The organism is Rhodococcus sp. IEGM 1366, assembly GCF_033142425.1.
GTDB classification, from domain to species: Bacteria; Actinomycetota; Actinomycetes; order Mycobacteriales; family Mycobacteriaceae; genus Rhodococcus_F; species Rhodococcus_F globerula.
The window spans coordinates 60,978-291,663 of record NZ_JAWLRZ010000002.1; the positions used below are offsets into that span (position 1 = coordinate 60,978).

The following is a 230,686-nucleotide window of genomic DNA, read 5'->3' on the forward strand; positions in this document are numbered from 1 at the left end:
TCGGTAGCCATCAGATGATCACCGCGCCGTCGAGTTCGAGCAGTTCACGTAGTTCGCTGTCGGGAAGGTTTGCGAGGGCTCCTTCGGAGTTTCCGGAAATCGACTCGGCTACAGCTCTTTTGGATTCGTGCATGGCGGCGATGTGATCTTCGACGGTTCCTCCGGTGACCAGGGTATGGACGTTGACGGTGCGCTGCTGGCCGATTCGATGGGCGCGGTCGGTGGCCTGATCTTCGACGGCAGGGTTCCACCACCTGTCGTAGTGAACGACGTGACTGGCGCGGGTGAGATTGAGTCCGAACCCGGCCGCGCGCAGGCTCAGAATGAGAATGGGCGAGGACGTGTCGTCGGTTTGGAAGGCGTCGACCATGGCGTCGCGACTGGCAACGTTGAGACCGCCGTGGAGAAAGGGAACATCTGCGATGCCCAGTTCGGCCGCGAGGTGTTTCGACAGTAGTTCGCCCATCGTGCGGTACTGCGTGAACACCAGGGCCCGATCACCGTCGTCGACGATCTCTGCAAGCATTTCGGTTGCGCGATCGAACTTTCCGGAACGGCCACGGAGATCCTCGCTGTCGCCGGTGACCTGAGCGGGGTGGTTGCATACCTGCTTGAGAGTGGTGAGCAGTGCAAGGACGTTGCCGCGTCGGGCAATTCCGGTGCCCAGTCCGGTATCGAACGCGTCCGCGACCGCCGCCCGGTAGATTCGCGCCTGTTCCGACGTGAGGGTGCATGCGACGGTCGAGAACTGCTTCGGCGGAAGATCCTTGGCAACAGCATCTTTGGTTCGGCGCAGCACGTATGGCTCGATGATCGTCGCCAACCTCGATGCGGCGGACGCCGAGCGGCCGGATTCGATCGGGACGGCAAAACGCTGCCGAAAGCGTGCACGAGTTCCCAGTACAGCCGGATTGGCGACGTGGAACAAACTCCACAACTCTTCGAGACGGTTCTCGACCGGCGTGCCGGTCATCGCAACTTTGACGGTGGCATTCAGTTGCATTGCAGCTTTGGCGGCCAGCGACGACGGATTCTTGATCTGCTGCGCTTCGTCGAAGATGGCCGACGCCCACTGCGGCGTCTCCAGTTCGGCTGTGTCCGAACGTAAGACGCTGTAACTGGTGAGTACCACGGTGCCTTTACCTAGTTCCGCAGGCAGTGTGCGGCCGGACCCGTGATGAATGTGAAGGCTCAGGTGCGGCGCAAACCGCTCGATCTCGCGTCGCCAGTTTCCGATCACCGACGTCGGGCAGACAACAAGATGCGGGCCGTCTGCGGCTCTGATCGCGATCATCGAAATGGCTTGCAGCGTTTTACCGAGCCCCATTTCGTCGGCAAGTATGCCGCCGCCGGTCTCGGTCAGCGACGTCAACCACTCCACTCCAAGAACCTGGTACGGGCGCAAAGTCGCCTGAACCTGCGCACGATCGAGTGCGTCCACCAGAGTCTGTGCGTGGGTGAAACGCTGCACCACCGCGGCAGCACTTCTGATGACAGTGTCGTCGCGGTAGAGAGCGGCGCGCCCGGCTGATGGAATGGTGCCGTGTTCGCCGCCATCGATCACCCGCTTCCAGGCGCGCACCGACTCTCCGATACCGGGTTGATCCACGTTCGCAACCTGCAATGCCGTTACCGCGTCGGCGAATTCGACAATCCGAATATTGACGTCGACGGGCGTGATGACGCTGTCGACGGGTACAGCCATTCGGGCGACGGCGGCGCTGCCGGTAGGGAGCCCCAACTCCGCGAGATGCCCGGCTGTATCCGGCACACCCCAGAACCCGAACGCCATGTTCTCGGGAAGGTAGGTCGCCTGCAGCTGATCCGGGCACGGTTGAGTCACGAGCGCCGATGGTAGCCGTGAACGGTGACCGCGGGCCACCGGATACGTCCCCAAAAACCGCAGATCAGTTGTGGTTCTCCCGACATTGACGGGAGGCGACGAGTCCGCTCTGACGGAGAACCGGACATTTCCTTCCTCGGACGTGATAGTCATTGTCCGTAGAGCCACATCACCTGCGAACAAGGAATCAGATGAAGCGACGAGTGAATCTCTCAGGTAGGCACTTTCGACTGCTCGTCGCTGCTGTCGGTGTGGGAATGCTGGCACTTGCCACCGCAACGGGTGCTGCCGCCGCGCCGGTAGGTGTTCCCGTTACGAGTCCTGGCGGCGTCACCATGTGGGGCGGGGCCGACGATAATCAGCGCGACGGCGTCCCGACTCGGGGCAGTGTCGCCGCGATTGCTGCCGGCGATCATCATTCGGTGGCGTTGACCACCGACGGCCACATCGCCGCGTGGGGACACAGCGCGTGGGGAGAGCGTGACGGAGTTCCGACCGGTGGCGGCTTCACCGCGATCGCGGCGGGTGAGGACCACGCGGTAGCGCTTACTGCCGACGGACACATTGCTGCGTGGGGAAGTTCCGAATTCGGGCAACAGGACGATCTCCCGGCACGTGGTGGGTTCACCAGGATTTCTGCTGGTACTTACCACGGGTTGGCGTTGACTCCTGAAGGAACAATCGTGGACTGGGGCAGCGAGGAGTACGGTCAGCGGACCGATGTCCCGACCGATGGCGGGTTCACCGCGATCGCCGCCGGTAACTTCCATTCGCTGGCGCTCACGACCGACGGTCACATCACCATGTGGGGCGGGAGTGCCGAAGGGCAGCGCGACGGGCTACCGACCGAAGGTGGGTTCACCGCGATCGCTGCCGGCGAGGACCATTCGCTCGCGTTGACCGCCGACGGTCACATCGTGATCTGGGGCAGCAACGAGTACGGGCAGCGCACCGGTACTCCGACCGGCGGCGGGTTCACCGCGATCGCCGGCGGCTTCCGCCATTCGGTGGCGCTGTCTGCCGACGGCACGATCACTGCCTGGGGTAACAACGAGAACGGGCAACTGGGCGGTGTCCCGACCGGAGACGGATATACCGCCGTCGCGGCCGGGGCCTATCACTCGATAGCCCTCGGCGCGCAGACGGCGTCGACCGGATCGCTCGGAAGTCTGACCGGAAGCTGAATGCTCAGCGCGTCGTGCGCGCCAATTCCATTGTGCGGCGCAACAGTTTTGCTACAGCGTCGGCTTCGGTGAGGAACCCGTCGTGCCCGTCCTTGGAATTCAGGATTTCGAGGCCGGTGCACGTCGGGATTCCGGCGGCGATCTCTTCCTGCAGGCGCAGCGGGTAGAGACGATCGGAATCGACTCCACCGACAACGACCGGCACGGTGATGGACGCCAAAGCCGCTGCGACACCACCGCGTCCGCGGCCGATGTCGTGACGGTTCATAGCCTCGGTCAACAGCACGTAGGTGCTGGGATCAAAACGCGACACGAGCTTGTCTGCCTGATGTTCCAGGTAGCTTTGAACCGCGTATCGTCCACCGTTCCAGGGGTTTTCATTTCCCTGGGCGGTGTTCTCGAAACGTGTGTCGAGTTCCGATTCGGCGCGGTAGGTGAGGTGCGCAATGCGCCTCGCGATACCGAGGCCGGCCCGGGGTGTGCGCCCGGTTCCGTGGTAATTGCCGCCCTGCCAATCGGGGTCGGACATGATGGCGGCGATTTGTGTTGTCTGTGTACCGATTTGATCGGCTGTCGCGCGTGAACCCGTAGCCAGTACCAATGCGGAGTTCAGATTCTCGGGGTACGACACAGCCCATTCGAGGGTGCGCATACCGCCCATGGAGCCGCCGACTACCGAAGCCAGTCGATCGATACCTAGCAGGTCGATCAGCTTCTTCTCGGCTGCGACCTGATCGCGAATGGAGATGCCCGGAAACCGGCTACCCCACGGTTTACCGTCCTCGGCAAGGGAACTCGGGCCGGTGGTGCCACGACAACCGCCCAGAACATTTGTCGCAATGACACACCATTCGCCCGTGTCGACAGGTTCGCCCGGGCCGACCATTCCGTTCCACCAACCGGGTGACGGCTGATTTTCGGACGCCGGACCGGTGACGTGTGAGTCCCCGGTCAGGGCATGTTCCACGAGCACGACGTTGTCGCGGTTCGGGGACAGCTCGCCCCACCGTTGAACCGCAAGCGATACCGACGGCAGCACGGCGCCGTTCTCGAGTTGCAGCGAGCCGATGTCGACGGTTCCGACTCGGCCGTCCGGCGGCGGCAGGATATCCGCGACCGCTGTCTGAGCTTCGTTGACGGTCAAGACGTTGCCGCCGCGGTGAGGCCGGTTTCGAGGTCGGCGAGGATGTCGGCGATGCCTTCGATTCCGACGGCGAGGCGAACGAGACCGGGGGTGACGCCGGCTGCGAGTTGTTCCTCGGGGGTGAGCTGGGCGTGAGTGGTGGAGGCGGGGTGGATGACGAGGGAGCGGACGTCACCGATGTTGGCGACGTGGCTGTGCAGAGTAAGGGCGTTGACAAACTTCTTGCCGGCATCGATGCCGCCGGGCAGTTCGAAGGTGACGATGGCGCCGGTTCCCTTGGGGGTCAGCTGCTTTCCGCGTTCGTACCACGGTGAGGAGGGGAGTCCGGCGTAGGAGACGGACGCGACGGCGGTGTGGCCTTCGAGGAATTCGGCCACCTGCTGGGCGTTGGAGACGTGGCGCTCGATGCGCAGGCTCAAGGTTTCGATGCCCTGGGCGATGAGGAACGCGTTGAACGGTGCGACGGCGGAGCCGAGGTCGCGCAGGAGTTGTACACGCGCCTTGAGAGCGTAGGCGGGTGCGCCGAGGTCGGCGAACGTGACGCCGTGGTAGCTCGGATCGGGGGTGGTGAAGTTGGTGTGTCTGCCTTGCGTCCAGTCGAAAGTGCCGCCGTCGACGATGACGCCGGCGATGGCCGTGCCGTGTCCGCCGAGATATTTGGTGGCGGAGTGCAGCACGATGTCGGCGCCGTGTTCGAGGGGGCGGAGCAAGTACGGCGTCGCGACGGTGTTGTCGACGATCAGGGGGAGGCCGTTCTCATGAGCCACCGCTGAGATCCCGGGGATGTCGAGGATGTGGTTCTTGGGATTGGCGATGGTTTCGCCGAAGAAGGCCTTGGTGTTGGGGCGGATGGCTTCGCGCCAGTGGTCGAGGTTGTCGGGATCCTCGACGAACGTGACTTCGATGCCGAGCTTGCGAAGCGTGTAGTGCAGGAGGTTGTACGTGCCGCCGTACAGGTAGGGGCTGGCGACGATGTGGTCTCCGGCCTCCGCGATGTTGAGGATCGCGAGGGTTTCGGCGGCCTGACCCGAGGACAGGAGGAGTGCCGCGACACCGCCTTCGAGTGCAGCAATGCGCTGCTCGACGGCGTCCTGCGTTGGATTCATGATGCGCGTGTAGATGTTGCCCGGCTCAGCAAGGCCGAACAGCGCGGCGGCGTGGTCGGTGCTGTCGAAGACGTAGCTGGTGGTCTGGTAGATCGGCAGTGCGCGCGCGTTGGTGGCGGTGTCTGCGGTTTGTCCGGCGTGGACCTGCTTGGTCTCGAAGGACCAGTTAGCTGAGATGTCGGTCATGATTTGTGTACTCCAGTGGTCTGACGGATAGCTGTCGGACGGGGGCGAATGATCGCCGCCCCGTGCTGGGGTCTATCTACAAGTGCGACACATACTGAAAAACCTCCGTGGGGCTCGGCCCGGTCTGGGGTCCGTCCCTGTCGGACCCGCGCTTGTCGCCTGGAAATCCGGTGAAGCTGCAATTGCGCAGTTTCGCCTCGAGGCGACCTGGTCATCACCCGGGGCACCCCACCGCGGTTGGAGGGTTGCCGTCCAGCGAGCCGGGGCTTGACGCTGGTACTCATGACCGAGCTGAATTCTACCGGGAGTGAAGCCGAAGGATGACGCGGGTCGAAGTGTGCGGCGTCACCAGTCGCCATTCGGCGCGACGGTGCCCACTAGCAGGCAAAAGTTACCGGTGAGTAGTGACTTGGAGGAGGGGCTGCCGGTTGCGGCCCCCAGCGTTAGCAGTACGCTTGTCTTGTTTGGGACTCATCTCCCGGGATCAGTCCACACAGTCTAGGTTTGATAATCGAACCGTTCGCGGACTCACTCACAAAGTGAGACCGCAACCGTGTAACCAGGGGAAACTTCCTAGGAGGACGCGAAGCACCCATGTCCAAAATAAAGGTTGAGGGCACCGTCGTCGAACTCGACGGCGACGAGATGACACGCATTATCTGGCAGTTCATCAAAGACAAGTTGATCCACCCGTACCTCGATGTGAACCTCGAGTACTACGACCTCGGTATCGAATACCGCGACGAGACGGATGACCAGGTCACCATCGACGCCGCACACGCGATCCAGAAGCACGGCGTGGGCGTCAAGTGCGCCACCATCACGCCGGACGAGGCTCGTGTCGAGGAATTCGGTCTCAAGAAGATGTGGCGTTCCCCGAACGGAACGATCCGCAACATTCTCGGCGGCACGATCTTCCGCGCACCGATCATCATCTCGAACGTTCCGCGACTCGTCCCGGGCTGGACCAAGCCGATCATCATCGGCCGTCACGCATTCGGTGACCAGTACCGCGCCACAGACTTCAAGGTCCCCGGCCCCGGCAAGGTGATGATCACCTACACGCCTGAGGACGGCAGCGCACCGATCGAGCACGAACTGGTCAACTTCCCCGAAGAGGGCGGCGTCGTCCAGGGGCAGTACAACTTCACCACGTCCATCCGTGACTTCGCTCGCGCGTCGCTCACCTACGGACTGCAGCAGAACTACCCGGTGTACCTGTCCACCAAGAACACCATTCTCAAGGCGTACGACGGTGCCTTCAAGGACATCTTCCAGCACGTCTACGAGACCGAGTTCAAGGCTGAGTTCGATGCCGCAGGTCTGACCTACGAGCACCGCCTCATCGACGACATGGTCGCTTCCGCACTCAAGTGGGAGGGCGGCTACGTCTGGGCATGCAAGAACTACGACGGCGACGTCCAGTCCGACACCGTGGCTCAGGGCTTCGGCTCGCTCGGCCTCATGACGTCGGTTCTCCTGACACCGGACGGAAAGACCTGTGAGGCAGAGGCTGCTCACGGCACCGTCACGCGTCACTACCGTCAGCACCAGCAGGGCAAGCCCACCTCGACCAACCCGATCGCGTCCATCTTCGCGTGGACCCGTGGGCTCGAGCACCGTGGCAAGCTCGACAACACCCCTGAGGTCATCGGCTTCGCGCAGCAGCTCGAAGACGTTGTCATCAAGACCGTCGAAAGCGGCCAGATGACCAAGGACCTCTCGATGCTGGTCGGCGGCGACCAGGGTTACCTGACCACCGAAGAATTCCTCGGTGCGCTCGACGTGAACCTGCAGAAGTCGATGGCAGCCAAGTAGTAAAAGTTCCACAGCTTCACTTTCAGATGGGACGCCCGGGCACTCCGGGCGTCCCATTTGTGTCTGCTCTGTGCCTGCGGTCTCACGTGAGCGAACTCACCTGCTCTCACTTGGAAGTTCAACCAAGGGTGCGACCACAATTGACCAGTGACTTCGTCTACCCTTTCCCGCCCTGACGCCCCGACATCCGGGGTTCGCTCTGCCAGAGGCCCGGCGATGCTCGCGTTGGCGCTCGGCGGATTCGGAATCGGCACCACCGAGTTCGTGGCGATGGGTCTCCTGCCGGAGATGGCAACCGGGCTGGGCGTATCCGAGCCCACCGCCGGTCATGTCATCTCCGCCTATGCGCTCGGCGTTGTGGTCGGTGCGCCGCTCATCGCGGCCCTGACTGCTCGGATCCCGCGGCGCACATTGTTGATCGCGCTCATGATCGCGTTCACGGTGGGCAATGCCGCGTCGGTGTTCGCGCCGTCGTACACCACGCTGATGCTCGCCCGGTTTGTCGCCGGGTTGCCGCACGGTGCCTACTTCGGTGTTGCCGCCCTCGTTGCGGCGCATCTGGCTGAACCGGGTAAACGTGCCAAAGCCGTTGCCATGGTGATGATGGGTCTTTCCGTTGCCAACGTCGTCGGTGTGCCGGCTGCCGCGTGGCTCGGGCAGACCGTGGGATGGCGGAGTGCATTCGCACTGGTCGCAGTCATCGGTGCCGTCACCGTGGCGTCGCTGCTCGTCTGGATCCCGCGCCTCGACGCAATGCCGATCACCAACCCGATCACCGAACTCAAGGCGCTGGGCCGCATCCAGGTGTGGATGACTCTGATCGTCGGCATGGTCGGATTCGGCGGCATGTTTGCCGTGTACACGTACATCAGCACGACGCTGACCGACGTGTCCGGTCTGGGTGCGTCGTTTGTTCCGCTGGCGCTCATGCTCTACGGGCTGGGCATGGTGGCCGGCAACTTCGTCGGTGGCTACCTCGCTGACCGGGCGCTCATGAAGGGCCTGTTCGTATCGATGGCGTCGCTGGCGATCATCCTGGCGATCTTTGTTCTCGCCGTTCGCAACCCGTATACGGCGTTGCTCTTCGTCTTCCTCATCGGGCTGGCCGGTGCGTCCATGGTTCCCGGGCTGCAGACCCGCTTGATGGACGTTGCCGAGGACGCCCAGACCTTGGCAGCGTCGCTCAACCACGCCGCCCTCAACATCGCGAACGCGTTCGGCGCCTGGATCGGTGGGGTAGTGATCGCCGCCGGTTTCGGTTACACAGCGCCCGCCGCCGTCGGTTCGCTCCTCGCCGTCGCGGGACTCGGTGTCCTGGTGGTTGCGGTGATCCTGCAGCGTAGAGCCGCGAACTGAGAACACGTCGGCATCATCGGCTACGGTGCTTGCCGTGCCACAAACAGCTGACTCTCATATTCTCGCGCCTCACACGATCACGTCGGTGAACGTCAACGGCATTCGCGCCGCAGCCCGCAAGGGTATGACCGAATGGCTCGAGAAGACCGACGCGGATTTCATCTGTCTGCAGGAAACCCGAGCATCCGACAAGCAGTTGCACGAGACTCTCGAACCCGCTCTGTCGAACGGCTGGTTCCTCGTTTCGGCCGAGCCGTCGGCGAAAGGCCGCAACGGCGTCGCAGTCCTGTCCAGGGTCGAAGCCGATGCCGCCCGTATCGGTTTCGGTGACGACGAATTTCAGGACGCCGGACGCTACATCGAAGCGGATTTTGCCGACCTCACGGTGGCAAGTCTCTACCTGCCGACCGGGGAGGCGCTGACCCCGAAGCAAGAGGCGAAAGAACGGTTCATGAGTTCGTTCGCGGCTCACCTCGCGGTCACCGCTGCCGCAGCCGAGACGGCCGGGCGACACGTTGTGGTCAGTGGTGACTGGAACATCGCGCACAACGAAGCCGACCTGAAGAACTGGAAGGGAAACAAGAAGTCCTCCGGCTTCCTGCCCAGCGAGCGTGAGTGGATGGACGTCCTGTTTGCGGACGAGTCCCCGTGGGTCGACGTGTTCCGGGCATTGCATCCGGGCGTCGAAGGACCGTACTCGTGGTGGTCGTACCGCGGTAAGGCATTCGACAACGACTCCGGTTGGCGCATCGACTACCAGGTGGCGACCCGAGCGTTTGCCGAGCGCGCCAAGGCAGGGTTGATCGAACGCGCGGAATCCTACGATCTGCGTTGGTCAGATCACGCTCCCGTCACCGTCTCCTACCGGTAAGGCAATCGCATGCCCGAAGGCTCGAAGATGCCGAGCGCGAAGACACTCAAGGCCTTAGGCACCGTCGTCGTTGCAGTGGTCGCGGTTGTGCTGGCGATGGTGCTGTCGTCGCAAGACTCCGACAGTTCGGCAACGGCCGACTCGGCGACCTCGACCACGTCGAGTTCGGCGATGACATCAACTCAGGTCAAGCCCGGGGCGACCACCAAGGCGGCGCAGTCGACGTCGGCCCAGAAGCCGGTGAGCAGCGATGCGCCTGCGCGGGTACTCGCCACGTTGGTCGAGATCGACGCCGGACGGTGGCCGGACTCCGCGAATGCGGTGGGAACCAAGGGCGGCGTTACCTTCCGTAACAGCGAGGGCAGGTTGCCGGCAGTCGGCGCCGGCGGTGGCCGCGTTGTCTATCAGGAGTGGGACGTCAATCCGAAGAAGAGTGGTCAGGGCCGTGATGCCGAGCGGATCGTCACCGGAAACGACGGTTCCGCGTGGTACACCCTCGATCACTACGAGACCTTCACAAGGATTCGCTGATGCCTGATCGCGAAACTGTCGGTGTCGACCGGTGGCTTGACCCGGAATCCGGCGTCTCGTCGGTGGCGGTGTCGGGTGAACCGGCACTTCTGGACGAGTTGGCGCGTGATCTCCGGATGCGTGATCTTGTTGTTCGCACGGTTCGCGGATCGCACATGCAGACCACGGCGCAGGTCTTCGACGAGTTTGCGGCAGCATTTCAGTTTCCGTCACACTTCGGTCGCAACAAGGACGCCTTCGACGACGTCATGCGTGACCTCGACGACGTACTCGGCCTCGGCGCCGGGTTTGTCGTTCTGGTTCGAGAGGCTGAGCTGTTGCTGCGCGGCGAACCCGATCAGTTGCCCTGGTTCCGGGAGTCGATGGATTTCTACGCCGAGGAATGGGCGCCCACCACGTTCGGTACCGCGTACCAGTTCGGCTCGGGTTCCGAAGAAACCTTTGCGTCGGAACTCACGGTGCTCCGCTACCCGGAGACCACACACACTCCCTGAATCGCCCGCGTGGAAAGATCGGAAGCATGTCGACCCCTGCAGAACAGAAGCCCACGGCAAAGCCTCGCGTGCTTTCCGGTATCCAGCCGACGTCGGATTCCTTCCACCTCGGTAACTATCTGGGCGCATTGCAGCAGTGGGTGGGGCTGCAGGACGAGTTCGACGCCTTCTACTTCGTCCCGGACTTGCATGCCATCACCGTGATGCAGGACCCCAAGGAACTGCGTCGACGCACCAAGGTTGCCGTGGCGCAGCTACTTGCAATCGGGATCGACCCCGACCGCGCAACGATCTTCGTCCAGAGTCAGGTTCCCGAGCACGCTCAGCTTGCGTGGGTCCTGAATTGCATCACCGGTTTCGGCGAGGCCAGCCGCATGACGCAGTTCAAGGACAAGTCGTCCAAGCAAGGCAGTGAGAACGCCAGTGTCGGGCTGTTCACCTACCCGGTTCTGATGGCCGCCGACATCCTGCTGTACCGCCCGCAGCGCGTTCCGGTGGGTGAGGATCAGCGTCAGCACCTCGAGCTTGCCCGCGACCTCGCGAACCGCTTCAACTCGCGCTACGGCAAGTCGTTTGTGGTTCCTGAACCCCAGATCATCAAGGGCACCGCCAAGATCTACGACCTGCAGGACCCGACGTCGAAGATGAGCAAGTCGGCAGCGAGCGACGCCGGTCTGATCAATTTGCTCGACGATCCCAAGGTGTCGGCCAAGAAGATCAAGTCGGCAGTCACCGACAACGAGCGTGAGATCCGCTTCGACCCGCAGGCCAAGCCTGGTGTCAGCAACCTGCTCACCATTCAGTCGGCCCTGTCCGGTGTACCGATCGAGACCTTGGTCGCGGGCTACGAAGGCAAGGGGTACGGCGATCTCAAGACTGATACTGCGGACGTGTTGGCGCAGTTCGTGACTCCGCTCAAGGCCAAGGTCGACGGCTATCTTGCCGACGAGGCCGAACTGGATCGCATCATTGCCGCCGGCGCGCACCGGGCCCGTGAGGTCTCGTCCCGCACGCTTGCGACCGTGTACGAAAAGGTTGGGTTCCTGCCGCCCAAGGGCTGAGCAAGGCGCAAGTGAACGGCTGACACGAAACAGGTCGATACAGAAATAGGGGGACATCTGTGGCTGAATCAGTTGTCGTAGAGGAGCCGAGCTTTCTCGACAAGCAGCGGGCAGCGCGGCCGTGGCTCGACCACCTTGTTCGAGCGGGTATGCGATTCCAGAACCAGAAGGGCGACTACTACGCCGCCGGGATCACGTACTTCAGCGTCCTCGCTTTGATTCCGATCATGATGGTTGCGTTCGCGGTGGCCGGTTTTGTATTGGCCGGCCACCCCGAATACCTGACTTCGATTCAGGAAGAGATCACCAAATCCATCCCCGGCAGCCTCGGTGACACCATCAACAGCTTGATCGACTCGGCAATCGACTCTCGCGCCAGTGTTGGTGCGGTCGGCCTTCTGGTCGCGTCGTACGCGGGTCTCGGCTGGATGGCCAATGTCCGCGACGCGCTCACCGCGATGTGGGAGAGCAAGCGTGACTCCAAAGGGTTTGTCAGAACCAAAGTCGGCGATATCGGGGCACTGCTCGGTCTGGGCGCAGCCTTGGTTATTTCACTCGGCATGTCGGCGCTCAGCAGTGGGCCGGTAGCGCGTCAGGTTGTCGTGTGGCTCAACCTCGAGAACATCACCGGCGTCGGCGTCGGACTGCGAGTCTTGTCGACGGTGCTGTCGATCCTGGCAACCTGGGCGGTGTTCCTGTGGGTGATCGCACGCTTGCCCCGTGAACCGGTGAATCTACGCAGCGCCGCCAGTGCGGCACTGATGGCAGCTCTGGTATTCGAAGTGTTCAAACAGGTTGGTGCGATCTATCTTTCGGCGGTCAGTAGTGGCCCGGCCGGCGTCGCATTCGGGCCGATTATCGGTTTGCTCGTATTCGTGTTCACCGCTTCGCGCATGCTGCTGTTCTGCACCGCCTGGGCTGCGACGACCAAGAAAAGCATGGCACTGGCATACATTCCGCCGCCCGATCCGGCAATCATCGCGCCGCGGGTTGTCGTCAGCGAAGGGATGTCACCGTCACGCGCAGCGGCATTGATCGGAACGGGCGCTTTGGCGGGTCTCGGACTGTCGGGGCTCGTGCGCAGAAAGAACCGCTAGTCGAAGTGGAGCGGTGATGTCAGCTGCTTCTACTGCCGTCATGTCGGCGGGACCGACTAGCGGCGTCGACGACTCATCACGATTGCCCCGACAATTAGACCGAGGACTACGACGGTGCCGCCGACGGCGACGGCAGTGCGTGCTGTCGAGCTGAATCCGGCGTCCGGGGAGGTGCCGGCCGCGGACACTGCGGCGGGTGCCCCCGGCGTCGTGGCGGCGGTGACCTTCGGTTGGCTGCGGTCGGTCGAGGTGTCGGTCAGCGTTCCGACGGTCATTGTGGGGGACAGGCCGAATCCGTAGTCGAGAAGGCGGGCTGCCTGCTCCCACGGACGGATGGGTTGTGCTTCGCCGCCCATCAACGTGACCAGTAGGGTTCGGCCGTTCCGCTCGGCCGCACCGACGTAGGTATGACGGGCGTCGTCGGTGAAGCCGGTCTTGCCGCCCAGCGCTCCGTCGTAGTTGTAGAGCAGTTGGTTGTCGTTCGCGAGGGTGAAGCCTGGCCGGTCCTGATCGTCGGGGATCGTGGGGTCCTTCGGGAAGCCCGGAAATTGAACCGTCTCGGTATGGATCAACTCGGCGAACGTCGGATTCTGCAGTGCCGCATGGAATATCACCGCAAGGTCGTAGGGAGAGCTGCTCATTCCCGGACCGTCCAGCCCGGAGGGTGTCGCGGTGCGGGTGTCGAGTGCACCGAGTTCCAGGGCCAGGGCGTTCATCTTCTTCACGGCGGCGTCGTCACCCCCGAGCTGACGGGCCAGGGCGTGGGCGGCGTCGTTGCCCGACGCCATCACCAGCCCCTGCATGAGCTGCCGGTTGGTGTAGGTGCCGTCTTTGCCGAGTCCGACGGCGCTGCCTTCGGCATTTGCGTCCTCCGCAGTGGCGGTGACGACGGTATCGAGATTCAACGTGTCGAGCGCGACGAGCGCCAGAAGCATCTTGATGGTGCTTGCGGGACGGTACCGGCCGTGCGGATCTTTAGCGGCGAGCACTTCACCGGTTTGCGCGTCGGCGACCACCCAACCGGAGGCGGCGATATCTGCGGGCAGTGGCGGCGCGCCGGCCGGCAGGACGACCCCGCAACCGCCGAGTCGATCCCCGCCAACCGGTTCGTCCGGTACCGGCACGGGCGCGGGCACAGTTGTTCCGGGCGCGGGAACTTCCGAGAGGTCTACAGCGGGAGCCGGCAGGCTCGTGAACGGGCAACTATCGGTATTGGGCGTGGTGAACGGCGCCGACGTTGTCGGTGGTGGTACCGGTTGGGCGATTGCAGTACCTGCAATTCCAGACATTCCTCCGATTCCGGAGATCACTGTTCCGGCAACAACCACTGCACACGCTCGACGCCACATCATCGTTATCCGAGGGTAGGCGCATTGCGCGTAACCGCCGAATCGCCGTGCCGTCTGCCACAGTGGAAGGGTCAGTTTTCGATCGGTGCATAACGTCAAGGGCAGGGGATCGGTATGGGCAAGATTGTGGTGACGGAGTTCGTGTCCCTGGACATGGTCATGGAGGCGCCAGGCGGTGAACCGGGCTACGCGCACACAGGCTGGGTCTTTCCGTATCAGGAAGGCGACCAGATGAAGTTCAAACTCGACGAAACCCTCGCCGCGGACGTTCTCCTGCTCGGTCGACGGACCTACGAGAGTTTTGCCGGCGCGTGGCCTGAGCGTGAAGACGACCAAGGCTTCGCCGACAAGATGAACGAGATGCCGAAGTACGTCGTCACAAGTTCGACGGAGCCGCTCGAATGGAACAACTCGACGGCGCTCGAGGGCCCCATCGAGGAGTCGGTGCCGAAGCTCAAGGAACAGATCGACGGCGAAATCCTGGTAGCGGGAAGCCGGACTCTCGTTCACGCATTGCTGTTGGCCGGCCTGGTCGACGAGCTGCGCCTGATGGTTTTCCCGGTCATCCTCGGGTCCGGCGGGAAGGTGTTCCCCGAATCGGAGGACAAGATCGTGCTCGAGTTGGTGGAGGACCGTCGCTACGAATCCGGCGTGCAAGTTCTGACCTATCACCCGAAGGTCGCTTAACCGGCAACAAAAAATGCCCCTCCCGAAGATGGGAGGGGCATTTCTCTGTTCGAAAGGTCTAGCGAGCGAACAGCAGTGCGCGCTTGACTTCCTGAATTGCCTTTGTCACCTGGATGCCGCGGGGGCACGCGTCGGTGCAGTTGAACGTGGTGCGGCAGCGCCACACGCCGTCCTTGTCGTTCAGGATGTCGAGACGCTCGGAAGCGGCCTCGTCACGGCTGTCGAAGATGAACCGGTGTGCGTTCACGATGGCAGCGGGACCGAAGTAGCTGCCGTCGCTCCAGTACACGGGGCACGACGTGGTGCAGCATGCGCAGAGGATGCACTTGGTGGTGTCGTCGAAACGAGCACGGTCGTGCTGGCTCTGGATGCGCTCACGGGTGGGCTCGTTGCCACTGGTGATGAGGAACGGCTTCACGGCGCGGAACGCGTCGAAGAAGGGTTCCATGTCGACAACGAGGTCCTTCTCCACCGGCAAGCCGCGGATGGGCTCGATGGTGATGGTGACCGGCTTGCCGTCCTTGGGGAGCATGTCCTTCATCAGGATCTTGCACGCCAGGCGGTTGACGCCGTTGATGCGCATGGCGTCGGAGCCGCAGACACCGTGCGCGCAGCTACGACGGAACGTGAGGGTGCCGTCGAGGTAGCCCTTCACGTACAGCAGCAGGTTGAGCATGCGGTCGGTGGGCAGAGCTGGGACCTGGAAGCTGTCCCAGTGCTGGCCGTCGCCCGATTCCGGGTTCATCCGCGCGATCTTGAGGGTCACCATGACGGCGCCTTCGGGGACCGGGGGGAGGGCTGGTGCTTCTACAGCAGGCGCAGACATCAGTACTTACGCTCCATCGGCTCGTAGCGGGTCTGTACCACCGGCTTGTAGTCCAGACGGATGTCGGAGAGCAGGCCGTCGCCCTCCTTGTATGCCATCGTGTGCTTCATGTACTCGGCATCGTTGCGATCCGGGAAGTCCTCACGAGCGTGGCCGCCGCGTGATTCCTTGCGGTTGAGCGCACCGACGACGGTGACCTCTGCCATTTCGAGCAGGAAGCCCAGTTCGATGGCTTCGAGCAGGTCGCTGTTGTAGCGCTTGCCCTTGTCCTGAACCGTGATGTGGTTGTAGCGCTCCTTGAGAGCACGCACGTCCTTGAGTGCCTGGGTGAGGCGCTCTTCGGTACGGAACACGGATGCGTTGTTGTCCATCGACTGCTGGAGTTCGGAGCGGATGTCCGCAACGCGCTCGTGGCCGTGATCGGACAGGATGACGCCGACCCAGTCCTCGACCATGGTGGCCGGGGCTTCGGGCATGTCGACGAACTCGGTGGAGTTCGCGTACTCGGCGGCAGCGATGCCGGCGCGACGGCCGAACACGTTGATGTCGAGGAGCGAGTTGGTGCCGAGACGGTTTGCGCCGTGCACGGAGACGCAGGCGCATTCGCCGGCAGCGTACAGGCCCTTGACGACCTCGTCGTTGTTGCGCAGAACCTCACCGTTGATCTTGGTGGGGATACCGCCCATGACGTAGTGGCACGTCGGGTAGACGGGCACGGGCTCCTTGACGGGGTCCACGCCGAGGTAGGTGCGCGAGAACTCCATGATGTCGGGGAGCTTCTCGTCGAGAACTTCCTCGGGGATGTGCGTCACGTCGATGTAGACGTAGTCCTTGTTGGGGCCGGCGCCGCGGCCTTCGAGGACTTCGAGAACCATCGAGCGGGCGACGATGTCACGCGGCGCGAGGTCCTTGATTGTGGGGGCGTAGCGCTCCATGAAGCGCTCACCGTCGGCATTACGGAGAATGCCGCCTTCACCACGAACAGCTTCCGAGATCAGGATGCCGAGTCCGGCGAGTCCTGTCGGGTGGAACTGGTGGAACTCCATGTCCTCGAGGGGAAGTCCCTTGCGGAAGATGATGCCCATGCCGTCACCGGTGAGGGTGTGTGCGTTGGACGTCGTCTTGTACATGCGTCCCGAGCCGCCGGTCGCGAAGATGATCGACTTGGCGTGGAAGATGTGCAGTTCGCCGGTCGAGAGTTCGTAGGCGATGACGCCGGTGGCAACCGGGCCGTCCTCGGTCTCGGTGATGGCGATGTCGAGTGCGTAGAACTCGTTGTAGAACTCGACGTCGTGCTTGACGCAGTTCTGGTAGAGCGTCTGCAGGATCATGTGACCGGTGCGGTCGGCGGCGTAGCACGCGCGGCGAACCGGGGCCTTGCCGTGATCGCGGGTGTGGCCACCGAAGCGACGCTGGTCGATCTTGCCTTCGGGCGTGCGGTTGAACGGCAGGCCCATCTTCTCGAGGTCGAGCACCGCATCGATGGCTTCTTTTGCCATGATCTCGACGGCGTCCTGGTCGGCGAGGTAGTCGCCACCCTTGACGGTGTCGAAGGTGTGCCACTCCCAGTTGTCTTCCTCCACGTTCGCCAGTGCGGCGCACATGCCGCCCTGGGCCGCGCCGGTGTGGCTGCGGGTGGGGTAGAGCTTGGTCAGTACGGCCGTGCGGGCGCGGGGGCCAGCCTCGATTGCCGCACGCATGCCGGCGCCGCCGGCACCGACGATGACCACGTCATAACGATGTTCCTGCATGAAGTCTGTGCTCCCCTAGCTCGCCGAGATATTGGGGTCGAAGGTGAAGATGACGTACGTGCCCAGGGCCATGATCAGGATCATCGAGAGTACGAGGATCGTGGTCAGCCAGAAGCGCGTGGAGTCCTTGCGGGAGTAGTCCGCGATGACCGTGCGCAGACCGTTACCGCCGTGCAACTGTGCCAGCCAGAGCATCGTCAGATCCCAGATCTGCCAGAACGGGCTGGACCAGCGGCCTGCGACGAATGCGAAGTTCAGACGGTGAACACCACCGTCGAGCATCAGCATGATGAACATGTGGCCCAGGACCAGGACGATCAGGGCAACGCCGGAGAAACGCATGAACAGCCATGCGTACAGCTCGAAGTTGTTCCGCGCCTTGGCCCGCGGCGAACGCGGGTTGTCCAGGCTGGCAGGACGGTCGTATGAGGTACCGAGGCTCTTGGCTTCGGGTCCGTGAGTAGTCGCCATGTCAGTGCTCCGCAAACATGTTGATGAGGATGCGTCCGGCGCCCGGGATCATCACCAGGAACCAGATCGCCAGAATGGTCCAGAGCATGACGCGCTGGTACTTCGGGCCCTTCGACCAGAAATCCACGAGCATCACGCGCACGCCGTTGAGGGCGTGGTAAAGGACCACACCGACGAGGCCGATCTCCATGAGACCGACGACGGGGTTTTTGTACGTGTCGATGACAGCGTCATACGTGTCGGGGTTAACCCGCACGAGAGCCGTATCGAGAACGTGTACGAATAGGAAGAAGAAAGTTGCGACGCCTGTGATCCGGTGTAGAACCCAGGACCACATTCCGGGGTCGCCCCGGTAAAGCGACCTCGTGCGCTCCTTCTGAGGAGCGGCTTCAGTCGTAGTACTCATCGAGTGCTGTGCCTCCAACGTCATTGGTGGACGCGCCGAGCCTGCAGAGAGCTTCGAGGTACTCAGCCCGGGCTCGACGGGATCCTGAACCGACTTGACTCAGACTCTAAACCCTGGTGAATCCGGGAACTAATCAGATGCGGGATTCGTACACCTACCAAACTCTTTGTAAGGTTTGCCTTTCCAATCTTCATACCGGCCGTATCGTGTCGTTTCTGCATGCATTCAGTTGGCGTGATTGGATTGTGAACCATGGGTGAAATCGACTGGAAGTTGTTGCGCCACAACGCGCAAGTGGTGATGCGTCGGGCCTACGCCCCGTACTCCGGATATGCGGTAGGTGCCGCGGCCCTGGTGGACGATGGTCGAATCGTCTCAGGATGCAATGTGGAAAATGTCTCATACGGTTTGAGTCTGTGTGCCGAATGTGGACTGGTGAGTAACTTAGCGGCCACCGGCGGAGGACGCTTGATTGCCTTCTCGTGCGTCGACGCGGACGGCGCAATACTGATGCCGTGCGGACGGTGCCGACAGCTCCTGCTCGAGCACGGTGGCGGAGAACTTCTGGTCGACACCTCACAAGGGCCGCGCCCACTCGCGGAATTACTCCCGGACGCTTTCGGGCCGGAACAAGCGGAAGGACTTCGCCATGTTTGACGCCGTGTCGATCATCAGAGCAAAACGTGACGGTCGGGAGCTCTCGGGCACCGAGATCGATTGGATCGTCCAGGCGTTCACCGCGGGAGTTGTGCCGGATGAGCAGATGGCGGCCCTCGCGATGGCGATCTACTTCCGCGGGATGACGCGCTCGGAGACCGGCCGCTGGACGCGGGCGATGATCGAATCCGGCGGCACCATGGACTTTTCGGACTTACCGATGGCGACAGTCGACAAGCATTCGACCGGTGGTGTGGGAGACAAGATCACACTTCCGCTGGTACCTCTGGTCGCCGCGTGCGGTCTTGCTGTTCCGCAGCTGTCGGGGCGTGGACTCGGCCATGCCGGTGGAACTCTCGACAAGCTCGAGGCGATCCCGGGCTGGCGTGCCGACCTCACCGCGGCCGAGATGGTGGAGATCCTCGCGAACCCGAAGATCGGTGCGGTCATCTGTGCTGCGGGCGCGAACCTCGCGCCGGCGGACAAGAAGCTCTATGCCCTTCGCGACGTGACCGGATCGGTGGAATCCATTCCCCTGATCGCGAGTTCGATCATGAGTAAGAAAATCGCCGAAGGAACCGGTGCTCTCGTGCTGGACGTGAAGGTCGGTTCGGGTGCGTATATGAAGGAACTCGGTGACGCGCGGGAGTTGGCGCGCACCATGGTCGAACTGGGCAACGACGCCGGTATGCGCACAACGGCATTCATCACCGAGATGGGTACGCCACTCGGCTTGACCGCCGGTAATGCACTCGAGGTGCGCGAATCCGTCGAGGTGCTGGCGGGCGGCGGACCTGCCGACGTCGTCGAGCTCACCCTCCTCTTGGCTCGGGAAATGTTGTCGGCGGCCGGAATCGACGATGTCGATCCCGCGCAGAAGCTGGCCGACGGAAGTGCGATGGATCGGTGGCACGCAATGATCGACGCGCAGGGCGGCGATCCGGATGCGGACTTGCCCGTGGCTCGACACACCGAAGTCGTCACTGCCGACCGCGACGGTGTCCTCACTCGACTGGATGCCATGGGCGTCGGTATCGCAGCGTGGAAACTCGGAGCGGGGCGCGAGCGCCAAGGCGACGCAGTACAAGCCGGTGCGGGTGTGCAGATGCATGCAAAGCCTGGTGACGTGGTCCGTGCCGGTCAGAAGCTACTGACACTGCACACGGACACACCCGAACGATTCGATGCCGCACGCCGGAGTCTCGACGGCAGTTGGGCAATCGGGTCCGAATCCGACACAGTGTCGCGACCGCTGCTCATCGAGCGAATTGTGGGTGACTCGCGTTAGCTTATGTTGCATGAACGCACCGGTGTTGAACTCGATTCGTAGCGCGCCCAAAGTTCTACTGCACGACCACCTCGACGGTGGTCTGCGTCCGCAGACAATCCTGGAACTGGCAGAAAATTGCGGATACACGGATCTGCCGGCACATACTGCTGCCGAACTCGCCCAGTGGTTTCGAACCGCCGCTGACAGCGGTTCGCTCGAGCTGTACCTCGAGACGTTCGCGCACACCGTGGCCGTCATGCAGACTGCCGAGGGACTCTCGCGCGTGGCACAGGAATGTGCCGAGGATCTGGCCGACGACAACGTGGTTTACGCGGAGGTGCGGTTTGCACCCGAACAGCACCTCGAACAGGGCCTGACGCTCGACGAGGTAGTCGAGCACGTACTCGAAGGATTCCGGGCGGGGGAGTCCGCGGCCCAGGCCCAGGGGCGCAAGATTCAGATCGGCTGTTTGCTGACCGCCATGCGCCATGCCGCCAGGTCCCGCGAAATCGCCGAACTTGCCGTGCGATTCCGTGACCGCGGTGTCGTCGGATTCGACATCGCGGGTGCCGAGGCCGGGAATCCGCCGAGTCGCCACCTGGACGCCTTCGAGTACATGCGGGATGCTAACGCGCACTTCACCATCCATGCCGGTGAAGCGTTCGGGTTGCCGTCGATTCACGAAGCCATCGCATTTTGTGGAGCCGACAGGTTGGGGCACGGTGTGCGAATCGTGGACGACGTCACTGCCGTCGACGGTAGCCACGAGCTGGGCAGGCTCGCGAACTTCGTTCGAGACATGCGCATCCCGCTGGAGTTGTGCCCGAGTTCGAACGTCCAGACCGGCGCCGTGGCTGCCCTGGCCGATCATCCGTTCGGACTGTTGGCAGACCTACGGTTCCGGGTCACCGTCAACACCGACAATCGGCTCATGGGTGATACCAGCATGAGTCGCGAAATGGCGGCGCTCGTCGAAACATTCGGTTACGGCTGGACCGACCTCGAACGATTCACGATCAACGCCATGAAGTCTGCGTTCATCCCGTTCGACCAGCGTCTCGCGTACATCGACGACGTCATCAAGCCCGGGTATGCCGTGTTGGTCGGGTAGCAGTACTGATCGGCGGGCGCCGTTTACTCGGGACGCAGGCGTGTCTCGAACTCACGCTCGAGTTCGCGCCACCCCTCGGATTCCTTGGAGAACGGCGCACTGGGAGCCATCCGGGACGGATCGGGATTGAGCAGGTACGAGACGTACCACCCGAGCTCGTTCGACGCGGACAGCGCTTCCTCGGTGGAGTCGTCGTCTGCGAAATCGGCTGCATCGGTGAACAATTCGACAGCTAGTTCGAGTTGTTCGACGTCGACCGCGTCCGGGCCCTGGGCAAGGTCGTCGGCGATGCCGGGGAGAACGTAGACATTTTCGTCGGTGACCTCGATGTCGAGTGAACCGTCGACTGCGGCATTCTGGATCACGCCGTACGTGCTGACCTGTGACAGATCGTGCTCGTGATTGTCGGCAAGGTAGCGAGCGAGCGCGCGCTCGGACCGGAAGACGGTGATCAACCCGTCCTTTCCGAGGAAGATTGCCTGGTCACCCATGTAGCAACGAAGGGTGTAGAAGGTGTCGCCGGAGGTGATGATGCGGACCGGATCGACGCCGACCTCGCCCCAGAACGTCTCGATCTCGTCGTCGTCCTCGTCGAGTTCGTCTTCGTCGAATTCCTCGTCCTCGCCTTCCTCGGCGACGTCGTCCGCATCGACGGTGTTCTCGGCGGCTGCGAGGAGTTCGGCTTCGGCGACTGCGACGGCAGCGGCATCAACCTTGGGCGATGTCACGACGGTGTCGATCGCGTCGAGAACCTTGTCCCAGTCCTTGGCGATGGCTGCGCCGACCTGGTCCCAGATCTCGAGTCCTTCACGACCCTCGAAGGCGCTCGCGTCCGTCGCGAGTGCACCCAGGATCGGGTGGCCGCTGAAGAACCGGATCACGGAATCGAGTTCGCAGACCTCGCCGATATTGCGGGCCATGTTCAGGGTGTCTTCGAGTTCGGAGACAACCAGCGGTTCCGGGTCCCCGGCAGCAAGTTCCGGTACTCCGACGAAATCGAACGTGAAGTTCTCCTCCGGTTCGAGTTCCGCGGCGGAGAGACCGGCAACAACACTCCAGGCGGGGTGGTCGACCAAATCGTTGTCGGTATCGGTGCGGATGAAGGCGGCGAGTTCCGCGACCGAGGCAAAGCCGTACAGGTCTTCCTCGTGACCGAGGAAGGCCTCCCATTCGTCGTCGCCCTCACGCCACCGGGGCGCCCACAACGTGACGAGGTCTCCACTTGTGAGACCGATTTCGATCGGGACGATATCTCCAGCCATGGGCGGAAGCCTATCGACCCGAGCGCCCTGCGCATAGCGCGGGTTACTCACACCTCGCCGAGTGAGCGACCCAGTTGATTCATCAGACGTTCGCGTTCGACGTTGCTGCGGTGAACTGCCTGGTGGATGGTGGCGATAGTCAGTGCCGCGACGGCCTTCGGTTCCATAGTGGTTACGGCGTCGGTGATGGTCAGTTCGACCAGCGCGCCCATTCCGTCGACACAGGCGACAACCGTGCCGTCGGCGCTCGCGGCGGTCGCCCGGATGGCGTCGACGTCACCGACCGCATCCTGCATGAATCCGCACTGACTCTTGGCGCGCTCCATGATTCGGTCCATTTCGTTCATATCGATCGCATCCAGGTAGTGGGGGCTGTGTCGGTGTGCTCTTCGGCAGCTTGGGCGTCGGCCAATTGCTCACGTGTTGCGAGTCCCAGGGCATTCACGATGTCGGCCGGAACCCCATCGGCTTCCAATTCGAGGCGGTGGCGGACGCCGGCTTCCATGGCGGCCCGGGCAGAGAGGGCCATGATCTCGGTGGCCAGGCGAGCACCGCCATAGCGTAATTCGCTGTGATGGATACGGATGTCGATGGGAATGCCCTGTTCGGTGGCCCGTAAGGCGATGGTTCCGCGGCGATTTGCCGCCACTGCGGTGATGACGCTCGGTGGGCGCGGTGTGTCCTGCATATTCGTGCTCATTTCACTCTGTGGGTCGGTAGAAGCCGTGAAATCCCATGCCGATGTTGGATGTTCGGACGGGGCTGACGCTGACCGGGTCTCCGGCTTCGACCATCTGGCCGTTGCCGATCACCATGGCAACGTGGCCGTCCCAGACTGCGAGGTCGCCCGGCAGAAGTTCGGACTGATCGACGGGGCTGCCGATGCCTTGTTCCTGGGCAAGGCGCGGAATATCGACGCCCGCTTGTCCGTAGGCCCATTGCGTCAAACCACTGCAGTCGAGGCCAACTCCAGGTGAGGTGCCGCCCCACTCGTATGGCACTCCTTGCTGGGTGAGTGCGTTGCGCACCGCTGCAGCGGCTTCGGCGTTGGGGGCGGTCGCAACAGAACCGTCGGGCAGATCGATCTGCAATCCAGCGCTGCCGGTACTGGCAGCAGAACCGGTTCCCGATTCCGGGTTGGTGACCCCGGGCGCGGGATCCGGCAGCGGGACTGACGGCACCAGAGCGGACATCTTGTCGGTGGACCCGGAGAGATCGCCGCGCATTCTCTCGACGACGGATATTGCCTGCCCAAGATGGTCGAATGCAGCTGCAACGAGCATCAATTGGCCCGGCGGCGTCAGTAGGGCCGGACCGGCTTTGGCAGCGATCCCGAGAAACGACTGCAAGATGCCGTTCAGTTCGTTGATCCCGGCGGACACCGTCATGGTGGCCTCGTCGACAATTCCGGCGATGTCGGTGCCTTTATCGGTGAGTGTTCGAGTTGCCGCTTGGGTCTGTTCGGTCATTGTTGTCGCGGCGCGCATGCCCGCGGTGGATGTTCCGCCGCCGGACAGTTCCCCCAGTGCAGCGGTACCCAGTTGGTAGGCGATCTCCAGTACGTCCGACGCGATGCGGAGTCCGACTTCGGGTCCGTTCGAGTCGGTGACGCCAGAACCAAGGGTTGCCACCAGGTCGATGATCGGCCGGGCAAGGGCCTCGACGGGGATCATGTCCGCGCCGCTTCGACGATGGTGCTGCGAACCAACTCGTCTGTGCCCACGTACAGGTCGCGGGCACTGTGTGTGGCGGCTGCGGCACTGGACACAACGGTGGCAAGACGGCCGAGATCGTCGATGTGAGTCTGTTGGGCTTCGCCGGTGACTCGGACGAAGTCCTCCGCGATCAATCCCAGGACTGCGCCGAGCGCAGTGTGATCGTGACGGGCCGCGTCGGCCTGGGCGCGGGCCACGGTGTCGGCGACGACGGCCAAGCGTGAACCGAAGTCTGTGATGTCTTCTGTGTGAGCTAGAAAATTGTCCAACTTCTCTTCCCCCCGTTGCGCTTACTCCTTTCTTGGACGCCGCCCGGGGCCGCTCGGTTCCCGAGGAACTATCCTCATGGTCATGCAAACGCACGTAGTCGACCATCCGCTGGCAGCGGCACTCCTGACGACAATGCGTGATGCACGCAGCGACAATGCGACATTCCGGTCGGCTCTGCGTCGGCTCACGCACATGCTCGTGTACGAGGCAATGCGCGACGCCGAGATCGAAGAGTTCCCCGTCGACACGCCGGTGGCAGCGACAACGGGAATTCGTCTGGCCAAGCCGCCGTTGCTGGTCCCGGTGCTGCGCGCCGGTCTGGGCATGGTCGAGCAGGCCAGTGCGTTGATCCCGTCGGCTGGTGTCGGCTTTGTGGGAATGGCGCGCGACGAGAAGACCCACGCGCCCGTTCCGTACCTCGAATCGCTCCCGGCTGATCTCTCCGGAATCCCGGTATTCGTACTCGATCCGATGCTGGCAACCGGTGGATCGATGGTTCACACGATCGACCTGCTCGTTGCGCGCGGAGCAACCGACGTGACAGCGGTGTGTGTTGTCGCGGCACCGCGTGGTGTCGACGCGCTTGCGGAGTCCGGCCACCCGGTTCGCCTGGTTCTGGCGAGCATCGACGACGGCTTGGACGAGAACGCTTTCATCGTGCCGGGCCTCGGCGACGCGGGCGATCGGCAGTTCGGACCGCGCTAGCCTACAAATTTTCTGCGAAGGCCCGGAGTTGTCTTGTCCGGGTCTTCGCTGCTGCCTGGGCGCCGGCGAGTTCGCTGCGGTTCGCTACCGGAATCACGACCTCGAGATAACACTTGAGCTTGGGCTCGGTGCCGGACGGGCGGACGACGATGCGCGTCGTCGCGCCGGTGAAGACCACCGCGTCGGTGCGCAGTGGCGAATCGACCGTCGCCAGATCTTCGAGAGCAGCCAGATCTTCGAAAGCAACTGCCTCGTCGCAGATTTCGTGCGGTGGATTGCTCCGAATGCGGTCCATGATGGTGGCGATGTCGGCAACGTCGTCGACTCTGCGGGAAACTTGGTCCCCGTGGTGATAGCCGAATTCGAGGGCGTAGTCGTCGAGCACATCCAGCACGGTTCGGTCGGTGTCGGCAAGAGTGGCAACCAGATCGGCGACCAGGACGGCGGCCGAGATTCCGTCCTTGTCTCGGACGGCGTCGGGGTCGACGCAGTGGCCGATCGCCTCTTCGTAGGCGTAGACAAGACCGTCGCCCGCGCGGGTCAGCCACTTGAATCCGGTGAGGGTGCAGGCGAATCGAGCGCCGCGAGTGGGAGCCAGTTTCGAAAGCAGAGTAGACGACACGATGGTGGTCGCTACGAGGGAATTCGGCCGAGCCGCGGTGAGGACGTGGTCGGCGAGCAGCACGCCCGTCTCGTCTCCGCGAAGCATTCGCCACCTGTCGCCGTCACGTACCCCGACGGCGCAGCGGTCGGCGTCCGGATCGAGAGCGATCGCGAGATCGGCGTTCACCGTGTCGGCCAGCTCGAGAAGTGCATCGGTGGCACCGGGTTCTTCCGGATTGGGAAATGCGACGGTCGGGAAATCGGGATCGGGATCGAATTGCCCGGCGACTACGTGGACGTCGGTGAAACCGGCGGCGTGCAATGCGGCCAGTGCGGTGTCCCCGCCCACGCCGTGCAGTGGTGTCAGTGCGATGCGAATGTTGCGGGTTTGACCGTGAGGAAGCGTTGCGACGCGTCGTACGTAGTTTTCGATCACGGAGTTGCCCACCGGCGTCACCGGAGTTCTGGCAATGCTCGACGCGCCGCCGACCTTCGCGATCGCGCTTTCGATCTCGCGATCCGCCGGTGAGACCAGTTGGGATCCACCGTCGAGGTACACCTTGTAGCCGTTGTCCGCGGCGGGGTTGTGCGACGCGGTGATCTGGATTCCGGCGCTGGCGCCGAGTGCCCGAACGGCAAATGCGAGCACCGGTGTCGGTAGCGGGTGGGGGAGAAGAGTGACCTCGAATCCGGCGGCGGCCAGAACCTCGGCGCCGGCAGTGGCAAATGCTTCGGAACCATGGCGGGCGTCGCGGCCGACAACGATGTGAGAGCCGCTGTGGCCGTGCGCGTTCAGCCACGCTGCGAGTCCGGCGGTGGTGCGGATGACAACAGCTACGTTCATCCCGTTGGGGCCGCCTCGCACCGGTCCGCGCAACCCCGCCGTGCCGAATGTCAGTGGAGCGGAAAAACGTTCGGCCAGTTCATGTTCGGAGAGCGATGCGAGTTCGCGCCTGGTGGCCGGGTCGGGATCGGAGTTGATCCACTCCTGCGCCGCCAGGATCACAGTTCGCGGACCAGTTGGCGCAGCAGCGTTCCCACTCGGGTCGCGGACGCCTTGCCTGCCGCGAGTACTTCCTGATGATCGAGTGGTGCGCCGGTGATGCCCGCGGCAAGATTGGTGACCATCGAGATGCCCAACACCCGTGCGCCCAGAGCGCGAGCCGCGATGGTCTCGTGGACCGTCGACATGCCTACGAGATCGGCGCCGAGGGTGCGCAGCATCCGGATTTCGGCAGGCGTTTCGTAATGGGGCCCGGGTAGCCCGGCGTATACGCCTTCGGTGAGTTCGGGGTCGATGGAGCGAGCGAGTGCTCGAAGTTCGGGGGAGTAGGCGTCGACGAGATCGACGAATTCCGCGCCCACCAACGGCGAGCGGGCCGTCAGGTTGAGGTGGTCACTGATCAGGACCGGCTGACCGACGGCGTAGTCCTCGCGGATACCGCCGGCGGCATTGGTGAGGATCACGGTGTCCGCGCCCGCTGCGATGGCGGTGCGAACGGGATGGACCACGGAGCTGAGTTCATGGCCTTCGTACGCGTGGGTGCGTCCGAGAAGCAACAGAACCTGGGTATCGCCGACGGTGACGGTTCGGATCCTTCCGGCGTGGCCGAGAGCCGACGGCGGAGCGAAGCCAGGTAGGTCGGCCATCGACACCTCGGCAGTGGGCTCACCGAACTGGTCGGCAGCGTCGGTCCACCCTGAACCGAGGACTACGGCGACGGAGGGCGGCGCGCTTCCGGTCATGGCGGACAGAGCGGCAGCGGCGGCTTCGGCGATCGTTCCCATGTGCGTTACCTTACTGACGAGTCGGGTCGGTTCGTCGGATGACCTACCGGCCATTACGCTGCCCTTCATGCCTTATCTCGAACGCGACGGCGACGTATTCATCCTGTACCTCGGAAACGAGGGTGAAACTGACAACGAGAACCGTTTCACCCCTGATTGGATCGACTCGGTGCACAGCGCACTCGACGAGGTCGAAGCGCACGAGGGGCCGGCTGCCCTGGTCACCACGGCGACGGGCAAGTTCTACACGAACGGCCTGGACACCACGTGGATCTTTGCCAACATCGACGGTCTTCCCGGGTACCTCGACAAGGTACACACGCTGTACACCCGCTTGCTGACATTCCCGATGGCGACGGTCGCGGCGATCGGTGGCCACGCCTTCGGAGCGGGCGCGATGCTCGCGACGTCGCACGACTTCCAGATCATGCGCGCCGACCGCGGTTTCTACTGCCTGCCAGAGGTGAGCCTGAACATGCCGTTCACCGTTGGCATGTCGGCCCTGCTGAACAGCAGACTCCCCAAGCAAGCGGCCGTGGAGGCAATGACCACCGGGCGCCGATTCGGTGGCGCCGACGCACTGTCTGCCGGAATTGTCCAGGAAACCGTCGAGGGTGATTCGGTGCTCGCGACCGCGGTGGCCAAGGCCGCTGCGCTCACCGCGACACACGGACCGAACCTGGCCGGAATCAAGGCCGGGATTCATCGAGACCTGTTGGTTGATCTTGGACGGGTGACTGACAAGAGCAACTTCTCGTTCGGGTGAGACAATGATTCGGTGAATCATGAAGTCGACGGCGTAGTCAGGTCTGTGGAGACCGATCTGATTGCGCTGTCGCATTCGATTCACGGTGATCCGGAGCTTGCATTCGAGGAATTCCGCAGCAGCGCCAAGGTGTCCGAACTGCTGGAGCAGCACGGCTTCGCGATCACTCGCGGTCTGGTCGATCTACCCACGGCGTTCGATGCGACGTACGGCAGCGGAGAGCTGGTCATCGCGATCTGCGCCGAGTACGACGCTCTTCCGGACATCGGCCACGCCTGTGGGCACAACATCATCGCTGCGGCGGCGGTAGGTGCCGGTATCGCCTTGGCATCTGTGGCGGACCAACTCGGCATCACCGTTCGGGTGATCGGAACTCCGGCCGAGGAAACGGGTGGCGGCAAAGTGCTGATGCTCGAGCGCGGGGCGTTCGACGGCGTCGGCGCCGCGATGATGGTTCACCCTGGCCCGATCGACATCATCGGTGCGACGTCGCTGGCCTTGGCCGATATCGCCGTCAGCTACCACGGACGGGAGGCTCACGCGTCCGCCGCACCGGAGTTCGGACTCAATGCCGCCGACGCGGCAACCCTGGCTCAGGTGGCAGTGGGGTTGTTGCGCCAGCACCTGCTCCCCGGTCAGCAGATTCACGGCATCGTCAGTGACGGTGGAACCGCCCCCAACATCGTGCCGGCGCGTTCGGAGCTGTTGTATTACTTGCGGGCGGAGACCGCCGCGTCGTTGGCCAATCTGTCGGAGCGGTCGAATGCCTGTTTTGCAGCCGGCGCTCTTGGCACCGGTTGCACTCACGAGATCCGCACCGTATCGCCGACCTACACCGAATTGACGCCTGATCCGTGGCTCGCTGACGTGTACCGCGAACAGATCCTGGACCTGGGCCGGGTGCCGTTGGCACCTGAATGGGAGCGTTCTCGTCCGCTCGGAAGTACCGACATGGGTAATGTCACCAACGTGATTCCTGGAATTCATCCTGTGATCGGTTTGGATTCAGCTGGGGCAGTGACACATCAGCCGGAGTTCGCTGCTGCGTGTGTCACGGAATCTGCTGATCGCGCCGTTGTAGACGGCGCAATAGCCTTGGCTCGCACTGCTGTCCGGGTAGCGTCCGATCCTTCGGAACGCGCCCGTCTGTTGGAAGGAGTAGATCGCCGGTGAACGCGGCAATCGATACTTGGATTCACGCGCATACCGACGATCTGGTCGCGTGGCGACGGCACATTCACGCCAACCCCGAATTGGCGCGCCATGAATACGCGACAACGGAATTTGTCGCGACGCGGCTCATCGAAGCTGGACTTTCACCGAAGGTGCTTCCCGGCGGCACGGGGTTGACGTGCGATATCGGTCCGGACGGACCCCGCATTGCCCTGCGCGCCGACATGGATGCACTGCCGATGCAGGAGGCGACGGGTGCGACGTACTCGTCCACGGTCCCTGGTGTTTCCCACGCTTGTGGGCACGACGCGCACACCACGATCCTGTTGGGCGTTGGTGTGGCCTTGGCGTCGTTGCCGGAACTTCCGGTCGGAGTTCGGTTGATCTTCCAGCCTGCCGAAGAAGTGATGCCGGGCGGTGCGCTCGACGTCATCGCGGCCGGTGCACTCGACGGTGTTTCGAGAATCTTTGCTCTGCATTGTGATCCGCGCCTGGAAGCGGGTCAGGTCGGTGTGAGACTCGGCGCGATCACGTCCGCAGCCGATACCGTCGAAGTGGTTCTGGATTCGCCGGGAGGCCATACGTCGCGGCCTCACCTGACAACTGATCTCATCTACGCGCTCGGAACTGTTGTCACCGGTTTGCCCGGAATGCTCAGCCGCCGTATCGATCCGCGCACCGGCACTGTCATGGTGTGGGGCGCGGTCAGCGCCGGTCAAGCGCCCAACGCTATCCCGCAGACCGGCATGATGACGGGCACGGTCCGAACGGGCGATCACGAAACGTGGGAACTGCTCGAACCTCTTGTGGAGGAGATCGTGCACGGACTGCTCGCACCGACAGGTGTCCGCTACCAACTGAACTACCGCCGCGGTGTCCCGCCGGTCGTCAATGACGAGGTCTCGACGCGTATGTTCGAGGACGCCATCGCCAGCGTCGGGCAGGATGCCTTGGCTGACACACCACAATCCGGTGGTGGAGAAGACTTTTCGTGGTACCTCGAGACCGTCCCTGGTGCAATGGCCAGGTTGGGTGTGTGGTCCGGCGAAGGTGAACAACTCGATATCCATCAACCCACATTCGATCTCGACGAGCGCGCGCTCGGTGTGGGCGTGAAGGTTCTCACAAGCCTCGTTCTCGGTTAGTTCCGGTTCCCGTCGGGGGCACCGTTTTTCGTAAGGTTCGAGTGAAGGTACGGGCATGTCCATAGGTGTGGGAGTGCGAATCGGCACAGTGGTGTCGACGGCAGTGGTCGCGTCGAACGATCCAGGTTCGGCTGATCCGGTGGTAATCGTTCGCGATACGGTTCTCAATCAGCGCAAGGACGGCACCACCGTGCTCGGCGGCGAGTCGGAGTTGGGCGGCGGCCGCGAGTTCACAGAAAGCTGGACGGGCTTTGTCGCCCGCGTCGGCGATCCGAGCGGTGTTGCCGGAACCGCTGATACCCGTTATCGCGCTGAAGATTTGGTGGCAACGTCCATCCGCTGCCTGCTACAGGAATGCGAGCCGCTGCCAGATCGTGGGGGTAAGGACGGCGGCGCGCCCGACATCGTGGCGACGTACCCGTCACGCTGGGATTCCTCGACGGCGGCGATCCTGCGCGATTCACTGGTCTACGCGGGCCTCGAACGGGTCACCTTGGTATCGGACGCCGAAGCGGTGTCGGCGTGGTTCGAATCGGAAATCGCCGCGCTGGCCGGAACGCTCATCGGGATTTATCACGTCGACGACACCGGAGCCGCTGTCACCCTGGTGCGTTCGGGTGTTGCCGCGGGCCGCGCATTCGGATTTGCCGGCGACGGCAGCTCTCCGAGTTCACGAATCGCAACGGCGCTCGGCGCCTTCGGATGGATGCCGGAAAACCTCGACGCCGTTGTCGTGACCGGCGACGGTGACATGGCGGGCGACAAGGCAGCGATGACGGCCATTGCCGTTGGGGTCGCCGAAAAGCTCAATGTCCGTTGTGAACTCGGACCTGGTCCGGAACAGTCGGCAGCGCTCGGTGCAGCAATTCTTGCAGCCGGTTTCACGTCGACGTCGCACAAGATCGTGCCGATCGGACTGCCGCCGTCACATGACGTCACCGAAGTATTCGACAACGTCCCGAAGGTTGCCGTGTCGGCCGAAGGGGCACAGGTGGCTACTGCGGAGGCGGAACCTACGTCGGTGGCGGAGACCGAGACCGGCAAGTCCGGCTCCACGCGCATCGTGATCACAGTTGCCGCCGTAGCGGCGATCATCGCGCTCGCGGTGCTGGCCTACTTCTTGCTGCTCTAGTCGGTCAATCTGGATTAGTCGGTCAAACCGTTTCCGGGACCCACGTTCCGGCTGTTTCGCGTCCGCAGTTCCCGGACGTAGTCGGCCGGAGCACCCGCGATCTCGGCTGCGTCGGCCATCACACCGATGTAGCGAGCGGACGGAAGACCACCTTCGTAGGCGTCCATGACATACAGCCAGGCCAGAACGGCGCCGTCCGTAGTGTCGACACGTACCCGGATCTTGCGGTGCAGTCCGAGCTCGGCGCCTTCCCAGCGGTCGAGGCTCACCTCGTCCTCTTCCGGTACGTCGTAGAGGACTACGAAAACGCTGGAATCCGGGTCCTCCACCACAGTGGCGAGAGCGCCTTCCCAGCCGAGGTCTTCGCCGCTGAAGGTCAGGCGCCAGCCACGCAACCATCCAGTTCCCGACATGGGGGAGTGTGGGCAGCGCAACAGCATCTGCTCGGGGTGCATGTTGGAACCGTACGCAGCATAAATCGACACGGGCGCAAGCCTAAACGGTGGTGTGAGGGTGACGCGAAGCGGACCACCGGACGCTAGTAATCTGGTACAAGCACTGCGCGACCTCGATCGCTGCAATAGCGTGACCAACGCGTGCTGTACATGAGGTATATGGACTGGCGGGAGACCCCTGCCGGTCGCCTGACGACTTGGAGGACATATGACCCGGATCGTGATCATCGGCGGCGGACCTGCCGGATATGAGGCAGCGCTGGTTGCTGCCCAGCACGGCGCAACCGTCACCCTGGTCGATTCGGACGGCGTCGGCGGCGCGTGTGTCCTGTTCGACTGTGTGCCGTCGAAGACGTTCATCGCGTCGACCGGAATCCGCACCGACATGCGTCGCGCATCCGATTTGGGAATCACGCTCGATCCCGAGCAGGCGTCGGTGTCGCTCCCCAAGATTCACGCCCGTGTGAAGGCGCTTGCGCTGTCCCAGTCCTCGGACATTCGCGCTCGACTGCAGACGGTTGGTGTCGAGGTCCTCTCCGGCACCGCAGAACTGACGGACCAGGAACTCGGATTGGCGACACACCAGGTGCGGGCGACCCTCGCCGACGGTGAGGAGCGCACCATCGCTGCCGACGTAGTCCTTATTGCGACCGGCGCCAGCCCCCGCATCATCCCGGGCGCGGAGCCGGACGGTGAGCGCATCATGACGTGGCGTCAGCTCTACGACTTGGAAGAGCTGCCCTCGCACCTCGTTGTTGTCGGTTCCGGTGTGACCGGTGCCGAGTTCGTGTCCGCGTACACCGAGATGGGCGTCAAGGTGACGCTGGTGTCCAGCCGTGACCGAGTGCTCCCGGGCGAGGATGCCGACGCGGCACTCGTGCTCGAAGACGCGTTGGCCGAGCGCGGCGTGATCCTGGTCAAGCACGCGCGCGCCGATGCCGTCGAGCGCACCGAGGACGGGATCATCGTCAAGCTTTCCGACGGCCGCACGGTCGAGGGCAGCCATGCCCTCATGACAGTCGGCTCGGTTCCCAACACCGACGGACTCGGTCTCGACAAGGTCGGCATCGAGCTCGATAAGGGCGGCTACCTGCGCGTCGACCGCGTCTCCCGCACCGCGGTGTCGGGTATCTACGCTGCCGGTGACTGCACTGGCCTGCTCCCGCTCGCATCCGTGGCCGCCATGCAGGGCCGCATCGCGATGTACCACGCACTCGGTGAAGGCGTGAGCCCCATCAAGTTGAAGACGGTGGCGTCGGCGGTGTTCACACGTCCCGAGATCGCAACGGTGGGTGTGACGCAGGCTGCAATCGACAACGGTGAAGTTCCGGCTCGTACCGTCATGCTGCCGCTCAACACCAACCCGCGCGCCAAGATGTCCGGACTGCGTCGTGGCTTCGTGAAGATCTTCTGCCGGCCCGCAACGGGTGTCGTGATCGGCGGAGTTGTGGTCGCGCCCAATGGATCCGAGTTGATCCTGCCGCTCGCGATGGCCGTGCAGAACAACCTGAGCGTCAACGACCTGGCCCAGACGTTCTCGGTGTACCCGTCGCTGACCGGTTCGATCACCGAGGCGGCGCGTCAGCTCATGCGTCACGACGACCTCGACTGATTTTCCGTAACGTGGTTTCCCGAAATCTGAGAATTGGATTTCACATATTGGCGTGATGGTGGGATAGTCGTGGTACCGGTCGAATCATGGATCGGTACCACGGCGCTCTCCCCGCCCCGTAGACCCCTCGGCGGCTCAGGGTGTTTTTCCTCTGATCTTTCTTTTTGCGTGCCTGGGAGTTTCTATGAAACACGCCGCGCTGTCTGCTCGTATGGGTGGGCTCCGTAGTTCTGCAATCCGTGACCTGCTCACCCTGACTGCTCGCCCTGACGTGATCAGTTTGGCCGGCGGCTTGCCGGATCCGAATTTCATTCCGCGAGAGCGCATTTCACGGGCAGCTGCCGACGCTCTCGGTGATGCGTCGTCCGTTCAGTACGGTGAGACCTCGGGGTTGCGACACCTTCGTGAGGTCATTGCGGCCCGCGAATCCGTCAAGATCGGCCGCACACTCGAATCGTCCGACGTGGTGGTCACGCATGGTTCCCAACAGGGCCTGAGTTTGCTGGCTCAGGTATTGCTCGACGCCGGTGACACCGTTGTTGTGGAAGATCCGGCGTATACCGGCGCACTGCAGGTCTTTCGGACTGCGCAGGCAAGCCTGGCCGCCGTCCCGGTCGACGCGGACGGCATGGATACCGACGTTCTCGAAGCGAAGCTTGCGGGTGGACTACGTCCGAAAGTTGTTCATACCGTGAGTAACTTTCACAATCCGCGCGGGTCCGTTCTTTCGCTCGAACGTCGCGCACACCTCGCGAAACTTGCCGATACGTACGGCTTCTGGATACTCGAGGACGACCCGTACGGGGAACTGTACTTCGACGGTCCGCCGCCGCTTCCGGTCGCAGCATTGTCGGACAGGGTTATTCGGCTGTCCAGTGCGTCCAAGGTGCTGGCTCCTGCCCTGCGTGTCGGCTGGCTGCACGGTGACCGGCGCGTGTGCGAAGCGGTCGAATTGATCAAACAGGGTGCAGATCTGTGCGGGTCGTCGCTCACTCAACAGATTGCGGCCGACTTGTTCTCGGACACCGCGTGGTTCGACGCGCATCTGGACAAGTTGCGGGCGTCCTACGGCAACCGCGCGAAGACTCTTGTCAGTGCCTTGGAGGCCGGCTTCGGCGACAGCGCACGATTCTCGCCCGTGCGCGGCGGCATGTTCTGTTGGATGGAGAGCCTTGAACCCGTAGACACTGCGGCGGTTCTCGATGTTGCCGTCGAGCATGGTGTTGCCTTTGTGCCCGGTGCCGCATTCGGCTTCGACGCAGACCTGAGCCTATCGGCCCGACTGTGTTTTGCGACGTATCCGGAAACAGTGCTGGAAGACGCCGCACGGAAACTGTGCGACGCCTTCCGTGATGCTTCCGCTCAGTCTCGGGGTTGAACTCCGCGCCACAGCAATTCGATTGCGGCACGGACCCGATCGTCGGCCCGGTCGGCCGTGGACGGTCCGCGGACGACAAACTGGTAGTAGGACATTCCCACGATCAGGTCGATCAGGACATCCGTGTCCACCGAGGAGTCCAAGGTGCCTGCGGCCTGCGCTTCGGACATTGCTTCCGTCAGGTGGACGCGGCGCCGTGAGACGTGTTGCTGCCAGCTGGCTTCGCGGACGTTGTCGTTCTGCAATCCGAGAACGATGCGTTTACGAACCAGGTCACCGGACGCGCCGGTCACGTCGACCATGCCGACCGCAAAGGAATTGGCAAGGTCGACGCGGAGATCGCCGGTGAAGGTTGTCTTCACCTCGGATCGGACGCTGTCGAGCGCTGCCGCCAGGAGTTCCTCGCGGCTCGACCATCGTCGATAGATTGCGGCGCGCGAAATTCCGGACCGAGTGGTGATGGCGGCGATCGTCACGTCGTCAGCGCTGGGGAATTCCGTCAACAATTCGATGGTTGCGGTAAGGACTGCTTCTTCGACGGCGGTATCGCGTGGGCGACCGGGTCCGCGCGGCGTTTCCGGTGTTGTCACGTTCTCGAGTGTCACCGTGCTGCAAGCATTTTCGTGCGCAAGAGCGCAACCAGTTCCTGGCTGAGTCCGGCCGCACGCAACGGCGCCAGAACGTCCCCGTGGCGCCGCACGAGTGTGCGCTGCATGACGGTCATGGAGGTACGTTCGGCGCCCATCATGGCGCCACTGGGCATGCTGCCGGCGTCGAAGTCGAACGGTAGGAAGCCGCCCATGATCATCTGGACCCGCGCATGCAGTCGGGGTAGTTCAACTGCGGTGCGAGCGTAGTCGTCTGCGATGGCGGCGGCGTCCGCGCCGACTGCACTGAGCAGTGCCGCTGCAAACACCCCCGTGCGGTCCTTGCCTGCGGCGCAGTGGAATACGGTTCCGCCGGGGCTCAGGGCGAGGACGGTCAGACCTGTCGTGAGTTGAGGTGCCGCGGATTCCAGAAGGTCCGCATACCACTGGCCGACGTGATCGGGAGTGGTTACCTGTGGCAGCGCCTGATTCATGGCGGCGGGAGCGGCGACCTCGGCGACGAGTGGAATGTGGTGATAGGCGATAGCGTGAGCAGCGAGTGGGCCGCGCCCGGTGTATGCCGCTTCGCCAGGGGACCGTAGATCGATCACCGTGCGGATTCCCCTGTTCCACAGTGAATCGGCGTATTCCGTCGACAGGTGTGAGACGTCGTCGCTGCGGAAGGCTACAGATTCGCGAATGTATCCGCTTGCCACTGGCACCGCGGCAAGATCGCGCAGGTTCACCGGGTCGAGCAGTTCGGGGGACGAGAGTACGTCGGTCATGGTTTTTCTCAGCTCAGTCGGGCGCGGATCATCGCGCTGATTCGGTCGATGACGGTGACGAGCACGATGATGCTCAGAATGATGGTGCTCAGGTGCCCGTAGTCGTACATGCGCATGGCGGTGGTGAGTTCCAAACCGATACCGCCGGCACCGACGAGACCGAGAATTGTTGCACCGCGGACATTTCCCTCGAAGAGGAGCAGGGTGTAGCTGACAAGCAGGGGTGCTGCTTGCGGCAGAACTCCGTACGCGATGATCTGCCGTTTGTCGGCTCCCGCGGAACTCAGGGCATCGAGTGGACCTTGATCGACCGATTCCATTGCCTCGGCGTAGATCTTGCTGATCGAGCCGAGGGACCCGACCACGATGGCAAGCACACCGGCAAACGGGCCGAGACCAACAGCAGAGACGAACATCAGGGCGTAGATGAGTTCGGGGATCGAGCGCAAGACGTTCAGGATCGCCCGGGATATGCCGTAGAGCCACTTCGGGGCGATGTTCGATGCCGCACCGAAACTGAGGATCAGTGACAGTACCGCGCCTACCAGCGTTCCGACAATTGCCATCTGGAGCGTTTCGATCAGCAGGGTGACGATGACGTCGAACTTGTCGAAAGTCGGCGGGAACAGTCGCGAGACAAAATCAACCATGTTGGGTACACCGGAAGCCAGCCGCGCGGGGTCGGCGTCTGCGCCGGCAAACGACCACGCGAGGACCACTGCAATGACGATCAGACCGACTCCGCTGCGAGGGGAGGGCAGACGCCACGGTTTGGCGAGGCGTTCGGCTTCCTTCGACATAGCCTGCGTCTGTTCGCGCTTACTGCTCGACGATGTCTGCATGTTCACCATAGATCGTGCTCACCGCCTCTTCGTTGAGTTCTTCTGCACGGCTGTTGAATACGGTGCGTCCGTCCCGCAAGCCGATGACGCGATCGGTGTACTTTCTCGCGAGGCCGACGACGTGAAGGCTGACGATCACCGGAACCTGACGTTCGCGGGCAATCTCCCTCAGCAAGGTGAGGATGGTTCCGGCAAGTCGTGGATCGAGGGAGGCGACGGGTTCGTCGGCGAGGATCAGTTTCGGGTGTTGCATCAGAGTGCGCGCGATCGCTACCCGTTGCTGCTCACCGCCGCTGAGTGTCCGGCTCTGCTGAGATGCTTTGCCTTCCAATCCGACTCGGCGCAATAGTTCGAGAGCCTCGACGCGTTGGGTGCGTCCGAATCCGCCGATCAGGTTGACCGCACCGGCGTCGTACAGACCGCCGGTCAAGACGTTGGTCAGGGCGCTCAGTCGCGGCACCAGATTGAAGTGCTGAAAGACGTAGCCGACATCCGAACGCAGAGAACGTAAGTCGGAACCGTTCTGCTGCGCGACGTCTCGGCCGGCAACTGTCAATTCGTCGGCGGTGAAGTCGGTGAGGCGGGTCAGTGTCTTCATCAATGTCGATTTGCCGGATCCCGAGTGGCCGAGCAAACCGACTACTTCACCGGGGCGAACGGTGAGGTCGACGCCGTCGAGGGCGATGTTGTCGCCGAACGTGACTCGGATGTTGCGTCCGGTGACCACCGGCGGCGAAACTATGGACGAGCGCGGCGGGCGAATTACCGGCGCTGTCATCGGATGTTGTCCAGGTCGACTCCGGCGGCTTCCGCGATCGTGACCAACGGTTCGTACACCGAGAAGTCGGGATCGGCGGTGTACGTGCCGCCAACGCCCAGGATCTTCGATGCTTCGGGATTCGCCGAGAGCATTGCCGGGAGATTGTCCTTGATCGCGTCACGAGTCTCGGAATCGAGGCCGCTGCGGGCGACAATGGAAACACCAACCGGGATAGGTGCGCTTTGGCCGACGATCCGGACGTCGTCGGCGGTGAACATGCCACCGGCTATGAACGACGTGTAGAGCTGGCGCGCGGTGCAGGCAACGTCGACGTTCCCGTTCATCAAAGCGAGAACCGCAGAGTCGTGCCCGCCGGCAAAGGTGCTCTTGTAGTCGGTTCCGTCGGTGAGGCCCGCCTCGGCCATCATTGCCTTCGGCATGAAGTAGCCAGTGGTCGATCCCGGATCGACAAAGGCGACCTGATGTCCCTTGATGTCGGTGACGGATTGAATTGTGCTGTCGGACTTGGCCAGACAGTACGACGCTGGATCGGGTGCCCCGTTCCAGGCAAGGATGGGCTCGACGCTTCCCGTCTTGAATGCGAGGGCGGCCGAGAAGGGGCTGAGGACGGCTATGTCGACAAATCCGTTCCGAACAGCCTCGACGACGCCGAGGTAGTCCGCCGGTGACTCGTGTTTGACGGTTTTGCCGGTCGCGGTTCCCACCATGTCGGCGACGTCGGTCATGATGGCGAGCTCTTTGACGTCATCGGTGCCGGGAGGCGTGGCAAAAATGATCTGATTCGAATCCGCAGACGAGGCTTCGGATTCGGTGGAGCACGAGGACAGGGCGAGTGAAGCGACGGCAGTCAACGCGACGGCGATACCGACTCGAGCACGCATGATGGACCTTCCGAAAAGGCGGGGGAGTTTGACGCCTGTTACGAAACCATCGGTGTCTGTATCGGAATTACGAGAACGCTGTACTCGTAATTGCGCGCAGGTGAACAGTTGGAGCGGCTTTCGGTGGGGCGCGCGGCGCCCCACCGAACTCGACTAATCGGACCAGTTGTACGTGCGTTCGACGGCCTTGTTCCATTCCGAGTACAGGCGGGCGCGCTCGGACTCTTCCATGTCGGGTTCCCACGTCTTGCCGACGGCCCAATTGCGGCGGATGTCGTCGGTATCGGACCAGTAGCCGACGGCCAAACCGGCAGCGTAGGCAGCGCCCAACGCGGTCGTCTCGTTGACAACGGGACGGATGACCGGCACTCCGAGAATGTCGGACTGGAACTGCATCAGGGTCTCGTTGACAACCATGCCTCCGTCGACCTTGAGGGCGGAGAGTTCGACGCCGGAATCGGCGCGCATGGCGTCGATGACCTCACGGGTTTGATACGCGGTGGCTTCGAGTGCTGCCCGGGCCAGATGACCCTTGTTCACGAAGCGGGTCAGTCCGACGATGACGCCGCGAGCATCGGGACGCCAGCGCGGCGCGAAGAGACCGGAGAAGGCAGGGACGATGTAGGCGCCGCCGTTGTCGTCGACGGTGGCAGCGAGGGCCTCGATGTCCTTGGCATTCTGAATGATCCCGAGGTTGTCACGCAGCCACTGGACCAGTGATCCCGATACGGCAACAGAACCTTCCAGGGCATAGACCGCCGGGGCGTCGCCCAGTTTGTAGCAGAGAGTGGTCAGGAGGCCGTGCTTGCTGTGGACCGGAGTGGTACCGGTGTTGAGGAGAAGGAAGTTGCCGGTGCCGTAGGTGTTTTTTGCTTCACCCACCGACAGGCAGGCCTGACCGAACGTGGCTGCTTGCTGGTCTCCGAGAATGCCCGCGACCGGAACGCCGGCCAGGTTGCCCCGAGGTCGACCCTTGCCGTAGATCTCGGAAGAACTGCGGATTTCCGGAAGCATCGACATCGGAATACCGAAATCCGCGCAGATGGACTCGTCCCACTGCAAAGTCTCCAGATCCATCAGCATTGTGCGTGACGCATTGGTGACATCTGTCACGTGCTGCCCCTCGGTGAGCTGCCACAAAATCCACGTATCGATGGTGCCGAAGCACAATTCGCCGGCTTCTGCCTTCGCGCGCGCCCCGTCGACGTTGTCGAGAATCCACCGGATTTTCGGGCCCGAGAAATACGTCGACAACGGCAACCCGGTCTGGGCGCGGTACTTTTCCGGCCCGGCGTCGCCACCGAGTTCCTGGCACAGCTGATCGGTGCGCGTGTCCTGCCAGACTATGGCGTTGTAGACAGGTTTGCCGGTCTTTCGCTCCCAGACCACCGTTGTCTCACGTTGATTCGTGATTCCGACGGCCGCGATGTCCGCGCGGGTGAGGTCGGCTTTGGCAAGTGCACCTGCCACCACTTCGCGGGTGTTCATCCACAGCGCCACCGGATCGTGTTCGACCCAGCCGGCTTGCGGGAAGATCTGTTCGTGTTCCTTCTGGGCAACGCTGACAACAGCGCCGTCGTGGTCGAAGATCATGCATCGGCTCGACGTGGTGCCTTGGTCGATGGCGGCGATGTACTGGTTCACATGTCTCCTTGGTTCGTGCGCTGTCGCAGTATGAGCATGAAGCTACTAGCCTGGATGCGAATTCGTCGTCGACTTACAGGAGATACGGGTTGAGTAAGCAGCAGGGTGTGCAGTTTCTCGGCCCACAGCAGCGAGAAGCTGCCTGGGAGCAGCTTCAGAGTGAACAGTTCGACGTTATCGTCGTCGGTGGCGGCGTCGTGGGTGTCGGCACAGCGCTCGACGCCGCAACGCGTGGACTCAAAGTCGCGTTGGTCGAGGCTCGTGACTACGCGTCTGGCACGTCTTCCCGATCATCGAAGATGTTCCACGGCGGTCTGCGCTATCTGGAACAGCTGGAATTCGGGTTGGTCCGTGAGGCATTACGCGAGCGTGAGCTCTCTCTGACGACACTGGCGCCGCACCTGGTCAAGCCGCTCAAGTTTCTGTTCCCGCTGGCTCACCGCGTCTGGGAACGCCCGTACATGGCAGCCGGAATCTTCCTGTACGACCGGATGGGCGGGGCCAAATCGGTGCCCTCGCAGAAGCACCTGACGCGAGCCGGGGCACTGCGTATGTCGCCGAGCCTCAAGCGCAGTTCGCTGACCGGCGGAATCCAGTACTACGACACGGTGGTCGACGACGCCCGTCACACCATGACCGTCGCGCGGACGGCGGCGCATTACGGCGCTGTGGTCCGGACGTCGACGCAGGTTGTCGGCTTCCTACGCGAAGCAGATCGAGTGTCGGGTGTCCGTGTTCGTGACTGTGAAGACGGACGGACCGCCGAGGTCAAGGGACACGTCGTCATCAACGCGACGGGCGTGTGGACCGACGAGATCCAGGCACTGTCGCGTCAGCGTGGCCGGTTCCGGGTCCGGGCGTCGAAGGGCGTGCACATCGTCGTTCCTCGTGACCGCATCGTCAGTGAAGCGGCGATCATCCTGCGCACCGAAAAATCTGTGCTGTTCGTGATTCCGTGGGGCAACCACTGGATCATCGGAACTACGGACACGGACTGGAATCTCGACCTCGCGCACCCAGCCGCAACCAAGGCCGATATCGACTACATTCTCGGACACGTCAATTCGGTGCTCGTGACGCCTTTGACGCACGCCGACATCGACGGTGTGTACGCCGGCCTTCGTCCGCTGCTGGCCGGCGAGAGCGACGAGACGTCGAAACTGTCGCGTGAGCATGCCGTTGCCCGGGTTGCTCCGGGCCTCGTTGCCATTGCGGGCGGAAAGTACACCACGTACCGCGTCATGGCGGAGGATGCGGTTGACGTTGCGTCCGAGGACATTCCGGCGCGAGTTGCGTCGTCGATCACCGAGAAGGTGCCGCTCGTGGGCGCCGACGGATACTTTGCCTTGGTCAATCAGACCATGCAGTTGGGTGAGACGTACGGTCTGCATCCGTACCGCGTCAAGCATCTCCTCGACCGGTACGGTTCCTTGATCACCGAAGTGTTGGAATTAGGTCGCACAACTCCGGAGTTGTTGCAGCCCATCACCGATGCGCCCGATTACCTTCAGGTTGAGGCAGTGTATGCCGCGGCCGCAGAAGGGGCACTGCATCTGGACGACATCTTGGCGCGGCGCACGCGCATTGCGATCGAGTACCCGCACCGCGGCGTCAACTGCGCCCAGCAGGTCGCGGAACTTGTTGCCCCAGTGCTGGGTTGGGATGCCGAAGCCGTCGATCGTGAGGTTGACACCTACCGCGCTCGGGTGAAGGCCGAAGTGGAATCACAGGCTCAGCCCGACGATGAAGCAGCGGACGCACTGAGGGCAGCGGCACCGGAGTCACGGGTGGAGATCCTCGAGCCGGTAGTCGAGGTGGCGGACCGCGTGTAGTTGTTTTAACTGTGTGCGGTTCGTGGGGCATTTTTCACTTATCGGACTTTTCCGACTGATTTCGAGGAGCTCTCGAATTCGAACAGGATTTCGATTACGGTGAGAGCATGTTCGATCCGGGGGTGGGAAGTTTCGGTATCTCGGCGCAGCTGAGTGGTACCGAAACCGATTGCGCCCTAATCGATCTTATGAGTGACTTGCATTCATGTGAGGCGATGCTGGTCGAGCGGAAACTTGCCGTGGTGGCGGAGTTCTTCACCCGCCGCAGCGCCGAGCATGTCGACGGTGGCACGTGGACGTCGTCGGCGCACGAGTTGGCCGAATCCGAGGTCGGCGCGGTCCTGACGATGGGGCGCGCCGCTGCCGGGAAGCTCATCGGGTTGGGGTTTGCGTTGAAGACGCGGTTGCATCGCACTCGGGCGGCGATGGCCCGCGGCGAACTCGACTTCTATCGGGTGGGGTTGATCGAGTCCGCGACCGCGAATGTCAGTGACGAGCTGATCGACGAAGTCGAACGCTTGCTGCTCGAGCAGGTGTTGGCTCCACCCGTGGACGGCGGTACCGGGTTGACGGGTCGCCGGTTGACGGCGGCGATCGACCGGATCGTCGCCCGCGTCGATCCGGAGGGGATGCGGGAACGACGACGCCGCGCCCTCGCCGACAGGTTTGTCGGAGTCAGTGCCGCCGAAGACGGCATGGCCCGCATCCTCGGCAGCATCCCGGCCGAACAAGCCCGCGCCTTCGACGGCAGGTTGCGGGAATTGGCGAGGTCGGTGTGCCGCCACGATTCCCGTACGTATGAGCAGCGCCGCGCGGATGCGTTGGGCGCCCTGGTGAGCGGTTCGACGGTGTTGGTGTGCGACTGCGAGCGCGGTGATTGCCCGCAGGACCGCAGTGGTCTCGTTATTGTGCGGAGGCCGTTGGTGCATGTGGTGATGCACGAATCCACCTTCGCCGGCGGCGATACTCCCGGCGGCGACGAGGCCGCGCATCTTGACGGGTACGGGGTGATCAGTGCTGAGCATGCCCGTGACATCGCGAAAGACGCCACTGTGAGGGAAGTGCGAGTACCGGAAACACCTGTGCCTGCGTCGGCATCGGTGTACCGCCCCGGCGCGGCACTCGATCGGTGGTTGCGGGTTATCGCGGGAAGTTGCCAGTGGCCGCACTGCGATGTCCCCGCCTGGAATTGCGACCTCGACCATAACGATCCGTTCAACCACGCGGACCCTGCGAAGGGCGGGAAAACGGTCGCGTCGAATCTGAGTGCGTTCTGCCGCAACCATCACCGCCTCAAGCACTCCGGGAAGTGGAGGCTCCACTCGAACCCGGGCTGCAGTTTCACCCTGACCTCGCAGACCGGCCATTGCTACCGCACCAGAGCTGCCGGACTACTCGCCGGCCAACAGGAACCGCCGCCACCGGAAGACGGCAAACCGCGACGGACTCGACTGGAGAACAAAGCTGCCCGCATCCGAGGTGAGCGGAAGCTCCGGCGTGTCAAGATTCAGCACCGAACAGCACAACACGCGGATCGGAAACGCCGGCAAACGTTCCCGATCTCCACACCCCGAAAGCGCGTGCCCCACAAACCTGTCGACCATGGCGACGACCCACCGCCATTCTGAATTCGCCGCCTCATCTACTAAAAGAGCCGTATCTACTAAAAGAGGTAGACGATTGCGTTGTTACCGCCAGTGCAGGTGACAACTTTCTTTCCGGTGCAACTCATCGAATAGCGAGTATTGGTGACGGGGCTGACAGCGTTGATCGACACTGTCGCATTTCGTTTGCCTTGACTGACGTACTGATACCGAACTTCTTCGGCGAACTCGCATGACGTGGCTTTGCTGCCGGTCGCGGAGTTCGGCAATTCGTTGTTGGAAAACACGGGTCCGCAGCGCGTTGCGTTTGCTGGGACAGCTGTGCCGGACGACGGCGCGGAGGTAGTGGTTCGAGCAGCTGCCGACGTTGTGGTGGGAGAAGATTCTGTGGTGGGTGTAGTTGTTGTAGATGCCGTTGTGTTGAGCTGAGTCGAAGATCGTGCGGATTGATTCGTCTCTGCGTCGAAGAGCATCGGCCGCACCCAGACAAGCCCAACAACCACAACGATCGCAGCTACCCCGGCACCGAGAAGAACCCACACCCACGCCGGTGTTTGTGGTGGCGGTGGATCTTTCGGTGGCTGTGAATCCCGCTGTGGTTGGGAGTCCCACTGTGGTTGAGAATCCCACGGATCTGGCGGTTGTGGGGCGTTCATATCGGCAGGTTCTCCGGATCCGTCATGAAGAGTGAATTGTCTGCGTTATGTATATCGGATCGCGGGGGCGCAGTAGCTATTGTCGGATGGGTGCGATGACGTTCTCATAAAGCACGCGCGAAGTCAGTGAGTCAGCACGATTTTGATGGCGACGATCAACGTCGCTACCGCAGCGAGACCGAACGCCGCGACATGAGTTGCTGTGCCGACTTTTTCGCCGCGGAGATAGCTGATGACGTAACTCGTGGAACCGATACGGAGCACCAACACAAATTCTGCAATCAATTGCGCGGTCCGCGGCTCGAGAAGGTTGAACCAGGCGGTTGCCAGAATGACGATCGGAACCACGGCCGAGGTCAGGATGGGCACAGAATCACGAAGAGCTTCGATTCTCTCCGCAGTCGTGAGTTCTCGATCATTGCGAATACTCTCGCCGACGCCCTCGGCGAAAGTATGCGCGATATACGTCGACAGGGCCGTGCCGATGACGATGGCGACGCCGAGCGATTCCTGAGATTGGGTGACCGGAATCAGAGCGGCCAGAGCCAAGATATTGCCGTACACGTAGGCGGTGGTCCGGGCGGCAATGCGCTCCTGCCCGAGGTGGCGACCGCGGGCGGTAATCGGGCGATTGAGCAGGGTACGTAGGCTCCGCGGCATCGCTTGATTATGGCAGATCAGGCATTTGGGCTGTAGTGCATCGGACTGTCACGGCGCGTTGCGGGAGGCAGGTTGCGGGCCGGTGTGTGAACGAGTGGCGCATCGGGCGCCGTCCTGCCCGTGGCTCGGTCCCAGCCCGCGCGGGCGCGCGGTTGATAACGGTAGCGCCACGGGACAAGGTGGAAGACCGCGTTGACGGTCTTGCCGACAGCTGTGTGAATCCTCGTCTCGCGCGCGCTCCACGAGTATCCGAGAAGATCGCGAACCGGCTGGTCGTACATACCGACGGTCAGCCACACAAAGCCTCGTGCGACGGGAATGCGTGCGAGCCTCCAGATCGGCTCGGGTAGCCACGTCATGAATGGCGGCTTGCCCAGGCCGGAGAGGTCGAGCACATCACGCGTGGCCTTGTTGTCCTCGAGAATGTTGCGGCACATGTGATCCCAATACTCTTGGAATGCCTCCCACGTTTCGGGGACGGGCCGCATGCTCATGCCGTAGAGGCGATACCACTGGATGTGCTCGGTGAAGAGTTGCCGTTTCTGTGCTTCGGTGAGGCCGCCGGAAAAGTTCTCCGCCGTCACGATTGTGCCCATGAAGAAGGTCGCGTGTGCCCAGTAGAAGGTGTCCGGGTCGAGGGCGTGGTAGCGCCGACCCAGCTTGTCGACGCCCTTGATCGTGGTGTGGTAGCCGCGTACCTGTTCAGCGGTTTCCTGGGCTCTGTCGCCGTCGAAGACAACTCCGGCGATGGGGTAGAGCGATCGGTAGAGGCGTTCCCAGCGCTCGTCGAAGAACTGCGAATGCTCCTCGACGCCGGCCCCGAGTCCTGGATGCATGTTCTGCATAGAACCTGCCCACACGCCCTGAAGCATGCCTCGCCAATCGCCGAAATACTTCCAGGTCAAGGAATCGGGCCCAAGCGGTGTTGGTGTGGGTACGTCATCACTTTGACTACGCATGTTGTCAGATTAGGATCGACAACATCAGTAGTCAAGGAATCGGAGCAGGGTAGTGGGTATCGAGGAACGGCGTGCAGCACGGAAGGCAGCGCTGTTCGATGTCGGCGTGACACTACTGGGCGCAGTGGACGGTCCTGCCGTCAATGTCCGGGCAGTATGCAAGGCTGCGGGACTGACGGAACGGTACTTCTACGAGAGCTTCACCGATCGCGATCAGTACGTGGTGTCGGTCCACTCATACGTTTCGGAGCGCGCCCAAACCGCACTCGCGGCAGCAGTAGCTACAGAGTCCGGATCCGAAGCGATTGCCACCGCAGCGGTTGACACGTTTGTGAAGTTGATGGTCGACGATCCCGCGATGGGTAGAGTGCTGTTGATCGCTCCGCTCTCCGAACCGGTGCTCGGAGGCCGCGGAATCGAATCGATGCCGGCTTTTGTAGACCTCGTTTATGCACAGCTTTCGGAAATCACTGATCCGGTGGAGAAGCAGCTGATCGCGGTGGGATTGGTGGGTGCACTGTTCACCCTGTTCATCGGATACCTCGACGGCACAATCGACGTAAGCCGCGATCGCTTTGTCGCGCACTGCGTCCGTTTGTTGACAAAAGCTAATCGCGCGTAAGCGGTTGGCAGGAAGGGCAGAAGAATATCTGTCGTTCGGTGAGCTGGTCGGGTCCGAGCAGTTCCTCGCGGATTCGCGTTCCGCAACGCCGACATGGCTTTCCGCGGCGGCCGTACACCCACGTCTGCCTGCCGGGACGAGTATCGCCGGTGGTCACCCGAACGTGACGTGATTTGTTGGCACCGACAATGCGGTGCGACAGATCGACTACGGCCGCGAGATCCGGAACCCGGTCTGTCGGTGTGCGTGGATGAAGCCCACGGAGAAAACAGATTTCATTGCGATACACATTGCCGAGTCCAGCCATGACCCGTTGATCGAGGAGCGCAACGCCGATCGGTTCGGAGCCCGCGCCGCGCAGATTTTCCTCCGCAACAGCACTGTCCCAATCCGGGCCGAGGAGATCCGGCCCAAGATGGCCAACGACGGAGTCTTCCTGGTTGCGATCGAGGATTTCGGTGATGCCGAGCGAAAACCCCACGGCAACAGCATCTTCGGTCGCCAGAATAATGCGCGCCTGATGGGCGGGGCGATGCCACCGCTCACCTGGCGCGTAGATCTGCCACGCGCCTTCCATCTTCAGGTGGGTGTGGACGGAGGCGTCGCCGACTCGGATCAACAGATGCTTTCCTCGGCTGACTACGGAGTCGACTCGTGTGCCGGTCAGATTGACGGTGGCATATCGCGGGACACGCACGTCGCACGTGGTGAGTACCTTGCCGTTCAGTGCCGTGCGAAGTGCATTGGCCGTCCGCCAGACGGTATCGCCTTCGGGCATCAGCGAGCAGCCTTCATGATCTCAACCTGAAGCCGCGTGGGGTGGCCGCAAAACCGGCTTCGACCAAGACCGGCGCAAAGTTGTTGCCGTGGATGGTTTCGCCGTTCACCTTCTCGACGACGATCTTCTCGACTGATCGGTTCTTCACGATCTGGGCCAGAGACGTTGCTGCCGTGCGGAGTACGCCTGGGTCGTCGGTGAACGTAAGGATTGTCCGACCACCACGTTCGACATAGAGCACCAGTTCTCCCTCGACGAGAACGACCAGCGCGCCGGCCTTCCGCCCGGGTCGGTGTCCGGGTGATTCTTCGGCGTTCGATGCCGGCCATGGGAGCGCCGCTCCATACGGATTGGCGGGGTCGCACGCAGCAAGAGTGACGGTGGCAGAAGGGGTATGGCGACCCTCGATGGATTCCCCGAACGTACGCAGACGATCCACGACCGCAGGCGTGGAGAACTGCGCGCCGCCCAACGTATCGACGAAGTATCCGCGTCTTGCCCGGCCGTTGTCCTCGAAAGTACTGAGCACCTTGTAGATCAACGCAAATCCGCCGGGGACGTTCTCGCTCACCACGCTGCCTCGGGTGACAACTCCGTAGCGTTCGAGCAGGAGGTCCGCAGTCGCGTGTGCCCGCACCGTTGGATCGGGTTCGGCAGCCGGTAGCAGAAACCAGCGTCCGGCGGCGGTGGCCGGTCCGGTGCGCGCGGGCACCGCCGGACGCATCATTCCGCGATACGGACGGGCCCGCGGAACACGCCTCGGAGCGCGGTGGCTGGTTGTGGTTCGAGTGGTGTCGGATAGCAGAGCACGAAGTGGAGCAAGGGTGTCATTGCCGATGTGTCCGAGCCACACCAATTCCCACAGTGCGGTCGTGAGCGCGCCGTCTTCCGGATTGTCGAGTGCTTCGGCCAATTGACGGAAGAAGTAGGCGCCACCAGCGGTCAGGACGTCGAGGGCTTGCTGCTGCAAGTCCGAGACATCGGTGTCAGCAGGTGGATTGAGAGTCGCCGGGGCAAGGTCCGCCGGGTGCAGGACAACCCAACCGTCCTTGGCTGAGATGGCTCCGGACCCCGACCACAGGACTTCGCCGGTCGAAGTCAGTTCGTCGAGCATGGCAGGTGAATAGTCAGGGATTCGACTCGGCAGGATCAGCGATTCGAGCGCCGACGCCGGAATGGGAACTCCGGCAAGCTGATCGACGACGGCGGCAACGCCGTCGATACCGCGGAGAGTGCCGCCGACATGCTGCCAGCTGGGGAGGAAGCGGCCCAGAGTGGCGGTGCTGACGGGTTCCACATCCGCCCGGGCAGCAGCGAGTGAGCGTCGACGCAATCGCCGGAGAACCTCGGCGTCGCACCATTCACTCCCGGCCGATCCAGGTCGGAATTCACCCTCGAGTACCCGCTTCTCCAGGGCGAGACGGCCGAGAACATCGCGAGCCACCGATACGCCGATGCCGAATCTGGCGGCCGCGTCGGCGAGCGTGAAAGGTCCGTGCGTGCGCGCATAGCGGCTCAACAAGTCCTCGAGCGGCTGATCCACCGGTTCGATGAATGCGGCGGGCACGCCGATGGGTAGGGGTACGCCGAGGCCGTCGCGCAAGCGGGCGGAGTCTTCGATTGCCGTCCACCACTGCTGCCCGGCAAACGAAACATGTAGGGCGCGTTTGTCCGTCACCAGGGTGTCGAGCCACGATCGCGGATCTTCGAGGGAACGCGCGGTCACCTCCGCCGTCGTGAGTGGGCCGAGCATGCGCAGCAGATCAGCAACACCCTCGAGGTCTTTTGCCTTGCGCTCCGGCACCAGTCGTTGCAGCTCGCGCTCGGCTTGCTCGATGACACCGCCGTCGAGCAGTTCCCGCAATTCGACGCGGCCCAACAGTTCGGCGAGCAGTGTGGAGTCGAGAGACAGTGCTGCCGCCCGTCTTTCGGCGAGCGGGCTGTCACCCTCGTACATGAAGGCGCCGACGTAGCTGAACAGCAGCGCACTGGCGAACGGGGACGGGGATGCCGTCTCGACATCAACGATGCGGATCTGGCGTTTGGCGATCTTGCCGAGTAGTTCCATGAGCGCCGGCAGGTCGTAGACATCTTGGAGGCATTCGCGCACAGTCTCGAGCAGGATGGGGAACGTGGGAAACTTGCGTGCTACGTCGAGGAGTTGGGCGCTGCGTTGTCGCTGCTGCCACAGCGGCGCACGCTTGCCGGGATTTCGGCGGGGAAGAAGCAGTGCGCGAGCGGCACATTCACGAAACCGTGAGGCAAACAGTGCAGACCCGCCAACCTCCTGGGTGACCAGATCTTCGATGTCCTCGACGTCGAACGCAAAGAGTTCGGCGCCGGGTGGATCGTTTTCGGTATCGGGGAGGCGGATGATAATGCCGTCGTCGGAGGCCGTGGGGCTGGAATCCACGCCGTACCGTTCCTGCAGCCGTGCGCCGATGGCAAGTGCCCACGGAGCGTGCACTCGCTGGCCGTACGGGGAGTGCAGGACCAGACGCCAATCGCCGAGTTCGTCGCGGAAGCGTTCGACCACCAACGTTCGATCCGACGGTACCTGCCCGGTCGCGTTTTTCTGCTCGCCCACCAGCTGGATCAGGTTGGTGGTGGCGTTGTGGTCCAGGCCGCCGATGCGGCAGCGCTCGATCACGTCGGCCTCGTTGCCGAGCGCTGTTTCACGGACGAACTGACCGAGAGCCTGGCCGAGTTCCGCTGGGCGCCCAAGACCGTCGCCGTGCCAGAACGGGAGGCGCCCCGGTTGTCCGTAGGCGGGGCTGACCAGAACGCGGTCGAACGTGATTTCCTCGATCCGCCAGCTGGTCGCGCCCAGGGCGAACACGTCGCCGACTCGGGATTCGTAGACCATTTCCTCGTCGAGTTCGCCGACTCGGGAGGCTTTTTCGCCGACCATGTAGACAGTGAAAAGGCCGCGGTCGGGGATTGCGCCGCCCGAAGTGACAGCCAGACGCTGAGCCCCCGGGCGTCCGGTGAGTGTGTTGGCCTCGCGATCCCACACCAGGCGTGGACGCAGTTCGGCAAACTCGTCCGAGGGGTACCGACCTGCCAGCAGATCGAGGGTGGACTCGTACGCGGAGCGGGGAAGTGTTGCAAACGAACCACTTCGGCGGACAGTGTCGAACCAGTCGTCGACGTCGATCGGCTCGAGTGCCGTCGCGGCCACCGTCTGCTGGGCCAGAATGTCGAGCGGATTGGCAGGAACGGCCATCGCTTCGATCTTGCCTTCGACCATGCGCTCGACGGTGACGGCGCAGTGAATGAGATCGGTTCGATGTTTCGGAAACACCACGCCTCGGGAGATTTCGCCGACCTGGTGTCCGGCCCGGCCGACGCGTTGGAGTCCGCTCGCAACCGATGGCGGCGCCTCGACTTGGATAACCAGATCAACTGCGCCCATGTCGATTCCGAGTTCGAGGCTGCTTGTTGCGACGACGCACCGCAGTCGCCCGGCTTTCAGATCGTCTTCGATGATGGCGCGTTGATCCTTGCTGACCGAGCCGTGGTGGGCGCGCGCGAGCAGTGGTTCGGCACCGAAATTGACTTCGGTGGGTGTGCCGATTTGTGACGGCGGCTTCGGCATTTTTTCGACCACAACACCGGTGCGTTCGGCGTGGATTTCGTTGAGCCGAGCCGTCAAACGCTCGGCGAGACGCCTGGAATTCGCGAACACTATGGATGAGCGGTGTTCGAGAACAAGATCGACTATCTGCTCTTCGACGTGCGGCCAGATGGAGCCCGCTTGGGGCGTCGGAGATTCTGATCCGTCTGCCGGTGTTGCGATGCCCAATTCGGTCATGTCCTCCACGGGAACGCGGACGGTGAGGTCGAAGGTCTTGGCGGCCGGCGGCGCGACGATCCTGATGGGCGCGGACCCGGAAAGGAACCGCCCGACTTCTTCGTGGGGGCGGACGGTGGCGGACAAACCGATGCGCTGCGCGGGGGACTCGAGTAATGCGTCGAGGCGCTCCAGTGAGAGGGCGAGATGCGAGCCGCGTTTGGTCCCGGCCACGGCGTGGACCTCGTCGACGATGACGGTGTCGACCCCGGCCAACGTCTCGCGGGCGGCGGAGGTGAGCATCAGGAACAGCGATTCCGGGGTAGTGATCAGGATGTCCGGCGGCCTTTTGATCAACGAGCGTCGATCGGCGGGGGAGGTGTCACCGGAGCGGACGCCGACCGTGATCTCGGGCGGCGTGAGACCGAGGCGTTTGGCGGTTTGAGTGATGCCGACGAGCGGAGCGCGGAGGTTGCGTTCGACATCCACGCCGAGTGCCTTGAGCGGTGATATGTACAGGACCTTGGTGGTGCGGTGACTCTCGTCCCGCGAAGCCAACTGATCGAGTGCCCACAGAAAAGCGGACAGTGTCTTGCCGGAACCGGTAGGCGCAACGACGAGGGTGTGCGCGCCGCTTGCTATGGATTCCCACGCGCCGAGTTGAGCCGGTGTTGGGGCGCTGAAGGCACCGTCGAACCATTCTCGTGTCGCGGGCGAGAACTTTTCGAGGACGTCGGTCACGTATCCATAGTGCACCTGCCCACCGACAGCGTGTTCAAACCTGCTGAAGACGTCGGCGGCATTATATTTTTCTCTAATCAGGACGGTTTGGCTGTTTTTCGAGAAGGCGAGTGCCAGATGGAAGCTGTAATTATTGCTCTCGAGCTCGTAGTGGTGCTCGGGGCAATCGTCATGGGCACTCGATCGAGTGGTGTTGCACTCGGTCTGTGGGGCGGTGCCGGCGTCGCCGTCCTTGTGTTCGTGTTCGGCGAGGACGTAGGAGCGCCGCCGGTCGATGCCCTCCTGATCGTGCTGTCCGTCGTGCTGGCGTCGTCGATGATGCAGGCAGCCGGTGGCATCGACTGGATGGTCACCATCGCGGCAAAACTGATCGAATCCAGGCCCAAACAGATCACGTTGATTGCGCCGTTGGTGTCGTTCCTCTTCTCGGTCGGCGCCGGAACGTCCAACATTCTGTATCCGCTGCTGCCCGTGATTTACGACGTGTCGTACAAGAACGGGGTGCGTCCGTCACGGCCGCTGTCGCTGTCCGTCGTCTCGACCGGTGTTGCGCTGGCGTGTAGCCCGGTATCGGCGGCCATGGCGGCGATGGTGACGTTGACCGATGTGTCGCCGTACGATTTCGAGCTCATCGACATCATCAAGATCACCTTCCCGGCAGCGGTGATCGGCATCATCATCTCGTCGTTCGCTGTGAATCGCCTCGGCAAGGAACTGGCCGACGATCCCGACGTGCAGGCAAAGCTGAAGTCCGGAGAGCTAGCCGGCCCCGGCGCTGCGGCCACCACCGAACTGGTCTCGACGAAGACCGGTCGCAACGCAGCGCTGATCTTCCTCGCAGGTGTTCTGGCGATCGTGATCTTCGGACTCTTCAAGGGAATTCGACCCGAGGCAGCCGACGGCTCGCCGCTGGGAATGACCCCGATCATCGAGATGCTGATGTTCCTGGTCGGCACTCTCATCCTGCTCGTGTGCAAGCCCAATGTGGCCGACGTTCCGACCTCGACGGTGTTCCGCGCCGGTATGGTCTCGGCGATTGCGCTGTTCGGTCTCGCGTGGCTCACCGATACGTTTATCAGCGCTCACTTGGAGCTGATCACCAGCACCGTCGGCGACTTGGTCAGTGCCGCGCCGTGGATCTTTGCGCTCGGTGTCTTCCTGGTGTGTGTGCTCACCACCAGCCAGTCGACCGCCACCAGAACCATCGTGCCGATCGGGCTTGCGGCCGGTATCGCCCCCGGACTGCTGACCGGTATGTGGGCCGGAGCGTTTGCCGGTATCTACCTGTTGCCGACAAACGGTTCGCAGATCGCGGCCGCGAACTTCGACCTCTCCGGCAGCACGAAGCTCGGTACCAAGCTCGTGGACCACTCGTTCTTCCTGCCGACGATAATCCTGGCGGTGACCACGATTACCGCCGGCGCGATATTCGGAGTGCTACTCGGCTAGCTGTCTCGGTAGTGGTCCCAGCTCGCCTTGCATGCGCGGGCGAGCTGGTCCACCCGCTCCGGATCAGAGCTCGGCCAGTCGACGCCGGGTTCCATGATGTGCGCGGCGAGGGTATCGCCGAGAAGGAACTCGCGTTTGAACTCCGCCTGCACGGCGCTGAGTGTGATGCCGGCAGCATCCGCGCGTGCTGACTGCTCGGCGAATCGCGCACCCGCTGTGATGATTTCGAAGCTGCCGAGATATGGCTGGTTAAGGGCGACAGCGTCCGGATCGTCGACCTGAAATCCCTTGCGATGTGCTGCCGCGAGAGTTCGGATGAGTTCGGGGTCCATCGTCACGGGATTGTCGCCACGTCGATTGCCGTCGTGATCACCGCGATTGGACAGTGCCACGACGTCAGGCAGCCGATCCTCCTCGGGGCGAAGTACATTGACCGCACCGTCGCGTCGCGTCGTGTGGTTCATCGTGTCGTGGAACGAGAGTGTCGTGAACGATCGCCGCACCTCGAAACCCTTCTCCACCATTTTCTCGACCAGAGAATCACGCGTGCGCTCGTACACGCCGAGTCCGCGATCTGCTGTCTCGGTGAACGTGTCGGCCAGGCGCTTCCACCCGGCGTCGTCGGTTGGTTCCAGCAGCAACGGGTAGAAGGAGAACGTGACGGGGCGGACGGCGTCTACGCCCGTGAGGTCCACCTTGTTGCCCGCCCCGGCCTGGTGAACACGTGCAAATGCTTCGCGCAGTGAAGCTTCCAGGTTTTCGGGCTTGGCGCGGTTTGGATCGCGGATCATGCGCGGATGAGGATTCTCGACGTACACGATGCGCGGATCGATTTCGGCCCACCGACGCACGATCGCGCTGGTCGACATGTCGGTGAAATCGAACTGTAGGCGCCTCGTGAACTCGGGTGCCAGAAACTCGGCAAGCTCTTCCGGGATGGCTGAACCCGAATGAGGGCAGCTCACAAGAAGATCGGCGCCCGCGATCGCGTCGTCGAGTGTGCGTGATTCACGATCGGCGTAGAACGTCAGATCGTCGGGAGTGAAGCTGGTTCCGGCCGGAATGAGTACAGGTGCACCGTTGTTCACGGCACTGTTCATGACACTGTTCATGGCACCGAGCGTAATCCAGGGCAGCGGAGTGCACTCGGCTAATCGCGCAGTCGCTCGACCAGAGCAGTCTTGATTCCAGGGCGGGTGGCGGCTACCAGTGTGAACGTGGCTTCACGCATCAGACGCTCGGCCGTGTTGCTGCCCACCAGCGAGCGCGAGCCGGTAGCCGTGACGAAAGCCGCCGCAACCCGGACTGCGAGTTCGGAGGCCACGGCGCGGGCGGCAGACATGTCGGCGTTGCCCGCCACAGCGCTGTCGAGGTGTTCACGCGCCAGTTCGGCTTGGCTTTGGAACGGTTCCGTATCGACTCCGAGATCCGCCAACTCTGCCATTGCGCGCCGCGCGACCCCCATCGCCATGGCTCCGTTGAACCACAGGCCGGGCAGTTGAGTGTTCTGGAATTGCTGATCGTCGACAACTGCAGTGACATGGGCATCGGGGATGGAAAAACCGTCGAAAGCTATTCGGACGGTGTTGCTTCCGCGAGCAGCGATAAGGGGGAGTTCCTCGACGGACAGGCCAGGCGCGTCGGTAGCCTTGACCACCGAGTGGACGATGGAATTGTCGAATTCGTCCCGCGCCGACACGAGAAGAACGTCGACGATTCCCCAGCCGGTGACAAAGGGGGCTATCCCGTCGAGGACGTATCCGTGATCGACCCGGCGTGCCCACAGCAGGGGAGGGCGCGGGATGGCGCCGGCGTAGGCGACACCGCCCTGCAGTTCTCCGCTGACGAGGCCGTCCCAGTACTGCTCAGTCAGTGCAGTGTTGGTGGTCGATGCCAAGGCGCCGACGACGCCGTGGTGCTGCATCCAGGTGAATGCAGTCGCGAGGCAACCGCCGCACAGTGTTTCGACAACCTCGACAAGTTCGGCCGCCGAAGGTCCTTCCTCGCCGAGCGCGGCCAGGCCGTAGAACCCGTCGGCGGCGAGGGCGTCGAAATGACTGCTCGGAATTTCACCGTCCGCGTCAACGCTGTCGGCAACGGGGAACAGAACGGTATCGGCGATCTCGCGCGCAAGTTCCGGCCACATGGTCACCGCTTCAGGGTATGCGGTGTGTCAGAAGGACGGGGGAGAACTCACGATCAGGAACCGGGCAATTCGATCGGTTCGGTTGAACCATCGGTGGGGAATGGTCGCCGCGTACAGCAATGTGTCCCCGACATTCAGCCGATGCCGTTCGTCCAGGCCCACTTCGACATCGACAGTTCCCTCGAGAACGTGAATGAATTCCTCGCCGGCGTGTTCAGTGTGTTCACCGGCTTCACTGTGCGGCCCGGCCGTGATTTCGTTCGGTTCCATGGTGTGTGACCCGGTGGAACAGAACCGGATCGAGGAATCGTGGGCGAGTTCGAACTTCCGGCCCTCGTGTGCCCGCACCAGACTCGACGGCGTGCGCTCGCCTTGGGCGAGTAGCGCGTGAGCGGTAGTGCCAAGCGATTGTGCGAGTCGGTGCAGATTCATCACACTCGGCACTGCGCGACCGTTTTCGGTCTGACTCAGAAACGGCTGTGAGAGACCGGATTTCAGTGCGACCTCACGCATGGTCAATCCGGCTTCCTTGCGCGCGTTGCGCACTGCGATACCGATTGCCGTTGCGATCGCCACTTGGTCGTCGTCCATGTGCTGAACATAGCAGTGCCGAGGCGGCGCATCCGAGCGGAGAATTTCATTACATGCGCGAAACAAAATTGACCACAGCAAGAAATTATCGACGTGCTCAATAGAGAAGTACACAAAACACTCCCAGCTACGGACGGAGATCGGCGCATGGCCATCCATCCAGTCGACGAGCGGTTGCCCTTTGCCCGCCAGTCAGCTTTTGCTCTTCAGCACGTCCTGATCATGTACACAGGCTGCATCACGGTACCGCTGGTGTTCGGTGCGGCCGTGGGCCTGGACCGTAGCACCGTTGCACTGCTGATCAGCGCCGATCTGCTTGTTGCCGGCATCATCACCATCATTCAGAGCCTGGGCGTGGGGAAGGTTGCGGGCGTACGACTTCCGATCGTCTGCGGCGCCACATTCGCCGGCCTGACACCGATGATTCTCATCGCCCAGGAATACGGATTGCAGGCGGTGTACGGCTCCATGCTGGTCGGTGGTGTGGTCGGAATCGCGCTGGCAGTGCCATTTGCCAAGATCGTCCGTTACTTTCCGCCGCTCGTGACCGGAGTGGTCCTGACCGTGATCGGTATCTCGCTGATCGGCGTCGCCGGCGGCCTGATCGTCGGAAACGACCCCACCGCACCGACGTTCGCAGATCCCAAGAACCTCGCGCTGGCCGCAGCTGTCGTTGCGATCGCAGTCGGTTTCATCTGCCTCGGGCGCGGTATGTGGACTCAGCTGGGAGTCCTGATCGCGCTGGTCATCGGTACCGTCATCGCCATTCCGATGGGCTTGATCGACCTCGGTGGTGTATCCGGTTCCGCGTGGGTCGGCATTCCCATGCCCTTCCATTTCGGAGCACCCGAGTTTCCGGTCACCGCAGTGGTGGCCATGAGCATCGTGATGGCAGTCGTGTTCGCAGAATCGACCGCCAGCATGTTGGCAGTCAGTGAGATCACCGGAAAGCCCTTGAAAAAGGCTGATTTGGCGCGTGGCCTGGTGGCCGACGGCATGTCCGGAGTGCTCGGCGGTATCTTCAACGCCTTTGTCGACACCGTGTTCTCGCAGAATGTCGGCGCCGTCGCGACTACCCGCGTGTACAGCCGATACGTCACCGCTACCAGTGGCGCCATCCTCATCGTTCTCGGACTGATCCCCCGAATGGGTGAAGTTGTTGCAGCACTGCCTGATCCGGTGGTGGGTGGCGTCGGCATCATCCTGTTCTCCACGGTTGCCGTCGTCGGCATCAACACACTCCGCAAGGTCGATCTCAGCGATCCGATCAATACGACCATTGCCGCGGTATCCGTCGGAATCGGTCTCCTTCCGGAGTTCGCGGAAGGAATGTTCGAGCGGTTCCCGTCGTCTGCGCAGATCCTGCTGGGTAGTGGAATCACCCTGGCCGCGGCGTCCGCCTTCACGCTCAACTTGCTGTTCAACCACACCCGACTCGGCGAACTCGCCCGCAGTTCGCGCGAGAGCCTTCCCGAATCACCTGCAGTCGCACAATCCCCAGTCACACCGACAGGAGACGCCCATGTCACAGTTACCGCCTGAGTCCTTCGAAGTCCCCGTCATCGACATCTCCCCGTACGTTCTCGGCGGTTCGCCGCAGGAGCAGGCCAGAGTTGCCGCCGAGATCGACGATGCCTGCAGCAGAGTGGGATTCATCCAGATCCGGGGTCATGGAATTCCTGCGGAAGTGGCGGGAGGTCTCGCCGGCGCGATGGACGATTTCTTTGCACTGCCGATGGAGGCGAAGAACGAGTACCGCGTTGCCGGAGCCAACCGCGGGTACAGCCCACCCAAGAGTGAATCGCTGAGCCTGAGTCTCGGCGTGGAATCCGCGACCCGGATGAACGATTTTTTCGAGGCGTTCAACGTCGGCATCGAAGCTCGGTCGTTCACCGATCTTGATCTCTCCGAAGTGGATTACGGTATCAACGTGTGGCCGGACGTCGAGAAATTCCGGGCCAGGATCGAGTCGTACTACACACACGCAGCACGGGTAGCTCGCACGCTGACCACTATCTTCGACGATGCGCTGGGGCTGACGCCGGGGTTCTTCGACTCGATCACCGATCACTCGATCGACGTGCTGAGAATGAACAACTACGCGTTGCCCGAGGGAACCGTGACGCTGGACGGCGAGCTCAAGGGGATGGGCGAACACACCGACTTCGGGCTTGTCACCGTCCTGTGGGCCGATCAGGTCGAGGGGCTCCAGGTACTCGGAAGTGACCAACGGTGGCACGACGTGTGGCCTGAAGACGATGCGCTACTGGTCAATCTGGGCGATCTGACTGCCCAGCTAACCAACGACCGCTGGATGTCGACGCTGCACCGCGTGGCACCTCCCGTGGTGAACGGCACGATCAAGCGTCGTCGTTCCGCCGCGTTTTTCCACGACGGAAACGTCGATGCCGTGATCGAAACGCTGCCGAGTTTCTTCGACGAGTCCGGACTGGCGTACGAACCTGTCTCCGTCCGGGATCACATCAAAGCCAAGCTGGCCGGATCGCGGCAGGGCAAGTCCAACACCGCGGCCGGGCGCGAAGCCGAGCGGGTTCGCGTCGCAGCGCAGCTGGAGGCAACGTCGTGACTGCCAGGAATCTTGTTCTGGTCCACGGTGCCTGGGCCGGAGGCTGGGTCTGGGATTCGATGCTGGAACCACTGCGAGCGGCGGGGTTCAACCCGGTAGTCGTTGACCTTCCCGGGGCCGGCGTCCTCGATCGGGACACTGTCGTAGACCTAAGTGCCGTGACCGATCACGTTGTAGCGGTGCTCGATTCGCTGGACGGTCCGGCTGTGCTGGTAGGCCACTCGGGTGGTGGCATCGTGGTGTCGCAGGTTGCCGAGCGAGTTCCCGCTGCGGTCGCGGGAATCGTGTATGTCGCCGGGATGATGCTGCCGTCGGGTATGGACTTCGGAATGCTGTGCAACGAAGTGGAATTACCGGCGCCCGTCGGGATCTCGCGATGGGTGGTCAGCTCGGATGACGGGTTTTCGAGTGTGGTCCCACCCGAAGCCGGTGCAGCGGTGTTCTTCCACGAGGCCCCGGTAGCCGACGCGATCGCTGCGGCACGCCAACTTGTGCCACAACAGGAAACTGCACGACTGATGGCACCGACAATCACCCCCGAGCGATTCGGTACGGTTCCGCGCCTATACGTCGAATGCACCTTGGACCGTACAGTTCCGATCGAGACGCAGCGAGGAATGCAGCAGCGAGTGCCTGGGGCCAACGTGGTGAGTCTCGAGACCGATCACGCTCCGCAATTGTCCGCGCGCACCGAATTGGTCACCGCGATCGCCGAATTTGCCGCAGATGCCCTCAGCCGAACTCGACGCCTTGAGCCAGCGGTAGTTGGTCCGAGTAGTTGATCGTGTTGGTTGCGCGGCGCATGTACGCCTTCCACGCATCGGAACCCGATTCGCGTCCGCCGCCGGTGTCCTTCTCGCCGCCGAACGCGCCGCCGATCTCTGCGCCCGACGTGCCGATGTTGACGTTGGCAATACCGCAGTCGGAACCGTCGGCTGCGAGAAACCGTTCGGCTTCCCGCTGATCGAGTGTGAAGATCGAGGATGAAAGACCCTGCGGCACAGCATTGTGGAGTGCGATGGCATCGTCGAACTCGTTGTAGGTGACAACGTAGAGGATGGGTGCAAAGGTCTCGGTGTGCATGATCTCGCTTTGTTTCGGCATCCGGACCAGCGCCGGGCGCACGTAGCAACCGGTGTCGCCGACCCGCTCACCGCCGCAGACGACGGTGCCGCCGCTCGACTGCGCGGCGGTGAGCGCGGACTGCATCGCCTCGAGTGCGGCGTCGTTGATCAGCGGACCGACCAGGACGCCGTCGTCGAACGGGTTGCCTACCTGTAGTTGTGCGTAGGCGGCAGAGATTCTTGCGACCAGCTCGTCGGCTATCGATTCGTGAACGATCAACCGGCGCAGCGATGTACACCGCTGCCCCGCAGTTCCGGCCGCTGAGAAGACAATTCCGCGGACTGCCAGATCAAGATCCGCGGACGGGGTGACAACGGCGCCGTTGTTTCCGCCCAGTTCGAGGAGGCTTCGTCCGAACCTCGCCGCCACTCGCGGCGCAACCTCGCGTCCCATGCGTACCGACCCGGTGGCACTCACCAGCGCGACCTGCGGATTGTCCACCAGTGCCGCACCCACGTCGCGTCCACCGATCACCAGTTGATGGACGCCTCGAGGGGCGTCGCAATCGGCGAGGGCGCGGCGAAGGAGGGTATGGCAGGCCAGCGCGGTCAAAGGTGTGGTCTCGGACGGCTTCCAGACCACCGTGTCTCCGCACACCAGAGCGATCGCGGTGTTCCACGACCACACCGCGACCGGGAAGTTGAAGGCCGAGATGACACCGACAACACCGATCGGATGCCACGTCTCCATCAGTCTGTGTCCTGGCCGTTCCGAAGGCATGGTCCGCCCGTAGAGTTGGCGCGAGAGACCAACCGCGAATTCGCAGATGTCGATCATTTCCTGGACCTCGCCGAGTGCTTCCGACGAGATCTTGCCGGCCTCGAGCGTGACCAGTTCCGCGAGATCCGTTTTGTGCTCGCTCAGGAGTCGGCCGAGTTGCCGCACGACGGCGCCGCGGATCGGCGCAGGAACCGTGCGCCAGTCACCGAACGCGTCGTGTGCTGCGGCAACCGCGCCGTTGACATCGTCAGCGGAATGTTGTTCCAGACTGCGAATTTCGGTTCCGGTAATCGGTGTGCGAGCCGTCAGGTTGCCGGTGGGCCACTCGGCTCCGCAGCGAGCAAGCGCGGAGTGGGCGCGCTCGGCGAGAGCGGAAGGATCGGGAAGGTTCACGGGTGAGTCCTTTCGCGGGAGGCGTCCTGCTGCGTGCGGTACAACTCGAAAGGGTCGAGGATGGGGTGTCCGATGGCACCCTCGAGTCGATCCTGCCCGTAATCGGCGCTGTCCGCATCGGAAACGAATCCACCGGGCGAATCGAGGTTCGACGCAAAGATCCCAGCGGCGGACGCCGGCAGGAAGTCTTCGTAGACGATGGGCTCGCGAATTATCCTCGAACCGTCACGTCGGTAGGTGAAATACGCCAGGTCGGCGTCGGCAAGGCCGTCCTCCGTGGATGGAAACGCGTCTTCCCATACCGCCGTGTCCGGGGAGGAGATCAGAGCGTCGTAGATCTCGCGGCCCGTGCGAGTCAGCGCTATGCCGCGGGCCTCGACTTCACCGAAGCGCACGCGGACGGGGACATCGTGCACCGAACCATCCGGCTCGCGGAACGGGCGGTTCTCGGCCAACGCCCGAAACGAGGTCTGCCGCAGCAGGAGTGGTGGACCACCCCATCGCGGTGGACCCTGAATCCGGTCGATCATGGTGATGCCGCGTTCGGTCATGCGGCGGTACAGATCGTCGATGTCGAGTACCCGCGGGGTGAGATGGTTGAGGTGGGTCGACCTTTGGCCTGCGATGTCCGCGGCCACCGGGGAGATGTGCGCAAGTTCGCGATACCAGGGCGCGTCGATCGGCCCGGTTCCGAGGCGGAAGGCGCGGGTGGCGGCGTCGACGAAGTGTGTCGCCTGCGGCTCCGGCAACCCGTTGTCGCGCTGCGCCGTCGCGGCCAGGCGAAGCAGGTCGGGGGAGAAGAGAGATCGCGTACCCAGATATGCGGCGATTCTGCGCTGAAGATCGGCCGTGAAGAAGCGCTTGTCTCCGGTAGTGAGAACCGAAGTGAAGACGCGGAATGGGTTCAGCGCGAGTTCCCCCGGATCGGTAGGACGGAATGCGGTAGAGACCACGGGAACAGGGGGATCGGTGAGCCGCAGATCGTAGAACCCGACCGCCGACATCCCGAGGGCGCCGAAGATCGTCGCGACGTCGCGCAGTTCGCCGAGAGTGCCCAGCCGGATCGCACCGTGCCTTTCCGCACTGATCCGGCCCAGGGTTCCCCAGCGTTCCGAGCCCGGACGGGTGGCCGTGTAATCCCGATTGACCTGCAGTGTCACGTCAACCAGCGTGTTGTACGCTGGAACCTCGTTCCCGTACATCCGCGACAGTTCGGCGGCAAACCGAGAACGTAACTGCCACTTTTCAAGCATGTGTATGTCCGGTTACGTTAACCTTCGCGGGTGGGTGACGAACAGAATGACGGCGGAATTCCTCCGGTCGACGACACGGACAAGTTGTTGATTCGAGAGCTCGTTGTGGACGGGCGTGCCACTTTGGCGAGTCTTGCCGACAAGGCGGGGTTATCGATCTCGGCGGTGCAGTCGCGGGTGCGTCGGCTTGAATCGCGCAACGTGATCCGGGGGTACGCGGCAAAGATCGATCCGGAAGCTGTGGGTCAGAATCTGTCGGCATTTGTCGCGATCTCCCCTCTGGATCCTTCTCAACCCGACGATGCGCCGGCCAGGCTCCGGCACTTGCCCCAAGTGGTGTCCTGTCACTCGGTAGCCGGGGCCGAAAGCTACGTACTTCTTGTTCGAGTCGCCTCGCCCCGGGCATTGGAGGCGTTGCTGCAGGAGATCCGAACGGCGGCCAATGTGAGCACCCGTAGCACGGTCATTCTTCAAACATTTTACGACGAATGACCGATCTGCAGTAATTTTTCCATCTAATCATCGACATGGCAATAATTTTGACTTAATCTTTGCGTATGAGTACCGCGACGCAAGGCTTCGACGGCAGTGCGGATTTCCCGGTGTTCGAGGTCCTGTCTGCCAGTATCCTCACGGACGGATTCGATCTGGTTCTCGATCTCGAACGCTCGCACGGTGTGTATCTACAAGATCTCCGCACCCGTGTCGACTATCTGGACATGTTCGGGTTCTTCGGGTCGTCGGCGCTCGGAATGAACCATCCGGACATTGCCGACGACGAGGCATTCTCGCGCGAATTGGCAATGGTTGCAGCAAACAAGCCGAGTAATTCCGACATCTACAGTGTGCCGATGGCACGATTTGTCGACGCCTTCGTTCGGGTGCTTGGCGATCCGGCGTTACCGCATCTGTTTTTTGTGGACGGCGGCGCCCTTGCTGTGGAGAATGCGCTGAAGGTGGCGTTCGACTGGAAGAGCCGACGGAACGAAAGTGAGGGGCGCTCACCGGATCTCGGGACCAAGGTCTTGCACCTGACCGAGGCTTTCCACGGGCGCAGTGGCTATACGATGTCGCTCACCAACACCGATCCGGGAAAGGTTGCCCGGTTTCCCAAGTTCGACTGGCCTCGGATCACCTCGCCCTATGTCGCGGACGGCCGCGACATCGAGGCTGTCGAGCAGGAAACCTTGGCACAGGCCCGGCAGGCATTTCACGAGAATCCGCACGACATCGCCTGTTTCATCGCCGAACCGATCCAGGGTGAGGGTGGTGACCACCATTTCCGGCCTCGGTTTCTCCAGGCGATGCAGGAATTGTGCCGCGAGAACGACGCATTGTTCGTTCTCGACGAAGTGCAGACCGGGTGCGGATCAACCGGAACGCCCTGGGCCTACCAACAATTGGGGTTGGCACCGGATGTCGTGGCCTTCGGGAAGAAGACTCAGGTCTGCGGCATCATGGCAGGCGGCCGTGTCGACGAGGTGCACGACAACGTTTTTCACATCAGCTCGCGGATCAACTCGACGTGGGGCGGCAATCTCACCGACATGGTGCGTGCCCGGCGCATTCTCGAGGTCATCGAACGCGACCGGTTGATCGACCGGGTTCGATTCACCGGCGCGCACCTACTTCAGCGACTGACCGCGACAAGCGAAAGGTTCGACGAGGTCACCGAACCCCGCGGACGTGGCCTCATGTGCGCGATCACCCTGAGCGCCACCGAGTTACGCGACCGGGTGGTGACCGCGCTTCGCGAGGACGAGCATGTCCTCATTCTGCCGAGCGGGCAGCGCGGAATTCGGTTCCGTCCACCGCTGACCGTGACAACCGGTGAGTTGGACGCAGCGGTGGACGCCGTCGAGCGGGTACTGCACACACTTACCGCGTGAGCTCGGCCCAGATCCGATCCGGCGTCATCGGAGTGGCGAGGCACCGAACACCCACCGCGTCGAAGATAGCGTTGGCCAGTGCCGGGGCAACGGGATTGAACGGCGCTTCGCTCATGGACTTGGCGCCGAATGGTCCCAACTTGTCGTAGGTATCGGCAAAAAGAACCTCGGTGATCGGGAGATCCGCCAACTGCGGAACGTGATAGTTGCGCAATTGCGGATTCACCACATGCCCGTCCTCGATGACGATCTCCTCGAACATCGCTGCGCCGAGTGCCTGTCCCACACCACCTTCCACCTGCCCACGCAATTGTGCGGGGTTCAGTACCGTGCCGGCGTCGGCAGCCTGGACCGACTGCAGAATGACGACCCGGCCCGTTGCTGTATCCACCGCGACCCGAAAGCCGTGGACGTTGAACGCCACCGACCGCGGCGAGCCGTCATGGTGGCCGTTGGCCGAGAGCGGTCCGCCGTCGAGGAGTGCAGGGAAACCGACAGAGCCGGTTGTGGTGGTTACACCGTCCGTCGCGAGTTCGACCGGACCGACGCACAGTGATTGTGCTCGTGCGAGTATCCGATCACGGAGGCGTTCGCACGCGATCTGGAGAGCCTTGCCCGCCACAACGGTGCCGGCCGAACCGAAGGCGCCGGTGTCGTGTCCACCGATGTCGGTGTCGGATTGAGCGATCACGATGCGATCGACGGTGGTTCGCAATTCGGTGGCGGCAATCTGATGATGAACTGTTGTTGTCCCGTTACCGAATTCGGCGGTACCGATCCGGACCACATAGCGCCCGTCGGCCTCGAGGGTGACCGTGGTGTCGGCGAAGTGTCCGCGCGGCGGGATCGTGGCGATCATCGCAACGGCCATGCCCTGCCCCGTTTTCCACCGGGGTCCGTCTGGCGGCGTCTGCCCGCGTCCGCTCGACAGCGCGCGCTCGACCAGGTCCAGACACTGATCGAGACCGTAACTGCCGAACTCGAGGTCGCCGTCCTCGACGTGCCAGTCCACGAAGTCGTCTCCCGGAACCACCACGTTGCGTCGACGGAACTCGAACGGGTCGACGCCGAGTTTCCGAGCAAGTTGATCCATCGCGGATTCGACGGCAAAGATGATCTGCCCCAGGCCGTAGCCGCGGAACGCACCAGACGGCACATTGTTCGTGTACACGGCCTCGGCGTCGACGCGTTTGGTCGGGCAACGGTAGACGGCAATAGATTCCGCGCAGCCGTGGAACATCACTCCGACGGAATGGTTGCCGTATGCGCCGGCGTCGGAGAGGACGTCGATCGCCAGCGCGTTCAGGTGGCCATGCTCGTCAGCGCCCAACCGGACCGACACCCGCATCGGATGCCGCGACGGGGCCATCGTGAACTGATCGCTGCGACTGAACTCGTACTGCACCGGTCGGCCGGTCTTCCGGACGGCAAGGGCAACAAGATCCTCGGTCAGCATTTCCTGCTTGCCGCCGAAACCGCCACCCACTCGCGCGGTGAACACGCGGACTTTCTCGCGGGTGAGACCGAAGATGTGTGCCAACTCGTCCCGAACCAGGAACGGCACCTGCGTGCTGCTGCGAATGACAAGCCGGCCACCGGAGTCCAGCCATCCCACCGCGGCGTGCGTCTCCATGGCAACGTGCTGAACCCGAGCGGTCTGCCACGTGCCTTCGACAACGGCAGCGGATGCACTCAGGGCTTTCTCGACGTCGCCCACTCCGTCGTGGAGTGCGGCGACGATATTGCGCGTGGGCTCGGCGATACGAGCGGACATATCCTTGTCCGCGTGCAGAAGCGGCGCGCCGGGCGCGCGAGCGGGCTCCGGATCGAAGACAGCTGCGCGAACCTCGAAGTCGACCTCGATCAGCGCGAGCGCGCGCTGTGCGTCCCGCGGTGTCTCTGCAATGACAGCGGCAACTCGCTGACCGACGAAACGTACGGTGCGGTCGAAGATGCGGGTGTCGTCCGGATCGTCGGTGCGGTTCTGATGGCGCGCTGTGGAGAAGAGAACATCCGGGCTGTCGAGATAGGTCAGAACGGCAACGACACCTGGCGCGGACTGTGCTGCGTCAGTGTTGATCTCCTTGACATACGCATGGGGGTGCGGGCTGCCGAGAACCGCTGCATGCACCAAGCCCGAAGGGACGTCGCCCTCGGCCAGATCCAGAGTGAAGGGTTCTGTTCCGGTGACGATTCGACTCGAAGCCGGGGCCGCAATGGAACGGCCCTGAGCTACAGAGCGAACCGCGTCCTCGACGTTCTTCGCGCCCGCCAGAGCGTCGCGGATCGAGCGATACCCCGTGCAGCGGCACAGGTTTCCCTTCATCGACGCCGGCAGGTTCTCCTTCTGCGCGGGTGTCAGCGCCGACGCCGTCACCACCATGCCTGCGGTGCAGAATCCGCATTGAAATCCGCCGGCGCCGACAAACGCCTGCTGCACCGGGTGCAGATCGTCTTCAGTGCCGAGACCGGTTGCGGTCACAATCTCGTGCCCGTCGACGCGGTGCGCCGGGAAGATGCACGAATGCGTGGGCGTGCCGTCCAGCAGTACCGAACACGCGCCACAATCCCCGGCGTCGCACCCCTTCTTGACGGACATGACGCCGTGCTCGCGCAGGAACGTCCGCAAGCACTGTCCCGGACGTGGTTCGTCGTCGCGGGCAACCCCGTCGACGGAGTACTTCATGTGAGTTCCTCCCTGACCTCTTCGGCCAGTAGTGCTGTCATCGACTCACGCCAGGGTGCGCTGCCGTGGACGTCCGTGAAATAACAGTCGGCTGGGATCACGCGAAGGGCGTCGGCCAACTCGGACGCGCTCGGGTGGGCGTCGAATCGCAGCACGTGGGGCCGCCGCGTTGCCGCCGTGACGCTGAGTGTGAAACCAGCGACGTCTTTTCGGCCCGCTACGACAACGGCAGACCGTCCGAGTGAGGTCTGAGCGAGTTTGCGTAATGCGGTGCGGGCGAGCAGCGACCGAGTGGGGAGAGTGATGCACCGAATGATGTCGCCGACGCCCAGCGCGTTGGTGCCGTTTCCGGTCACAAAATCTTTCACGGCCACACGGTATTCGCCGCTGCCCGGACGCCACACGGTCAATTCGCCGTCGAGAGTGACGGCCATCGTGGTCATGGCGCCGGCGGGAAACGACAGAGCGATGTTTCCGCCGACGGTGGCGTGGCGCAACACTTTCCACGACGCAAGCAGCGCGTCCGCGCAGTCCCGAAACAACTGCTGAGCCCGGAACTGTGCCACGAGTTCGGAGCGGCACAGTTCCTCGATGGTGCAGGTCGCGGCAATCTCGAGGCCATGTTCGGTGACTGTGAGCGGCTCCCAGCCGAAGCCGGCCAGATCGACAAGCGTGCTCAGATGAGGTTGAGGTTCGGAATACAGCCAAGTGCCGCCTCCGATGAATCCGACACCGGTCGAGGGACCGGGCAGATCGGTCCGAGTGGCCGGCACCAGAACCTGATCGACCGTGTGCAGATCCACTGTCGGCTCACCCGGCCTTTCGCACCAGGTCGAGGTGAGCGCGAGCAACGTCCGATGCGACGACGTCCTCGTCGATCGTGGTTACCCGATCGTCGGCGACCACAACCGCACCGTTCACCATCAGAAGTTTCAACGGTGGTGTCGAGCCGAGCACCAACGCCGCGACCGGGTCGGTGATGCCGGTGTGCGCGAGCGTGTTCAGATCCCACACCGCGAGGTCGGCCAGTTTTCCCACTTCGAGGGAGCCGATCTCGTGCTCACGGCCGAGAACCCTCGCACCCCCGATGGTCCCGAGTTCCAGGGCGGTGCGAACCGTCAAAGCCTGGGGGCCGCCGCGAGCGCGGGCGAACAGGAGGGCGTGGCGCGACTCCTCGACCAAACTGCACGCCTCGTTGCTGGCCGCGCCGTCGACTCCGAGCCCGATGGTGACACCGGCGTCCAGCAAATCGCGGGTGCGCGCGATCCCGGCGCCGAGTCGCGCATTGGACGTAGGGCAGTGTGCCGCAGCGGTTCCCGTGCGCGCCATCGTCTCGATCGCGGAATCGTCGAGGTGGACGGCGTGCGCGAACCACACGTCCGGGCCAACCCAGCCGACTCGTTCCATGTACTCCATCGGCGTGCAGCCGAACAGCTCTGCGCAGAAGTCCTGCTCGTCCAGCGTCTCCGCCAAATGGGTGTGCATTCGGACGCCGGAATCCCGGGCCAGAACCGCGGACTCACGGAGCAACGCCTCGGTGACCGAGAACGGGGAGCAGGGTGCCACCGCGATCCGCAGCATCGAATCGGGGCTGGGGTCGTGCCACCGGTCGATGACCGACGCGGTGCCGGTGAGGATGTCGTCAAGTTTCTCCACGACGTGATCAGGCGGCAGTCCGCCGGAACTCTGCCCGAGGTCCATCGACCCCCGCGTCGGATGGAATCGCAGGCCGACCTGGGCTGCCGCCGTGATTTCCGCTTCGAACACGTCACCGGCATCGCGTGGGACCACGTAGTGATGATCGGTGGTGGTGGTGCATCCCGTCTTCGCCAGCGCGGCGAGGCCACCGGTTGCGGCCGTATGCACTGCGTCGGCGTCGATCCCCGCCCAGATCGGGTACAGCGTGGTCAGCCACTGGAACAGCGTCGAATCGGCAGCCAGGCCGCGAGTGATCCACTGGTACAGGTGATGGTGCGTGTTCACCAGGCCCGGCGTCACGAGGCAACCGGGGGCGTCGATGGTACGTGCCCCGGGAAACTCCGGAGCCGGCCCTTGGCCGACGGCCGTGATCGTATTCCCGGTAACTGCTACGTACCCGTCGGTGAATTCGGTACGGGCGCCGTCCATTGTGACGACATGAGCGCCCCTGATGACGAAGTCGGTCACGAAAGCCATCCGGCGTAGGTTGTCCACGATGGGCCGGCGTCCGGTGCGTCCGAGCGGCTGACGGCGGCCTGGATCAGGCCGTACGGGCGATCCGCGGCATGGAACACCTCGTTGTCGTTCTCGATACCGAAACGGCCGAGCGCGTAGTCGAAATGGTGCTTGTTGGGCGCGGACAGCCGCACCTCGGCGATGATCGGGAAGTCCTCGAGGATCGCCTTGCCGATCTGGAACAAGGTCTGCTGCAACGCAAGTGAGTGCACCGTCGCGAATTGCCTCACGATCTGTGCCTTGATGGCCACGTACACCGATTCCCAGTCGACGTCTGTGGTGGTGAATCGCCATTGCGCCACCAGTGTGGTGGCCATGACGCGGTCCTGCGTCGGTTCGAGGACGGTGTACGGATCCTGGAGGAACCCGGAGAACTCACTGCCGGTGGACTTGAGCAGAACCAGGTCCTTCAGGCCGCCGATCACCCAGGTTCCGGTGTCGTCGTGCGTGATCGACGCGGTTCGCACTTCCTGACCCTTGCGAATCCAGGTGTGATCGTGCTCGGCGCCGTCGACCACCGCGCGCTCCCAGGCGTACTCCTCGATCTCGATCCGTGCGCCCGTCACCGGTTCGATGTCGTCGACAAAATGCGATGCGAGTTCGAGACCGTACGACTCGATCGAGATCAGGCCTTTTTCCTTGGCGTAGGCGTACGCGGTCTGCTTCTGAGTGTCGGTGGGTAGCACCTTCGACTGATCGCCGGTGAGGTAGGCATCGGCGAAATCGCCTCGCAGACAAGTGGAGACGTTGATGTCGTGAATCTCGTGGCGCGGCGTGTCGCGGTAGATCCGGACAACACGATTCTCGGCCTTGCCGTACTGGTGCCCGGTGAGTTCGATGGTCCCGGAGAGCGGTGCGGTGGTGGTGTTGATGGTGTTCACAGTGGTTCTCAGCTCCCGCGATAGGTGGAATAGGCAAAGGGGGACAGCAACAGCGGGACGTGATAGCCACGGCTCGTGTCGTCTATCCGGAAGGTCACTGTCACTTCCGGGTAGAAGGTTTCCGTACCGATCGACTCGAAATATGTTCCGGTGTCGAAGATCAGGCGGTAGGTTCCGGAAGTCAGGCCGTCTGGGGCAAGTTCGGCGACCCGGCCGTCGGAATCGGTGTGGGCCTGAGAAATCGGCGAACCGTCCGGCCCGCAGAGCTGGACGTGGACACCTTCGGCCGGGTTGCCGGTTGTCGCATCGAGGACGTGTGTACTCAGTACCTTGCTCATGCATCATCTCCGGACAACGAGTCGATCAGACGGGTGAGTCTGATGCGATTGATAGCGGCCAACTCGATTCGTAGCACGCGGCGTTCGGACTCCGGATCGTTTTCCAGTCGCTTCTGGAGTATGTCGAGGAGTTCGGTGGCGGAGCGACCGCTTGCACAGACGAGGTAGACGTGCGAGAACCTGTCCTCGTACTCGGCGTTCTTGATGCGCAACTGCTCGAGGATGTCGGCGCCGGCCGTGGATACCGCGGCCTGTTCGCGACTCGACGACGCGTTCTCGGTGCGCTCACCGATACGCGGGTGCCCCGCGAGGGCTTTGTCGATCTCGGATTCGGGTAGGTCGCGCAGCACGGAATCCGCGCTGTCCAGCAGAGCGTCGACGCTCGCGAAGGGCCGTGCCGCCGCGAGCGAGTTCGCCCAGGCGTCGGAGTGGCAACAGTCGAGCAGAGCCTTGCGCACCGATTGGTCTGCGAGTGCGTTGAACGCATCGAGACCGCTGGAATTCGTTGTAGGCATGTCCACAGCATTATCCGAACATGTTTCGGAAATGTAGCGCAGCAATTACGGGCGATCGTACGTCGCAATTGTCGCGAGTGTCATAAGTCGTGAGGGTGTCATCGCCTATGTTCGTAGGTATGACTGACAATCCGAAGCTGTCTTCCGTTGTTCCTTCGCTGGCGAACCTGCGCGATATCGGGGGACCGGAGTCCCGATTCGGCGGTTCGGTGCGAACCGGCGCGGTGTACCGCTCCACCGATCTAGCGTCGCTCAGCAAAGAAGGAGAGCAGACGCTGGCCGACTTGGCCGTCACCACGATCTACGACCTGCGAACCGCCTCCGAGCGCGAAACAGCACCGGACCGGACCCCGGCCGGAATCCGGGAACTCGGACTGGACGTATTGGCGGACAAGCAGTATCGAGCTATCCCGGCCCAGATGCAGCAGATGATCGCCGATCCCCGGGCCGCGTCAGAGTTGCTGGGAAGCGGGCAGGCGCTCGAGTACTTCCAAGGCAGCTACCGCGATTTTGTGACCCTGCCCAGCGCGGTGGCGTCGTACCGCCAGTTGTTCCTCGATCTCGCAGAGCCAACCAGTGCGCCGGCACTCATTCACTGCACGACGGGTAAAGACCGGACGGGATGGGCCGCGGCGGCGCTGTTGCTCTTCCTGGGCGCGTCGAAGGACGCGGTGTTCGAGGACTACCTGCTGACGAACACGGTCCTGCTCCCGCTGTTCGCGCCGCTCTTCGAGAAATTTGCCGCCACGGGAGGGGATCCGACGCTACTCGAAGGCGTTCTGGGCGTACGGCCCGAGTACCTGGAGGCATCGCTTGCCGAACTGGAATCGGTGCACGGTTCCATCGAGGCGTATTTCACCGACGGGCTCAAGATCGACCAGGACGCTCAGACTCGGTTGCGCGGCAACCTGATCGGCTGATCGCGGGTTAGACGGCGCGGGCCCGTCGCCGGTATCCGACGGCGGCGACGATCCCGATGCCGATCGCGATACCGACCAGATCGGCGGCCGCGTCCCACACCGAACCGGAACGGGAAATCGGCAGGACTCCCTGCAGGACTTCGGACACCGCGGCAAACGCGATCAGCCACAGCGCCGTGAGCCACCAGGGGATTCTGGCGTGCAACGACGTCATCGCCAGAACGACGAACATCAATGTGTGGGTGACCTTGTCGCTGTTCTCCGGCCCGGACGGAACGGTGGATCCGGGGGAGAACAACATGATCAGTGCGATCACCACAGCGATGGCGAGTGGCCAGTACCGGTTGTACGTCATCCGCGCGTCACCGTGAGTTCGAGGGCGCCCTCGGCAAAACGCGAAACCGCATCAGTTGCGGTAGCAAGAGCGTCGTCGTGGCCGGATCTTGCCCAACCGGTGAGTTCGGCAGTGGCGCCGCGGGGCGTCAGCAGAACCTCGGCCAGAAGTTCACCGGTATTCGGTTGGCACACCGCCCACGAGTAGACGGTGTTCTCGGCCCACTGAGATGTCCGGAGATCTACGTAACCGGGGTCGCTGATGCCTCCGTCGGCAAGCGCCGGTCGGTCGTCGACGCGTTCGTCCGCGCGCAACGCTCGCAGATACCACGCGCCCGCATTGATCTCTATCGGGTCCATGAATTCAGGAATTCCTGTCGTCGCGACGTTTCTTCTTGCGTTCTTTGTCCGTCCCGAACAGCAGCGCGCCGGCCAGCGGAATGGCGAGGAACCACAGCCACGTACCGGTGACGAAGAAGAGGATGAGGGCAAGAATCGGGATGACCGCCATGATGCGACCGGACCAGTCGGGGTCGAACTTCCGCGCTGGAACCGAAGCTGATGTGGCGGCGGGAGATGGAACGGGATCGGGAAGATCCTTGAAAACCGGAGCGAGTTCACTGCGAGTTGTTGCAGCCGTGACGATTCCACTGCGCTCGTCGAACTCCGAGACAGTGAGGCGACCGGCTGCAAAATGCTCGGTCAGCGCCGTCAATGCCTGCTCACGTTCAGCAGTGCCGATACGAATGTCGGGAACATCAGCCATGAGTGACAGCCTACTCAAACGACTGTGCGCCTTTCCGGTAGTGGGAACTACCGGAAAGGCGCACAGTGCAAAAGCTCCGGTGCAAGCACCTTCGTAGCAAAAGCTCCGGTGCAAGCACCTTCGTAGCAAAAGCTCCGGTGCAAGCACCTTCGTGCGAAGCCTGTTACTTCAGTTCTGCCAGAACCGTGCCCTGAGTGATGGCTGCGCCGGCTTCGACGGACAGTCCGGTGACGATACCGGCCTTGTGCGCGTTGACGGGGTTTTCCATCTTCATGGCCTCGAGGACAGCGATGAGGTCGCCTTCGGCAACTTCCTGGCCCTCGGTGACGGCAACCTTGACGACGGTGCCCTGCATCGGAGCGGTGACGGCGTCACCGGATGCTGCGCCGCCGCCCGCGCCGCCGCGCTTGCGTGCCTTCGGCTTCTTGCGGATGGCACCGGATGCTGCGCCGCCGCCGTTGCCGAGCGAGAACTGACCCGGGAGGGAAACCTCGACACGACGTCCACCGACCTCGACGACAACGTTCTGACGCGGCAGAGCCTCGTCCTCGTCGTCGACCGGTGCACCGGAACCGGCGTACGGCTCGATGGTGTTTTCCCAGTCGGTTTCGATCCACTTGGTGTAGATGTCGAACTTCTCGCCGTTGCCGACGAATGCCGGGTTCTCGACGATGTGGCGGTGGAACGGGAGGACGGTCGCGAGGCCGTCGATCTCGAACTCGGCCAGAGCGCGAGAAGCACGCTGGAGGGCTTCTTCGCGGTTGGCGCCGGTGACGATGAGCTTGGCGAGCATGGAGTCGAACTGGCCGCCGATGACGTCGCCGGCAACAACACCGGAATCGACGCGGACGCCGGGGCCCGAGGGCTCACGGTAGACGGAAACGGGGCCGGGGGCGGGCATGAAGCCGCGGCCGGCGTCTTCGCCGTTGATGCGGAACTCGAAGGAGTGTCCACGCGGGGTGGGATCTTCCTTGATGGAGAGCTCTTCACCGTTGGCGATGAGGAACTGCTGACGTACCAGGTCGATGCCTGCGGTCTCTTCCGTGACAGGGTGCTCGACCTGCAGGCGGGTGTTGACCTCGAGGAAGGAGATGGTGTCGCCCTGAACGAGGTACTCGACCGTTCCGGCGCCGTAGTAGCCGGCTTCCTTGCAGATCGCCTTGGCGGACGCGTGGATGCGTGCGCGCTGGTCGTCCGTCAGGAAGGGGGCCGGAGCCTCTTCGACGAGCTTCTGGAAACGACGCTGCAGCGAGCAGTCGCGGGTACCGGCAACAACAACGTTGCCGTGCTGGTCGGCGATGACCTGAGCTTCGACGTGGCGCGCCTTGTCGAGGTACTGCTCGACGAAGCACTCGCCGCGACCGAAGGCGGCGATGGCCTCACGGGTAGCGGATTCGAACAGCTCGGGGATTTCCTCGATGGTCTGGGCGACCTTCATGCCGCGTCCACCGCCGCCGAATGCTGCCTTGATGGCAACCGGTACACCGAATTCCTTGGCGAACGCGACGACCTCGTCGGCACCCTTGACGGGGTCCTTGGTGCCGGCTGCCATCGGAGCCTTGGCGCGCTCGGCGATGTGACGAGCGGTGACCTTGTCGCCGAGGTCGCGGATGGACTGCGGTGACGGCCCGATCCAGATGAGGTTCGCGTCGATGACGGCCTGGGCGAAGTCGGCGTTCTCGGAGAGGAAGCCGTAGCCCGGGTGAATGGCGTCGGCGCCGGACTTACGGGCTGCGTCGAGAATCTTGTCGAATACGAGGTAGGACTCGGCGGAGGTCTGTCCACCGAGGGCAAACGCCTCGTCTGCGAGCTTCACGAACTGTGCGTCGGCATCGGGTTCGGCGTAGACAGCGACGCTGCCGTAGCCGGCGTCCTTGGCTGCCCGAATGACCCGCACCGCGATCTCACCGCGGTTTGCGACAAGCACCTTCGTAATGTGCGCGCTGGCATGACTGGGCACTGAGCCTCCTGTAGTTCGCATTATCTGTCTCCTCGGTGCACTGACGGAGCAGTCACCGTCGGAGTTTTACTGGCATCGCTTCGGAGTGTATTCATCGCTTCGATGCAGGTTGTAACCGGATCGGTCTACCTGGGCCGTGCTCACGAAACGGTTTGCAAAGCTACCGACGAGTAGCCGGGAGCGTCGTTTGTCGGGTTCTTCTCTTCGTTGCCGACGACCGTTTCTTCGATCGCTCGACGGAACGCCGCCACATACCTGTGCACCGACGAGTTTGCGGTGTCGTTGTTGGGATAGCGCACGGCCAGATTGAGACCCTGTGGTGTTCGATTGATCCAGAGGTAGACGTCATGGGTGTATGCCTTGCTGCGCAGCGCGCGTGCCTTCCATTCCGGCCACTGTGCTGCTTCCGGGACAAATCGAACATCCATGTAGGACACCACAAATCGAGGCCGGATCGGAGTTCCGAGTTTCTCTCCGATGCGATCGAACGGTATCGCTGCCGCCGGCTTGCGTATGGACATCGATGTGGCAGCCCGCTCGGCGAGAGTGTCGAAGGAGCGGTCGGAATCAATCGGGATGTCCAGTGGACACAAACCGACGAACCACCCCAGCGCGCCGGCCCATTCCTGGGCGGTGCGAGTGTGGATCGGCGTCACGACCCGGAAATGATCGACCCCGGCGACGTCATGTCCGACGGCGGCAAGGCGGCCGAGCAGTCCCGCGAAGTAGCCGACCCCGCTCGCGGCGCACTTGGCGCTGAACGCCTTCGACTGATCGGTGTCGAGAAGCCACGTCGACAGCCCGTTCTGGGACTCCGGACCCCGGTCGCCGATAGGCAGTGGAAACTGGGGGAGTCCGCCGTCTTCCATGGCCTCTCGCCAGACGTCGAGAGCGGCGTCCTCGGCGTCTTGATCGGCCATCTGCTGGCGTTCCTGTGCCCCGAAATCGACGTAGCTGCCGACCGGGAACAAGTTGGCAGGCTGGCCCGTCAGATTCTCGCGATACAGCGACGCGATCTCGTGTGCGATCAGGACGATGGAAAAACCGTCGATGATCGAGTGATCGGCCGCGAAGAACACTGTGAAGGGGCCGTCGTCGGTTCGAGGTGTGAGGGTCGCGAACACGTACGACGGCCAACTGTGCGGTGACGCAAACTCGTCGAACAGGCGGTGCAGGTGCTCGAAGTTGACCTGGCTCGGCGAGTTGTATCCGTGATCGACAACGCCGATGTCGATTCCGTTCACGGGAACCGTGTGCCGAATGATCTCACCCGACTCGGTATCGAGTGACGTGTGCGAGCGAAGAACTTCGTGCCGATCGATCCACTGCTGCAAGGTAATTCGGAAAGCCTCGAGATCGAGTGGTCCGGGGATCTCGAACGCCGTTCCGAGCCAGGACTGCCCGCCCGCGCCCGCGGACGAGCGCTGCAGGTGCGCCTCGTGGATGTACGACGCCGGGCGCGGATCAGGCGTCCATTGACCGGTTGCGCACGGAAGCCATTCGACGAGCGATCCACTGGGAATCGCGTAGTCGGCAAGTTCGGTGAATTCCATGTTCTTGTACTCAGCCCCGCAAACGACGCTTGATACGGGCGAGCATCGCGGACATGCCGCGCAGACGAAGGGGACTGACCGCTTCCGCGAGACCGAGCGCCGAGTAGAAATCGTCGGGAACCGCAAGAATCGCGTCCGCGCTCTGACCGTCGAGGCCCTGCGCCAGGATGGAGGCAAAGCCACGAGTGGTCGGGGCTTCTGCGGGCGCGCTGAAATACAGCCGGACCTTGTCACGATCGGCATCGTCCACCGAAAGGAACAGCGGCGACTGACATTCCGGAACTGGTTCCATGGCGTCTTGTTCGAGTTCGGCGGGTAGCGGCGGCAACTCGCGACTGAACTCGAGAAGAAGAGTGAGCTTGTCGGAGGTGCCGACGGCTGCGAAGTCGTCGACTATCTCCGCCAGTGGCTCAGGTAATTCGCTCATGCCGATGCTCCGGCGGGAACGTCTCCGGGCTCTTCGCCGACAGCGATCGGAACGCGCACGGCATTGCCCCACTCGGTCCACGAACCGTCGTAGTTGCGGACGTCGGGGTACCCGAGGAGGTGTGTGAGGACAAACCACGTGTGGCTCGAGCGCTCACCGATACGGCAGTACGCAACGATCTTGTCTTCGCGCGACAGGTCACCGTAGATCTCGTCGAGTTCTGCGCGCGTGCGGAAACGGCTGTCAGGGGCGGCGGCCTTGGCCCACGGAATGCTCCGGGCGCTGGGGATGTGACCTCCGCGCAGCGCGCCTTCCTCCGGATAATCGGGCATGTGGGTGCGCTCGCCGGTGTACTCCTGCGGTGACCGCACGTCGATCAGCGGTCCGCCGCCGAGATGCGCCAGGACGTCGTCCTTGAAGGCGCGGATGGGAGCGTCGTTACGCGCGATCACCGGGTAACCGGTGGACGTGGCAAACGGGACATCGAACGAGGTGTCGCGGTTCTCCGCAATCCACGCGTCGCGGCCGCCGTCGAGCAGACGGACGTCCTCGTGTCCGAACAGGGTGAACACCCACAGAGCGTATGCCGCCCACCAGTTGCTCTTGTCGCCGTAGATGACAACGGTGTCGTCGCGGCTGATGCCCTTGCGGTTCATCAGGTCGGCAAAGGCCTCGCCGTCGATGTAATCGCGGGTGACCCGATCGTTGAGGTCGAGGTGCCAGTCGATCTTGACGGCACCGGGGATGTGCCCGATGTCGTACAGCAGAACGTCCTCGTCGGATTCGACCACCTTCAGTCCCGGCGCACCGATATTCGCCGACAGCCATTCAGTAGAGACCAACCGGTCGGGATTACTGAACTCGGCAAACGCGGGTAAAGGATCGGGGGCAACGGGCACGGGTGGCTCCTGTAAGGCGAATCGATCGGGTCGATAGACGGACTCCAACGATTCTAGGCGCTCCCCGCGTGGGAGTCGCTCGAATGCGTGCGAGGGCTCCCGCTCCCGCTGCCCCGAACCAGGTCGGGCTAGATCAGCGGTGTTCCTGCTCCGATCGCCGAATCCCTCAATTGTTCGGTCAGACTTCCGATCGGCGTCACGCCGCGCTTGCAGATGTCATGGAGTATCCGGTCCAGTTCGGTGAGGAAGTTCACCATCGTGACGTTCGCTACGTCGGTGTCCGGGAACCTCGATCGCAGTGACAAGCCGCGGTTTGTCCGTGAAATCCAGAACTGCGCGTCGTCGGCCACGGTGACGTTGCTGATGTGGTGAGCGTTGAGTTCGTCGTGATCGTCGGTGCCTGGAAGCCTGCGGTAGTCGATGTACGAGACCATGAAGACATCAGTGCGAGTGCGACGGATCTTCTCGCCCAACGCATCACGAACTTGTGCCATCGTGAGACCTTCGAGTGTCAGTGCCACCCGGAACGACGCGTGCGTATGTGCCAGCGACGCCCCGAAATCACCGTCCGGGGTGACCCGCACGGTGATCGGCGCGCTCGTGGTGAGCCACCCGATTGCGTCCGCCCAGCGGGGGTCCTTACGGATGTGCAACGGAAACTGCAGTGGCAGTGTGGATTTCCCGGTAGTTGATTCCGTGGTCATTCCCATCGCCGTGAGAACTCCGGTGAAGACACTGCCACCTGCTGCGGTGCAGATCGAGTCGAATTCCGCTGTCCGTTCGGCATCGAGGAGAACCCGCACGTCCGCTCCTTGCGGCGCCGGATGTCCGGCCTCCACACCGAGATCGAGGGGGAAACTCGGCGACGTGCCGCCACAGATTTCGTAGAACCGCTCCCACTCTCGCAAGCGGGGATCGTTCTCGATGGGAACGAGCCCGTCGGCTTCCAGTTCGCAGTAGCGCACGAAGCTGCCCGGATCACCCAGGTGGTTCATCACGTCGGCAACAGCACTCGCGTCGTCGAGCGCGGGGAGCGCGTTCAAGCCCTCGTAGATCTGACGGAGCTCACCGAGTGCGATGACCAGTGAATAGCCGTCCACCAATGTGTGGTCGAATGCGCTCAGGACTGTGTAGTGCTCGGCGCGCTCCACCGTCGCGAAGGTGTACGCGGGGAACGTCAAGGGATCGCAGACCTCGGTGAACCGCTTCTTGAGATGGCTGCGCAGTTCCGCAGTGGTGGCCGTGGTCATCGGTTCCGACGTGACGATAGTTGCGGTCGCATGGTCCAGATCCATCCGAACCGCACCGAACTCGCCGACCTCGAAGCCGGTGTGCAACGTGTCGTGGCGACTGATGAACAGTCGCAGAGCCAGATCCAGTGCCGGACGGTTCAATTGGCCGGGGAGATCGAAAGCTGCCGCCATCCAGACGCTTCGGCCGACGCCATGGGTGCGCGCCGTCTCGAGGTGGAAATGCTGATTGTAGGACGGCGGAATCGCGGATTCGGTGACAGCGTCGTCAGCCGGCTGCAGCGACCATTCGGTGACGACGCCGGGTTCGAGGCCGTAACGGTCGATCGATGTCACATGCATCAGGCGACACCCGACGCGCGTGAAATCGAGTAATCACCCTGGGTGGCAACAGTTGTGATGACATTCGCCAGGTGCTTCGCGAAACGGGTGACCGACTCGTGCGCGGTCGGTGTGTCGGGATGGGAAATCGCCATCCAGGTACCGGTCTGCACCCGATTGATCCACATGGAGGCGATCTGCGTTTCCTTACCGCCGACAATGCCGGTGGCATTGGTCTCGACGTAGGTTTCCGATCCAGGCGTGCGGCGGCCGTCGATGTAGGAGACGATGGGGGGCGGCGTCAATGTCTTCGTAATTCCGGTCGACGCTCCCGCTTCACCCATGGCGGCGAGCACGACGTCGATCACTTGTTGCACCGATACGTGCAGGAGTGACTTGCCCCGGTGATACGCCTGCTGGCCGATCTCGGCCAATTGCGTGAACGTCTGTTGCTCCCCGATGTCGATTCCGACCGGAATGAGATTGACGTACCAACCTTGGGAGAACGTGTCGGCTTCTGATCGAGTGCTGACCGGCGAGAGCGCGATGAACTTGTCGCGGCCGGCCAATTCGAATTCGGTAATAGCGAGCGCAGTGAAAATTCCACCGATGAAATTCGATCCGTTCTCCTTGCAGACGGCCCCGAATTTCTCGCATTCGATATCGTCGGCCAATTCGAACCGCGATCCGATCGCGGGTTTCGGGGTGTCCTCGGCACCGAGCGGCAAGGCAAATCCCGGGAACGACCCACCGCTGCGCATGAGGTAGCCGAGCCACTCGTGAACCTCGGGAGATTCCATGGTCAAGGTCGCGGAGAGTTCCTGCTCGGCTCGACCCAGCTGGGCGTAACTACCCGCAGCTGGAAGCTCGATGTCGGTTCCGGTCGTTTCGGCGGCGTAGCACGCGCGCAGCTCCGCGTACGTCAGCACCATCGAATACATGTCGGTGTGCGCATGATCGATCGCGTGGAAGAGTGTGAAGCCGGGTAATTGGGGCGAGAGGTGCTCCACCGCGCCGAAGACAAACGCGGGCCAACCCAATCCGCTGGTCTCGGTGGCAAACTTTTGCTCGACCAGAGCGCGGACGTCCTCCGGGTCGCTCAGCTCCTGGCCTTCTCGGTATGTGAGATCGATGGTTTCCGGCGGCACCACATGGCGTCGCACCGGAAAGTTCGGGTCGCTCGGATCGGCCATCGCAGCGTCGAACGAGAACCAACTGTGCAGGGTGTCGTGCCGGCGGACGTACTTCGTGAGCGCGCGCGTCATCGCCGCGCGGTCGAGCGGGCCGTCGAAATCGAAGGCGATGCCGATCCACGGCGATTGGGGATCACCGTTCTCAGCAGCGATCCGCGCACGTCGGAAGTGACGGTCCTGCATCGTTGTAGGAGGTAGATCCCGATTGATCTCTGCTCCGGCAGCGCTCGCGGCGCAGGCATCCGTGACCCCCCATTCGACCACCCTTCCGGGTTGTGGACGCCAATGGGTGATCAAATTCAGATCCATCGAGTAGGGCTCCTGCGCATGTCGTAAGAGAAGGTCCGTCCTGGAACTGGACAGACGATGAACTATCGCATTCGGGAGAACGGATTGTCTGTTCTTCCCTGTTCTAAACCGATAATGATTACAACCACACCTACCGGACATTGTGGTCATCTCCATAGTGACGTATCCAGAATGCCGTCATATGGACAGGGTGGCAACAACCTCGTCTAGTGTGGCCGGGTGCTTCCCACTACCCGTGAGCGGTCGTCCACCCCGTCGTCACTGACGCCGTGGCTCGGCCTCGCGACCAGCCTCGCCGCGGCATTCATGCAGTTGCTCGATGCAACGATCGTGAACGTGGCATTGCCCAGCATCGCCGTCGATCTGGGCGCCGGTGTCTCCGCGCAGCTGCTGATGGTGAGTGTGTACGTCCTGGCATTTGCCTGTTCGCTCATCACGGCAGCGCGTCTGGGCGACCTGTGGGGGCGTCGTGCGGTGTTCCTGACCGCATTGTCGGTGTTCGTGGTCGCGTCACTGCTCTGTGGACTGGCGCAGAGTGCCACGATGCTCATCGTCTGTCGTGGTTTGCAGGGTCTTGCGGCAGGCTCGATGTCTGCGCAGACGTTTGCGATCATCTCGGGATTGTTTCCGAAATCCCGTCATCCACGGGTGTTCGGGATCTACGGAGCAACCATCGGTCTGGCGACGGTCAGTGGCCCGCTGATCGGCGGACTGCTGATCGAATGGAATCTCTTCGACTGGGGTTGGCGGCTGATTTTCTTCGTCAATATCCCGATCGGCATCGCCGCACTGATCGTGGGCTACTTCCATCTTGCCGACGCCAAGGCGGATTCTGTTCGTTCGCTCGATCTGGTGGGCGCGCTGCTGTCGTCCGTCGCGCTCTTCTTGCTCATCTTCCCCCTGGCCGAGGGTCGCGCCCGCGGGTGGCCCACCCCGCTCGTCGTGATGATCGCGGCGTCGGTTCCGATCGCAGTGGCGTTTGTCCTCTACGAATATCGATTGGGAAAACACGGCGGCGATCCCGTTCTGCGCCTCGAACTCTTTCGAGACCGAGCATTTGCCGTCGGCGCAGCCCTGGCCTTCGTGTTCTTCGGCACTTTGACGTCGTTGATCTTCACGATCAGCCTGACGCTGCAGTTCGGGTTCGGGTTCTCCCCACTTCGTGCCGGCGTCATGACGTTGCCATGGGCAGTGGGAATGGGGGTGGCGGCGGTGCTCTCGTCGGCGGTCTACCGGCTGCTCGGCAACCGCGTACTCATTGTGGGAATGGTGGTTTTTGCCGGATCACTGCTGACGCTCTCGACGATTCTCGAAAAGGTGGGGACCGATCCGTCCTGGCTTTCCCTGGCCGGGCCGCTGCTGATCGGCGGCGCCGGACTCGGTCTGTTCGTCGCGCCGTTGCAGACGGCCATTCTTGCTTCGGTGCGGCCACAACACGCAGGTTCGGTGTCTGGCCTGCTGCCCACCGTGCAACAGGTGGGGAGCTCGATCGGGCTGGCGCTGATCGGAGTCGTGTTCTTTTCGCTCGTCGCCGGCAATGCGCCCGCCGCGGTGCAAGGGGAGCGCGAGAACTACGTCGCGACGCTCGAGGCTGCCGGCCTGAACGAAGGTATCCGCGACATTGCCGAGAAGACCTTTGTCGATTGTGCGACAAGCCAACTCGAATCCGGCTCGCCGATGACGGTGGCGCCGGAATGCAGTTCGAAAGGTTCCGCAGTCGCAGCGAGTGGCCCCGCTCAGGTGGCCGTCACGGCAGCGTATGCGTCCACCAGATCAGCGGCGGGAGAAGCCTTCCTGCAGGCCCAGCGCAGCGTGCTGACGATCATTTCCGTCATCGCGCTGGCAATTGCACTTGCATCGCTGGGGCTGCCGAAGGTCAATATTCTGGTGATGGAAGATCAGAAGACGCTCTGAGTGCGCCACAGATCGGAGACGGAGACACCTACGCGCTCCAAAAGGGTTCGCACCAAAGGTAATCCGATACCGATCACACTCGACGGGTCGCCCTCGATCTTCTCGACGAACCATCCACCAAGGCTGTCCAGCGTGAAAGCACCGGCGACCTGCAGAGGTTCGCCCGTGGCGAGGTAGGCCTCGAGATCTTCGGTGGACGGATTCGCGAAATGCACCACCGTGGCGCTGTGATCGGACGCGACGCGCACTATGTGGCCTTCGATCACCCGCATCACACAATGACCGGTGAGCAGAGTGGCACTACGGCCGGCCATTGCGGCCCACCGACGCCGCGCAACTTCGACACTGCCCGGCTTTCCGTGCAGTTCACCATCGATCAGAAGCATCGAATCACAGCCGACGACAACAACATCGGTCAAACCGTCTGCCGCCAGGCCGGGAACGATCTCCGCGGCCTTTGCCTCGGCCAGCACCGTGACCACCTTCTGCGGGGCCGCACCCGGTCCGAGTTCACCCGCGATCTTGTCTTCGTCGACACCGGAAACACGTACAACAGGCAAAACCCCGGCCGCCCGCAAAACTGCGAGGCGTGCCGGGGATGCCGAAGCCAGAACTAGTTGAGTCACACAAGCAGGCTAGATCAGGTGCGCTACCCGAACGGGTTCAGGTACGCCGTCCGAACGGGTTCAGATACGAGTACGGCGAGAACGGCGCACGCGTGCGATGGAACTGCGTCGGATCTCCCCATGTTTCCGTCGGGAGCGACTCGGCCGGAGCCGAACCACCCGATGCAGCGGCAAGGACGCTGACCAGCGCGGCAATCTCGACGTCGGTAGGCGAACCCTTGACGATCTTGATGACCGACGCATCCGAAACCGGGGTCTCGGCTTTTTCGGTCACCGCGGTGTCAGCGACGGCGCCGTCGACATCGGCACCGTTGACGGACGAAGTCGCCACAACTGTGACCTCTTCCGTCGTGATGTCCTCGGTAACTGTGCTCATAGGGGAATGTTCCCATGCTTCTTGGGCGGAAGGGAAACGGACTTGCGCTCGAGCAGACGCAGAGCGGCAACGATCTGACCGCGGGTGTGCGACGGCGGGATCACAGCGTCGACGTATCCACGCTCGGCCGCTACGTACGGGTTGACGAGGGTGTCCTCGTACTCGTTCTGCAGCTTCAAGCGCAATGCGTCGACGTCGTCACCGTTCTTCGCGGCTTCGAGAAGCTGCTTGCGGTAGACGAATCCGACGGCTCCCGATGCGCCCATGACGGCGATCTGTGCAGTCGGCCAGGCCAGGTTGAGGTCGGCGCCCATGTGCTTGGAGCCCATGACGTCGTACGCTCCGCCGTATGCCTTGCGGGTGATGACGGTGATCTTGCCGACCGTTGCTTCGCCGTACGCGTAGAGGAGCTTCGCGCCGCGGCGGATGATGCCGTTGTATTCCTGCTCGGTACCCGGGAGGAAGCCGGGAACGTCGACGAGGGTGATGATCGGGACGTTGAACGCGTCGCAGGTGCGGACGAAGCGCGCGGCCTTCTCGGACGCGTCGATGTCGAGGCAACCGGCGAACTGCATCGGCTGGTTGGCGACGATACCGACGCTGCGGCCGTCGACGCGGCCGAAGCCGACGATGATGTTCATCGCACGCTCGGCCTGGACCTCGAGGAACTCGTCGTCGTCGAGGATGCGGCGGATGACCTCGTGCATGTCGTACGGCTGGTTCGCCGAATCCGGGATGAGGGTGTCGAGTTCGATGTCCTCGGCGGTGAGGCTCTCCTCGATGGAACCGACGATCGGATCGGTGATCTCGCCGCGCGGTGCTGCTGCCTGGTTGTTGGACGGCAGGTAGCTCAGCAGGTCCTTGACGTAGTCGAGGGCATCCTGCTCGCCGGATGCGACGTAGTGCGCGACACCGGACTTGACCATGTGGGTGCGTGCGCCGCCCAGGTCTTCCATGGTGACGTCTTCGCCGGTGACGGTCTTGATGACGTCGGGGCCGGTGACGAACATCTGCGAGGTCTCGTCGACCATCACGACGAAGTCCGTCAGCGCGGGGGAGTACACGTGGCCACCGGCGGCGGGGCCCATGATCAGGGAGATCTGTGGGATGACACCGGACGCCTGAACGTTGCGGTGGAAGATCTCGCCGTACAGGCCGAGCGAGACGACGCCTTCCTGGATGCGGGCTCCTGCGCCTTCGTTGATGCCGACCAGCGGGCGGCCGGTACGGATCGCGAGGTCCATGACCTTGACGATCTTCTCGCCGTAGATTTCGCCGAGCGATCCACCGAAGACGGTGGCGTCCTGGCTGAAGACGCAGACGTCGCGGCCGTCGATGGTGCCGTAACCGGTGACGACGCCGTCGCCGACGGGACGGTTCTCGGCCAGGCCGAAGTTCACCGAGCGGTGACGGGCCAGGGCGTCGAGTTCGACGAACGAACCCTCGTCGAGAAGGGCGGTGATGCGCTCACGGGCGGTCAGCTTGCCTTTGGCATGCACTTTGTCGATGGCGGCTTCGCCACTCGGTGCTTGCGCCTGCGCTTGCCGGATCCGCAGATCCGCGAGCTTTCCCGCGGTCGTATGGATATCGGGTGCGGTCGCCGCCTCCGGCGCGTTGGGCTCTTGGACAGTGGTCATGAGTCGTGAGCTTAACGAGCGTACTCGGGCCGGTTCGAAGGCAGGTCCGATTGTTGCGGTTTCGTCCGCCTAAGCTACTGACCAGTACATTTTGCTCGTCGCCTTAGGCTGGGACTATGTGGACTGATCTGAACCGACCACCCCTCGATCAAGCGTCGCTGCGACGCGCACTCGTGCGCAGCGACAGCGGTAGCGATGCACGTGCGTTCTGGAACCGGCTCGACGTCGTCGAGAGCACCGGGTCGACCAACGCGGACCTCTTGGCACGCGCGTCGGATCCGGGCGCCGATCGTCATGTGCTGATCGCCGAACATCAGGAAAGCGCGCGCGGGCGACACGCGCGCACGTGGGTTAGTCCCGCGCAGGCGCAGATATCGATGTCGGTTCTGCTGGGGATGCCCGGACTGAACCTCGCCGACATGGGTTGGCTGCCGCTGCTCACCGGTATCGCCGTCGTCGACGCATTGCGCACGGTGGCCGAGGTGCCCGCAGAACTGAAGTGGCCCAACGACGTTCTGATCGGTGACAAGAAAGTGGCCGGCATTCTCGCCGAGGTCGCGCGGACCACCCCGGAACCCGCGGTGGTCGTGGGAATCGGATTGAACGTGAGTCTGGGCGCCGAGGAACTGCCGGTGCCGACGGCCACGTCGCTCCTTCTCGAAAACGCGGAAACCGTTGACCGGGACACGTTGGTGCGGGCACTGGCACGGGAACTGGCGAGGCAGTTCCGCGGCTGGGAGAACTCCGGGTGGGATACCGGGGCGCTGGCAGCCGAATATCGCGAGCGCTGCGGAACTCTCGGCAAACGGGTACGTGCTGTCTTGCCGGGGGACAAGGAAGTTTTCGGCACGGCGACGGACATCGACACCTCCGGTCGCGTGGTCATCGAGATCGAGGGAAGTGGTGGCGAGACGTTTGCCGTTGCCGCCGGTGACATCACGCATCTGCGGGCGGCGCCGATCACGGACTAGAAAAACAGCGAGTCGTGTCCGTTTTTGACCGCTCGGGTGCTATTTTTCGGTCATGACCACACCGATCGTGCTTCCGACCGAATCAGAAATGGCAGAAAGCGCCCGGCGCGTTCTGACCGGCATGACTGTGCTCCTCGGCCTCCTGACGCTCGGCCTCGGTATTGCGGTTCTCGTATGGCCGGACGCCACACTGTTTGTCGTCGCGGTAGTGATCGCCATCCAGCTGTTCGCGTTCGGCATCGTGCAGATCATCCGTTCCTTCGCCGACGTCACCGCGAGCGGCGGCACTCGCACGCTCGTCGCGATCTCGGGCGCGCTTGCAGTGCTCCTCGGATTCCTCGTCCTGCGCAGCCCGCTGCAGACCGTGGTGCTGATCGCCCTGGTGATCGGTGCCTGGTGGGTGTTCCGCGGTGTACTCGACATCATCGCCGCGGCGTCCGGTGGCACTGCGGATCGTGGCCTGTCGATCGTGCTCGGTGTCATCAGCATCGTGGCCGGCGCGGTTGTGCTGCTGCAGCCTGAGTTGTCCCTCGAGGTCTTCCGGATCGTCGTCGGTGTCTGGATGGTGCTGTACGGCATCGTCATCGTCATCACGCCGTTCGTCTTGCGCAAGCTCGCCCAGAACTGATTAGGGCTGCGCAAGCTCGCCCAGCCCTGATCTGTCCGAGGTAGATGGCACACTTCCCGTCATGGGATATCCGGAAGATGCGCTCGCCCAGGACGAGGAACTGATCCTGCATCGGCATCCACACTGGAAGATGCTGGTGGTTCCAGCGCTCACGTTTGTCCTGGCGACGGCCGTGGCAGGGTTTTTGCTCGGCGTGACACAGAAGCAGGTCGACGGGACAGCGCGTACCGTGCTGTCGATCGTGATCGGCGTCGCGTGGCTCGGCGTTGTCGCCTGGCGATCGGTGGCGCCGTTCACCGTCTGGAAGTTCACGCATTTCATCGTCACCGATCGACGGGTCCTGATTAGGCAAGGTGTGTTGACCCACACCGGAATTGACATCCCGATGGGCCGGATCAGCAACGTCCAGTTCCGGCACGGCCCGGTCGACCGGCTTCTCAAGACCGGCACGCTCGTGATCGCGTCGGCCAGTGACGATCCGCTCGAATTCGACGACATCCCGGACGTGGAGCACGTGCATTCGCTGCTCTATCACCAGGTTTTCGATTCCACGCAGCAACAGCACGAGCGAAACCGCCCCGAGGATCAGGGCGAAGATGACGGAAACGCTTGGTAATCACCGCGCAAAGGCTCGCTGTCCGTACGCTGTCCCTGTGACTGCCGTATTGCTAGCCGAAGACGACGAGGCCATTGCCGCACCACTTGCCCGAGCATTGGGGCGGGAGGGGTACACGGTCACAGTGGAACAGACCGGTCCCGCCGCACTGCAGCAGGCGCTCGAAGGTGACTTCGATCTGCTGATCCTCGATTTGGGGCTGCCCGGTATGGACGGGCTCGAGGTGTGCCGACAGATTCGCGCTCATCGGACGACTCTGGCCGTGCTGATGCTGACCGCCCGTACCGACGAGGTCGATTTTGTCGTCGGTCTCGACGCCGGCGCCGACGATTACGTGGGCAAGCCCTTCCGGTTGGCCGAACTGATGGCCCGGGTGCGTGCGCTCCTGCGTCGACACGGCAGTCGTGAGGACAGCATCGTCGAGGTCGGCGGTATCCGACTCGAGCCGGCGGCGCGGCGTGTCCTCGTCAACGGATCCGAGATCGCCTTGGCGAACAAGGAATACGAACTTCTGCGGGTGCTCCTCGAACACGCTGGTGAAGTCGTCTCCCGCGACGCGATCCTGCGTGAGGTCTGGGGGGACGTCGAGTTGCGCGGCTCGAAGACGTTGGACATGCACATGTCCTGGCTACGCCGGAAGATCGGCGACGAGGGCCCTGCGGTCGAACGTCGAATTGCCACTGTGCGCGGCGTCGGCTTCCGCATCAACACGGACTAGTTCGCTCGATGCGTCGGCGCATTCTCCAGTCGATTCTCGGGGTCGTCATCCTCACCGCGTTGTTGCTGGGTGTTCCGCTCATCTACACGGCTTGGTTGTGGGTCGAAGACGTGAGCCGCAACGATTTGCGGGTGCGACTCGATCGCATGGCCACCGAGGTGATCGCCCAGGAAGGTTCTCTCGGCGTTGTCGACGGAGCCCTCAATACCGACGCACTCCGATTGCTCACCCCGAACGACGCTCGACTTGTTGTCGTGTACCCGACCCCGTCGGACGGGGCCGCTCGCGTCGACATCGGAGAAGCGGTAGTGAAAAATCCGCTGGTCGAGTCGTTGGCGATGGGATCGTCCGGGTCACTGCGCCTCGAAGTGCCGTCGGAGAGATTGCGCACGCAGCAGAAGCAGGCAGTTGGGGCGGTCGGAGTTTTGGTCCTTGTCGCGATCACCACCGGAGCCGTCGTCGCGGTGGTCACGGCACGTCGACTGGCCGGGCCCCTGCAGGACGTCGCCGAACGGGCGGCGCGGTTGGCAGAAGGTGATTTCCGGCCGGACCCACGACGCCACGACATTCCCGAACTCGACCGAGTGTCCGATGTTCTGGATGCGGCGACTGTCGAGATTGCCGGCCGACTGCAGCGTGAGCGAGCACTGGTCGCGGACGTCTCGCACCAATTGCGTAGCCGACTCACCGCGGTGCGGCTGCGTCTGGACGAGTTGTCGGTGCACAGCGACCCTGATGTCGTTCACGAAGCTGAAGAAGCCATGGCCCAGGTGGATCGGCTGACGGAGGGAATCGACGAGTTGGTGCGGTCCTCGCGCAGCAGCGGTTCCGCAGCCACAACAGTCTCCGTGGTCAGCGAACTCGAAGGCGTCTGCGGGGATTGGCGGCCGCAGTTCGAGGATGCCGGACGAGCGCTCCGCTTGACCGGCGACCGCGGCGTGACAGCGTCGACAACAGGCTCTCGCCTGCGCGAAGCCGTGTCCGTTCTGGTGGACAATGCTTTTGCCCACGGCGACGGAACCTGCACGGTATCCGTTCGATTGATCGACGGAGCTCCCAAGCGCGAAGCGATGGTCTGTATCGAGGTGACCGACGAAGGCGGCGGGGTCGACAACAACCTCGCTCCGCACATCTTCGATCGAGGCTTCTCCGGGGCCGGGTCGACCGGCGTCGGGTTGGCGCTCGCGCGGGCATTGATCGAAGCGGACGGCGGTCGGCTCGAGCTACAGCGTCGAACGCCGGCACTGTTTGCGGTGTTCCTGCCGGTGGCGTCCGAAAAGCCGGTCGACGTCGGCACGCTGCGCGAACCGCGGTGACGTGAAGCGCGAATATCGCTGACGGCGTCAGGCTTGGTCGAGCTCTTCTTCGGTGCGGTCATCGCTGACGATCTCGGCATTCTCTTCCGGGAACACGAATTTACGGAAGGACCAGAAGCGGAACACCATTTGCAGGAGATTGCCGATGATATAGGCGCTGATGAAGTCGGCGATATTCTCCGTCGTCAAGCTGACTTCGGGAACGCGCAGGTTGAAGACGTAACTCGAGATGTACAGCGGAATGAAGCTGATCACCACGCCGATCGCGCTGATGAAGAAGAACAGCGCTGCCTCGTGGGCAGGTTCGCGTCCGCCACGATTCTTGAACGACCACTCACGATTGAGGATGTACGACGCGATCACCGCGATAACGCCGGCGATGATCTTGGCGGTGATCGGCTTGGATTCGAGGATCGAGAGCTTGAGTGTGTAGAAGATGCCCGAGTCGATCAGGAAGGTGGTTCCACCGACGATCGCGAACTTGATCAGCTCGCTGTGGCGCAGGGCAATGTCTCGGAACGGCTGGGGTATGCGGGCGATTACCCCGTCGACAAATGACACAACAGATGAGTTTACGAAAGAAAACCGCGCCGTCATGGTTTTGTTCGGAAATCATCAGCAGAATCACAGACAGGGTCGGCGCTACGAAGCGCCCGCCCCGGCGCATGTCTACATCCGGCGCATGACAACATAGATAGCCGTGACCGGCAATAACGACGCAGTTCAGTCCTCCCCCCGCCCGACCACCGCGCGACCGGCGAACAAGGCCATGCCTGTCGTCACCATGATCGGTGGTGGACAGCTCGCGCGCATGACTCACCAGGCAGCCGTTGCCCTCGGCCAGACGCTCCGGGTGCTGTCCGGAACGGCCGGTGAGCCGGCCGCACAGGTCAGCCCCGATGTTGTTCTCGGCAGCCACGACGACTTGGACGCGCTGCGCCGCGCCGCCGTCGGATCCACTGCGCTCACATTCGATCACGAGCAGGTTCCGACCGAACATCTCGAGGTGCTGGTGGCCGAGGGTGTCAACGTGCAGCCGCCGCCGCAGGCACTGATCTTCGCTCAGGACAAACTGCTGATGCGTCGTAAATTGGCAGAACTGGGCGCACCGGTGCCCGCGTACGCCGAGGTGACGTGGGCCGAGGACGTCGTACGTTTCGGCGCCGAGCACGGCTGGCCGGTTGTCATCAAGGCAACGCGCGGTGGATACGACGGCCGTGGTGTGTGGATCACCGACGACTCCGACGAAGCCGAGGCGATAGTCACCGAGCAGTTGGACAAGGGTGTTCCGCTGATCGTCGAGGAAATGGTGTCGATGCGCCGGGAACTGTCGGCGATGGTGGCGCGGTCACCGTTCGGTCAGGGTGCGTCGTGGCCTGTCGTGGAGACCGTGCAGCGACACGGCCAGTGTGCCGTTGTCATCGCGCCGGCTCCTGATCTGCCCGGCGCCGTTGCAGCAGAAGCGGAACAGCTTGCGTTGCGGATCGCGTCGGAGCTCGGGGTTGTCGGTGCGATGGCCATGGAACTGTTCGAGACGACCGACGGCCGTCTTGTAGTCAACGAATTGGCGATGCGCCCGCACAACTCGGGTCACTGGACCATGGACGGTGCCCGGACGTCGCAGTTCGAGCAACACTTGCGCGCCGTTCTCGACTACCCGCTCGGCGATACGTCGCCGATTGCTCCGGTCACGGTGATGGCCAATGTTCTCGGTGCTCCCGAAGCTCCCGAGATGAGCATGGACGAGCGTGTCCACCACCTCTTCGCCCGGATGCCCGACGCCAAGATTCACCTGTACGGCAAGGGTGAGCGCAAGGACCGCAAGATCGGCCACGTCAACATCGTGGGCGGGGCAGGCTCGATCGACGACCCGAATTACGTTGCCGCAGTTCGGGAACGGGCTGAGCGGGCAGCGCACTGGCTTTCGTATGCAGTATGGACCGACGGATGGGATGTACACGGTGAGTGAGAGCATGAGCGCACAGGTCGGCCTGATCATGGGCAGCGACTCCGATTGGCCGACGATGGAAGCCGCAGCCGAAGCGCTCGCAGAGTTCGGAATTCGCTTCGAGGTCGGTGTGGTCTCGGCGCACCGCACACCTCAGCGCATGCTCGACTACGCGAAGGACGCTGCCGGCCGCGGCATCAAGGTCATCATCGCCGGCGCAGGCGGAGCGGCGCACCTGCCCGGGATGGTCGCCTCGGCAACGCCGTTGCCGGTCATCGGTGTACCGGTTCCGCTCAAGTACCTCGACGGTATGGACTCGTTGCTGTCCATCGTCCAGATGCCTGCCGGCGTTCCGGTCGCGACAGTGTCGATCGGTGGAGCCCGAAACGCCGGTCTGCTCGCCGCCCGCATCCTCGGTGCCTCGGATCCCGCGCTGCAGGCGGCCATGGTGGCATTCCAGGAAAGCCTCGAGACCATGGTGCTCGAGAAGGACAAGGCGCTGCGCGAAAAGCTGCTGGGCTGAGAAGCTGCGTAGCTGAGATTTTTCATGCGTGAACGACGCGGCCTGCCGCTGACCCTGATCCGAGCTAGTCGGGGCAGCGCGCAGGCCGCGTTCGTGACGCAGGTGGCGGTGCTCTATGCCCGAGTGCTGGGCGCGCGCATCACCTTCGACGACGAGTTCGGAATTTTTGTCGCCTCCGGGATGCGGCGCGGATTTGCCCGCGGCGGAACAACTCTCGGTGGTGTGTATCTGACCCGCCGGAACATTACTCGGGCAGTGCTGCGTCACGAGGCGATTCATGCCGACCAATGGGCCAGGCACGGACTGGCATTCGGGCCGAAGTACCTGCGCGAGGAACTGCGCCACCCGGGCGTGCGAAACAAGTTCGAGATCGAAGCCGGGTTGGCAGACGGCGGTTACCGCGTCTGAGTAGCGCTACTGTGGGCGGCATGGCCCGTTTTCCGACTAGTGAACGATTTGTGCGCTGGACTACGGAACACGCGCGCGGCATCGACATCACCCTGGCTTGCGCGGTCGCCTTGCTGAGCCTGGTCACCGCCGCCACAGCCGGAGTCTGGGCTGTGATCGTCTCGCTCGGCATGAGCGTCCCGTTGGCGTGGCGACGGTCCCGCCCCGAGTTGTCCGGCATGCTGACGGCCGGCTTCGCGGTACTGCACGTTCTTGTCATCGGAAACACTCTGCTCGGCTGCGCGATAGCCGTTCCCATCTCGCTGTACGCCCTCGCTGCATACGGCGCGCGGTGGAGTAGTTTCACCGGACTGGGGATCGCCTTACTCGGGTCGATCGCGGCGGAGTTCCGATACTTCGGCTACGACGGCATTTCGTTCTCCGCGCAAGTGTTTCAAGCGGTGGGCCTGATGATCTTCATGCTTGCGGTCTGGGCATTCGGAGACTTGCGGCGCGTGCGAACCAAACAACTCGAAGGTCTGACCGAACGCGCGCGACTGCTCGAACTCGAGCGAGCGCAGGAAGCCGAGATCGCCACTATCAGTGAGCGTTCGCGGATCGCCCGTGAGATGCACGACATCGTTGCCCACTCGCTCACCGTGGTGATTGCCCAGGCGGACGGCGGTCGGTACAGCGCGGCCAAGGATCCGCAGGCAGCGGTTCAGGCGTTGGAAACCATCGCGTCGACGGGGCGGGCGGCATTGACCGACATGCGTGCGCTTCTCTCGGTGCTCCGCGAAGATCGCCCGCGAGATTTTGCGGTGATTCCCGGCGCCGGCGATATCGACGCTCTGCTGGGGGACCTGCGCCGCAGTGGACTTGATGTCACCGCGTCCGTGACGGGAGAACCACGCGAGTTGTCGGCCGGTGCCGGTCTGACCGCGTATCGCATCGTGCAGGAATCGCTGACCAACGTACTCAAGCACGCCGGACCCGGTGCCCACGCGGGCGTCGAGATCACCTGGACCGATACCGAACTCGTACTTCGCATCGCCGACGACGGACGCGGTGGTAGTGCTGCGCTTGTCGAATCCTCACCCGGTGGACAAGGCTTGATCGGGATGTCGGAACGCGCGCGGCTGCACGGCGGGACGATTACCGCCGGCCCCCAGGCAGGCGGCGGATACGCCGTGCATGCGGTGTTGCCGTACGAGAGGACCTAGGGTGTCATCCATGGACAACCCGGTGACTCCGATTGCAGTGGCTCTTGTCGACGATCAGCAATTGGTTCGAGCGGGTTTCCGGATGGTGATCGACTCACAACCCGACCTCGAAGTGGTGGTCGAGGCGTCCGACGGGCAGCAGGGCCTGAACCAGCTGGCAACTCGTCGGGTGGATGTCGTGCTCATGGACGTCCAGATGCCGAACATGGACGGGATCGAAGCGACGCGGCGGTTGCTGACTACGGCGGATGCCCCAAAGGTTGTGGTGCTCACCACATTCGACAACGACGAGTACGTGATGTCGGCCATCAGGGCAGGTGCCAGCGGATTCCTGCTCAAGGACGTGCCGCCGGAGCAGTTGCTCGACGCCATTCGCACGGTGCACCGCGGCGACGCCGTCATCGAGGCGCGGGCAACGCGGCGTCTGCTCCAGCATGTCGGGCCACTCCTCGAAGGCTCAGCCCCCGAGGCGGCGTTACCCGGCGATCTCACACCCCGGGAGATCGAAGTTCTCGAGGCCATGGCGTACGGGCTGTCGAACTCGGAAATTGCCGCCAAGTTCCAGGTTTCCGAAACGACCGTGAAAACTCATGTGGGACGGGTTCTTTCGAAAACCAAATCCCGCGATCGGGTGCAGGCAGTTGTCTTCGCGTTCCAGATCGGACTGGTGCGCCGTGCTGACCTGTTGAGTGCTGATACGTAAATTTGGTACTGCAGGGCTTCGTACTGCTGAAGACTGATCCGGTGTCCTCCTGTGGGAGGATACCGGCGAGCCCGAAATCGGTCCGCGCTCCGACGCGCCAGCCCCCGGTGCTCCCATAGCGTCGTAGACATGAATCAGCATAGGAACAGCGCGCCTGCAATCACGGCGCGCGGTGTCACCAAGGTCTACGGCACCGGCGACACCGCTGTCCACGCATTGGGCGGCATCGACGTGGATTTCGGCCGCGGAATGTTCACGGCGATCATGGGTCCGTCCGGCTCCGGAAAATCGACGCTCATGCATTGCCTGGCCGGTCTCGACACGGTGACAGGTGGGCAGGTCTACCTCGGAGACACGGAGATCACCAAGCTCGGCGACACCGAGCTCACCGAATTGCGCCGCGAGCGAATCGGTTTCGTATTTCAGGCCTTCAACTTGCTGCCGGTGCTGACGGCCCGCGCAAATATGGTGCTTCCGATGAAGTTGGCCGGCAGTGAACCCGAACCGGCGTGGATGGACCAAGTCGTCAAAACCCTCGGACTGTCCCAGCGACTCGACCACCTTCCGCACGAGCTGTCCGGCGGGCAGCAGCAGCGCGTTGCGGTGGCACGCGCATTGTTGCCACAACCGGACGTAATTTTTGCCGACGAGCCCACCGGTAATCTGGATTCACGTTCCGGTACAGAGGTTCTCGGTTTGCTCCGCACCGCTGTCCGGGAGAGTGGTCAGACCGTGGTCATGGTCACTCATGATCCGGTTGCGGCGTCGTACGCCGACCGAGTGGTGCTGATTGCGGACGGTCGTACGGCCGGCGAGATCTCCGGCCCCACCGTTGATTCGGTGATGGCCGCGATGCGCGGACTCGGGGCAGACGATCTGGGTAACGCCGGCTCGAGCAACGCCCCGCAACCGATCGGTGTCTACCGATGAGGGCACTGGCTTTTGCTCAGGCCCGGGCACATGCGGGCCGGTACGTCGCGTCGATCCTTGCCGTGGTGATCGCCGTCGGGTACATCGTCGCGACGTTGACGTTGAGTTCGACGGTGACCGCCAGCGTGCGGACATCGCTTGCTGCGCAATATAATACGACGGATGCGGTTGCGTCAGGTCCGGATGTGGACCTCGGGGCCTTGCGGAGCGTGCCGGGTGTGTCGGCAGTGGCCGAGGACGTCGCGGGATACGTCCGGGTCGATTCCGCGGAGCAAGGCGTGTCTTACGGCGATGTGCTGTCGGTTTCCGGCAGCCCGCAGCTGCGTTGGCAGAGTCTCGCCCAAGGAGAGTGGCCGACCTCGCCGGGACAGGTTCTCGTGAGCGCTGATTCAGGGATTTCCCTCGGGGCCGAGATCATCGTGACTGCGGCGAATTCGGGGGAGAGCGCTGCAGATCCGAGTGCTCGGGTTGTCGGGTTTGTCGATCTGAGTGGGTCGGCGCAACGACTCGGCGGCACCAAAGTGTTTGCCACACCGGAGCAGGCGGCGACGTGGGCGGGGGACTCCGCCACCCGTGAGTTCCGCATCGTCGGTGACGGTTCGGTGACGCCTGACCAACTTGTGGAGCGGGTGGCGCACGCGCTGCCGGCAGGCTCGACCGTTGTCAGTGCGGAATCCGCCACCGACGCCGCGGCAGCCGAGTACCTCGGCGGCACGGACATTCTCAGCACTGTGCTGCTGGCCTTTGGCGCGGTTGCGGTAGTGGTTGCGGCACTGGTCATCGCCAACACGTTTGCGGTCCTGCTGGCGGCCCGAACGCAGGAACTCGCGTTGCTGCGGTGTGTTGGTGCGACCGCCACACAGGTTCGTCGCAGCATTCGGACCGAGGCTGCCGCAGTTGGTGTGATCGCATCGATCCTCGGAGTGGGACTGGGCATCGGATTGGCGGCCACGATCGGTGCGGTGGCCACTGCTGCGGAAGTACCGGTACCGCTGTCGACTCTGACCGTCACACCGGTGACCCTGTTGGTCGGACTGGTGGTCGGCATCGTGATGACGATGGTTGCAGCGTCGGCACCCGGCCGTGCGGCAACCCGGTTGTCGCCCTTGGCTGCCCTGGTACCGATGGAGTCGAAGCCCGAACACGTGGCAGCCTCGGTGATTCGGGTTGCCTTCGGCATCGTTGCACTACTCGGCGGCATCGCGGCGACAGTAATGGGCGTGATCGGACAGCAGGTGATGGTGGCAACAGTCGGCGGCTTGCTCTCGTTTGTCGGCATCGCGGCCCTGGCAGGTCGGATCGTGCCTGCGTTGATCACAGCGGCCGGCGGCGTCCTCGGGCGGATGATCGGCTCGGTGGGCGAACTCGCAGCGGGCAACGCCGGCCGGAATCCGCGTCGGACCTCTGCGACAGCACTGGCTTTGCTGATCGGAGTGGCGTTGACGAGCACCATGGCGGTGGGTATCGCCACGGTGAAAGACGCTGCGCCGGTGGCGATGGACAACCAGTTTCCGGTCGATGTCATGGTGAGCAGTTCCGGATCCGCGTCACTGCCGGAGGCTCTGGGTACCGACATCGGCGCGATAGCAGGAGTCCGTGCCGTCAGCGGCCTGGTAAATGCAGATCTGATGCTCGACGGGCACGGGTCTCTGCAGGGGTACGGGGTGGACGCGGCGCAGGTGAAAGACGTTCTGCGTACCGATATTTCAGTTCCGGCTCCCGGCCAACTCGTGCTATCGCCAGCCGACCTGACCGACTACGGACTTGGTGCCGGTGATACCGTCACCGTGCGCGGAGATCGTGGACCATTCACCGTGAGTGTGATCGAGGGTGTGAAAGGGCAACCCGCACTGGTGGATCGAGCAGACCTAGCGGCGGCGTCCACCCCGACCATCGACGGTTACTGGGTCAGACTGGGCGCCTCCACCGACGAAGAGGCGCTCGCCGTCACCGACCGCATCACCGAAATCGCGCGGCAGATCGCGCCGGGTAGCGACGTTCAAGGTATGACAGAGATGCGTTCGGCGATCGATTCGATCCTCGACACCATGCTGATGGTGGTTGCGGGCCTGCTGTCGGTTGCCATCCTGATCGCGCTGATCGGCGTCGGGAACACCCTGGCGCTCTCCGTTCTCGAGCGGCGCCGCGAATCCGGACTGCTGCGCGCACTCGGACTGACCAGGAAGGGAATTCGAGCGATGCTGATCTGGGAAGCGCTGTTGGTCGCTGGAGTCGCATCGGTGATCGGCGTTGTCTTCGGTCTGGTGTTCGGAGTCGCGGGAACGGCGTCTGTTTTCGGACTTGGCGACGTGTCGCTCGGCGCCGTGCCCTGGGCGCAGTTGGTGGCCATCACCTTGATCGGCGGCGTGGCCGGAGTGATCGCCTCACTCCTGCCTGCCCGCAGAGCCGGGATGGTCTCACCCGTCAGCGCACTGTCGAGTTGAGTGCGGTCAGAACTGCTTCGTGACCTTCTCGGTGCCCACTCGGCGCGCGGTAGCATCCGCGTCCGGGTGGGCTACCTGCACGAGCGACGCGCCGGCGGCCAGCACCGACAGCAGTCCGCCGATCAGTTCTTCAGCCGAATCCCACGACGCGCTGGACATCACACGATCCGACGACGCGAGTTCGCGGGCGGCGGCGGATTCCGTTGCCGCGCGCACGGTTTCCGCAACCGATCGGCCTTCCAGGGCCGCTCCGGCGCCCGCGGCGCGGAACTGATCGCCATGCACTCGGATGGACGTCGCGTAGTCGGCAACCCCGATCGGCAGATCGCTCAGGCCCTTGCCGAATGCGTCGAGGGACAGCGCCGCGACCTCAGGGACGTCGGCGACGTCATCGAGTCGATCCGCCGTCACGAAAGCAAGTTCGGCGTCGGACTCGGGGGAGAGGACAACCTCGCACCCGGCCCACCACACACCGAGTAGGACGGCAACGCTCTGCCAGTGGGCCGGCAGCAGCACCGCAACTTTTGCTCCCGGCTCGAGAGCAAACTCGTCGCGCACCATGTTTGCGGTCTTGGCAGCCCAATTCATCAGGGTGCTTGCCGACAACTCGATGCGCTCGCCGCTCGCATCGTCGTAGTACGTGACCCGTGGTCCGGCAGGGTCGGCCGCGAGGATCGGTCCGAGGAGTGCGTCGGTCAGATTGTCGGCAGATGAAGGCATCCGCTCAGTTTACGCAGAGTATTAATTGTATTAATTCACACAGCGGGGTCCGCTGGATGCGGCGTCGATCGGCGGTCCGGCGGGAGCGGGAGTCGGACTGGTCTCGGTTGTGCTCGCCGAGTCCGGTGTCCCGGAAGCTGAAGTCGAGCCGGAATCCGTTGGTGACACGGAATCGGCGGACGTGGGACCGGAGTAGTCCGAGGCGAGAACAACCCGAACGGTGTTCGAGGGCAACGACGAATCCGCTTTTACGGTCAAGCCGCCCAATGCGTCGGCGACGGCAAGGGCTGCGTCGTCGTCCTTGGACTTCGCAAAGACCGTTGACTCGGATACGTCTGCACCGGTGTTGTTTCCGACTTCGCCTTCCCGGTAGCCGAGTGCGCTCAGTGCTTCGGAGACTCCGCTCGCGAGTCCGCCGATATCGCTGGCGTTAGCTACGTCGACGGTAAATTTCGACGCATCGACGGTAGGCGCCGCCGAGGTGGTTTCTTCTTCCTCGACCTCTGCGCCGACGAGGTTAGCGATGTACTTCTTCACCTCTTTCGGATCGACCTTGACGATCGACTCGCCGTAGTCGGTCATACCGTTGATGTCGAGCACCGGGATGGTTTCGAACTGAACCTTGCCGCCCGCCAAATTTTGCAGTTGCTTCGCGAATTCGATGATGTCCCAGTCGTCGTCGATCACCACCGAGCGTGACACGGCGTTGGTCAACGAACTGAGTTTGCCGGGATCGCTGAGTGTTTTTGCGCTGAGGACCTGGCTGACAAGGGAAGCCATGAACACTTGCTGACGCACGATGCGGTCGAGGTCGCCGCGGGGAAGATCGTGACGTTGCCGGACGAAGCTGAGGGCGTTCGATCCGTCGAGAGTCTGTTGGCCGGCCGGAAAATTGGCGCCGGAGAGAGGCTCGTTCACGGCCGCGTTGAGGCATACGTCGACGCCACCCACAGCATTGGTGAGCAGAACGAATCCGAGCAGGCCGACCTCGGCGTAGTGGTCGACGGTGATTCCGGTCAGGTTCGCGACGGATTCGATGAGTGCTTCGCGGCCCGCTTCAGTGGATTTGCGGTCCGACTCCGATTCGCTTGCTCCGTTGTTGACCAGCCGCAGACGCTCGGTCTCCTTGGTTGCTCCGAAGGCTCCGTTGATCTTCGACATGCCGATGCCGGGAACATTGACGTACGCGTCGCGGGGAATGGAGATCGCGGTGGCGGAACTGCCGTCGTTGGGAACGCGGATCAAGATGATCGTGTCGGTGTTGGACGCAACTTCCTCACCGGCCCGTAGCGAATCCAGCTCGCTTTGGCTCAGGGGATTTCCGTGCGCATCCGTTCGGCTGTCGGTTCCCACCATGAGGATGTCGATGGCGCCGTCCTTGCCGCCGCCCAAGCCGAGTCCGCTGGCGGTGGCCAGGGAATTGCGCAGTGAGTCCACTCCGCGCCAGGCAAAGCCGGTAACCAGTAACACCAGGACCGACACGACGGCGACGGCGATCCGGCCTGGGCTGGTCTTTGCTCGACTAGGCGCAGGCTGCGGACGCACGCGGCGTTGTGGTTGCTGGTGTGACACCCATCCAGGTTACTGGTCTACTCACGTCAGGTCGGGTACCTGGCGACGGCGTGCCAAACTGACGGGTATGACTAATATCCTGCTCACAGGGGCGCGCGGCCAGCTTGGAAGTCGTATCGAATCGCTTGCGCTCTCGGCGGGTCGAAGCGTTGTCGCTCTGGGTTCAGCACAGTTGGACATCACCGATCGTGGTGCGGTCGACAAAGCGCTGACGTCCGATGTTCTCTCACCCGAGACGGTGGTGATCAACTGCGCCGCGTACACGGCAGTGGATGCAGCGGAGTCGGATGAGGCGGCGGCCACGGCAGTGAACGAGACCGGGCCGAGCAACCTGGCATCGGCCTGCGCGCGGGCGGGTGCCCGATTGATCCACGTCTCCACCGACTACGTCTTTCCTGGTGACGCTCACAGCCCGTACGAGGTCGATTCGCCGACAGGGCCGTCGACGGTCTACGGCCGCACGAAGCTTGCGGGCGAGGAAGCCGTGCGCAAGTCCGGCGCTGATTCCGTGATCGTTCGCACCGCCTGGGTCTACTCGGGTGAGACCGGTGATTTTGTCGGCACGATGCGCCGCCTCGAAGGTGAACGGGACTTTATCGACGTCGTCGACGATCAGATCGGTTCGCCCACGTACAGCGTCGATCTGGCGGCCGGTCTGTTGGAACTGGCGTCACGTCCGTTCACGGGCACTTCGACACTGCACGCGACCAACGACGGGCAGGCCAGTTGGTTCGATCTGGCGCGCGCGGTGTTCGAGGAGATCGGTGCCGATCCGAATCGGGTTCGCCCGTGCACCAGCGCCGCATTTGTCCGCCCGGCGCCGCGCCCCGCGTACTCGGTGTTGTCCGGTGACGCGTGGGCGGCCGCGGGCCTGAGCCCGTTGCGCCCGTGGCGTGAGGCGCTTCACGCCGCAATCGCGTGAGCAAAGTTCAGATGGAGCGCTCCGGGCGGCTAGGCTGACCGGCGTGAGTCCCAAGCTGGCCGTGGTAACGGTGACGTACTCGCCCGGCGAGCATCTCGAGAACTTTTTGAGCACACTCGCCGAGGCGACGACAGAAAAGCCCCAGGTCATCATGGCCGACAATGGGTCGACCGACGGAACTCCCGAGGCCGCCGACAGCAAGTACGAACACGTTCGTCTGCTCCGTACCGGTGGAAATATCGGGTACGGAGGCGCGATAAATCGGGCTGTCGCTGAGATCGATCCGGCTGTCGAATTCATCGTGATTTCCAATCCGGACGTCCAATGGAGCCCCGGTTCACTCGACAAATTGGTGGCTGCGGCAAATCGGTGGCCAAGGGCCGGTGCGCTGGGGCCCAAGGTCCTCGAACCCGACGGCAGCGTGTATCCGTCGGCGCGATCGGTTCCCGACATCACTTCCGGTGCGGGACACGCAATTCTGGGCACGGTGTGGCCGAAGAATCCGTGGACGACTCGCTACCGCCAGGAGAACGAGGCGCTCACCGAGCGCGCGGTCGGCTGGTTGTCCGGTTCGTGCCTGCTCGTTCGCCGCGATGCCTTCGACGCCATCTCCGGGTTCGATTCCCGTTACTTCATGTACATGGAGGACGTCGATTTCGGTGATCGCCTCGGAAAAGCGGGTTGGCTCAACGTGTTTGTGCCCTCTGCGGAGGTAACTCACGCGAAAGGGCATGCGGCAGGGCGTCATCCGGAGTTGATGCTGCCGGCACACCACCGCAGTGCATACCGTTTCCAAGCCGATCGCCATCCACATTGGTGGCAGGCCCCGCTGCGTCTGGCACTGCGCGGCGGCCTGGCGCTTCGTTCCAAGATTGCCGTCGCATCCGCAGTGCGCGCTCGCACAGATCACCAGACCGATGACACTTCAGTTTCGAATCCCAGGGGACAACAACGATGACCGAACCTACTCCGACCGACGCGGTAATCCTGGTAGGCGGCAAGGGCACTCGCCTGCGTCCGCTGACCTTGTCGGCTCCCAAGCCGATGTTGCCGACGGCCGGTCTGCCGTTCCTGACGCACTTGCTCGCGCGGATCGAAGCTGCGGGCATCAAGCACGTCGTACTCGGTACGTCGTTCAAGGCAGAGGTGTTCGAGGACTACTTCGGTGACGGATCGAAGATGGGCCTCGAGATCGACTACGTGTTCGAGAACGAACCGCTCGGCACCGGCGGTGGTATCCGCAACGTTCTTCCGAAACTTCGCGGCGACAACATCATGGTGTTCAACGGCGACGTACTCGGCGGCACCGATCTGAACGCGATCCTCGACACACACACGAAAACGGATGCGGACGTCACGCTGCACCTCGTCCGAGTCGGCGATCCGCGAGCGTTCGGCTGTGTACCCACCGACGAAGACGGTCGGGTGTCCGCGTTCCTGGAGAAGACCCAGGATCCGCCGACCGATCAGATCAACGCCGGCTGCTACGTCTTCAAGCGCGAGATCATCGAGCAGATCCCCGAGGGTCGCCCGGTGTCGGTCGAGCGCGAGGTGTTCCCGAACCTGCTGGCGGAGGGCAAGCGCGTCTTCGGTCACGTCGACACGTCGTACTGGCGTGACATGGGCACTCCGGAGGACTTCGTGCGCGGTTCAGCCGACCTGGTTCGCGGTATCGCGCCGTCACCGGCACTCGAGGGCCCGCGCGGCGAGTCCCTGGTGCATCCCGGTGCCGGTGTGGCTCCCGGAGCTGTACTGATCGGCGGCACGGTTGTCGGACGCGGCGCAGAAGTGGGCGCAGGCGCCCGCCTCGACGGCGCAATTCTGTTCGACGGCGCCGTGGTGGAAGCCGGGGCAGTTGTCGAGCGATCGATCCTCGGATTCGGTGTTCGGGTGGGACCCCGCGCACTCGTCCGCGACGCGGTGATCGGCGACGGTGCCGATATCGGCGCTCGCTGCGAATTGCTCCGCGGCGCTCGGGTGTGGCCCGGTGTGACGCTGCCCGACGGCGGCGTGCGTTTCAGCACAGATGTGTGATTGTTGAGCTTCGCAACTGGAATAATGGCCGGATGACTTCATTTCCGAGCCGCTACGTCGCCCTCGGTGATTCGTTCACCGAGGGCGTCGGCGACACAGACGACAGATTCCCCAACGGACTACGAGGTTGGTCCGAACGCGTCGCGGAGCAGGTGGCAATCGGCAACCCGGATTTCCGATACGCCAATCTGGCGATTCGTGGTCGACTGCTCGGTCCGATCGTCGACGAGCAGCTGGGGCCCGCGCTGGCGCTGAAGCCGGACCTCGTGACGATCTACGCCGGCGGCAACGACATGATGCGCCCGAAGCTGGACCTCGATGCCGTAGTCGCTCGCTACGACACCGCGATTGCCGCGCTCACCGAATCCGGTGCTCGCGTAGTGATGTTCACCGCCTACGACACCGGATGGTCGGCGTTCTTCGGCAAACTCCGTGGCCGGATGGCCATTTACAACGAATTGGTGCGCGAAGTCGCCGATCGACACGGCGCGACCATCGTCGACTTCTGGCGGTTCGCCGAATATCAGGATCTGCGGATGTGGGACTTCGACCGCCTGCACATGTCACCTGCCGGGCATCAGAACATGGCCGCTCACGTGCTCGACGCCATCGGTGTGGGCCACACCCTCACCGCGCCGGATCTCGGTCCCGTGCCGGCGCAGTCGAAGATCGAGGCCAGGCGCGAAGACCGTCAATGGACTCGAGAGTTCCTGGTGCCGTGGCTGGCTCGGCGCGTCAAGGGCGTCTCCTCGGGTGACGGAGTCAGCGCCAAGCGGCCCGAGTTGGTGCCCGCTTTTCAAGCCTGAAGGTTCAGGCCTGAAGGCGCAGTCTCGCCAGCGAGACCATGTGGTTGACGCTCTCGTGTTCGGCATTGGCTGGGAGGGAATCGACGGGCCACCACTGCAGGTCCGTCGACTCCTCGCTGCGCACGATCGGTGAGTTGTCCGGTGCCACAACAAGAAACCTCAGGTCGAGGTGCCGGGTCGGGACGCCGAGTGAACACGTGATGGGGTGCGTGTGTGCGGAAAGAAGTGCGGGGTCGATGCGCAGATCGTGAATTCCCGATTCCTCGCGAGCTTCCCGCAAGGCGGAATCGATCACAGTGTCATCAGTCGGTTCGCAGTGTCCGCCGAGCTGAATCCACTTCCCGACACGCGGATGCAGAGTGAGCAGGACGTGATTCAGGCTTTCGTCGACAACGAGCGACGACGCGGTGATGTGCCCCGGCGCATGACGGCGAAGGCATCCGTCTGGTGCGGAGTCGAGAAAAGCCAACATGGTGTGACGGAGGGACTCGTCGTGCGCTGACGGCGTAGGCCATTGTTCCAGAACACCTTTGGCGGACCTGTGCAGAGTCTCTGCGCTCACCTACATCTCCACCAATGCGTCGCCGGCTGCGGGAGCCGTACGGGGAGTGAGCGGTTCGAGGGGGTGACCGACAGCGATGGCGCCGAGCGGTTGCCAATCGGCGGGCACGCCCAGATGTTCGCGCACCGTGTCGGCGGCAAAGATCGTCGAACCGATCCAGCAGCTCCCGATCTCACGGGTCGCGAGCGCAACCAGCAAGCCCTGCACCGCCGCTCCCGCCGCCACGGTGAACATCGTGGACTCCGCAGCGCTGCGGCGCTCGTCCGGGTAGCTGTGCGCGCCGTCGGGGACGCAGAACGGGATGACAACTTCAGGGGCGTCGAACAGGATGTTGCCACGCGCGACGCGGGCCTGCGCTGATTCCTCGGTGCGTCCGTCGGCGCGCAGATCGGTGAGCCACTTCTCGCGCAGTGCTTCCAACAGTTGCTTGCGAATAGTGTTGGTGCGCAACCAGACAAAGCGAACGGGTCGGGTGTGGTGTGGCGCCGGCGCGGTCAACGCCTCGGCGATGGACAACCGAATCGCGCCGGCGTCAACAGGTTCCTCGCTGAACGCGCGAATCGAACGGCGCAGAAGCAACGACTGGCCGCGGCCCATCGCCGTGGCTTCGGCCGTGCCGAGCCAGAACAGATCGTCGGCACCGCGACGGATGAGATCCTGCGCTGTGGAACCGTTGTCCTGGAATCGCAAGCCGCGTACGACGGCAACCGGTACTCCGCCGAGCTTGCCCTTGACCAGATCGCCGGCAGCCGCGATTTCGTCGGCAACGGCGATCTCGGTCACGATCAGATCGTTACCCTGGCTGTCCTGCGCTCCGAGGTAACCGTGCAACACCGGGATTCCGGCGGCGCCGATCGCGGCGTCGGTCTGCCCGTTGCGCCACGCGCGGCCCATGGTGTCCGTCACCACGACGGCGACGGACTTACCGGCGGCATCGAGGAACCGAGCGCGCAGCGCGGCGGCACTCGCGTCGGGATCGACGGGAAGCAAAGCCAACTCGCCGCCGTCGACGTTGGAGCCGTCGATGCCGGATGCGGCCTGAACGATTCCGAGCTTGTTCTCCGTGATGAGGGTTCGGCCCTTACGCGCTACGACGCGTACGGCTTCCTGATCGACGAGTACACGCCGCGCGGCATCGCGCTCGTCGGGGTCGGTCGGGGACGAGACGATGCGGCCTTCGACCTTCGAGAACACTTTGCTCGTCACGACAAGGACGTCGCCGTCGCGGATCCACGGTGTTGCCTCGATGAGGGCAGCAGCCAAATCGTCCCCCGGACGGAACTCCGGAAGACCGTGAACGGGAATCACTTCGATGGCTGCGCCGGGCGAGTGATCGCCGGGAGCCTGATCGGTCGTGTTTGTTGTCACAGCGACACTCCGGCGATATCGAATGCGGTGGCCACCATCTCGGCGGTGGCCGCGGGCGAGGACATGATCAGTGGGACGGCGCGCACATCCACACCGTCGACGTCGGCGGTGTCACCTTCGTCGATCAGCCAGCCGTCGAGGATGCCGTTGATCGACCGGGCGCCGTAATGGCGACCGATTGCTTCGGATGTCGTCTCGACGCCGATGACGTCGAGGCACTCGTCGGCCATTCCGCGCAACGGTTTTCCGCCGATCACGGGGGAGAGTCCGATCACTTTGGCTGCGGTGGTGCGCAGTGCGCCACGAATGCCGGGCACCGCCAGAATCGCGCCGACACTGACAACCGGGTTGGACGGAGCGATCAGGACGACGTCCGCGTTCTCGATCGCCTCGAGCACTCCCGGGGCCGGCTTCGCCTGTTCGGCACCGACGTGAGCAAAGCTGTGGGTCGGGACGTGTGCGCGGTGACGTACCCACCACTCCTGGAAATGGATCGCTTTCTGCTCGCCGTCCTCCGGGTCGGTGATCACGACGTGCGTTTCGCTGCGGTCGTCGCTGACGGGGATGAGGTCAACGCCGGGATTCCAACGATTGCACAACGCTTCGGTAACTGCGGAGAGCGGATAGCCCGTTCTGAGCATCTGGCTGCGGATCAGATGGGTGGCGATATCGCGGTCGCCGAGCCCGAACCAGTCCGGCTTTGCGCCGTACGCGGCGAGCTCTTCTTTTGCGTTCCAACTCTCGCCCTTGTGGCCCCATCCGCGCTCGGTGTCGATGCCGCCGCCGAGGGTGTACATGCAGGTATCGAGGTCGGGGCAGATGCGCAGCCCGTGCATCCAGACGTCGTCGCCGACGTTGACCACGGCTGTGATCCGGTGTGGGCCTTGATATTTCTCGAGCGTTTCACCACCGGAGATGCCGAGTGCGTGTTGCACTCCTTGGAGGAAACGAGCTCCGCCGACGCCGCCAACCAATACAGTCACGTTCACTTGACAAAGACTAGGCGGTGCTCGGCTTGCCGTGTCCGCTGGGCGGTGTGTCAGATGCAAAACTCGGGCCGGAATACTAATGGATTCCTGTTCATTAGCTTGACCGCGACACGCTGGACGTGTGTAATCTCAAATGTGTCATTCCACCGATGTCGGCGAGTTTGCCTGCAGCGGGACCACATTCGAACGTAGTTTCGAGTGGTCAACGGGGTGGGGTTGAAATGGGTTGAAATACGGAGTGAAATTCTGCGCTATTACAGGTGAGGAGGCGGAACGATGCCCAATGAAAATGTCGAGATCAGTGCTCTGGCAATGACAGTGAGCTACGAACCGCAGACCGATTCCCAAGCAGGCGCAGCAGAAGGTGCCTGCAGTGAAATCGAGGCGGTGACTGCTCGGCCTGTGCTGAGTCTGGTGACCGGCTTCGAGGAACTGTTCGACACCATCGAGGATCAATGGCAGGAACGCGCACTCTGTGCGCAGACCGATCCTGAGGCGTTCTTCCCTGAAAAGGGTGGATCTACTCGGGAAGCCAAGCGAATTTGCCTCGGCTGTGAGGTTCGTGACGAGTGCCTCGATTATGCACTCGCCAACGACGAACGGTTCGGAATCTGGGGAGGGTTGTCGGAGCGCGAGCGTCGACGTCTCAAGCGGGGGATCATCTGATCTGCTGCTGAATCGGTTCGGTCAGCGTCGGGGCTGACGGGACGGTCTGCGAAAAGTCTTGACCTGCAACGGGGAATTGCAGGTCGTGCACAGACTTTCAGAGATATTTGCCTAAGGGACATGGGCTTTCGGCCCTAGCCTGCAGAGTACTTAGTCCTCTTCGGGTGCCTAGTCTTCTTCAGGGAACGTCGGATCGATCACTGATGGATCGACGCCGAGGAACGTACTGACTTGATGCACCAGCACGTCGTGAACCAGATCCGTGAGTTCGTCCGGATTCTTGGCACGCTGCTCCAGCGGTCGACGGAACAACACAATTCGCGCACGTGTCGTCTTGCCGTGGCGATCGATGCCGGCGGGGATCAAACGTGAGAGTGGGACAGGTCCGTCTGCGACTACTTCCGGTGGCCAGTTCACCGAATCCGGATCACGGGCAAAAATCTTCGGAACCTCGTCGACGGCGATGTCGAGTTTCTTCAGCCGGTCGTGCCATGCCAGGTCCACCGGAGCAAACGCCTCCATCACGAGGAGATCGAATTTCTCCGCTCGTGTTCGCCGTGCCGGAACTTCCGGCGGCAACAAAGGTCCGCGCAGGCCGCGGCCGTGCCGTTCGATCGAACGGGTGGTGATCGACCGTCTGCGGGGGGAGCGTGACATGGCGTCGAGATTACGACAGTGACGCTCCGTCGGTGTGTCCGAGTAGGTTCCCGCCGCGGGGAGGGCTAGGCTCCGTACCTGTGAGATCTCTGCGTCGCTGCTGCCGCCCCGGGTGCAAGAACCCCGCCGTCGCGACGTTGACGTATGTCTACTCGGACTCCACTGCGGTAGTCGGTCCTCTCGCGACCGTCGCTGAACCGCACTCGTGGGATCTGTGTGACAACCATGCGTCGCGTATCACGGTCCCGAAGGGCTGGGAAATGGTCCGGTACGAGGGTGGATTCTCGACCAGCACTCCGGACGAAGACGATTTGACCGCTCTTGCCGAAGCTGTCCGTGAGGCAGGTTTCGGCGACCGTGCCAAGGGACGTGAGGACACCGGCGTGTCCGCAGGCGACGACGCCCGTTCCGTCGCGCCTCCCGCGGTTCGCACCGGTCGTCGCGGTCACCTGCGTGTTCTGCCGGATCCGTCGGCCTGAACTTCCGGCCGCTTTTGCCTGACATCCCGTAGTCACGCGTGAAGCATTAGGCTTGCTCAGAACTTCCAGCGTCTTGCGAACTTCCAGTGTCCCGGTCGAAAGATCCGACGGGATGCGCACACAAGGAGAATGAATTCAGTGGGGCGAACAGCCGAGTCGGTTGCTGCAATCATCAAGGCGTACGACGTCCGTGGCGTGGTGGGTGAGCAGATCGACGAAGATTTTGTCCGCGATGTCGGCGCGTCGTTTGCCCGCTTGGTTCGGGACGAGGAGGGCGCTGCATCGACTGTGGTGATCGGGCATGACATGCGTGAGTCCTCACCCGCGCTGTCGGCCGCGTTCGCCGAGGGTGTCGTCGCGCAGGGACTCGACGTAGTACACATCGGACTGGCGTCCACCGACGAGCTCTATTTTGCTTCCGGGTTGTTGAACTGCCCCGGTGCGATGTTCACGGCAAGCCACAACCCCGCGAAGTACAACGGCATCAAGTTGTGCCGGGCGGGTGCGAAGCCAGTCGGTCAGGACACCGGTCTTGCTGTCATCTCCGGTGAGGTCGTCTCCGGAGTTCCCGAGTTCGACGGTCCGGCCGGCGCGGTCAGCAGCCGCGATGTGCTCGACGAGTACGCAAGCTACTTGCGTGGGCTGGTCGACCTGTCCGAGATGCGTCCGATGAAGGTTGCCGTCGACGCGGGTAACGGGATGGGCGGACACACAGCGCCCGCCGTCTTCGGCCCGATGCCGCTCGACGTGTTGCCGCTGTACTTCGAATTGGACGGCTCGTTCCCCAATCACGAAGCGAACCCGCTCGATCCGGCCAACCTGGTCGATCTGCAGGCGTACGTCCGTGAGACGGGCGCAGATGTCGGTCTTGCCTTCGACGGTGACGCGGACCGTTGCTTCGTGGTCGACGAAAAGGGTGACCCGGTGTCCCCGTCCGCCGTGACGGCACTGGTTGCCCAGCGCGAGTTGGCAAAAGAGCCCGGCGCGTCGATCATCTACAACCTCATCACCTCGCATGCCGTGCCGGAACTGGTCACCGAATTGGGTGGCGTTCCGATCCGCACCCGTGTCGGCCATTCGTTCATCAAGCAGCAGATGGCCGAAACGGGCGCAGTCTTCGGCGGCGAGCATTCCGCTCACTACTACTTCCGCGATTTCTGGGGTGCCGATTCCGGCATGCTGGCTGCTCTGCACGTGCTGGCCGCACTCGGCGAGCAGGACCGGCCGCTGTCGGAACTGATGGCCGAGTACACCCGGTACAGCGCTTCCGGCGAGATCAACTCGACCGTTGCCGATGCGGCCGATCGAACGGCTGCGGTCCTCGCCGCCTTCGCGGACCGCACAGAATCCGTCGACCGCCTCGACGGTGTCACGGTCAACTTGTCCGGTAATGCGTGGTTCAACCTGCGGGCATCCAACACCGAACCGTTGCTCCGACTCAACGTCGAAGCTCCGACGCAGGCCGACGTCGACGCGTTGGTCGGCGAGATTCTGGCGATCGTTCGAGGCTGAGTTCATTTTTCTGCCCGATTGGTTTGTCGGCGCGTCGGCCGCCTGGGATAGTTGGGGGACTATCCGCGCACGCGGTGCTGCGGTCGATGTTGGTTGCGAGAGAAGTTGTTACGGAGAAGGGGGTGCGGTGAGATGACAGCGCCGACACCGCTCCTCGACCTCGACGACAGTGACGCATTGTCAGCTGCCGATTCCGAGGGGTTACTGCGTTCGGTAGCCATGGGGGGCGCACAGATTCGTTCGACGGCTTCGGCGGTCGCGGAAGGCTCGCTCGATCGGTTGGCCGGGTTGCGCCCACGAAGCATCGTGTTGATCGCGGGATCGGCCGGTGCCAGACACGCCGCCCGGATCGCGGTTGCCCTGCTCGGCAATGCTGTGCCGTGCCCGCTGGTGCTGCTCGACCGGACGCCGTCGTGGGTCGGTCCCCTCGACGTCGTGGTGGTTGCGGGAGACGACGCGGGGGATCCGCGCCTGGTGGAGTCCGTCGACGGGGCGGTGCGCCGCGGCGCAGAAGTTGTTGTCGCGGTTCCCGAAGAGGGACCGATGAGGGCAGCGGCTGCCGGGCGCACGATGACCCTGCCGCCGCGTGTGTTCACTGCTCCGCGCCACACGATGATTCGCTTTCTCGCGGTCTTCGTTGCCGTGGTTGCCGCGATCGAGAACCGCGACATGGGTGAAGCCGGACTGTCGTCCCTCGATCGGATCGCGGACGCCGTCGACGCCGAAGCCATCAGCGACGGGTTGTCCAACGAGGTGTTTCACAATCCCGCCAAATCCTTGGCTACCAGAATGCGCGATCGCCGACTGGTCGTGTGCGGCAGCGGGGCGGTCGCCACTGCGCTTGCCGACTATGCAAGCGCGTCGCTTCTGGCATCGGGATGCTCCGCGGCCTCCGGTGAACTGTCGGATGTGATCGCAGCGGCACGGGCCCTCTTCGCTCCGCCGTCAGGGGCCCGCGATTCGGTTTTTCACGATCCGTTCTTCCACGATCCGGAGCTCGACGGCCCGTTGCCGATCGACCCGGTTCGGGCATTCGTTTTTGCCATGGAAGCGGGACGCGGCGAGGTTGTGCGACGCATGGATGCGCTGGCCGATGCGGATCTGGTGATCGCAGCAGACGAGGACAGCGCCAATACGGGGGTATCGGAAGTGGAACAGGTGTTTGTCTTGGCATCGAGAGTGGACATGGCGTCCGCATACGTGCAGTTGACGGGTGGGCCGCGCTAGTGCACGAACTCGAGGGCGCTCTGCGGTCCTACGCCTGGGGGTCACGTACGGCTATTGCCGAACTTCGTGGGCTTCCCGTGCCGTCCGCACATCCTGAGGCGGAATTGTGGCTGGGCGCGCATCCGGGCGATCCTGCGCGCGTCGTCACCGACGATGGCAGTGAGTCGTTACTCGACGTGCTCGGCCGGGACCCGGCGCGGCAACTGGGTGAGCAGAACATCGAGGCCTTCGGTGAACGCTTGCCGTTCCTGCTCAAGCTGTTGGCAGCAGAGGAACCGCTGTCATTGCAAGCGCATCCGAGCGCCCGCCAGGCAGAAGAGGGCTTCCGCCGGGAAAACGCCCTCGGTGTTCCGATGGACGCACCCGTCCGCAATTACAAGGACGGCAGCCACAAGCCGGAACTGGTCGTCGCCCTGAGCACGTTCGAAGCGCTGGCGGGATTCCGCGAACCGACGAGGACTGTCAAGATGCTGCGCGCACTGGCGGTGCCCGAACTGGAGCCGTACATCGGTCTCCTTGAAGGACAACCGGATTCGGACGGCCTGCGGGCGTTGTTCACAACGTGGATAACCTTGCCGTCCACCGCGCTCGGAACATTGTTGCCGGCCGTCCTCGCGGGATGCATCGGTTACGCGTCGTCGCGAGACGCCGAATTTGCCGCGGAGATCCGCACCGCGCTCGAACTCGGCGAATCGTATCCGGGTGACGCCGGAGTGCTGGCTGCGTTGCTGTTGAACCGGGTCACCCTCGAACCAGGTCAGGGAATCTTCCTGGCCGCCGGAAACCTGCATGCCTATCTGCACGGACTGGCTGTCGAGATCATGGCGAACTCCGACAATGTTCTACGCGGCGGGCTTACCCCCAAATACGTCGATGTGCCCGAGTTGCTTCGGGTTCTCGACTTCAACGGATCCGACATCACGATTCTCGACCCGTCGCCGCACGCTGGCAGCGCGGACATCGTCTATCCGACGCCCGCTCCGGAATTTCGGCTCACGCGTATCGAATTGGGTGCAGACCTGACGGACAGCGTCGTTCCGGCCGGGGATCCGCGCATCCTGATCTGCACCGAGGGTTCGGTCACGGTGCGCTGTGGGACTGGCGAACTGGAACTCGATCGTGGCCGCGCAGCCTGGATTTCCGCTGACGAACCCATCGCGACAATCTCTCCCCGAAGTACAAAGGCACAGGTTTTCAGCGCCACGGTTGGCCGATAGCCGTGTCGGCAGAAGGTGGAAAGAAAGCAATCCTGGCCGCATTGGGGGCTAATGCCGGAATTGCCGTAGCCAAATTCGCGGGATTCCTGATCACCGGGTCGTCGTCGATGCTTGCCGAGTCGGTGCACTCGGTTGCCGACACGTCCAATCAGGGACTGCTGCTGCTCGGGCAGAAGAAGGCCGAGAAGGAAGCCGACCAACTGCACCCGTTCGGATACGGGCGCAATCGGTACTTCTACTCGTTCGTGGTTGCGCTGGTGCTCTTCACTTTGGGTTCACTGTTCGCGATCTACGAGGGCATTCACAAGATCCAGCACCCGGAGGAACTCAACTCGGCGTTTGTAGCCGTTGTCATCCTGGTCATCGCCATGTGCCTGGAAGGGTTCAGTTTTTACACCGCGATGAAGGAATCTCGTCCGCTGAAGGGAAACGCGTCGTGGTGGTCGTTCATCCGTACGTCGCGCAGTCCTGAACTGCCGGTTGTCCTCCTCGAGGACACCGGCGCACTGATCGGACTGGTGCTGGCACTGGGCGGCGTCGGCCTGACGATGGTGACCGGCAATCCGGTTTTCGACGGCATCGGCACCCTGTGCATCGGCGTGCTCCTCGGCATCATCGCGATCGTCCTGATCGTCGAAATGCAATCCCTGTTGATCGGGGAAGGCGCGACCAGCGTCGAAACCGATCTCATCCTGGCCGCGTTGGTCGACGGAACCCGCATCGAACGAGTCATCCACTGCAAGACCCAGTACCTCGGTCCCGAGGAGATTCTTGTTGCGGCGAAGGTTGCCGTTCCGCTCGGTTCGACCATCTCGGATGTCGCGACCGCAATCGACGAGGCCGAAGCGCGCGTGCGTGCTGCTGTTCCGGCGGCACGCGTGATCTACATCGAACCGGATCTGGACAAACTGGTCACTCGCAAACCCTGAACAAAGCCTCTCGCACAGGCTTAGGCTGATGCCATCTCTAAGGAGGCGGCAGTGGCGATCAAGGACGAGGCCGGATCCGGTCGTTCCAAATTGTTCCGAACCAAGTCGATAGAGCAGTCCATCAAGGACACCGACGAACCCGAGACCAAACTCCGAAAAGATCTGAACTCCTGGGATCTCACCGTATTCGGTGTTGCGGTGGTCATCGGTGCAGGAATCTTCACACTCACGGCTCGGACGGCAGGCAATGTCGCCGGGCCGTCGGTGTCGCTGGCGTTTGTCATCGCCGCTGTTGCCTGCGGCCTGGCGGCACTCTGTTACGCCGAATTCGCGTCGACGGTTCCCGTCGCCGGTAGCGCATACACCTTCTCGTACGCGACGTTCGGCGAGTTTGTCGCCTGGATCATCGGCTGGGACCTCATCCTTGAATTTGCGTTGGCGTCGTCCGTCGTCGCAAAGGGATGGTCCCTGTACCTCGGTGAGGTGATGGGTTCACGAAGTCCGATCGTCGAGTTGGGTCCGGTCTCGTTCGACTGGGGCGCGGTGCTGATCATTGCGGTCATCACGGTGTTGCTGGTGACCGGAACCAAACTGTCGTCGCGAGTGTCGCTGGTGATCACGTCGATCAAGGTCGCCGTGGTGCTGCTCGTGATCATCGTCGGCATGTTCTACATCGACACCGACAACTACACGCCGTACATTCCGCCGTCGCAGCCCGGCAGCACCGGGGAGGGCATACATCAGTCGTTGTTCTCCTACGTCACGGGCGCAGGCGGCAGCACGTTCGGATGGTACGGACTCCTTGCAGCGGCGAGCCTGGTGTTCTTTGCGTTCATCGGATTCGACGTCGTTGCCACCACCGCGGAGGAAACGAAGGAACCGCAGAAGGCGCTGCCTCGGGGAATTCTCGGCTCACTCCTCATCGTCACCGTGCTGTACGTGGCGGTGACGCTGGTGCTCACGGGAATGGTGAATTACACAGTGCTCGAGGGTGACACATCCAATCTGGCAACGGCATTCGCGTTCCACGACATCACGTGGGCAAAGAATGTGATCTCGTTCGGTGCCCTCGCCGGACTCACAACCGTGGTGATGGTGTTGATGCTGGGGCAGACTCGTGTGCTTTTTGCGATGGCCCGCGACGGTTTGATGCCGCGGCGGTTGGCACCGACGGGTAAGCACGGTACTCCGGTTCGGATCACCGTGCTCGTCGGTGTGGTGGTTGCCGTACTGGCCGGCTTCTTCCCGATCGGCACGCTCGAGGAAATGGTGAACATCGGAACGCTGTTCGCTTTTGTTCTCGTCTCGATCGGAGTGGTGGTGTTGCGCCGCACGCGTCCGGATCTGCCTCGCGGATTCCGGGTTCCTCTCGTGCCTTGGGTGCCGATTCTGGCGGTGTTGGCCTGCGTGTGGCTGATGTTCAATCTGTCGGTGGAGACCTGGATCAGGTTCGTCGTCTGGATGGCGCTCGGCGTGGTCATTTACTTTGCGTACAGCCGTCGGCATTCGTTGATCGGAAAGCGCGAGCGCGGCGAAATCGACTGAGTGTACAAATTTAAGGATTTGTATAGTTTTTTTACAATGTTGGCAGTATTGTCTACCTCATAGTGAAGTGACTCACAGCCGTGAGTCGTTCCGGATGGAGGAGGCACGCAGTGTCGACACACGTGAGCGCAGAATCCGATCAGATATCGGGGGAGTGGCGAGACAAGAAGCGGCATCTCTGGCTGCTCGGCTTGGTTCCTCCGGTCGCGATTTTCATCGCGGTGGGAATGGTGGCCCTGTTCAACAACATTGGTTTGGGCGTCGTGTCGCCGATCTGGTGGTGGATCGGGCCGCTACTCGTGTACCTGGTGTTGCCGGTCCTCGATATCTTCTTCGGGCCGGACGGTGAGAACCCGCCCGACGAGGTTATGGAGAGGCTCGAGAACGACAAGTACTACCGCTACTGCACGTACGTCTACATTCCGTTCCAGCTGGTCAGCCTCATCATGGCCTGCTACTTGTGGTCGGCTACCGACCTCTCGTGGCTCGGTATCGACGGCGGGCTCGGATTGGTGTCGAAGATCGGTGTGGCGATCACCGTCGGGTGTGTTGCGGGCATCGGAATCAACACGGCACACGAACTCGGCCACAAGAAGGACGATCTCGAGCGGTGGTTGTCCAAGATCACTCTGGCGCAGTCCTTCTACGGTCACTTCTATATCGAGCACAACCGTGGTCATCACGTCCGGGTGGCAACTCCGGAAGATCCCGCGTCGTCGCGATTCGGTGAGAGCTTCTGGGCTTTCCTGCCGCGCAGTGTGTGGGGATCCCTGCGATCGTCGTGGGAACTCGAAAAGACGCGGCTGGATCGATTGGGTAAGAAGCCGTGGACAATTCGCAACGACGTCCTGCATTCGTGGTTGATGTCGGTAGTGCTGTTCGCTGTACTCGCCGCCGTGTTCGGGCTGTCGATTCTGCCATTCCTGGCATTGCAGGCCGTCTTCGGATTCTGCCTGCTCGAGACGGTAAACTACCTCGAGCACTACGGACTGAAGCGGACGAAGTTGGCCAGCGGCCGGTACGAGCGCGCCGCTCCGGAGCACAGCTGGAACAGTGACCACATCTGCACCAACATTTTCCTGTACCACCTGCAGCGGCACAGTGATCATCACGCCAACCCCACCCGTCGCTATCAAACGCTCCGGAGCATGGACGGCGCACCCAATCTTCCGAGTGGTTACGCCAGCATGATCATGCTGGCCTACGTGCCGCCGCTGTGGCGAAAAGTGATGGACCCCAAGGTCGTTGCTCACTATGGCGGCGATATTACCCGGGTCAATATCCAGCCGGGCAAGCGGGAGAAGATCCTCGCGCGGTACGGAGCGAGCGCATGAGTGCCTACAAATGCCCCGTGTGTGACTACGTCTACGACGAACTGAACGGCGCACCGCGAGAAGGGTTTCCGGCAGGCACGCCATGGGACGCAGTCCACGACGACTGGTGCTGCCCAGACTGTGGTGTCCGGGAAAAGGTGGACTTCGAAACTGTTTCGGCAAAGGCAGGGGAGTGAATCATGAACGACTACAAGCTGTATCAGTGCGCGCAGTGCGGATTCGAGTACGACGAGGCGCAAGGCTGGCCAGACGACGGTATCGAACCAGGTACTCGCTGGGATGACATTCCGGACGACTGGAGTTGCCCGGACTGCGGCGCAGCGAAGAGTGATTTCTTCATGGTGGAGATCGAGCGGGCCTGAGTGGGTCGGCGGGAGCGGCGGTAATGTCGTCATCATGATGTCGACGCCCACCCGCTTGCCTCAGAAAGAGGCGTCCCGTCTGCTGCTGCGCGGTGCGGTGCTCGATTCGATGCGGGAGTTGCTGACCGAGCGGGACTGGTCCGAGGTGAGTCTGACCGTTCTGGCCAAGCATGCGGGTGTCAGTCGGCAGACGCTCTACAACGAGTTCGGTTCGCGGCAGGGTCTGGCGCAGGCGTACGCGCTGCGGCTCGCGGACGGGTTTGTCGACGCTGTGGACGACGCCGTTGCAGCAAACGAGGGTCGGAGCGTCGACGCCCTGATGTCCGGGTTCGGGGAGTTCTTTGCCTCCAGTGCGATGGACCCGTTGGTGCGTTCGCTCCTGACGGGGGAGGCGAAGCCCGATTTGTTGCGTTTGATCACGACGGACAGCGCCGTGATCATCGATCGGGCATCAACTCGGTTGTCGGAGAGTTTTCAGCGTGGGTGGATTCAGGCGTCGGCCGCTGATGCGGGCATCCTGGCCAGGGCAATTGCGAGGCTTGGCCTGAGTTATATATCGATGCCGCCCGAGTCCGGGGCGTCGGTGGCGGAGGATCTGGGTGCCTTGCTCGGACCGTTCATCGATGTTGCCCGAGGCGCGCGCGGCACGGTGTGAGGTTCGCCGCAATCACGGTGATGTCCTACTGCGTGGGTCGAGCGGATAGCCTGGAGTGGAGTATGCACGTCAACCAGGAGAGGGACGATGACGACCTCAGTTTCAACAACGCCCGTGGCCGACAACCGTAACGGTGTCGACTTCAAAGTTGCAGATCTTTCGCTCGCCGAATTCGGTCGCAAGGAAATCCGACTGGCCGAGCACGAGATGCCGGGCCTCATGGCGCTGCGCCGTGAATACGCAGAGGTCTTGCCGCTCAAGGGCGCTCGCGTTTCCGGTTCGCTCCACATGACCATTCAGACTGCAGTTCTGATCGAGACGCTGACCGCGCTCGGCGCCGAGGTTCGTTGGGCTTCGTGCAACATCTTCTCCACCCAGGATCATGCAGCCGCCGCTATCGTTGTCGGTCCCCACGGCACCCCGGAAGAGCCCAAGGGCGTTCCGGTGTTCGCGTGGAAGGGCGAAACCCTCGAGGAGTACTGGTGGGCAGCCGAGCAGATGCTGACGTGGCCGGGTGAGCCTGCCAACATGATTCTCGACGATGGTGGCGACGCCACCATGCTCGTCCTCAAGGGCGCGCAGTTCGAGAAGGCCGGCGTTGTTCCGCCGACGGACGACGATCAGGATTCCGACGAGTACAAGGTCTTCCTGGCTCTCCTGCGTCAGTCCCTCGAGGCCGACAAGGGCAAGTGGTCGGCAATCGCCGAATCCGTCCAGGGCGTCACCGAAGAGACCACAACGGGCGTTCTGCGCCTGTACCAGGTCGCCGCTGCCGGTGAACTCACGTTCCCCGCGATCAACGTCAACGACTCGGTCACCAAGAGCAAGTTCGACAACAAGTACGGCACACGTCACTCGCTGCTCGACGGCATCAACCGCGGCACCGACGTCCTGATCGGCGGCAAGGCTGCACTCGTCTGCGGTTACGGCGACGTCGGCAAGGGTTGCGCCGAGGCGCTTCGTGGCCAGGGCGCTCGCGTCGCGGTCACCGAGGTCGACCCGATCAACGCCCTCCAGGCATTGATGGACGGCTTCGAGGTCAAGACCGTCGAGCAGGCCATCGGATGGGCCGACATCGTGATCACGTCCACCGGCAACAAGGACATCATCACGTTCGAGCACATGAAGGCCATGAAGCACCAGGCCATCCTGGGTAACATCGGTCACTTCGACAACGAGATCGACATGGCCGGACTCGAGAAGTCCGGTGATGTCACGCGGATCAACATCAAGCCGCAGGTCGACGAGTTCACCTTCGCCGACGGTCACTCGATCATCGTGCTGTCCGAAGGTCGTCTGCTCAACCTCGGCAACGCGACGGGCCACCCGTCGTTCGTGATGAGCAACAGCTTCTCCAACCAGGTCATCGCGCAGATCGAACTGTGGACCAAGCCGGAGGAGTACGACAACGAGGTTTACCGTCTCCCGAAGCATCTCGACGAGAAGGTCGCCAAGATTCACGTCGAGGCCCTCGGTGGCACGCTGACCAAGCTCACCAAGGAGCAGGCAGAGTACATCGGCGTCGACGTCGAGGGCCCGTACAAGCCCGAGCACTACCGCTACTGATGTAGCAGTGCCGGTCTGAAGTAGCCGTGCCGGTCTGAAGTAACAGTGCCGGCCTGAAGTAACAACGCCGTCCCCCGGTCTGGCTCGACGGACCGGGGGATCGGCTTGTCAGGCTGCGGGATAGGCTTGTCAGCCGTGGGAATACTCGTGGCGTTGGAAGGGCTCGACGGAGCCGGCAAACGGACGTTGATCGGCAAAGTGGTGGACGAGCTTCGGCGCTCGGGGACCACCGTCGCCACGCTCGATTTCCCCCGCTACGGACAATCGATCCATGCCGATCTTGCGGCCGAAGCCCTCAAGGGAGCGCACGGAGACCTGGCGCAGTCCGTGAACGCGATGGCGGTGCTGTTTGCGCTCGACCGCGCGGGAGCGGCAGAGAAGGTCGCAGAGTTGTTGAGTACCAACGACATTGTTCTGCTCGATCGGTACGTCGCGTCCAATGCGGCGTACAACGCGGCGCGGATGCATCAGGGCGTCGACGGCGAGATGGTGGCGTGGGTTGGTGATCTGGAACTGGGTCGCCTCGGCCTCCCGGCGCCTGATTTGCAGATGTACCTCGACGTGCCGATCGCACTGGCAAACGAGCGTGCGCGCAGTCGTGAGGTGGAAGATTCGACGCGCGAGCGTGACGCCTACGAGCGCGACGGAGACCTCCAGGTCCGAACTGGCGAGCTGTACGCACAGCTCGCGGCAGCCGAGTGGGTATCACCGTGGTGGGTCATTGGTCCCGATACGGACCCGTCGGACCTTGCCCGCAAACTGGTCGATTTCGGGTGATGCGTCACGATAGCCACCCGATTCGGAAGTTTCCGGCACAGTAGAGGGAACACGCGGCACGCCGCACAGTCACGTAACGGTCTTAATTACGACTCGAAGATGCAACGATAGGGATATGAAACCAAGGATTCTGGTTGTCGACGACGACACGGCACTCGCCGAGATGCTCACGATCGTGCTGCGGGGTGAGGGTTTTGATCCCTACGTGGTAGGCGACGGAACTCTTGCACTTGCTGCGGTGCGCGAGACTCGGCCCGACCTTGTCTTGCTCGATCTGATGCTGCCCGGCATGAACGGCATCGACGTATGTCGGGTCCTGCGTGCGGATTCCGGCGTTCCCATCGTGATGTTGACCGCGAAGACCGACACCGTGGACGTTGTCCTCGGCCTCGAGTCCGGCGCGGACGACTACATCATGAAGCCGTTCAAGCCCAAGGAACTCGTCGCCCGGGTTCGCGCTCGCCTGCGTCGGACCGAGGAAGAACCGGCGGAACTGCTGAGTATTGCCGACATCGTGATCGACGTGCCGGCGCACAAGGTCAGCCGCGGCGGCGAGCAGATTTCGCTCACACCCCTCGAATTCGATCTCCTCGTCGCTCTTGCGCGCAAGCCCAGGCAGGTGTTCACCCGTGAGGTGCTCCTCGAACAGGTGTGGGGTTACCGTCACGCCGCTGACACCCGCCTGGTCAACGTCCACGTCCAGCGTCTGCGCGCCAAGGTCGAAACCGATCCCGAGAATCCCGAAGTGGTTTTGACGGTGAGGGGTGTCGGCTACAAGGCCGGACCGCCGTGACCGGTGGCGTTTCCCGTTGGCGTCGCCGCCTCAATCGGTGGCTGACGCCTTTTCTCCGGTGGTGCCACTCACTGAGTAACACCCTCGCTCACACGTGGCGACGATCACTGCAATTGCGGGTTGTCGTCTCCACGTTGTCGTTGTCGCTGATTGTGATCGTGATCCTCGGTGTTGTGCTCACGAGCCAGATCACCGACCGTCTGCTCGAAGCGAAGATCACCGCCGCCACGGAGGAGATGGATCGCGCCCGAGGCGTCGTCGAAGATCAGTTGGCCGGCGTCGACGGCAGTGCAGCCCTCAAAGACCAACTCGAGAGTGCGGCGTCAAGTTTGACGAGCCGCAATCAGGCGGGCGGTCAAGCATCGGGTTCTGCGGGCACCTTCGATCCCGCGCTGATCGTCGAGCAGGACGGGCCCCGAGATCCGGTGTTTGCCGGGCCGGCTGATCAGATCCCCGACAACTTGCGTGAGTTCGTTCACAACGGACAGATCGCCTACCAGTTCGCAACGGTCTCGGATCCCGAAGGGTATTCCGGCCCGGCCTTGATCATCGGCAGTCCCACGGCGTCGTCGATCTCCGGCCTCGAGTTGTATCTCGTGTTCCCACTTGCCAGTGAGGATCGCAGCCTGTCGCTGGTCCGCAGCACCCTGTTGATCGGTGGCGCTGTCCTACTGGTCCTGTTGGCAGCGATTTCTCTGCTCGTCGCGCGGCAGGTAGTGCTGCCGATCCGATCGGCGTCGAGGATCGCGGTGCGCTTCGCCGACGGCCGACTCAAGGAACGTATGCCGGTTCGCGGTGAGGACGACATGGCTCGTCTCGCAATGTCTTTCAACGAAATGGCGGAGAGCCTGTCGAAGCAGATCACCCAGCTCGAGGAGTTCGGCAATCTGCAGAAACGCTTCACATCGGATGTCAGCCACGAACTGCGCACCCCGCTCACCACAGTGCGGATGGCCGCGGACCTCATCCACGACGGCAGCGAGAGCCTCGATCCGATACTCCGCCGCTCGTCGGAACTGCTTGTTGCCGAACTCGACCGGTTCGAAGGTCTGCTGGCCGATCTGCTCGAGATTTCCCGGCACGACGCCGGCGTTGCGGAACTTGCGTCCGAGCAACTCGACGTCCGGATGTGTGCGCGGGCCGCGGTGTCCACCGTCCGCCACCTCGCCCGTGAATCCGGCACCGAATTGATAGTCGACATGCCAGACGATCCGGTGATCGCCGACGTCGATCCGCGGCGAGTCGAACGGGTCCTGCGGAACCTACTCGCCAACGCCATCGATCACGGAGAAGGAAAACCCATCCTGCTGCGCTTGCGAGCCGACGACGACGCTCTGGCCTTCATCGTTCGTGACAGTGGTGTCGGGCTGCGTCCCGGCGAGGAGAAACTTGTGTTCAACCGCTTCTGGCGATCCGATCCGTCGAGGGTCCGTCGTAGCGGCGGCACAGGTCTCGGCTTGGCGATCAGCGTCGAGGACGCCAATCTGCACGACGGCAAACTCGAAGCCTGGGGTGAGCCCGGTGTCGGCGCGTGCTTCCGTCTGACGTTGCCGCGAGTGCGCGGCAAGAAGCTGGTGTCCAGCCCGCTACCGCTGAAGCCGACGACGGCCAAGTTCGTGCGCACACCCTCCAATGCGGACATCGTCGCCGAAGAGGTCGGTGAGGTCACGTCGTCGATTCCGACGCCGCACGAGACCGAATCACGAACCGGCTCGCAAGGGGGTGAGCGTTCGTGATGCAGCGATACCGCCGTGGTCTCTTGGCGCTGAGCCTGAGCGCGCTGCTGTTGACCGGTGCGTGCGCGAGCTTGCCTGCCTCGTCGTCGCCGCAGGCGATCGGGACGCTTGCCACTGTGGCGCCGGGGACTCCCGTTGCTCCGCCGGCCTCGGGGCGTGAGCCCGATTTGTTGGTGCGGGACTTCGTGAAAGCGAGCACCGAACCCGCGAACCGGCACCTCGCGGCACGGCAGTACCTGACTCCCGAGATGTCCGCAAAATGGGACGACGCAGCAAGCGCCATCATCGTCGACAAGGTCGACACGCTCTCGGAGTCGCGGACCGATCAGGAAGCGATCTACACGATTCGAGTCAACAAGGTCGGGCGTCTAGAAGCCGGGGGAATCTACGTTCCCGAGGACGGCAGTTACGAAGCCAAGATGACGCTGACTCTGGTCGACGGCGAGTGGCGGATCAGCGATCTTCCTTCGGGTGTGATCATGGAGCGCGCGGCGTTCCTCGGTGCGTACCAACGGAAGTCGTTGTTCTTCCCGGATCCCAGCGGACAGACCATGGTTCCGGATCTACGCTGGATATCGGGTTCCCAGGACCAGATGACATCGCAGTTGGTCGGCCTGCTGATCGAGGGGCCCAAGCAGGCGCTCGCGTCGGCGGTCCGCAACGAACTGGGCGCAGGCGTCTCGGTGATCGGGCCCATCACGAAGGCCGACGGTCGAGCCGGTCAGGTGGGAGTCGGTCTCGGGGGCATCCGCATCGATTTCCGGATCGGTCAGTCGATGGACCCCGAAACTCGCGCTTTGTTTGCCGCCCAGATCATCTGGACATTGGCCGGCGCCGACATCGCCGGACCCTACGTTTTGCTGGTGGACGGGGCGCCCTTGGACGCAGCGCATCCGGAAGGCTGGACAACGGCCGACGTCGCCTCCACGAATCCGCTGGCGACGACCGGTGCGACGGTCGGGTTGCACGCCCTACGCGACGGTTCACTGGTCAGTGTCGGTGAACAAGCGGTCACACCCGTGCCCGGATTTGCCGGAACTGCAGGCAATCTTGCGTCTGTTGCGCTCTCTCGCGACGGCAAGACCGTCGCCGCAGTGGCGGATACCGCGAATCCTGATCCTGCAAAACGATTTTCGCTGACACTCGGTCCATACACCGAAGGTGCAGCCCCGGTCCTCGACGCCCCGGTGATCACCAGGCCGACGTGGGAAATCGACAACAACACGATCTGGGCGGCGGTGAACGGCAACACCGTGGTGCGCGTGGTTCGCGAGCCCACTACCGGTCGGACGTCGGTCATGAACGTGGACGTGGGCGCTTTGATCCCACTGGGATCGAACATTACCGAGCTGCGCCTGTCCCGCGACGGAGTTCGAGCGGCGATGATCATCGACGGCAAGGTGTACCTGGCGACCGTGGTCCGCCTGCCCAGCGGCGTTTTCGCGTTGACCAGTCCGCGGGCTGTGGCTCCGGGATTGGGCAGCACAGCGCTCTCACTCGACTGGAGCAACAGCGACACCATTGTGATCGCACGCAACAACTCCGATGTACCCGTTGTGCAGGTCGCGATCGACGGTTCTCGAATGGACTCGTTGCCCCGGGGCAATCTCACGGCGCCGGTGGTGTCCGTCGACGCGTCGCCCACCACCGAGTACGTTGCCGATGCCCGAGCAGTTTTCCAGTTGAACAACAACGATCCCGCGGGCGACAGGTTGTGGCGTGAGGTGCCTGGATTGACGGGGCAGAGGGCGATTCCGGTACTGCCCGGCTGAGTTTCCCGGTGGTGCACGGGGGTTGCTGTCGGTGGGCGGATGCACACTGACAGGCATGGGGGTCGGCGGTTTTCGGACATGGAGCAGTATCGGTGGGGCAGCGCTCGATCTGGTGTTGCCGCGTGAGTGTGGGGGATGCGGACGGATCGGTGTGCAATGGTGCGAGGACTGCGTCGCCATGCTTCGCGATCATCCGATCCGGCTCACACCTCGAGTCGATCCCGGCGCGCCGGCGTGGGCGCTCGGTCCATACAGTGGCGCGAGACGGCGCAGTGTGATCGAGATCAAGGAGCGCGGCCGACGCGACCTCGCGGCGCCTTTGGGAGTCGCTGTGGCCGAAGCGTTGACGCATCTGGCGCGGTGGGGTGAGCTCCACCATCCGACGCGTCGAACTTTGGTCCTGATCCCGGCCCCGTCCCGTTCGCGCGCCGCTCGTTCGCGCGGCGGGGATCCGGTCCGCCGCATTGCTCATGCGGCCTGTGAGGTCTTGCCGCCGCGCCGTGCCGAAGTTCATTCGGCATTGGCCATGACGCGTGGCGTCCGCGATTCCGTCGGGTTGTCTGCCGCTGCTCGGGCCACCAACGTTGCCGAGAAAATCGTCGTGACACGCGCGGGGGCCGGATTGGTGGATCGAGACGTCGACGTAGTGCTCCTCGATGACGTGCTGACGACGGGAGCGACTGCGGCAGAATCGATTCGGGTGCTCGCGAGGATCGGAATCCGGACAACTCTCGTGCTCGTTGTTGCCGGTGTGTAAATGAATTTCGGGCTAACAGTGGCACTCGCGCGGATTACGTACTAGCGTCGGCGGCACACCCGAAAACAGGTGGGAGGTGGTACTTCAATCCTGATGCCGGGCGGATCCCCTCTCGGTACTTGAAGAACTTGCCGCCGCTCAAACACTGAGCGGGGCCGTAATTGGGAGGTACGAGTGACGACCCCTTCGCAAGCCTCGTTTTTCATCGAGGACGCCACGACCGAGCGTTCCACGCAAACCACCGTTCCGAAGTCCGACATCGTCGTCAAGGGACGCAATGTCGAGATACCCGATCACTTCCGAGTTTATGTTTCGGACAAGCTGGCGCGACTGGAACACTTCGACCCCTCCATATTCCACTTCGACGTGGAACTTCAGCACGAACGTAATCGACGTCAGTCCAAGAACTGCCAGCGAGTCGAGATCACGGCCCGCGGCAAAGGACCGGTAGCGCGAGCAGAAGCCGCCGCAGACAGCTTCTATGCCGCATTCGAATCGGTGATCGACAAACTCGAGAGCCGCCTCCGTCGAACCAAGGACCGCAAGAAGGTCCATTACGGTGACAAGCGACCGCTGTCCGTCGCCGAGGCAACCGCCTCGCTAGTCGACGCAGACTCACTCGGTGCCACGCCCGATATTTCGCTGAACGGTCAAGAACCGGACGAATACGACGGCCCGGGCCGCGTGGTCCGCACCAAGGATCACCCAGCCGAGCCGATGAACATCGACGACGCTCTCTACGAGATGGAACTGGTCGGTCACGACTTCTTCCTCTTCCATGACAAGGAGTCCGACAAGCCGTCCGTCGTCTACCGTCGGCACGCATTCGACTACGGCCTGATCCGCCTGACGTGACCGATCTGTAGGTGGGTTGCCTCGCAACCTCGAGTTAGCGCCTACCATGGAATCCGGCCGGAGTTTTCGGACCCCGGCCGGATTTTTACTGTGTCACCCATTTGTTGCCGAAGATTGAGGACGAACAAGACTGTGCCGTCGCTGTCGCTATCGAAGCTGCTCCGTGTTGGTGAAGGTCGCATGGTCAAGCGCCTCAAGCACATTGCAGAGCATGTCGAATCACTGTCGCCCGAGGTAGAAGGCCTGACAGACGATCAACTCAAGGCCAAGACCGACGAGTTCCGCGAGCGTTACGCCGCTGGTGAGACGCTGGACGAGTTGCTGCCCGAGGCCTTTTCCGTCGCGCGTGAAGCGTCGTGGCGAGTCATCGATCAGAAGCACTTCCACGTGCAGATCATGGGTGGCGCGGCACTCCACTTCGGCAATGTCGCGGAGATGAAGACCGGTGAGGGCAAGACCCTGACCTGTGTGTTGCCGGCCTATCTCAATGCCATCGCGGGTGACGGTGTTCACGTCGTCACGGTCAACGACTACCTCGCCAAGCGCGACTCCGAGTGGATGGGCCGTGTTCACCGCTCGCTCGGACTGGAAACCAGCGTGATCCTCTCGGGTATGACGCCGGCCGAGCGTCGAGTCGCGTATGCAGCCGACATCACGTACGGCACCAACAACGAGTTCGGGTTCGACTACCTGCGTGACAACATGACGCACTCCCTGGACGATCTGGTCCAGCGTGGACATGCGTTTGCCATCGTGGACGAGGTCGACTCCATCCTGATCGACGAGGCCCGCACGCCGCTGATCATCTCGGGTCCGGCCGACGGCTCCAGCAAGTGGTACAGCGAGTTCGCACGTATCGCGCCGCTCCTGAAGAAGGACGTCCACTACGAGGTGGACATCCGCAAGCGCACCATCGGTGTCCACGAGGCCGGCGTCGAACTCGTCGAGGATCAGCTCGGCATCGACAACCTGTACGAGGCCGCGAACTCGCCGCTGGTGAGCTACTTGAACAACGCCATCAAGGCCAAAGAGCTCTACACCAAGGACAAGGACTACATCGTCCGCGACGGTGAAGTCATCATCGTCGACGAGTTCACCGGCCGCGTGCTGGTCGGCCGTCGATACAACGAGGGCATGCACCAGGCCATCGAGGCCAAGGAAAAGGTCGAGATCAAGGCTGAGAACCAGACCCTCGCCACGATCACCCTGCAGAACTACTTCCGTCTGTACGAAAAATTGTCCGGCATGACGGGTACCGCCGAGACCGAGGCCGCGGAGCTGCACCAGACGTACACCCTCGGTGTCATTCCGATCCCGACCAACCGCCCTATGATCCGCGTCGACAACGGCGACCTCATCTACAAGACCGAGGAAGCCAAGTTCGACGCAGTGGTCGACGACGTCGTCGAGCGTCACGAGAACGGTCAGCCGGTTCTGATCGGTACCACCAGCGTCGAACGCTCGGAGTACCTGTCCAAGCAGTTCACCAAGCGCGGAGTGGCGCACAACGTCCTCAACGCCAAGTTCCACGAAAAGGAAGCGACGATCATCGCCGAGGCCGGTCGTTCCGGTGCGGTGACTGTGGCCACCAACATGGCTGGTCGTGGTACCGACGTGGTGCTGGGCGGTAACCCGGACATCATCGCCGACATCGCACTGCGCAAGAACGGCCTCGACCCGGTCACCACGCCGGAAGAGTACGAAGCCGCGTGGGACGACGTCCTGAACCGCGTCAAGGAAGACGTCAAGGCCGACGCCGAGAAGGTTCGCGATGCCGGTGGCCTGTACGTGCTTGGCACCGAACGCCATGAATCGCGTCGTATCGACAACCAGCTTCGCGGCCGTTCCGGACGCCAGGGCGACCCGGGAGAATCCAGGTTCTACCTCTCGCTCGGTGACGAGCTCATGCGCCGATTCAACGGTTCCGCACTCGAGTCGATCATGACGCGCCTCAATCTTCCGGACGACGTTCCGATCGAAGCCAAGATGGTCTCCAAGGCCATCAAGAGCGCGCAGACTCAGGTCGAGCAGCAGAACTTCGAGATTCGCAAGAACGTCCTCAAGTACGACGAGGTCATGAATCAGCAGCGCACCGTGATCTACAAGGAACGCCGCCAGATCCTCGAAGGTGAGGATATGGAGGGCCAGGTCGAGCAGATGATCACCGACGTGGTCACCGCGTACGTCGACGGCGCGACTGCTGAAGGATATGTCGAGGACTGGGATCTCGAGCAGCTGTGGACGGCACTCAAGACCCTCTACCCGGTGGGTATCGACTACAAGGCTCTCGTGGGCGAGGACGGTGGGATCACCAGCGACCTCACCCGTGAGGAACTGCGCACCGCCCTGCTCGACGACGCACATGCCGCGTACAAGAAGCGTGAAGCCGAAATCGACGCGATTGCCGGCGAGAACGGAATGCGCGAACTCGAGCGCCGGGTATTCCTGTCCGTGCTCGACCGCAAGTGGCGTGAACACCTCTACGAGATGGACTACCTCAAGGAAGGTATCGGCCTGCGCGCGATGGCGCAGCGTGACCCGTTGGTCGAGTACCAGCGCGAGGGCTACGACATGTTCATCGGCATGCTCGACGGCTTGAAGGAGGAGTCCGTCGGATTCCTCTTCAACCTTCAGGTCGAAGCCACTCCTGCGCAACCGTCTTCGGGTATCTCGGTCACGGCCGGTTCCGCTGCCGCGGCGTCCGCGACCGCACCGAAGCCGCTGCCGACGCAGCAATCGGCGGCAGGTTCCACGGGTACGGCAGCTCCATCGGCCTTGCGCGCCAAGGGACTTGACGACGACGGCCCGTCGAGGCTGACGTACACCGGTCCGGACGAGGACGGGAAGGCAAAGGCCACACGCGATCCGGCTGTCGACGCGGGGGACACCGCGTCGCGTCGTGAGCGTCGTGAAGCCGCTCGCACGCAGGCAAAGGGCAACCGCGCACCCAAGTCCAAGCGCAAGCGCTGATTCTCAGGCGCTGACTTTTTCACCCGACAAAGGCTGGATGCTCACACCACGTGTAGTGCGGTGACCATCCAGCCTTTGTTGTCGGTGTTCTCGATCCTGGCGGCAATCGCAAAGGTTCGTGGGCCGCGTCGAAAGGTCGCGCACACTTCGGCGGCGTGGGGCGAGGCGGTGTTCACGTGTGTGCGGTGGGTTCGAGCGGCGCCGAGTCCGCGCGTCGGATCATGCGAAATGGAAAGGCGCTGAACAAGTTCCATCACCGTTGGAGACAGTACTGATTTGAGGTGTGCGGGACTTCGTCGTTGGTCGAGGACTTCGAGGACAAGGCGCAGCGACGTGTTCCAGAAGACATCGGCACCGGGTGCGACGGGCTCGGCAGTGAGGCCGGATTGCCCCGATGTTCCACTGTGCCCTGATGTTCCACTGTGTGGTGTTCTGCGTGCGGTGCCCAGCACTCGTTCGGTTCGGGCAGACGGGCGCCTGATCATCAGGGAATCGGCAGGCGGTTCGCACTGCGGCGCGGGTTGGAGAAAGCGTTGTGGCGTGTGGAGTTGGTCGATGGTCATGATGTATCCCCCGGATATTTTTTTGCATCGCTCCCCCGAACGATGGTGAGAAGTATGACACGAACCCCTGCAGATGTCGCAGAGATCACGGCCGCACCCTAATGTAATTCTGGTGCGGGGACTTCTGTTGGATGTGGGTGGCGTGCTGTTCGGTCCGGGGTCCGACCTGGACGGTCTCAGCGCGGTGGTTCGGCGGGCTCGTAGCGCGGGCATCGCGACGGGAATCGTGAGCAACGATCCCGGCGGAGCGGACGCGCAGTGGCTCCGTGACCTCGGCGACGGGGTGTTGGTGGACGACGTCGTGCTCTCCGGTGACGTCGGCATGGCAAAGCCGGATGCCGATATCTACCTTCTGGCCGCAACACGGTTGGGTCTGCGTCCGGGGGACTGCGTGTTCGTCGACGACCTCGAGGTGAATGTTCGAGGCGCCGTCGACGTCGGAATGGTGGGTGTCCATCACTACGACGCGGCAGACACGATCGAGGAGTTGTCGATCCTGCTCGATGTGGACGGGGCGGCCGGTGTGGATGCTGCTGCTGGTTTGGACGACATGCCGGCGGGTGATCAATCATGGTGAACAGATTGACGACTCAGGACGCAGCCTTCTACTTCCTCGAAGCCGGTAGCACTCCGATGCACGTCGGTTCGTTGGGGATCTTCCGGCAGCCGGGTACCGGGATCGATCACAACGAATTGCTGCGGCTTGTCGAAGAGCGACTCAGTCTGGTGCCGCGGTACCGGCAGAAGGTCCGGGAAGTTGTTCTGGGTCTGGCACGTCCGGTGTGGGTCGACGATCGAGATTTCGACATCACGTACCACGTGCGTAGGTCGGCGCTACCGAAACCGGGATCGGCCGAACAGTTGAACGATCTGATCGCGCGCCTCATTTCCCGGCCGCTGGACAACACCCGGCCGCTGTGGGAGATGTACCTCGTCGAGGGGCTGGCGGACGACAGGTTTGCCATCTTCACAAAATCGCATTCGGCTTTGGTCGACGGTGAAACCGCGCTCGAGATCAGTCAGGTCTTGTTCGATCCGCAGGAGAAGCGTCAGCCCGGCGCAGAAGAGTTGTGGATGCCTGCCCCACCACCCAGTGATCTGAATCTGCTCATCGGTGCGCTCGCTGATCTGGTGACGAGTCCGGGTGAAGGGGTGGCTCGCGCGAGGGCCGCGTTGGGCGACGTGACGACGTCGATGGCGGAGGCGGTCAGTGCTGTCGGCAAGATTGCCGCAGTGGTGCGTACGGCCGCGCAGGTCGCCCCTAACAATCCACTCAACGCGCCGATCACGCGCAGTCGACGATTGTCCGTCGCCAAGACTCCGCTGGACGACTACCGACGGATTCGGGCGAAGTACGGGTGCGAGATCAACGACGTGATCCTCACGGTGGTCGCCGGGGCATTGCGGAACTGGCTGTTGTCGCGGGGGGAGCCGGTTACCGAGGCGAGCGTTGTCCGCGCGCTGGTGCCGATGTCCGTGTACATCGACGGGCCGGACAACCCGGACGTCGAAGACCCGCAGGCGCCCGGCCATGTGTCGTCGTTCCTGATCGACCTGCCGGTGGGGGAGCCCAATGCCGTCGTCCGGTTGTCGCACGTCGCGCATGCAACGGAAGCTTTCGCGCGTCAGGGCCGTCGGGTGACCGCTCAGACCATGGTGAAGATGTCCGGGTTCGCGCCCGCCACACTCCATGCGATGAGTGCGCGCGCGGCCAGCAGTCTTTCGCAGCGCATGTTCAACCTCATGATCACCAACGCGCCGGGTCCGCAGTTTCCGCTGTACATCGGTGGCGCGCGGATGGAGGAGATGTATCCGGTCTCGCCATTGCTGAAGAATCAGACACTCAGTATTGCCTTGACGTCGTATGACGGGAATGTCTACTACGGTTTGAATGCCGACCGTGACGCGATGTCGGACGTCGACGTGGTGCGTTCGTTGCTCTTCGAGTCTCTCGAAGAGTTGACCGACGCCAGTCGGTAGGTGTTTCTCGCGCGTCGTGACAGTCCAACGAAGGTGGTCTCATGAGGGTGTACGTACCGGCAACTGTGGAAATTCTGCAGCGTTTGGTTGCCGATCAGGAGTTCGACGCGATGAGTCGGACTGCGTTTGCCGTCACTCCGGCACTGCGTGAGGCCTATGCGGCCGGGGACGACGACGAGTTGGCGGAAGTCGCGATGAGTGAGGCGGCGCGGGCGTCGTTGCGCTTGATTGCCGGCGCTGATGGACCGGTGACGTTCCGGCGTGCGGTGGTCGCGGCGGATGTCGAGGACGCGAAGTTGCGTCCGGATCTCGATGACGCGGTAGTCCGCTTGGCTGGCCCGGTCACGATGGCGCAGGTCGCGTCCGTTCACGTTGATCTTGCTCAGGCCGAACCGGATATCGAGCGGGCGGCGGCGATTGTCGATGCTGCCGATCTCGGCGACACGGATGCCGAGTTCACCCTCGGTGACGCGGAAGATCACGAGTTGGCGTGGTACGCGGCGCAAGAGTTGCCGTTCCTGCTCGACCTGCTCTGAAATCGGACACCCGCTGTCCTTACTATGAAGTAACCTACGGTACCGTAACCTGATAACCTACGATAGCGTAGGCATAGGTAGTGCGGGTGAGCATTGCAGGTGAGAGGTGGAGGTCTGATGGGTCTGAAGGACTGGATCGAGGCACCGGCAGCGTCGGTAGTTCCGGCAGCGCGGTCGAAGCTCAATTTGCTGCGCGGTGCCGCAGCGCGATTGACCACACCTCTCTTGCCTGACGACTACCTTCATCTGGCAAATCCGTTGTGGTCGGCGCGCGAACTGCGTGGCCGGATCGTCGAGGTTCGACCGGAAACTCAGGATTCCGCGACGATCGTGATCAAGCCGGGTTGGGGTTTCGACTTCAATTACCAGCCGGGGCAGTACATCGGTATCGGCTTGCACATCGACGGGCGATGGCATTGGCGGTCGTACTCGTTGACGTCGCCGCCCAACTGGGAGAACAAGAAGATCTCCATCGCGGTGAAGGCGATGCCCGAGGGTTTCCTTTCGAGCCACCTGGTCAGCGGAGCTGTTCCGTCCGGCACGATCGTCCGTCTGGCCACGCCGGCCGGTAACTTCGCGTTGCCGGACCCGCCGCCGGAGAAGGTCCTGTTCATCACCGCTGGCAGCGGAATCACGCCTGTCATGGGCATGCTGCGCACGATGAATCGTCGAGGGCAGTTGCCCGACGTCATGCACGTGCACTCCGCTCCCACGGAATCCGATGTCATGTTCGCGGACGAGCTGACGGCACTACATGCCGAGCACGAGGATTTTGTCAGCCACATTCAGCTGACGCGCCGCGACGGAAAGTTCAAGCTCAGTTCACTTGATCAGGTGTGCCCGGATTGGCGTGAGCGTCACACCTGGGCCTGTGGACCCCTGCCGTTGCTCGACGAGATCGACGACGTGTGGAAAGCCGAGGGGATCGAAGACCGCCTGCACATGGAGCGGTTTGCGGTGTCGAGGATCGATGCGTCCGCAGACGGCGGCACCGTCACGTTCGAGAAATCGGGAAAGACCGTCACGGTGGACGGTGCGACAACACTTCTCGAAGCCGGGGAACAGTCCGGCGCTCTGATGCCTTTCGGTTGCCGAATGGGCATTTGCCAGACTTGTGTTGTACCTCTCGTTTCCGGTCATGCAATCGACCTACGCTCGGGAAAGCAGCATGTCGAGGGTGAACGCATCCAGACATGCATTTCCGCCGCGGCGGGCGACTGTACGCTGGACGCATAGCTTCTAGGCACACGGAGGACAACGGTGGCAATCACCGACATCAAAGAGTTTTCGCACCTCACCGCAGCTGATGTCGAAGCGCTCGGGCGTGAACTGGACCAGATTCGACTGGATGTCGAAGACTCTCGTGGAATCCGGGATGCTCGCTATATCCGTCGGGTCATTCGCGTCCAGCGCGCCTTGGAACTCGGCGGTCGTATCGCCCTGTTCGGTAGCAAGTACCGTCCCGCCTGGTTGGCGGGCACGGCGCTGCTGAGCATCTCGAAGATCATCGAGAACATGGAACTCGGGCACAACGTGATGCACGGGCAGTGGGACTGGATGAACGATCCGGAGATTCATTCCTGCTCGTGGGAATGGGATCAGACGGGCCCGTCCGAGCACTGGAAACGTGCCCACAACTACCAGCATCACACGTACACCAATGTTGTCGGGATGGACGAGGATCTTGGCTTCGGGATCCTGCGGATGACGCGGGACGAGGCGTGGAAGCCGATCAACCTTCTGCAGCCGATTGCCAATGTCATTCTTGCGGCGACGTTCGAGTGGGGCATCGCCCTGCATGACCTGACTGCGGCTTCCGAGTTGGAAGGTGCCGCGAAGGGGCAGCTGAACTCCCAGGCCAACAAGGATTTTGCACGCAAGATCGTCCGGCAGGTCGGCAAGGATTTTGTGGTGTTCCCCTTGCTGACCGGGCCCGCGTGGAAATCGACGCTGACGGCTAATGCGACGGCAAATCTCGTTCGTAACCTCTGGGCGTACGTGGTCATCTTCTGCGGCCATTTTCCCGATGGTGCGGAAAAGTTCACCGTCGCAGAGTTCGAGCAGGAAACACGTCACGAGTGGTACCTGCGTCAGATGCTCGGCAGCGCCAACTTCAATTCCGGAAAGCTCATGGGGTTCATGAGCGGCAACCTGAGCTACCAGATCGAGCATCACGTCTTCCCGGATCTGCCGAGTAATCGCTATCCGGAGATTGCTGTGAAGATGCGTGCGCTGTGCGAGAAGTTCGATCTTCCGTACACGACAGGTTCGTTGTTCAAGCAGTATCTGCTTGCGCTTCGCACCATTCACAAGCTGGCCCTGCCGGACAAGTGGTTGATCGCGACCTCGGACAATGCGCCGGAGACTTCCTCGGAGCTGCGGTTCCGGGAGCCTGGCCTCAAGGGTGCTGCGATGGCGATGGTCGACGATCTGCGTACCGATTCGGTGACCGGCAAGCGCTTGGGTCTGTTGACGGCTTTGAAGTCGCAGGCGCGTTCTCGCCTGCCGAAGCGCAAGAAGTGATATAGATTACATCGAGCAAAAGCTAACCTACGGTGCCGTAACTTACGCTAGAGTAGGTCGTGTTGAATCCGTTCGGCATGAACTTTTCGACAAGAACTCACCGTAGGAGGCCCGCATGGCGATTGCAGACGTCAAGGAATATGCGCATCTCACCGAAGCCGACGTCGAGGCGCTCGGTCGTGAACTGGATGCGATCCGTCGCGACATAGAAGATTCACGTGGCGAGAAAGACGCACGCTACGTCCGCAATGTCATTCGTCTCCAGCGGACCCTCGAGGTCAGTGGTCGCGCTATCCTGTTCGCCAGCCGCAAGCGCCCGGCGTGGCTGCTCGGCACCGGCGTTCTCGGTGTCGCGAAGATCATCGAGAACATGGAACTCGGCCACAACGTCATGCACGGGCAGTGGGACTGGATGAACGATCCGGAAATCCACTCGAGCTCGTGGGAGTGGGACGTCACCGGCCCGTCGGCGCACTGGAAGCAGACCCACAACTTCCTGCACCACAAGTACACCAACGTCCTCGGCATGGACGACGACGTCGGATACGGACTGCTCCGCGTCACCCGCGACCAGCGATGGAAGCCGTTCAACGCCGGCAACCTCGTGTACAACACCCTGCTGGCGCTCTTCTTCGAGTGGGGCATCGCCGCGCAGCATCTCGAGCTCGGCAAGGTGGCCAAGGGTCGCGCAGACATGGACGACACGCGTCGTAAATTGCGTGAGGTCGGCGAGAAGGTCGGCAAGCAACTGGTCAAGGACTACGTCGTCTACCCGGCACTCACGGGACCGGCATGGAAGAGCACTCTCAGTGCGAATTTCACCGCCAACATCATCCGCAATCTGTGGACCAACGCCATCATCTTCTGCGGGCATTTCCCGGACGGCGCCGAGAAGTTCACCAAGGCAGACATCGACGGCGAATCGCAGGCGCAGTGGTACCTGCGTCAGATGCTCGGTAGCGCCAACATCGAGGGCAGCAAGCTGATGGACTTCATGTCCGGCAACCTCAGCTACCAGATCGAGCATCACCTGTTTCCCGACCTGCCGAGCAACCGGTACCCGGCCATCGCGGTCAAGGTTCGTGAGCTCACCGACAAGTACGACTTGCCTTACACGACCGGGCCTTTCCTGGTGCAGTACGCCAAGTCGTGGCGCACCATCGCCAAGTTGTCGCTGCCAAACAAGTACCTCAAGGACACCGTCGACAATGCGCCGGAAACGGCATCCGAGTTGATGTTCGGCGGCAACGCCGCCTCGAGCGTCGATCCGGTCACCGGCCGTCGTCGTGGACTCAAGAGCGCCATAGCGCAAAAGCGTAAGAGCGGAAAGCTGCGGAGCCTGCTCGGCTTGCGCTGATCAACTACCGAAAAAGCCCAGACACCGAAATCGGTGTCTGGGCTTTTCTCGTTTGTCAGTACTGGTCGTTGGATTTGATGGCCTCGAGGAGTTGCCGCACGGCAATCACACGACGGGCCGATTTTCCTTCGAGAAGATCCAGCTTGCACTCCGGGTCCGCGGGCGGGCCGAGGTGCGTGCATCCGCGAGGGCAATCCTCGATCTGTGCCGCGAGGTCGGAGAAAGCGGCGACAACATTCTCCGGTGAAATGTGGGCCAAGCCGAACGATCGGATGCCCGGCGTGTCGATCACCCAACCTCCCTCGGCGAGGGGGAGGGCCACAGACTGCGTCGACGTGTGCCGTCCCTTGCCGACGCCCGAGACGATGCCGACGGCTCGATTGGCGTCGGGGACAAGGCGATTCACCAACGTCGACTTACCGACGCCCGAGTGCCCGATCAGGGCCGTCAACTTGTCGTGCAGGATGGCAGTGAGTTCGTCCAGCGGATCGTCACGACCGGCCACGACCACTTGGATGTCGAGGTCGGCGAAGGTGCTGGCGAACTCCTCCGGCGGTTCGAGGTCGCTCTTGGTGAGGCACACGATCGGCGTGAGACCGCCCACATATGCCGCGACCAGGGCGCGCTCGACAAATCCGGTGCGCGGCGGCGGATCAGCCAAGGCAACCACGATCAGTAACTGCTGCGCGTTGGCGACCACGATGCGCTCGAACGGATCCGTATCGTCAGCGGTGCGTCGTAGCACGGTCGAACGCTCGGAGACCCGGACGATGCGAGCGAGGGTGTCGGTCTTGCCAGACAGATCGCCGACGATGTCCACCTGATCACCGACGACGATGGGCGTGCGGCCCAGTTCACGGGCGCGCATCGTCACGATCAGCCGGTCGGGATCGCCGCCGAGGACGCAACCCCACCGGCCACGATCCTTCGAGACCACCATCCCCGACTCGGCAGAGAGATGCTCAGGGCGGGTCTTGGTGCGTGGGCGTGATCCGCGACCGGGGCGGACCCGGACGTCGGACTCGTCGTACTGCCGCGGACTCAGAAGCTTGCCTTTCGCGCGGAGGGTGCCAGCATGTCTGTCCACATGTTCTCGAAGCCCGGCAGCGTCTTGGCCGTGGTTGCGACGTCGTCGACCTCCACGCCGTCGACGACCAGGCCGATGATCGCGCCGGCCGTGGCCATGCGATGGTCTGCGTACGAGAGCCATTGCCCACCATGCAGTTTCGCGGGGACAATGGTCAGGCCGTCATCGGTTTCGGTGACGGACCCGCCCAGCTTGTTGATCTCGTCCGCCAGTGCCGCCAGTCGATCCGTCTCGTGGCCCCGCAGGTGTGCGATGCCGCGCAGATGAGACGTTCCCTCTGCCAGCGCGGCGAGCGCCGCAACCGTCGGGGTGAGTTCACCGACGTCGTGCAGGTCGATGTCGATGCCGCGCAACGTTTCGGGACCTCGCACCGTAAGGATGCCGTCGGCGAGGGTGACCTCGGCTCCCATCGAGGCGAGAATATCGCGGATCGCGTCGCCGGGCTGCGTTGTCGACGACGGCCACAACGGCACGCTGACGGTACCGCCGGTAACAGCCGCTGCTGCCAGGAATGGTGTGGCATTCGACAGATCGGGTTCGATGACCCAGTCGATAGCGCGCACCGGTCCGGGTTCGACCCGCCAGGTGTCGGCGTCGCCGCCCGTGGCCGGAGTCGTGACGGACACTCCGGCTTCGCGCAGCATCTCGACGGTCATGTCGATGTGTGGCATCGACGGAACCGGCTTGCCGGTGTGGTGCACGGTGACGCCCTGCTCGAACGCTGCGGCCGAGAGCAGCAGGCCTGAGACGAACTGTGACGAACCGGACGCGTCGATGGTGACGGTTCCGCCGCGCAGCGACCCGGTTCCGGTCACGGTGAACGGCAGAGCGTCGCCGTCGATCTGCGCGCCCAGGCCTCGCAGAGCATCGAGGATAGTGCCGAGTGGCCGCGTCCGGGCCTGCTCGTCGCCGTCGAAACGGACGACGCCGTCAGCCGTTGCAGCCAGGGGCGGAAGGAATCGCATGACGGTACCGGCGAGCCCGCAGTCGACGTCGGCGCCGCGCAGCGGTCCGGGTGTGACGGCGAGCGTGCTGGGATCGCCCGCTTCCTCGATGCCGATCCCGAGGTCACGCAATGCCGCGATCATGAGGTCTGCGTCACGGCTGCGGAGGGCGCCGGTGAGGGTGGACGGACCGTCCGCCAACGCTGCCAGGATCAGGGCTCGGTTGGTGATGGACTTCGATCCGGGCAGTGTCACCACTGCGTCGACCGGCGTTTGGGCTAGAGGGGCGCTCCACAGACTCAGACTCACGAGGTCCATCTTCTCTCATCAGTGGGAGATTGGTCGAAACCGTGCCACCCTGGGTGTCATGTGCGGAAGGTATGCGACCACAGCGGACCCGGCGAGCCTGGCAGTCGAACTCGATGCGATCGACGAGACCGATCACTCGTCGGCCGTCGCCGAGGATTTCAACGTGGCACCGACGACGCCGGTGCTGACGGTTGTCGAGCGCCACGATCGCGAGAACCCCGACAGCGATCCGGCCAAGCGGATTCGGCAGATGCGATGGGGGTTTGTGCCCTCGTGGACGAAAGAATTGGGCAAGGGCCCGGTTCTGTTCAACGCGCGCGCCGATTCCCTGGCGGAGAAACCGGCATTCCGAACGTCATTCAAATACAAGCGCTGTCTCGTCCCGATGGATGGTTGGTACGAGTGGCAGACCGAACCGCAGGGTGGCAAGAAAGCGTCGAAGATCCCGTACTACATGCACCGCGGCGACGGATCGAGGCTGTTCATGGCCGGAGTGTGGTCGGCGTGGCGCGATCCACGGATCGAGAACGCCGATCCGGTTCTGAGCTGTTCGATCGTCACCGTGGACTCGCTCGGCCACCTCGAACAGGTACATGACCGGATGCCACTCGCCCTGCCCCGTGATCGTTGGGACGCCTGGCTCGATCCCGATCACGGCGCGAACCCGTCACTGCTCGAACCGGTGCCCGAACTGTTCTCGGGGATCGAGATCGACCGAGTGAGGCCCCTCGTCAACAGCGTCAAGAACAACGGGCGCGAATTGATCGAGCCGGACGTCGACCGCGCAGGGGAGCAGATCAGTCTGCTCTAGTCGAGCGCCACGTCATTCTAAAGCCCACGTCACGGTGACCTCGAAGGACACCTGCTGGGTTCCCGGTGCAATGGCCATATCGAGCATCGCGCCACCGGGTGCCCTCATTGTCTGGTCGCCGGTGGTGCCGGGTGCTTCTGTGATGGTGATGACGTTCGACAGCGAGGTTCCGGAAAGATCGGCGTATTGCTCCGCGCGGTTCTGTGCGTCCTCGAAGGCCCGGGTCCGAGCGTCGGCGAGTAGCGCCGAATCGTCGTCGATATCGAAGGCGACTGTATTGAGGCGTGCCGCATCACCGCCGGCGGCGATCCCCGCGTCGAGCACGGCCGACGCTTTACTCAGATCCCGGACGACGATCCGCACCGAGTTGGTCGCGCGGTAACCCGTCACTGTTGCGCCGCCGAAAGGCCCACCGGATCCGTCGTACTGCGGCTGGACGGACAGATCACTGGTCTGAATGTCTTCGGCAGCTGCACCCGCGGCGACCATCGCGTCGATCATCGCCCGGGCCTTCTCGTTCGCTTGGGATACCGCTCCCGACACATCCGGCGCAACAACCTCGACGCCGATGCCCGCGCTGAGAATGTCAGGGGCCCCGCGAACCTCACCTGTTCCGACGACGGTGACCTCTTTGGTTGTGTTGTCGCTACTTGCGCAGGCGGTGAGCGAGATCGCGAGCGCAGCGGCCACTGCAAGCGTTGTCAGGTGTGGTCGGACAGACGTGAGGTTCATGGCCCAGAGGCTAGCGACTCCCACTACGCCGCGTGGTCGAATCCCTCATCGAGCCAGGGCGCCGGTGATCTCGGCGTAGGCAACAAAGTTCTTCGACGACAGCGTTGTTCCGTTCTCCAGGTAGCACGTCACCAGGACGAGCCGTCCAGGCTGTCGAAGGCGTAGTTCCGGCGACTCCTGCGCTTCGCCGAACTTCTCGTACAGCGCAGTCGAACGCACCGTGTACTCGAGTGTGCCGGAATCCGTTTCGATCAGCACCCGGCTGCCGGCCACGATGTCCGGCAGGGTGTCGAACACTGCCGCAGTCCCGGCGCCGGCGTGGCCGATCACGAAAACCGTTCCGTCACTGTCTGTTCCAGGCTCGCTGCGGCAGCCGACCCAATACGCGTCCGCCAGGGTCGGTGGATCGAGCACGGGGCAGGCGCCTGCGGGCATCGGGAGCACTTTCGTGTCGATCCCCAGATCGGCGATCGACAACCGTGTCGGCTGGGCCATCGGGACCGACTGCGATTGCAGAGAATCGGCAGGAATCGTGTCGGCCGATGTGTGCGCGGCCTCGAGGCGAGCTTGTCCGGAGACCGCGCACCCTGGCAGTAGCAGAAAGAGCATTGCCAGGATCAGGACACGACACCGATCAGTGCTGGTTCGGCGCATTCTTACGGCGCAAAACAAATGCACCCGCGGCGGAGACCAGCAATGCCGCGCCGCCGATTCCGGCGATCAGCACACCGGACGGTCCGGTGGACTCACCTGCCCCGGTCTGGAACACCAGAGCGTCGTCGTAGGCCAGAGGTACAAATGTGCCCTGCGGATCGTCGTAACCGTGGACCTTGTACCCCTCGGGGGTAGTGACCACGTACACCGGTTCCTTCGACGGTCCCGTCGTGGGCGCCGGGGTCCCACCGTCGATCTTCGGGATTCCCACGAGAATCGGGGGAAGAACGATCACCCGAGTGGTGGTTGTGGGAATCGACGTTGCCGACGGTGTCGACACTGCGGACGACGTGGTGACTCGCGCAGACGTCGTGGTGGTCGGTTCCGTCGTCGTTACTTCGGTGGTGGTCGGTTCGGTGGTGACCGTGGTGGTGGTCGGTTCTGTGGTCGTTACTTCGGTGGTGGTCGTGACGGGTGTTGTTGTGACGGGGGTTGTCGTCACCGTTGTGGTGGTCACGGGTGTTGTTGTGCTGGTTGTTGTTTCGGGTGTCTTGGGATCGGAGGGCATCGGCGGTTCACCGTGCTCGCCGTAGTGGTAGTTCTGGCCGTCGACCTGCACCCAGGTGATATCGAAGTTCTCCCACCCCGGGAAGTTCGGGTGTGAGGAAATATCGAGCACCCAGGGGGATTGACCGATGAACTTTTCGGTCCACTGCCCGTTGCCGTCGATGTGTGTCCCCAGTTGCATGGTCTCGCCGGTGTCGGGGTTCGTGATCGTCAGGTTGATGTGCTGGCCCATCGCAGCGCTCTGCCCGTCGGGGTAGTAGACCGTCACGGTTCCGGGAGAGACGGAATATTCGCGCCCACCTGCGGCGATGCCGTCTGTCGGCGTGGTCCACGTCGGGGTCGACTTTGCGGCAACCGACAGCGTTGTTGTGCTTACCGAGGGGGTTGTGGTCGCTGCCGTTGTGGTCTCCGAAGTTGCCGACGACGTTGCTGGAGTTGTTGCTGGCGTGGACTCGGAAGGCGTTGCCGACTCGGTGGTGGAGGGTGACTCGGCGGTTGTCTGCGCCGTTGTCGCCTCGCCGTTGTCGCCATCTGTTGCCGCTGCCGGAGCCGCAGCCGCGAATGCGGTGAAACTGGCGACGGCTACTGCTGCTGCGTAGATCTTGGTACGTCCGCGCTGATTGTTCACGACAGTATGGCCTTTCGGTCCCGAAAGCGGCGGCGCACAGGCTCGGATGGACGCACGGCACAGCAAGGCCGGGCAGGTCGAATCGAAGAGTGTGCCGATGGCGGTGGGTAGTTGATCAATCCTTCAATTACTAGGTAACTCGATGGTCGCTATGTCCGTCAAGTCCGATTTGCTGATCGTGCGCCATTTCACAGAAATGCGCTAATCCATTGCGTCGGAACATATTTCGGATGCGTTGCAAAGGGTGATTTCGGGGGTGAATCTCTCCGGGAAACGTCCCGCCGACTGGCTATCGACGGGACCTTAGGTGTAGGCGGATTCGGGACTTTAGGCCCACGGCTCTGTTCGAGTAATTGTCAGCCGGCAGTAATCGACGCTGTCGTCGCGCCGCACAGATCGACAAGGTCGCCAGGTGCCAGTTCGATTTCGAGTCCGCGCCGGCCCGCGCTGCACAGGACGCGATCCCACTCGAGTGCTGACGCATCGATCACCGTCGGCAGTTTCTTGCGCTGCCCCAGCGGGGAGATGCCACCGAAGACATAGCCGCTCGAGCGCTCTGCGTCGGCGCGGTCGGCCATGACGGCTTTGCTTGCGCCGAGCGCGGCGGCAGCGGCTTTCAGCGAGAGTTTGTTCGGGACGGGGAGTACGGCAACGGCCAGTTTCCCGGTGTCGAGCTTGATGACCAGAGTCTTGAATATCTGATCTGCCGTGACACCGACAGCCCCGGCCAGGGCGGTGACCGCCTCGTCGCCGAAGGATTCCGCGCGCGGGTCGTGGTCGTAGCTGTGAACCTGATGGGCGGTCTTCGACTTCTCGAGGAGTTTGGTCGCAGGGGTCGCAGTTCCGGCCATGACGACACCCTATGTCCAGAAGCGCGGGGAATGTAGTCCGAGGCAGTGGTGTTGGTACTGGTTGATCCATCCGGAAAAAGTGAAGGAGCGACCGTGCTGGCTGTGTGCGAGCCACGACCGGCCCATAGGTCGGAACTGACGATGGCGGTAACCTTGATCCCCACGGCTAGTGAAGGGATCAGAGTGCTGGAACACGACCGGCCCAAGGACGAACAGTCGGAGGTCACCGAACCTGCCGATGCCGTTGCGTCCGAAACGCCCGAAACTGCGGATGAGTTGATTGCCCGTTTCGAGCGGGACGCGCTGCCTTTGCTCGACCAGCTCTACGGTGCCGCGCTGCGTATGACGCGTAATCCCTCGGATGCCGAGGACCTGGTTCAAGAGACGTACATCAAGGCGTACACGGCTTTCCGATCGTTCCGTGACGGAACCAATCTCAAGGCGTGGCTGTACCGGATTCTCACCAACACGTACATCAACTCGTATCGGAAGAAGCAGCGTCAGCCGGCGCAGTATCCGACCGACGAGATCACCGACTGGCAGTTGGCTGCTACGGCGGAGCACACGTCGACCGGGCTGCGTTCCGCTGAGGTCGAGGCGCTCGACGCGCTTCCCGACGACGACATCAAGGCCGCTCTGCAGGAGCTGCCGGAAGAGTTCCGCATGGCGGTGTACTACGCGGACGTCGAGGGTTTCCCGTACAAGGAAATCGCGGAGATCATGGGCACGCCCATCGGAACGGTGATGTCACGGCTGCATCGCGGACGTAAGCAGTTGCGCGGATTGTTGGGCGACGTCGCGAAGGACCGCGGGTTCAACCGGGGCGAGAAGGACGTAGCTGCCGAAGCGGAAGGTGTTACCCGATGAGCACGCAGGACGAATTCGAAAGGCTCGACTGCTCAGCGGTCATTGCCGACGTGTGGTTGATGCTCGACGGTGAATGCGACGATGCCAGTCGTGCGCGTCTGCAGCGACACATCGACGATTGTGGTTCCTGCCTCGCAGCGTACGGAATCGAGGAGAAGGTCAAGAGTTTGATCAGCCGCAAGTGCGGTGGCGAGCATGCGCCCGAGAGCCTCCGTCAGAGGCTCACCATCGAGTTGCGACGCACGATCATCGTGACGAGTACCGAAACCGACAAATAGTCCGGCTGGGGGCGTCTGAGACGTCAACAACAACAAGGGGCGGGGAAGCAAAGACTGCTTCCCCGCCCCTTGTTGTCGGTGCACTACATGTCAGGCGTTTGGACGCTTGCCATGGTTAGCTGCACTGCCCTTACGGCTACGCTTCTTACGACCGCGCTTACCCATGATTGGTCTCCCTTCTGTTTCTTTCGCGTCATTCTTTCACGCCCACCTCGGTGTGGTTCCATTGGCAGGTCGATCGGGTCTCCCGGCGGCGGAAGTCCTACCGGTTCTCGGCAGAAGTGAGGTTCACGATGGCAGAAGACGTGCGCGCGGAAATGGTTTCCACGGTGTTCCAGGTTGTCGTGAGTGAGGGCGATGTTGTCGCGGACGGCGACACGCTGGTCATCCTGGAGTCCATGAAGATGGAGATTCCGGTGCTGGCGGAGGTTGCGGGCACCGTCACCACCGTGGGAGTCAAGGTCGGCGATGTCATCCAGCAAGGCGACTTGATCGCCGTGATCTCCTAAGCGTTCGCGAATGTCCACTCTCAGCGACCTCCTGGCAGAACACACCGACCTACCCGGCACCGCCGTCGATCATCTGCAACGGGTGGTGGGCGAGTGGCAACTCCTCGCCGACCTCTCCTTCGCCGACGTCCTGCTGTGGGTGGCCGCCGAATCGGATCAGTCCGCGCCGTCCGGAAGCGTGATCTGCGTCGCGCATTGCCGCCCGACCACCGCGTCGACGGCATTCCCGGAAGACGCTGTCGGGACCCTTGTGTCGGAGTCCGAGCATCCGCAGGTTCTGCGCGCGTTGGTCGAGGGACAGGTGGTGCGGACGGAGGACGCTGACTGGCGCGAAGGTATGCCGCCGCGCCGGGAGGCATTGCCGGTGCGATTGGACGGCCGTGTCATTGCCGCCCTGAGTCGCGATACCAACCTCTCGCATCAGCGGGCGCAGAGTCCGTTGGAAGTGGCGTATCTGGATTGCGCTGCCGACCTGTGTCAGATGATCAGCGACGGCACGTTCCCGGTTCGGGAATCGCGTTCGGATACCAACTCGAGTCCGCGTGCGGGCGACGGTTTCATCCGGCTCGATACCGAGGGGCGGGTGGTGTACGCGAGCCCGAATGCGTTGTCCGCCTATCACCGCATGGGGTTGAGTGCGGACCTGGTGGGCCAGGATCTCGCCGCGGTGACGCGGATGTTGGTGACCGACCCGTTCGAATCGCAAGAGGCTGCCGGCTACATCCGAGACACTTTGGCGGACAAGCCCGGTCGACGGATGGAGATCGAAGCGCGTGGTGCCACGGTGTTGCTGCGTGCATTGGTCCTCAAACCGGGTGGACGCCATGTGGGGGCTGCTGTTGTCGTCCGCGACGTCACCGAGGTGAAGCGGCGAGATCGTGCCCTGCTCAGCAAGGACGCGACCATCCGCGAAATTCATCATCGTGTGAAGAACAACTTGCAGACCGTCGCGGCGCTGTTGCGCCTGCAGGCTCGGCGAACCGGCAATGACGAAGCACGCCAGGCCTTGACCGAATCGGTACGACGCGTTACGTCGATCGCGTTGGTGCACGACACGTTGTCGATGTCGGTGGACGAGGAGGTCGACCTCGACGAGGTGATCGACCGGTTGGTTCCGATGCTCTCCGATGTCGCGGGAGTCGGTGCGCCCGTGACGATCCGGCGTGAGGGTAGTTTCGGAGTGTTCTCCGCCGAGCGAGCGACGCCGCTGGTGATGGTGCTGACGGAGTTGGTACAGAACGCGATAGAGCACGCGTTCGATCCTGGCGTCGCGGGCACCGTGACTCTCAGTGCGGAGCGTTCGGCGCGGTGGCTGGACGTGATTATCCACGACAACGGGCGTGGTTTGCCTGCGGGTTTCAGTCTCGAGAAATCCGACCGTCTGGGCTTGCAGATCGTGCGGACACTGCTCGGTGCAGAACTCGGAGGTTCACTCGGATTGCACCCGGGAAGTGGTGGCGGAACCGATGCGGTTCTCCGTGTGCCGCTCGGCAGGCGAAGTGCGCGTTACTGATTCGCATCGATCGCGATATTTCGAGCAGACAAAAAGCCCGGCACCATGGTGTGCCGGGCTGTCGTCTTCGACGGCAAAACGGGAGGAGCTGTACTCGCGTTCGCGTCGGACGTCTGAAGTACTCGAGTACTTGCCTAGACGGAAGTGCGTGCGCGAGTGCGTGCGTTACGACGCTTGAGAGCGCGACGCTCGTCTTCGCTCATTCCGCCCCACACGCCTGCATCCTGACCGGACTCGAGAGCCCAGGACAAGCATTCGGCGGTGACGGGGCAGCGGTTGCAGACAACCTTGGCATCAGCAATCTGTGCGAGGGCCGGTCCGCTGTTTCCCACCGGGAAGAACAGTTCGGGATCCTCGTCGCGACAGATTGCGTTGTGGCGCCAGTCCATCTTTTTCGCTCCTTAAGCTGGGTGTGAATACACCGTTTGGTACCAATGAGTTTGTGTGTGCGTAATCAATGTTTCCGCACTGTTACTTGTGAATGCTTTCACGAACTCGCGGTATGTCAATAGATTTGGACAGGTTCGTGGGCCAACTCACTAAAATCGGACGTACCGATTGGCAACCTTGTAGTCATCGGCATTTTACCGGAGCGCAATGACGGTTTTCCACTGTTTTTGCAGGTCAAGACAGTTGTGTGGATCACGCAGGCAGTGGAGCGAAGACCTCGAGTGCGTCCGGTACGGCGGTAAATTCGACCGATTTGCGAAGTCCGATGAAATCTCCGTCCATTTGAAAACCGATCGGCCGTGACGACTCGATGGTGATGGCCGCGACGTCGTCGGTCCGTACGAGGACTTTCGATTTCGGCTCTGCGCCCTTCGCCAACAGTTGCCGGACAACCTTCAGGGAGGGAAGGACTTTGGTGCTCGTCATCGCGAAGAGTCCGAGCCCGGAGTCGAAAGTCGTTCCGGGATTGGTGTGTACGGGGCGCGCTTCGAGATAGGTCCACGGGCTGGAATTGGACACGAATGCATAGTGGACGCCCGGAATGGGATCCTGACCCGGAAGCTGGACCGTCAGTGCAGGTTCGGCTCGCTTGGCCCGGAAGAACGCGGCGATCGCGGTGCGCACGTATCGACTCGGCGTCGCGGGATCACCGTTCTTACGACTGGCGTCGACGGCCTCGCACACATCGGCGTCGAGGCCCATCCCGGCGTTGAACGTGAACCATCGGTTGTCTGCGTGGGCAAGTCCGATGCGTCGACGAGTCCGCTCGCTCAAGAGATCGATCAGTTGATTGGTGGCATCGACAGGATCGGGTGCAATGCCCAGTGAACGGGCAAACACGTTGGCGGATCCACCGGGAACAACCGCGACGGTCGGAATGGGTCCTACGGGCACGGCTTTCATCGATGTCGGATGCGGCGATCCGAGGAGGCCGTTGACCACTTCGTTGACGGTGCCGTCGCCGCCGTGGACGATCACCACACCGAAACCGTCTTCGTGCGCTTGCCGCGCGAGTTCGGCGGCGTGACCACGATGGGTTGTGTGCGTCACGGTCAGTCGCACCCGACTCTCGAGAGCGTGAGCCAACAGATCACGACCGGCCGCGGTGGTCGAGGTGGCATTGGGATTGACGATCAGCAGTGCGCGCACGGGGCATGAGCCTATCCGGTGTCGTGTTCTAGGCTGGTCTCGTGCCGAATACTGCCAGTCCGAATACCCTTCCCAACACAGTCAGGTGGGCGGGTGCCCTCGTGACGCTGCAAGGTCTGGTTGCGGCCGGCTTTGCCGTAGTCGCCGTAATTCGGGGTCTGACCGGGCACGACCAGAGCGTGACCAACGGTTACGGGTTTGCCGCGTGGGTGGCAATTCTCGGTGGTGCCGTGTTGGCTGCCGGTATCGCGCTGCTGACGGGTCGGCGGTGGGGACGCGCGATTGCCGTCGTTGCGCAGTTGCTGCTTCTGCCGGTTGCCTGGTCGCTTTTGACCGACTCGCACCAGGTATTTCTCGGTGTTGTCCTCGGAGCGGTTGTTCTCGTGACGCTGGTTTTCCTGTTCTCCGCGCCCACGTCCAAGTGGATGGCACTGGAGTACGGATCATTCTCCGACGAGATCGCGACCGAGGAGACCGAAACGACGGAGGGTCGGGACAAGACCGACAGCTGACGCTCTAGCGAGCCTGCGCGGCCAACGAACCCAGGTGGTCGCCGGTCAGTCGGTAGGTGGTCCACTCGGTTTTCGCCTCGGCGCCGAGTGATTCGTAGAACCCGATGGACGATGTGTTCCAGTTGAGCACCGACCACGACAGGCGTGAGTAGTTGTTGTCCGTGCATTCCTTCGCGAGAGCAGCCAACAAGGCTTTGCCGTGGCCTGATCCGCGCTCGGAGGGCTTCACGTACAAGTCTTCGAGGTAGATGCCGTAGACGCCTTCCCAGGTCGAGAAATTGCGGAACCACAGCGCCATACCGACAACATCTCCGCTCTCGGAGACCGCGACATGGGCAAAAGCGGACGCCGCATCACCAAAAAGTGCTTCGCCGATCTGAGCGGGTTTGACGGTGCACTCGTCGAGCGCCTTCTGATAATCGGCAAGTTCGTAGATCATGTCGGTGATCGGCTGGACATCGGCGGGAGTGGCGCGTCGGATCATGGCACTCAGCCTTCCACGAGCGGTGGCACGTTGTGGTGCAGGAGATGTGTCGATCCGTGTTCGTACCCGAGCACCGAGTAGGCGCCGGGGGAGAGGGCAAATCGTCGGCCCTCGGAGACGGGCAGTTCGAGCCACCGCGCGATGAGAGCGCGGGAGAAATGCCCGTGCCCGATCAGGATGACGTCCCGTTCGGCCAGCTGAGACGTCACCAGGCTGAGCACCATGTCCGTGCGGGCGCCGATCTCGTCGGCATGCTCGCCGCCCGGGCAGGGATGACTCCACACCGTCCAATCGGGGACGCTTGTGCGAATTTCAGGCGTGGTGAGTCCCTCGTAGTCGCCGTAATCCCACTCGGACAATGCATCCCAGGTCTGCTCGTCCGGCAGCCCTGCGAGCTCGCCCGTGCGCTGGGCGCGCAGCCGTGGGCTGGTCAGGATCATGGGATTGCGGAGGCCGAGTGCTCGAATGCGATTACCGGTGGCGGTGGCCTGGATCTCGCCGAGCGCGGTGAGCGGGACTTCGGTGCGACTGGTGTGCTTACCGCTGCGGGCCCATTCGGTTTCGCCGTGACGCAAGAGAATGACGCGGGGATTGGACGTGACGGTGCTGCGAACCGAGGAGGCCATGTGCCCATCATTGCAGGACAACTCGTGACACGACATCCGCGTGTAGCGTTCGCCTCTTCGCTCGAAATGCGCAAGGATCTATCTGTGACGACGGTTCTCGCAGTGGCAAATCAAAAGGGCGGCGTGGCCAAGACCACGACCGTCGCCTCCCTCGGTGCGGCTCTGTCCGCTATCGGTCAACGTGTACTGGTGGTGGATCTTGATCCTCAGGGGTGCCTGACGTTCTCGCTCGGGCACAATCCCGATCGGCTCGAACGTTCGGTCAACGAAGTCCTGGCCGGTGATCTCGACGCCGCCGATGCGATCCTGTCTACCGGTGACGGCATGGATCTTCTGCCGGCAACCATCGATCTGGCGGGAGCGGAAGCGCTCCTGCTGATGCGTCCGGGCCGAGAGTTCGCGCTCAAGCGTGCGCTGTCTCCGCTGCTCGGGAACTACGACGTCGTCATCATCGACTGCCCGCCCTCGTTGGGTGTGTTGACGCTCAACGGATTGACTGCCGCGCAGTCGGTTCTTGTTCCGCTGCAATGCGAAACGCTGGCGCATCGCGGTGTGGGGCAGCTTCTGCGTACGGTGCGCGAAGTGCAGGCGATCACCAACCCCGACCTGGTTCTGCTCGGTGCATTGCCGACGCTGTACGACGCTCGGACTACACACAGCCGCGACGTCCTCGCAGATGTGAGCGACCGCTACTCACTGCCGGTGCTCGCTCCGCCGATCCCGCGGACGGTAAAGTTCGCCGAGGCGTCGGCGTCCGGTGCGACGGTATTGGCCGGCCGGAAGAACAAGGGGGCCGACGCCTATCGCGATCTGGCGGCGAACCTTGTAAAGCATTGGGCGGGAAGCGAAATCGTCACCTTTGTGCCGGACCCGACGGTCTGAGGCAAGTCAGCGCAGCGCAACCAGGGTGCCGTCGCGCTGTTCGAGAATGGTGTCGCCGGCGCTCGCGATGACGATCGGTGACGTGACGTCGCCGCGGTCGACGCCGATCATGCGGATGACGGCGCCGTCGGTGGGGTTGATCACGGCAATTCCGTTGGGTACGGGAACAAGAAGCTGATCGGAGACCAGCGTGCCCGGACCGGCAGTTCCCTCGACGATCCAGGTGGGGGTCAAGTCGTTCGATCGAAGATTGATCGTCTGGGTGCCCGTCCACCACGTGATGCTGTTCTTGTCGGTGCGGAGGGTTGCGCGCTGAGAGTCGACGCCGTTCACGGGGTAGTCGACCAGTGCGGTGCCGGCGCCGTCGAAAATGCTGAGGCGAGAGACGGTTCCGTTTGCGCCGGGTAGATAGACGGCGGTCTTCTCACCGGACACGGCGACGACGCGGGCACCCTCGGAATCCGGAAGCACGACCGTGCCGTATTCCTGTGGTTCCTGAGCATCCTTCGGGGCGGGATTCATGATCGTCAGACGGTTCGATGCGTCGCCCTCGCATTTCTGGAGGACGGACACGCGGCTGGAACTTGAAGCGGCGCTGAGTAATTCGCAACCTGCGTGCGGTTGCTTGTTGGGATTGACCGGGGCGTCGACGCGGCCGTACTCGAGCGTGCGCACAAGGTCCGAGCGCCACAGTTCCATGCGGGTGTCACCGAGGGAGATGACATAGGTGCCGTCGGCCGACAAGGTGACCGCCGGATCGGCGTCACTGTTGCGCTGGTCTTTACGTGCTCCGGTGTCGGCTACCAGCGAGGTGACTTGTGAGCACCCACGGTCGTCCTGGTATACCGCCACGACTCGATCCCAGGAACCGATAGCTCCGCACAGTGGATAGTTGCGCGAGTAGCGCCACACTTCGTCCCCGGTGGCGGGGTCACGGCCGACGACGTCGGAGCCGTCCGCTGTGACTGCGGCGTTGCCCACGGCGATCGGAGCTGTGGAGTCCGCGCTCGGGAACGCCCACACCTCGCGCAGAATGTCCGGAAGAACCGCGGACGTCGTCAGCGGAGGGAGAGCCGTGTCAGCGGTGACCGAGGTGGTTCCGCGCGCATCACTGCGCAACCACACCACGGTCACCGCCACGATCACGGCCAGCGCGATACCGAGAGCCGCGATTACATCAGAGCGAGTACGCCGTTCAGGTGCCAGCACATGGGGAGCTTACTCTGCTGCGGCTGCCGCAACGGCCTGCGCCGGGCGACGACGACGGCGACGGCGCGGCTTGGATGCGGCGTCGGAATCGGCTGACGTGGCAGCATCGTCGGCGGGTGCAGCAGCATCCGCCGTGGGTGCAGTTGTCTGAGTTGCGTCAGCTGATTCGCTGCCGGCCCGGGTACGGCGACGGGTCCGGTTGCGACGAGGAGCGGCCTTCTCTTCGCTTCCGTCGGTGTCGGCAGCAGCCTTCGTGTCCGCGTTCGCCTTTTCGGGCGCAGCTTGCGCCTTCGCAGGCGCAGCCTTGCGGACGGTGCCCTTCGCGTCGGCCGGGATGGACAGCTCTTCGTACAGGTGCGGCGAGCTCGAGTACGTCTCGACCGGGTCGGGAATTCCGAGACTCAGTGCCTTGTCGATGAGCTGCCAGCGAGGGATGTCGTCCCAGTCGACCAGCGTGACGGCGATACCGGTGCGTCCTGCTCGGCCGGTACGGCCGATGCGGTGGACGTACGTCTTCTCGTCCTCGGGGCACTGGTAGTTGATGACGTGGGTGACGTCGTCGATGTCGATACCGCGAGCAGCGACGTCGGTGGCGACAAGAACGTCGACCTTGCCGTTACGGAAGCCCTTCAGGGCCTTTTCACGGGCGATCTGTCCGAGGTCACCGTGGACGGCACCGACAGAGAAGCCGCGCTCGGCGAGATCGTCGGCGACTTTCTGGGCGGTGCGCTTGGTGCGGGTGAAGATCATGGTTGCGCCGCGACCTTCGGCCTGCAGCACGCGGGCGACCATCTCGGCCTTGTCGAGTGCGTGCGCACGGTAGATGTGCTGGCTCGTGCGATCGTGCACGGCGGACGATTCGGCTTCCTCGGCACGGATGTGCGTCGGCTGCGTCAGGAAGGTACGCGCCAGGGTGATGATCGGGCCCGGCATCGTTGCGGAGAACAGCATCGTCTGACGCTTATCGGGGACCATGCCCATGAGGCGTTCGATGTCGGGCAGGAAGCCGAGGTCGAGCATTTCGTCGGCTTCGTCGAGTACGAGAACGCCGACCTTGCCGAGAATCAGGTGCGACTGGTTCGCGAGGTCGAGCAGGCGGCCCGGGGTGCCGACAACAACGTCGACGCCCTTCTGGAGTGCCGAGATCTGAGCTTCGTAGGGACGGCCGCCGTAGATGGGCAGAACCTGGAGACCGCGATCGCCGACGCGGAGGTACTTACTGGCGTTCTCGAGGTCGCGAGCAACCTGGATGCACAGTTCGCGGGTCGGGACGATGATCAAGGCGCGGGGCGTGCCGTCGAGGGCAGCGGTGCCGTTGGAGGCAGTGGCGATGCGGTGCAGCAGCGGGACGCCGAAACCGAAGGTCTTGCCCATTCCGGTGCGGGCCTGACCGATGAGGTCGTCGCCGGCGAGAGCCAACGGAAGTGTGAGTTCCTGGATGGCAAAAGTGCGTTCGATGCCGATCTCGTTCAGCGCGCGGACGATTTCGTCGCGAACGCCGAGTTCGGCAAACGTCGGGGGTACATGAGTGTCGTCGAGCTGAACTGACACGGTGTTTTCTGTTGCTTCGTCTTCGTGGTCGATCGTGATCTTGCTCAGGGGACTAGCCTTTCCTCGTTGCGGTACGCACGCACAAGGTAAGGGGCCTGGCCGTAAATCGGCCGAAGTCGATGCCCTCTTGTTCGTCGGCTCTGCCTACGCCTCAGCACTGGGGTTTCGCGGACCGATGTTCTGATGCCGTCCGTGAAATCTCGGCGAAGCGGGCAACAACCTTCGATGCAGGTGCGCGCACATTATCTGTGGGGTCCGTGAGTACTAGATCATCCCCGCTGAATGAACGGGCGGGGGAAACTAAGCGGACTCCCGAAACCATTGTAACGGTAACCGGGCAATTCCCAGCAAAGCATGGCCTAGATCACCCCTGTCGACATGTGGTGATCGAGGGGACCGGGCGGGGATGTGGCACTAGAGTTCGTAGGCATGGGCGCACACGATCTTGATGCTTCGACTGACACTGGAACCGCCGGCCGGGTGCCTTCCGACCATCCCGGCGTGATCGATTTGTTCGCGGTGCTCGCGTACGGCGAGATATCAGCGTTCTATCGCTTGTCCGAGGACGCGCAGATGGCTCCTGACCTGCATGGAAAGGTTGCTTTTGCCAGCATGGCAGCGGCGGAGATGGCGCACTTCGAGACGTTGAGCGCGGCTCTGACGGAACGTGGGCACGAGATCTTTGCGGTCATGGATCCATTCGTTCGCGCGCTGGACAACTACCACGCGTCGACCACCCCGTCGACGTGGATGGAATCCCTCGTGAAGGCCTATGTCGGCGACGGAATTGCCGCCGACTTCTATCGGGAAATCGGTCATTCGCTACCGGAAGACGTGGCCGAGATCGTCGAGGACGTTCTCTCCCAGACCGGGCATTCCGAATTCGTGGTCCTCGAAGTGAAGGCAGCCGTGGAGTCGAGCAGCCGGGTCAAGGACCGCCTCATGCTGTGGGGACGCCGGCTGCTCGGTGAGGCGATCACGCAGGCACAGTTTGTTCTCGCGCAGCGCGACGATCTGACGGACCTGGTGATTTCGGCCTCCGGTGATCTCAACGGTGTGGTCGCATTGTTCGACGGTATGCAGGAAAAGCATGCCGAGCGCATGGCCACGCTCGGACTGGTCTGAGCCTGTTCGCTATCGGCACAGCGCGGCAGCGAGCATGTGGGAGTGATGCTGCATTAGCCTGGCCAGGACAGCTGATGTATTTCACGAACAGTTCGGAGGTTGACCGTGGAGGTCAAGATCGGTGTAATCGACAGCCCGCGTGAGCTCATCGTCAACAGCGAACAGACCCCGGACGAGGTTGAGGCATTGGTCTCAGGCGTCCTCGGTGGCGGCGAGCCGGTTCTTTCGCTCGTCGACGACAAGGGCCGCAAGTTCCTGGTGCAGGCGAGCCGCGTCGCATATGTGGAAATCGGTCCGTCCGATATCCGCAAGGTTGGGTTTGCGCCTACCGTCTGATGCGTTAGGTAAGAAAAAGGGCGGGCAGTCTCAGCTGAGACTGCCCGCCCTTTTCTGCAAGAAACAGGACTGCCGTAAAGATCAGGACTGCTGTGTCTTCAGGACTGCAAGGGCACTCTCGAGAGACCGCCCCAGGCCAGGGTCACCGTGATTTCGATGGCTTCTTCCTTGGGGATCGGGCGAGCGGCTTCCAGCCAGTAGCGAGCCGTGAACTGGCTGGCGCCGACCAGGCCGACGGCAAGGATGCGCGCCCGGTAGGGGTCGAGGCCGGAATCGTGGCTGACCAGGTCGAAGACTGCGTCGACGCACGCTTCGGTGGCTTGCTCGACCCGCGTCTGCACCTGCGGCTCACCCATGATGTCGGACTCGAAGACGAGGCGGAAGCCCTGTGAATCGTTGTCGACAAAATCGAAGAATGCCTGAACAGCGGCACGCACACGTTGTTTGTTGTCGGTGGTAGAGCGCAGGGCTTGGCGGACACCGGAGATAAGGCTGTCGACGTAACTCTGCAGAACCGCTACATACAGTTCGAGTTTGCCTGGGAAATGCTGGTACAAGACCGGCTTGCTCACGCCTGCGCATTCGGCGATCTCGTCCATACCCGCAGAGTGGTAGCCGTTGGCTACGAACACCTCGCTGGCAGCGGCGAGGAGCTGGAGCCGGCGTGCATCTCGCGGAAGGCGGGTGCTGCGACGGGTTCCAGCCGGCTTACCGGCCGATGTACCGCGATCGGATTCTGTCCGATCCGCGAGTTCTGTCATGTCGCTGTCCAATCTGAGCAAAAGTAAAATTCGGCCGCGGCACGAATATGTCGAGTCGCGAATGCGTACTCGCCAGTATCCTCCGTCACATCAGCCGTAGCTGCATGAACGATACCGTGTGTCGCGCGCTCGCGTTTTTTCGTCTCGGCAAGCGGAACCTCGCGCGGCGTGATGTGGTGGATGGCACATCTGACACGCCCTTGCCTGCGGGTTTCGTGCGGTCGGAGCCTGCCGCTTGCGGGATGTGAGATTCTGGAGCCGTGACTGACCCAGGGGGACCGCGCATGCGTGGACGAACTACGCAGAACCCTGACCGTGACGAGCTTCGAATGCGCAGCGGAGTGAGCGAGCCGTGGGGCAACCAGGACGGTGAGAGCCGTGCGCACGAGGACCGGATGTACGGAGAGCGCGACTACCGAGGAATTGCGTCGCACCAGCCGTTGCGAGCGCAGTGGGATCCCACGAAGAGGCAGGTGGGCAAGACCCCACGCACCCCACGGCCGGATCGCAGTGCCCGTAAGCAGAGTCGGCTCGGCAAGTTCGTTGCGACGTACGGGTGGCGTGCGTACGCGATTCCCGTGCTCGCGATTCTGACGATTTTTGTCATCTTCGACGCTCTGCGTGCGGACCCCGTCACGGATTCCTCTTCGTCTACGACGGCTACTGCCGACCTCGCGCACAGCACCGACGGGACCGATGTCATCGGGGCTCCGCCGGCTGCCGACGGCGAGTTCGCGGCATCGATACCATCCGGAGCACTTCCGGATGGGGGACCGTTTGCGGTCACCGGTGGTGGCACGTGGCACATAGTCCCCGGAACTACGGGCAAGGTCGGGCAGGGCACCGAGCGTGAGTTCACGTACACCGTCGAAATCGAGGACGGCGTCGACACCACCGGATTCGGCGGCGACGAGTCGTACGGCCGGATGATCGATCAGACGCTGGCCAATCCCAAGAGTTGGACCAACGATCCGAAGGTCGCATTCCGGCGTATCGATTCCGGTTCGCCCGATTTCCGCATCTCGTTGACTTCTCAGATGACCATTCGCGACGGCTGTGGATACGAGATCGAACTCGAAGGCTCGTGCTACAACCCGGGTATGGATCGAGTCCTGCTCAACGAGCCGCGATGGGTTCGCGGAGCAATCTCGTTCCAGGGTGACATCGGTTCGTACCGGCAGTATCAGATCAACCACGAAGTCGGCCATGCCATTGGATACGCCCAACATCAGCCGTGCGAAACCGAAGGTGGTTTGGCGCCGATCATGATGCAGCAGACGTTCGGAACCGCCAATAACGACATCGCGGTCCTCGATCCCGACGGCGTCGTACCGATGAACGGACTGACCTGCCGTTTCAATCCGTGGCCGTATCCGAGAGCGTAAGTAGATAATTCAGGAGTTCGTTCGTGTCCGCATCACCCGTCGTCCTGCCACCTCTGGTGGAGCCTGCCGCTGAGTTGAGCCGGGAAGAAGTCGCGAGGTACAGCCGGCATCTGATCATTCCGAACGTCGGGATGTCGGGTCAGAAGCGGCTCAAGAACGCGAAGGTCCTGTTCATCGGTGCCGGCGGACTCGGCTCGCCGGCATTGCTCTACCTCGCTGCGGCGGGAGTGGGAACGATCGGCATCGTCGATTTCGACGAAGTCGACATGTCGAACTTGCAACGGCAGGTCATTCACGGCCGCTCGGACGTCGGCCGCTCCAAGGCGGTCAGTGCGCGCGAGTCGATCCTCGAGATCAACGACCACGTCGACGTGCGCTTGCACGAGTTCCGCCTGGACAACTCCAACGCGGTCGAACTGTTCTCCGAGTACGACCTGATCCTCGACGGCACCGACAACTTCGCGACGCGGTACCTCGTCAACGATGCCGCCGTCATCGCCGGTAAGCCGTACGTGTGGGGTTCGATTTATCGCTTCGAAGGCCAGGTCTCCGTGTTCTGGGAAGACGCGCCGGGCGGTGTGGGCCTGAACTATCGGGACCTGTACCCCGAAGCTCCGCCGCCAGGCATGGTGCCGTCGTGTGCGGAGGGTGGTGTGCTCGGTGTCCTGCCGGCGACTGTGGGTTCGATCATGGCCACCGAGGCCGTGAAACTGATCACGGGAATCGGCGAACCGTTGCTCGGTCGCCTGATGATGTACGACGCGTTGTCGATGACATTCCGCACAATTCGGTTGCAACGTGACCCGTCGCGGGCGCCGGTGACGGAACTGATCGATTACGACGAGTTCTGCGGTGTGGTGTCCGAGGAGGCGAGCGCGGCAGTGGCGCAGTCGACGATCACGGCGCCGGAACTCGCGCAGCTGATCGAGAGCGGTCGCGAGTTGCAGCTCGTTGACGTGCGGGAACCCGTCGAGTGGGACATCATGCACCTGCCGGGGGCGGTTCTGATTCCGAAGGGCCGGATTGTCTCGGGTGAAGCGTTGGCGTCGTTGCCGCAGAACAAGCAGATAGTTCTTTACTGCAAAACCGGTATCCGGTCGGCTGAGGCGCTTGCCGTCCTCAAGAGCGCCGGGTTCGCGGATGCCGTTCATGTGCAGGGCGGCGCGGTCGCGTGGGCGAAACAGGTGGATACTTCTCTGCCCCTCTACTAGGCGTGCCTTGCACCCCGTAGCGGGTTCGCACCGGTAGCGTTGGGGTGGTGAGCACAGGCCAACCTCCCCAGCACGTGTGCTCCACCTTCGGCCTCCGCGAAGTCGAGCCCATCCCACTCGGTGCGGATTGGGACGGCGGTTGGTTGTGTGGAGACGTCGTCCTCTCTGCCGTCGCGGATCATGCGCGCGCGGCCTGGTCGGCAAAAGTGCGTGAGAATCTCGAAGTCGACGGGGTGCGTTTGGCCCGTCCGGTCCGATCCACCGACGGCAGGTATGTCGTATCCGGTTGGCGCGCCGACACTTTCATCGTCGGAACGCCTGAACCGCGGCACGACGAGGTTGTTTCCATGTCGTGCAGGCTCCACGCTGCTACGGCGTCGCTGGAGCGTCCGCGATTCCTGGCGCAGCCCCCGGTCCCACCGTGGGCGGAGGTCGACGTGTTTGTTGCCGCTGACCGCGCGGCCTGGGAAACGGTTCCGCTGAGAATTGCGAAGGGCGTCGAGCAGCTCGAGTCGCCGACTCCCGACGGGCGAAAGAGCCTCGAACTGATCGCGGGTCTGGCCACTCTCCGTAAACCGGTTCAGAGTCCTGATCAATTGGTGCACGGTGATCTGTTCGGCACCGTTCTGTTCTCGGGCAGCATGGCTCCCGGGATCACCGACATCACGCCGTACTGGCGACCGGCGGCCTGGGCCGCAGCTGTCGCGGTTGTCGACGCCATCTCGTGGGGCGGCGCCGACGAGGCTCTGGTCGGCCGGTGGGAGGATCTGCCGGAGTGGCCGCAGATGCTGCTTCGAGCCGTGATGTTCCGATTGGCTGTTCATGTTCTGCATCCCCGGTCGACGGCGGACGCGTTTCCCGGTCTGGCCCGAACCTCCGATATCGTCCGGTTGCTTCTCTAGCTCGCGTGGTCAGCCGAAGTCGGCGACCAGGCCTTCGAACAGATCACGCGCTGCATCCGATGCGGCCCGTGTATCGCCCGCGATGACCGCCGTCACGAGGTTCTGATGCCGGCTGTGGAATCCTTCTCCGGTGGCGTCGATGTGCTGATGGATCGTTGATTCGATGACGGGCAGCAGGGAGTCGTAGAACTCCAGGTACACCGCATTGTGGCTGGCTGCGACAATCGCGCGGTGCAGTGCCGCGTCGGCCACGGCGGCCGCTGTGGTGTCGTGACCCTCCCAGGTTGCTGCCCGGACCGCGAGTAGGCGTGTCAGTTCGGCCACGTCGTCATCGGTGCGCCGGGCGGCGGCGAGTGTCGCAGCGGTGATGTCGAGTGCTCGACGCAGTTCGAGTACGTCGCGCTCGTGCGCTCCGGCGAAGTAGTTGCCGAGGGTGCCACCGAGATCGGTGAGTGCCACAACGTAGGTTCCCGAGCCCTGTCGGCGCTCGAGCATGCCCGCGTGCACGAGTGCCTGCACAGCCTCACGCACGGTGTTCCGCCCGGTTCCGGTCAGTTCGGTCAGTTCGGGTTCGGTGGGAATCCTTGTTCCGACGGGCCACGTTCCGCTCCGTATTTCGTCGCGGAGTTGTTCGGTGACCTGTGAGATGAGGCTGGCGCGTCGAACTGGTTGCACGTGGTGTTCCTCGGTTTCCGGTAACTGATCGGTGGTGACGCTAGATTATCTCCCTTGTGTCATTTCGTCCGGTCATCCTATGATTTCTCGGTGACTGCTCAACTGGAGAGAACAGAACGCCGCCCGCTCGTCAAAGGCCGTGTGCTCGTATTCGCTGCCATCGCGATGTCTGCGCTCGTACTTCGACTTGCGGTGACGTCGTTCTCTCCGCTTGCGTCGCAGATCCAAGACGAGTTCGGTTTCTCCGGTTCGGTGGTCGGTGTCTTCGGGATGGTGCCGACGGCGATGTTCGCCGTCTTCGGTCTGCTCACGCCTGCCCTGGCCAAGCGCCTCGGCCTCGAACGCACCGCGTTGCTGGCCATGATCATGGCTGCCGTCGGAATGCTGTTGCGCGCCATGATGTCTCAGACGTGGTCGTTGCTGGCCCTCTCGGCTCTCGCGTTGGCGGGCATGGGTATCGGCAATGTCGTGATCCCGCCGTTGGTCAAGCGATACTTCTCCGATCGTCTTGCCACCATGAGTTCGGTCTACATCGTCGCCGTGCAGATCGGCACCATCGTTCCGGCATTTGTCGCGGTTCCCGTGGCCGACGCCTTCGGATGGCGGTTCTCCATCGGATGGTGGGCTGCATTCGGCTTTGCCGCGGCCGTACCGTGGCTGATCACCCTGGCACGCTCGCGGAAAGCCGAAGCCGAGACAGTTGTTGCACCGGCAGTCGACGCGAGTCGCCGCGGTCAGGTGTGGCGTTCACCCGTTGCGTGGGGGATGGCCGGCATGTTCGGTATGACCTCGCTGATCACGTACTCGATGTTCACCTGGATTCCGTCGATCCTCGCCGACGCCGGTGCCAGTGATGCCTTCGGTGGAACCATGGTCGGAGTCTTCTCGGTGATGGGTCTGGTCGCGGCTTTCGGTGCGCCGACGCTCTGCGCTCGTATCGCTAATCCGTTCCCCGTGGTGATCGTCTGTGCTGCTTGCTATCTGATCGGCTTTGCCGGCCTGTACTTCGCGCCGATGGCCGCGCCGATCGTCTGGGTTGTCGTTCTGGGTCTTGGTCCGAGTACGTTCCCGATGGCGCTGACGCTGATCAACCTCCGCACTCGTTCGCACGTCGGATCATCGGCATTGTCCGGCTTCACGCAGGGCATCGGTTACACAGTGGCGTGCCTCGGACCGTTGCTGTTCGGCGTGTTTCACGATGCGACGGATGGATATGCGGCACCCTTCGGACTGCTCGTCGTTGCCGTCGTCGTAGTGCTGGTCGGTGCATATCAGGCCTGCAAGCCGCGGATGCTCGAGGACTCCTGGCACGCCCGATAGTCCTCACATCAAGTCCTGTTACCGGGTGAGGATCAATTGACTTCTCGGTCACCGCGCGCAGCACCGGCGCAATAACCGTTTTCTACCTTTAGGTCTCCCACACATTCAGGAGGCCCTGGTGAGTCATTACATCGAGCATTGGGATGCAGAGGACGTCGACGCCTGGGAATCCGGCGGCAAGGACATCGCGAAGCGAAACCTGATCTGGTCAGTGGTAGCCGAACACGTCGGCTTCTCCATCTGGTCGATCTGGTCCGTGATGGTGTTGTTCATGCCGACGGATATCTACGGCATCGACGCGGCCGGAAAGTTCTTCCTCGTCGCAGTGCCCACACTTGTCGGGTCGGTCCTCCGCATTCCATACACGGTTGCCACCGCACGGTTCGGTGGTCGCAACTGGACCGTCATGAGTGCGCTGTTCCTTTTCATACCAACACTTCTCACGCTGTACCTGATGATGAACCCGGGTGCGTCGTACACCACGTTCATGTTGGTGGCGGCTACCGCAGGCATCGGCGGCGGTAACTTCGCGTCGTCGATGACCAACATCAACGCCTTCTACCCGCAGCGGCTCAAGGGATGGGCGCTCGGTCTCAACGCGGGCGGCGGCAACATCGGTGTTCCGATGATCCAGCTGATCGGCCTGTTGGTGATCGCCACCGTCGGTAACCGTGCGCCGTGGATCGTGTGCGCCATCTACCTCGTGTTCATCGCGGCTGCTGCCGTCGGCGCTGCACTGTTCATGGACAACCTGGGTAACCAGAAGTCTGACCTGCGCTCGATGGCCACGGCGCTGAAGTTCTCCGAGTCCTGGGTGATCAGCTTCCTGTACATCGGCACGTTCGGTTCGTTCATCGGATTCAGCTTCGCCTTCGGTCAGGTTCTGCAGATCAACTTCCTCGCCGGCGGTGCCACTCCGGCTGCGGCGGCGCTGCATGCAGCCCAGATCGCCTTCATCGGTCCTCTCCTCGGTTCGATCGCTCGCCCCCTCGGTGGCAAACTCGCCGACCGGATCGGCGGCGGAAAGATCACGATGTGGACGTTTGTCGGCATGGCCTTCGCGGCATCGGTCCTCGTGACGGCCGGAACGATGGACGACAACACCGCAGGCGTCGCAAGTGCCGGGATCATGGTGACGTTCGTTCTCGGATTCATCGCACTGTTCCTGCTCTCGGGCATCGGCAACGGATCGGTCTACAAGATGATCCCCGCGATCTTCGAGGCGAAGGCGCAGAGCTTCGACCACATGGATCGGGCGGAGAAGGCAACGTGGTCGCGCAGTATTTCCGGTGCTCTCATCGGATTTGCCGGTGCGGTAGGCGGTTTGGGCGGTGTCGGCATCAACCTGGTGCTGCGCGCGTCGTACACCAGCCCCGCGAAGTCGGCGACGATGGCGTTCTGGGTGTTCCTCGCCTTCTACATCGCCTGCATCGCAGTGACCTGGTTCGTCTTCCTGCGCAAGCCGTCCACGCTCACCACAGACGTCGACGACGCGAAGGTTGCGGTCACGGCATAACGCCCGGCTCGCAGAATCTCCAGAACTCTCTCGTTACATCAGGAAGTAGGCGCGTCATGAGCAAGTCGGTTGTTGTCATCGGACACGGAATGGTCGGACACCGCTTCGTCGAGGCGCTCCGTTCGCGCGACGAGGCAAACACCTGGTCGGTGACCGTACTCTGCGACGAGCAGTACGCAGCGTACGACCGAGTCGGGCTGTCCTCGTACGTCGGAGCCTGGGACCCCAAGGAATTGGCACTGGCCGGCAACGATTACATCGGCGACGGCCTGGTCGACCTTCGAGTGGGGGCAGGCGCGCTCTCGATCGACAAAGATGCACGCACGGTCACGACAACCACCGGCGACACGCTCTCCTACGACGCACTGGTGATGGCGACGGGTTCGTACCCCTTTGTTCCGCCGGTACCCGGTCACGACACCGACGGATGCTTTGTCTACCGCACCCTCGACGACCTGGACGGCATCCGCGCTGCAGCCGAGAAAGCCGGCAAGGGCGCCGTCGGCGTAGTGGTCGGCGGTGGTCTTCTCGGACTCGAGGCCGCAAATGCTCTCTCGCTCATGGGAATGACGGCACACGTCGTCGAGCACAATGCGCGTCTGATGCCGATGCAGGTCGACGAGGGCGGAGGCGCTCTGCTCGCTCGCCTCGTCACCGAGTTGGGGCTCACCGTCCACACGGGCGTCGGAACGGCGGGAATCTCGCAGACCGACAACGGAATTGTGGTCGAACTGTCCGACGGCTCCACCATCGACGCGTCGTTGCTGGTCTTCTCGGCCGGAGTCCGTCCGCGTGATCAGCTGGCTCGCGACGCCGGCATCGCAGTGGGTGAGCGCGGCGGAATCCTGACCGACCTCGGCTGCGTCACGTCGGACGAGAACATCTACGCAGTCGGTGAATGTGCTGCGGTGGAGGGCCGTTGCTACGGACTGGTCGCTCCCGGCTACACGACAGCCGAGATCGTGGCCGACCGTCTGCTCGGCGGCGCCGCAGATTTCCCGGGTGCCGACATGTCCACCAAGCTCAAGCTCATGGGTGTCGACGTCGCCAGCTTCGGTGACGCGATGGCCACCTCGCCCGGTGCTCTCGAAGTGGTCCTCAGCGATGCAGCCAAGGGAACGTACGCCAAGCTTGTCGTCTCGGACGACGCGAAGATCCTGCTCGGCGGAATTCTTGTGGGGGACGCGTCGGCGTACGCGTCACTGCGACCGCTGGTCGGTCGCGAACTGCCCGGTGACCCAGCGGCATTGATCTCGCCTGCGGGGGAGAAGCCGGGTGCGGGATCGCTGCCTGACGATGCCGAGGTGTGCTCGTGCAACGGCGTGACGAAGGGCGCCATCTGCGGCGCGATCGCGGCGGGTGCGTGCGACATCGCGTCGGTGAAGGCGTGCACCAGCGCTGGAACCACCTGCGGCGGTTGCCTTCCGACTGTCAAGCAGTTGCTCGCCGACTCGGGCGTCGTGATGTCGAAGGCGCTCTGCGAGCACTTCGCGCAGTCACGCGCAGAGTTGTTCCAGATCGTCCAGTCGACGCAGACTCGAACCTTCTCGGCTCTGATTGCCAAGTACGGCAAGGGTTCCGGTTGCGACATCTGCAAGCCCGTCGTCGCGTCGATCCTGGCGTCCACGGATTCCGATCACATCCTGCACCGTCAGCAGGCGTCGCTGCAGGACACCAACGACCACTTCCTGGCCAACATTCAGAAGAACGGTACGTACTCGGTCGTACCGCGCATGCCCGGCGGCGAGGTCACGGGAGAACAGCTCATCGTGATCGGTGAGGTGGCGCGTGATTTCGGTCTGTACACCAAGGTGACCGGCGGCCAGCGCATCGACTTGTTCGGCGCTCGAGTCGAGCAGTTGCCGGCAATCTGGAAGCGCCTGGTCGACGCGGGAATGGAGTCGGGACAGGCGTACGGCAAGTCCCTGCGAACGGTCAAGAGTTGCGTCGGATCGAGCTGGTGCCGCTACGGCGTCCAGGACTCGGTAGGAATGGCCGTCGACCTCGAGAACCGCTACCGCGGCCTGCGCTCGCCGCACAAGATCAAGTTCGGCGTCTCGGGATGCGCCCGCGAATGCGCCGAAGCCCGTGGCAAGGACGTCGGCGTCATCGCGACGGAGAACGGTTGGAATCTGTATGTGGGCGGCAACGGCGGACAGTCACCCAAGCATGCTCAGTTGCTCGCTGGTGGCCTCGACGACGTCACCCTGGTCAAGTACATCGACCGCTATCTCATGTTCTACATCCGCACGGCTGATCGACTTCAGCGCACCGCACCGTGGGTGGACTCGCTGGACGGCGGACTCGACCACCTCAAGTCGGTGATTTGCGAGGACAGCCTGGGTATCGGCGAGGAACTCGAGGCGCTGATGGCCAAGCATGTCGAGGGCTACCAGGACGAATGGGCCGGTGTGCTCGGTGATCCGGAGAAGTTGTCGCGGTTCGTGTCGTTTGTCAATGCGCCGGAAGAAGCTGACCCGACGGTCGTGTTCGACGAGACCGGAGTGCGCAAGGTTCCCGTATTGATGGGAATGCCGAGCATCCCTACGCGCCGGTAATCGCTGCGTAACCCGTGGGTAACACGGGGTCCGTACAAACTAATACAAGAACCCGTGCGGCGTTGTCGCCGGATCGACAGGAGGACTTCGATGAGTGTCATCGATGCGCAGATCGCCAAGCTGGATTCCGAACGACTGGAATGGACTTCGGCGTGCCCACTGAGTCACCTCATCCCTGGACGCGGGGTAGCAGTGCTGCTCCGCGGCGGTGAGCAGGTGGCGCTGTTCCTCCTCGAGGACGGCACCTTGCGTGCCGTCGGCAACTTCGATCCGTACGGACGCGCCTCGGTGATGTCACGCGGACTGGTCGGAGACCGTGACGGTGAGCCGATCGTGGTGTCGCCGTTGCTCAAGCAGGCGTTCTCGCTGGTCGACGGCCGGGCACTCGACGAAGAGTCGGTGTCGCTTCCGGTGTACGAGATCAGGGTCTGGGCCGGCGTGGTGCAGGTGCACAGCACTATTCGGGCTGTCGAATCCGTCTCGTGAATGACAACATGCCACTAGCGGGGTTCACGGTCGGGATCACGGCATCGCGCCGTGCCGATGAATTTGCGATGCTGCTGACGCGTCGGGGAGCAGAAGTGGTGCACGCTCCGGCAATTCGCATCATCCCACTCGCCGACGACCGTGAATTGGAGCGGGTGACGCAGCAGATCATCGCGAGTCCGCCCGAGGTGGTTGTTGCCACGACCGGTATCGGATTTCGTGGTTGGCTCGAAGCTGCGGACGGGTGGGGTGAGGCCGAGAATCTCTCCGCGGCACTGACTTCGGCACGTCTACTGGCCCGCGGGCCCAAGGCCAAAGGTGCGATTCGCGCAGCGGACCTGCGCGAAGAATGGTCTCCGGCCTCCGAATCGTCGGCTGAAGTACTCGAACACCTGCTTGCGGAGGGTGTTGCGGGAAAGGTCATTGCCGTCCAGTTGCACGGCGCCACTACGGAATGGGAACCGATTCCCGATTTCTGTCAGGTGCTGCGGGACGCGGGTGCCGAGGTCATCGCAGTGCCGGTCTACCGCTGGGAACCTCCGGAAGATCCGACTCTGCTCGACCGGATGATCGAGGCCATCGCGTCATCTGCAATTGATGCTGTCAGCTTCACCAGTGCGCCGGCGGTGGCGTCGATCCTGATGCGGGCCGATACGACGGGGCGGCTCGACAGCATTCTCGATGCCATGCGCGGACCGGTGACGGCAGTGTGCGTCGGGCCGGTGACCTCCGCGCCGCTGGAGGCATTGCAGGTCCCGACCACAGCACCGGCCAGGGCTCGCCTTGGCGCCTTGGCGCGACACATTGTCGACGAACTTCCGCAGCGTGCCAACCGTATTCAGGCGGGTGACCACGAAATCAGTATCCGCGGTGGTTGCGTTGTCGTAGACGGGGAAGTCCGAGCAGTGTCGCCGGCCGGTATGTCTCTCATGCGATCTCTCGGAGCGAGGCCGGGGCACGTGGTCTCTCGTGCCGAACTGTTGGCCGCCCTTCCGGGCAGCGGCGACGACACACACGCCGTCGAAACCGCCGTCGCACGCCTGCGTGCGTGCCTCGGCGCTCCCAAAGCCGTTCAAACCGTTGTGAAGCGAGGTTATCGTCTTGCACTCGATCCCACCGAATACGCAGAGCTCTAGCGACGTCCTGGTTCTGGTAGCGCACGGCACACGAAGTGCGCGGGGCGTGGAAATGATTGCGGCACTGGCCGAAGCGGTCAGTGCCCGGGTAGGTGCAACTCGGGTGGCCTTTGTCGACGTCCTGGGTCCGTCGCCGTCGGAGGTTCTCCGCGACATCCCCGGCCGGGCAGTTCTCGTGCCCGCGTTCCTGGCGTCGGGATATCACGTTCACACCGATGTGCGACGCGAAGTGGAAGGCAGTGGGCACCAGGGCGTCACCGTCACGCCTGCGCTCGGTCCTGATCCCGCGTTGGCCAGTGTCCTGATGCGCCGATTGCGCGACGCCGGTTGGCGCAGCGGCGACGCGATAGTCCTTGCCGCAGCAGGATCTTCCGATTCGCGCGCCCTGCGCGATGTCGAGCGCGCCGCCCTGATGTTGGCGGAGCAGGCCGACACGCGAGTCGATATCGGGTATATCGCAACCGGAACACCCAAGGTGGCGGATGTTGTTGCAGCAGCCCGAGTTCGCGGCGCGCGCCGCGTGTTCATCGCGTCATATCTTCTTGCGCACGGATTGTTTCACGAACGTCTTGGTGCGGCAGGCGCTGACGGCGTCACCGAACCTCTCGGAGTAGATCCCGGTGTCGTGGACCTTGTGGTCGACCGGTATTCGGCGGCTCGCCGCGGCGTGGCGGTGATCTGAGACTGCTCGGGACCAGTGCGCCGTCGACGTCGTACCAGGAATGGTGAGCCTTATCCGAGCAGAACGAGTTCGGCCACGACGTTGTCGGGTGCTGATGCGGGCACAAGCGCAAACGCTGCCTTGCCTATCAAGCCCGCCAGATGTGAGGTGCGAACCGAAGGGTCTGCGTGCCAGCGGCCGTCATCGGTCTGCGTGACCGGAAGTAGTCGCACGGCATCGGAACTGACCTCGGCGGCATTCGCGACAATTCCGAGCAACGGAGGCAACGGAGTTCGCCCGGTGAGCGCACTGACAATGGTGGGCAGCATTGTCAACAGTGTGGTCACTGCTGCATAAGGATTTCCGGGAAGGCCGAGCACCACCTTTCCGGTGGGCAGGACTGCCGTGATCTGTGAACCGCCCGGACGCGACGCGACCCTGCCGACAACGGTGTGGGCGCCGAGACGGTCCAGGGCAGAGCGCATTTCGTCGGCAGCGCCGCCGCCCGTCGCACCGACGATCACGATGAGATCGGCGCCGTCGTCAGCACCGAGAGTGGTCTCGAAACCGTCTGCGGTATCGCGTAAATGGGTGTCGGAGATGCATGCCGCGCCGCATCGCCCGAGAAGAAGCGGGAGGATGCCGCCGATGGAATCGCGTGTCTGGCCTTCGCGCAGTGGCCCGTCTCGTCGGATTTCGTCGCCCGTTGTCACGACCCGCGCACGCACCGGGCCGCGAACCAGGCCTTCGACAACTTCACCGCTGGTGGCCGCGGAGACGAGTACCGGTGTCACCGGTGTACCTGCCGGTGCGATGGTGAAACCGACGGTCCAGTCTTCGCCCTGCGGCCGAGCGTCGTTGCGCTGCGGTGTGTTCGGCAGCAGCGTCAGTAATGGGGGAGTGCCATCGGCGACCACGTGTTCGTCCCGGATTACTGCGCTTGCGCCGGTGGGAAGGTGTGCGCCCGTCGCGATGCGGATTGCTTCACCGTCTGCCAACTCGAGAGTGGCGTCGGCGCCGGCGACGCGGACTTCCTGGCGAATCCGCCAGGGGCCGTCACCTGCAACGGCATAGCCGTCCATCGCGGAGACGGAAGATCGTGGTAGATCGCCCTGTGCAACAAGAGGTTCGGCGAGCGTCGCGCCGAAGCTTTCGGCCAGCACTGCTCGGCGGGGGCCCAGTGGTGTGAGCGACTCCGCAATCGCTGCGCGGGCCCCCGCGATTGTCAGTCGAGGTAGCTCCCGTGCCCGTTCGAGATCCTCGGGAGTGTCGCAATCGGCTGTGCCACTCACCTGGAGTACCGAGAATCCTTGGGTCAGTAGCTTCTTCATCGGCTGATTGTCGAGACCGGCACTCTCTCGAAGTGTCGCGATGCGCTCACGTAGTTCATGGAATACCCAGGCGGACAACAGAAATTGTGTTCGGTTGTTCTCGTCGACCGCGCACGTCACTGGGCCCAGGTGTGACGTTGAGTCGATCAGGGAGTCGACGACCCCGCGACTGACGTGTGGCAGATCGGCTGCCAGGACGACCACTACTGCGTCGTCGGGTAGTTCAACGGCGTTCAATCCTGCCCAGAGTGCCGAGACCGGCCCACCGCCGATCGGCGACTCCTGGGTTTGCACGACCCCGGTGTCGAGGTCGCCGCGATGCGGCCCGACCACTACCGTCGTGCCTAAATGTGCTGTGGCAGCGAGTGCGATGTCGAGCAGACGGTGACCGTGCACCACAAGTCCGGGTTTGTCGACACCACCCATCCGGGTGCCGCGTCCGCCGGCAAGTATCAGCGCACAGGTAGGCGGATGGGCGTTCATGCGTCCATGCTGCCTTACGGGAAGGTGTGCCGTGCGCGCGCCATGTCGATCCGGCCGTCCTTGATCGGCACGCCCTCCAATTCCAGCTTCGCAATCTGTCGATGCGCCAGGTGCGCTGCGGGTTTACCGGATGCACCCAGAACCCGATGCCAGGGCAGATCCGAGGAGTCGATACGCATGATCCACCCGACCGTGCGTGGGCTGGAAAGCCCTACAGCATCGGCAATATCGCCGTAGGTGGCGACACATCCGGCGGGTATGGACGCGACGAGTCGGCGGACCTCTTCGATCTGTTCGTCTGTGGTGGCGGCCATTGTCTGAGTCTCAGAGTAGTTTGCGGATCAGGGCCGCAACCTCGTCGGCGCGCACGTGCGGCACCATGTGGTCGCAGTCGAACTCGACGCTGGTCAGGTTCGGGCCGAGGTGCTCGGTGATTGCCGTGCGGAACTCGTCGGTGACGTACGGCGGTTGCACCTTCATGGCCTGGACGATCACCGTCGGCATGGAACTCGGTGGCAGTACCGGTGGCCGAGCGAGTTCTCCCCACGCCGTGACGACGGCGGGAGTGGAGAGTCGCCAGTTGACGCGTCCGTTGTCGAGGTGGATCAGATGCTCTTCGAATTCCTCGTCCAGTACCGCCGTGGGAACTTCTCCCCATGAGCCGTGAACCTTTTCCGAACGCGCCTCGGCTGCATCCGTGTAATCCGGTGAACCGATGGTGAGTTCGGCCACTCGGCCCATGAACTCCGGATCGAGTCCGATAGCAGGATCGAGCAATACCAATCCGCGGACGCGGTCCGGCGCAGTCGCCGCGAGATGCAGCGCCAGAGCGCCGCCGAACGAGTGGGCAACGATCAGGACCGGGCCGGACGCATGCTCGTCCAGGGTATCGATCAGGCTTGCAACATGCGCCTCGATATTCCACGGGGGAGACCAGGTCGAGCGGCCGTGACCACGCAGATCGGGAGCGATCCAGCGAGCGTCGGGGAGCTGATTCTCGGCCATCGACTGCCACCGTCGGCCGTGGCCGGTCAGACCGTGCAACGAGAGTATCTCCGGCGCACCGGCCAGGCCGTACAGATAGGTGTGGAGTGCGGGCACAGGCCAATCTTGCCCGACGCGGGCGATGTGTGCCGTGTCGGTGCCCTCTGATGGAATGCCTGGGTGAGTGAGACGATTGCGGCGCCACCGCCGGCGCGCACCAAGAACACCATCCCGCGGGCGCGGTTGGTGCACCGGGCCGCGCCCTCACTCGTTCCGCGGAAGTGGGACGCCGCCGCTGCGCAATTGTTCGCGGAGCCTGCCGACGATCCGTTCATGCTGGCCTTCGGCGGTGAGCAGTGGAATCCCTGGCAGGTGCTCGGCGGTCCGGGAACCGGCAAGTCGTCACTGCTGGTCGATCTGGCGGTGGACAAGATATCCGGGGGCGAAGACCCGGAATCGGTTCTGGTCCTCACACAGTCGCGTCGGGCGGCAACAGCGGTGCGCGAGCAGATCACCGCGGGCCTGTTCGGATTCGAACGCGAGCGTGGCCCGCAGGCAACTCGGGAACCGCTGGTCCGCACCGTGCACTCGTACGCGTTTGCGGTGCTGCGGTTGCAGGCAGCAGCGCACGGCAATGCTCCGCCGCGTTTGATCACCGGAGCCGAACAGGACGCGGTGTTGCGTGAGATGTTGCGCGGCGACATCGAGGACGGCGCGCGGTACTGGCCGGAGCGGCTGAGGCCGGCGCTGGCCATGAACGGGTTTGCCGTCGAACTGCGCGATCTGATGTTGCGCGCCAACGAACGCGGCCTCGGACCGGAAGATCTGATCAAGCTCGGCAAGCGTAAAGGCCGTCCGGAATGGGTGGCTGCCGGACGATTCGCCGAGGTGTACGAGCAGGGAGTTCTGTTGCGCGCGTCCGTGGGCGTCGAAGCCCCGGAGGCGACGGCGCCGGCACTTGATGCCGCCGAGTTGATCGGTGCTGCGCTCACCGCGTTTGCCACGGACCCCGAGTTGTTGCGATCCGAGCGCGCCCGCATCCGTCACCTCCTTGTCGATGATGCCCAACACTTGGATCCGCAAGCCGCGCAATTGGTTCGGCTGATCGGAACCGGAACGGCAACGACGGCGATCGCCGGCGATCCGGACCAGTCCGTCTTCGGATTCCGCGGGGCTGATTCCCGTTTCCTGCTCGACCTGGCGGACAAGGGCGACGAGCGGGCGGTCATCCTGCCTACCACGTACCGGAACAACGCCGACGTCGCGGCCATTGCTGCGAAGATCGCCGCACGATTGCCCGGCAACCTCGCTCACCGGATTGCGGTACCCGCCGACCTGTCGGATGACAATCCCGCTCACGCGTCGGTGCGAGTCTTGGGCACCACAGCCAAGGAAGCGGCAGTGGTCGCGGACACCTTGCGGCGCGCGCACCTCCTCGACGGCATTGCGTGGTCCGACATGGCCGTCATCGTGCGTTCGGTTCCGCGAACCTTGGCTCCGCTTCGACGTGCCTTGCTGGCGGCAGGCGTCCCAGTCACCACCGCAGCCACCGAACTCCCACTTGCCCGTCAACACGGAGTGTCCGGGCTTCTCCTGCTGCTTCGGGCGCTCGGGCGAGACGGGTTCACCGGCGACGACGCCTTGGCGCTCATGGCCGGCCCCGTCGGCGGCGCCGAACCGGTGACACTGCGGCGGTTGCGGCGCGGTCTGCGCCGCATCGAACTTGCTTCGGGGAAGGATCGCGAGTCCGCAGAACTGTTGCGGCTCATCCTGATCGACGAAGACCGAGCGCAATCCAAGCGATTGACCGCAAAGCTGACCGACGTCGAATCTGCCGCGCTGAATCGAGTGCTGTCGGTATTGCGCAAAGCCCGCGTGCCGCTCGATCGTGGACTCGGCGTCGAGGAAGTCCTGTGGGCGGCGTGGCAGGCCACCGGGCTCGAACGCCGCTGGGCGGCCGCGTCGGCGCGCGGCGGTCCGATCGGCTCGCAGGCAGATCGCGACCTCGACGCAGTAGTTGCGCTGTTCGATGCCGCAGCCACTTACGTGGACCGCTTGCCGCGTTCGCAGCTCGCGGGTTTTGTCGACTACCTCACCAGTCAGGAGATCCCCACCGATTCGCGCTCGCGCTCGGTGATCGCGCCGGATGCGGTCACTGTTGTCAGTGCGCACGCAGCGGCCGGACGTGAGTGGGCTGTTGTCGCGGTGGCCGGTGTTCAGGAAGGGCTGTGGCCCAGCTTGCGGGCACGCGGTTCGCTCCTTCGGACGGAGGCGCTGATCGATTTGATCAACGGTGTGTCGGACGGCAGCGATTCCGCCGAAGAGCGGTTGTCGAGAACAGCGCCGCTGCTGGCCGAGGAGCGTCGACTCTTCCTGGTGGCATGTTCTCGCGCACGCCGCCGGTTGTTGGTGACAGCCGTCGAATCCGCCTCGGGTGATACCGATCTGGTGCCGTCACGATTCGTCGACGAGCTTCTGCGCGGCGATCAGTTCGATGACGACGGCGCAGGTGAACCGGCGGTGCCCGCTCCCGAACCCGGTGACACCCGGGTGTTGTCCTTGCCGGCGTTGGTCGCCCAATTGCGCAGTGTGGTCTGCGATCCGGACCTCGCCGCGGGCGATCCCGAGAAGCATGCGCGTGCAGCTCGTCAATTGGCGCGTCTGGCCGCAGCGGGAGTGCGCGGCGCGCACCCCGATCAGTGGTACGGCACCAGCTCGCCCAGCACTGTCGAACCGTTGTGGCAGCCGGAGGACGGCCCGGTGGCGCTCTCGCCGTCCACCATCGAGTTGCTCGAAACATGTCCGCTGCGTTGGGTGTTCGAACGTCATGGCGGTTCCGATGGCGACAACACCCATGCCATCGCGGGCACGCTCGTCCACACTCTCGTTCAGGCACTCGCCGGGCGTATACCACCGGATCAGGTCGAGAAGGCACTCGAAAATGCCTGGGAATCCATCGACTTGGGTTCGCAGTGGTACTCGCGCCGGGAACTCAATCGCACCCGCGAGATGCTGGCCACGTTCACGGCCTGGATGAGTTCCACCCGCGGCGAACTCACCGAAGTCGGTGTGGAGGTCGCGGTCGAGGGCATTCTCGAACCGCGCGAGGAGGGGGAGCCGGCCGTCAAGCTCCGCGGCCGCATCGATCGACTCGAGCGCGACACCGAGGGGCGTCCCGTCGTTATCGACGTCAAGACTGCGCGAAACCCGGTCAGCAACGACGCGGCGCAGTCCCATGCGCAGTTGGCGGCCTATCAGGTGGCGGCAGCGGAAGGCGCGATAGCGGGCGAGCCGGCGGCGCAACCCGGTGGGGCCCGGCTGGTATTCGTGGCGAAGTCCAACAAGAAAGACGGTGCGACGCAGCGTGTTCAGCCGCCGCTGACCGCCGAGGCCGTCGAGATGTGGCGTGATGTCATCCACAATGCCGCTGCCGCAACGCAGGGGCCGCAGTATCTGGCCCGGGTCAACGACGGATGCCGCCACTGCCCGGTGCGGTCCAGTTGCCCGGCCCACGACGAAGGACGGCAGGTGAGTTCCTAGATGGCATCCAAGGCGCGGCGACCCAAGATCAGCCCGGTCGATCTTGCGCTCGCTCTGGGCCAGCACCCGCCGACGCCGGAACAGGCAGCGGTCATCGCCGCACCGCTGGGCCCGACGCTGGTTGTCGCGGGCGCCGGCGCCGGCAAGACCGAAACAATGGCTGCCCGCGTCGTCTGGTTGGTGGCCAACGGATTTGTCGACCCCGAGGCCGTGCTGGGTCTGACGTTTACCCGAAAAGCCGCGCAGCAGCTCACCACTCGTATTCGCAAGCGCCTGGCCCGGCTTGCCGGTTCCGATGTTCTGCGCGCCCTCGACCCCACCGGGGGAGTGCGTGCGCGGATACTGGCCGGCGAACCCGAGGTCAGCACGTATCACGCGTATGCGGGCCGGCTGTTGTCCGAACACGGGCTTCTTCTGCCTATCGAACCGTCGGCGACTCTGCTCTCGGAGACGGAACTGTGGCAGGTCGCGCACCGAGTTGTCAGCGGCTGGGACGGTGATCTCGATACCGACAAGAATCCGGGGTCGATCACCGAAACCGTTCTGGCACTTGCCGGTCAACTGTCCGAGCACCTTGTGGACCCAGATCAACTGCGCGGTGCGCACGCGGAACTCGACGCGTTGATCCACACGTTGCCTGCCGGGCCGAAGCAGCGCGGCGGACCGAGCAAGGAACTGCTCGGATACCTCGAGGTCCAGCACAAGCGTGTCGAACTCCTGCCGCTCGTTGCGAGATTGTCCGAGACGTTGCGGTGGGAAGGAGCCCTCGACTTCGGTAGTCAGATGTCTCTCTCGGCGCGCGTTGCTTCGGGGCACCCCGAAGTGGGAGAAGCAGAACGGAGTCGCTTCCGGGTGGTGCTCCTCGACGAGTATCAGGACACCGGTCACGCTCAGCGAGTGTTGCTGTCCTCGTTGTTCGGCGGCGGCACCGACGCCCGCCTGGCTTTGACAGCCGTCGGCGATCCGATGCAGTCCATCTACGGGTGGCGCGGCGCATCGGCAGCCAACCTCCCACGCTTTGCGACGGATTTCCCACTCGCGAACGGAAACCCGGCTCCGACCCTCGAATTGTTGACAAGCTGGCGCAATCCGCCGGAGGCACTCGAACTTGCCAATCTCTCGTCTGCGCCGCTTCGTCGACGCGGCGTTGCCGTCAGCACCTTGCGAGCCCGGCCTGGGGCAGTTGCCGGCGATGTCCGGCTCGCATTGTTGCCTGACGTCGAGCAGGAACGAGAGTGGGTGGCGCAGAAAATTGCCGAGCAGTACGACGCTGCGCGCGCCGATGATCGACCGCCGCCTACCGCAGCGGTGCTGATCCGTCGCAATGCCGACGCCGCGCCGCTGGCCGAAGCACTGCGAGCAGCCGGCTTGCCGGTCGAGGTGGTCGGCCTCGGTGGACTCCTGCACACACCCGAAGTTGCCGACGTCATTGCGATGCTGCGGGTAGTAGCCGATCCGTTGGCGGGCAGCGCCGCGGTGCGCCTGCTGACGGGGGCGCGCTGGCAGATCGGTGCCAAGGACGTTGCCGCACTGTCGAAGCGATCTCGGGAGCTTGCGATTTCTGCGGGTTACGGTACGGCGGGTGCCGTCACCGATTCGGCTGCGTTGGCCGAGGCCGTGCAGGATTCGCTGCCCGGTGAGCAGGCCGAGCAGGCGGGGCTGGTCGATGCGATCTCGGATCCCGGTCCGGCCGAGAACTATTCGGCGCTCGGCTATGCGCGAATCGGCGCCGTGGCCGGTGAGCTGGCCTCGTTGCGTGAACGCATCGGACAACCGCTCACAGAATTGGTGGCAGAGGTCGAGCGGGTGCTCGGCATCGGAATCGAGGCCGGTGCACGGACGCGACTCGGTGTGCTTGGTACCGCAGGTCGTGAGCACCTCGACGCCTTTGCCGATGTTGTTGCCAACTACGCGACGCGTCCCACCGCCAATCTCACCGGTATGTTGTCGTTCTTCGCAGCCGCCGAACAGATCGAAAAAGGGCTGACGCCCGGCGAAGTGGAGGTGGCGCCGGATCGGGTCCAGATTCTGACGGTGCACTCCGCGAAGGGACTGGAATGGGAAGTTGTTGCCGTTCCGCACGTCAGCGACGGTGTGTTCCCGTCCTCGACGGCGTCCGGTTCGTGGCTGGGAGCGCTTGCAGAATTGCCGCCTTCGCTGCGCGGTGACCGTGCCGTCGACGCAGATTCGGCCGACGGTGTTCCCGTGCTCGACCTCGAGAATGTCTACAACCGCAAGGATCTGCAGAACGCGATCGACGCGCACAAGCAGGCTCTCGGAGATCGCCGACTCGACGAGGACAGGCGCCTGTTCTACGTTGCCCTCACGCGAACCGAACGGGCACTGTTCATTTCGGCGCACCACTGGGCCGAGTCGGGAGCCGAACCCAAAGGGCCGTCGGAGTTCCTGGCCGAACTGCACCAGACGGTTACCGAAACCGGGGACATCGGCGTTGTCGAGACCTGGGCGCCCGACCCCGAACCCGACACCGAGAATCCGTTGGCATCCACACCGAGAACTGCTCAGTGGCCACCGGATCCGCTCGGTTCACGGCGCGGCGCGGTGGAGGCCGGCGCAGCCGCTGTACTGGCAGAGCTGGCGAAGCCCACTGAAACCAACCCTGACGACGCTGAAGTCGACCCTGAAGACGACCCGGAGAATTGGGCGTCGGATGTGACGGTGCTCCTGGCAGAACGAGAGGCCCGCGCCAATGCTCGTGCCGAAGTGATTCTCCCGGCACAACTTTCGGTAACACAGTTGGTCGACCTCAAAGCTGATCCCGACGAACTCGCGGCTCGATTGCGTCGGCCTCTTCCGTATCCGCCCAACCCGCTGGCCAGGCGAGGTACGGCATTCCATGCGTGGATCGAGCGACGCTTCGGCGCAACACGGTTGCTGGATCTCGACGAATTGCCGGGCGCCGCCGATACCGGAGCCGGCCCGGAAACCGATCTGATCAAACTGCAGGATGCGTTCCTGCGTTCTCCGTGGGCCAACCGCAGTCCCGTCGAGGTGGAGGTCCCGTTCGAAACCTCCATCGCCGGAACGGTTTTGCGCGGCCGAATCGACGCGGTGTTCGCGGACTCGGACGGCGGCTGGACGGTCATCGACTGGAAGACCGGAGCTGAACCGTCCGCCGCCAACGAAGATGCTGTGGTCATGCAGTTGGCCGCCTACCGCGTGGCGTGGGGCGAATTGATGTCCGCGCGCGCCCGCGCGTCGGGACGGAAGGAAGAGTTTCCACTGCACAAGGTTCGCGCGGCATTCCACTACGTGCGGACCGGCCGCACCATCTCGCCCGAGAACCTGCCGGACGGTGAGGCGCTGGCGCACCTCATCCGCACGGCAGGAGCCCGCGAGGACAGCGCGAGCTAGCAGGCGTTACGACGCGCCTTGAGAGCTTCGGTCACCAAGGGGATTTGCACTGGAAGGCGCGCGATCGAACCGACCTTCTGCGCAGTGGACGTCTTGTTGCTGCGGCACCAGTCCACTGCCATCTGAATGTTGGCGGGGAACACCGCAACAAACAGCGCTGCTGCCAGACCGGCTCCCAATCGGCGAGTTTTCGGAATGGCCAGAGCGGCCCCGATTGCCAATTCTGCGACACCGGATACCTGGGTGTATGTACGGGCTTCGCCGGGGAATTGGCGGGGGACGGTGCTGTCGAAGAACGATGGCGCAACAAAGTGCATGGTTCCCGCGCCGAGCAGTAGAGCGGAAAGTCGAAGTGCGGCGGCCTGGCTGGATGTCGAACTTTTCGAAGACATTGACCTACCCTGCCTTACAGAGCCTGTGCGTGCCACTACTGTGGTGCGTCTGCGTAGTTACTAGTGAGAGAGTTGCAAGTATGGCCGGAAAGCTCCGGGCGCGTTTTTCCAGGTCGGAATCATTGGCCGACCAGCCTGACTTTGCCCTTGTCGGGGTGCTGCGGATTCCGCAGCTGCAGACCAGTCCTGCCCGCGCTATCTACAAGCGCGTTCTGGTTGCGCTCGGCGCGCTCGCAGCCGCAGTGCTCATCGTGTACATCGATCGTGCGGGGTATCGGGACGCGCAGGACAACGAGCTCTCGCTTCTCGACTGCATCTACTACGCCACAGTGTCGCTCTCGACCACCGGCTACGGCGACATCACGCCGTTCACCCCGTCGGCTCGTCTGGTCAACGTTTTGTTGATCACGCCACTTCGTATCTTCTTCTTGATCGTGTTGGTCGGAACCACACTGTCAGCTCTGACCGAGAGTTCGCGTCAGGCGTTCAAAATTCAGCGTTGGAGGCAGCAAGTGCGTAATCACACCGTCGTCGTCGGATACGGCACCAAGGGACGCACAGCAATTGAAGCCATGATCGGTGACGGCGTTTCCGCATCCGAGATCGTGGTAGTGGACACGGACCGGGCTGTGCTGGACGCCGCTGAGGCCAAGGGCCTGGTGACCGTATTCGGTTCGGCAACCAAGTCCGACGTGCTTCGTCTCGCCGGGGCGCAACGGGCAAATTCGATCATCGTCGCGACCAACCGCGACGACACAGCGGTGCTCGTGACGCTCACCGCCCGCGAGATTGCGCCGAAGGCAAGAATCGCCGCGGCTATCCGGGAGGCGGACAACGCGCATCTCCTGCGTCAGTCGGGTGCGGACTCCGTGGTCCTCTCGTCGGAAACCGCAGGCCGACTCCTCGGCATCGCCACCACCACGCCAACCGTGGTCGAGATGATCGAAGATCTACTGACACCCGAGGCTGGATTTGCGATCGCCGAGCGTGCCGTCGAACGTGACGAGGTCGGCGGATCACCGCGTCACCTGTCCGACATCGTGCTGGGCGTTGTTCGCGACGGGCGACTGGTCCGGGTCGGTTCACCGGAGGTCGACGCTGTCGAGGCAGACGATCGCCTGCTGTACATCCGTCGCGTTGTCAGCTGATAGCTGGAACCCGGTATTTCGGCGCCCAGTAATGTCGTCAGCGTGAACGACTTCCAGCTGACCGAAACGCCTCTGCTTTCCCGCTCGAGTGTCGGCCGCGCCGAGGAATTACGGTCCGACGCAGCCGCACTGACCGCGGGGTGGAGTGACGCGTCGCTCTTGCGAGTCAACTCGCGCGGTCAGGTGAAGGTGTCAGGCGGGCAGTTGGTGTTCGGCGAGGCCACCGACCTGGGTGCGGAACCTGTCCGCGGCGCAGTGTTTCTCGGAATTCGTGACAACAAGCATGTATGGGCTGTGCGTGTGTCACTCCTTGCCGGAGAACTGTCGGATCTGCGGATGTTGGGCGGAACGCTCGACGACGCGGACGCAGGTCTTCTGACGGGCGCGATCGCCATTCTCAACTGGCACGACAGTGCCGGATTCAGCTCGATCGACGGGGCTCCGAGTGAGCCGACGATGTCCGGGTGGTCACGCATTTCGACGACCACCGGCCACGAAGAGTTCCCGCGCACCGACCCGGCAGTGATCTGCCTGGTGCACGACGGCGCAGATCGAGTACTGCTGGCTCGCCAGCCGACGTGGCCGCCGCGACGATTCTCGATCCTGGCAGGCTTCGTCGAAGCTGGGGAGTCACTCGAGACGTGTGTGGTGCGCGAGATCAAGGAAGAAGTGGGCGTCGACGTCCACAGCGTCCGGTATCTGGGTAGTCAGCCGTGGCCGTTCCCGCGTTCGGTGATGCTGGGATTCACGGCGATCGGCGACCCCGCCGATCCGCTGGTGTTCGCGGACGGCGAGATCGCCGAGGGAGCGTGGTTCACCAAGGAAGAGGTGCGATCTGCTCTCGAACTGGGGGACTGGGCGTCCGACGCCGACGCGCCGTTGCTCCTACCCGGTTCCATCTCGATTGCGCGAGGAATGCTCGAGAGCTGGGTCAAATAGAGCCCTACAGTCCGAGGGCTTGCTTCACCTGATTGAGCGACGGGTTGGTCGCGACACTTCCGTCGGCGTACTTCACCGTCGGGACGATGTGATTGCCGTCGTTGACGCTGCCGACAAATTCGGCTGCCGACGGATCGTTCTCGATGTCGATTTCGGTGTACTCGATGCCCGACGCGTTGAGCTGGGTCTTGAGGCGGCGGCAGTAGCCGCACCACGTGGTCGAGTAGATGGTGAGGGCAGGAGCTTTTTCGGAAGTAGTCACGGCGCATATAACACCACGAGTTCGGTTGTTGTTCCGTAACCGGCCGTGTTCGCTTGCCCACATACGCTCGGGCACGCGGCGGCGCTGTCGGTACGTCCTGCCATGATGGTGCTCATGCCTGCGGACACCGGACTGGACCCGGAACAATCAGCCGCCGTGCTCGCTCCACGCGGCCCGGTATGTGTACTCGCGGGTGCCGGAACAGGCAAGACACGCACGATTACCCGGCGAATCGCCCACCTGGTTGCCGACGGTCATGTGCAGGCCGGGCAGGTCCTGGCGGTCACGTTCACCGCGCGCGCAGCCGGTGAAATGCGCGGCCGACTGCGGGAATTGGGTGTTGGTGGCAGCGGCCCCCAGGTACAGGCGCGCACGTTCCACGCTGCTGCGCTGCGGCAACTCAAGTACTTCTGGCCGCAGGTGATCGGCGATACCGAATGGCGTCTGCTGGATCGTAAGTTCGCTGTTGTCAGCAGCGCCGCAGCCCGGGTTGGTTTGCCGACCAGCACCGAAAGCGTGCGCGACCTCGCGAGTGAGATCGAGTGGTCCAAGGCGTCGCTGATCGCGCCCGAGGATTACCCGCGCACCATTGCCAAGTTCCGCCGGGAGGCACCGGCCGATCCGGCAAAGGTAGCGCAGGTTTACGCGGCGTACGAGGAATTGAAGGCGCGCGGCCAGGACGGCATGCTGCTCGATTTCGACGATCTTCTCCTGCACACCGCTGCGGCACTCGAGGAGCACTCGTCCGTGGCCGACGAGTTCCGTGAGCGCTACCGCTGTTTTGTCGTGGACGAATATCAGGACGTCACGCCGCTGCAGCAGCGGGTTCTCGACGCGTGGCTCGGCGACCGCGACGACCTCACGGTGGTCGGCGACGCCAACCAGACCATCTATTCGTTCACCGGAGCTACACCGAATTACCTGCTCGACTTCTCGCGGAAGTTTCCCGAGGCAACAGTGGTCCGGCTCGAACGTGACTATCGCTCCACACCCGAGGTCGTCTCGCTGGCCAACCGGGTCATCGGCGCTGCCACCGGGCGAATCGCCGGTACCCGATTGCAACTCATCGGACAACGCGCGCCGGGTCCCGAGCCCGAGTTCGCGGAGTTCAACGACGAACCGTCCGAGGCGCTCGCGATAGCCCGGTCGGTGAAACGTCTGATCGCCGCAGGCACACCGGCGGCGGAGATCGCGATCCTGTACCGGATCAACGCGCAGTCCGAAGTGCACGAGCAGGCACTCACCAAGCTCGGCATCCCGTTCCAGGTGCGCGGCGGCGAGGGTTTCTTCACTCGTACCGAGGTTCGTCAGGCGGTGACGGCGCTGCGGCAGGCCGGCGGTCGTGACGACCTTCCTGAAGGGGCAGACAGCGGCGCCGGACTTCTCTCGCTGGTCCGCGCGGTACTGGCCCCACTCGGACTGACCAGCGAGGAACCAGCCGGTACGCAGGCGCGCGAGCGCTGGGCGTCACTGACTGCGCTCGTTGCGCTCACCGAGGAGCAGTTGGTTCACGATCCCGAACTGACGCTGCCCGGTCTCTTGCAGGAGCTGACGGCGCGTGCCGAAGCGCGGCACCCACCGACGGTCCAGGGCGTCACGTTGGCGTCGTTGCATGCAGCCAAGGGCCTCGAATGGGACGCCGTTTTCCTGGTGGGTCTCAACGACGGCACCCTCCCCATCCAGCACGTGCTCGGCGATTCCAACTCCGCCCCCGACGAGGCAGCGGTCGAAGAAGAGCGTCGACTGCTTTATGTCGGTGTCACCCGCGCCCGTGAGCATCTGCACTTGTCCTGGGCGTTGGCGCGCAACGAGGGCGGCCGGAAATCCCGACGCCGCTCACGGTTCCTGAACGGGTTGATCCCCGAGGACTCGCCGGCCTCACGAATTGCCGCGCCCGCGCAGTCTGGCAAGAAGCGTCAGCGTTGCCGTGTCTGCGGAAAACCGCTCATGGGAACGTCGGCCACGATGCTCGGTCGATGCGAGAATTGTCCTTCCAACATCGACGTCGAATTGCTCGAGAACCTGCGTGCGTGGCGTCTCGACAAGTCACGCGAGAAAAAGGTGCCTGCCTACGTCGTGTTCAGCGACAACACGCTGACTGCGATTGCCGAGCAACGGCCACAGGACGCTCGGGGCCTGGTTGCCATTAACGGAATCGGACCGAAGAAACTCGAAGACTACGGCGAAGACGTCCTCATTATTTGCAAAACTGCAGGTCAAAAATAGGTTGTGCAGTTTCCGAGAATTCTCTAGTCTGTTTTCAGTGCTACGGGGAGACTCGTGCGCTGAAAATTATCCGGACCGATCAGAAATGGAGGTGGCAAAAATGACGAACATGATTTCGTACACCGTGCGCGAACAGTTCGCTGTTGCCGCCGCCAAGCTGCGCCCAGCAGCAATCAGGTCCGTGTCTCTAAGCCATCGAGAAAATCCTCGATAGGACACATCCGTTCACTTACGGCCACGGACCCCGCATTACGCGGACCGTGGCCTTTGTGTTGGATCCCGTGCTTTCCGGTTTCCCGCTCGGTTGTGGTTCGCACCCATCGAACCCATTTTTTGCGACACGCCTGTCGCATCCAAGCTAGGAGAGACGAGTTGTCTACCCAGACATGTCGAGCCGTCACATTCATCGAGATCGCTTCCACCCGCCACGACCTGCCGTGCCGCGTATCCGATCCCGATCTGTGGTTCGCGGAGTCCCCGGCAGAACTCGAAAAAGCCAAGGCGCTCTGCGCGCAGTGCCCCATCCGCTCCCTCTGCCTGGGTGCAGCTCTCGACCGCGAAGAGCCGTGGGGAGTGTGGGGCGGAGAAATCCTCGACCACGGTGCCGTCATAGCAACCAAGAGGCCGAGGGGCAGGCCCCGTAAGCAACTCGTGTGTGCCTGAGGAGCTGGTTACACCTGTGCAATTGAGGTGGTCACACCTGTGGCTCCGCAAATCCCGGCAGCCACCGGGTCAGGATCTCCATGTACGGGGCGTACGCGTCCAGCTGGGCACAGATGCCCACCGAGCCGAGGAGGACCCGGAAGATCATCAGGTACTCGGGCGGCAAGTTGAGTGCCCGGGCCGTCCGGAACTGCGCGCTGTTGAAATCGGTCGCAGTTCCGGCGGCTCGTTGAAGCCAGGTTCGAGTGAAGTGAAACGACTCGGTCTGAATCGGATCGGTGAACGGACGTAGGTAGTCGGCGATTTCCTGTTCGGTGACGGTGCGGCCTGGAATGACAAAACCGTTGGCGCGCAACAGTTCCGTCAGTTCGTCGAATCGTTCGTCGACCGCCAGTCTGACCATTGTTCCCAAGACGGTGGGTAGCCCGCCCGGGAACGGGGCCGCCGCACCGAAATCGATGACACCCAACCGGCCGTCGTCGAGCAACATGAAATTCCCGGGGTGCGGATCGCAATGCAGCAGGCCGACGCGCGCCGGTGATGCGAAGTGGAACTCGGCGAGCAGCGCACCGGCTGCATTGCGCTGGTTCGGCGTTCCGCTCTCGATGATCCTGGTCAACGGCGTTGCCGTCATCCATTCGGTGACAACAACTTTCGGTGCGCTGGCAACAACGCGCGGGATGAGGAACTGGGGATCGCCCTCGAATTCCGCGGCGAATGCGCGCTGGTTGTCAGCTTCGATCCGGTAGTCGAGTTCTTCCTCGGTTCGCGCGGTGAACTCCTCGATGACCGGACGCACGTCGACGCCGGGCATCACCGATCCGAACAGTCCCGCAAACCGAGCGAGAGTTTTGAGGTCGGCACGCAGTGCTTCGTCGGCGCCGGGGTACTGCACCTTGACGGCCACGTCGCGTCCGTCGGACCACACGGCCCGATGGACCTGCCCGAGGCTGGCCGATGCGGTGGGGGTGTCGTCGAAGGATTGGAACCGATCACGCCACTTGGTTCCCAGCTGCTGATCCAGCATCTTGTGGACCTGCTTGACGGGCAACGGCGGCGCGGCGGCCTGGAGCTTGTTCAGGGACTCGCGATACGGCTCCGCGAATTCCTCCGGAATGGCCGCTTCCATGACGCTGAGTGCCTGTCCCAGCTTCATGGCGCCGCCCTTGAGTTCACCGAGAACCGAGAACAACTGTTCCGCGGCCCTGGCACTGAGCTGGGCGTCGATCTGGTCCTTGTCACCACCGGCGAGCTTGCGTCCGAAGCCCATCGCGGCTCGCCCGGCCATCCCAATCGGAATGCTTGCGAGTTTGGCAGTACGGGCAGAGCTTTTGCGCGGGATGTCGGACACCCCACCATCATGTCTGACGGATGCCACCGGCGCCCGTCACGGGTGCGAGGTAATGGCAACTGCACGACGTTTGTCGAGGCCAGCGACGTGTCGTGATGCGATATGGGACAAGATCGATCTCGAGGGTAGAGAACAAGCTGGCCGGCGCCGTCGCTTCGGACGCACTGATCGCCGACTCGATCTCGGACAGAGCGAGCGCGGTGGTCGCATGAATCATCGCGGGATCGGCGTAACCGGCGCTACCGAGCAACTGCGCCGCCAGGTGCAGCCAGTCCGGATCATGGGCCGCCCGGGTGATGTCGGCGCATCGCAGACAACTCGAGTGCCCGGGCAGCACCATTGGCCCGACAACGCCGCAGCCGTCGCGCAGGTGAACGGCAAGGTGGGGTATGCCGTACCGGACGAGGTCGGCACATAGACGAGGATCGGTGACCACGTCATCGGTCAGGACAACAAGTGCATTCCGCCACCCGGCAACGACGTGGCTGCTTCGGTAGCCGTGTGAGCGATGGACGGAAGAGCTGCCGTGACGCAGAGCCTGGGCTATGGAGTCGGACAGCGGTCCTTGCCCGTGGACGCGAATCGATCCTGTGTCGGCGCGCTCGCCCCGACTTGCCCGGAGGTATCCGCCTGCGGTGAGTTCGGCGAGCAGTTCGGTCATCACTGCGGCGCTGATACCGCGCCCCGTCGCAGTCCACATGATGGTCGCGATACTCGTGTGTCCGTCCATCAAGCGGAGTAGGGCTTGCAGGTCCCTGCCGTCGATTCCGTCAGGGGGAGTCAGGACCACAGCTTTCCCCGGGCGCCATCCGAGTTGAAGCCGGCCGTCCGGGCGCAGAAGAACAACGATCCGTGGATCCCATTCGGGACCCACGGATCGTGTGGTGTTCGGTGTGCTCATTTCACCGATAGTGCCAGTGAGCTGAGCTCTCCGGATTGCGAAAATCGTAGTTATCCACAGGCTTTCGAAGCGCTGACCTTGCACTTCGGCGTGGATCGCAACTTTTCGGTTTACTTGTCGTCCTGGCCGTCGTCAGCCGGCTTGTCCGATTTCGGCTTGTCTGTTTTTGTCTTGTCCATGGCTTCTTCGGCGGCCCGTTCCTTGGCCAGCAGAGCCTCGAGCTGAGCCATCGGATCGTCGAAATTGCCGGACTCGCCACCACCGGTGACACGTTCGATGAACGAGGTCGGGGCATCGAGGTCGCTGGAATCAGGCAGCAGATCCGGGTGCGACCAGATACCGTCGCGGGCTTCCATTCCGGCTTCGGCAGTCAAGCGCTGCCACAGAGTTGCGGCTTCGCGGACCTTGCGCGGACGCAGTTCGAGTCCGACGAGTGTTGCGAACGTCTGCTCTGCCGGTCCGCCGGTGGCGCGTCGACGGCGAAGCGTCTCGCTCATCGCGGCAACACCGGGCAGGCGTTCACCGAGTCCGGCGGTGACTACCGTCTCCACCCAGCCCTCGACCAGAGCCAACAGTGTTTCGAGGCGCTCGAGAGCGGCCTTCTGCTCCGGAGTGGTCTGCGGTTCGAAGGTGCCCTGTTGCATCAGGGCTTCCAACTTGGCGGGATCGGCCAGAGCCGACGGGTCGAGATCCTTGGCGAACTCTTCCATCGCCGAGAAGTCCATGGTGATCCCGCGGGCATATTCCTCGACGGTGGAGAGCACTCGCTGGCGCAACCACGGCACATGGCTGTACAGGCGATGGTGAGCAGCCTCACGTGCGGCGAGGAACACCAGGATTTCCTGATTGGGCTGTTCCAGCCCGTCACTGAACGACTGAACGGCCGCGGGAAGAAGAGCGGCGGTCCCTGCCGGGCCAAGGGGGAGGCCGATATCAGTGGAGGACAACACTTCCTTGGACAACTGGCCGAGAGCTTGGCCGAGCTGTGAACCGAATGCGAGTCCGCCCATCTGCGTGAGCATTCCCATCATCGGGCCGGCCATCTGAGCGGCCTCGGGCGGCAGGCCCTGAGCCCACATCCCCGACACCTTCTCGGCGACCGGATCGCACAGGCGCTTCCAGGTGTCGATGGTGTTGTCGAGCCAGTCGTTAGCCGTCCACGCAACGGTCTTGGTGGCGCCGGCGGGCAGCGTCGTTGCAGCGTCCAGCCACAGTTCCGCAAGGTGGGCCGCGTCGGCGATGGCCTTGACGTTGCCCTCGGTGATCGGTGTGACAGAACCGATCTGCTGGCGCGCGAGTTTCTTCGCGACGTCGTAATTGACAGGACCCGATCCGCCGGAACCCATCGACGAACCCATGCCACTGAGCATCTGGCCGAATTGCGTCAGCATCTGCCCGAGTTGTGCGGGGTCGAAACCTTCACCGCCCGCACCGAATCCGAACGGCATGTCACCACCCCCGAACGGATTGCCACCGGCCGCGTTCTTGTCACGGTCGGGATCGTCGTCGGAGTTGGAGAAGCCGAACGGCATGTTGCTCATACCTCAACGGTACAAGGGTTGGAGGCCTCGAGTAATGCGCGCTGTCACGCTGATGGCGAACAGCGGAGGCAATGGCTCTACCCTGGACAAGGTGAATCGACGGATCGTGACTCTCCTGGCCGCCCTAGCTCCCATCGTCGTCTTGGGCATCGTCGGATCGCTCGTCACCGTTCCGTACGTCGCGCTCGGGCCGGGACCGACGTTCAACACGCTGGGCACAGTCGACACCACCGTCGACGGCAAGCAGGTCACGAAATCCGTGGTCGACATCGAGGGCACCGAACTCGATCCGACAACCGGCAACCTCAATATGACCACCGTCTCCGTTCGTGACGGCCTCAATCTCTTCGAGGCTTTTGGTCTCTGGGCCAGCGGCGAGCACGGATTGGTTCCCCGCGCCGAGGTGTATCCGCCGAGTAAGACGAAGGAAGAAATTCAGCAGGCCAACACAGCTGACTTCCAGCAGTCCGAGAACAGCGCGGAACTCGCGGCACTCAACTTCCTGGGCAAGCCAGTCGCGTTGACCGTCACGAAGGTCACTCCAGACGGTCCCGCCAGTGGTGCATTGGCCGAAGGTGACACGCTGGTGAAGATCGGTGATACCCCCGTCGACACCGTCGGTGCTGTGCAAGAAACCGTTGCGGCGATAGCGCCGGGCACGCAGGTGCCGGTCACCGTGATTCGCGGCGGTGCCGAAACGACAGTGCCCGTGACTGTCGGAGCCCGGCCGAACCAACCCGAACTCGGATACCTCGGCATCACGCCGGAAGAGGTTCCCGACGTTCCGTTCGACGTGACGTTCAACCTTGCCGACATCGGTGGACCGTCAGCCGGCCTGATGTTCACCCTCGCGCTGTTGGACAAGCTGACGCCAGGTGAACTCAACGGAGGTCAGTTCGTCGCGGGAACCGGAACCATCGATTCGGACGGCACCGTGGGGCCCATCGGAGGAATCCGCTTCAAGCTCATCGCAGCCGCGGACGCCGGTGCTTCGACGTTCCTCGTCCCTGCGCAGAACTGCGACGAGGCAAGACAGAACGCGCCGGACGGGCTTCGACTGGTGAAGGTCGACAACCTGTCCGGCGCGGTTGACGCACTCGACAGCCTCAACTCGGGCGGCGAAGCACCCAGCTGCTAATCCTCTGCTAGTCGTCTTCGACTTCGTCCAGCGTCGCGTACAACGCATGAACGATGTGAGGAGCCAAACCGTCGTACGTCAGAAGCGCCGGCTCGGCGTATGGATCTGCGTCCTCGTCCGGGCGCATCTGCAACAGCGACAGGGACGGGCCGTCGCGGAGGACGCCGACAAACAGGCGTGCCGCTCGTCGGTCCGGGTGCGCGTCGGCCGTCAGTCGGGCAATTTCGTCAGCCGCGTGTTCGTCGGTCAAGACCGGCTCGACGGCATGGTCGAGATCCGATTCCGCGGCGGGCGGCAGAACCACGATTTCCTGCACGAGGATGCAACCCTCGACGGAGTCGGGCCAATTGGTCGTGGCCAGGAACTCGTCGAGTGCGCGTGATCCGCCGATGATGTCGTCGGGGAGTGGCTCCTGTTCGATCGGGGTGTATTCGGCCCCGTCCTCGAGTTGGTCGAGCAGGCCCGGTTCGGCTGCGGCAAGCAGCTCGGTGGGTACCAGGGCATACAACTTGGGTGGCTGATCCCAGCCTTCGGCGTCGATGTGGTCGACAACTTCATGAACGCACCGGGCTAGTGCCTTCGGTGACCTGTTCGGATTTTCTTCACTCACCCGTTCATCCTTGCACCTCGTGTTGTCACGCCGTGACTGTTGTTACGTAGAGTGGTCCGAAACGGCCAAGTCCACTCGGACATGGCTGCACTGATCGATGCACTCGGTTGCGGCGCCTCGGCGTCGCCGAATCTTGGAGCGTGGCACGTGGGCATGCGGCCCCCCGCAGGTTTACCCTCTCTGTCCAGACGCAGTCGAATCCTGTTGGGGGTAGCCGTAATTGTTGCGGTACTCCTGCTGATTGGTCCGCGACTGATCGGCATGTACACCGATTGGTTGTGGTTCGGCGAAGTCAATTTCCGAGGTGTTTTCACCAAGGTTCTCCTGACCCGCGCGCTGCTCTTCCTCGTCGTGGGTGTTGTGGTCGGTGCCATCGTGTGGTTGGCGATGATGCTCGCGTACCGCTCGCGTCCCGTTTTTGTTCCGGTGTCCGGTCCGAATGATCCGATCGCGCGCTACCGCACCACCGTCATGTCGCGTCTGCGTCTGTTCGGTGTGATCATCCCGATCGCAATCGGACTGCTGTCCGGGTTGATCGCGCAGGCCAACTGGGTCACGGTCCAGTTGTTCTTCAATGGTGGTTCGTTCGGGATCTCCGATCCGCAGTTCAACCTCGACGTCGGTTTCTACACGTTCGATCTGCCGTTCTACCGCTTCGTGCTGAACTGGCTGTTTGTCGCGGTTCTCCTGGCGTTCGTAGCGAACCTTCTCACGCACTACATCTTCGGCGGCATCAAACTCGCCGGTCGCGCGGGAACGTTCACCACGGCTGCTCGCATCCAATTGGCAGTCTTGGCAGGAACTTTCGTTCTGCTCAAGGCAGTTGCGTACTGGTTCGACCGGTACTCGCTGCTCTCGAGCGATCGTAAGGAGCCAACGTTCACAGGCCCCGGTTACACCGACATCAACGCGGTGCTGCCGGCCAAGCTGATCCTGCTGTCCATCGCAGTGATCTGTGCGCTGGCGTTTTTCGCGGCCATCTTCACGCGGGATCTCCGCATTCCGGCGATGGCTGTCGCTCTGCTCGTGCTGTCGTCGGTTCTGGTCGGTGCCGTGTGGCCGATGATCGTCGAACAGTTCTCGGTCAAGCCGAACGCCGCAGACAAGGAAAGCGCATACATCGAGCGGAACATCGCCGCCACCAGGCAGGCGTACGGCATCACCGACGACAAGGTGACCTATCAGCCGTATTCGGGTGACGGCACCGCAATTCCGCGCGACGTTCCGGCGGACGTCACGACCATTGCAAACGCACGCTTGCTGGATCCCAACATTCTTTCGCCCACGTTCACACAGCAGCAGCAGCGTCAGAACTTCTACGGATTCCCGCCGTCGCTCGACATCGACCGCTACGAGGTCGCGGGCGAAATGCAGGACTACATCGTTGCGGCGCGTGAACTCTCGCCCAACAACCTGCAGGGCAACCAGACGGACTGGATCAACAAGCACACCGTCTACACACACGGCGACGGCTTGGTGGCAGCGCCGGCCAACAGGATCACCGCTCCGGTCCTCGATCCGACCAAGGAAGCAGCCAACAACAACGCGGGTTACCCGATCTACACGGTAAGCGACATCGCGTCGTTGGCCGCAGGAACGCAGGTCATTCCGGTCGATCAGCCACGCGTTTACTACGGCGAGGTCATCGCTCAGGGCACCGCGGACTATGCGATCGTCGGTGGGGCGAGCGGCTCCGAACCGCGTGAGTACGACACCGAGCAGACCAAGTACACGTACACCGGATCCGGTGGTGTCGATATCGGAAACTGGTTCAATCGGTTGGCGTTTGCCGCCAAGTACACCGAGCGCAACATCCTGTTCTCCGGTGCGGTCGGCTCCGATTCCAAGATCATCTACAACCGTGACCCGCGCGATCGCGTCGGCCAGGTTGCTCCGTGGCTGACAATGGACGGCGACGCCTACCCGGCTGCTGTCGACGGCAAGATCGTCTGGATCGTCGACGCGTACACAACGCTCGAGAACTACCCGTACGCGCAGCGCAGTTCGCTCGAGGGCCTGGTGGCCGACAGTGTCGACGCCACCACTGGCCGACTCCTCCCGAAGAAGGAGGTGTCGTACATCCGTAACTCGGTGAAGGCCACCGTCGACGCTTACGACGGCACGGTCACGCTGTACCAGGTCGATGACAACGATCCCGTCCTCAATGCGTGGAAGGGTGTGTTCCCGAACACCGTCCAGCCGCAGAGCGCGATTTCCGACGACCTGCGTGCGCACTTCCGGTACCCGGAGGATCTGTTCAAGGTCCAGCGCGAGATGTTGGCGAAGTACCACGTCGACAACCCGACCGAGTTCTTCACGAACAACGCGTTCTGGTCGGTACCCAACGAGCCGACGGTCGAAGGTTCCAACCAGAACGAGCCGCCGTTCTACGTGATGGTCGGCGATCAGGAGACCGGTGAGCCGGCGTTCCGCCTCATCAGCCCGATGGTCGGCTTCCGTCGTGAGTTCCTCTCGGCCCACATTTCGGTGGATTCGGATCCGAAGAACTACGGCAAGATCACCGTCCTGCAGTTGCCGACGGACAAACAGACGCAGGGTCCGTCGCAGTCTCAGAACTCGATGATCTCGGATCCGCGAGTGGGTTCGGAGAAATCGATCCTCGAGAGAACCAACACCATTCGATACGGCAACCAGTTGGCGTTGCCGATCGCAAAGGGCGGCATTCTCTACGTCGAGCCGATGTACACCGAACGCAGTAACGCCAGTACGTCGTTCCCGCAGCTCTCTCGCGTCCTGGCCAGTTACCAGGAACCGGGTGTGTCCGGTCGTGTTCGGGTCGGCTACGCGTCGACGCTGGCCGAGGCTCTCGGTCAGATCTTCGACAACGGCGGTGCTGCCGGTGTGGCAACGGCTCCGGGCGGAACGGCCGAGACCGCGCCGACTCCGGATACGAGCACGGAAACCAATCCGACGCCCGGCGCCCCGGCCCCGGCTCCGACCGACACCGCGGCGGTTGTCGCGGAACTCGATGCAGCGCTGGTAAATCTGCGAGCTACCCAGCAGAGCGGCGACTTCGCTGCATACGGTGCGGCGTTGGATCGTCTGCAGAAGGCAGTTGACGCCTACCAGGCGCTGCCGAAGTAAGGGTTGTCGTAGCAGAACGCGAAGGCCCACCATCGAAATCGGATGGTGGGCCTTCGCGTTTGTGCGTTGTACGCCGGTATCAGCGCAGTGCTGCGAGCACCTGCGGGTTGGTGTCGGCGAGCTGCTGGAACTGCGCGCCGAAACCGTACTGATCGGCAAGCGCGCGAGCGGAGTCGTAGGCCTGCTGTGCTGCGGGCTTGACCTCGGCCGGGATCTGGATTGCGGTGATGGGTGCTTCGACGACGGCCGGTGCTTCTTCGACGACCGGTGCGGGCGCCGGAGCCTGCTCCTCGGATGCGACGGTCAGGTGCCTGCCGCAGCTGGGCCATGCGCCCGGGCCCTGGGACTGCAGGGTGTTCTCGGCAACGCGGATCTGCTCTTCCTTCGACGCGTTTGCGGGGGAGCCGGAGCCGCCGTTGGCGGTCCAGGTGCTCTGCGAGAACTGAAGTCCGCCGTAGTAGCCGTTTCCGGTGTTGATGTTCCAGTTTCCGCCGCTCTCGCACGCTGCGACGCCGTCCCAGTTGTGGGTGGCTGCGGATGCGGTGCCGGTGGAGATGGTGAGGGGTACTGCAACGAGGGCGCCGGCTACGGCCAATGTGCCTACTGCACGCTTGCTGATGCTGGTGTAAGACATGGGGTAAATCCTCTCCGCGCTCGCTGACAACGGCGGGCCTGCGGGTCGAGGTGATGCTTTCGTCCCGGGCGCTTCTCTCTCCGTGTCTCTGCCCCTCGAAGGTTTCGGGGGTTCCGATCCCGCGGGGCAGAGTCAGGCAGCGGCGGGTCGGCGTTCGCCCGGTTGATTCGGGCCGGGATCGACCGTACGGGAGTTGCTTTCAAGGTTCACTTCACGGTTTTGCGAGCTGATTGTTCGGTATCGGTTCGAAAAATCCGGACAATCGCCAGGTCAGATCCCGGCGATGCGGATTCGAGGTGTCTCCGTTACACGTCTGTTATGTGTTGATGGTCACGGTGAAATTGTGAAGCCGGTCACCGAAAATCGTGGTTCGGGGCTCGGATGTGACTCTGGCGCAGGCGATTTGCATTCTGTTCACCGGCTCGTGTAGTTTTATCCATGCATCGCGGGGTGGAGCAGCTCGGTAGCTCGCTGGGCTCATAACCCAGAGGTCGCAGGTTCAAATCCTGTCCCCGCTACTAAAGAAAGAACCGCCGCACTGGAATCCAGTGCGGCGGTTCTTTTTTGTCAGTGTGTGTTGGTGTGTGTCGGTGTTCAGCAGCGCGTCGTACGGACGAGTAGTCCGGCGACGTGAGCGCTCGCGGCGGCGCGGGCAGCAACAGCGTCACCGGTCTCGATGGCCGAGACGATCCGGGCATGCTCGGCCACGGCGAGCCGCCGGTTCAGATCCGAACCCCACATGTCCGTCCGAAACAGATGCGATTGACCATCCAGGCGGTGCAGAGCGTCACGGAGTGGGTCGTTGGCCGCTGTTTCCCGAATCAGATTGTGGAACTCGAGGTCCAACGCGGAATCGCGACGCCGATCCGGTGCGGTGTTCAACAATTCACGTTGTTCCTCGACCATCTTGTTCAGTTGGGAGACGACGTCGTGAGTGGCGCGGGTTGTAGCGCTGAAAGCCGCAAGGCCGTCCAGGACCTCCCGGACCTCGAACACCGCGCGCAGTGAGTCCGCATCGAGCGATTCGACCTTCGCACCGGCGTTGCGGGTGTGTACCGCGATGCCTTCGTAGATCAATTGCTGAACGGCCTCGCGAACCGGCGTTCTACTGACATTCAGCTTGGATGCGAGTGCGGGGACACTGAGCGGCGTGCCTGGGGCGAGTTCGCCGGAGAAGATGAGCTCTCGCAGTGTCTCGTGTACCGACTCGGTCAGCGGTGCACGCTCGGTTGTGGTCATGATTTCTTCTTCGTCATGGATTTCGTGGTCCCCTTGCACAGTGCTGACATTACCCGGCCGCGCGTACTCGTTCGGCTTCTCGCAAGTCCCCACCCGGGGCAATCCCACCTTTCAATCCTGCGACCTTGGCCGCGATGTTCTCGGCAATCGTGATCGGCGGATACCCGACCTCGCCGGGCTGCAGTGTTCCCGGTAGCGCCTCGATGACGGCGTCGTAGTTTCCGTCGAAAAAGAATGCGGCAGAACGCCGTCTGATGATCCGACCGTCGACGATCGGCGGATCGACGCGGTGAATCGTGGACCGCCAGCGGTCGTTGGTCCAGCGAGCCATCGCGTCGCCGAGATTGATCAGCAGGGCGTTGTCCGCTGGTTGGGCGTCATGCCAGAGATTGTCGGCGCCCAGGATCTGAAGGCCGGGCACCTGATCTGCCCAGAGGATGGTCAGAATCCCGAAGTCGGTGTGAGCGCCCATACCGGTCATTTCCCCGGGCATCGCGATCTCGCTTTCGGGGAGCGCGTAATTGTTCATTTTCAACGCATTGATCGAGTGGTCGAGCATGGAGTCGAAATATCCTTGCTCCAATCCCAGCGCATCGGTGAACGCGCGCATCAGGATTGCAGCCAAAGTCTGTGCGTGGGAGAAGTATTGCTCGACAGCAGGCCTGAATCCGGGTGCCGCATCCGGCCAGGTGTTGGCGGCGTAACTGGATTCGGGGAGGTCGAGGTCCGGGTAGTCGGCGGCCTCGGTTCCGACGACGACGGCTTCGTAGAAATCGTTCATCATATTCGCGGACGCGACACCCAGGCTCATGCTCAACGACTCCGACTTCGGCGGAGAGTATCCACGGTTCTCGGACGACGAGCGGGCGTACGTCTTCTTCACGTCCAGGGGCAGGGCGAAGAACTCGTCCAGTGCGTCGGCCAGTCCGTCGATCGATTCGCGTGGAATTCCATGTCCCACAATCTGAATGAAGCCGACTTCGCGGCAAGCCCGGTCCAGGTCGGTAGCGACGGCGGCGCGGGCAGCGTCGTGGCGCTCGTCCGGCGAGTTCGCGACGTATGGGCTCATGACGTATGGGCTGATGTCGATGGTGGGAATCTCGAAGCTCATGTCGGTAGGTCCTTGTTTCGATGGGGAGTAGGTCGATCAGCGGCCGGACGTGTGCCACTTACCGACCAGAATGCGGGAGAGGTATCCGAAAGCGGAGAAGACCAGGACACCGAACAGTGATGCAATGACGATCGCGCCGATCAGATCCTCGGACTGAAGTCGGCTGCGGTAGACGTCGAGAAGGGTGCCGATGCCGGGTTGTCCTTTTGCGAAGAACATGTCGCCGATAATGGCACCGACCACAACAAGTCCGGACGCGGTGCGGATGCCGGTGAGAATGGCAGGCATCGCCGCTCGCAGTTCGAGCTTTACCAGCCGATCCCAGCGCGATGCGCGTCCGAGGGTGAAGAGTTCATGCAGTCCCCGGTCCACGGACTGCAAACCGAAGTGGGTGTTGGTGATGATGGGGAACGCCGCGATCAGTACACACACCAAGGTGCGGGCAGTCATGCCGTAGCCGAACCACAGGCCGATCAACGGGACTATCGCGAGGATGGGAATGACCTGAAGCACAACGGCATACGGGTAGACGATCCGCTCGATCCACTTGGCCTGACTCATCAGTACACCCGTTCCGACGCCGATTGCAACGGCGACGACAAATCCCACCGCCGCGACCTGCGCGGTGACGGCCAGCGCTTCGAGCATCGGACCGAGGTGTTTCCAGTCGAGTAGCGACTGGGTGAGCACCCGACTTGGGGGCGGCAGCATGAACTGGCGTTCGGGTGAGAGGACCAGGTTGCTCACTATCGACCAGAGCGCGAGGGCGCCGGCCAACGAGAGAAGGGGAAACGCGATCATGCTCCCGATCCTCTTCAGGCGTGGCTTCCAGAGCTGCGTGGGTAGGGAAGTTGCTGTGGTGCTTACTACTTCGCGGCGAAGTGTAAGTGCTTCGGTCATCGGAGGCTCCCGTGCAGACTGGCCGAAATTTCGGCGACGTATTCGGTGAAACGGGCGTCGTACCGCAGTTCCGGGCTGCGTGGGTAACCGAAGCCGATGTCGACGACAGAATGGATGCGACCAGGTCGCGCGGTCATGATGACAACCTTGTTGGCGAGATACACCGCCTCGGACACGGAATGCGTGATGAACATAGCGGTGAATCCCTTGTCCGCGTATAGCCGTTGAAGTTCGACCTGCATGTCGAGGCGCGTCATTTCGTCGAGAGCACCGAACGGCTCGTCCAGGAGCATGACCTCCGGAGCCAAGGTCAGAGCCCGCGCGAGAGACACTCGCATCTTCATGCCGCCGGACAGTGCATTGGGCAATTGCCCCGAGAAGTCTCGTAGACCGACAGCGTTGATGGCTTCGCCGGCGCGTTCACGACGGAGGGCTTTGGACACGCCGCCCAACTCGGCCGACAACTCGACATTGGATTGCACTGTTCGCCAAGGTAACAGCGTCGGCTCCTGGAAGATGAAGCCAACCGATTCGGTGTCGAGGGCAACGGATCCGCTGGTAGGACGCTCGAGGCCGGCTGCCATGCGCAATAGTGTCGACTTGCCGCAGCCGGACGGGCCGACCACGGCCACGAAGTCGCCACGGCGCACATCGAGATTGATGCCGTCCAGTGCCACCGTGCCGGTGTCGAATTTCTTCACTACATCGGTGAAGGCCATCTGCATGGACGTGGTCAGTCTGCGTGCGTCGGTGTCCTGCATCGTGTTTGCGAGTTTCATCCGTGCCTCCGGATCGTGTGATGCATGCAAAATATATGCGTTCTGATGGGATTGAGTGTGGATTGCATGTATGTCGGGCGGATTTCTCAGTGTTAATTGATTGTGACATTGCAGGTGAATCGGTTATCTCGAATGATTAACCTGCGAGAAACAAAGCGGCATCTGCATGTAATCGAAGTGCTACAGACTCTGCTCATCCCCAATCTGCATGCCAGTCAGAGTCACTGCAGTCAGAGTCCCTTCATTTCGAGGAGAACCCGTGAATTCCAAACGCACAACCGTGGGAACCGCCAGTATTGCCCTCGCCTTGCTTGCTGCATTCGGGTTGAGTGCATGCAGTTCGAGTGACGCCGACACGGCGGTTGCGTCGGAAGCGCTCGAGCCCGCTGCGGATGCGCAGACACTAGCCGGCGCGTGTCCGGAAAACGTTGTAGTGCAGCTGCAATGGCAGCCGCAGTCGGATATGGGTGCGCTGTTCGAGATGCTCGGGCCGGGATACACCGTCGACACGGACGACAAGTCGGTCAGTGGCACTCTGGTCGCGGGCGGCAAGGATACCGGCGTCGATCTCACGCTTCGGGCAGGTGGCCCGGCGATCGGGTTCCAGTCCGTCAGTTCTCAGATGTACGTGGATGATTCGATCACGCTGGGTCTGATCCATGGTGACCAGGTGATCGCCGCGTCGGCGAGTCAGCCCGTCATGGCGGTGACTCCACTACTCAAGTACAGTCCGGCAATCGTGATGTGGGACCCTGCGTCGCACCCTGATTGGAAGAGTGTTGCCGACATCGGCAAGACCGATGCAAGCGTCGTGGTGTCCAAGGAACAGTTGTTCCCGCAGTGGCTGGTTGCGAAGGGGTTGTTGAAGCAGTCTCAGCTCGACACGAGTTACGACGGCGCACCGTCGCGCTTCGTCGGCGACCCGACCATTGCGCAGCAGGGATTCGCGAATTCCGAACCGTACACGTACGAGAACGAGACGCCGGCCTGGGACAAGCCGGTTTCCTTTGACCTGCTGAAGGATTCAGGCTTCGACATCTATGCGTCCAATGTGTCGGTCCGCGCTGACAAAGTAGAATCGCTCTCGTCCTGCCTGACCAAATTGGTTCCGATCATCCAGCAAGCGAGTGCCGACTACATCACCGATCCGGCCGCGGCCAACAGCGCGATCGTCGACGTTGTCTCCCAGGATATTTCGTTCAGTCCATACACCGAGGGCGAGGCTGCCTTCAGTGCTCAGATGTTGAAAGACGAAGGGCTGATTGCAAACGAGGCTGACGGTTCGGTAGGAACCTATGACATGGCCAGAGTCACCCGAAACGTCGCCGACCTGACGCCCGTTCTGGTGGCCGGCGGTGCAGCGATTCCGGATTCACTGACCGCAGAACAGATCTACACCAACAAATTCACCAACCCGTCCATCGGAATCCGCTGATCAGGAGACTGGAAAAATCATGACGTACGAGATGACCGAACTCAACCGTGAGAGCCGTATGGGCGGCCTCGGTACCGAAACAACCGACCGCGAAGTGCGACGGATCGATCTCTCCGACTTCGAGAACCGCCGCAGCGAGATAGCGGACGAGTTATGTTCGGCTGCAACCGATATCGGATTCTTTCAGGTTGTCAACCACGGAATCGACATCGGTGAGGTTCGCAAGGCGTTCGCTGCCACGGAGAACTTCTTTGCGCTACCCGATGAGGTCAAGGCCCGATATCCACTCAAGAAGGGATTCAATTCCGGCTGGGAGAGCATGTCGCAAGTGCGGCCGTCGATCGGGACGCCCGATCAGAAGGAGTCCTACCAGGTAACCCGCCCCCACATGGGTGACCTGTGGCCCACCGACGACGAACTCGAGGGCTTCCGCGAAACGATTCTCGATTTCGAGGCACGGTGCTGGGGCGTCGCGATGGCCCTGCTCTCGTGTTTCGCAGACAAACTCGGATTCGAGCGGGACTTCTTTGCGAAAGCCCACGATCCGTCGGTGACCAGTTACCAGAGCACCCTCCGGTTGCTGCACTACTTCCCGCTCGCTCCCGATGCCGATGTCGCAGGAATGTGGCGCGCGGGCGCGCACACCGATTTCGACTGCCTGACCTTGCTCTTTCAGCGCGACGGTCAGGGCGGGCTGCAGTTGTGCCCTGGTAAGGAGATGGAGACCCAGGAATGGACGTCGGTGGAACCCGCCGAGGAAGCGATCACTTGCAACATCGGTGACATGCTGATGCGATGGAGCGACGATGTGCTGCCGTCGAACTTTCATCGCGTCAAGAGCCCAGGCCTGAACGACTACCGGGGCCCTAGATACAGCCTGGCTTTCTTCGCGCAGGCCAACCGCGACATCATGATCGAAGGTCCGGCCGGGAAGTATCCGCCGATCACCGCCGAGGATTATCTCTACCAGCGCGTGAATGCCAATTTCGCCCGCTGAGCCGACCGAAGACGCCGACCGAAGACACGGAGAAAACGATGAATACCGCACCCGCCAGCATCACCATCACCGACGTCACCGTCTACAGCGGCAGGCAATGGCTCGAAGGTCGAGACGTCGTGGTGACTGACGGAATTGTCACCGCGATCGAGGCGTCGCGCGGTACGTCGGCTCTCGGTGACCCGAAGGCCGGAAGTGTTGACGGATCCGGTGCCTACTTGATTCCCGGATTCGTCAACACGCACACGCACATTCAGCAGTCGCTGATGCGGGGGATCGCGGAGGGAACTCCACTACTCGAATGGCTGCTTGCCGTTGCCGAGGAATCCGTGCTGATCACCCCGGAAAAGGCGTACACCGCAACAGTTGCGGCCAGCCTGGAGGCCTTGCGGAGCGGTACCACCACATTGGTGGAACACATGTGGCCGCACCCGTCGAGCGAGGTACACGACGCTGTCATCCGGGGATTGCACGACACCGGGATTCGCGCCCTGCTGGGGCGTGGGGTGGGGGATCGATCGGACCCGACGCGTAAGTGGGGCTTCGATCCGCGGCTTTTGCAGCCATTGGGCGACGTCCTCGATCACACCGATCAGATCATGCGAGACGTTGCCGGATCGCGCATCGATGCGGCTGTGGCAGTGCCGAATCCGAGATCGTTGACTCCGGAGGGAATGGCGCAGGTGCGTGAATTCGCTCAGGCGCGCGGACTGACCGTATCGATACACCTGCTCGAGACACAGACCGACAATATGATGTGTACCGAACACACGGGGATGGGTGCGGTCGACTTCTTGGACGCTAACGATTTCCTGTGGGATCGAGTTCTCGCGGTTCACTGCGTCGAACTCGATGATCGTGGTCAGAAAGTGCTGGCAGAGAGAGGAGTCGGCGTCTCCTACAACCCGGTGAGCAACATGCGACTCGGTAGCGGGGTCGCACCGGTGCCGAGCTTCCTGGAAGCCGGCCTCGCAGTGGGGCTGGGGGTGGACGGCGCCGCCAGCAACGACACGCAGGACATGCTCGAAACCTTGCGTACCGGTGCCTACGTGCAGCGGGCCACCCGAGCGCGTGCGGACCTACTCGGTTTTGGTGCCATGATCGATATCGCCACCGGCGGCGCCAACAGTGCACTCGGCTTGCCACCGCGATCAGGCGGTGTGTCTGTCGGAGATGCTGCTGATCTCACCATGATTCGGTTCGAGAGAGACTTCGGATGCCTGCCGGTGCGCGACCCGGGTGCATCCATTCTCACGACCGGAACCCGGCAGATCGTCGACACCGTTCTGGTTGCCGGCGAGGTTGTCATCCGGGACGGGCACTCGACGCGGGTGGACGAGGCTGAGCTGATCAGTGCACTGTCGGCCTAAGTCTTGTCGACGTCCATCTCGATCAGTACGCGGCGCAACAGCTTTCCCGTTGCGTTGCGGGGGAGTTCGTCGATGAACAGGACTTCACGGGGTACCTTGTATCGCGCCAAGTTGGAGCGGACGTGAGATTTCAGAGCCTCGGCGTTCTGGTCTACACCGGGGGCGATCACAACGAAGGCGCGCAGTCGATGCCCGAAATCCGCGTCCTCCACTCCGATCACCGCAGCTTCCAGCACGTCCGCATGATCAGCTAGGAGGTTCTCCACTTCGAGGGGATATACATTTTCACCGCCCGAGACGATCATGTCGTCGTCGCGGCCGTCGACGAACAGCAGGCCGTTGGCGTCGAAGTGCCCGACGTCGCCGGTGGAGAGGAGTCCGTTGATGCGCTCCTTGTCGCGGCCGTCGGTGTAGCCCTCGAAGCTGAGGCCGCTCGAGACGAAGATTCGTCCGATCGTGTGGGGGGAGTTGATCTTCTGATTGTTGTCGTCGAACAGTTCGACGTGGCACGTGACGGGCGCCCGGCCGGCAGTGCCCGGCGCGATGGTGAGATCTTCGGGTGTGGCGACAGTGGCGACCGCTACTTCGGTGGAGCCGTACAGGTTGTAGAGGACGTAACCGAATGCCTCCGTCACTCGTTTGCAGAGATCAGGTGAGAGTGAGGACCCCGCGGAGAAAATGATCTTCAGATGTGAGGTGTCGTATTTCGACAGCACTTCGGGGCCGAGATCGATGATGCGGGTCAGCATCGTCGGAACCACGACGAGACTGTCGCACTTGTGTTGCGCCACAAGCTTGACCGTGTTCTCGGGATCGAATTTCCGGTGCATCACGACGGTTTGTCCCAAGCCGAGGGCGAGCGCGAACTGGGAGACACCGGTGCCGTGGAAGGCCGGCGCCGCCATCATCATTGTCTGCCCGCGGCGCAGTGGTACCCGGTCGAGGAACTGCGCTGACGCCAACGGCGAGGTGTGGCTGCGCGGCGCGCCTTTCGGGGTTCCGGTGGTTCCGCTGGTCAGAAGTACGAACCCGCCACTGCGTCCCGGCGCCGGCACTGCTGAGGTTCCTCGTCCCGCAATGACGTCGTCGAGTGTGCGGATGGTGGTGTTTTCGCGCTCTGCCCACGCCCGGTATCGCCTTGTGTCCGCAGGGAGGGCGTCGGCAACTTCGGTGAACTCGTCGTCGTAGACAAAGGCCGCGACATTTTCACGGGCCGCGACGTCGACCAGTTGAGGGCGCGCAAATCCCGTGTTCATGAGGACAAGTTTGGTGCCGTTCTTGGCTGCCGCGAGCATGGTCAGAACCAGGCCACGATGGTTTCGGCACATAGCGCCCATCACCGAATCGGATGTGATGCCATCGGCCTGCCAGGCCCGTACCAGTGCGTTGCTCTGCCGTTCCAGTTCGGCGTACGTGATGGGTCCACGTTCGTCGATGATGGCTACCGCATCGAGGCCGTTCTCGGCATGCGCGTGGACGGGACCGGCAAATGGTCCGTACTTGTCCACAGCTGCAATGGATTTCAGACCCTTGTCGAGGCGGGGAAACGGAATCAGTCCCGCTCGTGTCATGACTCCCACGGCGCCGATGGTGTCTGTGATCTTGGTGACCAATCCGGGCATGGGTAAACCTCTTCCGAGCGTCGGTGAAAGGACCGGATCTCAGCCTAATCGAAACCGGACGCTTTCACCGACGATCTCGGTGCCGTGTTTTTACTTCAGTTCGGCAGACGTCTTTCCCAAGAGACGACGGGCAATGATCAGCTGCTGAATCTGCTGAGTGCCCTCGAAAATGTCGAGAATCTTGGAGTCACGGCCCCACTTTTCGAGCAGTGGACGCTGGGAGTAGCCGTACGTTCCGGCGAGTTCCACTGCCTTGAGTGTGATGTCGGTGCCCGTGCGGCCCGCCTTGGCCTTGGACATCGACGCCTCGAGGGAGTTCGGCTTCTTGTTGTCTGCCATCCAGGCTGCGCGCAATGCGAGCAGGTAGGCGGCTTCCCAATCAGCTTCCATCCGAAGGAACTCGGCTGCCGCGGCATGCTGGTTGTAGGCCGGTGTGTCGTACGAGATCTCGACGCCGGCTTCCGTCAGGATGGTGCGCAGTTCTTCGAGTGCGGCGCGGCCGACGCCGACAGCCATGGCGGCGACCATCGGGCGGGTGTTGTCGAACGTCTGCATGACGCCGGCAAAGCCCTTCTCCACGTTGACCTCTGCGCTGCCGAGGATGTTGTCCGCGGGGATTCGGCAGTCCTGGAGCAAGAGTACGGCGGTGTCGGACGCTTTGATGCCCAGCTTGTGCTCGAGGCGGGCGACGCTCAGGCCCGGCGCGTCGCGCGGCACGACAAACGACTTGATTGCCGCTCGGCCCTTGGATTTGTCGACCGATGCCCAGACGACGATGTGGGTGGAACGCTCACCGGCGGTGACAAAGATCTTCTCGCCGTTGAGAACCCACTCGTCGCCGTCCAGAACTGCTGTGGTGGTGACTGCAGCCGAGTCGGATCCGAAGCTGGGCTCGGTGATGGCCATCGAGGCCCACACCTTGCCGAACCGTTCGAGTTGCTCGTCGGTGGAGACGGCTGCAATCGCGGCGTTGCCGAGGCCCTGGTAGGGGATCGAGAGCATGAGACCCACGTCGCCCCACGAGGTTTCGAGGGAGTTGAGCAGTGCCGACATGTTTCCACCGTTTGCATTGCCGGTCTTGCCGGAGTCAGCTCGGCCGCCGGCAGCGCCGCCGATGTCGCCACCCGAGTCGGACAGACCCTCGACCATGGCAGCCATCGTGTCGAGTTCGACCGGGTATTCGTGTTCGGCCAGATCGTATTTGCGTGAGATGGGTCGGAAGATCTGAGCCGCGACCTGATGCGCCTGGTTCGCGGATGCTTTGAGCTTCTTGGGAAGTTCGAGATTGATCATCGTGGTTCTCCTGGAAAGTCAGCGGCGTCAGATGAGGACAATGCCCTCGGCAACGCCGATGGCTCGAAGGTCGCGGTACCAGCGCTCGACCGGGTGTTCCTTGGTGAATCCATGCCCACCGAGGAGTTGCACGCCGTCGAGGCCGATCTGCATGCCCTTCTCGGAAGCTAACTTCCGGGCGAGGGCCGATTCACGAGCAAAGGACAATCCCTGCTCGGCACGCGAAGCGCCACGCAGCGTGACCAGGCGCATTCCGTCCAGTTCGATGGCGATGTTGGCCACCATGAACGCAACTGCCTGGCGATGGCTGATCGGCTCGCCGAATGCTTCGCGCTCGTTCACGTACGGAATCACGTAGTCCAGCACGGCCTGGCTGGTGCCCACCGCCATCGACGCCCAACCGAGGCGCGCGAGGCGGATTGCGTCGGCGTACTCGGCCTTGCGCTGATCGGCGTCGCCGTCGCCGAGAAGTGCGGATTCGGGAACCGAGACATCGGTGAGGATCAGGCGACCGAGCGATGCGGCCCGCAGTCCCATGCTGGGGTCAGCTTCGACGACAAGGCCTTTGGTGTCCGACTCGACGATGAAGAACGACGGCTTGCCGTCGAGTTCCGCGGCGATGACAAAAAGTTCCGACGTTGCAGCGGCCGGTACCAGGCTCTTGACGCCGTTGAGGCGGTATCCGCTGGGGGAGCGAACGGCCTTGGTCTGCAGTGCAAAGGGATCGAACAGCGCGCGAGGCTCGTTGACTACCACTGCGGCACCGGGAACCTGCTCACCGGTGAATGCGGGGAGATACGTCTTCTGCTGCGCGTCGGTGCCCCACTGAGTAAGGGCGACAGCTACGCCGCTGGGAGCGAGGATCGGCAGTGCCAGCCCCATGTCTCCGTGTGAGAGCGCCTCGGCGACAAGCGAGTTGGTGACCGCGCCGCGATCGGATGCGGCGCCGTCGAGTTCCTCGGGGACGTTGATCAAGGTGATCCCGAGTTCGGCCGCCCGCTTCGTCAGATCGGCAGGAGCGGCGGCGGCCGCATCGGCATCGTGTGCTGCGGTGCGCAGGATTTCCGATGCAAAGTCGCGCACGGTTTCGACGATCATCTTCTGGTCGTCGTCGGGCGTGAGGTCGAAGTAGTCCGAGTTTTTGGCGGGGTTGTCCGGCAGTCGCTTGGGCGCGTCGTTGCCGGCCACCTTCTTGAAACCGCGCGTAGCGGCGCCGAGAGTCTTGAAGCCGGTCTTGGTGCCCTCGTAGGTAACCCGGTCGATGGTCTGGCGCAGGTTGAACTTTTCTGCGAATTCAGAACCGGTGATCTTGGTCAGCACGCGCATGGCGGTACCCATCGCATCGCGCTTGACGGGGTTGAGGCCGACTGCGGACGTGTCGCGGGGGTGCGCCGTGGCATGGCTCTTGCTCGGGGCCACACTGTCTTGCTTGGTCATGATCACCAGGGGTTTCTCGGTGTCGGGGCGTTGGACTCCCTTATCTTACTCAGGAGTAAGGTCGGATGTCGAGCATCCCTCGAAATGACGCGAGTCACGTCTACTCCTCCCTGAGTAGGAGGTGCCACGACCCCGAGCGTCATAGGCTCGACAGGTGAACCGGACAGAGGTGCCAGATCGGATTCAGCGGTATGTGCGCTACTCGCCGCTGGTATTGATTCCGTGCTTACTGATTGCCAGCACGTATCCCGGGGAGTATCGGGTCCCCGTCGGCTATTGGATCGTCTCGATGCTGTCGGCGATCATCTTCGTGGCTGGTCGCCGGTGGCCGGTACTTGCTTCGCTGGTCATCTCGGCACTTGCGGTTCCGATGTTCGTCGCCGACGCGTGGGGTCTGTCCGAGCTCGTGCCGTTTCTCGGAGCGGTAGCCGTTGTCGATGTCACGATGCGGGCCGAGCGCCGGGAACTGGTTGCCGTATCTGTAATCGGATGGTGCGGTTCCGTACTGGCAGGGATCTGGTTCGAATCTCACGAAGCATTCTTCTCGGTCACGACTGCCGTGAAAGTGCTTGCGTACGTGGGCTTACCGCTGCTGCTCGGACTATATCTGCGTTCGCAGCGTGAATTGGCCGCGAACAATCTCGCGCACACCCGAGCTGCGGAACGAAGCGCTCTGGCCCGTGAGCTGCACGACCTTGTTGCACACCACATGGCGTCGATCGTCCTGCGGATCGGAGTCGCTCAACACGTATTGGCACCTCAGGACGAGGCCGTGCGGGAAGTCCTCGCCGACGTGCGCGCGACGGCGTCGGATGCGCTGACCGATATTCGCCGTCTTCTCGTCGCATTGCGCGATCCCTCGCTCGGCGAGGTTGCTCTGGTCGAACCGGACGCCGTCGCCGCGGAGATCGAGGCTGCACTCGATCGTGTGCGTGCAGCCGGCTTCCAGGTCAAGGCGCACGTCGAGTCGGGCGCAGGTGACCTCGACGCCATCGGCCGGTTGACGCTGTTACGGGTAATTCAGGAGTCGCTGACCAACGTCATGAAGCACGGAGACAGGAAGGGGCCCGTCTCGGTATCTGTTCGTCGCAACGCCGGTCGGGTCGACGTCAAGGTGATCAACAATGTCGAGGGGTCGGCGAAGGGCGCCGGACACGGCCTCGTCGGAATGCGGGAGCGTGCAGAGTTGGCCGGCGGTGAGATGACCGCAGGTACGCTCGGTGACGGAAGGTGGGAGGTGCACGTGAGTATTCCGCTGTTGGCCCATCCGCTGTCGGTCAAGGGTGACGACTCGTGATCGCAGTGTTGGTTGTCGACGACCAGCGGCTGGTGCGAGCAGGTCTGCGGATGCTGTGCACTGCGGCCGAGGACATGACCGTATCCGGTGAGGCGTCGAACGGCGTCGAGGCGGTAGCGCTTGCCGCCGAACTGGATCCCGACGTAATCCTGATGGACTTGAGGATGCCCGGCCTCGACGGGATCGGTGCCACGCGGCAGATCGTCAAGTCCGGGCGGCGCGCACGCATTCTCGTACTCACCACCTTCGACGACGACGATCATCTGTATCCCGCGCTTGCTGCCGGTGCTTCGGGGTTTCTCGTCAAGGACACCGAACCCGCCGAGTTGCTCGGTGCCATTCGCCGGACAGCCGAGGGCGACATGGTGTTCTCCCCGGAACTGCTCCGCCGCGTCGTGGATCGGGCGGTGATCGGCGCCGCCGCGGGCACTGCTGTGACAGAGGCGGTTTCGCTGACCGAGCGCGAATCGCAGGTTCTCGCCCTGGTTGCGGAAGGGAAGAGCAATCAGGAAATCGCGGACGCGTTGCATTTGGGTGTGACCACGGTCAAGACTCACGTGGCGAACCTGATGTCGAAGACGGGTTGCGACAATCGGGTTCGCCTCGCCGTGTACCACTTACAGAACCGTCAATGACCGGTGCCCATGTCCATCTGCATCGGAGCCGCCTTCTGTCCCGGTTCGAGGACGAGGAATTGGCCCATCATCCCTTGATCCTCGTGCATCAGCAGGTGGCAGTGGAACATGTAAGGGAATGTGGGATCGGTGTACTCGGACCACTGCAGTGCGACGCGAACCCTGCTGCCCGGCGGTGTGTAGACGGTGTCCTTGAGGCCGCGCAGGTGCGGCGGGGGAGTGCGACCGTCGACGTCGAGGATCTGGAACTGCACGTCGTGGACATGGAAATTGTGTGGCCAGTTGTCCTTGTTGGTGATCGTCCACACTTCGGTGGCGCCGACCTCGGCCTCGAAGTCGATGCGGTTCATGTCCATTCGTTGCCCGTTGATCATGTACCACTGCAGATCGAAGGTTCGGGAGACGCTTGCCTTCGACGGATCGAGATGCGGCATTGTCGCCAACTTTGCCGGGAGGGTCGATAGTGACTTTCGGAGGCCGACGCCACGCAGCTCGATGATGTCGAAGCGGTCGTTCATCCCGAAGTTCTCTGCGTCGGAGGAGCTCACGCCACCGCCGTCCTCGATCGGGAACGACACCAGTGTGGTCGTCGCACCGGGGTCGACGCGAACCACGATCTCGGCTCGTTCGCCGGGGCTGAGCTGAATCCGCTTGATCGCAATCGGTGATTCGAGCAGTCCGCCGTCGGTGGCAATCAGATCGAACGTGCGGTCGTCGGGGAACCCCAGGTTGTAGAGACGGCCGGAAGAGCCGTTCAGGATGCGCAGTCGCACAACGCCGGTAGTGACGTCGAGGTAGGCATCGGCGATGCCGTTGGCGACGATCGTGTCGCCGAGCAAGCCGACGTCGGTCGGGTCGGTCTCGTCGAAACTGCCGTCCGCGGTGAATCGGCGATCCTGGATGATCAGTGGAATGTCGTCCACTCCATAGGTTTTCGGGAGGTCCAGCATATCGGTGTCGGCGTCGTCGATCAGGAACAGTCCGGCGAGCCCGCGTTGTACGTGCCGCTCGGTGGATCCATGCGGATGTGGGTGATACCAGAGCGTCGACGCCGCTTGGTCGATGGTCCACGCCGGTTCCCACCGCCCGCCGGCTTCGATGGTCTGGTGCGGTCCGCCGTCGAACCTGGCGGGTAGATGCATGCCGTGCCAGTGGACGGTCGTGGGCTCTGCCAGTGCGTTGTCGATCGTGAATGCGACAGATTCTCCGCGTCGGGCTCGGACCGTCGGACCCAGGATAGAGCCGTTGAAACCCCAAGTGTCAGTGATCTTTCCCGCGACAATCTCGGTGGTTCCGGCGCCGGCGCGGAGGGTGAAATGGCGGACGCCGGAGTCGTCGACCGTGGATGCAGCCAGCGGCGGAATCGGTAACGGACGTGAAGACCCTGCTGCTGCCGTAGGCCGTGAGGCGCCGGCGGAGTCGGCGGAGTCGGCGCCGCAGCCCACCGCAAGTCCGAGGGGCGCGGCAGCCAGACCGAACAGTATCGAGCGCCGGGAAATCCGGTTCATCATTCTCCTGAAGTAGTGCGTAATCGACTACTCCAAGTCAACGTGCCCGAATGCCGTGCCGAATCCTGCCGACGGGCCTGCCGGGACTCCTCCCTCAGGCCGTTGCGGCGAGTGGGGAGTTCTGCTACCTGGCCGGCTACCTCAGGCGAGCAAGAACATCCTCGTGCAGCAAGCCGTTGGTGGCAACGGCACTGCCACCGTGCGGGCCGGTCCCGCCGGCCAAGTCGGTGAAGGTTCCGCCGGCTTCGCGGATCAACACGTCCAGAGCGGCAAGGTCCCACAGGGAAACCTCGGGTTCGGCGGCGATATCGACTGCACCTTCGGCGACGAGGCAGTACGAGAAGAAGTCTCCGTACCCGCGGACGCGCCACACGTGATCCGTGAGATCGATGAACTGATCGCGGATTCCGCGGTCCTTCCAGCCGGACAGGCTCGAAAAACTCAGGCTTGCGGATTCACTGCGGTCGACGGCGGACACCTCGATGCGTCGGGCGTCGCCGCCGTTGCAGGAGGTGAAGGCACCCAAACCCGTTGCCGCCCACCAGCGTCGGTTCAGTGCGGGCGCGCTGACGACACCGACGACGGGTACGCCGTCCTCGAGCAAACTGATCAGGGTCGCCCAGACAGGCACGTTGCGCACGAAGTTCTTGGTGCCGTCGATCGGATCGACCACCCACTGCCGTCCCTCGAATACCGCGTCGCCGCCGAACTCTTCGCCCAGCACCGAGTCGCCCGGTCGAGCCTCGGACAAGCTCGCGCGCACGGCGCGTTCGACGGCGAGGTCGGCGTCGGAGACCGGGGTGAGGTCGGGTTTGTCGTCCACTCGCAGATCGAGAGCGCCGAAGCGGGCGCGAGTGATCGCGTCGGCCTCGTCGGCGAGACGCAGGGCCAGAACAAGGTCGGAAGCGAGGTCGGTCACGGGTAGACAACTTACCGTCTTGCCCGCCCTGTCCCATCTACGCGCCCATCTGTGCGCCTACCTACGCGGGCAGAACTTCGTTCAGCTTTCCGGTCGCCACATCGAAGACAAATCCGCGCAGTGAGGTCGTTGCAGTGATGAACGGACTGCTCTCGATTCGGCGTAGTGATTGCCGTACGTCTTCGTCGACGTCGGGGAACGATTCGGGTGACCAGGACGGTTTGACGCCGATCTCGTCCTGGATGGAGCGCTTGAAATCGTCGTCCGTGAACGTCAGCATTCCGCAGTCCGTGTGGTGGATGAGGATGATCTCGGTGGTGCCGAGGAGGCGCTGGCTGATGGCAAGCGACCGGATCTCGTCGTCGGTGACCACACCGCCGGCGTTGCGGATGACGTGGGATTCGCCTTCTTCGATGCCGAGTGCGCGGTAGACGTCCAGACGGGCATCCATGCAGGCGAGAACGGCAACGTGTTTGCTCGGCGGCAGGGGGAGCGGTCCGGAGAATTGCTCGGCGTATGCGGCGTTGTTCTGTAGATATTCGTCGGTGACGGTCATGGATACACCTTTCTGGTTCGGGTCCTGATTCGAGTCGCGGTTATTGCAGGGTTTGGCACCCGGTAGCCTTGAGAACCGTGCATCCTGACGTAATTGCAGACCTGAACGCGCTCGACACCACCCTTCGCACCTGCGAGTCGGTCGTGGACGTCGAAGAGCTGCGTCGACGCATCGACGAGCTCGAACATCAGGCTGCCGATCCCGGCTTGTGGAACGACCAGGATCACGCTCAGCAAGTAACCAGCCAGCTGTCGCATGCCCAATCGGAGCTTCGTCGAATCGTGGCGCTGCGAGAGAGGCTCGACGAGATGCCGATTCTCTACGAATTGGCAGAAGACGAAGGCCCTGACGCGATTGCCGACGCCGACGCCGAACGCGCCAGCCTGCGCGAGGACATCGCGGCGATGGAAGTCAAGACCATGCTGTCAGGCGAGTACGACGAGCGTGACGCGCTGATCAACATCCGCTCCGGCGCAGGCGGCGTCGACGCAGCGGACTGGGCCGAGATGCTCATGCGCATGTACATCCGTTGGGCGGAAAAGCACGACTACGGCGTCGAGGTCTACGACACGTCGTACGCCGAAGAAGCGGGACTCAAGAGCGCGACGTTCGCGATCAAGGGGCCGTACACCTACGGCACGCTGTCTGTGGAAATGGGCACGCACCGCCTGGTCCGGATCAGCCCGTTCGACAACCAGGGCCGTCGTCAGACGTCGTTTGCCGAAGTCGAGGTTCTGCCGGTCGTCGAGACTACCGACCACATCGAGATCAACGAGAACGACATCCGCGTCGATGTCTACCGTTCGTCCGGTCCGGGTGGTCAGTCCGTCAACACCACGGACTCCGCGGTTCGCCTGACACACATCCCGACGGGCATCGTCGTGACGTGCCAGAACGAGAAGTCGCAGCTCCAGAACAAGGTGTCGGCGATGCGCGTCCTGCAGGCAAAGCTGCTGGCGGTCAAGCGTCTGGAAGAGCGAGCCGAGATGGATGCGCTCAAGGGCGACAGCGGAAGCTCCTGGGGCAACCAGATGCGTTCGTACGTCCTGCACCCGTACCAGATGGTCAAGGACCTGCGCACCGAGTACGAGGTCAACAACCCGTCCGCAGTGCTCGACGGTGACATCGACGGTTTCCTCGAGGCCGGCATTCGCTGGCGCATGAGCGAGAACCAGTCCGCATAAGCGGCAACCGAAAGGCACGATGACTTTTCTCAGACCTGGGCAGAACCTGCTCGATTGGCTCCAGAACCCTGGATTGTCGGTCCTCATGACCGTGCTCGGAGCGATGATCCTTGCCCGTTTGGTCAGTTGGGGCGGCAACAAGGTCACCGACCAGATCGACGCCAACTATCAGTTGGGTGACGCTCTGGTGCGGTCGGAGGCGACCAAGCATCGTCACTCGGTCGCGCAGGTCATCACATGGGTGATCATCACGTTCATCTACGTGATCGCGACACTCAAGGTTCTCGACCAACTGAACCTGCCGATCGGCAGTTTGGTCGCACCGGCAACGGTGCTCGGCGCGGCACTGGGCTTTGGTGCGCAGCGCGTCGTGCAGGACATTCTGGCGGGCTTCTTCATCATCACCGAGCGCCAGTACGGATTCGGCGACACCGTGCGACTGGCGATCACTGGCTCGTCCGACGACGCCGAAGGTGTCATCGAGGACGTGACGTTGCGAGTCACGCGAATGCGGAACGCCGACGGTGAAGTGATCACCGTTCCCAATGGTCAGATCGTGAAAGCGACCAACCTGTCCAAGGATTGGGCACGTGCGGTCATCGACGTTCCGGTTCCCGCCACTGCCGATCTCAACCGCGTCAACGAGGTCTTGCGTCAGGTCGGCGTCGATGCAATGTCCGACCGTGGACTCAAGAAGCTTCTCCTGGACGAGCCGACGGTCATGGGCATCGAAAGCCTCGAAGTGGATCAAGTCAGCATTCGGATGGTGGCGCGCACGCTACCCGGCAAACAGTTCCAAGTCGGCCGGGCACTGCGTGTGCGAGTTGCCGCGGCACTGCGTCGACAAGGAATCACCGTCACGCCGGGACTTCATACGGGCGACATCGAGGAGGCGAGCGAATGACCGAGCAGGAACCCCGGCGCGGTCTCGACCGGCTCATCCATCTCGACTGGATGCCGTCCCGCTTGTTCGGTGGCCGGATGCGGACGTCGACATTCATCTTGGTCGTGGCCTGGATCCTCGCCTACGTCGCCAACGCGTATCTCAACCCGGCGGAGCCAACCGTGGCCACGCCCGCGCCGGCCGCAGGATCGTCGGTGACGGAGCCGTACACGCAGCCTCCGGTGGCGACAACGACAACAGCTGTCCCGGAATCTTCGACGCCTCCGTCCTCGGAATCGGTGCCGTCGACGACTGTGGTTCCCGGTTCAGCAACTCCCGGTTCAGCTCAGAGCGGTGTTTCTACGACGGTGACGACGACAGCACCGCCTCCAGGCCCTCCGGTCGGTAACTCCGGCAACGAAAATTCCAACTCGGGCAATTCCAACAGCACAGTCACGACAATTCCGAGCACAACAGCCGCGACAACCAGTGGAGCCGGGTAATACGGGCGCACTCGCCGCGCGTTGCTCCAAGGTCACTGTTCGATAACGGCTAGACTGGCTTGTTGTGATCAGCATGAAGAACGTGTCGAAGTCCTACAAGGCCTCCACCAGGCCGGCGCTCGACAATGTCAGTGTGGAGGTGGAAAAGGGGGAGTTCGTCTTCCTCATCGGCCCCTCCGGCTCTGGCAAGTCGACCTTCATGCGTCTGCTGCTGAAAATGGAGTCGCCGACGTCCGGTGACATCGAGGTCGCGGATTTCCACGTCAACAAGTTGTCGGCCCGTCGAGTTCCGAAGCTGCGGCAGGCCATGGGTTGCGTTTTCCAGGACTTTCGACTGCTGCAGCAGAAGACGGTGTCCGAGAATGTCGCGTTTGCATTGGAAGTGATCGGTAAGCCACGCGACGTGATTGCGCGCACCGTTCCCGAGGTCCTCGACATGGTCGGCCTGGCCGGCAAAGCCGATCGACTTCCGACCGAACTGTCCGGTGGCGAGCAGCAGCGCGTAGCCATCGCGCGCGCTTTCGTGAATCGGCCGCTGGTCCTCCTCGCCGACGAGCCCACCGGCAACCTCGATCCCGAGACCAGCCAGGACATCATGCTGCTGCTCGAGCGCATCAACCGCACCGGCACCACCGTCGTCATGGCCACTCACGACCACCACATCGTCGACTCGATGCGTCGGCGAGTCATCGAACTCGATCTCGGCAAGGTCAGCAGAGACGAAGCGCGGGGTGTGTACGGCGTCGGCAGGTAAACGCCGACTGCTCACCACTCGTCCGAACGCCCACCGGTAGCCGCGAAGCCGCCGATCATTCGAGAAGGAATCGGATTCCCCGATGCGTGCCAGTTTTATTTTCAGCGAGGTCCTGACCGGCCTGCGCCGCAACATCACGATGACCATTGCCATGATCTTGACGACCGCCATTTCGCTTGGACTCTTCGGCGGCGGCCTCCTCGTGGTTCAGATGGCCGGTAAGACGCAGCAAATCTTCCTCGAGCGCGTCGAGGTCCAGATCTTCCTGACGGATGATATTTCCGCCGCGGACCCCGGTTGCGAGCAGGAAATCTGCAGCACTCTGCGGCAGGAACTCGAGCAGACACCGTCCGTCGTCGCGGTTCAGTTCCTCAATCGCGACGACGCGGTGAAGGACGCGACCGAGCGAGTCTTCAAGGACCAACCCGAGTTGGCCGCACTGGTCAGCCCGGACAGCTTCCCGGCGTCGTTCAAGGTCAAGCTCAGCGACCCGGAACGATTCGGCGTCATCAACGACACGTTCGGTTCGCGGCCAGGCGTGGAAAGTGTTCTCAATCAGCGCGAGCTCGTCGACCGTCTCTTCAGCGTCCTCGGCGGTGTCCGCAATGCAGCCTTTGCGATCGCCGTCGTTCAGGCCATCGCCGCTATTCTGTTGATCGCCAACATGGTTCAGATCGCGGCATTCACGCGTCGTACCGAGGTCAGCATCATGCGACTGGTGGGCGCAACACGCTGGTACACACAGCTTCCGTTCTTGCTCGAGGCAATTGTTGCCGCTTTGATCGGCGCGGTTCTGGCGATCGCCGGTCTCTTCACAGCAAAGAACCTTTTCATCGACGGAGTGCTGGCCGACGTCTACGAAGCCAACATCGTCGCCCGTATTTCGAACAGCGACATCCTGTTCGTCTCACCGTTCCTGGTCCTCGCAGGCGTGGGAATGGCAGCGATCACCTCGTATGTCACGCTTCGTTTGTACGTGCGCGAGTAATTGGTTTGCACGGCCTTCTATGCTGAGAGCAAGAGTTGTTTGCATTATTGGGTAAGACAGCGGACTGAGAGGCCCGGACAGTGAAGGAAAAGGGCCGCAAGGTCATTGCGACCAATCGCAAAGCGCGTCACAACTACACGATCATCGACACCTACGAAGCGGGAATCGCGCTCGTGGGCACCGAGGTCAAGAGTTTGCGCGAAGGTAAGGCGTCACTCGTGGACGCGTTCGCAACCGTCGACAACGGTGAGGTGTGGCTTCGATCGCTGCACATTCCGGAATACACGCAGGGCTCGTGGACCAACCACTCGCCGCGTCGGACCCGGAAGCTGTTGCTGCACAAGCGCGAGATCGAACACCTCGTAGGCAAGACCCGCGAGGGCAACCAGACGCTGGTTCCGTTGTCGATGTACTTCTCCGACGGCAAGGTGAAGGTCGAACTTGCTCTCGCCAAGGGTAAGCAGGACTACGACAAGCGTCAGGACATGGCCAAACGCACCGCTGAGCGTGAGGTGACCCGCGAGCTGGGGCGTCGGATCAAGGGCATGCGCGGGTAGTAGTCGGCCTGATCTCAGCCGCGGCGGTCGGCCGGCGCAGCGCGTAGGTGTACTCGTTCACCCTGCTTGCCGAACAGGCTGATCACCTCGGCCGGGCGGCCGTCTGCCGCACTGAATCGGTGCGGGATATGAGTGTCGAACTCGGCGGCTTCACCCGCGCCCATGACAAAATCGCGATCACCGAGCTGTAGCCGGACCCGGCCCGACAGCACGTACAGCCACTCGTACCCTTCGTGAGTACCCGGCTCGCGGATGTCCTCGGTGGGCGCGAGGATCATCTTGTAGGCCTGGAGGTTTCCCGGCTGGCTGGTCAACGGAATGATCGTCATCGATCCCACCTTTTGCGGTTCTTCCCGCACCCGGGGGTCTGCGATCTTGCTGTTGACGACGTCGTCGAGCGGGACGCCGTGCGCTTTCGCAATCGGCAGCAGCAACTCCAAGTTGGCTCGGCGAGTTCCGGATTCGAGCCGCGACAGCGTGCTGACGTTGATGCCTGTCGCCTCGGAGAGATCGGTCAACGTCATATCGGATTGCTGGCGCAGTGTGCGCAGACGCGGGCCGATTCCCGCGAGGACGGCGTCGAACGATGATTCGGTCATTCTTCCATTTTGCCAAATCAGCAATCATGTTTGTCAAGTTGGTGTTGCGATGCAATCCTGAATTCATGACACAGACCTCTTACGACGCAGCAGACACCTACGACGTGGCAGTGATCGGAGGCGGCGCTGCCGGACTCAACGCCGCGATCATCCTCGGTCAAGCCCGCAGATCCGTTGTGGTTTTCGACAACGGCGCTCCGCGCAACGCAGCGGCAGATCACATGAACGGATTCCTCTCTCGCGACAGGATGAATCCAGCCGAACTCCTCGCCATCGGACGCGACGAAGTCCGGAAATACGGTGGAGAGTTCCATGACGGGACCGTCGTGGCGGTCGACCGAGATGAAGACTCCCGTGGGAGTGGATTCGCGATCACCCTTGCTGGCGGCGCTCGAATCTCGGTGCGCAAAGTCCTGGTGGCGACAGGATTGACCGACAGGTTGCCGGATGAACTCAGTGCCTTCGGTGAGCGGTGGGGCCGCGACGTCCTGCACTGCCCGTACTGCCATGGATACGACGTGCGTGATCAACCGTTGGGTGTCATTGCCAAGAGTGTCGAGTTCGCGATGCATCAGGCCCCGATGATCCGTCAATGGTCGGACGATGTGGTGCTGTTCCTCCATCGGATCGAGGATCTCAGCGCCGAGGATCGGGAAAAGCTTGCAGCGCTCAATATTTCGATCGTCGAAGGCGAGGTGGCAGCGCCCGTGCTCGAGGATGATCGTCTGGTCGGAGTGCAACTGGCCGACGGCAGAACTGTTGCGCGGTCGGCAATCTTTGTCGGAGGCGCGGTCACGATGGATCCGAACGATTCGATTCTGCGATCGTTCGGCGCAGCGACGGCGGCGACGATGATGGGTGAGTTCGTCACCGTCGACATGATGGGTGCCACAAGCGTGTCCGGCGTCTTCGCGGCAGGCAACGTTGTCGATCCGAGTGCGCAGGTCATCATGGCCGCAGCAGCAGGCGCGAAGGCCGGAGCCGGAATCAACATGGCGCTTACGGCCGATGATCTGGAGGCGGCGTTGGCGCTCCGAGGTTCGATTTCTGCGTAGCAGTTGGTTTTCTGCGTAGCGTGGTGTGATGGATACGGTGCGAGTGTTGATCACAGGAGCTACCGGCTACATCGGCGGGCGTCTGGCTCCCAGGTTGGTTACAGCGGGGCATCACGTCCGGGTGCTGGCACGCAGTCCTGAGAAGTTGCGCGATGTGCCGTGGTGCGAGTCCGTCGAGGTAGTTAAAGCTGACCTGAGTGACAAGGCATCCCTTGCAGGCGCTTTCGACGATATCGATGTTGTCTATTACCTTGTCCACGCCATGGGCGGTGGTGGCTCGTTTTCCGATGTCGACAAGCGCAGCGCGGTGAATGTGGCCGAAGCGGCTGCGGCCGCTGGTGTTCGCAGAATCGTCTACCTCGGCGGACTGCATCCATCAAACGCAGAACTGTCGACGCATTTGAAGTCTCGGCTGGAAGTCGGCCGGATCCTGCTGGACTCTGCCGTTCCGACAGTCGTGTTCCAGGCCGGCGTGGTGATCGGTTCAGGTTCGGCCTCTTTCGAGATGGTTCGCCACCTGACCAATCGCCTGCCGGTGATGACCACACCGAAATGGGTGCACAACAAGATTCAGCCGATTGCCGTGCGTGATGTACTCCATTACCTGGTGGCTGCGGCGGCCACGACTCCGGAGATCAACCGCTCATTCGATATCGGCGGACCGGACATCATGCAGTACGGCGAGATGATGAACGCCTACGCCGATGTTGCGGGGTTGGTGCGTCGGCGCATTGTTGTTCTGCCAGTCCTGACCCCGAGGCTCGCCGGTCTCTGGGTGGGGCTGGTCACGCCCATTCCGCACGGGCTCGCAATGCCGCTGATCGAGTCACTGCAGAACGATGCCGTTATGCACGATCACGACATCGACGGTTTCATCCCGCCGCCCGAAAGCGGGCTCACCACGTATCGCGAAGCGGTACGGCTGGCTCTGCGCAAGATCGAGAACGGAGAGGTCGAGACTTCATGGTCGGGTGCGACCATCGCCGGCGCACCGTCGGATCCTCTACCGTCTGATCCGGATTGGGCCGGTGAAACGGTGTACGTCGACCATCGTGAACGTGATTGTGCCGCGGACCCGGAGACCTTGTGGAAGGTGGTCGAATCCATCGGCGGCGAGAACGGTTGGTACTCATTCCCTTTGGCCTGGGCAATTCGAGGATGGATGGACCGAGCGGTGGGCGGCGTCGGGTTGCGGCGGGGTCGGCGTGATCCGCGTCACCTCAATACCGGTGAAGCCCTGGACTTCTGGCGGGTCGAAGAAATCGACAGAGGAAAGTTGCTGCGACTGCGGGCCGAAATGAAAGTCCCCGGTGGGGCGTGGTTGGAGCTGAGAGTTTCGGAGGGGCAGCGCGTCTCCGAAGGGCAAGGTGGTGGATCGCGTCTGGAGCAGCGCGCTGTATTTTTCCCGCGAGGCTTGGCTGGGCGACTGTACTGGTACTCGATCCTGCCCTTCCACGGTGTCGTTTTCGAGGGCATGATCACCAACATCACCAGCACAGCTGAACGCTCGATTTAATTGGTATGACTTCCGTGCGGCAGCGCGTTATAGTAGGTAGCCCCACGAAAGACGCGGGGCACACACGGGGCTGAACGGTTTCGACTGCGTGTGTTGAGTTAGGGGAAGCGTGTCGGTGCAGGCAAGAGACCACCGTAAGCGTCGCTGCAAACCTATAAGCGCCGATTCCAATCAGCGCGACTACGCTCTCGCTGCCTAAGTAGCGAAGCGTGTCTGTCAGCCCGGGGTTGCCCTCGACCCGGATCCTGGCATCAGCTAGAGGGCTTTACTGTTCGGCTCGGTCACGGAGTTGGATGGGACATCAAACAGTGACTGGGATCGTCATCCTGGCTTGTTCGCGAGACTGGGAGATCCAAGTAGAGACTTAGCGAACTGCACACGGAGAAGCCCTAGCGATTCAACGTAGGACCCGGGTTCAATTCCCGGCAGCTCCACAAAGAGGCAGGTCAGACACTCGAAAGTGGGTGTAGGGCCTGCCTCATTTTTATGCCCGACAATGGCCCGATAACACTTACTGTCCACTTTCGAGGGCCTCTACCCTTTATGCTGCCCAACCGTCGAGGAGCACACTGACTGCGTGGTCCAGGTGCAGAGGGTCACCGCCCCAATTCGGGATGATTGCGTTGTCCGGGATGTCGCCGCGCAGGAGTTGATCGGCCAGGCCGCTGATCGGAGGGGCCGGATCGATGACATCGCCGTTGAGAGTCCGGAACTCGAACTGTTGATCGCCAAGAGCAGTGATGGTGAACTGGCCGCGATGTAGCGCTCGGTGGCAGGTCCCGCACAGCAGGATCAGGTTGTCGAGGTTGGTTTCTCCGCCGCGGCCCCAGAATTGCACGTGGTGAGCGTGCAGAAATCTGGTTCGACCGCATCCTGGTGTCCGGCAGCTTCCGTCACGGTAATTCAACGCCAACATTTGTTTGTGACTGGTGACGCGGGTCTTCCGGCCTAGATTGAGCACGCATTGCTTCTTGGTCTTTGCCAGGCGCAGGTGGGCGTTACAGAGGACTTCCTCGGAATCGTTGTCGGGGAGTACAGGTCCGCCAGGAACCCGGAGGTTGTCGTGTTCGTGGAAAAACACCACTTCGGCCGAGTTGCTGACGCCGCTCGCGTTGTTTGTCGGGGCTGTGGCAGCTATTTCGGCCATCGCGAGGAGCGCCGGTCCGATGTCGCCGGGTGGTTTTTTCGCAGCGTTCTGCTGAGTGATCGGCTCGTCCGATAACGCGGTGGCGTCATCGTCATTGTCGATCTTGGGCTCGTTGCCGGATGACGGCATTGCTGTCTGTGTTCGTTCACGTTCTGCCGAGGTGAGTGCGGCGAGGATACGGGCGCCGTCCTGTGCAGCGAGGCGACCTTTGATGACAAAATCGCCCGTGTCGGGGTCCCAATGCCAGCGGACTTGAAAGCGTTCAGGCGCTTTACTTTTGCTGGATTCGTTGTCGGCGACTTTGCGTAACCCGGCAGTCAGACGGTCGATCTGTGCGGCAGGTGCTTCGCGGCCGAGTCGAACCATCTGCTTCTCGTTTGAGGGAGTTGTGACTCGGGTAAGTGCGCGAACCTTCGAGTAGGACAAATTGCCTTGTTCGAACGCTTTCCGCATCGCGGGCAAAGGGCGGAGTGCTTTGGCGACACGAACGTATTCGCGTCCGGTGTGCAGGCTCATGCCACATTTCCAGGAGAGCCAGTGAGCGCATGAATGCAGGCCGGGACCGGCCCAGCCTCGTTGTTCGTCGAAATCGGCGAGCAGCGTGAGGAATCGAGCGGTCGCTGCGGCGATTTGTCCAGCTAGTGCGCAGATTTCCACGCCGATGTTGTCGACGGCTTCACGCTTGGCCGCGAAGCCCATGACGTGATCGGTATCTCTGTCGTTATCTCTGTCGAGCTTGTCTGTGTCCATGCCAACCCCCCGGTTCGAATGTTCATTCGACAGTAGATCGAGGCACCGACAGATTTCGAAAAGCGTCCCCGCGGGGACGCTTCCGATCAAGAGAAGAAATCTCGCTAAGCCCCAATCCGCCAGGCTTTCGGTGCCGAATGCCCTATATGACGCTTCAGCATCGGACGCAGTATCGGGACGATCAACACCCCACGGTAATGGTTCTGCCTGGTGGGAAGGTTTCGAGTCACCGCCGTTCGCGATTCTGGCATCTGTCGAACCTCCGGATGCGCCCGTTCTCGGCGGCGATTCGGCAACGTGGATTCGATGTCGTGGCGGTCAGGTATCGAACACGTGGGTGGAACGGTCGGGAGCAGAGCCCGGTTGCAGATGCGCGGCAGGTACTCGATCGGATCAAGGCACAAAACTCTGACGCGCAGGTAATTCTGCTCGGACATTCGATGGGTGGCCGGGTAGCCGCCGCTCTGTCGGGTGACGCGGCAGTCGTAGGAGTCGTCGCGCTGGCGCCATGGTGGCCGGCAGGGACGGACATCGGGCTGCGACAGGGTTGCCTGCTGCGGGTAGTGCACGGTACGGCGGATCGCTGGACCGACCCGGATGCTTCCCAAGCGGCGGTCCAGCTAGTGCGTAGATCCGGTCTCGACGCCGAGTGGATCGGCGTCGAAGGTGCCGGGCACTTCATGCTGCGGCGGCCATCACTGTGGCACCGCCTGGCAGCAGATGCGGTCTCGGAAATCGCAATGGTCTCGGAGAGCGCAGAGAAAACTACCGAAGCGAAGGCAGGCGAGCGACGATGAATTCGGGCAGACGGAGTTCGGTGAAGCGGAGTTCTCACAAGCGCAAGGTTGCAGTTGTCGGCAGCGGGGTCGCAGGTCTTACAGCGGCGTGGGTGCTGAGTAAGGACAGTGACGTCACGCTCTACGAGGCGGATTCGCGGCTCGGCGGTCACGCCGATACTCATGCGGTGACCGATCCTGAAGGTCGCAACTTCGCCGTCGATACAGGCTTCATAGTGCATAACGACCGCACCTATCCGACACTGTTGAGATTGTTTGCCGAACTTGGTGTCGTGACACAGGAATCGGACATGAGCATGTCGGTCCGCTGCGAGGGCTGTGGCCTCGAGTATTCCGGCGGGCAGGGGCTGCGCGGGGTCCTGCCAACGCCGGGATTACTGGTGAACGGCAGCTTTCTGTCGATGTTGATGGAGGTCAAGCGGTTTCATCGACGAGCGCGTGCACTGCTCGAGCAGCCCGAGGAGTCGACTGCCTCGACTGCCTCGACGCTCGATCAGACGCTCGGCGTATTCCTGCGTAACGGCAGATTCTCGGACTACTTCACCGCGCACTTCATGACCCCGCTGGTATCCGCGGTGTGGTCGTGTGACCCGTCGGCCGCTCTCGAGTATCCGGCGCGGTACCTCTTCGCGTTCCTCGATCACCACGGCATGCTTACTATCTCCGGTTCGCCGACCTGGCGGACGGTAACCGGTGGTTCGGTCGAGTACGTGAAAGCTGTGGCACAGAGCATCAGTGCCGTTCGCCTGAACACGCCGGTTCACGCGGTGTACCGGCACGGTGATTCAGTCGAGATTCGTGGGGGAGATGATCGGCTCGAGACATACGACGCGGTGGTAATCGCGACGCATCCGCAGCAAGCGCTGAAGATTCTCGCCGATCCTACGGCCACGGAGCACGAGGTTCTCGGGGCTATGCCGTATTCGATCAATCACACCCAATTGCACACAGACGAGACTGTGCTGCCCGACAATTCGAATGCGCGGGCGTCGTGGAACTACTACCTGCCGCATTGCGATGCGAGGCCAGATCACGTGCTCGTCAGCTACGACATGACCCGGTTACAGCGTCTACCGGAGACCGGTCGACGGTACATCGTGACTCTCGGTGGCAAGGACATGATCGCCGCGGATTCCGTCATCGACCAGATGACCTACGAGCATCCGCAATACACGCCGACTTCCGTTGCAGCTCAAAGCCGGCTTCCCGAGTTGGACTCGGATGTGCTTGCTTTTGCAGGCGCGTACCACGGGTGGGGTTTCCACGAGGACGGTGCGTTGTCGGGTTTGCGTGCCGCAGAGCGGGTCGGAGGTCGGTGGCAGTGACCGGGCCGACTACACCGTCCATCGTCTACACGAGTATTCGCCACGTGCGAACAGAACCGCTGCACAACACATTCGAGTACAAAAGCTACAGCTGGCTGGTCGATGTGGACAAGTTGCCGCATCTGCCGAAAGCATTGCGTCCCTTGGCGAGGTTCACGGCTGCAGATCATCTCGGCGATCCCACCCTATCGATTCGCGTAAACGTCGAGTCGTTCTTGCTGGCCAACGGAATCGAGTTCGGCGGCGGCCGGATCCTCATGCTCGCGAATGCGCGTGTACTCGGCTATGTGTTCAACCCGTTGAGTGTGTTCTGGTGCCTGAATGACGATGGCGCCGTGCGGTGTGTGGTGGCTGAAGTTCACAACACCTATGGTGAGCGGCACTGCTACCTGCTCGAGACCAACGATAGTGGTGCGGCACGCACGCCGAAGGAGTTCTACGTCTCGCCGTTCAATGACGTTTCCGGCGAGTACCGGATGAGGCTACCGCTTCCCAAGGAATCGGTGGAGCTGTCGATAGTGCTTGCCAGACCGGATCAGGCACCCTTTGTCGCCACGGTACGTGGTCGATGTGTTCCGGCCACCGCGGGCGTGATAATTCGGAGCTTTCTCGCGATTCCGACTGCACCACTGAGTGTCTCCGCGCAGATTCGATATCAAGGCATCAGGTTGTGGGCCAGACGATTACCGGTAGTTCCACGGCCGCAACATCAACCGCAGGAGGCAGTGTGATGACAACCGTGATGACAACAATGACTCGTAGCGCTGAGGTCGAACGCTGGCCAGGAGTTGCCACCGTTCCCAGCGGCCTCAAGGTGCGGGTGGCGTCGCCGGTTGCACGGGCGCTGTTCCACAAGGCAGTCGCGCGCTTGCCCCTGTGCGTTCAGATGCCGAACGGTGATTTCTCGGGCGGCGGTGGACCCGATTCGCCGTTGATGGTCATTCATCGCCCGGATGACTTTGCTGCTCGGGTGGGCGACAGTGGTCTGATCGGATTCGGTGAGTCGTACATGGCGGGTGACTGGGAAGCCTCCGACCTCACCGCAGTCCTGGAAGTTTTTGCCTCTCGTGTGGCGACACTGATTCCCGACTTTCTGCAGCGGTTGCGTGGCCTCTACATTCCCAAGCAGCCACGCAGTGAACACAATTCGACGCAGAACACCCGCTCCAACATCTCGCGGCACTACGACCTCTCGAATGAGTTGTTCGAACTATTCCTCGACGACACGATGACCTATTCCAGTGCCCTATTCGACGACTTGTCAGTTGGGGACTCCCAGTCATGGGACGTGTTCGCAGTCGCCCAGCACCGCAAAATTGATCGGTTGCTGGACGGTGCGGGCGTCGGGCCTGGTTCGCGAGTGCTTGAAATCGGCACTGGGTGGGGGGAATTGGCGATCCGAGCGGCCCAGCGTGGTGCGACGGTGCGTTCGGTGACGCTGTCGGTGGAACAGCAGGAACTGGCAGCCAAGCGGATAAGCGCTGCGGGACTGGCGGATCGCGTTCAGGTCGACCTTCTCGATTACCGGCAGGTGCAGGGGGAGTACGACGCAGTGGTGTCGGTCGAGATGATCGAGGCGGTCGGCCACCAGTACTGGGGAAGTTACTTCCAGAAGATCGACTCCCTGTTGGCGCCGGGTGGGCGTGCCGCGATCCAAGCAATCACGATGCCGCATGATCGGATGTTGGCTACCCGCAGCACCTATACATGGGTGCACAAGTACATCTTCCCGGGAGGCTTCCTGCCCTCCATACGGGCGATCGAGGACGTCACTGAACGCATGACCACTCTTCGTGTGCGTGAACGCATGTCGATGGGTGATCACTACGCGCAAACGCTCCGCCTCTGGGATGAGCGGTTCAGTGCCCGCGCGGAGGAAGTCGCAGCGCTCGGATTCGATGACGTATTCACCCGCATGTGGCATTTCTATCTCTGCTATTCCGAGGCGGGTTTCCGTTCCGGATATCTCGATGTGCAGCAAGTGATTCTCGATCGGAGGGACCCGCGATGACCACCACGATAGATCGATCGATACAAGGCGCCGGCGTTGCTGGTCGTCTGTCGGAAATCCTCAGTCCGCTTGTCGGCGGCGAACTTCCGGTTCGGCTGACGGCGTGGGACGGCAGCGCAGCAGGGCCGGTCGATGCGCCGAAAGTGACGCTTCACAGCGCAAACGTGCTGCGACGACTCTTGTGGAATCCCGGAGAGTTGGGTGCGGCGCAGGCGTATGTTCTGGGCGAACTCGACGTCGAAGGCGATCTTGGCGAAGCACTCACGCATGTGTGGAAAGTGTCTGCCGAGCGTGGGCTGGGGTCGATCTCGCCGTCACCGTCGGTTATCCTCGCCGCGGTTAAGGCCGCGAGATCCTTGGGGGTGTTCGGGCGCCGGTTGCCACCTCCCGTGTCGCAGGCGCGGGTCAAGGGTCGCTTGCACAGTATGTCGAGGGATCGGGCGGCGATCGGTCATCACTACGACTTGTCGAACGACTTCTATTCGCTGATCCTCGACCAGAACATGGCGTACTCCTCGGGGTACTGGACTTCCGATGCACCGGAATACACTCTCGAAGACTCTCAGAAGGACAAGCTGGACTTGGTATGCCGCAAGATCGGACTCGATCGGGCGCGCGGGCAACGCTTACTCGACGTTGGTTGCGGGTGGGGTTCGCTGAGCGTCCACGCAGCTCGCGAGTACGGTGCCCACGTTGTCGGAGTGACGATCTCGGCGGAGCAGAAGGCGTTTGTCGACGCGAGGGTCCGATCGCTCGGCCTCGAAGATCGGGTCGAGATCCGACTGCAGGACTACCGTGAAATTCCGGACGGACCCTACGACGCCGTCGCGTCGATCGAAATGGGTGAGCATGTCGGCGAGGACAATTACCCGACGTATGTGAAAGCGCTGCACGACAATGTGATCGAGGGTGGTCGCGTGCTGATCCAGCAGATGTCGCGGACCGGGCCGCATCCGGGTGGTGGGCCATTCATCGAGTCGTTCATTGCGCCCGACATGTATATGCGTCCAGTTGGGCGCACCGTGGCGATGATCGAGGAGGGTGGGCTGGAAGTGCTTGACGTTCAAGCGCTTCGGGTGCACTACGTGCGCACAGTCGACTCATGGATCGAGACGTTCGAGTCCAACTTCGTTCGTGTCGTCGAGCTGGTCGGCATGGAGGTCGCCCGGGTGTGGCGTCTCTACCTCGTCGGCGGTGGCATGGCATTTCGTGACGGGCGGATGGGTGTGGATCAGATTCTTTCGGTGAGGCCGTCATGTCTTCGATGACGCTCGGTCCGATGTTGTTCGCGAGCTTTCTGGCGGTTGTCGTCACGATGGCGGTTACGGCGTCGATCGGTATACGTATCGGCCGGCACAATGTTGTCGACGTGTCCTGGGGCGTGGGCTTTGTGGTCATTGCCGCAGTGTCCGCAGTTGTCGGTGCGGGAGATCTGTGGCGCCGACTACTGATGCTCGCGTTGGTCGGCATCTGGGGCCTGCGATTGGCGTGGCACATGGCAGTGCGCTCGCGCGGTAAGGGCGAGGATCCTCGGTACGAGCAGATGCTGGGAAAGGCGTCCGGCAGCCGAACTCTGTATGCGATACGGAAAATCTATGTGACGCAAGGTATCTCCCTGTGGTTTGTGTCGCTGCCGATTCAGCTCTCCGCAGTGTCGTCAGGTGGGTTCAACCTGTTGGTACTCCTGGGAATCGTGTTGTGGCTGGTCGGTGTGACGTTCGAGGCGGTCGCCGATCGTCAGATGGCGGAGTTCAAATCCGATCCCGGCAGTTACGGGCACATCATGGATCAGGGACTGTGGGCGTGGACGCGTCATCCCAATTATTTCGGTGACGCCTGCGTGTGGTGGGGCATATTCCTCGTCGCGGCATCCGTATGGCCAGGAGTGTTGACGGTTCTCTCACCGATTGCGATGACATATTTTCTCGTGTTTGCGACCGGCGCGCGACTTCTCGAGCAGCACATGGCGCACCGCCCCGGTTATCGTGAGTACCAGGAGCGGACGAGCTACTTCATTCCGCGGCCGCCGAAGTAGGTCTGGCTCAGAAGTGGGTCTGGCTCAAGCGAGTGAGGAGCGCGAATGAGTGAACTGGGCTTGCCGGCGGCTATCGGAGCGGTGGCCGCCGGTGGTGCGCTCGGAGCGCTGACGAGATACGGGTTGGGTGAGTGGTTTCCCCATATCTGGACTACTCTCGTGATCAATGTCGTGGGGTCGCTGATCCTCGGAGTGCTTGCGGCACTGCTGATTCACGACAAGGTCTGGTACATCTTCCTGGGCACGGGATTCTGCGGTGGCTTCACGACGTTCTCGTCGTTTGCGGTTCACGCGGTTACCGAAAGTCCGATGCGATCTATTCTGTACGTTCTCGGCACTTTGATTCCGGCGATCTTGGCCGCAGCGTGGGGCAGAGCCCTTGGCGAGCGCTGGATGCGTCGTAGTGAGGGGGCGAACGTATGACCGTTCTCCTCGTAGCGATCGGCGGAGGCGCCGGAGCGACCGGTAGGTACCTGCTCGCGAAATACGTCCCGACATACCGGGGATTTCCGGCAGCAACATTCGCGGCTAACGTCCTGGGTTGCTTTCTCCTCGGATTGTTCACCGGCGCAACACTCTCCACTGCTATGGCGGCCTTGCTTGCAACCGGGTTCTGCGGCGGTTTGTCCACGTACTCGACGTTTGCGACCGAAAATGTGGGCATGCTGGACAAGCGTCAGACGGCGATGTCGCTGGTGTACATCATCGCCAGTCTTGTCGTTGGGCTGAGCGTCGCCTGGTTGGGAATTCAGATCACAGGGTAGAGAATGAGCGGCAGTCGTGTCGGCTGCGTAGTCGACCACCGGGCTTAGGGGGATTCGTGGCGCACGAACGAGCAGGACAGGTGGCGCAACCACAGGATTTGATCGACGTTCCGCACTTGGTTTCCGCGTATTACACACGGACACCTGATCCTGAGGATCCGATGCAGCAGGTGCTGTTCGGGACGTCGGGGCATCGGGGTTCCAGTCTGGACGGCGCGTTCAACGAAGCGCATATCCTGGCAACTACGCAGGCGATCGTGGAGTACCGCGCATCGCAGCGCATTGACGGGCCGTTGTTCATCGGCCGCGACACGCACGCGTTGTCCGAGCCGGCCTGGCTGTCTGCGCTCGAAGTTCTTGTTGCCAATGACGTAGTGGTGCTGGTTGATTCGCGCGACGCCTATACCCCCACACCCGCTGTGAGTCACGCGATTCTGCGATACAACTCCACTGCGCCCGAGGCCAAGGCCGACGGAATTGTCGTGACGCCTTCGCACAATCCGCCCCGTGACGGTGGGTTCAAGTACAACCCGCCCCACGGCGGCCCGGCTGATACCGATGCCACGTCGGTCATCGCGGACCGTGCCAACCAACTGCTCCGCGACGGACTGGCCGGCGTCCGGCGCGTCACGACGGAACAGGCGCTGGCCAGGGTCGAGCGGTACGACTTCCTGCGCTACTACGTCGACGACCTGCCGTCGGTGCTCAACCTCGACGCCATTCGCGACGCGGGTATCCGCATCGGCGCAGATCCGCTCGGCGGCGCCAGTGTCGACTACTGGGGAGCCATCGCCGAGACTCATCACCTCGACCTCGAGCTCGTCAATCCTCTGGTCGATCCGACGTGGCGATTCATGACGCTCGACACCGACGGCAAGATCCGCATGGATTGCTCCTCGCCTGACGCGATGGCGTCGTTGATCGGTATTCGGGATCGCTACGACATCGCCACCGGAAACGACGCGGATTCCGATCGGCACGGAATCGTCACCCCCGACGGCGGTTTGATGAACCCCAATCACTATCTGGCCGTTGCCATCGAGTACCTCTTTGCTCACCGCCCACAGTGGGCTGCCGGCACGAAGGTCGGGAAGACGCTGGTCAGCTCATCGATGATCGACCGCGTTGTGAACGGACTGGGACGCGAACTCCTGGAGGTACCCGTCGGCTTCAAGTGGTTCGTACCCGGGTTGCTCGACGGTTCGGTCGGGTTCGGCGGCGAGGAAAGCGCGGGAGCGTCCTTCTTGCGTCACGACGGTTCGGTGTGGACGACGGACAAGGACGGCATCATTCTTGCGCTGCTCGCGTCCGAGATCACGGCGGTGACCGGCAAGACGCCGTCGGCGCACTACACAGCGTTGACCGAGAAGTTCGGTAGCCCCGCCTACGCCCGCATCGACGCGCCCGCGAGTCGCGCGCAGAAGGCGGTACTGGCAAAACTGTCACCGGAGCAGGTCACCGCGACGGAACTGGCGGGGGAGCCGATCACCGCGGCGCTGACGGCAGCGCCCGGAAATGGCGCCGCGATCGGCGGATTGAAGGTGACTACCGAGAACGCGTGGTTTGCGGCCAGGCCGTCGGGAACCGAGGACGTGTACAAGATTTATGCCGAGTCGATGAAGGGCGCCGATCATCTGGCTCAGGTTCAGTCGGCAGCGAAGGACTTGGTGTCAGGTGTCTTGAACGCGAACTAGCTCGCGGCCCGCTCGTGTCGCCCGGCTAGAATCCCGGGCGACATGAAAACTCGCGCAGCCAGGCTGCCACAGGAAATCTGGGTGCTGGTTTCCGCCAGCTTCGTCATCGCTCTCGGATTCGGCATCGTTGCCCCGGCGCTACCGCAGTTCGCCCGCAGCTTCGATGTATCGGTTACGGCCGCCACGGTCGTCATTTCGTCGTTTGCGTTCATGCGCTTGGTGTTTGCGCCGATGAGCGGCACCTTGGTGCAGAAACTCGGCGAGCGCCCGGTGTACATCCTGGGACTGTTGATCGTCGCGTTGTCCACCGGAGCGTGCGCGTTTGCGCAGGAGTACTGGCAGCTGCTGCTGTTCCGGTCACTTGGCGGTATCGGTTCCACCATGTTCACCGTGTCGGCGCTTGGCCTGCTTATCCGGATGTCGCCGCCCGACCATCGGGGACGCGTATCCGGTCTGTATGCGACGAGCTTCCTGATGGGCTCGATTACCGGTCCGATATTTGGCGGCGCGCTGCTGCAGTTCGGCCTGCGGATGCCGTTCCTCATCTATGCGGCAACGCTGGTTATCGCTGCCGCTGTGGTTTTCTTCAGTCTGCGCGGTTCACATCTTGCGTCGCCGGACAAGGGTGCGGCGATCACGCCGATGACGTTGGCCGAGGGTCTACGTTCACCGGTCTACCGCGCTGCTCTGGGTTCGAACCTGGCATTCGGTGGTGTCATTTTCGGCGTCCGCGTCGCGATGGTCCCGCTTTTTGTCGTTGAGGCTCTCGGTCGTGAAGACTCGGTGGCCGCATATGCGCTGGCAGTTTTTGCGGTCGGAAATGCGCTGGTTCTGACCTTCTCGGGTCGGCTCTCGGACAAGTACGGACGTAAACCGTTCGTGCTTGCCGGGCTGGTTGTCTGCGGCGCCGGCACGATGGCGATCGGATTCACGCACAACTTGGTGGCGTTTTTCCTGATTGCTGCCGTGACGGGCGCGGGCTCCGGTTTGATGAGTCCGTCGCAGCAGGCTGCGGTTGCCGACGTCGTCGGGTCCAAGGCGCGCGGTGGTCCAGTTCTGGCGGTGTTCCAGATGATGTCCGACGTTGGTGGTGTGGTCGCGCCGATCTGCGCCGGACTACTGGTTGAGCATTTCTCGTACTCGGCGGCCTTCGCGACGATGGGAGCTGTGGTGATCATTGCGAGCGTGGGTTGGCTGCTGGTGCCTGCGAAGGCTGTGACCGCGAAAACAGTCAGTTCGGAAGTCCCTCTGTAGGCTCGGCTCGTGGCTATTCGCATCGTGAGTCTTGTGGCCCGCTTGGGTTTGGCAGCCGTGTGGCTGATTTCGGGTGGCATCAAATTCCTCGATCCCGTTCAGACGAAGATCGCCGTCCGGGCGTATCAATTGTTGCCCGAGAGCCTGGTCGGCCCCGTGGCGATTGCGATGCCGTTGGTCGAGATCGTTCTCGGATTACTGCTGCTCGTAGGCCTCGCCGTACGAGCGTCGGCTGCAGTGTCGGTTCTCATGCTGGTTGTGCTCATCAGCGTGATCATCTCGGTCTGGGCACGTGGATTGTCCATCGACTGCGGCTGTTTCGGGGGAGGTGGAGCTGCCGACGTCGACGCGTGGGACTACCTCAGCGAGATCCTGCGCGACATCGGATTCCTGGCATTGGCCCTGTGGTTGTGTTTCTTCCCACGGTCACCGCTCGCATTGGGACAGGGATCACGTACCGCATTCTCAGTTGAAGCACAGTCTTCAATGGCAAGGTGAACACCCGGGGAAGGTAACCCCTCGGTAAAATCGTTTCGACGCACGAAGGACTGCATCAGCGTGAGCGCCAAGAACAACAAGTACAAACCGGAACCGGTGTCGAGTCGGTCCACTTATGTCATCGGTGGAATCGCGGTCCTGGTGATCGCAGCCCTCGTCATCGGCGGTGTCCTGTGGCAGTCGAGCAAGAACAAGGTGCAAAACGACGGCTACGGCTCGGTTCAGAACTCCGAGGTGGTTGTCACCGTGGAGGACAACGGCGTCGTGCTGATCGGAAAACCGGACGCACGTACCACTCTCGACATTTTCGAAGACCCGCTGTGCCCGGCGTGCGCTGCACTCGAGCACTTGAGCGGCCAATCGGTGTCGGCGGCAATCGACGCCGGTGACGTCGCTGTTCGCTATCACATGCTCAACTTCCTCAACCGGGCATCGAGCAGCGGTGATTACTCCACCCGCGCGGGCGCCGCATTGCTGTGCGTCGCGCAGGACGGCGACGCGATTGCCTACTCGAATCTGCACACCACACTCTTCTCTCCGGACAACCAACCGTCTGAAGGCGGCAAGAGTAATCACACCAACGACGATTTGGCTCGGATAGCCGGTGAAGCCGGTGCATCGGATGCAGCTACTACGTGCATCTCCTCTGGAGCCAACGTGGAGGCCGCTGCGGCCAATGCTGCTGCGGCGAGTGAGGCGCTCTCCGCCGCCGGCGGAACGGGCACCCCGACGGTTATCGCCGACGGCAAGATCGTCAGCACCAAGAACAGCGATTGGGTTTCGCAGTTCACCTCCTGAAGCAGTGTGCGGCCGCTCTGAAACCCGGAGCGGTCGCACCAGCTTGACCAGGCGATTTGTTGCTCACCGCGCAAGTGGTGTAACTTTCTTCAAGCAAGCGGCAAGCAGAACAACCGCCTGCGAGATCGAACTAAATACGGGGCTATGGCGCAGCTGGTAGCGCACCACACTGGCAGTGTGGGGGTCAGGGGTTCGAGTCCCCTTAGCTCCACCAAAAAGAGCAGGTCAGACAAAATGTCTGACCTGCTCTTTTTTGTCGATTTCGGCCGTTAGCTCAATGCCCGCTCGAGTGCCTCGCCCGTAGCAACGGCGTACGGGGCCCGCAGAATGTCTTCGTGCGATCCGGCTACATCCTCGAAAGTGATCTGGCCGGTGGCGATGGCCGACCAGTCGTGTGCATCCTGTCGGTTGTCGTCGCCGCGGATGACCGTAACCGAACCGCGATACGGGCTTGGCGCGTACTTGCGCAGGGACGCCAGTCCGCGATGGTAAAAGAGGTACCACTGCATCGACGGGTCGAACTGCATGATGCCCGCGACTTGGTACCGGAGCCAGATACCCAGAACCGATGTTTTCGAGGTCCGGGCTCGGGCATTGAGCACCGGCTCGCCGGATTCCGATGGCGCCGGCGGCTCAGTGGTGTCAGGCCGCGGCCCGATCATGTTCTCCCGCAACCGAGTGTCCAGAATGACAACGTGTTCGACGATCTCGCCTTCCGCGTGGAGGCGATTCGCGATTTCGAGGGTGACAAACCCGCCGTGGGAGTAGCCGCCGAGCACATACGGGCCGTGCGGACGGACCTTCCTGATCTCACGGATGTATCGGTCGGCCATCTTGGCAACGGTGCGATCGGGGAGCCCGCGAGATTCCATTCCGTGTGCTTGCAACGCGTACACAGGTCGATCACCGGACATCGCCTGCACCGTCGCGAGAAAGCTCAGTGCAGGCGCACCGGCTCCGGTGATCAGGAAGAGCGGAGTTCGGGAACCGCTCGTGGCAAGGGGAACAAGCACAGATGCCCGGCCTTCGTCACGCTTCTTGTTGCGCAGCATCGCGTCGACCAGCGCGGCGAGTTCGCGGATGGTGGTGGCGCCGGCAAACTGGGCGGCGCTGACGGTGACCAGTACAGCGGCTCGTAGTGCGGCGAGCATTTCTGCGGCAGCGAGTGAATCTGCGCCGAGGGCAAAGAAGTCGTCGTCACGGTCGAGTGATTCGATCCCGATGATCTTGGACCAGATGATGGCCACCCGAAATTCGGTGATGGTCTCGAGAGTCGGCGTGGCGGTGGAGGTGAAGGTAGCGACCGGCGCCGGTGTCGGCAGTGCGTTGCGATCGATCTTTCCGCGTTCGTTGCGGGGAAT

219 protein-coding genes, 2 tRNA genes, 1 other RNA gene and 1 riboswitch (2 of these 223 only partly in view) are annotated in these 230,686 nt (G+C 62.8%); of the genes, 126 read left to right on the top strand and 96 right to left on the bottom strand.

The features are described 5' to 3' along the window. Positions 1 to 11, bottom strand: the start of a protein-coding gene (locus tag R4P64_RS06140; RefSeq protein WP_317819829.1) for an SWIM zinc finger family protein. The gene continues 562 nt to the left of window position 1, outside the view; the window shows 11 of its 573 coding nt (coding positions 1–11); the start codon lies at positions 9 to 11; its stop codon lies beyond the left edge, outside the window. After that, positions 11 to 1,843: a DEAD/DEAH box helicase gene (locus tag R4P64_RS06145; protein WP_317819831.1), complete on the bottom strand. Its 1,833-nt coding sequence runs from the start codon at positions 1,841 to 1,843 to the stop codon at positions 11 to 13. Before R4P64_RS06145 ends, R4P64_RS06140 begins: the two co-directional genes overlap by 1 nt. Positions 1,844 to 2,034: 191 nt before the next feature. Here R4P64_RS06145 and R4P64_RS06150 point away from each other — a divergent pair, with 191 nt between their 5' ends. Beyond that, complete coding sequence (locus R4P64_RS06150) at positions 2,035 to 3,027, top strand: hypothetical protein (protein WP_317819832.1); 993 nt, start codon at positions 2,035 to 2,037, stop codon at positions 3,025 to 3,027. A gap of 4 nt (positions 3,028 to 3,031) precedes the next feature. On the opposite strand, the gene metX is transcribed toward R4P64_RS06150, so the two are convergent. After that, positions 3,032 to 4,135 carry a homoserine O-acetyltransferase MetX gene (metX, locus tag R4P64_RS06155; RefSeq protein WP_373557477.1) on the bottom strand — a complete coding sequence of 368 codons (1,104 nt, stop codon included), beginning with the start codon at positions 4,133 to 4,135 and terminating at the stop codon, positions 3,032 to 3,034. A 32-nt stretch (positions 4,136 to 4,167) separates the two neighbouring features. After that, on the bottom strand, positions 4,168 to 5,463 hold the full coding sequence (locus R4P64_RS06160) for a bifunctional o-acetylhomoserine/o-acetylserine sulfhydrylase (RefSeq protein WP_095886618.1): 1,296 nt from the start codon (positions 5,461 to 5,463) through the stop codon (positions 4,168 to 4,170). Between the two features lie 143 nt (positions 5,464 to 5,606). Then, positions 5,607 to 5,751: riboswitch (SAM riboswitch) on the bottom strand. A gap of 306 nt (positions 5,752 to 6,057) precedes the next feature. Here R4P64_RS06160 and R4P64_RS06165 point away from each other — a divergent pair. The 7 genes from R4P64_RS06165 (at position 6,058) to yhjD (ending at position 12,691) form a co-directional block, all read left to right on the top strand. Further along, the gene (locus tag R4P64_RS06165; RefSeq protein ID WP_033231283.1) at positions 6,058 to 7,281 is read left to right on the top strand and encodes an NADP-dependent isocitrate dehydrogenase; all 1,224 of its coding nucleotides are present in this window, start codon (positions 6,058 to 6,060) and stop codon (positions 7,279 to 7,281) included. 216 nt (positions 7,282 to 7,497) lie between these two features. After that, complete coding sequence (locus R4P64_RS06170) at positions 7,498 to 8,637, top strand: MFS transporter (RefSeq protein WP_045070713.1); 1,140 nt, start codon at positions 7,498 to 7,500, stop codon at positions 8,635 to 8,637. A gap of 25 nt (positions 8,638 to 8,662) precedes the next feature. Continuing rightward, positions 8,663 to 9,508 (top strand): exodeoxyribonuclease III, encoded by an 846-nt coding sequence (locus tag R4P64_RS06175; protein ID WP_317819833.1) that lies wholly within the window; start codon positions 8,663 to 8,665, stop codon positions 9,506 to 9,508. A gap of 9 nt (positions 9,509 to 9,517) precedes the next feature. Then, on the top strand, positions 9,518 to 10,039 hold the full coding sequence (locus tag R4P64_RS06180; RefSeq protein ID WP_317819835.1) for a ribonuclease domain-containing protein: 522 nt from the start codon (positions 9,518 to 9,520) through the stop codon (positions 10,037 to 10,039). Then, positions 10,039 to 10,533: a barstar family protein gene (locus R4P64_RS06185; protein WP_045071183.1), complete on the top strand. Its 495-nt coding sequence runs from the start codon at positions 10,039 to 10,041 to the stop codon at positions 10,531 to 10,533. Before R4P64_RS06180 ends, R4P64_RS06185 begins: the two co-directional genes overlap by 1 nt. Positions 10,534 to 10,559: 26 nt before the next feature. Continuing rightward, positions 10,560 to 11,594: a tryptophan--tRNA ligase gene (trpS, locus tag R4P64_RS06190; protein WP_317819838.1), complete on the top strand. Its 1,035-nt coding sequence runs from the start codon at positions 10,560 to 10,562 to the stop codon at positions 11,592 to 11,594. A 59-nt stretch (positions 11,595 to 11,653) separates the two neighbouring features. Then, positions 11,654 to 12,691, top strand: a complete 1,038-nt coding sequence (yhjD, locus tag R4P64_RS06195; protein ID WP_092801442.1) for an inner membrane protein YhjD — start codon at positions 11,654 to 11,656, stop codon at positions 12,689 to 12,691. Positions 12,692 to 12,747: 56 nt separating this feature from the next. Here yhjD and R4P64_RS06200 read toward each other — a convergent pair whose 3' ends face one another. Beyond that, positions 12,748 to 14,043: a serine hydrolase gene (locus R4P64_RS06200; RefSeq protein WP_411742642.1), complete on the bottom strand. Its 1,296-nt coding sequence runs from the start codon at positions 14,041 to 14,043 to the stop codon at positions 12,748 to 12,750. A gap of 111 nt (positions 14,044 to 14,154) precedes the next feature. On the opposite strand from R4P64_RS06200, the gene R4P64_RS06205 reads away from it, so the two are divergent. Further along, a complete protein-coding gene (locus tag R4P64_RS06205) occupies positions 14,155 to 14,727 on the top strand; it encodes a dihydrofolate reductase family protein (protein WP_045070701.1) in 573 nt (190 codons plus the stop codon). A gap of 58 nt (positions 14,728 to 14,785) precedes the next feature. Here the strand turns inward: R4P64_RS06205 and R4P64_RS06210 are convergent, their stop codons facing one another. The 4 genes from R4P64_RS06210 to sdhC are packed head-to-tail and all read right to left on the bottom strand — an operon-like array spanning position 14,786 to position 18,181. Continuing rightward, entirely contained in the window at positions 14,786 to 15,553 is a 768-nt protein-coding gene (locus R4P64_RS06210) for a succinate dehydrogenase iron-sulfur subunit (protein WP_033231276.1), read from the bottom strand. Beyond that, complete coding sequence (sdhA, locus tag R4P64_RS06215) at positions 15,553 to 17,304, bottom strand: succinate dehydrogenase flavoprotein subunit (RefSeq protein WP_033231275.1); 1,752 nt, start codon at positions 17,302 to 17,304, stop codon at positions 15,553 to 15,555. The genes R4P64_RS06210 and sdhA overlap by 1 nt, the downstream gene beginning before the upstream one ends. A gap of 15 nt (positions 17,305 to 17,319) precedes the next feature. After that, the gene (locus R4P64_RS06220; RefSeq protein ID WP_033231274.1) at positions 17,320 to 17,775 is read right to left on the bottom strand and encodes a succinate dehydrogenase hydrophobic membrane anchor subunit; all 456 of its coding nucleotides are present in this window, start codon (positions 17,773 to 17,775) and stop codon (positions 17,320 to 17,322) included. Between the two features lies 1 nt (position 17,776). Next, positions 17,777 to 18,181: a succinate dehydrogenase, cytochrome b556 subunit gene (sdhC, locus tag R4P64_RS06225; protein ID WP_072782401.1), complete on the bottom strand. Its 405-nt coding sequence runs from the start codon at positions 18,179 to 18,181 to the stop codon at positions 17,777 to 17,779. A gap of 252 nt (positions 18,182 to 18,433) precedes the next feature. Here sdhC and R4P64_RS06230 point away from each other — a divergent pair, with 252 nt between their 5' ends. From R4P64_RS06230 to R4P64_RS06240, 3 genes are read left to right on the top strand one after another with little or no spacing between them, the layout of a single operon-like run. Continuing rightward, the gene (locus R4P64_RS06230) at positions 18,434 to 18,838 is read left to right on the top strand and encodes a cytidine deaminase (RefSeq protein WP_033231273.1); all 405 of its coding nucleotides are present in this window, start codon (positions 18,434 to 18,436) and stop codon (positions 18,836 to 18,838) included. Further along, on the top strand, positions 18,831 to 20,126 hold the full coding sequence (locus R4P64_RS06235; RefSeq protein WP_317819848.1) for a thymidine phosphorylase: 1,296 nt from the start codon (positions 18,831 to 18,833) through the stop codon (positions 20,124 to 20,126). The genes R4P64_RS06230 and R4P64_RS06235 overlap by 8 nt, the downstream gene beginning before the upstream one ends. Positions 20,127 to 20,136: 10 nt before the next feature. After that, positions 20,137 to 21,219: an adenosine deaminase gene (locus tag R4P64_RS06240; RefSeq protein WP_033231271.1), complete on the top strand. Its 1,083-nt coding sequence runs from the start codon at positions 20,137 to 20,139 to the stop codon at positions 21,217 to 21,219. 23 nt (positions 21,220 to 21,242) lie between these two features. On the opposite strand, the gene R4P64_RS06245 is transcribed toward R4P64_RS06240, so the two are convergent. From R4P64_RS06245 to R4P64_RS06265, 5 genes are read right to left on the bottom strand one after another with little or no spacing between them, the layout of a single operon-like run. Beyond that, a complete protein-coding gene (locus R4P64_RS06245; protein ID WP_317819850.1) occupies positions 21,243 to 22,481 on the bottom strand; it encodes a primosomal protein in 1,239 nt (412 codons plus the stop codon). A 47-nt stretch (positions 22,482 to 22,528) separates the two neighbouring features. Next, complete coding sequence (locus R4P64_RS06250; protein WP_033231269.1) at positions 22,529 to 22,828, bottom strand: YbaB/EbfC family nucleoid-associated protein; 300 nt, start codon at positions 22,826 to 22,828, stop codon at positions 22,529 to 22,531. Next, entirely contained in the window at positions 22,825 to 23,169 is a 345-nt protein-coding gene (locus R4P64_RS06255; protein ID WP_033231268.1) for a hypothetical protein, read from the bottom strand. Before R4P64_RS06255 ends, R4P64_RS06250 begins: the two co-directional genes overlap by 4 nt. A 13-nt stretch (positions 23,170 to 23,182) precedes the next feature. Beyond that, positions 23,183 to 24,154: a C40 family peptidase gene (locus R4P64_RS06260; protein ID WP_317819853.1), complete on the bottom strand. Its 972-nt coding sequence runs from the start codon at positions 24,152 to 24,154 to the stop codon at positions 23,183 to 23,185. Continuing rightward, positions 24,151 to 24,465 (bottom strand): hypothetical protein, encoded by a 315-nt coding sequence (locus tag R4P64_RS06265; protein WP_095886609.1) that lies wholly within the window; start codon positions 24,463 to 24,465, stop codon positions 24,151 to 24,153. The genes R4P64_RS06260 and R4P64_RS06265 overlap by 4 nt, the downstream gene beginning before the upstream one ends. Positions 24,466 to 24,547: 82 nt before the next feature. Between R4P64_RS06265 and upp the strand changes: the two genes are divergently transcribed. Beyond that, positions 24,548 to 25,171: a uracil phosphoribosyltransferase gene (upp, locus tag R4P64_RS06270; protein ID WP_033231521.1), complete on the top strand. Its 624-nt coding sequence runs from the start codon at positions 24,548 to 24,550 to the stop codon at positions 25,169 to 25,171. A 1-nt stretch (position 25,172) separates the two neighbouring features. Here upp and R4P64_RS06275 read toward each other — a convergent pair whose 3' ends face one another. Both R4P64_RS06275 and R4P64_RS06280 read right to left on the bottom strand, forming a co-directional pair. Beyond that, on the bottom strand, positions 25,173 to 26,618 hold the full coding sequence (locus R4P64_RS06275) for a phospho-sugar mutase (protein WP_411742657.1): 1,446 nt from the start codon (positions 26,616 to 26,618) through the stop codon (positions 25,173 to 25,175). 158 nt (positions 26,619 to 26,776) lie between these two features. Beyond that, positions 26,777 to 27,562: a purine-nucleoside phosphorylase gene (locus R4P64_RS06280; RefSeq protein ID WP_033231520.1), complete on the bottom strand. Its 786-nt coding sequence runs from the start codon at positions 27,560 to 27,562 to the stop codon at positions 26,777 to 26,779. A 67-nt stretch (positions 27,563 to 27,629) separates the two neighbouring features. Here R4P64_RS06280 and R4P64_RS06285 point away from each other — a divergent pair, with 67 nt between their 5' ends. Genes R4P64_RS06285 through R4P64_RS06300 form a run of 4 tightly spaced genes read left to right on the top strand, consistent with a single transcriptional unit; the run spans position 27,630 to position 31,778 of the window. Beyond that, positions 27,630 to 28,328, top strand: coding sequence for an enoyl-CoA hydratase-related protein (locus tag R4P64_RS06285; RefSeq protein WP_033231264.1), 699 nt, complete (start codon positions 27,630 to 27,632; stop codon positions 28,326 to 28,328). 12 nt (positions 28,329 to 28,340) lie between these two features. Beyond that, entirely contained in the window at positions 28,341 to 29,501 is a 1,161-nt protein-coding gene (locus tag R4P64_RS06290; protein WP_051730213.1) for a M20 family metallopeptidase, read from the top strand. Next, entirely contained in the window at positions 29,498 to 30,646 is a 1,149-nt protein-coding gene (locus R4P64_RS06295; protein ID WP_033231263.1) for a M20 family metallopeptidase, read from the top strand. The genes R4P64_RS06290 and R4P64_RS06295 overlap by 4 nt, the downstream gene beginning before the upstream one ends. Before the next feature lie 55 nt (positions 30,647 to 30,701). After that, positions 30,702 to 31,778, top strand: a complete 1,077-nt coding sequence (locus R4P64_RS06300; protein WP_179300736.1) for a hypothetical protein — start codon at positions 30,702 to 30,704, stop codon at positions 31,776 to 31,778. 14 nt (positions 31,779 to 31,792) lie between these two features. On the opposite strand, the gene R4P64_RS06305 is transcribed toward R4P64_RS06300, so the two are convergent. Next, the gene (locus R4P64_RS06305) at positions 31,793 to 32,263 is read right to left on the bottom strand and encodes a gamma-glutamylcyclotransferase (RefSeq protein ID WP_033231261.1); all 471 of its coding nucleotides are present in this window, start codon (positions 32,261 to 32,263) and stop codon (positions 31,793 to 31,795) included. 178 nt (positions 32,264 to 32,441) lie between these two features. Here R4P64_RS06305 and R4P64_RS06310 point away from each other — a divergent pair, with 178 nt between their 5' ends. Together R4P64_RS06310 and R4P64_RS06315 are read left to right on the top strand one after the other, a co-directional pair. Continuing rightward, positions 32,442 to 33,845, top strand: coding sequence for an NAD(P)H-quinone dehydrogenase (locus tag R4P64_RS06310; protein ID WP_033231260.1), 1,404 nt, complete (start codon positions 32,442 to 32,444; stop codon positions 33,843 to 33,845). A gap of 184 nt (positions 33,846 to 34,029) precedes the next feature. Next, the gene (locus tag R4P64_RS06315; protein WP_317819861.1) at positions 34,030 to 35,223 is read left to right on the top strand and encodes a PLP-dependent aminotransferase family protein; all 1,194 of its coding nucleotides are present in this window, start codon (positions 34,030 to 34,032) and stop codon (positions 35,221 to 35,223) included. Here R4P64_RS06315 and R4P64_RS06320 read toward each other — a convergent pair. The 6 genes from R4P64_RS06320 to glpK form a co-directional block, all read right to left on the bottom strand. Further along, positions 35,208 to 35,813: a TetR/AcrR family transcriptional regulator gene (locus tag R4P64_RS06320; protein WP_317819862.1), complete on the bottom strand. Its 606-nt coding sequence runs from the start codon at positions 35,811 to 35,813 to the stop codon at positions 35,208 to 35,210. The two genes, R4P64_RS06315 and R4P64_RS06320, sit on opposite strands and share 16 nt — an antisense overlap. An 11-nt stretch (positions 35,814 to 35,824) precedes the next feature. After that, complete coding sequence (locus R4P64_RS06325) at positions 35,825 to 36,595, bottom strand: tyrosine-protein phosphatase (protein ID WP_317819863.1); 771 nt, start codon at positions 36,593 to 36,595, stop codon at positions 35,825 to 35,827. 8 nt (positions 36,596 to 36,603) lie between these two features. After that, positions 36,604 to 37,437 carry a phosphonate ABC transporter, permease protein PhnE gene (gene phnE, locus R4P64_RS06330; protein WP_317819864.1) on the bottom strand — a complete coding sequence of 278 codons (834 nt, stop codon included), beginning with the start codon at positions 37,435 to 37,437 and terminating at the stop codon, positions 36,604 to 36,606. Continuing rightward, positions 37,415 to 38,215 (bottom strand): phosphonate ABC transporter ATP-binding protein, encoded by an 801-nt coding sequence (gene phnC / locus R4P64_RS06335; RefSeq protein ID WP_317819865.1) that lies wholly within the window; start codon positions 38,213 to 38,215, stop codon positions 37,415 to 37,417. The genes phnE and phnC overlap by 23 nt, the downstream gene beginning before the upstream one ends. Next, a complete protein-coding gene (gene phnD / locus R4P64_RS06340) occupies positions 38,212 to 39,099 on the bottom strand; it encodes a phosphate/phosphite/phosphonate ABC transporter substrate-binding protein (RefSeq protein WP_317819866.1) in 888 nt (295 codons plus the stop codon). The genes phnC and phnD overlap by 4 nt, the downstream gene beginning before the upstream one ends. 153 nt (positions 39,100 to 39,252) lie before the next feature. Next, the gene (glpK, locus tag R4P64_RS06345) at positions 39,253 to 40,743 is read right to left on the bottom strand and encodes a glycerol kinase GlpK (RefSeq protein WP_317819867.1); all 1,491 of its coding nucleotides are present in this window, start codon (positions 40,741 to 40,743) and stop codon (positions 39,253 to 39,255) included. Positions 40,744 to 40,832: 89 nt separating this feature from the next. Here glpK and R4P64_RS06350 point away from each other — a divergent pair, with 89 nt between their 5' ends. The 3 genes from R4P64_RS06350 to R4P64_RS06360 all read left to right on the top strand — a co-directional run bounded on the left by R4P64_RS06350 (position 40,833) and on the right by R4P64_RS06360 (position 44,608). Then, on the top strand, positions 40,833 to 42,575 hold the full coding sequence (locus R4P64_RS06350; protein ID WP_033231254.1) for a glycerol-3-phosphate dehydrogenase/oxidase: 1,743 nt from the start codon (positions 40,833 to 40,835) through the stop codon (positions 42,573 to 42,575). A gap of 107 nt (positions 42,576 to 42,682) precedes the next feature. After that, a complete protein-coding gene (locus R4P64_RS06355) occupies positions 42,683 to 44,203 on the top strand; it encodes an HNH endonuclease signature motif containing protein (RefSeq protein WP_317819868.1) in 1,521 nt (506 codons plus the stop codon). 213 nt (positions 44,204 to 44,416) lie between these two features. Beyond that, positions 44,417 to 44,608 (top strand): hypothetical protein, encoded by a 192-nt coding sequence (locus tag R4P64_RS06360; RefSeq protein WP_155276672.1) that lies wholly within the window; start codon positions 44,417 to 44,419, stop codon positions 44,606 to 44,608. Between the two features lie 350 nt (positions 44,609 to 44,958). On the opposite strand, the gene R4P64_RS06365 is transcribed toward R4P64_RS06360, so the two are convergent. After that, the gene (locus tag R4P64_RS06365; RefSeq protein ID WP_033231251.1) at positions 44,959 to 45,495 is read right to left on the bottom strand and encodes a hypothetical protein; all 537 of its coding nucleotides are present in this window, start codon (positions 45,493 to 45,495) and stop codon (positions 44,959 to 44,961) included. 17 nt (positions 45,496 to 45,512) lie between these two features. Continuing rightward, positions 45,513 to 46,454, bottom strand: a complete 942-nt coding sequence (locus R4P64_RS06370; RefSeq protein WP_219112025.1) for an oxygenase MpaB family protein — start codon at positions 46,452 to 46,454, stop codon at positions 45,513 to 45,515. A 52-nt stretch (positions 46,455 to 46,506) separates the two neighbouring features. Between R4P64_RS06370 and R4P64_RS06375 the strand changes: the two genes are divergently transcribed. Continuing rightward, on the top strand, positions 46,507 to 47,076 hold the full coding sequence (locus R4P64_RS06375) for a TetR/AcrR family transcriptional regulator (RefSeq protein WP_317541319.1): 570 nt from the start codon (positions 46,507 to 46,509) through the stop codon (positions 47,074 to 47,076). Here R4P64_RS06375 and R4P64_RS06380 read toward each other — a convergent pair. Beyond that, positions 47,063 to 47,854 (bottom strand): DNA-formamidopyrimidine glycosylase family protein, encoded by a 792-nt coding sequence (locus tag R4P64_RS06380; RefSeq protein ID WP_045070662.1) that lies wholly within the window; start codon positions 47,852 to 47,854, stop codon positions 47,063 to 47,065. The two genes, R4P64_RS06375 and R4P64_RS06380, sit on opposite strands and share 14 nt — an antisense overlap. 13 nt (positions 47,855 to 47,867) lie before the next feature. Then, positions 47,868 to 52,388 carry an ATP-dependent helicase gene (locus R4P64_RS06385; protein WP_317819872.1) on the bottom strand — a complete coding sequence of 1,507 codons (4,521 nt, stop codon included), beginning with the start codon at positions 52,386 to 52,388 and terminating at the stop codon, positions 47,868 to 47,870. Between the two features lie 117 nt (positions 52,389 to 52,505). On the opposite strand from R4P64_RS06385, the gene R4P64_RS06390 reads away from it, so the two are divergent. Next, positions 52,506 to 53,837: an anaerobic C4-dicarboxylate transporter family protein gene (locus tag R4P64_RS06390; protein ID WP_095887913.1), complete on the top strand. Its 1,332-nt coding sequence runs from the start codon at positions 52,506 to 52,508 to the stop codon at positions 53,835 to 53,837. On the opposite strand, the gene R4P64_RS06395 is transcribed toward R4P64_RS06390, so the two are convergent. Genes R4P64_RS06395 through R4P64_RS06405 form a run of 3 tightly spaced genes read right to left on the bottom strand, consistent with a single transcriptional unit; the run spans position 53,834 to position 56,574 of the window. Further along, on the bottom strand, positions 53,834 to 54,949 hold the full coding sequence (locus R4P64_RS06395; protein ID WP_317819873.1) for an N-formylglutamate amidohydrolase: 1,116 nt from the start codon (positions 54,947 to 54,949) through the stop codon (positions 53,834 to 53,836). The two genes, R4P64_RS06390 and R4P64_RS06395, sit on opposite strands and share 4 nt — an antisense overlap. A gap of 38 nt (positions 54,950 to 54,987) precedes the next feature. Continuing rightward, positions 54,988 to 55,989: an acyl-CoA dehydrogenase family protein gene (locus tag R4P64_RS06400; protein WP_095886596.1), complete on the bottom strand. Its 1,002-nt coding sequence runs from the start codon at positions 55,987 to 55,989 to the stop codon at positions 54,988 to 54,990. 21 nt (positions 55,990 to 56,010) lie between these two features. Next, positions 56,011 to 56,574 carry a helix-turn-helix domain-containing protein gene (locus R4P64_RS06405; protein ID WP_092801277.1) on the bottom strand — a complete coding sequence of 188 codons (564 nt, stop codon included), beginning with the start codon at positions 56,572 to 56,574 and terminating at the stop codon, positions 56,011 to 56,013. A gap of 147 nt (positions 56,575 to 56,721) precedes the next feature. On the opposite strand from R4P64_RS06405, the gene R4P64_RS06410 reads away from it, so the two are divergent. Genes R4P64_RS06410 through R4P64_RS06420 form a run of 3 tightly spaced genes read left to right on the top strand, consistent with a single transcriptional unit; the run spans position 56,722 to position 59,943 of the window. Then, positions 56,722 to 58,116, top strand: a complete 1,395-nt coding sequence (locus tag R4P64_RS06410) for a nucleobase:cation symporter-2 family protein (RefSeq protein ID WP_317819875.1) — start codon at positions 56,722 to 56,724, stop codon at positions 58,114 to 58,116. Beyond that, positions 58,097 to 59,161 (top strand): isopenicillin N synthase family dioxygenase, encoded by a 1,065-nt coding sequence (locus R4P64_RS06415; RefSeq protein ID WP_317819877.1) that lies wholly within the window; start codon positions 58,097 to 58,099, stop codon positions 59,159 to 59,161. The genes R4P64_RS06410 and R4P64_RS06415 overlap by 20 nt, the downstream gene beginning before the upstream one ends. After that, positions 59,158 to 59,943 carry an alpha/beta fold hydrolase gene (locus tag R4P64_RS06420; protein WP_033231242.1) on the top strand — a complete coding sequence of 262 codons (786 nt, stop codon included), beginning with the start codon at positions 59,158 to 59,160 and terminating at the stop codon, positions 59,941 to 59,943. Before R4P64_RS06415 ends, R4P64_RS06420 begins: the two co-directional genes overlap by 4 nt. On the opposite strand, the gene R4P64_RS06425 is transcribed toward R4P64_RS06420, so the two are convergent. Both R4P64_RS06425 and R4P64_RS06430 read right to left on the bottom strand, forming a co-directional pair. Next, the gene (locus R4P64_RS06425; protein WP_033231241.1) at positions 59,894 to 61,399 is read right to left on the bottom strand and encodes an aldehyde dehydrogenase family protein; all 1,506 of its coding nucleotides are present in this window, start codon (positions 61,397 to 61,399) and stop codon (positions 59,894 to 59,896) included. The genes R4P64_RS06420 and R4P64_RS06425 overlap by 50 nt on opposite strands. Next, positions 61,396 to 62,652, bottom strand: a complete 1,257-nt coding sequence (locus R4P64_RS06430) for a VOC family protein (RefSeq protein WP_317819880.1) — start codon at positions 62,650 to 62,652, stop codon at positions 61,396 to 61,398. Before R4P64_RS06430 ends, R4P64_RS06425 begins: the two co-directional genes overlap by 4 nt. A gap of 30 nt (positions 62,653 to 62,682) precedes the next feature. Here R4P64_RS06430 and R4P64_RS06435 point away from each other — a divergent pair, with 30 nt between their 5' ends. Both R4P64_RS06435 and lat read left to right on the top strand, forming a co-directional pair. Continuing rightward, positions 62,683 to 63,144: an Lrp/AsnC family transcriptional regulator gene (locus R4P64_RS06435; RefSeq protein WP_045070647.1), complete on the top strand. Its 462-nt coding sequence runs from the start codon at positions 62,683 to 62,685 to the stop codon at positions 63,142 to 63,144. A gap of 65 nt (positions 63,145 to 63,209) precedes the next feature. After that, a complete protein-coding gene (gene lat / locus R4P64_RS06440; RefSeq protein ID WP_172936039.1) occupies positions 63,210 to 64,541 on the top strand; it encodes an L-lysine 6-transaminase in 1,332 nt (443 codons plus the stop codon). Here the strand turns inward: lat and R4P64_RS06445 are convergent. Genes R4P64_RS06445 through uraD form a run of 6 tightly spaced genes read right to left on the bottom strand, consistent with a single transcriptional unit; the run spans position 64,531 to position 71,175 of the window. After that, entirely contained in the window at positions 64,531 to 67,227 is a 2,697-nt protein-coding gene (locus tag R4P64_RS06445) for a molybdopterin-dependent oxidoreductase (RefSeq protein ID WP_317819883.1), read from the bottom strand. The two genes, lat and R4P64_RS06445, sit on opposite strands and share 11 nt — an antisense overlap. Continuing rightward, a complete protein-coding gene (locus R4P64_RS06450; RefSeq protein WP_033231237.1) occupies positions 67,224 to 68,030 on the bottom strand; it encodes an FAD binding domain-containing protein in 807 nt (268 codons plus the stop codon). Before R4P64_RS06450 ends, R4P64_RS06445 begins: the two co-directional genes overlap by 4 nt. Before the next feature lie 7 nt (positions 68,031 to 68,037). Next, positions 68,038 to 69,402, bottom strand: a complete 1,365-nt coding sequence (locus R4P64_RS06455) for an 8-oxoguanine deaminase (protein WP_045070636.1) — start codon at positions 69,400 to 69,402, stop codon at positions 68,038 to 68,040. Then, a complete protein-coding gene (gene pucL / locus R4P64_RS06460; RefSeq protein ID WP_045071166.1) occupies positions 69,390 to 70,313 on the bottom strand; it encodes a factor-independent urate hydroxylase in 924 nt (307 codons plus the stop codon). Before pucL ends, R4P64_RS06455 begins: the two co-directional genes overlap by 13 nt. Positions 70,314 to 70,330: 17 nt before the next feature. Beyond that, positions 70,331 to 70,660 (bottom strand): hydroxyisourate hydrolase, encoded by a 330-nt coding sequence (uraH, locus tag R4P64_RS06465; RefSeq protein ID WP_033231235.1) that lies wholly within the window; start codon positions 70,658 to 70,660, stop codon positions 70,331 to 70,333. Next, a complete protein-coding gene (gene uraD / locus R4P64_RS06470; RefSeq protein WP_317819886.1) occupies positions 70,657 to 71,175 on the bottom strand; it encodes a 2-oxo-4-hydroxy-4-carboxy-5-ureidoimidazoline decarboxylase in 519 nt (172 codons plus the stop codon). The genes uraH and uraD overlap by 4 nt, the downstream gene beginning before the upstream one ends. Positions 71,176 to 71,294: 119 nt before the next feature. Here uraD and R4P64_RS06475 point away from each other — a divergent pair, with 119 nt between their 5' ends. Next, positions 71,295 to 72,095 carry a tyrosine-protein phosphatase gene (locus tag R4P64_RS06475; protein ID WP_317819888.1) on the top strand — a complete coding sequence of 267 codons (801 nt, stop codon included), beginning with the start codon at positions 71,295 to 71,297 and terminating at the stop codon, positions 72,093 to 72,095. A 7-nt stretch (positions 72,096 to 72,102) separates the two neighbouring features. Here the strand turns inward: R4P64_RS06475 and R4P64_RS06480 are convergent, their stop codons facing one another. The 9 genes from R4P64_RS06480 to R4P64_RS06520 form a co-directional block, all read right to left on the bottom strand. Further along, positions 72,103 to 72,450: a VanZ family protein gene (locus tag R4P64_RS06480; protein ID WP_045070628.1), complete on the bottom strand. Its 348-nt coding sequence runs from the start codon at positions 72,448 to 72,450 to the stop codon at positions 72,103 to 72,105. Then, positions 72,447 to 72,788 (bottom strand): hypothetical protein, encoded by a 342-nt coding sequence (locus R4P64_RS06485; RefSeq protein WP_033231232.1) that lies wholly within the window; start codon positions 72,786 to 72,788, stop codon positions 72,447 to 72,449. The genes R4P64_RS06480 and R4P64_RS06485 overlap by 4 nt, the downstream gene beginning before the upstream one ends. A gap of 4 nt (positions 72,789 to 72,792) precedes the next feature. After that, positions 72,793 to 73,194, bottom strand: coding sequence for a DUF1707 domain-containing protein (locus tag R4P64_RS06490; RefSeq protein ID WP_092801241.1), 402 nt, complete (start codon positions 73,192 to 73,194; stop codon positions 72,793 to 72,795). Between the two features lie 163 nt (positions 73,195 to 73,357). After that, positions 73,358 to 75,154 (bottom strand): acetyl/propionyl/methylcrotonyl-CoA carboxylase subunit alpha, encoded by a 1,797-nt coding sequence (locus R4P64_RS06495; RefSeq protein WP_033231230.1) that lies wholly within the window; start codon positions 75,152 to 75,154, stop codon positions 73,358 to 73,360. 140 nt (positions 75,155 to 75,294) lie between these two features. Next, complete coding sequence (locus R4P64_RS06500; RefSeq protein WP_317819893.1) at positions 75,295 to 76,707, bottom strand: condensation domain-containing protein; 1,413 nt, start codon at positions 76,705 to 76,707, stop codon at positions 75,295 to 75,297. Between the two features lie 10 nt (positions 76,708 to 76,717). Continuing rightward, on the bottom strand, positions 76,718 to 77,134 hold the full coding sequence (locus R4P64_RS06505; protein ID WP_033231228.1) for a SufE family protein: 417 nt from the start codon (positions 77,132 to 77,134) through the stop codon (positions 76,718 to 76,720). Continuing rightward, positions 77,131 to 78,033: a sulfurtransferase gene (locus tag R4P64_RS06510; protein ID WP_033231227.1), complete on the bottom strand. Its 903-nt coding sequence runs from the start codon at positions 78,031 to 78,033 to the stop codon at positions 77,131 to 77,133. The genes R4P64_RS06505 and R4P64_RS06510 overlap by 4 nt, the downstream gene beginning before the upstream one ends. Positions 78,034 to 78,161: 128 nt before the next feature. After that, positions 78,162 to 79,625 carry a condensation domain-containing protein gene (locus tag R4P64_RS06515; protein WP_317819894.1) on the bottom strand — a complete coding sequence of 488 codons (1,464 nt, stop codon included), beginning with the start codon at positions 79,623 to 79,625 and terminating at the stop codon, positions 78,162 to 78,164. Beyond that, positions 79,625 to 81,106 (bottom strand): condensation domain-containing protein, encoded by a 1,482-nt coding sequence (locus R4P64_RS06520; protein WP_317819895.1) that lies wholly within the window; start codon positions 81,104 to 81,106, stop codon positions 79,625 to 79,627. Before R4P64_RS06520 ends, R4P64_RS06515 begins: the two co-directional genes overlap by 1 nt. Positions 81,107 to 81,325: 219 nt before the next feature. Here R4P64_RS06520 and R4P64_RS06525 point away from each other — a divergent pair, with 219 nt between their 5' ends. Then, positions 81,326 to 83,020 carry a DHA2 family efflux MFS transporter permease subunit gene (locus R4P64_RS06525; RefSeq protein WP_317819896.1) on the top strand — a complete coding sequence of 565 codons (1,695 nt, stop codon included), beginning with the start codon at positions 81,326 to 81,328 and terminating at the stop codon, positions 83,018 to 83,020. Here R4P64_RS06525 and R4P64_RS06530 read toward each other — a convergent pair. The 3 genes from R4P64_RS06530 to R4P64_RS06540 are packed head-to-tail and all read right to left on the bottom strand — an operon-like array spanning position 83,005 to position 85,659. Then, entirely contained in the window at positions 83,005 to 83,646 is a 642-nt protein-coding gene (locus R4P64_RS06530) for a Maf family protein (RefSeq protein ID WP_092801229.1), read from the bottom strand. The two genes, R4P64_RS06525 and R4P64_RS06530, sit on opposite strands and share 16 nt — an antisense overlap. A gap of 37 nt (positions 83,647 to 83,683) precedes the next feature. Beyond that, positions 83,684 to 84,022 (bottom strand): acyl-CoA carboxylase epsilon subunit, encoded by a 339-nt coding sequence (locus R4P64_RS06535; RefSeq protein ID WP_317819897.1) that lies wholly within the window; start codon positions 84,020 to 84,022, stop codon positions 83,684 to 83,686. Continuing rightward, positions 84,019 to 85,659 (bottom strand): acyl-CoA carboxylase subunit beta, encoded by a 1,641-nt coding sequence (locus R4P64_RS06540; RefSeq protein ID WP_033231222.1) that lies wholly within the window; start codon positions 85,657 to 85,659, stop codon positions 84,019 to 84,021. Before R4P64_RS06540 ends, R4P64_RS06535 begins: the two co-directional genes overlap by 4 nt. Positions 85,660 to 85,775: 116 nt before the next feature. Between R4P64_RS06540 and R4P64_RS06545 the strand changes: the two genes are divergently transcribed. The 5 genes from R4P64_RS06545 (at position 85,776) to R4P64_RS06565 (ending at position 89,908) form a co-directional block, all read left to right on the top strand. Further along, positions 85,776 to 86,630 carry a biotin--[acetyl-CoA-carboxylase] ligase gene (locus tag R4P64_RS06545; RefSeq protein ID WP_172936047.1) on the top strand — a complete coding sequence of 285 codons (855 nt, stop codon included), beginning with the start codon at positions 85,776 to 85,778 and terminating at the stop codon, positions 86,628 to 86,630. A 52-nt stretch (positions 86,631 to 86,682) separates the two neighbouring features. Beyond that, on the top strand, positions 86,683 to 87,258 hold the full coding sequence (locus R4P64_RS06550; RefSeq protein WP_095886585.1) for an HdeD family acid-resistance protein: 576 nt from the start codon (positions 86,683 to 86,685) through the stop codon (positions 87,256 to 87,258). Positions 87,259 to 87,319: 61 nt separating this feature from the next. Then, complete coding sequence (locus R4P64_RS06555) at positions 87,320 to 87,874, top strand: PH domain-containing protein (RefSeq protein ID WP_092801220.1); 555 nt, start codon at positions 87,320 to 87,322, stop codon at positions 87,872 to 87,874. Positions 87,875 to 87,911: 37 nt separating this feature from the next. After that, positions 87,912 to 88,592 carry a response regulator transcription factor gene (locus tag R4P64_RS06560; RefSeq protein WP_033231510.1) on the top strand — a complete coding sequence of 227 codons (681 nt, stop codon included), beginning with the start codon at positions 87,912 to 87,914 and terminating at the stop codon, positions 88,590 to 88,592. Between the two features lie 8 nt (positions 88,593 to 88,600). Next, positions 88,601 to 89,908, top strand: coding sequence for a sensor histidine kinase (locus tag R4P64_RS06565; RefSeq protein WP_033231218.1), 1,308 nt, complete (start codon positions 88,601 to 88,603; stop codon positions 89,906 to 89,908). A 27-nt stretch (positions 89,909 to 89,935) separates the two neighbouring features. On the opposite strand, the gene R4P64_RS06570 is transcribed toward R4P64_RS06565, so the two are convergent. Beyond that, positions 89,936 to 90,469: a GtrA family protein gene (locus R4P64_RS06570; RefSeq protein WP_092801217.1), complete on the bottom strand. Its 534-nt coding sequence runs from the start codon at positions 90,467 to 90,469 to the stop codon at positions 89,936 to 89,938. Positions 90,470 to 90,608: 139 nt separating this feature from the next. Here R4P64_RS06570 and R4P64_RS06575 point away from each other — a divergent pair, with 139 nt between their 5' ends. The 7 genes from R4P64_RS06575 to R4P64_RS06605 all read left to right on the top strand — a co-directional run bounded on the left by R4P64_RS06575 (position 90,609) and on the right by R4P64_RS06605 (position 98,066). After that, the gene (locus tag R4P64_RS06575) at positions 90,609 to 91,877 is read left to right on the top strand and encodes a 5-(carboxyamino)imidazole ribonucleotide synthase (protein WP_033231217.1); all 1,269 of its coding nucleotides are present in this window, start codon (positions 90,609 to 90,611) and stop codon (positions 91,875 to 91,877) included. Then, a complete protein-coding gene (gene purE / locus R4P64_RS06580) occupies positions 91,861 to 92,379 on the top strand; it encodes a 5-(carboxyamino)imidazole ribonucleotide mutase (protein WP_045070614.1) in 519 nt (172 codons plus the stop codon). Before R4P64_RS06575 ends, purE begins: the two co-directional genes overlap by 17 nt. A 24-nt stretch (positions 92,380 to 92,403) precedes the next feature. Next, positions 92,404 to 92,787, top strand: a complete 384-nt coding sequence (locus tag R4P64_RS06585; RefSeq protein WP_045070612.1) for a hypothetical protein — start codon at positions 92,404 to 92,406, stop codon at positions 92,785 to 92,787. A gap of 20 nt (positions 92,788 to 92,807) precedes the next feature. Next, positions 92,808 to 93,989 carry a sensor histidine kinase gene (locus R4P64_RS06590; protein ID WP_233365404.1) on the top strand — a complete coding sequence of 394 codons (1,182 nt, stop codon included), beginning with the start codon at positions 92,808 to 92,810 and terminating at the stop codon, positions 93,987 to 93,989. Positions 93,990 to 93,999: 10 nt separating this feature from the next. After that, positions 94,000 to 94,692 carry a response regulator transcription factor gene (locus R4P64_RS06595; protein ID WP_317819899.1) on the top strand — a complete coding sequence of 231 codons (693 nt, stop codon included), beginning with the start codon at positions 94,000 to 94,002 and terminating at the stop codon, positions 94,690 to 94,692. A gap of 129 nt (positions 94,693 to 94,821) precedes the next feature. Continuing rightward, on the top strand, positions 94,822 to 95,622 hold the full coding sequence (locus R4P64_RS06600) for an ABC transporter ATP-binding protein (RefSeq protein WP_045070610.1): 801 nt from the start codon (positions 94,822 to 94,824) through the stop codon (positions 95,620 to 95,622). Continuing rightward, positions 95,619 to 98,066, top strand: a complete 2,448-nt coding sequence (locus R4P64_RS06605) for an ABC transporter permease (RefSeq protein ID WP_317819902.1) — start codon at positions 95,619 to 95,621, stop codon at positions 98,064 to 98,066. The genes R4P64_RS06600 and R4P64_RS06605 overlap by 4 nt, the downstream gene beginning before the upstream one ends. A gap of 6 nt (positions 98,067 to 98,072) precedes the next feature. Here the strand turns inward: R4P64_RS06605 and R4P64_RS06610 are convergent, their stop codons facing one another. Both R4P64_RS06610 and R4P64_RS06615 read right to left on the bottom strand, forming a co-directional pair. Further along, positions 98,073 to 98,786, bottom strand: coding sequence for a TIGR03089 family protein (locus R4P64_RS06610; RefSeq protein ID WP_172936054.1), 714 nt, complete (start codon positions 98,784 to 98,786; stop codon positions 98,073 to 98,075). Between the two features lie 30 nt (positions 98,787 to 98,816). Further along, positions 98,817 to 100,331, bottom strand: a complete 1,515-nt coding sequence (locus R4P64_RS06615) for an LCP family protein (protein WP_045070602.1) — start codon at positions 100,329 to 100,331, stop codon at positions 98,817 to 98,819. A 94-nt stretch (positions 100,332 to 100,425) separates the two neighbouring features. On the opposite strand from R4P64_RS06615, the gene rfbD reads away from it, so the two are divergent. Genes rfbD through R4P64_RS06635 form a run of 4 tightly spaced genes read left to right on the top strand, consistent with a single transcriptional unit; the run spans position 100,426 to position 104,120 of the window. Next, a complete protein-coding gene (gene rfbD, locus R4P64_RS06620) occupies positions 100,426 to 101,280 on the top strand; it encodes a dTDP-4-dehydrorhamnose reductase (RefSeq protein WP_317819903.1) in 855 nt (284 codons plus the stop codon). A 43-nt stretch (positions 101,281 to 101,323) separates the two neighbouring features. Then, positions 101,324 to 102,238 carry a glycosyltransferase family 2 protein gene (locus R4P64_RS06625; RefSeq protein WP_045070597.1) on the top strand — a complete coding sequence of 305 codons (915 nt, stop codon included), beginning with the start codon at positions 101,324 to 101,326 and terminating at the stop codon, positions 102,236 to 102,238. Next, complete coding sequence (locus R4P64_RS06630; protein WP_033231210.1) at positions 102,235 to 103,314, top strand: sugar phosphate nucleotidyltransferase; 1,080 nt, start codon at positions 102,235 to 102,237, stop codon at positions 103,312 to 103,314. Before R4P64_RS06625 ends, R4P64_RS06630 begins: the two co-directional genes overlap by 4 nt. A 32-nt stretch (positions 103,315 to 103,346) precedes the next feature. Next, positions 103,347 to 104,120: an SGNH/GDSL hydrolase family protein gene (locus tag R4P64_RS06635; protein ID WP_317819905.1), complete on the top strand. Its 774-nt coding sequence runs from the start codon at positions 103,347 to 103,349 to the stop codon at positions 104,118 to 104,120. A 4-nt stretch (positions 104,121 to 104,124) separates the two neighbouring features. Here the strand turns inward: R4P64_RS06635 and R4P64_RS06640 are convergent, their stop codons facing one another. Genes R4P64_RS06640 through cofD form a run of 3 tightly spaced genes read right to left on the bottom strand, consistent with a single transcriptional unit; the run spans position 104,125 to position 107,039 of the window. Further along, a complete protein-coding gene (locus R4P64_RS06640; protein WP_317819907.1) occupies positions 104,125 to 104,682 on the bottom strand; it encodes an NUDIX hydrolase in 558 nt (185 codons plus the stop codon). Further along, the gene (locus R4P64_RS06645; RefSeq protein WP_317819909.1) at positions 104,683 to 106,050 is read right to left on the bottom strand and encodes a coenzyme F420-0:L-glutamate ligase; all 1,368 of its coding nucleotides are present in this window, start codon (positions 106,048 to 106,050) and stop codon (positions 104,683 to 104,685) included. Continuing rightward, positions 106,047 to 107,039 carry a 2-phospho-L-lactate transferase gene (gene cofD / locus R4P64_RS06650; protein WP_033231206.1) on the bottom strand — a complete coding sequence of 331 codons (993 nt, stop codon included), beginning with the start codon at positions 107,037 to 107,039 and terminating at the stop codon, positions 106,047 to 106,049. The genes R4P64_RS06645 and cofD overlap by 4 nt, the downstream gene beginning before the upstream one ends. Positions 107,040 to 107,441: 402 nt before the next feature. Here cofD and R4P64_RS06655 point away from each other — a divergent pair, with 402 nt between their 5' ends. Further along, the gene (locus R4P64_RS06655; RefSeq protein ID WP_165826358.1) at positions 107,442 to 107,705 is read left to right on the top strand and encodes a WhiB family transcriptional regulator; all 264 of its coding nucleotides are present in this window, start codon (positions 107,442 to 107,444) and stop codon (positions 107,703 to 107,705) included. A gap of 168 nt (positions 107,706 to 107,873) precedes the next feature. Here R4P64_RS06655 and R4P64_RS06660 read toward each other — a convergent pair whose 3' ends face one another. Next, positions 107,874 to 108,362, bottom strand: a complete 489-nt coding sequence (locus R4P64_RS06660) for a metallopeptidase family protein (protein ID WP_033231205.1) — start codon at positions 108,360 to 108,362, stop codon at positions 107,874 to 107,876. A gap of 80 nt (positions 108,363 to 108,442) precedes the next feature. Between R4P64_RS06660 and R4P64_RS06665 the strand changes: the two genes are divergently transcribed. The 18 genes from R4P64_RS06665 to secA all read left to right on the top strand — a co-directional run bounded on the left by R4P64_RS06665 (position 108,443) and on the right by secA (position 128,848). After that, on the top strand, positions 108,443 to 108,841 hold the full coding sequence (locus R4P64_RS06665) for a DUF3499 domain-containing protein (protein ID WP_033231204.1): 399 nt from the start codon (positions 108,443 to 108,445) through the stop codon (positions 108,839 to 108,841). 138 nt (positions 108,842 to 108,979) lie between these two features. Then, positions 108,980 to 110,353 carry a phosphomannomutase/phosphoglucomutase gene (locus R4P64_RS06670; RefSeq protein WP_033231203.1) on the top strand — a complete coding sequence of 458 codons (1,374 nt, stop codon included), beginning with the start codon at positions 108,980 to 108,982 and terminating at the stop codon, positions 110,351 to 110,353. A gap of 132 nt (positions 110,354 to 110,485) precedes the next feature. Beyond that, on the top strand, positions 110,486 to 111,580 hold the full coding sequence (locus R4P64_RS06675; RefSeq protein ID WP_317819913.1) for a tobH protein: 1,095 nt from the start codon (positions 110,486 to 110,488) through the stop codon (positions 111,578 to 111,580). Further along, on the top strand, positions 111,580 to 112,797 hold the full coding sequence (manA, locus tag R4P64_RS06680; protein ID WP_033231201.1) for a mannose-6-phosphate isomerase, class I: 1,218 nt from the start codon (positions 111,580 to 111,582) through the stop codon (positions 112,795 to 112,797). Before R4P64_RS06675 ends, manA begins: the two co-directional genes overlap by 1 nt. 2 nt (positions 112,798 to 112,799) lie before the next feature. Continuing rightward, positions 112,800 to 113,726, top strand: a complete 927-nt coding sequence (locus tag R4P64_RS06685) for a cation diffusion facilitator family transporter (protein WP_033231200.1) — start codon at positions 112,800 to 112,802, stop codon at positions 113,724 to 113,726. A gap of 51 nt (positions 113,727 to 113,777) precedes the next feature. Next, positions 113,778 to 115,271, top strand: a complete 1,494-nt coding sequence (locus R4P64_RS06690; protein WP_045070584.1) for an amino acid permease — start codon at positions 113,778 to 113,780, stop codon at positions 115,269 to 115,271. A gap of 110 nt (positions 115,272 to 115,381) precedes the next feature. Continuing rightward, positions 115,382 to 116,605, top strand: a complete 1,224-nt coding sequence (locus R4P64_RS06695) for an alkane 1-monooxygenase (RefSeq protein ID WP_317819916.1) — start codon at positions 115,382 to 115,384, stop codon at positions 116,603 to 116,605. Further along, positions 116,602 to 116,781 (top strand): rubredoxin, encoded by a 180-nt coding sequence (locus R4P64_RS06700; RefSeq protein ID WP_317819918.1) that lies wholly within the window; start codon positions 116,602 to 116,604, stop codon positions 116,779 to 116,781. Before R4P64_RS06695 ends, R4P64_RS06700 begins: the two co-directional genes overlap by 4 nt. 3 nt (positions 116,782 to 116,784) lie before the next feature. Next, entirely contained in the window at positions 116,785 to 116,967 is a 183-nt protein-coding gene (locus tag R4P64_RS06705; RefSeq protein WP_033231503.1) for a rubredoxin, read from the top strand. Between the two features lie 34 nt (positions 116,968 to 117,001). Next, the gene (locus R4P64_RS06710; protein ID WP_033231197.1) at positions 117,002 to 117,622 is read left to right on the top strand and encodes a TetR/AcrR family transcriptional regulator; all 621 of its coding nucleotides are present in this window, start codon (positions 117,002 to 117,004) and stop codon (positions 117,620 to 117,622) included. 87 nt (positions 117,623 to 117,709) lie between these two features. Further along, positions 117,710 to 119,188 carry an adenosylhomocysteinase gene (gene ahcY / locus R4P64_RS06715; RefSeq protein WP_033231196.1) on the top strand — a complete coding sequence of 493 codons (1,479 nt, stop codon included), beginning with the start codon at positions 117,710 to 117,712 and terminating at the stop codon, positions 119,186 to 119,188. A 135-nt stretch (positions 119,189 to 119,323) separates the two neighbouring features. Next, positions 119,324 to 119,965 (top strand): dTMP kinase, encoded by a 642-nt coding sequence (locus R4P64_RS06720; protein WP_317819922.1) that lies wholly within the window; start codon positions 119,324 to 119,326, stop codon positions 119,963 to 119,965. Positions 119,966 to 120,080: 115 nt separating this feature from the next. Further along, positions 120,081 to 120,758 carry an MtrAB system response regulator MtrA gene (gene mtrA / locus R4P64_RS06725; protein ID WP_033231194.1) on the top strand — a complete coding sequence of 226 codons (678 nt, stop codon included), beginning with the start codon at positions 120,081 to 120,083 and terminating at the stop codon, positions 120,756 to 120,758. Beyond that, positions 120,755 to 122,494, top strand: a complete 1,740-nt coding sequence (gene mtrB, locus R4P64_RS06730; RefSeq protein WP_179300734.1) for an MtrAB system histidine kinase MtrB — start codon at positions 120,755 to 120,757, stop codon at positions 122,492 to 122,494. Before mtrA ends, mtrB begins: the two co-directional genes overlap by 4 nt. Beyond that, entirely contained in the window at positions 122,494 to 124,266 is a 1,773-nt protein-coding gene (gene lpqB / locus R4P64_RS06735) for an MtrAB system accessory lipoprotein LpqB (protein ID WP_095887910.1), read from the top strand. Before mtrB ends, lpqB begins: the two co-directional genes overlap by 1 nt. Before the next feature lie 55 nt (positions 124,267 to 124,321). Further along, positions 124,322 to 125,023 carry a ComF family protein gene (locus R4P64_RS06740; protein WP_045070568.1) on the top strand — a complete coding sequence of 234 codons (702 nt, stop codon included), beginning with the start codon at positions 124,322 to 124,324 and terminating at the stop codon, positions 125,021 to 125,023. Positions 125,024 to 125,197: 174 nt separating this feature from the next. After that, positions 125,198 to 125,878, top strand: coding sequence for a ribosome hibernation-promoting factor, HPF/YfiA family (gene hpf, locus R4P64_RS06745; protein WP_033231192.1), 681 nt, complete (start codon positions 125,198 to 125,200; stop codon positions 125,876 to 125,878). Positions 125,879 to 126,010: 132 nt separating this feature from the next. After that, entirely contained in the window at positions 126,011 to 128,848 is a 2,838-nt protein-coding gene (gene secA, locus R4P64_RS06750) for a preprotein translocase subunit SecA (RefSeq protein ID WP_317819926.1), read from the top strand. Positions 128,849 to 128,889: 41 nt separating this feature from the next. On the opposite strand, the gene R4P64_RS06755 is transcribed toward secA, so the two are convergent. After that, on the bottom strand, positions 128,890 to 129,411 hold the full coding sequence (locus R4P64_RS06755) for an Rv3235 family protein (protein ID WP_317819928.1): 522 nt from the start codon (positions 129,409 to 129,411) through the stop codon (positions 128,890 to 128,892). A gap of 112 nt (positions 129,412 to 129,523) precedes the next feature. Here R4P64_RS06755 and R4P64_RS06760 point away from each other — a divergent pair, with 112 nt between their 5' ends. The 6 genes from R4P64_RS06760 (at position 129,524) to R4P64_RS06785 (ending at position 135,807) form a co-directional block, all read left to right on the top strand. Continuing rightward, complete coding sequence (locus tag R4P64_RS06760) at positions 129,524 to 129,988, top strand: HAD-IA family hydrolase (RefSeq protein ID WP_317819930.1); 465 nt, start codon at positions 129,524 to 129,526, stop codon at positions 129,986 to 129,988. Further along, the gene (locus tag R4P64_RS06765; RefSeq protein WP_317819932.1) at positions 129,982 to 131,391 is read left to right on the top strand and encodes a wax ester/triacylglycerol synthase family O-acyltransferase; all 1,410 of its coding nucleotides are present in this window, start codon (positions 129,982 to 129,984) and stop codon (positions 131,389 to 131,391) included. Before R4P64_RS06760 ends, R4P64_RS06765 begins: the two co-directional genes overlap by 7 nt. Before the next feature lie 41 nt (positions 131,392 to 131,432). After that, entirely contained in the window at positions 131,433 to 131,927 is a 495-nt protein-coding gene (locus tag R4P64_RS06770) for a DUF6912 family protein (RefSeq protein ID WP_092801163.1), read from the top strand. Between the two features lie 117 nt (positions 131,928 to 132,044). After that, a complete protein-coding gene (locus R4P64_RS06775; protein ID WP_033231186.1) occupies positions 132,045 to 133,163 on the top strand; it encodes a ferredoxin reductase in 1,119 nt (372 codons plus the stop codon). A 24-nt stretch (positions 133,164 to 133,187) separates the two neighbouring features. Beyond that, positions 133,188 to 134,450 carry a fatty acid desaturase family protein gene (locus R4P64_RS06780; RefSeq protein WP_033231185.1) on the top strand — a complete coding sequence of 421 codons (1,263 nt, stop codon included), beginning with the start codon at positions 133,188 to 133,190 and terminating at the stop codon, positions 134,448 to 134,450. Between the two features lie 115 nt (positions 134,451 to 134,565). Next, on the top strand, positions 134,566 to 135,807 hold the full coding sequence (locus R4P64_RS06785; RefSeq protein WP_317819936.1) for a fatty acid desaturase: 1,242 nt from the start codon (positions 134,566 to 134,568) through the stop codon (positions 135,805 to 135,807). 55 nt (positions 135,808 to 135,862) lie between these two features. On the opposite strand, the gene rsgA is transcribed toward R4P64_RS06785, so the two are convergent. Both rsgA and aroA read right to left on the bottom strand, forming a co-directional pair. Then, a complete protein-coding gene (gene rsgA / locus R4P64_RS06790) occupies positions 135,863 to 136,894 on the bottom strand; it encodes a ribosome small subunit-dependent GTPase A (protein WP_045070554.1) in 1,032 nt (343 codons plus the stop codon). Then, the gene (aroA, locus tag R4P64_RS06795; RefSeq protein WP_317819938.1) at positions 136,849 to 138,156 is read right to left on the bottom strand and encodes a 3-phosphoshikimate 1-carboxyvinyltransferase; all 1,308 of its coding nucleotides are present in this window, start codon (positions 138,154 to 138,156) and stop codon (positions 136,849 to 136,851) included. The genes rsgA and aroA overlap by 46 nt, the downstream gene beginning before the upstream one ends. A gap of 49 nt (positions 138,157 to 138,205) precedes the next feature. Here aroA and R4P64_RS06800 point away from each other — a divergent pair, with 49 nt between their 5' ends. Continuing rightward, positions 138,206 to 138,958 (top strand): SOS response-associated peptidase, encoded by a 753-nt coding sequence (locus tag R4P64_RS06800; RefSeq protein ID WP_317819940.1) that lies wholly within the window; start codon positions 138,206 to 138,208, stop codon positions 138,956 to 138,958. Positions 138,959 to 138,970: 12 nt separating this feature from the next. On the opposite strand, the gene R4P64_RS06805 is transcribed toward R4P64_RS06800, so the two are convergent. From R4P64_RS06805 to ybaK, 4 genes are all read right to left on the bottom strand, one after another. Next, positions 138,971 to 139,690: an SIMPL domain-containing protein gene (locus R4P64_RS06805; protein WP_141484514.1), complete on the bottom strand. Its 720-nt coding sequence runs from the start codon at positions 139,688 to 139,690 to the stop codon at positions 138,971 to 138,973. A 45-nt stretch (positions 139,691 to 139,735) separates the two neighbouring features. Further along, positions 139,736 to 140,299, bottom strand: coding sequence for a class F sortase (locus tag R4P64_RS06810; RefSeq protein WP_317819943.1), 564 nt, complete (start codon positions 140,297 to 140,299; stop codon positions 139,736 to 139,738). 25 nt (positions 140,300 to 140,324) lie between these two features. Continuing rightward, complete coding sequence (locus R4P64_RS06815; RefSeq protein WP_317819944.1) at positions 140,325 to 141,539, bottom strand: hypothetical protein; 1,215 nt, start codon at positions 141,537 to 141,539, stop codon at positions 140,325 to 140,327. Positions 141,540 to 141,895: 356 nt separating this feature from the next. Beyond that, the gene (gene ybaK / locus R4P64_RS06820) at positions 141,896 to 142,390 is read right to left on the bottom strand and encodes a Cys-tRNA(Pro) deacylase (protein ID WP_116101553.1); all 495 of its coding nucleotides are present in this window, start codon (positions 142,388 to 142,390) and stop codon (positions 141,896 to 141,898) included. Between the two features lie 141 nt (positions 142,391 to 142,531). Here ybaK and R4P64_RS06825 point away from each other — a divergent pair, with 141 nt between their 5' ends. Both R4P64_RS06825 and rsrA read left to right on the top strand, forming a co-directional pair. Next, positions 142,532 to 143,257, top strand: coding sequence for a sigma-70 family RNA polymerase sigma factor (locus tag R4P64_RS06825; RefSeq protein WP_202025927.1), 726 nt, complete (start codon positions 142,532 to 142,534; stop codon positions 143,255 to 143,257). Beyond that, a complete protein-coding gene (rsrA, locus tag R4P64_RS06830) occupies positions 143,254 to 143,535 on the top strand; it encodes a mycothiol system anti-sigma-R factor (RefSeq protein WP_033231177.1) in 282 nt (93 codons plus the stop codon). The genes R4P64_RS06825 and rsrA overlap by 4 nt, the downstream gene beginning before the upstream one ends. Before the next feature lie 90 nt (positions 143,536 to 143,625). Here the strand turns inward: rsrA and R4P64_RS33985 are convergent, their stop codons facing one another. Beyond that, the gene (locus R4P64_RS33985) at positions 143,626 to 143,700 is read right to left on the bottom strand and encodes a 50S ribosomal protein bL37 (RefSeq protein WP_095887907.1); all 75 of its coding nucleotides are present in this window, start codon (positions 143,698 to 143,700) and stop codon (positions 143,626 to 143,628) included. A gap of 128 nt (positions 143,701 to 143,828) precedes the next feature. On the opposite strand from R4P64_RS33985, the gene R4P64_RS06835 reads away from it, so the two are divergent. Beyond that, positions 143,829 to 144,044: a biotin/lipoyl-binding carrier protein gene (locus R4P64_RS06835; protein WP_033231176.1), complete on the top strand. Its 216-nt coding sequence runs from the start codon at positions 143,829 to 143,831 to the stop codon at positions 144,042 to 144,044. Positions 144,045 to 144,054: 10 nt separating this feature from the next. Continuing rightward, positions 144,055 to 145,557 (top strand): sensor histidine kinase, encoded by a 1,503-nt coding sequence (locus R4P64_RS06840; RefSeq protein ID WP_033231175.1) that lies wholly within the window; start codon positions 144,055 to 144,057, stop codon positions 145,555 to 145,557. A 134-nt stretch (positions 145,558 to 145,691) separates the two neighbouring features. Here R4P64_RS06840 and R4P64_RS06845 read toward each other — a convergent pair whose 3' ends face one another. Next, positions 145,692 to 145,946 (bottom strand): WhiB family transcriptional regulator, encoded by a 255-nt coding sequence (locus tag R4P64_RS06845; protein ID WP_003940950.1) that lies wholly within the window; start codon positions 145,944 to 145,946, stop codon positions 145,692 to 145,694. A 253-nt stretch (positions 145,947 to 146,199) separates the two neighbouring features. Next, positions 146,200 to 147,156: a diacylglycerol/lipid kinase family protein gene (locus tag R4P64_RS06850; protein WP_033231174.1), complete on the bottom strand. Its 957-nt coding sequence runs from the start codon at positions 147,154 to 147,156 to the stop codon at positions 146,200 to 146,202. 41 nt (positions 147,157 to 147,197) lie between these two features. Between R4P64_RS06850 and R4P64_RS06855 the strand changes: the two genes are divergently transcribed. Next, complete coding sequence (locus R4P64_RS06855; RefSeq protein ID WP_172936064.1) at positions 147,198 to 147,668, top strand: hypothetical protein; 471 nt, start codon at positions 147,198 to 147,200, stop codon at positions 147,666 to 147,668. 4 nt (positions 147,669 to 147,672) lie between these two features. On the opposite strand, the gene R4P64_RS06860 is transcribed toward R4P64_RS06855, so the two are convergent. Together R4P64_RS06860 and R4P64_RS06865 are read right to left on the bottom strand one after the other, a co-directional pair. Further along, the gene (locus tag R4P64_RS06860; protein ID WP_033231172.1) at positions 147,673 to 148,152 is read right to left on the bottom strand and encodes a GNAT family N-acetyltransferase; all 480 of its coding nucleotides are present in this window, start codon (positions 148,150 to 148,152) and stop codon (positions 147,673 to 147,675) included. A 5-nt stretch (positions 148,153 to 148,157) separates the two neighbouring features. Beyond that, on the bottom strand, positions 148,158 to 148,778 hold the full coding sequence (locus tag R4P64_RS06865; protein ID WP_051730206.1) for an acid phosphatase: 621 nt from the start codon (positions 148,776 to 148,778) through the stop codon (positions 148,158 to 148,160). Positions 148,779 to 148,862: 84 nt separating this feature from the next. Between R4P64_RS06865 and R4P64_RS06870 the strand changes: the two genes are divergently transcribed. Next, positions 148,863 to 149,660 carry a ParA family protein gene (locus tag R4P64_RS06870; protein WP_045071148.1) on the top strand — a complete coding sequence of 266 codons (798 nt, stop codon included), beginning with the start codon at positions 148,863 to 148,865 and terminating at the stop codon, positions 149,658 to 149,660. Between the two features lie 6 nt (positions 149,661 to 149,666). On the opposite strand, the gene R4P64_RS06875 is transcribed toward R4P64_RS06870, so the two are convergent. Both R4P64_RS06875 and R4P64_RS06880 read right to left on the bottom strand, forming a co-directional pair. Further along, positions 149,667 to 150,869 carry a PQQ-binding-like beta-propeller repeat protein gene (locus R4P64_RS06875; protein WP_141484512.1) on the bottom strand — a complete coding sequence of 401 codons (1,203 nt, stop codon included), beginning with the start codon at positions 150,867 to 150,869 and terminating at the stop codon, positions 149,667 to 149,669. A gap of 9 nt (positions 150,870 to 150,878) precedes the next feature. Continuing rightward, positions 150,879 to 152,420, bottom strand: a complete 1,542-nt coding sequence (locus R4P64_RS06880) for a DEAD/DEAH box helicase (protein ID WP_233365338.1) — start codon at positions 152,418 to 152,420, stop codon at positions 150,879 to 150,881. Positions 152,421 to 152,849: 429 nt separating this feature from the next. Between R4P64_RS06880 and R4P64_RS06885 the strand changes: the two genes are divergently transcribed. Next, a complete protein-coding gene (locus R4P64_RS06885) occupies positions 152,850 to 153,545 on the top strand; it encodes a ferritin-like fold-containing protein (protein WP_033231169.1) in 696 nt (231 codons plus the stop codon). 105 nt (positions 153,546 to 153,650) lie between these two features. Beyond that, entirely contained in the window at positions 153,651 to 153,881 is a 231-nt protein-coding gene (locus R4P64_RS06890) for a DUF3107 domain-containing protein (protein WP_033231168.1), read from the top strand. A gap of 98 nt (positions 153,882 to 153,979) precedes the next feature. On the opposite strand, the gene R4P64_RS06895 is transcribed toward R4P64_RS06890, so the two are convergent. After that, a complete protein-coding gene (locus R4P64_RS06895) occupies positions 153,980 to 154,642 on the bottom strand; it encodes a TetR/AcrR family transcriptional regulator (RefSeq protein WP_033231167.1) in 663 nt (220 codons plus the stop codon). Between the two features lie 395 nt (positions 154,643 to 155,037). Here R4P64_RS06895 and R4P64_RS06900 point away from each other — a divergent pair, with 395 nt between their 5' ends. The 3 genes from R4P64_RS06900 to R4P64_RS06910 are packed head-to-tail and all read left to right on the top strand — an operon-like array spanning position 155,038 to position 158,140. Continuing rightward, entirely contained in the window at positions 155,038 to 156,027 is a 990-nt protein-coding gene (locus R4P64_RS06900; RefSeq protein ID WP_230589980.1) for a DUF3152 domain-containing protein, read from the top strand. Between the two features lie 23 nt (positions 156,028 to 156,050). Then, entirely contained in the window at positions 156,051 to 157,238 is a 1,188-nt protein-coding gene (gene moeZ, locus R4P64_RS06905) for an adenylyltransferase/sulfurtransferase MoeZ (protein WP_045070524.1), read from the top strand. A gap of 47 nt (positions 157,239 to 157,285) precedes the next feature. Further along, positions 157,286 to 158,140 carry a TIGR02569 family protein gene (locus R4P64_RS06910; protein WP_033231496.1) on the top strand — a complete coding sequence of 285 codons (855 nt, stop codon included), beginning with the start codon at positions 157,286 to 157,288 and terminating at the stop codon, positions 158,138 to 158,140. A 9-nt stretch (positions 158,141 to 158,149) separates the two neighbouring features. Here R4P64_RS06910 and R4P64_RS06915 read toward each other — a convergent pair whose 3' ends face one another. After that, positions 158,150 to 158,815, bottom strand: a complete 666-nt coding sequence (locus tag R4P64_RS06915) for a FadR/GntR family transcriptional regulator (RefSeq protein WP_033231164.1) — start codon at positions 158,813 to 158,815, stop codon at positions 158,150 to 158,152. Between the two features lie 90 nt (positions 158,816 to 158,905). On the opposite strand from R4P64_RS06915, the gene R4P64_RS06920 reads away from it, so the two are divergent. From R4P64_RS06920 to R4P64_RS06945, 6 genes are all read left to right on the top strand, one after another. After that, a complete protein-coding gene (locus R4P64_RS06920; RefSeq protein WP_045070522.1) occupies positions 158,906 to 160,135 on the top strand; it encodes an MFS transporter in 1,230 nt (409 codons plus the stop codon). A 115-nt stretch (positions 160,136 to 160,250) separates the two neighbouring features. Continuing rightward, the gene (locus R4P64_RS06925) at positions 160,251 to 161,651 is read left to right on the top strand and encodes a nitrate/nitrite transporter (RefSeq protein ID WP_317820507.1); all 1,401 of its coding nucleotides are present in this window, start codon (positions 160,251 to 160,253) and stop codon (positions 161,649 to 161,651) included. 56 nt (positions 161,652 to 161,707) lie between these two features. Further along, the gene (gene nirB / locus R4P64_RS06930; protein WP_317819958.1) at positions 161,708 to 164,209 is read left to right on the top strand and encodes a nitrite reductase large subunit NirB; all 2,502 of its coding nucleotides are present in this window, start codon (positions 161,708 to 161,710) and stop codon (positions 164,207 to 164,209) included. A gap of 90 nt (positions 164,210 to 164,299) precedes the next feature. Further along, entirely contained in the window at positions 164,300 to 164,695 is a 396-nt protein-coding gene (nirD, locus tag R4P64_RS06935; protein ID WP_233365336.1) for a nitrite reductase small subunit NirD, read from the top strand. Then, complete coding sequence (locus R4P64_RS06940; protein ID WP_033231160.1) at positions 164,692 to 165,831, top strand: uroporphyrinogen-III synthase; 1,140 nt, start codon at positions 164,692 to 164,694, stop codon at positions 165,829 to 165,831. Before nirD ends, R4P64_RS06940 begins: the two co-directional genes overlap by 4 nt. Then, positions 165,806 to 166,513, top strand: a complete 708-nt coding sequence (locus tag R4P64_RS06945) for a sirohydrochlorin chelatase (RefSeq protein WP_033231494.1) — start codon at positions 165,806 to 165,808, stop codon at positions 166,511 to 166,513. The genes R4P64_RS06940 and R4P64_RS06945 overlap by 26 nt, the downstream gene beginning before the upstream one ends. 50 nt (positions 166,514 to 166,563) lie before the next feature. On the opposite strand, the gene R4P64_RS06950 is transcribed toward R4P64_RS06945, so the two are convergent. The 3 genes from R4P64_RS06950 to R4P64_RS06960 are packed head-to-tail and all read right to left on the bottom strand — an operon-like array spanning position 166,564 to position 169,407. Further along, positions 166,564 to 168,306, bottom strand: a complete 1,743-nt coding sequence (locus R4P64_RS06950) for an NTP transferase domain-containing protein (protein ID WP_317819961.1) — start codon at positions 168,304 to 168,306, stop codon at positions 166,564 to 166,566. A gap of 14 nt (positions 168,307 to 168,320) precedes the next feature. Then, the gene (locus R4P64_RS06955; protein ID WP_317819963.1) at positions 168,321 to 168,620 is read right to left on the bottom strand and encodes an MGMT family protein; all 300 of its coding nucleotides are present in this window, start codon (positions 168,618 to 168,620) and stop codon (positions 168,321 to 168,323) included. A gap of 10 nt (positions 168,621 to 168,630) precedes the next feature. Then, entirely contained in the window at positions 168,631 to 169,407 is a 777-nt protein-coding gene (locus R4P64_RS06960) for an alpha/beta hydrolase (protein ID WP_317819965.1), read from the bottom strand. 63 nt (positions 169,408 to 169,470) lie between these two features. On the opposite strand from R4P64_RS06960, the gene R4P64_RS06965 reads away from it, so the two are divergent. Continuing rightward, positions 169,471 to 172,830: an ATP-dependent DNA helicase gene (locus R4P64_RS06965; protein ID WP_317819967.1), complete on the top strand. Its 3,360-nt coding sequence runs from the start codon at positions 169,471 to 169,473 to the stop codon at positions 172,828 to 172,830. After that, a complete protein-coding gene (locus R4P64_RS06970; protein ID WP_233365333.1) occupies positions 172,831 to 176,205 on the top strand; it encodes an ATP-dependent helicase in 3,375 nt (1,124 codons plus the stop codon). Here the strand turns inward: R4P64_RS06970 and R4P64_RS06975 are convergent. Continuing rightward, the gene (locus R4P64_RS06975; protein ID WP_317819969.1) at positions 176,202 to 176,597 is read right to left on the bottom strand and encodes a hypothetical protein; all 396 of its coding nucleotides are present in this window, start codon (positions 176,595 to 176,597) and stop codon (positions 176,202 to 176,204) included. The genes R4P64_RS06970 and R4P64_RS06975 overlap by 4 nt on opposite strands. Before the next feature lie 80 nt (positions 176,598 to 176,677). On the opposite strand from R4P64_RS06975, the gene R4P64_RS06980 reads away from it, so the two are divergent. Then, positions 176,678 to 177,745 carry a potassium channel family protein gene (locus tag R4P64_RS06980; RefSeq protein WP_033231154.1) on the top strand — a complete coding sequence of 356 codons (1,068 nt, stop codon included), beginning with the start codon at positions 176,678 to 176,680 and terminating at the stop codon, positions 177,743 to 177,745. Between the two features lie 42 nt (positions 177,746 to 177,787). Further along, complete coding sequence (nudC, locus tag R4P64_RS06985; RefSeq protein ID WP_033231153.1) at positions 177,788 to 178,684, top strand: NAD(+) diphosphatase; 897 nt, start codon at positions 177,788 to 177,790, stop codon at positions 178,682 to 178,684. A 4-nt stretch (positions 178,685 to 178,688) separates the two neighbouring features. On the opposite strand, the gene R4P64_RS06990 is transcribed toward nudC, so the two are convergent. Beyond that, a complete protein-coding gene (locus R4P64_RS06990; protein ID WP_033231152.1) occupies positions 178,689 to 178,946 on the bottom strand; it encodes a mycoredoxin in 258 nt (85 codons plus the stop codon). A 102-nt stretch (positions 178,947 to 179,048) separates the two neighbouring features. Between R4P64_RS06990 and R4P64_RS06995 the strand changes: the two genes are divergently transcribed. Next, entirely contained in the window at positions 179,049 to 181,172 is a 2,124-nt protein-coding gene (locus R4P64_RS06995) for an ATP-dependent DNA helicase UvrD2 (RefSeq protein WP_317819973.1), read from the top strand. 372 nt (positions 181,173 to 181,544) lie between these two features. Further along, a complete protein-coding gene (locus tag R4P64_RS07000) occupies positions 181,545 to 181,835 on the top strand; it encodes a WhiB family transcriptional regulator (RefSeq protein WP_045070502.1) in 291 nt (96 codons plus the stop codon). A 31-nt stretch (positions 181,836 to 181,866) separates the two neighbouring features. Here R4P64_RS07000 and R4P64_RS07005 read toward each other — a convergent pair whose 3' ends face one another. The 3 genes from R4P64_RS07005 to R4P64_RS07015 all read right to left on the bottom strand — a co-directional run bounded on the left by R4P64_RS07005 (position 181,867) and on the right by R4P64_RS07015 (position 185,628). Further along, positions 181,867 to 183,186, bottom strand: a complete 1,320-nt coding sequence (locus R4P64_RS07005; RefSeq protein WP_092801093.1) for an ABC1 kinase family protein — start codon at positions 183,184 to 183,186, stop codon at positions 181,867 to 181,869. A 7-nt stretch (positions 183,187 to 183,193) separates the two neighbouring features. Next, positions 183,194 to 184,087: a hypothetical protein gene (locus R4P64_RS07010; protein WP_317819976.1), complete on the bottom strand. Its 894-nt coding sequence runs from the start codon at positions 184,085 to 184,087 to the stop codon at positions 183,194 to 183,196. A gap of 110 nt (positions 184,088 to 184,197) precedes the next feature. Beyond that, positions 184,198 to 185,628 (bottom strand): zinc-dependent metalloprotease, encoded by a 1,431-nt coding sequence (locus R4P64_RS07015; RefSeq protein ID WP_033231148.1) that lies wholly within the window; start codon positions 185,626 to 185,628, stop codon positions 184,198 to 184,200. Between the two features lie 91 nt (positions 185,629 to 185,719). On the opposite strand from R4P64_RS07015, the gene R4P64_RS07020 reads away from it, so the two are divergent. After that, positions 185,720 to 186,766, top strand: coding sequence for a PDZ domain-containing protein (locus tag R4P64_RS07020; RefSeq protein WP_317541431.1), 1,047 nt, complete (start codon positions 185,720 to 185,722; stop codon positions 186,764 to 186,766). A gap of 7 nt (positions 186,767 to 186,773) precedes the next feature. Here the strand turns inward: R4P64_RS07020 and R4P64_RS07025 are convergent, their stop codons facing one another. Next, entirely contained in the window at positions 186,774 to 187,376 is a 603-nt protein-coding gene (locus R4P64_RS07025; RefSeq protein ID WP_033231147.1) for a PPA1309 family protein, read from the bottom strand. A gap of 147 nt (positions 187,377 to 187,523) precedes the next feature. On the opposite strand from R4P64_RS07025, the gene R4P64_RS07030 reads away from it, so the two are divergent. Then, on the top strand, positions 187,524 to 190,481 hold the full coding sequence (locus R4P64_RS07030) for a UPF0182 family protein (protein ID WP_033231490.1): 2,958 nt from the start codon (positions 187,524 to 187,526) through the stop codon (positions 190,479 to 190,481). A gap of 79 nt (positions 190,482 to 190,560) precedes the next feature. On the opposite strand, the gene R4P64_RS07035 is transcribed toward R4P64_RS07030, so the two are convergent. Beyond that, on the bottom strand, positions 190,561 to 191,115 hold the full coding sequence (locus R4P64_RS07035; protein ID WP_033231146.1) for a transglycosylase family protein: 555 nt from the start codon (positions 191,113 to 191,115) through the stop codon (positions 190,561 to 190,563). A 444-nt stretch (positions 191,116 to 191,559) separates the two neighbouring features. On the opposite strand from R4P64_RS07035, the gene R4P64_RS07040 reads away from it, so the two are divergent. Next, positions 191,560 to 191,633: transfer RNA gene (locus R4P64_RS07040), tRNA-Met, on the top strand. Positions 191,634 to 191,709: 76 nt separating this feature from the next. Here R4P64_RS07040 and R4P64_RS07045 read toward each other — a convergent pair. The 4 genes from R4P64_RS07045 to R4P64_RS07060 all read right to left on the bottom strand — a co-directional run bounded on the left by R4P64_RS07045 (position 191,710) and on the right by R4P64_RS07060 (position 195,144). Continuing rightward, the gene (locus R4P64_RS07045) at positions 191,710 to 192,354 is read right to left on the bottom strand and encodes a GntR family transcriptional regulator (RefSeq protein WP_033231489.1); all 645 of its coding nucleotides are present in this window, start codon (positions 192,352 to 192,354) and stop codon (positions 191,710 to 191,712) included. Between the two features lie 49 nt (positions 192,355 to 192,403). Continuing rightward, positions 192,404 to 193,465 carry an isopenicillin N synthase family dioxygenase gene (locus R4P64_RS07050; RefSeq protein WP_317541436.1) on the bottom strand — a complete coding sequence of 354 codons (1,062 nt, stop codon included), beginning with the start codon at positions 193,463 to 193,465 and terminating at the stop codon, positions 192,404 to 192,406. A 36-nt stretch (positions 193,466 to 193,501) separates the two neighbouring features. After that, the gene (locus R4P64_RS07055) at positions 193,502 to 194,266 is read right to left on the bottom strand and encodes an ABC transporter permease (RefSeq protein WP_202025990.1); all 765 of its coding nucleotides are present in this window, start codon (positions 194,264 to 194,266) and stop codon (positions 193,502 to 193,504) included. Between the two features lie 95 nt (positions 194,267 to 194,361). Beyond that, complete coding sequence (locus tag R4P64_RS07060; RefSeq protein ID WP_033231143.1) at positions 194,362 to 195,144, bottom strand: ABC transporter ATP-binding protein; 783 nt, start codon at positions 195,142 to 195,144, stop codon at positions 194,362 to 194,364. 208 nt (positions 195,145 to 195,352) lie between these two features. Here R4P64_RS07060 and R4P64_RS07065 point away from each other — a divergent pair, with 208 nt between their 5' ends. The 3 genes from R4P64_RS07065 to R4P64_RS07075 are packed head-to-tail and all read left to right on the top strand — an operon-like array spanning position 195,353 to position 198,946. Continuing rightward, complete coding sequence (locus tag R4P64_RS07065) at positions 195,353 to 196,579, top strand: nitrate ABC transporter substrate-binding protein (protein WP_287162633.1); 1,227 nt, start codon at positions 195,353 to 195,355, stop codon at positions 196,577 to 196,579. Between the two features lie 19 nt (positions 196,580 to 196,598). Further along, on the top strand, positions 196,599 to 197,576 hold the full coding sequence (locus R4P64_RS07070) for an isopenicillin N synthase family dioxygenase (RefSeq protein ID WP_317819981.1): 978 nt from the start codon (positions 196,599 to 196,601) through the stop codon (positions 197,574 to 197,576). Positions 197,577 to 197,614: 38 nt separating this feature from the next. After that, the gene (locus R4P64_RS07075; RefSeq protein WP_172936078.1) at positions 197,615 to 198,946 is read left to right on the top strand and encodes an amidohydrolase family protein; all 1,332 of its coding nucleotides are present in this window, start codon (positions 197,615 to 197,617) and stop codon (positions 198,944 to 198,946) included. On the opposite strand, the gene R4P64_RS07080 is transcribed toward R4P64_RS07075, so the two are convergent. From R4P64_RS07080 to R4P64_RS07090, 3 genes are all read right to left on the bottom strand, one after another. After that, entirely contained in the window at positions 198,943 to 200,568 is a 1,626-nt protein-coding gene (locus tag R4P64_RS07080; protein ID WP_317819983.1) for an acyl-CoA synthetase, read from the bottom strand. The genes R4P64_RS07075 and R4P64_RS07080 overlap by 4 nt on opposite strands. A 90-nt stretch (positions 200,569 to 200,658) precedes the next feature. Next, positions 200,659 to 201,861 (bottom strand): acyl-CoA dehydrogenase family protein, encoded by a 1,203-nt coding sequence (locus R4P64_RS07085; protein ID WP_045070480.1) that lies wholly within the window; start codon positions 201,859 to 201,861, stop codon positions 200,659 to 200,661. Between the two features lie 27 nt (positions 201,862 to 201,888). Then, on the bottom strand, positions 201,889 to 203,304 hold the full coding sequence (locus tag R4P64_RS07090; protein WP_045070477.1) for an acyl-CoA dehydrogenase family protein: 1,416 nt from the start codon (positions 203,302 to 203,304) through the stop codon (positions 201,889 to 201,891). A 148-nt stretch (positions 203,305 to 203,452) separates the two neighbouring features. On the opposite strand from R4P64_RS07090, the gene R4P64_RS07095 reads away from it, so the two are divergent. Together R4P64_RS07095 and R4P64_RS07100 are read left to right on the top strand one after the other, a co-directional pair. Continuing rightward, positions 203,453 to 204,595: a sensor histidine kinase gene (locus R4P64_RS07095; protein ID WP_317819986.1), complete on the top strand. Its 1,143-nt coding sequence runs from the start codon at positions 203,453 to 203,455 to the stop codon at positions 204,593 to 204,595. After that, on the top strand, positions 204,592 to 205,230 hold the full coding sequence (locus tag R4P64_RS07100) for a response regulator transcription factor (protein WP_317819987.1): 639 nt from the start codon (positions 204,592 to 204,594) through the stop codon (positions 205,228 to 205,230). Before R4P64_RS07095 ends, R4P64_RS07100 begins: the two co-directional genes overlap by 4 nt. Here the strand turns inward: R4P64_RS07100 and R4P64_RS07105 are convergent. From R4P64_RS07105 to R4P64_RS07115, 3 genes are all read right to left on the bottom strand, one after another. Beyond that, positions 205,224 to 206,738 carry a multicopper oxidase family protein gene (locus R4P64_RS07105; RefSeq protein WP_317541452.1) on the bottom strand — a complete coding sequence of 505 codons (1,515 nt, stop codon included), beginning with the start codon at positions 206,736 to 206,738 and terminating at the stop codon, positions 205,224 to 205,226. The two genes, R4P64_RS07100 and R4P64_RS07105, sit on opposite strands and share 7 nt — an antisense overlap. A 136-nt stretch (positions 206,739 to 206,874) precedes the next feature. Further along, positions 206,875 to 207,657, bottom strand: a complete 783-nt coding sequence (gene hisN / locus R4P64_RS07110) for a histidinol-phosphatase (RefSeq protein ID WP_317541454.1) — start codon at positions 207,655 to 207,657, stop codon at positions 206,875 to 206,877. Positions 207,658 to 207,718: 61 nt separating this feature from the next. Beyond that, positions 207,719 to 208,213 carry a carbonic anhydrase gene (locus R4P64_RS07115; RefSeq protein WP_317819990.1) on the bottom strand — a complete coding sequence of 165 codons (495 nt, stop codon included), beginning with the start codon at positions 208,211 to 208,213 and terminating at the stop codon, positions 207,719 to 207,721. Positions 208,214 to 208,290: 77 nt separating this feature from the next. Between R4P64_RS07115 and prfB the strand changes: the two genes are divergently transcribed. From prfB to smpB, 6 genes are all read left to right on the top strand, one after another. Next, a complete protein-coding gene (gene prfB / locus R4P64_RS07120) occupies positions 208,291 to 209,397 on the top strand; it encodes a peptide chain release factor 2 (RefSeq protein WP_033231132.1) in 1,107 nt (368 codons plus the stop codon). 19 nt (positions 209,398 to 209,416) lie between these two features. Next, positions 209,417 to 210,301 (top strand): mechanosensitive ion channel family protein, encoded by an 885-nt coding sequence (locus tag R4P64_RS07125; protein ID WP_033231131.1) that lies wholly within the window; start codon positions 209,417 to 209,419, stop codon positions 210,299 to 210,301. Then, positions 210,298 to 210,783 (top strand): hypothetical protein, encoded by a 486-nt coding sequence (locus R4P64_RS07130; protein WP_072782331.1) that lies wholly within the window; start codon positions 210,298 to 210,300, stop codon positions 210,781 to 210,783. The genes R4P64_RS07125 and R4P64_RS07130 overlap by 4 nt, the downstream gene beginning before the upstream one ends. Positions 210,784 to 210,856: 73 nt before the next feature. Then, on the top strand, positions 210,857 to 211,537 hold the full coding sequence (gene ftsE, locus R4P64_RS07135; RefSeq protein WP_202025995.1) for a cell division ATP-binding protein FtsE: 681 nt from the start codon (positions 210,857 to 210,859) through the stop codon (positions 211,535 to 211,537). Between the two features lie 82 nt (positions 211,538 to 211,619). Beyond that, complete coding sequence (gene ftsX / locus R4P64_RS07140; RefSeq protein WP_033231129.1) at positions 211,620 to 212,525, top strand: permease-like cell division protein FtsX; 906 nt, start codon at positions 211,620 to 211,622, stop codon at positions 212,523 to 212,525. An 80-nt stretch (positions 212,526 to 212,605) separates the two neighbouring features. Further along, positions 212,606 to 213,082: an SsrA-binding protein SmpB gene (gene smpB / locus R4P64_RS07145; protein ID WP_033231128.1), complete on the top strand. Its 477-nt coding sequence runs from the start codon at positions 212,606 to 212,608 to the stop codon at positions 213,080 to 213,082. A 14-nt stretch (positions 213,083 to 213,096) separates the two neighbouring features. On the opposite strand, the gene R4P64_RS07150 is transcribed toward smpB, so the two are convergent. Beyond that, complete coding sequence (locus R4P64_RS07150) at positions 213,097 to 213,681, bottom strand: helix-turn-helix domain-containing protein (protein ID WP_033231127.1); 585 nt, start codon at positions 213,679 to 213,681, stop codon at positions 213,097 to 213,099. A 65-nt stretch (positions 213,682 to 213,746) separates the two neighbouring features. On the opposite strand from R4P64_RS07150, the gene R4P64_RS07155 reads away from it, so the two are divergent. From R4P64_RS07155 to ssrA, 3 genes are all read left to right on the top strand, one after another. Next, a complete protein-coding gene (locus R4P64_RS07155; RefSeq protein WP_317819994.1) occupies positions 213,747 to 214,736 on the top strand; it encodes an NAD(P)/FAD-dependent oxidoreductase in 990 nt (329 codons plus the stop codon). A gap of 28 nt (positions 214,737 to 214,764) precedes the next feature. Then, on the top strand, positions 214,765 to 216,252 hold the full coding sequence (locus tag R4P64_RS07160; protein WP_317819996.1) for an SDR family oxidoreductase: 1,488 nt from the start codon (positions 214,765 to 214,767) through the stop codon (positions 216,250 to 216,252). Positions 216,253 to 216,318: 66 nt separating this feature from the next. Next, positions 216,319 to 216,689: a transfer-messenger RNA gene (ssrA, locus tag R4P64_RS07165) on the top strand. Positions 216,690 to 216,793: 104 nt separating this feature from the next. Here ssrA and R4P64_RS07170 read toward each other — a convergent pair. Continuing rightward, positions 216,794 to 218,149, bottom strand: a complete 1,356-nt coding sequence (locus R4P64_RS07170) for an HNH endonuclease signature motif containing protein (protein WP_317819998.1) — start codon at positions 218,147 to 218,149, stop codon at positions 216,794 to 216,796. Positions 218,150 to 218,295: 146 nt separating this feature from the next. On the opposite strand from R4P64_RS07170, the gene R4P64_RS07175 reads away from it, so the two are divergent. From R4P64_RS07175 to R4P64_RS07235, 13 genes are all read left to right on the top strand, one after another. After that, positions 218,296 to 218,946 carry an alpha/beta hydrolase gene (locus R4P64_RS07175; RefSeq protein WP_317820000.1) on the top strand — a complete coding sequence of 217 codons (651 nt, stop codon included), beginning with the start codon at positions 218,296 to 218,298 and terminating at the stop codon, positions 218,944 to 218,946. Beyond that, a complete protein-coding gene (locus tag R4P64_RS07180) occupies positions 218,943 to 220,271 on the top strand; it encodes an NAD(P)/FAD-dependent oxidoreductase (protein ID WP_411742643.1) in 1,329 nt (442 codons plus the stop codon). The genes R4P64_RS07175 and R4P64_RS07180 overlap by 4 nt, the downstream gene beginning before the upstream one ends. Beyond that, on the top strand, positions 220,262 to 221,002 hold the full coding sequence (locus R4P64_RS07185; protein ID WP_317820003.1) for a DUF1365 domain-containing protein: 741 nt from the start codon (positions 220,262 to 220,264) through the stop codon (positions 221,000 to 221,002). The genes R4P64_RS07180 and R4P64_RS07185 overlap by 10 nt, the downstream gene beginning before the upstream one ends. Before the next feature lie 11 nt (positions 221,003 to 221,013). Then, positions 221,014 to 222,282 carry a class I SAM-dependent methyltransferase gene (locus R4P64_RS07190; protein WP_411742658.1) on the top strand — a complete coding sequence of 423 codons (1,269 nt, stop codon included), beginning with the start codon at positions 221,014 to 221,016 and terminating at the stop codon, positions 222,280 to 222,282. Next, a complete protein-coding gene (locus R4P64_RS07195) occupies positions 222,279 to 223,550 on the top strand; it encodes a cyclopropane-fatty-acyl-phospholipid synthase family protein (protein WP_317820005.1) in 1,272 nt (423 codons plus the stop codon). Before R4P64_RS07190 ends, R4P64_RS07195 begins: the two co-directional genes overlap by 4 nt. Continuing rightward, on the top strand, positions 223,538 to 224,317 hold the full coding sequence (locus R4P64_RS07200) for a DUF1295 domain-containing protein (protein WP_411742644.1): 780 nt from the start codon (positions 223,538 to 223,540) through the stop codon (positions 224,315 to 224,317). Before R4P64_RS07195 ends, R4P64_RS07200 begins: the two co-directional genes overlap by 13 nt. Before the next feature lie 45 nt (positions 224,318 to 224,362). Continuing rightward, positions 224,363 to 224,740: a fluoride efflux transporter FluC gene (locus tag R4P64_RS07205; protein WP_233365315.1), complete on the top strand. Its 378-nt coding sequence runs from the start codon at positions 224,363 to 224,365 to the stop codon at positions 224,738 to 224,740. Then, positions 224,737 to 225,081: a fluoride efflux transporter CrcB gene (gene crcB, locus R4P64_RS07210; RefSeq protein WP_033231120.1), complete on the top strand. Its 345-nt coding sequence runs from the start codon at positions 224,737 to 224,739 to the stop codon at positions 225,079 to 225,081. Before R4P64_RS07205 ends, crcB begins: the two co-directional genes overlap by 4 nt. A gap of 56 nt (positions 225,082 to 225,137) precedes the next feature. Further along, complete coding sequence (gene pgm, locus R4P64_RS07215; protein ID WP_317820007.1) at positions 225,138 to 226,775, top strand: phosphoglucomutase (alpha-D-glucose-1,6-bisphosphate-dependent); 1,638 nt, start codon at positions 225,138 to 225,140, stop codon at positions 226,773 to 226,775. A gap of 42 nt (positions 226,776 to 226,817) precedes the next feature. Beyond that, the gene (locus R4P64_RS07220) at positions 226,818 to 228,029 is read left to right on the top strand and encodes an MFS transporter (protein WP_033231118.1); all 1,212 of its coding nucleotides are present in this window, start codon (positions 226,818 to 226,820) and stop codon (positions 228,027 to 228,029) included. Between the two features lie 9 nt (positions 228,030 to 228,038). After that, on the top strand, positions 228,039 to 228,527 hold the full coding sequence (locus R4P64_RS07225) for a MauE/DoxX family redox-associated membrane protein (protein ID WP_033231117.1): 489 nt from the start codon (positions 228,039 to 228,041) through the stop codon (positions 228,525 to 228,527). Between the two features lie 60 nt (positions 228,528 to 228,587). Beyond that, complete coding sequence (locus tag R4P64_RS07230) at positions 228,588 to 229,325, top strand: DsbA family protein (protein ID WP_317820010.1); 738 nt, start codon at positions 228,588 to 228,590, stop codon at positions 229,323 to 229,325. A gap of 138 nt (positions 229,326 to 229,463) precedes the next feature. Then, a tRNA-Ala gene (locus R4P64_RS07235) sits at positions 229,464 to 229,539 on the top strand. 55 nt (positions 229,540 to 229,594) lie between these two features. On the opposite strand, the gene R4P64_RS07240 is transcribed toward R4P64_RS07235, so the two are convergent. After that, positions 229,595 to 230,686: the 3' portion of an alpha/beta fold hydrolase gene (locus tag R4P64_RS07240; protein ID WP_317820012.1), read on the bottom strand. The gene runs 1,443 nt beyond the window's last position; the window shows 1,092 of its 2,535 coding nt (coding positions 1,444–2,535); its start codon lies beyond the right edge, outside the window; the stop codon is at positions 229,595 to 229,597.

Coding starts and splice junctions, on each gene's coding strand:
- trpS (WP_317819838.1), top strand. CDS start 10,560: ATGTCGACCCCTGCAGAACAGAAGCCCACGGCAAAGCCTCGCGTGCTT.
- R4P64_RS06805 (WP_141484514.1), bottom strand. CDS start 139,690: ATGAACCTCACGTCTGTCCGACCACACCTGACAACGCTTGCAGTGGCC.
- R4P64_RS06415 (WP_317819877.1), top strand. CDS start 58,097: ATGTCACAGTTACCGCCTGAGTCCTTCGAAGTCCCCGTCATCGACATC.
- R4P64_RS06955 (WP_317819963.1), bottom strand. CDS start 168,620: ATGGCCGCCACCACAGACGAACAGATCGAAGAGGTCCGCCGACTCGTC.
- R4P64_RS06170 (WP_045070713.1), top strand. CDS start 7,498: ATGCTCGCGTTGGCGCTCGGCGGATTCGGAATCGGCACCACCGAGTTC.
- R4P64_RS06405 (WP_092801277.1), bottom strand. CDS start 56,574: ATGGACGACGACCAAGTGGCGATCGCAACGGCAATCGGTATCGCAGTG.
- lat (WP_172936039.1), top strand. CDS start 63,210: ATGAGTACCGCGACGCAAGGCTTCGACGGCAGTGCGGATTTCCCGGTG.
- rfbD (WP_317819903.1), top strand. CDS start 100,426: ATGACTAATATCCTGCTCACAGGGGCGCGCGGCCAGCTTGGAAGTCGT.
- R4P64_RS06970 (WP_233365333.1), top strand. CDS start 172,831: ATGGCATCCAAGGCGCGGCGACCCAAGATCAGCCCGGTCGATCTTGCG.
- uraD (WP_317819886.1), bottom strand. CDS start 71,175: ATGCCTACAACGAATTCCAGCGGTCTCGATGCGTTCAACGCACTCGCA.
- R4P64_RS06980 (WP_033231154.1), top strand. CDS start 176,678: ATGGCCGGAAAGCTCCGGGCGCGTTTTTCCAGGTCGGAATCATTGGCC.
- phnC (WP_317819865.1), bottom strand. CDS start 38,215: ATGACAGCGCCGGTAATTCGCCCGCCGCGCTCGTCCATAGTTTCGCCG.
- R4P64_RS07190 (WP_411742658.1), top strand. CDS start 221,014: ATGACAACAATGACTCGTAGCGCTGAGGTCGAACGCTGGCCAGGAGTT.
- R4P64_RS06740 (WP_045070568.1), top strand. CDS start 124,322: ATGGGGGTCGGCGGTTTTCGGACATGGAGCAGTATCGGTGGGGCAGCG.
- R4P64_RS06550 (WP_095886585.1), top strand. CDS start 86,683: ATGACCACACCGATCGTGCTTCCGACCGAATCAGAAATGGCAGAAAGC.
- R4P64_RS06555 (WP_092801220.1), top strand. CDS start 87,320: ATGGGATATCCGGAAGATGCGCTCGCCCAGGACGAGGAACTGATCCTG.
- R4P64_RS06475 (WP_317819888.1), top strand. CDS start 71,295: ATGACTGACAATCCGAAGCTGTCTTCCGTTGTTCCTTCGCTGGCGAAC.
- R4P64_RS06150 (WP_317819832.1), top strand. CDS start 2,035: ATGAAGCGACGAGTGAATCTCTCAGGTAGGCACTTTCGACTGCTCGTC.
- R4P64_RS06775 (WP_033231186.1), top strand. CDS start 132,045: ATGGGTCTGAAGGACTGGATCGAGGCACCGGCAGCGTCGGTAGTTCCG.
- R4P64_RS06515 (WP_317819894.1), bottom strand. CDS start 79,625: ATGCATGTGACATCGATCGACCGTTACGGCCTCGAACCCGGCGTCGTC.
- aroA (WP_317819938.1), bottom strand. CDS start 138,156: ATGGACCTCGTGAGTCTGAGTCTGTGGAGCGCCCCTCTAGCCCAAACG.
- R4P64_RS06180 (WP_317819835.1), top strand. CDS start 9,518: ATGCCCGAAGGCTCGAAGATGCCGAGCGCGAAGACACTCAAGGCCTTA.
- ftsX (WP_033231129.1), top strand. CDS start 211,620: ATGCGTGCCAGTTTTATTTTCAGCGAGGTCCTGACCGGCCTGCGCCGC.
- R4P64_RS07175 (WP_317820000.1), top strand. CDS start 218,296: ATGACGCTTCAGCATCGGACGCAGTATCGGGACGATCAACACCCCACG.
- R4P64_RS07050 (WP_317541436.1), bottom strand. CDS start 193,465: ATGAGCTTCGAGATTCCCACCATCGACATCAGCCCATACGTCATGAGC.
- R4P64_RS06445 (WP_317819883.1), bottom strand. CDS start 67,227: ATGAAGTACTCCGTCGACGGGGTTGCCCGCGACGACGAACCACGTCCG.
- R4P64_RS06860 (WP_033231172.1), bottom strand. CDS start 148,152: ATGATCCGACGCGCCACTCCCGCCGATGTCCAGCCGATCACCGACATG.
- nirB (WP_317819958.1), top strand. CDS start 161,708: ATGAGCAAGTCGGTTGTTGTCATCGGACACGGAATGGTCGGACACCGC.
- R4P64_RS07200 (WP_411742644.1), top strand. CDS start 223,538: ATGTCTTCGATGACGCTCGGTCCGATGTTGTTCGCGAGCTTTCTGGCG.
- R4P64_RS06480 (WP_045070628.1), bottom strand. CDS start 72,450: ATGACGTACAACCGGTACTGGCCACTCGCCATCGCTGTGGTGATCGCA.
- R4P64_RS07010 (WP_317819976.1), bottom strand. CDS start 184,087: ATGAGCACACCGAACACCACACGATCCGTGGGTCCCGAATGGGATCCA.
- R4P64_RS07035 (WP_033231146.1), bottom strand. CDS start 191,115: ATGTCTTACACCAGCATCAGCAAGCGTGCAGTAGGCACATTGGCCGTA.
- ybaK (WP_116101553.1), bottom strand. CDS start 142,390: ATGGCCGGAACTGCGACCCCTGCGACCAAACTCCTCGAGAAGTCGAAG.
- R4P64_RS06765 (WP_317819932.1), top strand. CDS start 129,982: ATGGTGAACAGATTGACGACTCAGGACGCAGCCTTCTACTTCCTCGAA.
- R4P64_RS07045 (WP_033231489.1), bottom strand. CDS start 192,354: ATGACCACAACCGAGCGTGCACCGCTGACCGAGTCGGTACACGAGACA.
- R4P64_RS06585 (WP_045070612.1), top strand. CDS start 92,404: ATGCGTGAACGACGCGGCCTGCCGCTGACCCTGATCCGAGCTAGTCGG.
- R4P64_RS06675 (WP_317819913.1), top strand. CDS start 110,486: ATGACAGCGCCGACACCGCTCCTCGACCTCGACGACAGTGACGCATTG.
- ahcY (WP_033231196.1), top strand. CDS start 117,710: ATGACGACCTCAGTTTCAACAACGCCCGTGGCCGACAACCGTAACGGT.
- R4P64_RS07170 (WP_317819998.1), bottom strand. CDS start 218,149: ATGGACACAGACAAGCTCGACAGAGATAACGACAGAGATACCGATCAC.
- R4P64_RS07125 (WP_033231131.1), top strand. CDS start 209,417: ATGACTTTTCTCAGACCTGGGCAGAACCTGCTCGATTGGCTCCAGAAC.
- R4P64_RS06545 (WP_172936047.1), top strand. CDS start 85,776: ATGTGGACTGATCTGAACCGACCACCCCTCGATCAAGCGTCGCTGCGA.
- R4P64_RS07205 (WP_233365315.1), top strand. CDS start 224,363: ATGAGTGAACTGGGCTTGCCGGCGGCTATCGGAGCGGTGGCCGCCGGT.
- sdhA (WP_033231275.1), bottom strand. CDS start 17,304: ATGCAGGAACATCGTTATGACGTGGTCATCGTCGGTGCCGGCGGCGCC.
- R4P64_RS07085 (WP_045070480.1), bottom strand. CDS start 201,861: ATGATCAATCTCGAACTTCCCAAGAAGCTCAAAGCATCCGCGAACCAG.
- R4P64_RS06595 (WP_317819899.1), top strand. CDS start 94,000: ATGGACAACCCGGTGACTCCGATTGCAGTGGCTCTTGTCGACGATCAG.
- R4P64_RS06590 (WP_233365404.1), top strand. CDS start 92,808: ATGGCCCGTTTTCCGACTAGTGAACGATTTGTGCGCTGGACTACGGAA.
- R4P64_RS06245 (WP_317819850.1), bottom strand. CDS start 22,481: ATGGCTGGAGATATCGTCCCGATCGAAATCGGTCTCACAAGTGGAGAC.
- R4P64_RS06310 (WP_033231260.1), top strand. CDS start 32,442: ATGACCCGGATCGTGATCATCGGCGGCGGACCTGCCGGATATGAGGCA.
- R4P64_RS06770 (WP_092801163.1), top strand. CDS start 131,433: ATGAGGGTGTACGTACCGGCAACTGTGGAAATTCTGCAGCGTTTGGTT.
- R4P64_RS06300 (WP_179300736.1), top strand. CDS start 30,702: ATGTCCATAGGTGTGGGAGTGCGAATCGGCACAGTGGTGTCGACGGCA.
- R4P64_RS06565 (WP_033231218.1), top strand. CDS start 88,601: ATGCGTCGGCGCATTCTCCAGTCGATTCTCGGGGTCGTCATCCTCACC.
- R4P64_RS06840 (WP_033231175.1), top strand. CDS start 144,055: ATGTCCACTCTCAGCGACCTCCTGGCAGAACACACCGACCTACCCGGC.
- R4P64_RS07155 (WP_317819994.1), top strand. CDS start 213,747: ATGACACAGACCTCTTACGACGCAGCAGACACCTACGACGTGGCAGTG.
- R4P64_RS07115 (WP_317819990.1), bottom strand. CDS start 208,213: ATGACCGTCACCGACGAATATCTACAGAACAACGCCGCATACGCCGAG.
- R4P64_RS06500 (WP_317819893.1), bottom strand. CDS start 76,707: ATGGAATTCACCGAACTTGCCGACTACGCGATTCCCAGTGGATCGCTC.
- R4P64_RS07180 (WP_411742643.1), top strand. CDS start 218,943: ATGAATTCGGGCAGACGGAGTTCGGTGAAGCGGAGTTCTCACAAGCGC.
- R4P64_RS07160 (WP_317819996.1), top strand. CDS start 214,765: ATGGATACGGTGCGAGTGTTGATCACAGGAGCTACCGGCTACATCGGC.
- R4P64_RS06395 (WP_317819873.1), bottom strand. CDS start 54,949: ATGAACAGTGTCATGAACAGTGCCGTGAACAACGGTGCACCTGTACTC.
- rsrA (WP_033231177.1), top strand. CDS start 143,254: ATGAGCACGCAGGACGAATTCGAAAGGCTCGACTGCTCAGCGGTCATT.
- R4P64_RS06370 (WP_219112025.1), bottom strand. CDS start 46,454: ATGCGTAGTCAAAGTGATGACGTACCCACACCAACACCGCTTGGGCCC.
- R4P64_RS06485 (WP_033231232.1), bottom strand. CDS start 72,788: ATGGACCCGATAGAGATCAATGCGGGCGCGTGGTATCTGCGAGCGTTG.
- uraH (WP_033231235.1), bottom strand. CDS start 70,660: ATGAGCAAGGTACTGAGTACACACGTCCTCGATGCGACAACCGGCAAC.
- R4P64_RS06365 (WP_033231251.1), bottom strand. CDS start 45,495: ATGCCGCGGAGCCTACGTACCCTGCTCAATCGCCCGATTACCGCCCGC.
- R4P64_RS06610 (WP_172936054.1), bottom strand. CDS start 98,786: ATGCCTTCATCTGCCGACAATCTGACCGACGCACTCCTCGGACCGATC.
- R4P64_RS06455 (WP_045070636.1), bottom strand. CDS start 69,402: ATGGCTTTCGTGACCGACTTCGTCATCAGGGGCGCTCATGTCGTCACA.
- R4P64_RS06800 (WP_317819940.1), top strand. CDS start 138,206: ATGTGCGGAAGGTATGCGACCACAGCGGACCCGGCGAGCCTGGCAGTC.
- R4P64_RS06540 (WP_033231222.1), bottom strand. CDS start 85,659: ATGACCACTGTCCAAGAGCCCAACGCGCCGGAGGCGGCGACCGCACCC.
- R4P64_RS07075 (WP_172936078.1), top strand. CDS start 197,615: ATGAATACCGCACCCGCCAGCATCACCATCACCGACGTCACCGTCTAC.
- R4P64_RS06705 (WP_033231503.1), top strand. CDS start 116,785: ATGAACGACTACAAGCTGTATCAGTGCGCGCAGTGCGGATTCGAGTAC.
- purE (WP_045070614.1), top strand. CDS start 91,861: ATGTACACGGTGAGTGAGAGCATGAGCGCACAGGTCGGCCTGATCATG.
- R4P64_RS06505 (WP_033231228.1), bottom strand. CDS start 77,134: ATGAGCGAATTACCTGAGCCACTGGCGGAGATAGTCGACGACTTCGCA.
- R4P64_RS06825 (WP_202025927.1), top strand. CDS start 142,532: ATGGCGGTAACCTTGATCCCCACGGCTAGTGAAGGGATCAGAGTGCTG.
- R4P64_RS06280 (WP_033231520.1), bottom strand. CDS start 27,562: ATGGGAACGATCGCCGAAGCCGCCGCTGCCGCTCTGTCCGCCATGACC.
- R4P64_RS06380 (WP_045070662.1), bottom strand. CDS start 47,854: ATGCCCGAAGGCGATACCGTCTGGCGGACGGCCAATGCACTTCGCACG.
- R4P64_RS06430 (WP_317819880.1), bottom strand. CDS start 62,652: ATGCTTGAAAAGTGGCAGTTACGTTCTCGGTTTGCCGCCGAACTGTCG.
- R4P64_RS06630 (WP_033231210.1), top strand. CDS start 102,235: ATGACCGAACCTACTCCGACCGACGCGGTAATCCTGGTAGGCGGCAAG.
- R4P64_RS06355 (WP_317819868.1), top strand. CDS start 42,683: ATGTTCGATCCGGGGGTGGGAAGTTTCGGTATCTCGGCGCAGCTGAGT.
- R4P64_RS06260 (WP_317819853.1), bottom strand. CDS start 24,154: ATGATCCCCGTCGAGGCCCTTGCCCGGCCGATCATCGACCTGGTGGCA.
- R4P64_RS06900 (WP_230589980.1), top strand. CDS start 155,038: ATGTACGGAGAGCGCGACTACCGAGGAATTGCGTCGCACCAGCCGTTG.
- R4P64_RS07060 (WP_033231143.1), bottom strand. CDS start 195,144: ATGAAACTCGCAAACACGATGCAGGACACCGACGCACGCAGACTGACC.
- R4P64_RS06200 (WP_411742642.1), bottom strand. CDS start 14,043: ATGATGTGGCGTCGAGCGTGTGCAGTGGTTGTTGCCGGAACAGTGATC.
- R4P64_RS06950 (WP_317819961.1), bottom strand. CDS start 168,306: ATGAACGCCCATCCGCCTACCTGTGCGCTGATACTTGCCGGCGGACGC.
- R4P64_RS06275 (WP_411742657.1), bottom strand. CDS start 26,618: ATGAACGTAGCTGTTGTCATCCGCACCACCGCCGGACTCGCAGCGTGG.
- R4P64_RS06165 (WP_033231283.1), top strand. CDS start 6,058: ATGTCCAAAATAAAGGTTGAGGGCACCGTCGTCGAACTCGACGGCGAC.
- R4P64_RS06835 (WP_033231176.1), top strand. CDS start 143,829: ATGGCAGAAGACGTGCGCGCGGAAATGGTTTCCACGGTGTTCCAGGTT.
- R4P64_RS06895 (WP_033231167.1), bottom strand. CDS start 154,642: ATGACAGAACTCGCGGATCGGACAGAATCCGATCGCGGTACATCGGCC.
- R4P64_RS06390 (WP_095887913.1), top strand. CDS start 52,506: ATGGAAGCTGTAATTATTGCTCTCGAGCTCGTAGTGGTGCTCGGGGCA.
- R4P64_RS07080 (WP_317819983.1), bottom strand. CDS start 200,568: ATGCCCGGATTGGTCACCAAGATCACAGACACCATCGGCGCCGTGGGA.
- R4P64_RS06755 (WP_317819928.1), bottom strand. CDS start 129,411: ATGACCATCGACCAACTCCACACGCCACAACGCTTTCTCCAACCCGCG.
- R4P64_RS06660 (WP_033231205.1), bottom strand. CDS start 108,362: ATGTCACGCTCCCCCCGCAGACGGTCGATCACCACCCGTTCGATCGAA.
- R4P64_RS06635 (WP_317819905.1), top strand. CDS start 103,347: ATGACTTCATTTCCGAGCCGCTACGTCGCCCTCGGTGATTCGTTCACC.
- R4P64_RS07130 (WP_072782331.1), top strand. CDS start 210,298: ATGACCGAGCAGGAACCCCGGCGCGGTCTCGACCGGCTCATCCATCTC.
- R4P64_RS06255 (WP_033231268.1), bottom strand. CDS start 23,169: ATGCAGGACACACCGCGCCCACCGAGCGTCATCACCGCAGTGGCGGCA.
- sdhC (WP_072782401.1), bottom strand. CDS start 18,181: ATGAGTACTACGACTGAAGCCGCTCCTCAGAAGGAGCGCACGAGGTCG.
- R4P64_RS06325 (WP_317819863.1), bottom strand. CDS start 36,595: ATGACCGACGTACTCTCGTCCCCCGAACTGCTCGACCCGGTGAACCTG.
- R4P64_RS06220 (WP_033231274.1), bottom strand. CDS start 17,775: ATGGCGACTACTCACGGACCCGAAGCCAAGAGCCTCGGTACCTCATAC.
- R4P64_RS06520 (WP_317819895.1), bottom strand. CDS start 81,106: ATGGATCTGAATTTGATCACCCATTGGCGTCCACAACCCGGAAGGGTG.
- R4P64_RS06535 (WP_317819897.1), bottom strand. CDS start 84,022: ATGAGCACAGTTACCGAGGACATCACGACGGAAGAGGTCACAGTTGTG.
- R4P64_RS06810 (WP_317819943.1), bottom strand. CDS start 140,299: ATGCTCTTTCTGCTACTGCCAGGGTGCGCGGTCTCCGGACAAGCTCGC.
- R4P64_RS06785 (WP_317819936.1), top strand. CDS start 134,566: ATGGCGATTGCAGACGTCAAGGAATATGCGCATCTCACCGAAGCCGAC.
- R4P64_RS06885 (WP_033231169.1), top strand. CDS start 152,850: ATGGGCGCACACGATCTTGATGCTTCGACTGACACTGGAACCGCCGGC.
- R4P64_RS07150 (WP_033231127.1), bottom strand. CDS start 213,681: ATGACCGAATCATCGTTCGACGCCGTCCTCGCGGGAATCGGCCCGCGT.
- R4P64_RS06285 (WP_033231264.1), top strand. CDS start 27,630: ATGCCTTATCTCGAACGCGACGGCGACGTATTCATCCTGTACCTCGGA.
- R4P64_RS07055 (WP_202025990.1), bottom strand. CDS start 194,266: ATGATCGCGTTTCCCCTTCTCTCGTTGGCCGGCGCCCTCGCGCTCTGG.
- R4P64_RS06710 (WP_033231197.1), top strand. CDS start 117,002: ATGATGTCGACGCCCACCCGCTTGCCTCAGAAAGAGGCGTCCCGTCTG.
- R4P64_RS06600 (WP_045070610.1), top strand. CDS start 94,822: ATGAATCAGCATAGGAACAGCGCGCCTGCAATCACGGCGCGCGGTGTC.
- R4P64_RS07065 (WP_287162633.1), top strand. CDS start 195,353: ATGCCAGTCAGAGTCACTGCAGTCAGAGTCCCTTCATTTCGAGGAGAA.
- R4P64_RS06995 (WP_317819973.1), top strand. CDS start 179,049: ATGATGGTGCTCATGCCTGCGGACACCGGACTGGACCCGGAACAATCA.
- R4P64_RS07195 (WP_317820005.1), top strand. CDS start 222,279: ATGACCACCACGATAGATCGATCGATACAAGGCGCCGGCGTTGCTGGT.
- R4P64_RS06845 (WP_003940950.1), bottom strand. CDS start 145,946: ATGGACTGGCGCCACAACGCAATCTGTCGCGACGAGGATCCCGAACTG.
- mtrA (WP_033231194.1), top strand. CDS start 120,081: ATGAAACCAAGGATTCTGGTTGTCGACGACGACACGGCACTCGCCGAG.
- R4P64_RS07070 (WP_317819981.1), top strand. CDS start 196,599: ATGACGTACGAGATGACCGAACTCAACCGTGAGAGCCGTATGGGCGGC.
- R4P64_RS06975 (WP_317819969.1), bottom strand. CDS start 176,597: ATGTCTTCGAAAAGTTCGACATCCAGCCAGGCCGCCGCACTTCGACTT.
- ftsE (WP_202025995.1), top strand. CDS start 210,857: ATGAAGAACGTGTCGAAGTCCTACAAGGCCTCCACCAGGCCGGCGCTC.
- R4P64_RS06315 (WP_317819861.1), top strand. CDS start 34,030: ATGAAACACGCCGCGCTGTCTGCTCGTATGGGTGGGCTCCGTAGTTCT.
- R4P64_RS06490 (WP_092801241.1), bottom strand. CDS start 73,194: ATGGCTGATGTTCCCGACATTCGTATCGGCACTGCTGAACGTGAGCAG.
- R4P64_RS06185 (WP_045071183.1), top strand. CDS start 10,039: ATGCCTGATCGCGAAACTGTCGGTGTCGACCGGTGGCTTGACCCGGAA.
- R4P64_RS07015 (WP_033231148.1), bottom strand. CDS start 185,628: ATGAGCAACATGCCGTTCGGCTTCTCCAACTCCGACGACGATCCCGAC.
- R4P64_RS06605 (WP_317819902.1), top strand. CDS start 95,619: ATGAGGGCACTGGCTTTTGCTCAGGCCCGGGCACATGCGGGCCGGTAC.
- R4P64_RS06240 (WP_033231271.1), top strand. CDS start 20,137: ATGAACGCACCGGTGTTGAACTCGATTCGTAGCGCGCCCAAAGTTCTA.
- crcB (WP_033231120.1), top strand. CDS start 224,737: ATGACCGTTCTCCTCGTAGCGATCGGCGGAGGCGCCGGAGCGACCGGT.
- R4P64_RS06250 (WP_033231269.1), bottom strand. CDS start 22,828: ATGAACGAAATGGACCGAATCATGGAGCGCGCCAAGAGTCAGTGCGGA.
- R4P64_RS07105 (WP_317541452.1), bottom strand. CDS start 206,738: ATGAACCGGATTTCCCGGCGCTCGATACTGTTCGGTCTGGCTGCCGCG.
- R4P64_RS07220 (WP_033231118.1), top strand. CDS start 226,818: ATGAAAACTCGCGCAGCCAGGCTGCCACAGGAAATCTGGGTGCTGGTT.
- R4P64_RS06700 (WP_317819918.1), top strand. CDS start 116,602: ATGAGTGCCTACAAATGCCCCGTGTGTGACTACGTCTACGACGAACTG.
- upp (WP_033231521.1), top strand. CDS start 24,548: ATGCAAACGCACGTAGTCGACCATCCGCTGGCAGCGGCACTCCTGACG.
- R4P64_RS06230 (WP_033231273.1), top strand. CDS start 18,434: ATGGGTGAAATCGACTGGAAGTTGTTGCGCCACAACGCGCAAGTGGTG.
- R4P64_RS06410 (WP_317819875.1), top strand. CDS start 56,722: ATGGCCATCCATCCAGTCGACGAGCGGTTGCCCTTTGCCCGCCAGTCA.
- phnD (WP_317819866.1), bottom strand. CDS start 39,099: ATGCGTGCTCGAGTCGGTATCGCCGTCGCGTTGACTGCCGTCGCTTCA.
- R4P64_RS06160 (WP_095886618.1), bottom strand. CDS start 5,463: ATGACCGACATCTCAGCTAACTGGTCCTTCGAGACCAAGCAGGTCCAC.
- R4P64_RS06210 (WP_033231276.1), bottom strand. CDS start 15,553: ATGTCTGCGCCTGCTGTAGAAGCACCAGCCCTCCCCCCGGTCCCCGAA.
- phnE (WP_317819864.1), bottom strand. CDS start 37,437: ATGCAGACATCGTCGAGCAGTAAGCGCGAACAGACGCAGGCTATGTCG.
- R4P64_RS06865 (WP_051730206.1), bottom strand. CDS start 148,778: ATGGCCTCCTCGGTTCGCAGCACCGTCACGTCCAATCCCCGCGTCATT.
- R4P64_RS06235 (WP_317819848.1), top strand. CDS start 18,831: ATGTTTGACGCCGTGTCGATCATCAGAGCAAAACGTGACGGTCGGGAG.
- lpqB (WP_095887910.1), top strand. CDS start 122,494: ATGCAGCGATACCGCCGTGGTCTCTTGGCGCTGAGCCTGAGCGCGCTG.
- nirD (WP_233365336.1), top strand. CDS start 164,300: ATGAGTGTCATCGATGCGCAGATCGCCAAGCTGGATTCCGAACGACTG.
- R4P64_RS06205 (WP_045070701.1), top strand. CDS start 14,155: ATGGGCAAGATTGTGGTGACGGAGTTCGTGTCCCTGGACATGGTCATG.